General features: G+C 64.5%; 194 protein-coding genes and 2 tRNA genes (2 of these 196 cut by a window edge). 140 read left to right on the top strand and 56 right to left on the bottom strand.

What is annotated here, in order from left to right; genetic code table 11:
* The 5 genes from B6V75_RS05725 to B6V75_RS05705 form a co-directional block, all read left to right on the top strand.
* Positions 1 to 27921, top strand: partial view of a matrixin family metalloprotease gene (locus B6V75_RS05725; protein ID WP_146735106.1) — the 3' portion only. 10305 nt of this gene lie to the left of the window's left edge; only the last 27921 of its 38226 coding nucleotides appear in the window; its start codon lies off the left edge, out of view; the stop codon is at positions 27919 to 27921.
* Between the two features lie 156 nt (positions 27922 to 28077).
* Entirely contained in the window at positions 28078 to 29919 is a 1842-nt protein-coding gene (locus tag B6V75_RS05720) for an HlyD family efflux transporter periplasmic adaptor subunit (RefSeq protein WP_088718986.1), read from the top strand.
* A 1-nt stretch (position 29920) separates the two neighbouring features.
* Positions 29921 to 32071: a biotin/lipoyl-binding protein gene (locus B6V75_RS05715; RefSeq protein ID WP_088718985.1), complete on the top strand. Its 2151-nt coding sequence runs from the start codon at positions 29921 to 29923 to the stop codon at positions 32069 to 32071.
* Positions 32064 to 34058, top strand: coding sequence for a preprotein translocase subunit SecA (locus tag B6V75_RS05710; RefSeq protein WP_088718984.1), 1995 nt, complete (start codon positions 32064 to 32066; stop codon positions 34056 to 34058). The genes B6V75_RS05715 and B6V75_RS05710 overlap by 8 nt, the downstream gene beginning before the upstream one ends.
* Positions 34059 to 34070: 12 nt before the next feature.
* On the top strand, positions 34071 to 34877 hold the full coding sequence (locus B6V75_RS05705) for an efflux RND transporter periplasmic adaptor subunit (protein ID WP_088718983.1): 807 nt from the start codon (positions 34071 to 34073) through the stop codon (positions 34875 to 34877).
* A 54-nt stretch (positions 34878 to 34931) separates the two neighbouring features.
* Here B6V75_RS05705 and B6V75_RS05700 read toward each other — a convergent pair whose 3' ends face one another.
* From B6V75_RS05700 to B6V75_RS05680, 5 genes are all read right to left on the bottom strand, one after another.
* Positions 34932 to 35186: a hypothetical protein gene (locus B6V75_RS05700; RefSeq protein WP_146735105.1), complete on the bottom strand. Its 255-nt coding sequence runs from the start codon at positions 35184 to 35186 to the stop codon at positions 34932 to 34934.
* Positions 35187 to 35474: 288 nt separating this feature from the next.
* Positions 35475 to 36386 (bottom strand): glycosyl hydrolase, encoded by a 912-nt coding sequence (locus B6V75_RS05695; RefSeq protein WP_233243027.1) that lies wholly within the window; start codon positions 36384 to 36386, stop codon positions 35475 to 35477.
* Positions 36387 to 36418: 32 nt separating this feature from the next.
* Positions 36419 to 38233 (bottom strand): glycosyltransferase, encoded by a 1815-nt coding sequence (locus tag B6V75_RS05690; RefSeq protein WP_088718981.1) that lies wholly within the window; start codon positions 38231 to 38233, stop codon positions 36419 to 36421.
* Positions 38230 to 39282, bottom strand: a complete 1053-nt coding sequence (locus tag B6V75_RS05685; RefSeq protein ID WP_088718980.1) for a UDP-glucuronic acid decarboxylase family protein — start codon at positions 39280 to 39282, stop codon at positions 38230 to 38232. The genes B6V75_RS05690 and B6V75_RS05685 overlap by 4 nt, the downstream gene beginning before the upstream one ends.
* 313 nt (positions 39283 to 39595) lie before the next feature.
* Positions 39596 to 40027, bottom strand: a complete 432-nt coding sequence (locus tag B6V75_RS05680) for an autoinducer binding domain-containing protein (RefSeq protein WP_088718979.1) — start codon at positions 40025 to 40027, stop codon at positions 39596 to 39598.
* Between the two features lie 99 nt (positions 40028 to 40126).
* On the opposite strand from B6V75_RS05680, the gene B6V75_RS05675 reads away from it, so the two are divergent.
* Both B6V75_RS05675 and B6V75_RS05670 read left to right on the top strand, forming a co-directional pair.
* Positions 40127 to 40729: a LuxR family transcriptional regulator gene (locus B6V75_RS05675; protein WP_075776038.1), complete on the top strand. Its 603-nt coding sequence runs from the start codon at positions 40127 to 40129 to the stop codon at positions 40727 to 40729.
* A 73-nt stretch (positions 40730 to 40802) separates the two neighbouring features.
* On the top strand, positions 40803 to 41468 hold the full coding sequence (locus B6V75_RS05670) for an acyl-homoserine-lactone synthase (RefSeq protein WP_088718978.1): 666 nt from the start codon (positions 40803 to 40805) through the stop codon (positions 41466 to 41468).
* A gap of 74 nt (positions 41469 to 41542) precedes the next feature.
* Here B6V75_RS05670 and B6V75_RS05665 read toward each other — a convergent pair whose 3' ends face one another.
* From B6V75_RS05665 to B6V75_RS05650, 4 genes are all read right to left on the bottom strand, one after another.
* Entirely contained in the window at positions 41543 to 41974 is a 432-nt protein-coding gene (locus B6V75_RS05665; RefSeq protein WP_075776036.1) for a universal stress protein, read from the bottom strand.
* Entirely contained in the window at positions 41971 to 44586 is a 2616-nt protein-coding gene (locus B6V75_RS05660; protein ID WP_240496908.1) for a TRAP transporter permease, read from the bottom strand. Before B6V75_RS05660 ends, B6V75_RS05665 begins: the two co-directional genes overlap by 4 nt.
* A gap of 109 nt (positions 44587 to 44695) precedes the next feature.
* Positions 44696 to 45670, bottom strand: a complete 975-nt coding sequence (locus tag B6V75_RS05655) for a TAXI family TRAP transporter solute-binding subunit (RefSeq protein WP_075776034.1) — start codon at positions 45668 to 45670, stop codon at positions 44696 to 44698.
* Between the two features lie 57 nt (positions 45671 to 45727).
* On the bottom strand, positions 45728 to 46591 hold the full coding sequence (locus B6V75_RS05650; RefSeq protein ID WP_233243028.1) for a MurR/RpiR family transcriptional regulator: 864 nt from the start codon (positions 46589 to 46591) through the stop codon (positions 45728 to 45730).
* 141 nt (positions 46592 to 46732) lie between these two features.
* On the opposite strand from B6V75_RS05650, the gene B6V75_RS05645 reads away from it, so the two are divergent.
* Positions 46733 to 48055: an aspartate aminotransferase family protein gene (locus B6V75_RS05645; RefSeq protein WP_088718977.1), complete on the top strand. Its 1323-nt coding sequence runs from the start codon at positions 46733 to 46735 to the stop codon at positions 48053 to 48055.
* Positions 48052 to 48804 (top strand): 3-keto-5-aminohexanoate cleavage protein, encoded by a 753-nt coding sequence (locus B6V75_RS05640; protein WP_088718976.1) that lies wholly within the window; start codon positions 48052 to 48054, stop codon positions 48802 to 48804. Before B6V75_RS05645 ends, B6V75_RS05640 begins: the two co-directional genes overlap by 4 nt.
* Here B6V75_RS05640 and B6V75_RS05635 read toward each other — a convergent pair.
* Genes B6V75_RS05635 through B6V75_RS05615 form a run of 5 tightly spaced genes read right to left on the bottom strand, consistent with a single transcriptional unit; the run spans position 48801 to position 53519 of the window.
* Complete coding sequence (locus B6V75_RS05635; RefSeq protein ID WP_088718975.1) at positions 48801 to 50225, bottom strand: dihydrolipoyl dehydrogenase; 1425 nt, start codon at positions 50223 to 50225, stop codon at positions 48801 to 48803. The two genes, B6V75_RS05640 and B6V75_RS05635, sit on opposite strands and share 4 nt — an antisense overlap.
* Positions 50226 to 50259: 34 nt before the next feature.
* The gene (locus B6V75_RS05630; RefSeq protein ID WP_088718974.1) at positions 50260 to 51003 is read right to left on the bottom strand and encodes a glycosyltransferase family 2 protein; all 744 of its coding nucleotides are present in this window, start codon (positions 51001 to 51003) and stop codon (positions 50260 to 50262) included.
* On the bottom strand, positions 51000 to 51575 hold the full coding sequence (locus B6V75_RS05625; RefSeq protein WP_075776029.1) for a VTT domain-containing protein: 576 nt from the start codon (positions 51573 to 51575) through the stop codon (positions 51000 to 51002). Before B6V75_RS05625 ends, B6V75_RS05630 begins: the two co-directional genes overlap by 4 nt.
* Before the next feature lie 4 nt (positions 51576 to 51579).
* A complete protein-coding gene (locus B6V75_RS05620; protein ID WP_088718973.1) occupies positions 51580 to 52719 on the bottom strand; it encodes a ceramide glucosyltransferase in 1140 nt (379 codons plus the stop codon).
* Positions 52716 to 53519 carry a UDP-2,3-diacylglucosamine diphosphatase gene (locus B6V75_RS05615; RefSeq protein WP_077701170.1) on the bottom strand — a complete coding sequence of 268 codons (804 nt, stop codon included), beginning with the start codon at positions 53517 to 53519 and terminating at the stop codon, positions 52716 to 52718. The genes B6V75_RS05620 and B6V75_RS05615 overlap by 4 nt, the downstream gene beginning before the upstream one ends.
* Positions 53520 to 53845: 326 nt before the next feature.
* Between B6V75_RS05615 and uraH the strand changes: the two genes are divergently transcribed.
* A complete protein-coding gene (uraH, locus tag B6V75_RS05610) occupies positions 53846 to 54202 on the top strand; it encodes a hydroxyisourate hydrolase (protein WP_075774354.1) in 357 nt (118 codons plus the stop codon).
* A gap of 122 nt (positions 54203 to 54324) precedes the next feature.
* Positions 54325 to 55623, top strand: a complete 1299-nt coding sequence (locus B6V75_RS05605) for a urate hydroxylase PuuD (protein ID WP_088718972.1) — start codon at positions 54325 to 54327, stop codon at positions 55621 to 55623.
* Positions 55624 to 55665: 42 nt separating this feature from the next.
* Here the strand turns inward: B6V75_RS05605 and B6V75_RS05600 are convergent, their stop codons facing one another.
* A complete protein-coding gene (locus tag B6V75_RS05600; protein WP_168174446.1) occupies positions 55666 to 58272 on the bottom strand; it encodes a methyl-accepting chemotaxis protein in 2607 nt (868 codons plus the stop codon).
* Positions 58273 to 58493: 221 nt separating this feature from the next.
* Between B6V75_RS05600 and B6V75_RS05595 the strand changes: the two genes are divergently transcribed.
* The 6 genes from B6V75_RS05595 (at position 58494) to B6V75_RS05570 (ending at position 63041) form a co-directional block, all read left to right on the top strand.
* The gene (locus tag B6V75_RS05595) at positions 58494 to 59123 is read left to right on the top strand and encodes an ATP-dependent Clp protease proteolytic subunit (protein ID WP_075774357.1); all 630 of its coding nucleotides are present in this window, start codon (positions 58494 to 58496) and stop codon (positions 59121 to 59123) included.
* Between the two features lie 117 nt (positions 59124 to 59240).
* Positions 59241 to 60506, top strand: a complete 1266-nt coding sequence (gene clpX / locus B6V75_RS05590; protein WP_075774358.1) for an ATP-dependent Clp protease ATP-binding subunit ClpX — start codon at positions 59241 to 59243, stop codon at positions 60504 to 60506.
* Between the two features lie 129 nt (positions 60507 to 60635).
* On the top strand, positions 60636 to 61706 hold the full coding sequence (locus tag B6V75_RS05585; RefSeq protein WP_088718970.1) for an acyltransferase: 1071 nt from the start codon (positions 60636 to 60638) through the stop codon (positions 61704 to 61706).
* A 70-nt stretch (positions 61707 to 61776) separates the two neighbouring features.
* Positions 61777 to 62151, top strand: a complete 375-nt coding sequence (locus tag B6V75_RS05580) for an NADH:ubiquinone oxidoreductase subunit NDUFA12 (protein WP_075774360.1) — start codon at positions 61777 to 61779, stop codon at positions 62149 to 62151.
* A gap of 12 nt (positions 62152 to 62163) precedes the next feature.
* On the top strand, positions 62164 to 62634 hold the full coding sequence (mlaD, locus tag B6V75_RS05575; protein WP_075774361.1) for an outer membrane lipid asymmetry maintenance protein MlaD: 471 nt from the start codon (positions 62164 to 62166) through the stop codon (positions 62632 to 62634).
* Positions 62631 to 63041 carry a DUF2155 domain-containing protein gene (locus B6V75_RS05570; protein ID WP_075774362.1) on the top strand — a complete coding sequence of 137 codons (411 nt, stop codon included), beginning with the start codon at positions 62631 to 62633 and terminating at the stop codon, positions 63039 to 63041. Before mlaD ends, B6V75_RS05570 begins: the two co-directional genes overlap by 4 nt.
* Here B6V75_RS05570 and aat read toward each other — a convergent pair.
* Complete coding sequence (aat, locus tag B6V75_RS05565; protein ID WP_088718969.1) at positions 63005 to 63643, bottom strand: leucyl/phenylalanyl-tRNA--protein transferase; 639 nt, start codon at positions 63641 to 63643, stop codon at positions 63005 to 63007. The genes B6V75_RS05570 and aat overlap by 37 nt on opposite strands.
* A 71-nt stretch (positions 63644 to 63714) precedes the next feature.
* Between aat and B6V75_RS05560 the strand changes: the two genes are divergently transcribed.
* The gene (locus B6V75_RS05560; protein WP_075774364.1) at positions 63715 to 64425 is read left to right on the top strand and encodes a class I SAM-dependent methyltransferase; all 711 of its coding nucleotides are present in this window, start codon (positions 63715 to 63717) and stop codon (positions 64423 to 64425) included.
* A 45-nt stretch (positions 64426 to 64470) separates the two neighbouring features.
* On the opposite strand, the gene accC is transcribed toward B6V75_RS05560, so the two are convergent.
* Both accC and accB read right to left on the bottom strand, forming a co-directional pair.
* Positions 64471 to 65814, bottom strand: coding sequence for an acetyl-CoA carboxylase biotin carboxylase subunit (accC, locus tag B6V75_RS05555; protein ID WP_075774365.1), 1344 nt, complete (start codon positions 65812 to 65814; stop codon positions 64471 to 64473).
* Positions 65815 to 65824: 10 nt separating this feature from the next.
* The gene (accB, locus tag B6V75_RS05550) at positions 65825 to 66325 is read right to left on the bottom strand and encodes an acetyl-CoA carboxylase biotin carboxyl carrier protein (protein WP_088719397.1); all 501 of its coding nucleotides are present in this window, start codon (positions 66323 to 66325) and stop codon (positions 65825 to 65827) included.
* A gap of 295 nt (positions 66326 to 66620) precedes the next feature.
* Between accB and B6V75_RS05545 the strand changes: the two genes are divergently transcribed.
* Complete coding sequence (locus tag B6V75_RS05545; protein WP_088718968.1) at positions 66621 to 67964, top strand: NAD(P)-dependent oxidoreductase; 1344 nt, start codon at positions 66621 to 66623, stop codon at positions 67962 to 67964.
* A 3-nt stretch (positions 67965 to 67967) separates the two neighbouring features.
* Entirely contained in the window at positions 67968 to 69269 is a 1302-nt protein-coding gene (gene preA / locus B6V75_RS05540; RefSeq protein ID WP_075774367.1) for an NAD-dependent dihydropyrimidine dehydrogenase subunit PreA, read from the top strand.
* A gap of 10 nt (positions 69270 to 69279) precedes the next feature.
* Here the strand turns inward: preA and B6V75_RS05535 are convergent, their stop codons facing one another.
* Complete coding sequence (locus B6V75_RS05535) at positions 69280 to 69912, bottom strand: hypothetical protein (protein ID WP_088718967.1); 633 nt, start codon at positions 69910 to 69912, stop codon at positions 69280 to 69282.
* A 112-nt stretch (positions 69913 to 70024) separates the two neighbouring features.
* Positions 70025 to 70675 (bottom strand): TetR family transcriptional regulator C-terminal domain-containing protein, encoded by a 651-nt coding sequence (locus B6V75_RS05530; RefSeq protein WP_206185171.1) that lies wholly within the window; start codon positions 70673 to 70675, stop codon positions 70025 to 70027.
* Positions 70676 to 70875: 200 nt separating this feature from the next.
* On the opposite strand from B6V75_RS05530, the gene B6V75_RS05525 reads away from it, so the two are divergent.
* A complete protein-coding gene (locus B6V75_RS05525; RefSeq protein ID WP_088718966.1) occupies positions 70876 to 72201 on the top strand; it encodes an aspartate aminotransferase family protein in 1326 nt (441 codons plus the stop codon).
* Between the two features lie 125 nt (positions 72202 to 72326).
* Here the strand turns inward: B6V75_RS05525 and B6V75_RS05520 are convergent, their stop codons facing one another.
* Positions 72327 to 72908 carry a VOC family protein gene (locus tag B6V75_RS05520; RefSeq protein WP_075774370.1) on the bottom strand — a complete coding sequence of 194 codons (582 nt, stop codon included), beginning with the start codon at positions 72906 to 72908 and terminating at the stop codon, positions 72327 to 72329.
* Between the two features lie 176 nt (positions 72909 to 73084).
* Here B6V75_RS05520 and B6V75_RS05515 point away from each other — a divergent pair, with 176 nt between their 5' ends.
* Positions 73085 to 73948 carry a hypothetical protein gene (locus B6V75_RS05515; RefSeq protein ID WP_088718965.1) on the top strand — a complete coding sequence of 288 codons (864 nt, stop codon included), beginning with the start codon at positions 73085 to 73087 and terminating at the stop codon, positions 73946 to 73948.
* 4 nt (positions 73949 to 73952) lie between these two features.
* Here the strand turns inward: B6V75_RS05515 and B6V75_RS05510 are convergent, their stop codons facing one another.
* On the bottom strand, positions 73953 to 74615 hold the full coding sequence (locus B6V75_RS05510) for a TetR/AcrR family transcriptional regulator (RefSeq protein WP_088718964.1): 663 nt from the start codon (positions 74613 to 74615) through the stop codon (positions 73953 to 73955).
* Between the two features lie 127 nt (positions 74616 to 74742).
* Here B6V75_RS05510 and B6V75_RS05505 point away from each other — a divergent pair, with 127 nt between their 5' ends.
* The 8 genes from B6V75_RS05505 (at position 74743) to B6V75_RS05470 (ending at position 82203) form a co-directional block, all read left to right on the top strand.
* Positions 74743 to 75993, top strand: a complete 1251-nt coding sequence (locus B6V75_RS05505) for a Zn-dependent hydrolase (RefSeq protein ID WP_088718963.1) — start codon at positions 74743 to 74745, stop codon at positions 75991 to 75993.
* A 102-nt stretch (positions 75994 to 76095) separates the two neighbouring features.
* Positions 76096 to 77547, top strand: a complete 1452-nt coding sequence (hydA, locus tag B6V75_RS05500) for a dihydropyrimidinase (RefSeq protein WP_075774374.1) — start codon at positions 76096 to 76098, stop codon at positions 77545 to 77547.
* 6 nt (positions 77548 to 77553) lie between these two features.
* Positions 77554 to 77976, top strand: coding sequence for a VOC family protein (locus B6V75_RS05495; RefSeq protein WP_075774375.1), 423 nt, complete (start codon positions 77554 to 77556; stop codon positions 77974 to 77976).
* On the top strand, positions 77973 to 78761 hold the full coding sequence (locus tag B6V75_RS05490) for an ABC transporter ATP-binding protein (RefSeq protein ID WP_075774376.1): 789 nt from the start codon (positions 77973 to 77975) through the stop codon (positions 78759 to 78761). Before B6V75_RS05495 ends, B6V75_RS05490 begins: the two co-directional genes overlap by 4 nt.
* Before the next feature lie 102 nt (positions 78762 to 78863).
* Positions 78864 to 79727, top strand: a complete 864-nt coding sequence (locus B6V75_RS05485) for an ABC transporter permease (RefSeq protein WP_075774377.1) — start codon at positions 78864 to 78866, stop codon at positions 79725 to 79727.
* Complete coding sequence (locus B6V75_RS05480; RefSeq protein WP_088718962.1) at positions 79724 to 80572, top strand: ABC transporter permease; 849 nt, start codon at positions 79724 to 79726, stop codon at positions 80570 to 80572. The genes B6V75_RS05485 and B6V75_RS05480 overlap by 4 nt, the downstream gene beginning before the upstream one ends.
* A 71-nt stretch (positions 80573 to 80643) precedes the next feature.
* The gene (locus B6V75_RS05475; protein WP_075774379.1) at positions 80644 to 81630 is read left to right on the top strand and encodes an ABC transporter substrate-binding protein; all 987 of its coding nucleotides are present in this window, start codon (positions 80644 to 80646) and stop codon (positions 81628 to 81630) included.
* A gap of 108 nt (positions 81631 to 81738) precedes the next feature.
* Positions 81739 to 82203 (top strand): hypothetical protein, encoded by a 465-nt coding sequence (locus tag B6V75_RS05470; protein ID WP_075774380.1) that lies wholly within the window; start codon positions 81739 to 81741, stop codon positions 82201 to 82203.
* A 44-nt stretch (positions 82204 to 82247) separates the two neighbouring features.
* Here B6V75_RS05470 and B6V75_RS05465 read toward each other — a convergent pair whose 3' ends face one another.
* Entirely contained in the window at positions 82248 to 83411 is a 1164-nt protein-coding gene (locus B6V75_RS05465) for a mechanosensitive ion channel family protein (RefSeq protein ID WP_088718961.1), read from the bottom strand.
* Positions 83412 to 83580: 169 nt separating this feature from the next.
* On the opposite strand from B6V75_RS05465, the gene B6V75_RS18605 reads away from it, so the two are divergent.
* The 6 genes from B6V75_RS18605 (at position 83581) to B6V75_RS05440 (ending at position 90011) form a co-directional block, all read left to right on the top strand.
* Positions 83581 to 83748 (top strand): hypothetical protein, encoded by a 168-nt coding sequence (locus B6V75_RS18605; RefSeq protein ID WP_168174445.1) that lies wholly within the window; start codon positions 83581 to 83583, stop codon positions 83746 to 83748.
* A 75-nt stretch (positions 83749 to 83823) separates the two neighbouring features.
* Entirely contained in the window at positions 83824 to 85182 is a 1359-nt protein-coding gene (locus tag B6V75_RS05460) for a helix-turn-helix transcriptional regulator (protein ID WP_075774382.1), read from the top strand.
* Between the two features lie 51 nt (positions 85183 to 85233).
* A complete protein-coding gene (locus tag B6V75_RS05455; RefSeq protein WP_075774383.1) occupies positions 85234 to 85629 on the top strand; it encodes a response regulator in 396 nt (131 codons plus the stop codon).
* The gene (locus tag B6V75_RS05450) at positions 85629 to 85970 is read left to right on the top strand and encodes a hypothetical protein (RefSeq protein WP_240496907.1); all 342 of its coding nucleotides are present in this window, start codon (positions 85629 to 85631) and stop codon (positions 85968 to 85970) included. Before B6V75_RS05455 ends, B6V75_RS05450 begins: the two co-directional genes overlap by 1 nt.
* A gap of 1 nt (position 85971) precedes the next feature.
* On the top strand, positions 85972 to 88698 hold the full coding sequence (locus B6V75_RS05445) for an ATP-binding protein (protein WP_075774384.1): 2727 nt from the start codon (positions 85972 to 85974) through the stop codon (positions 88696 to 88698).
* Positions 88699 to 88778: 80 nt separating this feature from the next.
* A complete protein-coding gene (locus B6V75_RS05440) occupies positions 88779 to 90011 on the top strand; it encodes a FliM/FliN family flagellar motor switch protein (RefSeq protein ID WP_088718960.1) in 1233 nt (410 codons plus the stop codon).
* A gap of 43 nt (positions 90012 to 90054) precedes the next feature.
* On the opposite strand, the gene B6V75_RS05435 is transcribed toward B6V75_RS05440, so the two are convergent.
* Positions 90055 to 90555, bottom strand: a complete 501-nt coding sequence (locus B6V75_RS05435) for a DUF6691 family protein (RefSeq protein ID WP_240496906.1) — start codon at positions 90553 to 90555, stop codon at positions 90055 to 90057.
* A complete protein-coding gene (locus B6V75_RS05430) occupies positions 90555 to 90980 on the bottom strand; it encodes a YeeE/YedE thiosulfate transporter family protein (RefSeq protein ID WP_075774387.1) in 426 nt (141 codons plus the stop codon). The genes B6V75_RS05435 and B6V75_RS05430 overlap by 1 nt, the downstream gene beginning before the upstream one ends.
* Positions 90981 to 91178: 198 nt before the next feature.
* Between B6V75_RS05430 and B6V75_RS05425 the strand changes: the two genes are divergently transcribed.
* Both B6V75_RS05425 and B6V75_RS05420 read left to right on the top strand, forming a co-directional pair.
* On the top strand, positions 91179 to 91517 hold the full coding sequence (locus tag B6V75_RS05425) for a TraR/DksA family transcriptional regulator (protein ID WP_075774388.1): 339 nt from the start codon (positions 91179 to 91181) through the stop codon (positions 91515 to 91517).
* 155 nt (positions 91518 to 91672) lie between these two features.
* Positions 91673 to 93670, top strand: a complete 1998-nt coding sequence (locus B6V75_RS05420) for an enoyl-CoA hydratase/isomerase family protein (RefSeq protein WP_168174444.1) — start codon at positions 91673 to 91675, stop codon at positions 93668 to 93670.
* Positions 93671 to 93697: 27 nt separating this feature from the next.
* Here B6V75_RS05420 and B6V75_RS05415 read toward each other — a convergent pair whose 3' ends face one another.
* Positions 93698 to 93913, bottom strand: coding sequence for a hypothetical protein (locus B6V75_RS05415; RefSeq protein ID WP_088718958.1), 216 nt, complete (start codon positions 93911 to 93913; stop codon positions 93698 to 93700).
* Positions 93914 to 94117: 204 nt separating this feature from the next.
* Between B6V75_RS05415 and B6V75_RS05410 the strand changes: the two genes are divergently transcribed.
* Positions 94118 to 94369: a DUF2312 domain-containing protein gene (locus tag B6V75_RS05410; protein ID WP_075774391.1), complete on the top strand. Its 252-nt coding sequence runs from the start codon at positions 94118 to 94120 to the stop codon at positions 94367 to 94369.
* Between the two features lie 46 nt (positions 94370 to 94415).
* Here the strand turns inward: B6V75_RS05410 and B6V75_RS05405 are convergent, their stop codons facing one another.
* Positions 94416 to 95291: a hypothetical protein gene (locus B6V75_RS05405; RefSeq protein ID WP_088718957.1), complete on the bottom strand. Its 876-nt coding sequence runs from the start codon at positions 95289 to 95291 to the stop codon at positions 94416 to 94418.
* Positions 95292 to 95568: 277 nt separating this feature from the next.
* Between B6V75_RS05405 and B6V75_RS05400 the strand changes: the two genes are divergently transcribed.
* The 7 genes from B6V75_RS05400 to B6V75_RS05370 all read left to right on the top strand — a co-directional run bounded on the left by B6V75_RS05400 (position 95569) and on the right by B6V75_RS05370 (position 100843).
* Entirely contained in the window at positions 95569 to 97131 is a 1563-nt protein-coding gene (locus tag B6V75_RS05400; protein WP_088719395.1) for an iron ABC transporter permease, read from the top strand.
* A gap of 48 nt (positions 97132 to 97179) precedes the next feature.
* Positions 97180 to 97255: transfer RNA gene (locus tag B6V75_RS05395), tRNA-Thr, on the top strand.
* Positions 97256 to 97291: 36 nt separating this feature from the next.
* Positions 97292 to 97981: a MotA/TolQ/ExbB proton channel family protein gene (locus B6V75_RS05390; protein ID WP_088718956.1), complete on the top strand. Its 690-nt coding sequence runs from the start codon at positions 97292 to 97294 to the stop codon at positions 97979 to 97981.
* 8 nt (positions 97982 to 97989) lie between these two features.
* Positions 97990 to 98373: a biopolymer transporter ExbD gene (locus B6V75_RS05385; protein ID WP_088718955.1), complete on the top strand. Its 384-nt coding sequence runs from the start codon at positions 97990 to 97992 to the stop codon at positions 98371 to 98373.
* A complete protein-coding gene (locus B6V75_RS05380; protein ID WP_075774395.1) occupies positions 98370 to 98783 on the top strand; it encodes a biopolymer transporter ExbD in 414 nt (137 codons plus the stop codon). The genes B6V75_RS05385 and B6V75_RS05380 overlap by 4 nt, the downstream gene beginning before the upstream one ends.
* A complete protein-coding gene (locus tag B6V75_RS05375; protein WP_088718954.1) occupies positions 98780 to 99613 on the top strand; it encodes a TonB family protein in 834 nt (277 codons plus the stop codon). Before B6V75_RS05380 ends, B6V75_RS05375 begins: the two co-directional genes overlap by 4 nt.
* A gap of 57 nt (positions 99614 to 99670) precedes the next feature.
* Positions 99671 to 100843, top strand: coding sequence for a M20 aminoacylase family protein (locus B6V75_RS05370; protein WP_088718953.1), 1173 nt, complete (start codon positions 99671 to 99673; stop codon positions 100841 to 100843).
* Between the two features lie 3 nt (positions 100844 to 100846).
* Here B6V75_RS05370 and B6V75_RS05365 read toward each other — a convergent pair whose 3' ends face one another.
* Together B6V75_RS05365 and moaA are read right to left on the bottom strand one after the other, a co-directional pair.
* Positions 100847 to 101254, bottom strand: coding sequence for a universal stress protein (locus B6V75_RS05365; protein ID WP_075774398.1), 408 nt, complete (start codon positions 101252 to 101254; stop codon positions 100847 to 100849).
* A gap of 151 nt (positions 101255 to 101405) precedes the next feature.
* Positions 101406 to 102413 carry a GTP 3',8-cyclase MoaA gene (gene moaA / locus B6V75_RS05360; protein WP_088718952.1) on the bottom strand — a complete coding sequence of 336 codons (1008 nt, stop codon included), beginning with the start codon at positions 102411 to 102413 and terminating at the stop codon, positions 101406 to 101408.
* A 147-nt stretch (positions 102414 to 102560) separates the two neighbouring features.
* On the opposite strand from moaA, the gene B6V75_RS05355 reads away from it, so the two are divergent.
* The 4 genes from B6V75_RS05355 to B6V75_RS05340 all read left to right on the top strand — a co-directional run bounded on the left by B6V75_RS05355 (position 102561) and on the right by B6V75_RS05340 (position 106820).
* The gene (locus B6V75_RS05355; RefSeq protein ID WP_088718951.1) at positions 102561 to 103052 is read left to right on the top strand and encodes a D-galactarate dehydratase; all 492 of its coding nucleotides are present in this window, start codon (positions 102561 to 102563) and stop codon (positions 103050 to 103052) included.
* 10 nt (positions 103053 to 103062) lie between these two features.
* Entirely contained in the window at positions 103063 to 103509 is a 447-nt protein-coding gene (locus B6V75_RS05350; RefSeq protein ID WP_240496905.1) for an isoprenylcysteine carboxylmethyltransferase family protein, read from the top strand.
* A gap of 287 nt (positions 103510 to 103796) precedes the next feature.
* On the top strand, positions 103797 to 105371 hold the full coding sequence (locus B6V75_RS05345) for a Re/Si-specific NAD(P)(+) transhydrogenase subunit alpha (protein WP_075774401.1): 1575 nt from the start codon (positions 103797 to 103799) through the stop codon (positions 105369 to 105371).
* Between the two features lie 15 nt (positions 105372 to 105386).
* Positions 105387 to 106820, top strand: a complete 1434-nt coding sequence (locus tag B6V75_RS05340; RefSeq protein ID WP_088718950.1) for an NAD(P)(+) transhydrogenase (Re/Si-specific) subunit beta — start codon at positions 105387 to 105389, stop codon at positions 106818 to 106820.
* 249 nt (positions 106821 to 107069) lie between these two features.
* Here the strand turns inward: B6V75_RS05340 and B6V75_RS05335 are convergent, their stop codons facing one another.
* Positions 107070 to 107498 (bottom strand): SufE family protein, encoded by a 429-nt coding sequence (locus tag B6V75_RS05335; RefSeq protein WP_088718949.1) that lies wholly within the window; start codon positions 107496 to 107498, stop codon positions 107070 to 107072.
* 138 nt (positions 107499 to 107636) lie between these two features.
* Between B6V75_RS05335 and B6V75_RS05330 the strand changes: the two genes are divergently transcribed.
* Positions 107637 to 108134, top strand: a complete 498-nt coding sequence (locus B6V75_RS05330) for a hypothetical protein (RefSeq protein WP_088718948.1) — start codon at positions 107637 to 107639, stop codon at positions 108132 to 108134.
* 223 nt (positions 108135 to 108357) lie between these two features.
* Here the strand turns inward: B6V75_RS05330 and rnd are convergent, their stop codons facing one another.
* The 4 genes from rnd to purM form a co-directional block, all read right to left on the bottom strand.
* Positions 108358 to 109521 (bottom strand): ribonuclease D, encoded by a 1164-nt coding sequence (gene rnd / locus B6V75_RS05325; protein ID WP_088718947.1) that lies wholly within the window; start codon positions 109519 to 109521, stop codon positions 108358 to 108360.
* Between the two features lie 121 nt (positions 109522 to 109642).
* Positions 109643 to 110395 (bottom strand): heparan-alpha-glucosaminide N-acetyltransferase, encoded by a 753-nt coding sequence (locus B6V75_RS05320; RefSeq protein WP_088718946.1) that lies wholly within the window; start codon positions 110393 to 110395, stop codon positions 109643 to 109645.
* Positions 110396 to 110486: 91 nt separating this feature from the next.
* Entirely contained in the window at positions 110487 to 111074 is a 588-nt protein-coding gene (gene purN, locus B6V75_RS05315; RefSeq protein WP_088718945.1) for a phosphoribosylglycinamide formyltransferase, read from the bottom strand.
* The gene (gene purM / locus B6V75_RS05310; RefSeq protein ID WP_088718944.1) at positions 111071 to 112117 is read right to left on the bottom strand and encodes a phosphoribosylformylglycinamidine cyclo-ligase; all 1047 of its coding nucleotides are present in this window, start codon (positions 112115 to 112117) and stop codon (positions 111071 to 111073) included. Before purM ends, purN begins: the two co-directional genes overlap by 4 nt.
* Positions 112118 to 112252: 135 nt before the next feature.
* On the opposite strand from purM, the gene B6V75_RS05305 reads away from it, so the two are divergent.
* The 5 genes from B6V75_RS05305 (at position 112253) to B6V75_RS05285 (ending at position 117860) form a co-directional block, all read left to right on the top strand.
* Positions 112253 to 112329: transfer RNA gene (locus B6V75_RS05305), tRNA-Ile, on the top strand.
* 270 nt (positions 112330 to 112599) lie between these two features.
* The gene (locus tag B6V75_RS18910) at positions 112600 to 114915 is read left to right on the top strand and encodes a Hint domain-containing protein (RefSeq protein WP_206198466.1); all 2316 of its coding nucleotides are present in this window, start codon (positions 112600 to 112602) and stop codon (positions 114913 to 114915) included.
* An 80-nt stretch (positions 114916 to 114995) separates the two neighbouring features.
* Entirely contained in the window at positions 114996 to 116540 is a 1545-nt protein-coding gene (betC, locus tag B6V75_RS05295; RefSeq protein ID WP_088718943.1) for a choline-sulfatase, read from the top strand.
* 133 nt (positions 116541 to 116673) lie between these two features.
* Positions 116674 to 117501, top strand: a complete 828-nt coding sequence (locus tag B6V75_RS05290; protein WP_088718942.1) for an aldo/keto reductase — start codon at positions 116674 to 116676, stop codon at positions 117499 to 117501.
* A 113-nt stretch (positions 117502 to 117614) separates the two neighbouring features.
* Entirely contained in the window at positions 117615 to 117860 is a 246-nt protein-coding gene (locus tag B6V75_RS05285; RefSeq protein ID WP_075774412.1) for a hypothetical protein, read from the top strand.
* Positions 117861 to 117896: 36 nt separating this feature from the next.
* Here the strand turns inward: B6V75_RS05285 and B6V75_RS05280 are convergent, their stop codons facing one another.
* Entirely contained in the window at positions 117897 to 119201 is a 1305-nt protein-coding gene (locus tag B6V75_RS05280; RefSeq protein WP_088719392.1) for a DUF3422 domain-containing protein, read from the bottom strand.
* A gap of 309 nt (positions 119202 to 119510) precedes the next feature.
* Here B6V75_RS05280 and B6V75_RS05275 point away from each other — a divergent pair, with 309 nt between their 5' ends.
* From B6V75_RS05275 to B6V75_RS05265, 3 genes are all read left to right on the top strand, one after another.
* Positions 119511 to 121106, top strand: a complete 1596-nt coding sequence (locus tag B6V75_RS05275) for a peptide chain release factor 3 (protein WP_075774413.1) — start codon at positions 119511 to 119513, stop codon at positions 121104 to 121106.
* Positions 121103 to 121573, top strand: a complete 471-nt coding sequence (locus B6V75_RS05270) for a DUF6869 domain-containing protein (RefSeq protein WP_075774414.1) — start codon at positions 121103 to 121105, stop codon at positions 121571 to 121573. The genes B6V75_RS05275 and B6V75_RS05270 overlap by 4 nt, the downstream gene beginning before the upstream one ends.
* 98 nt (positions 121574 to 121671) lie before the next feature.
* Positions 121672 to 122388 (top strand): lipo-like protein, encoded by a 717-nt coding sequence (locus B6V75_RS05265; protein ID WP_088718941.1) that lies wholly within the window; start codon positions 121672 to 121674, stop codon positions 122386 to 122388.
* An 86-nt stretch (positions 122389 to 122474) separates the two neighbouring features.
* Here B6V75_RS05265 and B6V75_RS05260 read toward each other — a convergent pair whose 3' ends face one another.
* The gene (locus tag B6V75_RS05260; protein ID WP_075774416.1) at positions 122475 to 122804 is read right to left on the bottom strand and encodes an iron-sulfur cluster assembly accessory protein; all 330 of its coding nucleotides are present in this window, start codon (positions 122802 to 122804) and stop codon (positions 122475 to 122477) included.
* A gap of 93 nt (positions 122805 to 122897) precedes the next feature.
* On the opposite strand from B6V75_RS05260, the gene B6V75_RS05255 reads away from it, so the two are divergent.
* Positions 122898 to 124109, top strand: a complete 1212-nt coding sequence (locus tag B6V75_RS05255) for a deoxyguanosinetriphosphate triphosphohydrolase (RefSeq protein ID WP_075774417.1) — start codon at positions 122898 to 122900, stop codon at positions 124107 to 124109.
* Between the two features lie 60 nt (positions 124110 to 124169).
* Complete coding sequence (locus B6V75_RS05250) at positions 124170 to 124592, top strand: OsmC family protein (RefSeq protein WP_075774418.1); 423 nt, start codon at positions 124170 to 124172, stop codon at positions 124590 to 124592.
* Positions 124593 to 124661: 69 nt separating this feature from the next.
* Here the strand turns inward: B6V75_RS05250 and B6V75_RS05245 are convergent, their stop codons facing one another.
* Entirely contained in the window at positions 124662 to 125351 is a 690-nt protein-coding gene (locus tag B6V75_RS05245) for a glutathione S-transferase N-terminal domain-containing protein (protein ID WP_088718940.1), read from the bottom strand.
* Positions 125352 to 125385: 34 nt separating this feature from the next.
* Positions 125386 to 126303 carry an alpha/beta fold hydrolase gene (locus tag B6V75_RS05240; protein ID WP_075774420.1) on the bottom strand — a complete coding sequence of 306 codons (918 nt, stop codon included), beginning with the start codon at positions 126301 to 126303 and terminating at the stop codon, positions 125386 to 125388.
* Positions 126304 to 126532: 229 nt separating this feature from the next.
* Between B6V75_RS05240 and metZ the strand changes: the two genes are divergently transcribed.
* From metZ to B6V75_RS05225, 3 genes are all read left to right on the top strand, one after another.
* Positions 126533 to 127708: an O-succinylhomoserine sulfhydrylase gene (metZ, locus tag B6V75_RS05235; RefSeq protein ID WP_088718939.1), complete on the top strand. Its 1176-nt coding sequence runs from the start codon at positions 126533 to 126535 to the stop codon at positions 127706 to 127708.
* A gap of 97 nt (positions 127709 to 127805) precedes the next feature.
* Positions 127806 to 128900 (top strand): GTP cyclohydrolase FolE2, encoded by a 1095-nt coding sequence (folE2, locus tag B6V75_RS05230; protein ID WP_088718938.1) that lies wholly within the window; start codon positions 127806 to 127808, stop codon positions 128898 to 128900.
* Between the two features lie 192 nt (positions 128901 to 129092).
* Complete coding sequence (locus B6V75_RS05225; RefSeq protein ID WP_088718937.1) at positions 129093 to 131543, top strand: UvrD-helicase domain-containing protein; 2451 nt, start codon at positions 129093 to 129095, stop codon at positions 131541 to 131543.
* 94 nt (positions 131544 to 131637) lie between these two features.
* Here the strand turns inward: B6V75_RS05225 and B6V75_RS05220 are convergent, their stop codons facing one another.
* The gene (locus B6V75_RS05220; protein ID WP_088718936.1) at positions 131638 to 132939 is read right to left on the bottom strand and encodes an Nramp family divalent metal transporter; all 1302 of its coding nucleotides are present in this window, start codon (positions 132937 to 132939) and stop codon (positions 131638 to 131640) included.
* Between the two features lie 202 nt (positions 132940 to 133141).
* Between B6V75_RS05220 and mntR the strand changes: the two genes are divergently transcribed.
* A complete protein-coding gene (gene mntR / locus B6V75_RS05215) occupies positions 133142 to 133567 on the top strand; it encodes a manganese-binding transcriptional regulator MntR (protein ID WP_075774425.1) in 426 nt (141 codons plus the stop codon).
* On the opposite strand, the gene rlmJ is transcribed toward mntR, so the two are convergent.
* Together rlmJ and B6V75_RS05205 are read right to left on the bottom strand one after the other, a co-directional pair.
* The gene (gene rlmJ / locus B6V75_RS05210) at positions 133550 to 134332 is read right to left on the bottom strand and encodes a 23S rRNA (adenine(2030)-N(6))-methyltransferase RlmJ (protein WP_088718935.1); all 783 of its coding nucleotides are present in this window, start codon (positions 134330 to 134332) and stop codon (positions 133550 to 133552) included. The two genes, mntR and rlmJ, sit on opposite strands and share 18 nt — an antisense overlap.
* 686 nt (positions 134333 to 135018) lie before the next feature.
* On the bottom strand, positions 135019 to 135222 hold the full coding sequence (locus B6V75_RS05205; RefSeq protein ID WP_088718934.1) for a DUF1127 domain-containing protein: 204 nt from the start codon (positions 135220 to 135222) through the stop codon (positions 135019 to 135021).
* A gap of 341 nt (positions 135223 to 135563) precedes the next feature.
* Between B6V75_RS05205 and B6V75_RS05200 the strand changes: the two genes are divergently transcribed.
* The 24 genes from B6V75_RS05200 (at position 135564) to B6V75_RS05085 (ending at position 161408) form a co-directional block, all read left to right on the top strand.
* Complete coding sequence (locus tag B6V75_RS05200; RefSeq protein ID WP_088718933.1) at positions 135564 to 136652, top strand: Mrp/NBP35 family ATP-binding protein; 1089 nt, start codon at positions 135564 to 135566, stop codon at positions 136650 to 136652.
* Between the two features lie 719 nt (positions 136653 to 137371).
* Positions 137372 to 137857 (top strand): division/cell wall cluster transcriptional repressor MraZ, encoded by a 486-nt coding sequence (gene mraZ, locus B6V75_RS05195; RefSeq protein ID WP_078520010.1) that lies wholly within the window; start codon positions 137372 to 137374, stop codon positions 137855 to 137857.
* 3 nt (positions 137858 to 137860) lie between these two features.
* Complete coding sequence (rsmH, locus tag B6V75_RS05190) at positions 137861 to 138868, top strand: 16S rRNA (cytosine(1402)-N(4))-methyltransferase RsmH (RefSeq protein ID WP_075774429.1); 1008 nt, start codon at positions 137861 to 137863, stop codon at positions 138866 to 138868.
* Entirely contained in the window at positions 138865 to 139242 is a 378-nt protein-coding gene (locus tag B6V75_RS05185) for a cell division protein FtsL (protein WP_075774430.1), read from the top strand. Before rsmH ends, B6V75_RS05185 begins: the two co-directional genes overlap by 4 nt.
* On the top strand, positions 139242 to 141056 hold the full coding sequence (locus B6V75_RS05180) for a penicillin-binding protein 2 (RefSeq protein ID WP_240496904.1): 1815 nt from the start codon (positions 139242 to 139244) through the stop codon (positions 141054 to 141056). The genes B6V75_RS05185 and B6V75_RS05180 overlap by 1 nt, the downstream gene beginning before the upstream one ends.
* Positions 141057 to 141192: 136 nt before the next feature.
* Positions 141193 to 142674: a UDP-N-acetylmuramoyl-L-alanyl-D-glutamate--2,6-diaminopimelate ligase gene (locus B6V75_RS05175; protein ID WP_088718932.1), complete on the top strand. Its 1482-nt coding sequence runs from the start codon at positions 141193 to 141195 to the stop codon at positions 142672 to 142674.
* Positions 142674 to 144122: a UDP-N-acetylmuramoyl-tripeptide--D-alanyl-D-alanine ligase gene (gene murF / locus B6V75_RS05170; protein WP_088718931.1), complete on the top strand. Its 1449-nt coding sequence runs from the start codon at positions 142674 to 142676 to the stop codon at positions 144120 to 144122. The genes B6V75_RS05175 and murF overlap by 1 nt, the downstream gene beginning before the upstream one ends.
* Complete coding sequence (gene mraY / locus B6V75_RS05165; RefSeq protein WP_075774434.1) at positions 144122 to 145204, top strand: phospho-N-acetylmuramoyl-pentapeptide-transferase; 1083 nt, start codon at positions 144122 to 144124, stop codon at positions 145202 to 145204. The genes murF and mraY overlap by 1 nt, the downstream gene beginning before the upstream one ends.
* Positions 145205 to 145384: 180 nt before the next feature.
* The gene (locus B6V75_RS05160; protein ID WP_075774435.1) at positions 145385 to 145975 is read left to right on the top strand and encodes a hypothetical protein; all 591 of its coding nucleotides are present in this window, start codon (positions 145385 to 145387) and stop codon (positions 145973 to 145975) included.
* A gap of 215 nt (positions 145976 to 146190) precedes the next feature.
* Positions 146191 to 147588 (top strand): UDP-N-acetylmuramoyl-L-alanine--D-glutamate ligase, encoded by a 1398-nt coding sequence (gene murD / locus B6V75_RS05155; protein ID WP_088718930.1) that lies wholly within the window; start codon positions 146191 to 146193, stop codon positions 147586 to 147588.
* 430 nt (positions 147589 to 148018) lie between these two features.
* On the top strand, positions 148019 to 148234 hold the full coding sequence (locus B6V75_RS05150) for a Flp family type IVb pilin (protein WP_088718929.1): 216 nt from the start codon (positions 148019 to 148021) through the stop codon (positions 148232 to 148234).
* Between the two features lie 127 nt (positions 148235 to 148361).
* Positions 148362 to 149168 (top strand): Flp pilus assembly protein CpaB, encoded by an 807-nt coding sequence (gene cpaB / locus B6V75_RS05145; protein WP_088718928.1) that lies wholly within the window; start codon positions 148362 to 148364, stop codon positions 149166 to 149168.
* A 12-nt stretch (positions 149169 to 149180) separates the two neighbouring features.
* A complete protein-coding gene (locus B6V75_RS05140) occupies positions 149181 to 150695 on the top strand; it encodes a pilus assembly protein TadG-related protein (protein WP_088718927.1) in 1515 nt (504 codons plus the stop codon).
* A gap of 5 nt (positions 150696 to 150700) precedes the next feature.
* A complete protein-coding gene (locus B6V75_RS05135) occupies positions 150701 to 151210 on the top strand; it encodes a TadE/TadG family type IV pilus assembly protein (protein WP_075774440.1) in 510 nt (169 codons plus the stop codon).
* The gene (locus B6V75_RS05130) at positions 151207 to 151857 is read left to right on the top strand and encodes a TadE/TadG family type IV pilus assembly protein (RefSeq protein WP_088718926.1); all 651 of its coding nucleotides are present in this window, start codon (positions 151207 to 151209) and stop codon (positions 151855 to 151857) included. Before B6V75_RS05135 ends, B6V75_RS05130 begins: the two co-directional genes overlap by 4 nt.
* An 18-nt stretch (positions 151858 to 151875) precedes the next feature.
* A complete protein-coding gene (locus B6V75_RS05125) occupies positions 151876 to 152775 on the top strand; it encodes a hypothetical protein (protein ID WP_141104879.1) in 900 nt (299 codons plus the stop codon).
* Between the two features lie 13 nt (positions 152776 to 152788).
* Positions 152789 to 154219: a CpaF family protein gene (locus tag B6V75_RS05120; RefSeq protein ID WP_088718924.1), complete on the top strand. Its 1431-nt coding sequence runs from the start codon at positions 152789 to 152791 to the stop codon at positions 154217 to 154219.
* Positions 154220 to 154222: 3 nt separating this feature from the next.
* Entirely contained in the window at positions 154223 to 155194 is a 972-nt protein-coding gene (locus tag B6V75_RS05115; protein ID WP_075774444.1) for a type II secretion system F family protein, read from the top strand.
* 16 nt (positions 155195 to 155210) lie between these two features.
* Positions 155211 to 156212 (top strand): type II secretion system F family protein, encoded by a 1002-nt coding sequence (locus B6V75_RS05110; RefSeq protein WP_075774445.1) that lies wholly within the window; start codon positions 155211 to 155213, stop codon positions 156210 to 156212.
* A 378-nt stretch (positions 156213 to 156590) separates the two neighbouring features.
* A complete protein-coding gene (locus B6V75_RS05105; protein ID WP_157771571.1) occupies positions 156591 to 157316 on the top strand; it encodes a helix-turn-helix transcriptional regulator in 726 nt (241 codons plus the stop codon).
* Positions 157313 to 157792, top strand: coding sequence for a prepilin peptidase (locus B6V75_RS05100; RefSeq protein WP_075774447.1), 480 nt, complete (start codon positions 157313 to 157315; stop codon positions 157790 to 157792). The genes B6V75_RS05105 and B6V75_RS05100 overlap by 4 nt, the downstream gene beginning before the upstream one ends.
* Before the next feature lie 20 nt (positions 157793 to 157812).
* A complete protein-coding gene (locus tag B6V75_RS05095; protein WP_088718923.1) occupies positions 157813 to 159117 on the top strand; it encodes an SEL1-like repeat protein in 1305 nt (434 codons plus the stop codon).
* Positions 159118 to 160089 carry a UDP-glucose 4-epimerase GalE gene (gene galE, locus B6V75_RS05090; protein ID WP_088718922.1) on the top strand — a complete coding sequence of 324 codons (972 nt, stop codon included), beginning with the start codon at positions 159118 to 159120 and terminating at the stop codon, positions 160087 to 160089.
* 80 nt (positions 160090 to 160169) lie between these two features.
* Positions 160170 to 161408, top strand: coding sequence for an aminopeptidase (locus tag B6V75_RS05085; RefSeq protein WP_088718921.1), 1239 nt, complete (start codon positions 160170 to 160172; stop codon positions 161406 to 161408).
* Between the two features lie 342 nt (positions 161409 to 161750).
* Here B6V75_RS05085 and B6V75_RS05080 read toward each other — a convergent pair whose 3' ends face one another.
* Both B6V75_RS05080 and B6V75_RS05075 read right to left on the bottom strand, forming a co-directional pair.
* Positions 161751 to 162098: a hypothetical protein gene (locus B6V75_RS05080; RefSeq protein ID WP_075774451.1), complete on the bottom strand. Its 348-nt coding sequence runs from the start codon at positions 162096 to 162098 to the stop codon at positions 161751 to 161753.
* An 11-nt stretch (positions 162099 to 162109) separates the two neighbouring features.
* Entirely contained in the window at positions 162110 to 162346 is a 237-nt protein-coding gene (locus tag B6V75_RS05075; protein ID WP_088718920.1) for a hypothetical protein, read from the bottom strand.
* A gap of 207 nt (positions 162347 to 162553) precedes the next feature.
* On the opposite strand from B6V75_RS05075, the gene B6V75_RS05070 reads away from it, so the two are divergent.
* The 3 genes from B6V75_RS05070 to B6V75_RS05060 all read left to right on the top strand — a co-directional run bounded on the left by B6V75_RS05070 (position 162554) and on the right by B6V75_RS05060 (position 165228).
* Positions 162554 to 163615 (top strand): Hint domain-containing protein, encoded by a 1062-nt coding sequence (locus B6V75_RS05070; protein ID WP_088718919.1) that lies wholly within the window; start codon positions 162554 to 162556, stop codon positions 163613 to 163615.
* A gap of 123 nt (positions 163616 to 163738) precedes the next feature.
* The gene (locus B6V75_RS05065) at positions 163739 to 164512 is read left to right on the top strand and encodes a gamma-glutamyl-gamma-aminobutyrate hydrolase family protein (protein WP_075774454.1); all 774 of its coding nucleotides are present in this window, start codon (positions 163739 to 163741) and stop codon (positions 164510 to 164512) included.
* A 26-nt stretch (positions 164513 to 164538) separates the two neighbouring features.
* Complete coding sequence (locus B6V75_RS05060; protein WP_088718918.1) at positions 164539 to 165228, top strand: D-lyxose/D-mannose family sugar isomerase; 690 nt, start codon at positions 164539 to 164541, stop codon at positions 165226 to 165228.
* Here B6V75_RS05060 and B6V75_RS05055 read toward each other — a convergent pair.
* The 3 genes from B6V75_RS05055 to glmU are packed head-to-tail and all read right to left on the bottom strand — an operon-like array spanning position 165223 to position 169235.
* A complete protein-coding gene (locus tag B6V75_RS05055) occupies positions 165223 to 166074 on the bottom strand; it encodes a DNA alkylation repair protein (protein ID WP_088718917.1) in 852 nt (283 codons plus the stop codon). The two genes, B6V75_RS05060 and B6V75_RS05055, sit on opposite strands and share 6 nt — an antisense overlap.
* Complete coding sequence (glmS, locus tag B6V75_RS05050) at positions 166071 to 167885, bottom strand: glutamine--fructose-6-phosphate transaminase (isomerizing) (RefSeq protein ID WP_088718916.1); 1815 nt, start codon at positions 167883 to 167885, stop codon at positions 166071 to 166073. The genes B6V75_RS05055 and glmS overlap by 4 nt, the downstream gene beginning before the upstream one ends.
* 3 nt (positions 167886 to 167888) lie before the next feature.
* The gene (gene glmU, locus B6V75_RS05045) at positions 167889 to 169235 is read right to left on the bottom strand and encodes a bifunctional UDP-N-acetylglucosamine diphosphorylase/glucosamine-1-phosphate N-acetyltransferase GlmU (protein ID WP_088718915.1); all 1347 of its coding nucleotides are present in this window, start codon (positions 169233 to 169235) and stop codon (positions 167889 to 167891) included.
* Between the two features lie 107 nt (positions 169236 to 169342).
* Here glmU and B6V75_RS05040 point away from each other — a divergent pair, with 107 nt between their 5' ends.
* From B6V75_RS05040 to B6V75_RS05030, 3 genes are read left to right on the top strand one after another with little or no spacing between them, the layout of a single operon-like run.
* Positions 169343 to 170014 carry an HAD-IA family hydrolase gene (locus tag B6V75_RS05040; protein WP_088718914.1) on the top strand — a complete coding sequence of 224 codons (672 nt, stop codon included), beginning with the start codon at positions 169343 to 169345 and terminating at the stop codon, positions 170012 to 170014.
* A gap of 46 nt (positions 170015 to 170060) precedes the next feature.
* Positions 170061 to 171284, top strand: a complete 1224-nt coding sequence (locus tag B6V75_RS05035) for a TCR/Tet family MFS transporter (protein WP_088718913.1) — start codon at positions 170061 to 170063, stop codon at positions 171282 to 171284.
* Positions 171284 to 172462 (top strand): aminotransferase class I/II-fold pyridoxal phosphate-dependent enzyme, encoded by a 1179-nt coding sequence (locus B6V75_RS05030; protein WP_088718912.1) that lies wholly within the window; start codon positions 171284 to 171286, stop codon positions 172460 to 172462. Before B6V75_RS05035 ends, B6V75_RS05030 begins: the two co-directional genes overlap by 1 nt.
* A 19-nt stretch (positions 172463 to 172481) precedes the next feature.
* Here the strand turns inward: B6V75_RS05030 and B6V75_RS05025 are convergent, their stop codons facing one another.
* A complete protein-coding gene (locus tag B6V75_RS05025) occupies positions 172482 to 173405 on the bottom strand; it encodes an ornithine cyclodeaminase (protein ID WP_088718911.1) in 924 nt (307 codons plus the stop codon).
* Between the two features lie 25 nt (positions 173406 to 173430).
* Positions 173431 to 174672: an FAD-dependent oxidoreductase gene (locus B6V75_RS05020; protein ID WP_088718910.1), complete on the bottom strand. Its 1242-nt coding sequence runs from the start codon at positions 174670 to 174672 to the stop codon at positions 173431 to 173433.
* 184 nt (positions 174673 to 174856) lie between these two features.
* Here B6V75_RS05020 and B6V75_RS05015 point away from each other — a divergent pair, with 184 nt between their 5' ends.
* The 31 genes from B6V75_RS05015 to B6V75_RS04865 all read left to right on the top strand — a co-directional run bounded on the left by B6V75_RS05015 (position 174857) and on the right by B6V75_RS04865 (position 204300).
* Entirely contained in the window at positions 174857 to 176017 is a 1161-nt protein-coding gene (locus B6V75_RS05015) for an isovaleryl-CoA dehydrogenase (protein ID WP_088718909.1), read from the top strand.
* Positions 176017 to 176523: a lysozyme inhibitor LprI family protein gene (locus B6V75_RS05010; protein ID WP_088718908.1), complete on the top strand. Its 507-nt coding sequence runs from the start codon at positions 176017 to 176019 to the stop codon at positions 176521 to 176523. The genes B6V75_RS05015 and B6V75_RS05010 overlap by 1 nt, the downstream gene beginning before the upstream one ends.
* A 47-nt stretch (positions 176524 to 176570) precedes the next feature.
* The gene (locus B6V75_RS05005; RefSeq protein WP_158275119.1) at positions 176571 to 177035 is read left to right on the top strand and encodes a lysozyme inhibitor LprI family protein; all 465 of its coding nucleotides are present in this window, start codon (positions 176571 to 176573) and stop codon (positions 177033 to 177035) included.
* Positions 177032 to 178636 (top strand): carboxyl transferase domain-containing protein, encoded by a 1605-nt coding sequence (locus tag B6V75_RS05000; RefSeq protein WP_088718906.1) that lies wholly within the window; start codon positions 177032 to 177034, stop codon positions 178634 to 178636. Before B6V75_RS05005 ends, B6V75_RS05000 begins: the two co-directional genes overlap by 4 nt.
* Positions 178637 to 178766: 130 nt before the next feature.
* A complete protein-coding gene (locus B6V75_RS04995) occupies positions 178767 to 180683 on the top strand; it encodes an acetyl/propionyl/methylcrotonyl-CoA carboxylase subunit alpha (RefSeq protein WP_088718905.1) in 1917 nt (638 codons plus the stop codon).
* Entirely contained in the window at positions 180680 to 181348 is a 669-nt protein-coding gene (locus tag B6V75_RS04990; protein WP_075774468.1) for a glutathione S-transferase family protein, read from the top strand. Before B6V75_RS04995 ends, B6V75_RS04990 begins: the two co-directional genes overlap by 4 nt.
* Positions 181341 to 182204, top strand: a complete 864-nt coding sequence (locus B6V75_RS04985) for a hydroxymethylglutaryl-CoA lyase (RefSeq protein WP_088718904.1) — start codon at positions 181341 to 181343, stop codon at positions 182202 to 182204. Before B6V75_RS04990 ends, B6V75_RS04985 begins: the two co-directional genes overlap by 8 nt.
* Entirely contained in the window at positions 182197 to 182979 is a 783-nt protein-coding gene (locus tag B6V75_RS04980) for a crotonase/enoyl-CoA hydratase family protein (RefSeq protein ID WP_088718903.1), read from the top strand. Before B6V75_RS04985 ends, B6V75_RS04980 begins: the two co-directional genes overlap by 8 nt.
* 297 nt (positions 182980 to 183276) lie before the next feature.
* Positions 183277 to 183642 (top strand): NADH-quinone oxidoreductase subunit A, encoded by a 366-nt coding sequence (locus tag B6V75_RS04975; protein ID WP_075774471.1) that lies wholly within the window; start codon positions 183277 to 183279, stop codon positions 183640 to 183642.
* Positions 183642 to 184166 (top strand): NADH-quinone oxidoreductase subunit B, encoded by a 525-nt coding sequence (locus B6V75_RS04970; RefSeq protein ID WP_075774728.1) that lies wholly within the window; start codon positions 183642 to 183644, stop codon positions 184164 to 184166. The genes B6V75_RS04975 and B6V75_RS04970 overlap by 1 nt, the downstream gene beginning before the upstream one ends.
* A gap of 12 nt (positions 184167 to 184178) precedes the next feature.
* Complete coding sequence (locus B6V75_RS04965; RefSeq protein ID WP_075774472.1) at positions 184179 to 184790, top strand: NADH-quinone oxidoreductase subunit C; 612 nt, start codon at positions 184179 to 184181, stop codon at positions 184788 to 184790.
* The gene (locus B6V75_RS04960) at positions 184787 to 186031 is read left to right on the top strand and encodes an NADH-quinone oxidoreductase subunit D (protein ID WP_075774473.1); all 1245 of its coding nucleotides are present in this window, start codon (positions 184787 to 184789) and stop codon (positions 186029 to 186031) included. Before B6V75_RS04965 ends, B6V75_RS04960 begins: the two co-directional genes overlap by 4 nt.
* On the top strand, positions 186031 to 187266 hold the full coding sequence (locus B6V75_RS04955) for an NADH-quinone oxidoreductase subunit E (RefSeq protein WP_088718902.1): 1236 nt from the start codon (positions 186031 to 186033) through the stop codon (positions 187264 to 187266). The genes B6V75_RS04960 and B6V75_RS04955 overlap by 1 nt, the downstream gene beginning before the upstream one ends.
* Before the next feature lie 50 nt (positions 187267 to 187316).
* On the top strand, positions 187317 to 188228 hold the full coding sequence (locus B6V75_RS04950; protein ID WP_088718901.1) for a hypothetical protein: 912 nt from the start codon (positions 187317 to 187319) through the stop codon (positions 188226 to 188228).
* 10 nt (positions 188229 to 188238) lie between these two features.
* Positions 188239 to 188454, top strand: coding sequence for a DUF5337 family protein (locus tag B6V75_RS04945; RefSeq protein WP_075774476.1), 216 nt, complete (start codon positions 188239 to 188241; stop codon positions 188452 to 188454).
* A gap of 10 nt (positions 188455 to 188464) precedes the next feature.
* On the top strand, positions 188465 to 189760 hold the full coding sequence (nuoF, locus tag B6V75_RS04940) for an NADH-quinone oxidoreductase subunit NuoF (protein ID WP_075774477.1): 1296 nt from the start codon (positions 188465 to 188467) through the stop codon (positions 189758 to 189760).
* Positions 189761 to 189765: 5 nt separating this feature from the next.
* Complete coding sequence (locus B6V75_RS04935; RefSeq protein WP_146194459.1) at positions 189766 to 190143, top strand: hypothetical protein; 378 nt, start codon at positions 189766 to 189768, stop codon at positions 190141 to 190143.
* On the top strand, positions 190134 to 190472 hold the full coding sequence (locus B6V75_RS04930; RefSeq protein WP_088718899.1) for a hypothetical protein: 339 nt from the start codon (positions 190134 to 190136) through the stop codon (positions 190470 to 190472). Before B6V75_RS04935 ends, B6V75_RS04930 begins: the two co-directional genes overlap by 10 nt.
* Before the next feature lie 52 nt (positions 190473 to 190524).
* Positions 190525 to 192558: an NADH-quinone oxidoreductase subunit NuoG gene (gene nuoG, locus B6V75_RS04925; RefSeq protein ID WP_088718898.1), complete on the top strand. Its 2034-nt coding sequence runs from the start codon at positions 190525 to 190527 to the stop codon at positions 192556 to 192558.
* Positions 192559 to 192572: 14 nt separating this feature from the next.
* A complete protein-coding gene (locus B6V75_RS04920) occupies positions 192573 to 192983 on the top strand; it encodes a hypothetical protein (protein ID WP_075774729.1) in 411 nt (136 codons plus the stop codon).
* Between the two features lie 15 nt (positions 192984 to 192998).
* On the top strand, positions 192999 to 194036 hold the full coding sequence (gene nuoH / locus B6V75_RS04915; protein ID WP_075774481.1) for an NADH-quinone oxidoreductase subunit NuoH: 1038 nt from the start codon (positions 192999 to 193001) through the stop codon (positions 194034 to 194036).
* A 3-nt stretch (positions 194037 to 194039) separates the two neighbouring features.
* A complete protein-coding gene (nuoI, locus tag B6V75_RS04910; RefSeq protein WP_075774482.1) occupies positions 194040 to 194531 on the top strand; it encodes an NADH-quinone oxidoreductase subunit NuoI in 492 nt (163 codons plus the stop codon).
* Positions 194528 to 194938 carry a carboxymuconolactone decarboxylase family protein gene (locus tag B6V75_RS04905; RefSeq protein ID WP_075774483.1) on the top strand — a complete coding sequence of 137 codons (411 nt, stop codon included), beginning with the start codon at positions 194528 to 194530 and terminating at the stop codon, positions 194936 to 194938. Before nuoI ends, B6V75_RS04905 begins: the two co-directional genes overlap by 4 nt.
* Positions 194935 to 195543 (top strand): NADH-quinone oxidoreductase subunit J, encoded by a 609-nt coding sequence (locus B6V75_RS04900; RefSeq protein ID WP_075774484.1) that lies wholly within the window; start codon positions 194935 to 194937, stop codon positions 195541 to 195543. The genes B6V75_RS04905 and B6V75_RS04900 overlap by 4 nt, the downstream gene beginning before the upstream one ends.
* 49 nt (positions 195544 to 195592) lie before the next feature.
* A complete protein-coding gene (gene nuoK, locus B6V75_RS04895; protein ID WP_075774485.1) occupies positions 195593 to 195898 on the top strand; it encodes an NADH-quinone oxidoreductase subunit NuoK in 306 nt (101 codons plus the stop codon).
* 6 nt (positions 195899 to 195904) lie between these two features.
* Positions 195905 to 198106: an NADH-quinone oxidoreductase subunit L gene (gene nuoL / locus B6V75_RS04890; protein WP_075774486.1), complete on the top strand. Its 2202-nt coding sequence runs from the start codon at positions 195905 to 195907 to the stop codon at positions 198104 to 198106.
* Positions 198106 to 199644, top strand: a complete 1539-nt coding sequence (locus B6V75_RS04885) for an NADH-quinone oxidoreductase subunit M (RefSeq protein ID WP_075774487.1) — start codon at positions 198106 to 198108, stop codon at positions 199642 to 199644. The genes nuoL and B6V75_RS04885 overlap by 1 nt, the downstream gene beginning before the upstream one ends.
* A gap of 11 nt (positions 199645 to 199655) precedes the next feature.
* Positions 199656 to 201095: an NADH-quinone oxidoreductase subunit NuoN gene (gene nuoN, locus B6V75_RS04880; protein ID WP_075774488.1), complete on the top strand. Its 1440-nt coding sequence runs from the start codon at positions 199656 to 199658 to the stop codon at positions 201093 to 201095.
* Positions 201085 to 201837 carry a biotin--[acetyl-CoA-carboxylase] ligase gene (locus B6V75_RS04875; protein ID WP_075774489.1) on the top strand — a complete coding sequence of 251 codons (753 nt, stop codon included), beginning with the start codon at positions 201085 to 201087 and terminating at the stop codon, positions 201835 to 201837. The genes nuoN and B6V75_RS04875 overlap by 11 nt, the downstream gene beginning before the upstream one ends.
* Before the next feature lie 16 nt (positions 201838 to 201853).
* Entirely contained in the window at positions 201854 to 202630 is a 777-nt protein-coding gene (locus tag B6V75_RS04870; protein ID WP_088718897.1) for a type III pantothenate kinase, read from the top strand.
* 47 nt (positions 202631 to 202677) lie between these two features.
* Positions 202678 to 204300: a ribonuclease J gene (locus B6V75_RS04865; protein WP_077701370.1), complete on the top strand. Its 1623-nt coding sequence runs from the start codon at positions 202678 to 202680 to the stop codon at positions 204298 to 204300.
* Positions 204301 to 204425: 125 nt separating this feature from the next.
* Here B6V75_RS04865 and B6V75_RS04860 read toward each other — a convergent pair whose 3' ends face one another.
* Entirely contained in the window at positions 204426 to 205991 is a 1566-nt protein-coding gene (locus B6V75_RS04860; RefSeq protein ID WP_088718896.1) for a DEAD/DEAH box helicase, read from the bottom strand.
* A 275-nt stretch (positions 205992 to 206266) separates the two neighbouring features.
* Between B6V75_RS04860 and B6V75_RS04855 the strand changes: the two genes are divergently transcribed.
* Positions 206267 to 208147, top strand: coding sequence for a cation:proton antiporter (locus tag B6V75_RS04855; RefSeq protein ID WP_075774493.1), 1881 nt, complete (start codon positions 206267 to 206269; stop codon positions 208145 to 208147).
* Positions 208148 to 208150: 3 nt separating this feature from the next.
* Here B6V75_RS04855 and B6V75_RS04850 read toward each other — a convergent pair whose 3' ends face one another.
* The 3 genes from B6V75_RS04850 to B6V75_RS04840 form a co-directional block, all read right to left on the bottom strand.
* Positions 208151 to 209074: a M23 family metallopeptidase gene (locus B6V75_RS04850; protein WP_088718895.1), complete on the bottom strand. Its 924-nt coding sequence runs from the start codon at positions 209072 to 209074 to the stop codon at positions 208151 to 208153.
* Positions 209075 to 209130: 56 nt separating this feature from the next.
* Positions 209131 to 211449, bottom strand: coding sequence for an ATP-dependent Clp protease ATP-binding subunit ClpA (gene clpA, locus B6V75_RS04845; RefSeq protein WP_088718894.1), 2319 nt, complete (start codon positions 211447 to 211449; stop codon positions 209131 to 209133).
* Between the two features lie 261 nt (positions 211450 to 211710).
* Positions 211711 to 213099 (bottom strand): HPP family protein, encoded by a 1389-nt coding sequence (locus B6V75_RS04840; RefSeq protein WP_088718893.1) that lies wholly within the window; start codon positions 213097 to 213099, stop codon positions 211711 to 211713.
* A 203-nt stretch (positions 213100 to 213302) separates the two neighbouring features.
* Here B6V75_RS04840 and B6V75_RS04835 point away from each other — a divergent pair, with 203 nt between their 5' ends.
* The 3 genes from B6V75_RS04835 to B6V75_RS04825 all read left to right on the top strand — a co-directional run bounded on the left by B6V75_RS04835 (position 213303) and on the right by B6V75_RS04825 (position 217722).
* Positions 213303 to 215096 carry a sulfotransferase gene (locus B6V75_RS04835; protein ID WP_168174443.1) on the top strand — a complete coding sequence of 598 codons (1794 nt, stop codon included), beginning with the start codon at positions 213303 to 213305 and terminating at the stop codon, positions 215094 to 215096.
* A 173-nt stretch (positions 215097 to 215269) separates the two neighbouring features.
* Positions 215270 to 217027, top strand: a complete 1758-nt coding sequence (locus B6V75_RS04830; RefSeq protein WP_088718891.1) for a tetratricopeptide repeat-containing sulfotransferase family protein — start codon at positions 215270 to 215272, stop codon at positions 217025 to 217027.
* A 62-nt stretch (positions 217028 to 217089) separates the two neighbouring features.
* Positions 217090 to 217722 carry a LysE family translocator gene (locus tag B6V75_RS04825; protein ID WP_088718890.1) on the top strand — a complete coding sequence of 211 codons (633 nt, stop codon included), beginning with the start codon at positions 217090 to 217092 and terminating at the stop codon, positions 217720 to 217722.
* Between the two features lie 3 nt (positions 217723 to 217725).
* On the opposite strand, the gene gloB is transcribed toward B6V75_RS04825, so the two are convergent.
* Positions 217726 to 218496, bottom strand: a complete 771-nt coding sequence (gene gloB / locus B6V75_RS04820; RefSeq protein ID WP_075774500.1) for a hydroxyacylglutathione hydrolase — start codon at positions 218494 to 218496, stop codon at positions 217726 to 217728.
* A gap of 62 nt (positions 218497 to 218558) precedes the next feature.
* Between gloB and B6V75_RS04815 the strand changes: the two genes are divergently transcribed.
* The 7 genes from B6V75_RS04815 (at position 218559) to B6V75_RS04785 (ending at position 225018) form a co-directional block, all read left to right on the top strand.
* On the top strand, positions 218559 to 219317 hold the full coding sequence (locus B6V75_RS04815; RefSeq protein WP_075774501.1) for a methyltransferase domain-containing protein: 759 nt from the start codon (positions 218559 to 218561) through the stop codon (positions 219315 to 219317).
* Between the two features lie 402 nt (positions 219318 to 219719).
* Entirely contained in the window at positions 219720 to 220280 is a 561-nt protein-coding gene (locus tag B6V75_RS04810) for a F0F1 ATP synthase subunit delta (RefSeq protein ID WP_075774730.1), read from the top strand.
* Complete coding sequence (atpA, locus tag B6V75_RS04805; protein WP_075774502.1) at positions 220281 to 221810, top strand: F0F1 ATP synthase subunit alpha; 1530 nt, start codon at positions 220281 to 220283, stop codon at positions 221808 to 221810.
* Positions 221811 to 221831: 21 nt separating this feature from the next.
* Positions 221832 to 222710, top strand: a complete 879-nt coding sequence (locus B6V75_RS04800; RefSeq protein ID WP_075774503.1) for a F0F1 ATP synthase subunit gamma — start codon at positions 221832 to 221834, stop codon at positions 222708 to 222710.
* 21 nt (positions 222711 to 222731) lie between these two features.
* Entirely contained in the window at positions 222732 to 224150 is a 1419-nt protein-coding gene (atpD, locus tag B6V75_RS04795) for a F0F1 ATP synthase subunit beta (protein ID WP_075774504.1), read from the top strand.
* Between the two features lie 9 nt (positions 224151 to 224159).
* Positions 224160 to 224561 (top strand): F0F1 ATP synthase subunit epsilon, encoded by a 402-nt coding sequence (locus B6V75_RS04790; protein WP_088718889.1) that lies wholly within the window; start codon positions 224160 to 224162, stop codon positions 224559 to 224561.
* A 106-nt stretch (positions 224562 to 224667) separates the two neighbouring features.
* The gene (locus B6V75_RS04785) at positions 224668 to 225018 is read left to right on the top strand and encodes an H-type lectin domain-containing protein (protein ID WP_088718888.1); all 351 of its coding nucleotides are present in this window, start codon (positions 224668 to 224670) and stop codon (positions 225016 to 225018) included.
* 96 nt (positions 225019 to 225114) lie between these two features.
* Here B6V75_RS04785 and B6V75_RS04780 read toward each other — a convergent pair whose 3' ends face one another.
* Positions 225115 to 226617 carry a CoA-acylating methylmalonate-semialdehyde dehydrogenase gene (locus B6V75_RS04780; protein WP_075774507.1) on the bottom strand — a complete coding sequence of 501 codons (1503 nt, stop codon included), beginning with the start codon at positions 226615 to 226617 and terminating at the stop codon, positions 225115 to 225117.
* Between the two features lie 115 nt (positions 226618 to 226732).
* Between B6V75_RS04780 and B6V75_RS04775 the strand changes: the two genes are divergently transcribed.
* From B6V75_RS04775 to coaD, 3 genes are all read left to right on the top strand, one after another.
* Positions 226733 to 227632 carry a LysR family transcriptional regulator gene (locus tag B6V75_RS04775; RefSeq protein WP_088718887.1) on the top strand — a complete coding sequence of 300 codons (900 nt, stop codon included), beginning with the start codon at positions 226733 to 226735 and terminating at the stop codon, positions 227630 to 227632.
* Positions 227633 to 227721: 89 nt separating this feature from the next.
* Positions 227722 to 228156: a CBS domain-containing protein gene (locus B6V75_RS04770; RefSeq protein WP_075774509.1), complete on the top strand. Its 435-nt coding sequence runs from the start codon at positions 227722 to 227724 to the stop codon at positions 228154 to 228156.
* 90 nt (positions 228157 to 228246) lie between these two features.
* Entirely contained in the window at positions 228247 to 228744 is a 498-nt protein-coding gene (gene coaD, locus B6V75_RS04765; protein WP_075774510.1) for a pantetheine-phosphate adenylyltransferase, read from the top strand.
* On the opposite strand, the gene B6V75_RS04760 is transcribed toward coaD, so the two are convergent.
* Entirely contained in the window at positions 228745 to 229536 is a 792-nt protein-coding gene (locus tag B6V75_RS04760; RefSeq protein ID WP_088718886.1) for a YfdX family protein, read from the bottom strand.
* Between the two features lie 240 nt (positions 229537 to 229776).
* Positions 229777 to 230686: the 3' portion of a type I glyceraldehyde-3-phosphate dehydrogenase gene (gene gap, locus B6V75_RS04755; protein ID WP_088718885.1), read on the bottom strand. 92 nt of this gene lie beyond the right edge of the window; the window shows 910 of its 1002 coding nt (coding positions 93–1002); its start codon lies beyond the right edge, outside the window; it ends in the stop codon at positions 229777 to 229779.

The following is a 230686-nucleotide window of genomic DNA, read 5'->3' as shown; positions in this document are numbered from 1 at the left end:
TACGACCTCAGCTACAAGGGCACTTTCCTCTCGGTCTCGGCTTATGGAGATCCGGTGGGAACGGGGATCGAGCTTCTCGTAAACCTCTCGGGCGATACGCCCACCAGCGCAGACGATGCCGACTTTGCCTTCTCCGGCGATCTGTCCTTCGAAAAGACCACGAGCGCGACGGGCGCGGTCTACTCGAAAATCTCGCTGACCGACATCACCCTGACATTCGGCGATTATGAATTCACCGGCGACGCGCTGCTCTATCTGATGCCGCAGGGCATGGCTGGCAGCTTCTCGGTTACGCTTCCCGATATCGCGTTCGACGACGGCACCAATGCCTATCAGATCGGCAATGGCACGACGGCGACGCTCGAGATCAACACCTCCATTCAGGCGGTCTATGTCGACTTCGGGAACAACAATGTGCTCGACCTGCCGCGCGGCCAGTTCCTGCGGGTCGAAGTCGAGAACGCCGCCTTCTCTGTCGACTTCAACGCGACTGATAACGACAATGACGGCACGATCGACGTGGGCAACGCCCCCGAGATCAGCCTGAGCGGCACGCTGATGTTCTCGCAGCTGACGACCGGGGTTGCTCCGACCCAGACCAAGCGCATGACCATCGCCTTCACCGGGGTCTCGGGCGGCTATACGGACTCGAATGGCGACGGCTTCACCATCCAAGACGCGAAGGGCGTGATCCTGATCTATTCGGGCTCGGCCACCCTGTCGCAGAACGGGGTCGCCGCGCAGATCGAGGCGAGCGCGCAAGGCTCGGCGGCGGGCTTCTCTGCCTCGGCCAGCGCGATCATCCGCATCAACACCACGTCGCGCACCGACATCTACGAAGAGGTCGACGTGGGCGATGCGACCTACATTCTCGACTTCCGGGGTCAGGCCAATGTGAACCAGATCGCGCTGGCCGAGGTGAAGCTGAGCTACGAGCCTTACTTCACCATCGAAGGCAGCCTGAGCGACATACTCCCGGCCGAACTGCCTGCGGGCGCGACCAGCGGCAAGATTGGGCGCAACATCTCGATCTTCCTCGGCGACGCGGGCGATCCGAACGATCCCAATGACGATATCGGCCTGCTAATCTCGAACACCACGATCGCGATCTTCGAATTCGGCACCTCCGCCAACCGCAAATTCGCGGTCTATGCGAAGGGCGAGGTTCAGGCGCTGGGCATTCCGGGACTCAATATCTCGGGCACGGTCGAAGTGTGGCTCAACACCTCGGGCACCGCCTTCTCGACCACCGTGACCGGCTTCCCGCTGCTCGAAGGCGGCACCTCGGCCACTCCGGTCGCGATCACCTTCGTCGCCCCGCAGATGGAGCGCGTGAAGGGCTCGGTCGAGATCAGCTTCGGCGTGGCCGAGACCGGCGATCTGCTGGTGATCAGCTCCAACGACGTTCTGTTCAACAAGACGCCCGATGGCCGGATCTCGGTCGATGCGCCCGAGACCTCGATCACGGTGACGCCGCCGGGCGCCGACAGCTTCGGCATCGAAGGCGCGGCCCAGTTCAGCTTCGGCGGCGCGACCGGCTTCCAACTCACCGATATGCGGGTGACGGGCTACACGCTCTTTGGCGAGACCGTCTCGGTGACGCCGACGACGAACCTGCGCCCGCTGACCGCCGATATTGCCTCGCCGCTCAATGGCCAGATCATCAATCTCGACGGCTTCACCTATATCGACGTCACTTTCTACAACACCAACCGTCTGGACGCGGATGCCTACCCGGCCTATCCGCTGGGCATCGACCCGGACTCGATCACCGATATCGACCCGGAATTCACGATCACCGCACGCTACGGCGACACGACGGCGGCGATCACGGTCGATGGGGCAGGGGTGCTGGTCGAAGGCACGGCGCGCCCGACCTATCGCTACCAGATCACCACGCCTGTGAGCCTGTCCGCGAACACCACCTATGAAGTGCAGTTTCTCGCCAACTCCTGGCGCGATGCCGCCGGGGCCCAGAGCGCCGCCGAATACGAACGCTTCACGGTCCGCAAGACGCCGGTTCAGAATGCGCCCGCGGCGAACCCGGCGACCGATCCGCAGAATCTGACCACGATCACCGCCGCGCCCTCGATCGAGCTGGCCTCGCCCTTCAATGGCGCGGTGATCGACAAGTCGATGCTGAACTCGAAGGGCTATATCGACGTCACCTTTGTGCTGCCCAATGGCGAGATCCTCGATGGAAGCTCGATCAATGGCGACGAGATCCGCTTCGTGCGCACTGGCGGCGCGTCGAACGTCAATCTGCTGACGAACACCAACGGCACCTACACGGTCGAGAAGATCGGCAAGACGACCTATCGCTATTACGTCTTCGCCGAGCCGCCCGCTGCGACCGCCACCGGCACGGGTGTGGTCGGCACGCCGACCTCGACCTCGACCTCGCAGGCGAACCCGGCCTTCAATGTGGGCGATGTGCAGGTCGAGTTCATCACCGGCACCTGGAAATACACCGATCGCGGCGCCAATCTGGACAGCACCTCCGACGATGTCGTCTATTGGTTCGGCGGCGAGAACGGCTCGGTCGCGTCGCCCGCGAAGACCACCGCCTATGTGCAGATCTTCAAGGTGCAGGAACTGCCGGCGGCCGAGGCGGCGACCCCGATCAAGGTCGGTCCGGTTTCGATCCTCGCGCCGAAGGTCGGTCTTGCGAAGCTCGGCTTCAAGGACGGTCTGCTGGTCCTGACGATCTCGGTCGGAGCGGAAAGCGCTTCGCTCGCCTTCGGTGGCACCGCGACCCAGAATGCCGATGGCACCCAGACCAATAGCGGCGGCACCCAGATCACCCTGACCAACCTGCTGGTGAAGTTCGATATCGGCATCGATGTGATGGGCGTGATCTCGGGCGGCGGCGACGATCCGGTCGTCTCGCTCACCGGCAAATGGTCGATCACCGCCGACAAGCTGACGGGCTCGATCCCTGATGTGGTCCTCTTCGAGGCCGACCGCATCAAAGTCGAATACGATCCCTCTTGGACCGCGCCCGAAACTCCGGTCGCGGGCACGCCGGAGGGCGCAGGGCAGGAGATCATCAAGATCGACACGATCAAGGTCACCTTCCCGAAATTCGGCATCGCGGGCCAGATCACGACCTTTGAGGGCGTGCGCGGCCTCACGATCTACGACAACGGCTTCCGCATCGGGCGCGGCGAGATCATCTATTCGGGCACCGGCGCGGGCTCTGGTACCGGCACGGGCGCGGTCCAGCGCACCGATGGTGCTACCGGCAAGATCAAGTTCGGCTCGATCCTCGAATTCGACGACCTGCGCATCGGCGTCACCGACTTCTCGCTGATCTTCGGCCAGGACGTGACTTTCGACGGCACGATCTATGTCGGCTCTGGCGGGGCGACCTTCGCGCCGGGCAAGGCGATCAACGCCAAGGTCACCGACCGCGTCTCGGGCGAGGACGTGAACGACACGCTGGCCCTGAAGGCCGGGCTGACCTTCACCGATGGCGTGGTCGACGGCTTCATCTTCGAGCTCGACACCTTCGAGATCAATATCGGCTCGGTCCTCAAGCTGAAGGGGGTGGGCCTGTCGCTCGACACCGGTGCTGCCGATAACGAGGAGCTGATCAGCTTCGTGTCGATCGGCGCGGAACTGAAGATCGGTTCGCTGAACCTCTCGGGCGAGGCGCGCCAGTTCGCCTTCCTCGGCGACGGCACCTTCGTCACCAAGCAGGGCTTCGGCGTCTTCATCGGCGTCGGCGCTGCCTCGGGGGCGAGTTTCAAGTGGCCAAGCTGGTTGCCGATCAAGATCACCGAGATCGGCGTGCAATGGCCCGACATTCAGGCCGACCCGAGCGATTTCGTCCTGACCTTGTCGGCGTCGATCACCGGGCTGCAAGGCTATGACGGGCTGACCTTCGAGGGCACGGTCGAGGGTATCCGCATCGATGTGGGCCTTCTGCTGGAAGGCAAATTCCCGATAATCGGCATCGACTCGATCGGCGTGAAGATCGGCGGCAACGCGTTCGGCGGCGAAATCGAGGGGGCGCTGATCGGCGGCATCATCCGGATCGGCGAGGGCAATCAGGTGCTCTCCACCTTCGACCTGACGAGCCCGGTGAAAGATCGCATCTTCTTTATCGGGGTCGAGGCGGGCTTCTCGTTCTCGGGCCTGGGCGGCTTCACCATCCGCTTCGCGCTGTCGGAGCTGGGCCCGCTCGGGGTGCTGGTCTCGGGTTCGGTTCCCGGCGGTATCCTGCTCGAGCCGAATTCGGGCCTCGCGATCAACGACTTCACCGGCGGGGTGGACTTCTTCAAGTCGCTGCCCGACATCACCGATCCCGAAGAGCTCAACGGCCCCGATTTTGCGCTGCCGCTGAACGTCTCGGTCGATGACTGGCTGAACTCGGTGCAGCAGCAGGTGGTGAACCAGTATATCGCGATCCAGAACGGCTCGGCGGCCGGCGGCGGGTTTGCTGCGGCCTTCACCTCGCCGATGATCATCACCGGCTCGGCCAAGCTTTATTCGATCTACACCTCGCAGGCGGTGTTCAACGGTCAGGTCACGATCAAGATATCGACCGACGGCAAGATTCTCGTGATCGGCCAACTCAACTTCGCCGCCGACAACCTGTCGCTCTCGGCGCGGCTCTATGCGAACCTGTCGAAGATCGCGTCCGGCGAGGCGACGATCCTTCTGCTTGTGAAGATCCCAGATCAGCTGGATCTGCTGACGATCAAGGGTTCGCTGCAGTTCGGCTTCAAGGACATCCTTGGCGAGGCCACGCAATTCGCCGTGGTCGAAGAGCAGGCCGCGACGCCGACGCAGCGCCTTGACGGGCCGAGCGATGGTGGCGTCACCGGCGTCGGCAACTTCAACGAGCGCGCCTATATCGACATCACCTTCCCGACGGTGAACGGTGCGACGGTGGACGCCGCTTCGGTCTTCGACCTGACGCCGGAATTCGAGATCAAGGGTGGTGACTTCGCTCTCGACAACACGCAGGCGCCTGCGCAGGTCAGTGACGACACGTTCCGCTTCTGGCTGACCGGTTCGGGCAATGTGGACTCGGTAACGTATGAATTCCTGTTCCAGGCCTGGTCCTACACCGAGACCGCGACGAACCAGACGGTCTATGCGCCCGAGGACACCTCGATCCAGAGCGGCGTCCCGGCTGTCGCGGGCCCGTGGGTCGATATCAAATTCATCGCCGAGATCGGCGGCGAGATCTCCGCCGAGACTCTCGCCGCGATCGCGACCAATGCGGTGGCGCCGTTCAAGCTGTTCAATGACAATGGCGACGAGATCGACATCCTTGGCGCCATCGCGATCGGCGGCGGCAAGGTGCGTTACTTCATCGATACTTCCGATCCCGACCTGACGAACAAGCAGCTCGCCGTTGGCGACTACACCGTGCGCTTCACCGCGGACACCTGGGTCAGCCAGACCGGCAAGAACAACACCGCCACGCCCGATGCCGTGTTCTCGGTGGTCGAGCCCGAAGCCTCGCTCAGCGCGCCCTATCAGCTGGACGGCGACGGCTACACGGTCGATGTGAACCTCGCCAATGCCGATCAGCGCATCATCGTGACCTTCGATCCCGCGGGCAGCGGCTCGCTCGATTACGCCTCGATCCTCGATCCCGGAGCCGAGTTCACGCTGACCCGCACCGGTAATGCGGATGGCACGACGGCCAACACCGCGATCGATATCTCCAACGCGCCGGACCCGGTCGCTATGTTCATGAACGCCGACGGCACGGCTAGCCTGAAGAAGCTCGGTCTCGATGCCGAGGGCCGGATCGTCGCGTCCGACAGTGCGGATTATGACCACGCGTTGCCCGGCAATGGCGCCGAACTCTATGCGCTGCTCAAGAAAGAGGGCATCACGCAATTCGCCTATGCCATCACGACAGCGAATTTCGACTTCGCACCGGGCAGCTACACGCTCACCTTTAACGGCGAATGGAAGGATGCGGCGGGCAATGCAGGCGCCACCGGTGACAGCGTCATCACCGTCGAAGGCGCGACCGCGATCATGGTCGATCCGGGCGCGGGCGCCGCGATCGACGTGAACCTGCTCAACGGCCGCAACTATATAGACATCCAGTTCCCGGACGTGCCCGACAGCGATTTCGTCTATGACGCGGCCTCGATCACCGATGGCGGTGCGGAGTTCACGCTGAGCGGCGCGGGCCTCGGCACTGTGCAGATCGACGATGGTGTGGCCCCGGTCCGCGTGGGCGGCACCGACGCGGCCCCGGTCTATCGCTACTGGCTCACCGGCAGCTTCGACAGCAGCAAGACCTATGGCGATCTCACCATCTCCGCGGTCGAACAGGGTTGGTCCTACCGCTATTCCGACAGCGCGAACCCGACGACTGACCCCGAGATCAAGAGCGGTGAGGACGGTCTGGGCGTGGTGGCCAATCTCGAGATCACCGAGGGTTCGGTCGAGATCACCTTCACCAATATCCCGGCGGGCTATGTGCTCGACCCGGCTTCGGTGCTCGACCTCGCCGCCGAGTTCGCCGTGCAGACCGACACGGTAGAGACTTCGCGCCTGAGCGGCGGCACCTTCCGTGTCGAACTGGGCGAGGGGGCGCCGGCGCTGCTGCAAAACGATGCGAATGATCCGACGAAGATCTCCTTCATCTACTCGCTGCAGACCTTCATCGATGAGACCAACTCGGCGCAGCCCGCGTCGCTCACCGGCGATCTCTATCCGCAGACGATCACGCTGACGCTGGATATCACCTCGATCTCCTTCTTTGCGACGACAGCGCAAAGCGCTCCGACTATCGTGGTCAAGAGCGGTTCGACCTATCCTACGGCCGATAGCACCGCCAACCTGCCGGGCGACCGCACCTATTTCGATATCGCACTGAGCGGGGCTTACGGCGAGGACATCACCGATCAACTGGCGATCGGCGACGTCACCGTGACCGGCCTGACAATCGCCGAGCTGATGGATATGGGCGGCACGATCCGCGTCTTCGCAGACGGCTCGCTCGGGATCGGCAGCCATGACGTGACGCTGGCGGCGAACAGCTTTGGCGATGCGGCCAAGAACCGTGTCCAGACGCTGTCCTTCACCGTTTCGGGCCCGCAGGGCGATCTGGTCGATCCGGCGAACGAGGGCAGCACGGGGCTCGGTGACGTCAACGGGCGCGGCTATGTCGACCTGCATTTCGAGCGTCCGGTCGGCGGCGCGCTCGATGTGGGCTCGATCACCGATCTCGCGCCGGAATTCACCTTCGGCGGCAGCGGCTCGATCACCTTCGACGATACACTCGCCCCGGTCTGGCTGAACCCGCAGGCGACCTCGGGCGACTATATCTTCCGCTACTTCACCACCGGCGCGGCTGCGGCGGACACCACGATCTCGCGCATCGCGACGATCGAGGATCAGCCGACCGTTCTGCGCGCCGATGGCACGGCCGACGATGCGACCGGCCCGGTCTCCTTCGATGCCAGCACGCTTTCGGTGGCCTTCATCGACGTGCGCTACACGCCGACCTATGGCGACGAGATCGACTTCGGCACTCTGGGCGACGAGATCAGCTTCTCGGGCGCGGGTGCCAATGGCGTCACCGTTTCCTCGGCGCTGGTCGTGGGCGACGGACTGACCGTGCGCTACTTCCTCTCGGGCAAGTTCACCGCAGGCTCGGTGCAGGTCGACTTCGCCGCAGCGAGCTTCGGTTCGGGCAGCTATGACAATGACGCGAAGACCCAGAGCTTCCGTCTCGTCCAGCTCGGTGCGAGCCTGACCGACCCGGTCCAAGGCGCCTCGGTGGGGCAGGCGCCCTTGAACGAGCGCGGTTTCGTCGACGTCACCTTCGAGCTGCCGAGCTACGCCACCGGCATCGATCTCGAGAGCATCACCGATGCGGGCGCCGAGGTAATCCTGAGCGCGACGGGCTACACGATCGAAGTCGATGACAGCCAGGCGCCGACCTACATGGGCGACGACGCGAACGGCAACCCGATCTTCCGCATCTGGTACCTGGGCGACTTCGCGGGTTCGAACCTCGACGACAACGTCTCGGTCGAGTTCATCTCGGGTAGCTTCGACTGGCTCGGCGCCGATGGCGGCACCATCAAGGCGATCACCGCGACCAACAGCGAAGATCTGGTGGTGACGACCGGCAAGATCGGTCTGGGGGCCAGTGCGCCGACGGCGACCTATGTGGCGCTCTCGCTCGGCACGAGCCAGACGCTGACCGATAGCAGCCTTGCGATCACGGACTTCACGCTGACCGATATCGACGGCAACTCGATCACGATCACGGGGATCCAAGCCCGTGGTCCCCCAGGCGAGTTCGCTGTGACCTTCGACTCCGCCGACGCCGCCGACGGCGCGGTGCTGACCCTGACCTATGCGGCGGGCGCATGGACCTACGGGGCCGCTGCCTCCGAGGCGATCGATCCGACGACGCTCTCGATTAAGCCCACCGACACCGCTTCTTATATCGACATCACCTTCGACACGCTGGGCGATCCGAGCCTCAACGCGCTCTATGCGATTGACGCGGCCACGATCGACGGCGACGAGTTCACCTTCGGCGGGGCAGGCGGGGCCAATCTCGACCTGCTGGATCTCACCCCGACCGACATGGGTGACGGTACCTTCCGCTACTACGTCTCGCGCGAATTCGGCCTCGGCACGGTCACCGTCTCCTTCAACGAGGGCAGCTGGACCGACTTGCAGGGCAACGAAGGCGGCGCAAGCCAGCAGAGCTTCCGCGTCATCGATCAGATGCAGGAAGGCGGCCAGCCCGGCGCCGATGCCGACCCGGCCACCACCCGCGTCTTCTTCATCCGCGTCTCCGGCTCGATCACCCTGAATTCGGCGGGCATCGTCGACGAGCCGCTGATCAAGCTGAGCGCCCAGGCCGAACTGACCTTCGGCGATTACATCAAGGCCGACGGCTCCAAGGTCTTCCGCTTCGCGCTCGAAGCCTCGGGCACGATCGAGGTCTACAAGCTCGGTAATATCGGTTCGGCCGCGGCACGCTTCGTGCTGGAAACGGGCGGCCTGTCGAGCGGTCTGCCGCAGTTCTGGGGCGTGGCCACCATCCAGCCGAACTTCGAAGCGCTCAACGAATACGGCGTCTGGATCAAGGGCAACGCGACCCTGATGATCAACATGTCGGGCGAGGACAAGGTCGAGACCCTGTCGCTCGAAGGCATCCTCGGCGATCAGCTTGAGCGCACCGCTGGCGGTGATGACACGGTGGCCGTGGCGGATCTCGGCGCGCTGCCGAGCCAGGCCAACGAAGGCTTCTACCAGAAGCAGGCGATAAGCACGGAAGTGCGCACGACCTTCGCCCAGTTCGGCGTCACGCTCAGCTCGGAAGCCAAGATCGAACTGGTGCGCGAACTGAACACCCAGTCGCGCTGGCGGATCACCGACGGCGGGTCGATCTACTTCATCGAAAGCCTCGACGGCACCGCGACGCTGCATTCCGAAGACCAGACCTACGAGTTGTCGCGCAACTCGGTCGTCTTCTATATCGGCGGCGCGATCAAGCTGACCGATCAGAACGCGAACGACCCGGATGTCGACACGGGCGTCAACGTCTATGCCGAGCTGACCGGCGCCTTCTACCTGAAGATTTCGCAAGACCGGGTCGAGGTCTTCGTCGCGGCCGGCGCCAATGTCTTCAACGTGATTTCTGGTCAGGCGGTCGGTCTGCTTATCATCGACTTCGGCACCGCCCCGGGCAGCGCCTTCGGTGTCGCGGGCAGCCTGTCGCTCGAGGTGAATGTGGGCGATGTCGACGGCGGCAGCGGCACGGCTGCGGCGAACAATGCCGGCAGCTTCGGCAATATCGCGGCGGATATCTTCCGTTTCGAGGCCGAGGTGATCGTGCTCTTCAACACCACCGGCATCAACCAGGTCTTCGATGTGCCCGACGCGCTCGTGCCGTTCCTGCCCGCAAACGTGCCGACGACCTTCGAGATTTTCGACCGTCCGCCGATCCTGGGCCAGAACGAGCCGGATACGACGAAATCCGCGGGCGCCTATTTCGTGGTCCAGATCAGCGGCTCGGTGACGCTCTTCGATACGGTGACGCTGAACGGCTTCCTGTCGGTGACGGGCACCGGAGACTCCGTGACGATCCAGGGGACGGTCTCCGGCCGGATCGAGAACTTCGGCGCGGTCGAGGGGATGCTCTATCTCGAGGCGAACATCGGCGCGAGCGATCCGGGCGTGGTCGGGCGGGCGCAGCTGTCGCTGGTCGGCGGGCTGGAGCTTCCGGGCGTCAGCCTTGGCGGGTCGCTGTCGATCATGCTCGAATTCAACACCTACGCGACGACGCAGGATCGCTACACGATCGTCACGCAGGGCGAATATGACGCTCTGGTCGCTGCGGGCGATGCGACCGCCAACACGGATGGCACCTTCTATTACGGCACGATTTCGGTCGAGAACGGGCTGTTCCTGAAGGTCACCGGCACGCTGGTCGTCTCGGATGTGATCGAACTGACGGGCGTCTTCACCTTCCGCATCGGCACCGCACCCGATTTCGAACTGGTCGCGACGCTGGATGTGCAGGCGCGGCTCGTGGGCGTGGCCGAGTTCGGTCTGACCGGCGGTCTCGTGATCGCGGATGGCGGGCTGGTGATCTATGCCGAGATCGATCTCAACCTCGACCTCGCGGGCGTCATCACCGTGACTGGCGACGCGATCTTCCAGCTCAACACCTTCTCCAGCGCGCGCACCCTCGAGATCCCGACCATCAATACCAGCGGTCAGGAGAGCACGATCTCGGTCACCGTCGCTTCGGGCTTCAGCCTTGAGATCGTCGGCTCGGTCAACTTCATCAATCTCGCGACCGCATCGGGCCGCGTCTATATCGGCCTGAACGCGAGCGAGTTCCGCGTCGAGTTCGACGTGACCTTCGGTCTTGCGGGCCTCAACGTCTCGGCGGCGGGTGGCGCGGTGCTGTTCTTCAACTCCAGCACTGGCGAGCTCGACGGTCTCGCGTTGCTCCTCGATGTCAGCATCAACGCCAATATCGCGCTGGTGATCGACATCGAAGCCAACGGCAAGCTGATGCTCAACACGGTCGGCCGCGACGTGACGATCTCGGGCCGAGTGCTGCAGGCGAGCAGTTTCGTGCTCGATCTCAGCGGTAAGGTCGAGTTCCTGAAGGTCCTCAAGTTCGACGCGGGCTTCCGGATCGAAGTGGTGCAGAACGACTGGCGCGTGGACTTCTATGCCAGCATGGACTTCTTCGGCCTCGCCACGATGAGCGTGAACGGCTGGTTCAACTCGGATGGCTATTTCGACCTCTCGCTGAGCGGTCGCCTCGTGCTGGGCTCGAACAGCTTCGGCCTGACGGGCAACTTCTCGATCCGGGTCTATTACCTCTTCGACGATGCGGCGGACGTCTACAAGCTCGGTGTGTCGGGCTCGGCCTCGGTTTCGCTACGCGCCTTCAACATCAGCTGGGCCACGGTTTCGATCAGCTTCTCGGCCACCGCGACCGGCACCGGCCGCGTGCCGATCGTGATCTCGGCCAGTGCGAGCGTGAAGGTGCTCTTCGTGAAGGTCTCGGTAAGCATGTCCTTCACCGTGGGCTATGTCGAATTCCCGACCCCGATCTATCTCGCGGGGGATCTGAACGGCGCCACCAATTCGGGCACCTACAAGGATTGGGATGACACCTCCACGATCCTCGTGCTGAACATGGGCGACGCGAATACCAAGCGCGGCATCGGCGAAGCGACGGCGGGTGAGACCTATATCATCGAGGCCGTCACCCCGGTCGTGAACGGCGCGCAGACGATCCGCGTGATCTATTCGGGCCGCGAGCAGGTCTTCGAGCACGTCCATGAAATCCGCGGCTATGGTGGCTCCGGCGACGACCTGCTGGTCGTGCGCGACGGCGTCGCCGTGCCGATCCTCTTCGTGGGCGGCGCGGGTGTCGATACCGTGGCCTACGAGGGCGACGGTCAGGTTACGATCAACTCGGCCTCCGAAGGCGGCACTGCGGGCGATCTGGGCGATCAGATCAGCATCGGCAGCGGCGTCGCGGCTGGCTCGATCATCTACGGCTCGGGCGCGAATGACCGGATCGTCTCGGATGCGCTGGTGCCGATCACGATCTACGCGCTCGGTGGCGATGACGTGGTGCTGCAGAACGGCACGGGCGTCGCCACGATCTACGGTGGCACCGGCGCGGACCGCCTGATCGGTGGCGCGGCAGCGGATGTGATCGATGGCGAGGGCGGCGCGGACGAGATCGATGGTCGCGGCGGCGCGAACACGATCAACGGCGGCACTGGTAATGACCGCATCTTCCGCAATCTCGCCTCCGATGGCATCGAGGTGATCGACGGCGGCGGGGGCACCGATACAATACTGCTCTACGGCACGGCCAACCCCGACACGGTCACGGTCGGCCAGAAGCCCGCCAACTCCGGCATCCTGCAGGCGCTCGACGCTGATGGCAGCGGGTTTGAGGCCGACGGTGTCGAGGGGCTGATCATCCATCTGCTTGGCGGCACGGATACGCTGACGGTCAACCCCCTTGGCCAGACCGATCTGAACACGATGCGCATCGACGACGATCTGGTCGTGGAATCCGCCGATCCCTCGAAGGATGTGGCCGAGATCGACGGTGCGAGCGACGGTGTGGCCGATACGGTGATCTTCAACGGCACCGGTGGCGCCGATACCTTTACGCTGAAGGCGGGTGCGGTGGCCGATCAGGAATTCATCCTCGTCGCCGCCTGGTCGACCGGCACCGTGACCGTCACCTTCGACGACACGATCCGCGCCAAGGGCGACACGCTGCGGATTTCGGCGGGGGGCGGCAATGACAAGATCACCGCGGGCCCGGCCGTGGCTGCGGGCGACCCGGCCAATGCGACGCCGCTGACCAACGACCTGATCGCGCTCACGCTGGAAGGTGAGGGCGGCAACGACCGGATCATCGGCTCGATCTTCAACGACGTGATCGATGGCGGCGCGGGCTCGGACACCGTGACCGGCGGCGAGGGGCTCGACATCTTCCGCGACACCGAAGAGGCAAACGAGACCGACACGCTGATCGAGGTCTTCGCGGGCGAGGATATGGGCCTCTACGAGAACCTGTTCCTGGTGGGCAAGGTCTTCCAGGCTGATGGTTCCACGGCCTATGCGGACGGCACGACCGATGGCGCGATGGTGCCGGGCGACGCCGATCTGTGGAGCACCTCGGGCCTCGGTGCGGGTCAGACCACCGTCGAGCGTCTGAACGGCATCTTCGAGGCGGTCGATCTGACCGGCGGCGACGGCGTCAACAACACCTTCGTCGTCAACGACCTGAGCGGTTCGGTCACTGTGGGCGGTCTGGCCATCGGCGTCAGCGCCTTCAACGGCACGGTCACGCTCGACAACAAGGGGTCGGATGCGAGCGGCGATCTGGAGCATTACATCATCGCGGCCCCGCTCGGTTCGGGCTTCACCGTCCATATTACGGACAGCAGCACCACCGACGCCGACAAGCTGGTCTATCTGGGCTCGCAGGGGGACGACTACGTCGCGCTGTCGGTGGGCCTGATGACCGTGTCGCGCTACACCAACGCGGCGAACAAGGTGCTGGGCGCGGCGGCTGTCAGTATCGATCACAGCAATCTCGACGTGATCGAGGTGGATACCCGCGAGGGGTCCGACGTGATCGCCGTCACCGCGACCGATCTGCCGATCTACATCAACAGCGGCATCGGCGACGACGTGATCAACCTCGGCTCCGCCGCCTCGTCCGAGCCGGGCACGGCCCCGCTGGGCGGCACGCTCTCAGGGATCGCCGCGCTGATCCAGATCGACGCCTATGACACCTTTAGCGGCCCGATCCTCGCCGATCGCGGCAGTGACACGCTCAACATCGACGACAGCGGCAATACCGGCGCGACCACCGGGGTGATCGGGCTGGAAGATCGCACGGCGGTCGAAGGCTTCATCTTCGTGGACGGCTTCACCGCCGCGACCGCGGGCATCCGCTACATCGCGCTCGAAAACGTCAATGTCGATCTGGGCGACGGCGTGAACGACGTCACCCTCAAGTCGACCGGCAAGCGCGACGTGACGACGCTCGAGACCCGCGACGGCGCCGATATCATCAAGGTCTTCGCGATCAATGGCCCGACCACGATCGACACCGGCGCGGGCGACGATGCGGTCACCGTCACCGATGACGATCCCGACACGCCGCTGGCCAATGACGGCACGCTGAACGCGATCCTCTTCGGCTACCTGACGATCGATGCGGGCGCGAATGATCCGGTCACCTACACGGTCGACGGCACCATCGTGAACCATGGCGATACGCTGATCGTGTCCGATGCGGGCGACACGCTACCCGATCAGGGTGGCTATCTGAGCGGCACGGAGATCGTCGGCCTCGGCATGACGCTGGGCGTGGTCTATGCGGGCTTCGAGGAACTGGAGCTGTCGCTCAGCAACGGCAATAACGGCTTCCACGTCTCTGACACCCATGCGGGCATCACCACGCTGAACACCGGCGACGAGACCGCGACCGGAGATGCGACCTCGGATGCGATCACCATCGAGAAGATCTCGGGCCGCACCTTCCTCAACCTCGGCGCGGGTAACGATATGGTGCAGGTCAACTACTACGCCGACGGCACCCAGACCTTCCTAAACGGCATCGACGGGTTCGAGCTAGATATCGACGGTCAGGCGGGCAGCGACCTCTATGACATCGGTCTGGCGAGCGCGGGCAACTCCACGATCCGCATCCGCGACACCGGCACCGCCTTCGACGGCATCGACCGCGCCGAAATCCGCGGCACCGACGGGCGCGACCTGTTCCTGTTCCGCGCAAACCATGACCTCGATGTAGGCGTGGTCGCGGCGCTGCCGATCGCCGAGGATGGCACGATACTCAACACCGTGGTCGAGCGGGTGGAATACAACTCCGCCATCGACGCCGATCTGCGGGTCTTCGGGCGCGCGGGCAATGACCTCTTCGTCTTCGACGACACGCTCGCGGGCGTTCAGGCCTTCGGCGATGCGGGCGACGACACGTTCCAGATCGGCCAGCTCTTCGCCTCCTTCCGCGACGAGCAGAACCCCTATAACGGCCTGAGCGGCATCGACTATTACGAGACCACGCAGGTCACAGTCGGCTTCCTGTCGAACGGCGTCAGCTTCGATACCACGATCCGTGGCGGCGACGGCGAGGACAGCTTCACCGTCTATTCGAACAAGGCCGAGCTGTTCCTCTATGGCGAGGCTGACGACGACACGTTCCAGGTCCGCTCCTTCGTCCGCGTCGACCCGAACGACCCCGCCGCGCCCTTCACCAACATCAATGGCGGGCAGGGCGCCGACTTCATCCAATACGCGGTGAACGCGCCGGTCCGCATCGATGGCGGCGACGGCTTCGACACGATGACCGTGATCGGCACCGAGATGGGCGACGACTACGTCATCACCAAGAATGGCGTCTATGGCGGCGGGCTGTTCATCTCCTACACGGGTATGGAGAAGCTGGTGGTCGATGCGCTGCAGGGCAACGACACCTTCTTCATCGAGAGCACCTCCGAGGGCGTGCTGCTGGAGATCGTGGGTGGTCTGGGCTCGGATAGCGTGAACCTTGGCGGCTCGGATCTCGACGGTGTCACCGAGGGCGGCGCGATCACCGTCGTGTCGAACGGCCTCAACGGCCATAGCGGCCTGATCCAGACCACGGTCGACAGCACCGATCCGCGCTATCAGGCGATCTGGGCGCAGGATCCGGTTTCGCAGATCAAGGACAATGACGCGCCCGATCTGGTCTTCTTCAATGCCGATGGCGAGGCGGGCTCCAGCGTGCTGCGCGTCTTCGAGGCCGCAACCGCCGATCCGACCATGTCGGTCACCCGCTACGCGATCGCATTGTCGCGCGCGCCGGACGAAGACGTCTACATCACGATCTCGCCGACGCTGGGCACCGAGGGCGACGTGGCCGCCGGTGCCGAGGGTGTGCTGGTCAACGGCTCGGCCTCGGGCACGGTGCTGCACTTCACGGCGGCCAACTGGGATACGCCGCAATACGTGACCGTCACCGCGATCAACGATCTGGTGGCCGAGGGTCGCGGCATCGTCCAGCTGCGCCATACCGTGACCGAGGGCGACAGCCGCGCCGACGATACCGGCTTCGACAATCTCGCCGTGCCGAACATGCTGGTCGATGTGATCGACGACGAAGTGGCCGAGCTGCTGATCTTCCCGGTCGACAACTCCTCGGCCATCGATCTCGCGGGCGATACGATCGTGGCCGAGGCCGCTTTGCTTGCCGCAAATGACGGCTTTGCCGTGATGCTGAGCCGCGCGCCGACCGGTACGGTGCAAGTAAACTTCGCCGTCGATGGCAATGTGACCCTGTCCGACAATGTCGTGACTTTCACCGGCTCCGACTGGAACACCGCGAAATTCGTGACGATCGAGGCGGTGAACGACAGCGCCGATGAGGGCGTGCATTACGCGCGCATCCAGCCCTCGATCTTCGAAGATACGCGCGACGCCTTCCTTGGTGCGACCTATGCGGACGTGGCCGGCGGGGTCGCTGCCAATATCAACCGCGACATCAGCCAGCCGCGCAGCGCCGAGGTGCTTTATACCGCTGCCGATCTGACGATCCTGCGCCCGAATACCGCGGTGTCCGAGATCTACACGCTCACGCTGGGCGGGATCGACTACGTGGTCGGCGTCGGAATCGGCGAAGTGGTGGCCGATCTCTCGACCGTCACCGAAGGCACGATCGTGGTCGATGCACGCCTCGATCAGACCGCGACCGCTGTGGATATCGCAGATGCCTTCGCGACGCTGGTGAATGCCGACGCCGAGCAGGCTGCGGCGATGACGGGCACGGGTGCCACGCGCAGCATTTCGGCGGCGGATGGCGTCTCCTTCAAGCTGCTGATCGAAACCAGCGATCCCGCCTCCGGCTACCTCTTCACACCCACCGGCGACATCTATGTCTCGATCTCGGGCGACGCGTTCGAGTTCTCGAGCGATGAGCTGAGCGTCGATGCGGCCAGCAGCAAGCGCGCATACGACATCGTGGCCTTCCGCCTTGGCGCGTCGCTGGTGGACGGTACGCTGGCCGCCGATGGCACGCTGGTCGATGGCGCGACCTGGATCATCAAGCTCGACGGTCTGCAGGTGCAGGCAACCGCCGAATTCGGCGACACCATGAGCGACATCGTCAACAAGCTGGTCGCGCAGTTCGCGGGTGCCGATTACTCGGCCTCGGCGGGCTATCTGCAAGCGACGCTTCTGCCCTCGGTCGAAGGCGCGATCTATAGCCCGACCAGCGGCTCGAAGACCTGGACCATCCTCGTCGACGGGCAGCTCATCAGCTACACCTCGCAATCGGGCGACGAGCTGGGCGGCATCGCGGGCATCTCCGACGAGCTGGCGGCGCTGATCGACGCAGCCAATCTCGGGATCACGGCGGTGGTCGATGCCAATGGCGCGATCACGCTGACCTCGTCCATGGCCTTCTCGCTGCTGCCGCTCGACAGCGAAGATGCCTCGATCGCGATTGCGAGCGATGCCAGCCTCACGCCGCCGAGCTACGATCCGGGCGAGATCTTCATCTTCCGCACCCCGGGCGCGGGGGGCATCGAGGCTTTCTCTATCGAAGTGCTGCGCAAGTCGAGCCCCGACGCGGCGAGCACCACGATCGGCGGCGATTATGTCAGCGTGGACGCGGTTAAGTCGAAGACGCATTGGCAGCTTGCCCGCATCGCCTTCGCGGCGCCGCTGACCCCGATCGTCATCCCCGAGGGCACGAGCCTCGCCTATGAGATCGGGACCAACATCACCAATGCCGAACTCGCGCAGCAATTCACGCCCTACAGCTACGTCGTGGGCCGCAACGGCGACAATCTCGCGCCCGCGCCGCTCGACGTCACCGTGCTCGACGATGACGCGCCGACGGTGGAGATCATCCAGACGGGTGGCTCGACCGATCTGGCAGAACGCGCGCCGGGCGATGTGCAGGTCGTGGACAGCTTCTCGGTCGTGTTGACCGGTGCGCTGAGCGGCAACAACACGGTCCGCGTCGATGTCACCCCGCTGCCGACCCGCACCTACAATTCGCAAGAGGCGTTCAATGCGGATGCGAACTTCGGAGAGAACGAACTTGTGCAGGTTCAGGTCGCAGCCCCGCTCGCCGCGCTGTCGCTGGCAGGGGAGGCGGTCGAAGGTGAGACCTGGCAGGTCACGCTGTTCGACGATGTGGCCCTCCGCGCTGGCGCTCAGACGGTCGGCTACACGGTTCAGGCGGGCGACGATCTGGATGCGGTTGCTGCGGGCCTGATCGCAGCGATCAGCGGTGTGTCCGGCTACAGCGCCATGCTCACCGCCGATGGCGCGATCGAAATCGCGATAGCGAGCGGTCGCTTCTTCGTCGAGGTCGGTATCGCGGGGGACAGCCAGGGCAGCATCGACACCCGCACCGTGCAGGACTTCAACTTCGCCAATGTCCTCGAATTCGAGATGATGGGCGCGCCCGCGGCGGGCGAGGTCTGGACAGTCAACTTCGACGGCCAGACCTTCTCCCATACCGTGAGCGGCGGTCAGTCGCTGTCGAACATCGCTGCCGCACTGGGCGCGCAGATCAACCTCGCGAATGATGCGGCCACCGCGAATGGCGATCCGCGCGCCTATGAGGTGATCGTCGACGGTCGGGTTATCTCGATCCGCGAGCTGGCCGATCCGGAGGCGGATTACGCGGCCTCGGCCTCGGTCAGCGGCCAAAAGGCGGGCGAAATCGCGGCGCGTCAGTTCGTCGAGTTCGATAACACCAACTGGATGACCCCGCAGCAGGTCACCGTGATCGCGATTGACGACACCATCGTGGATGGCGGGGACGCGCAGGTCTTCGGCGCCTTCAACGACCGCGTGAACTCGATCCGCGGCCCGGTCTCGATCATCGGCGGCGAGAGCGATACCGACGTCTCGCTGCGCGTGCCGGTGCTGCTGCCGGGCGAGACGAACATTCCGCTGGCCGATGGCGTGACCGGGACGGTGACCGATGGCGGCACGGTGATCACCATCGATCCCGAAGAGCTGACCCATGTGAACGGCGATTACGGCGAGCGTCCCGGCTTCGATCCGCGCATCAACGACACCGCCACGATCTACGACATCGCGACCATCGATCCCGATGGCACGCTGAGCGGCCGTGTCGATGTCGCGAGCGTCTCGGAAGACATCCTCTCGCTCGTCAACGATGTGGGCATGACGCTCTCGCTGATGGTCGGCACGCAGGATGCGGTCGAAGAGGGCTATGTCTGGTTCTTCGGCACCCCCGATCAAAGCGATCTGTCGCTGATCGACTGGCTGACGGCTTCGGTCGATCTGGCGGGCGACGTGACCGCCTTCGAAACCGTGACCGTGACGCTCGACGGCACCGACTTCAGCTACACGCCGGACACCGAACACGCCTATCGCTCGATCGTGCTGCGCGAACTGGCTGCGCTGATCGACGCTTCGGCCGAATACGAGGCGGTGGCGACCGTGAACCTGCTGGGCGAGACCCGCTTGCATGTGAAGCGCGCGGATGCGGTCGCCTTCGATATCGCGGTCACCACCTATGCGGGCCTGACCTCGACCATCGGCGGCGCGCCGGTGCAGAGCCTCTACAACGACGCGAATATCCACTGGACCACGGCTGCGTTCCACCTGATCCAACCGCCGGTGAGCGGCGCGAGCTGGGCGCTGACGATCAACGGCGCGGCCACGCCGGCTTCGGTCAGTGCCGATGGCAGCTTCGGCTCGGTCACCCAAGGGTTGGCGGCGCGGATTTCCTCGGTCTATGCGCCGGTCGTCTCGGGCAGCCAGATGGTGCTGGAAAGCACGCCGCCCGAAGGGTTCGACACCGATCCGGGCGCGCTCATCACCTATGCGCCTGTCAATCCGAACCTGCGCGTGGACGAGGCCGAGCAGATCGACACGCTCACCGTCTTCAACAACGAGAGCCCGGCCATCGACAGCGGCGTGCTGACCGAGAACCATCTCTCGGGTCTGGGAATGGGCGGCGACACCTATATCGGCGGCGAGCTGATCGCGGGCGGCGTCAGCTATACCGGCCTCGAAGTGGTCGACATCCGTCTGGGTCGCAATGTGGATACCTTCACGGTCGAGAGCACCCATCGCGGCAAGACCATCATCGACAGCGCCGACGGCAATGACGTGATCTACGTGAAGACCACTGCCGGTCACACGATTATCCGCACCGGCAATGGCGACGATCAGGTCTATATCGGCTCCGATCAGGGCGTGGTCGACCAGATCACCGGCCTGCTGATCGTCGACATGGGCGCGGGCGAGAATGACCGTCTGCTCCTCGATGACAGCGCCGACCTGAACGACAACGTCCTCGTGCTGGACGGCGCGCGCGTGGCCGGGCTCGATATGCCCTCGGTGGCCGAGCGTATCCAGATCGAGACCCGCGGCACCGGCGGCAGCTTCACGCTGGCGCTGCCGGATGGCACCCCGGTCACGGTGGCCTTCGATGCGGATGCCGCAGCGATGAAGGCGGCGATCGACACGGTCTTTGCCGATTACGGCACCGATGCCGAGGTGAGCGTCGAGGCGACCGATAGCGGCTATATCTACACCGTCATCTTCGGCGGCCCGACCGGTGGCGTCGATCTGCCCGACCTGATCGTCGATGCGAGCGGCATCACCAGCGATGCGAACACCACCGCCAATATCGAGGTCACCGAAGTCATCAAGGGCACCACCGACCCGGGCCTGAACCAGATGCAGGCGATCACCATCGCGGCCGAGGGCGGCACCTTCACGCTGGCCTTCATCGTGCCGGGTGTGCTGGGCAACATGGATCTGCGGATCTCCGACCCGATCGCCTATGACGCGACGGCCGAAGAGATCGCCGCGATCCTCGAGCCGATCCTGAACCCGAATAACAGCCGTCCGTTCCTGCCCTACACCAAGAACTTCGCGGTCGACCGCTTCGGCGACACGATCTACCTGACCTTCCAAGGCGCGCTGGCCCAGACCACGGTCGAGGCTGTCGATACGCGCGGTCTGACGGGCGACGTGCTGGAGGCGCGCATCGATATCGCCGAGCCGAGCGCGGGCGACACCTTCACCATCGATCTGACCGATCTCGCGACGCCGCTGTTCGACGATGCCTTCCCGGGCGACTTCGCACTGTCCTCCTTCGCCTATACCGCGCTGGCGGGGGATACGGCGGCGGATGTGGCCACGGCGCTGGCAGCCCAGATCATGGATGCGCAGGGTCCGAACATCATCGCCCATGTCGAGGGCACGGTGCTTGTCATCACCTCGCGCTCGGGCGAGCGGATTTCGGTCGTGGTCAATGGCGGCGACCCGGCGCTCGACTATCTGCTCGGCCCGCTGGGGATCCAGACCGATCTGGCCACGCTCGAGACCCGGATGGACGGTGTCGATTACTACGGCGTCGAATATCTCGAGATCGGGATGGGTGCAGGCAATGACGTGATCAACGTGCGCGGCACCACCGCCCATACGACGCTGAACCTCGGTGCAGGCGACGAGCGGATCTATGTCTCCTCCGAGGCGGGCTTCGGGCTCGACACCGACACGACCTTCCTGACCGGGCATCTGCTGAACATCGAAGGCATGCTCAACATCGAAGCGGGCACCGGTCGCCACAAGCTGATGATCTCGGACGAGGCGACGGTGCAGGGCGACGGCACGACCGATCTGCGCGCCGAAATCACCGATGATCGCGATGCCGCGCTGGCCGCCGCCGCCGCATGGGGCGACGATACCGAGCTGTCGAGCGTCAACGAGATCTTCGTCGTCGGTATCGCGCCCGCGCCGATCACCTATGGCGCGGATGCGGCGGGCAACTTCCTGGGTGGCATCACCTACTGGACCGGCTTCGGCGCCGATGCGATCGCCATCGACGGCACCCATGCGCGTGACATTGAAGGCGGCCGCGAGCTGACGGTTCTGAACACCGGTCTGGGCAATGACGATGTGACCGTGGATCTGGAGGCGAGCGAGGACGGGGCCTTCGTGCTCAACACCCAAGGTCCGCATGACGCGAATTATGAGCCCGATTGGGGCTATGCCCGCGACTATCTGGAATTCGCCGATGACGATGTCGTCGATGCAGCACTCAGCACGCTGCCGCTGATCATCTTCGGCGGTCAGGGCGATGACCGCATCACCTCGGGTCTTGCGAATGACATCGTCTTCGGCGATCGCGGTCGGATCGACTATCTCACCGCGGATGGCACGGGCTATGCGCTGAAGCTTGGCTCGGGCGGCCCGGATCACGTCAATGACGGTACCGATGTCGCGCCCTCGCTGATCTACACGATCGACCCGACCATCGGCGGTGCGGACACGATCACCACGCTTGGCGGCGACGATATCGTGCTGGGCGGCGTCAATGGCGACACGATCACCACCGACGGCGCAACCGACAGCGGTACGGATATCGTGATCGGTGACAGCGGGTTTGTCGACTACGTTTCGGCTGACGGCGACCGCACCGATATCGACGAAATCGCCACCACCGCCGAGACCTATGGCGGCTCCGATCGGATCGTGACGGGCCTGGGCGACGATATCGTGCTCGCCGGTGAAGATGGCGAGACGATCATCGACGCGCTGATCGACGGCACCCGCTCGCGCTACCGCGAAACCATCGCCGCGACGATCCTCGTCGAAGGCGAAGAGATTTCGGGCGACTATGTCGACGCGGGGCAGGGCGACAATATCGTGCTGGGCGATAACGGCCGGATCGTGGCCGCCACGGATGACGCGCCGCGCTTCGGCACGCAGCCGATCACGCTGGGCCTGATCGAGACGACCGCGCCCGAGATCGGCGGCGATGACGTGATCCTTGCGGGCATCGGCTATGACATCGTGCTGGGCGGAGCTGGCGGCGACGCGATCAACGTGAAGGTCGGTGAGGTCTATGCCGCGACCGACACCGACGCCACGCTGCATGACGCGGGCAATATCGTGATCGGCGATACCGGCTTCATCGACTGGGTCGGCCTCGATGGAGACGCCTCCGATATCGACGAGATCGCGACCACCGAGGATCGCTATGCCGAAACCGGCGCGATGATCGGCGGCAACGATCTGATCGCTACCGGCGCGGGACGCGACTTCATCATCGGCGGTACGGCGGATGACACGATCTTCGCGGGTGCGGGCAATGATCTGGTCTTCGGCGATCATGGTCGGATCGTGGCGCAGCCGGGCGGCGGCGTGGATGCCGACCTTCTGCCGCTGAACCTGACCGAGCTCACCACGCAGTTCGACTTCTACTCGATCCTGCGGACCGAGAACGACGGCGGCGGGCGCGACATGATCTTCGCCGAGGATGGCGCTGATATCGTGCTGGGCCAGCAGGGCGCTGATGTGATCTATGGCGGCAATGGCGACGACGATCTGATCGGCGGCCATAATCGTCCGGGCGGCGATGACGGCGCGGACCGTATCGACGGCAACGGCGCGGTACTGTTCGAGGATCGCCCGGTGATCAGCGCCTGGTTCGATCTGGATGCGCAGGCGCTCGACCCGAATGCGACCGACAATGACGTGATCCTTGGCGACAATGGCATCGTGATCCGCACCGACGCGGCCGAGAGCCTGCGCTTCCGGATGCTCGCCGATGGCACGCTGACGATCTATGACGCTGCCGATGACGGCACCGGCTCGAATGCGGGCGATGCGGCCCAGACCAACCCGACCGGCGTGGAAGAGCGGCTGATCGCCCTCTTCGATCACACCGACGCGACCGAGACCAACCGGACTGATCTCTACGGCGCGGATTACCTCGCAGGCGGTGCGGATGACGATGTGATCTTCGGCCAGCTCGGCGACGATGCGATCCAGGGCGACGGCTCGGCCACGTTCCGTGGGCTGCTGCCGAATGACACCGCCTATGACGCGACCGACAACGGCTACGCCACGCGCCTTGCCGATGGCACGCTCAGCGTGAACCCGACCCGCAGCATCAATGCCGCACGCGACGGCGACGACTACATCGAGGCCAATGGCGGCAACGACATCGTCTTCGGCGGGCTCGGTCAGGACGACATCATCGGCGGCTCCTCGGATCTCTACATCCATGACGCGCGAGCGACCGGTGAGGGCTTCAGCCTCGATCTGCTGGCGACCGCGAATGTCACCGAGGCCTTCCGTCCCGACGGTGCCGATATGCTCTTCGGCGGTCAGGGCGATCCGGTGACGCTGAGCCGCAACGACTATGGTCAGAGCGGTGCCAACGCCCATGCCCGCGACGCGGATGTGATCCTTGGCGACAACGGCCGCATCCTGCGTCTGGTCGGTGCGAACGGCTTCCTCGGCTTCAACTACGATACGCTCGATCCGGCGCGGGCCTCGGGTATCGCGGTTGGCGGCGCGGATCACGCCGACGCCTGGCTGGTGGTGCGTGCGGTCGAGCTGCTCGACTATCACACCGGCGGCCCGGATGTCTGGGGCGCGGCTGCGCTGGCCGACAATGGCGGCGCGGATGAAATCCACGGCGAGGGCGGCGACGACGCGATCTACGGCATGACCGGCAATGACGTGCTGTATGGCGAAGGTCAGGACGACGATCTGATCGGCGGCTGGGGCCACGACTGGATTTCGGGCGGCACCGGTCAGGACGGCGTGCTGGGCGACGACGGTCGCATCTGGACCTCGCGCAATTCCTCGAGCTACGACGAGCCGCTTTACGCGATCGCAAGTGTCAGCAAGGAGACGATCTCGACCCCGGGTAAAATCCAGCAGGCCGATATCAACGTTCAGGGCGCGCTGAAGAAGACCGTGAACCTCACGCCCTTCTTCCTGACCGCCGATGGCGAAACCGACGATCCGTTGCTCGATCCGGCCTATGCGGACGACATCATCTATGGCGGTCTGGGCGACGACTTCCTGCATGGCGGCGCGGGCGACGATCTGGTCTCGGGCGCTGAGGCGCTGGCTGAGGCCTGGTATCTCGCCTATCCGAACGACGCGCTGGCGCCGGGTGTGGCCGGCGTGCTGGTCCGCTCGGATTACACGGTTCCGTTCTGGTCCGCCGATCCGACGGTCACGCAAGGAAATGCGCTGGGCTACAACGCCTTCTACGCGGGCGAGTTCGCGGCCTATGACGAATACAACCCGCGCGATGTGATCGTGATCGACGCCGCTGGCCATTACGTCTCGCTCTCCGAGGCGGTCGACGGTCTGACCTTCTTCGCGAGCTTCGATCCGGCCGATCCGGGCGCGCCGCAGGTCGGCACGCTCGAACAGGATGGCAGCCCGGTCTATAGCGATGGCAATGACGTGATCTTCGGCGATCTGGGCAATGACTGGCTCGTCGGTGGCACCGGGCGCGACCATGTCTATGGCGGCTGGGGCGACGATCTGATCGATGTCGATGACGACCATACCCGCGACGCGGATGGCTCGGCCCTGGGCGCGAACGACACGCCCGACACGTCGTCGAGCTATGAAGACATCGTCTATGGCGGTGCCGGTCGCGACATCATGATCGGCAACACTGGCGGTGATCGCCTGATCGACTGGGTGGGTGAGTTCAACAGCTACATCGTGCCCTTCGCGCCCTTCGGTGCCTTCACGATCTCCCGTGCGCTGGCACCGCAGATCCAGGAATATCTCTACGATCTCTCGGCCTCCGACGGCGCCGATCCCACCCGCGCGGCCGATACTGGCGATTACAATGCCGACCGCAACGGCGAGCCGTGGGGCGAGCTGGGGCTGGTGATGCAGAAGGACGACGCGTGGCAGGATCAGACCGGCGCGCCGAATGACCCGCAGCCGGGCAACATTCCGGGCGGTCGCCGCGACGTGCTGCGCTCGGCCGATTTCAACGGCAATGGCGGCGGTCAGGACGCGAAGGGTTTCGCAGCCGATAGCGGGATCTGGACAGTTCAGGGCGGCGCCTTTGCGGTGAGCCCGGAAACGCTCGGCGGCGATGCTGTCTCGGTCTTCTATATCGGCGACGCGCTACCCAGCTATTTCGAGATGAAGGCGACCATCGTCGGCGGCAAGCCCACGGCGGGTCTGAAGTCGAACGCCTATCTGATCTTCGATTACCAGTCGCCGACCGACTTCAAATTCGCGGGCGTGAACATCTCGACCGACAAGTTCGAGATGGGTATCCGCACCGCCGATGGTTGGATCGTGCTGGAGCAGACCCCGGTGCAGGCCAAGCCCGACACGCCCTATAACCTGCTCCTTGCGATCAACGGGCTGACCGCGACGCTGGTGATCGACGGGCAGGAGTACTTCACCCATGTCTTCGACGCGCGGGTCGACCAATACGGCGTCACGCACGGGCTGAACTCGGGCTATGTCGGGATCGGCGCGCAGAACTCGGTGACGAAGCTCGACAATATCGCGGTGCAGGTGCTGCCACCGGAATTTACCCTTGATGAGACCGAGGACTTCACTGACGGCATCGCGGATCGCTTCGCCACTGACGCCGCTTGGCAGATCGATGCGGGCGCGCTGAATGCTCAGCCTGCAGGAGCCCCCGCCATCGCGATCGCCGATCTGGTGATCGCGGAGACCTCCGTCACGCGGCTTGCAGCGCAGATCGAGACCAACGGTCGCGCCGGCTTCGTCTTCGACAGCTACACGGACGGGCGCTACAAATACGCCATGATCGACACGGCCAACGACCGCGTCTCGATCGGCTATTACACGCAGCGCGACGGCTTCGTGGAAACTGCGAGCTACGACATCGCCATCGTGGGCGGCCATTCCAACAAGGTCGAGATCACGCTCGCCCGCAGCACCGTCAGCCTCTCGCTCAACGGCCACGAAGTTCTGGGCCACGCCTTCTACGCGCCCGTCGCCGACGGTGCAGTCGGGCTGATGGCCTTCGACGTGGCCAGCTTCGACGATGTGCGCCTTGCCACGAATGACCCGGCCTATTTCACGCCCGACACCGGCTCGCTGATCTACGACTATAATTCCGCAGGTCCGATCGCGATTGCGGATCAGGGCGTCACGACCCAGAGCCTCTATGTCGGCTCGGATGTGGTGATCGCCGATCTCGACGTGACCCTCAGCCTGATCCATGAGCGGCTGAGCGATCTGACCGTCACGCTGATCGCGCCGGATGGCACGCGGATCGAACTGTTCGCGGCGCTTGATGGTACGGCGATCGATACGCGCTTCGACGATGCGGCGGGAGAGAGCATCACCAGTGCCGCCGCGCCTTACGGCGTGACCTATCGCCCGGTGGGTGATCTGGCGGCGCTTGAGGGCAAGATGTCGGGCGGTGTCTGGACGCTGGAAATCGTCGACGGGGCGAAGCGCAAGACCGGCACGCTGGAAAGCTGGTCGCTGACCCTCGAGGCGGCGCAGGCGCTCCATGCAGAAACGGTTGCGACCGCGCCGGAGGGCGCAGTCCTCGATGAAGCCCTTCTGGCCGAGGCCCGGGCGCAGGCGCTGGAAGAGATCGCGCAGGAACTGGGGCTGAGCGCTGAGGATCTCGCCAAGCTCGAAGCGGTGCAGATTTCCATCGCCTCGCTCGACGGCACGCTGCTGGGCTACACGACCGCGGGCGCGATAACGCTCGACGCGGACGGGGCGGGGCATGGCTGGTCGCTCGACGGCAGCGAAGGGCTGAACCTCGTCGATGCGCTCAAGCACGAATTCGGCCATATCCTCGGGCTTGCCGACGATAGCGACGCGGCGGCGTGGATGGACCCGACCCTTGCCACGCAGGAGGCCGCCGCGCCAGCGCCTGCATCGGTGCCCGATAGTTCGACCGATACGGCAAGCGACACGGCGACGACTACCAGCACAGCGCAGGATACCGCGACCAGCGACACCACCTCGGCCCCAAGCGCTGCCCCCGTCACCGATCCCGCGCCAGCAACAACCACGTCCGCGCGGGGTAATTCAGGTAATTCGGGTAAACAATCGCGCGGTGCAAAAGGCTGACGCGGCGCCCAGTGCGTTCAACTGCCACGTTTTTTCTTGCTTGAATCGCGAACTAATCCTTTACTTAACGTAAGGGGCGATTTTGCCGTTCGGTCGGCCCTTGTCAGGGACAGGGACGGACAAAGGGCGCTGGGGAGCACCCTTGAGGGAGCCATTTTGCAGCAACACGCGGGGACAACCTCTGGCGAGGCGACGGGCTCGGTATTTCTGGATTCCGAAACCCTCGGCAGGCTGAAAGCGGGGACCGACCGGTCGCATGTGTCGCAGGCTTGGCTCGACGCTATGGCGCGGCAGGTTACGGGTCTGGAGCAGGGGCTGGTGGTGCTTGCGGGGATCGGGCGGAGCCGCTTTGAGCCTGCCGGGGTCTGGCCCGAGAATGCAAAACCGAAACGCGAATTGATGGCCGCCGTGGACGGCGCGATCCATGCCGAGCGGATGGTGATCGAAACGCTGAGCGAAGGCGGCGCGGCCATCGCGGTGCCGATCCGGATGGAGGGCCATCTGCGCGGCGCAGCGGCAATCCAGATCGGCGCGAACCCGGACGCGCGCACTGACCTGGCAATTGATCAGCTGCAATGGGGCACGGGCTGGCTCGAGGCCTTCTTGCGCCGGAAGCAGGGCGGCTCGGGCGACAGCCTCGCCTCGGTGATCGAACTGCTCGCCACCAGCCTGCATTACGACCGTTTCACCGAAGCCGCGACCGCGGTGGCCTCGGAACTTGCGGGTGTGCTGAATTGCGAACTGGTTGCGATCGGCCTGACGCGCGGGCGTCATGCGCGCGTGCGGGCGCTGTCGAACTCGGCGAGCTTCGGCAAGCGATCCAACCTCGTGCGCGCCATCGAAGCCGCGATGGACGAGGCGATCGATCAGCAGGCGGTGCTGAGCTATCCGCCACCCGAGGACGGGGGCGAACGGGTGCTGCGCGCCCATGCGACACTGTCGGAGATCGAAGGTGGGGCGACGCTCTGCACGGTGCCGCTGACCGAGGACAAGAAGCTGGTCGGCGCTCTGGTGCTGGAACGTCCGGCGGACGAGCCGTTCGGGCGCGACACGATCCAGATGGCGGAATATGCGGGGGTGTTGCTGGGCCCGGTTCTGGCGATCAAGCGCCGCGAGGATCGTTGGCTGCCCGCGAAGACATGGGATGCCAGCGTCAATACGTTCAAGGCGCTGTTCGGCCCCAATCACGCGGCCCTGAAGCTGGCCGCGATTGCGTTGGTCGCTTTGCTGGCTTTCGCGTGGTTCGCCAAGGGCATGTATCGCGTGACCGCCGATGCGACGGTCGAGGGCCGTATCCAGCGCGCGATCTCGGCACCCATCGAAGGCTATCTGGCCGAGGCCGATGCGCGCGCGGGCGATATCGTGAAGGCGGGCGAGGTGATGGCCAAGCTCGACGATCGCGACCTGCGGCTCGAGCGGCTGAAATGGGAAAGCCAGAAATCCAAACAGAGCCGCGAATATTCCCAAGCCATGGCCAAGCGCGAGCGCGCCAAGGCACTGATCCTGCAAAGCCAGATCGAACAGGCGGATGCGCAGATCGAACTGCTCGATCAGGAAATCGGACGGATGGTGATCAAGGCGCCCTTCGACGGGGTCGTGGTCTCGGGTGATCTGACGCAGGCGTTGGGAGCCCCGATCGGGCGCGGCGACGTGCTGTTTCAGGTCGCCCCGCTCAACGACTACCGCGTGATGCTGCGCGTGGACGAGCGCGACGTGAAGGACGTAAAGGCGGGCGAGAGCGGGGCGCTGGTGCTCGCCTCGCTGCCCGACACCCCGATCGAAGTGAAGGTCGACCGGGTCACGCCGATCTCCAATGCCGAAGCCGGGGCGAACAAGTTCCTCGTCGAGGCCTCCGTTACCGACGGGCCCATCAACGCGCTGCGCCCCGGTATGGAAGGGGTCGCAAAGATCGAGGTCGAGGAACACCGCCTGGTCTGGATCTGGACCCGGCGGATCGTTCTCTGGGTGCGCATGACGCTCTGGTCCTGGTGGCCGTGACATGGCCACCTCGCTCTTCTCTCCGTCCTGGTATCGGGTGAAGGATCTCAAACCGCGCCTGCGCAGGCATGTCGCGGTTCATCGGCATGACTATCGCGGGCGCGTCTGGTTCGTGATCCAGGACATCGCGACGGGGCGCTTCCATCGTATCTCGCCAGCCGCGTGGCGGCTGGTCGGGCTGATGAACGGCAAACGCTCGATGGACGAGCTGTGGAACACCACCAACGAGCAGCTTGGCGAGAAGGCCCCCACGCAGGACGAGGCGATCCGGCTGATGGGGCAGTTGCACGCCGCCGATGCGCTGATCTGTGACGTGCCGCCCGACGGGCGCGAGCTGTTCCGCCGCTACCAGCGCCACCAGTCGATGCAGATCAAGCAGAAGATCTGGTCGCCGCTCGCCGTCCGAATCCCGATCTGGGACCCGGACGCGTTTCTCACCCGCACCATGCCCTTCGTGCGCCCCTTCTTTACCCGCACCTTTGCGGTGATCTGGGTGCTGGTGGTGCTCGCGGGTTTCATCTTCGCCGCGATCAATTTCGGCGCGATCACCGACAACATCGCGGACCGGGTGCTGACGCCGAAGAACCTCTTCGTGCTCTGGCTGGTCTATCCGGTGGTGAAGGCGTTTCACGAATTGGGCCACGGATATGCGGTTAAGAAGAACGGCGGCGAGGTCCATGAAATCGGGATCATGCTGCTGGTTCTGGTGCCTGTGCCCTATGTCGACGCCTCCGCCGCCTCGGCACTGCGTGACAAGTATCAACGGATGCTGGTCGGAGGGATCGGGATCATGGTGGAGCTGTTCCTCGCCTCGATCGCGCTCTTCGTCTGGCTTAATGCCGAGACCGGCGCGGCCCATGCGGTCGCCTATAACGTGATGCTGATCGGGGGCGTCTCTACGCTTCTGTTCAACGGCAACCCGCTCTTGCGCTTCGATGGCTATTACGTCTTCGCCGATTGGCTGGAGATCCCCAATCTTGGCCAGCGCGCGAACCGCTACTACGCCTATCTCGCGCAGAAATACCTGTTCGGGATGAAAGAGGCGGAACCCGTCACCTCGCTGCCCGCCGAGAAACGCTGGTTCCTGTTCTACGGGATCGCCGCCTTCATCTATCGCCTCTTCATCATGTTCGCGATCATCACCTATATCGCCGGCCGCTTCTTCTTCATCGGGGTGCTGCTGGCAGCTTGGGCGATCACGACGCAGATCCTTGTGCCCATAGGCAAATCCATGTCCTTTCTGTCTTCCAGTCCGAAACTCCGCTCCAACAGGCCGCGTGCGATCCTCGTGACGAGCGGGCTCATCGCCGCGCTTTTCGTGATCCTTTTCGTGCTGCCAGCACCGTATAGATCCGTGGTGAGCGGGGTGACATGGCCTTCCGAACAGGCGCAGGTGCGTGTCGGAACCAGCGGCTTCGTGACGGAGGTACCGGTCGCGACCTATGACGCGGTCAAGCCGGGCGAGGTGATGATCAAGCTCGACGATCCGCTGCTGCGCGCGCGGCTCGAGGTGCTGGACTCGCAACTTGCGGGGCTGGAGCTGCAGCGTCAGGCGGCGGTGCGCACCGACAGGGTCGAGGCCGAGATGATCGCGGCGGAGATTTCCGCGACCCGCGAAGACCGCAACCGGCTGGCCCAGCAGCTGGACGAATTGTCGATCCGCGCACCGCGCGCAGGTCTGGCCGTGGTGCCCAATGGCGAGGATCTGCAGGGAAGGTTCGCCAAGCGCGGGCAGGTGATCTCCTACGTTCTGACCGAGGAAGACACGGCGGCGTTGCGCGTTGTCGTCGGTCAGGACGATGTCGATCTGGTGCGCAACGCGACGGGCCGCGTCGATGTGATGCCGGTCGAATATGGCGGCCAGAGCTATCCCGCGACCATCGTGCGCGAAGTGCCCGGCGGCATCCGCGACCTGCCGACGCCCGCGCTGGGGCTGCAGGGCGGCGGCACCGTTCCCGTCGATCCGGGCGACACCAAGGGGCTGCGCACGCTGCAACGGGTCTTCGAGTTCGAGCTGGAGATGGCCCCCGACGCCGCGCTGCCGCTGCTGGGTCGGCGCGTCGAGGTGCGTTTCTCTCACGGCAGTTTGCCGATCGGGTTTCAGGCCTATCGCGCGCTGCGCCAGCTGTTCCTGAGGCTCTACGATGTCTGAGATACTCGTCCAGCGCCCCGGCCTGCTGACCGCCTTCTACCCTGAGCGCGAGGATGAACGCCTCGGCACGCTCGACCGGATCATGGCGAGCGCGGTGGGGCGGGTCTCGCAATTCTTCTCGGTCAAATCGGCGGCGGGCGCGGGCTTTTTGCGCCGTGTCGCGAAGGAGGAGAAGACGCTGGCGAAGCTGGAGGCGCATGCCTTCAATGCAGCCCGTGTCGAGGTCGCGCAGAAGCTGCGGGTGAAGGGGTTGCGCGCCGATCTGGTGGCCCGTGCCTTCGCGCTGGTGCGCATCCAGTCCGAACGTTCGCTTCAGATGCGCCCCTTCGACGTGCAGCTTCTGGGCGGACGCGCGATGCTGCGGGGCCGGATCGCCGAGATGGACACCGGCGAGGGCAAGACGCTGACCGCGACGCTGCCCGCCGCGATCATGGCGCTGTCGGGCGTGCCGGTGCATATCGTGACGGTGAACGATTTCCTTGCCGCGCGCGATGCGGAATGGATGGGGCCGCTCTATCGGGCTTTGGGTCTCAGCGTCGGCGTTATCATCGAAGGGCTCAGCCCCGAGGAACGCCAGGCGGCCTATGCCTGCGATATTTGTTACTGCACGAACAAGCAGTTGGCCTTCGATTACCTCAAGGACCGGCTGGTGCTCGAAGGCGAGACCCGCGCGCTGCATATGGCGCTGGAGGGGCTGTCGAAGACCGATCCGAAACGGCAGCGGTTGCTGATGCGCGGGCTATGCTACGCGATCGTGGACGAAGCGGACAGCGTGCTGGTCGACGAGGCGCGCACGCCGCTGATCATCACCCGGGCGGGCGATCATTCGGGGCTGGAGCAGACCTATCAGCGCGCCGTCGAGATCGGGCGCAAACTGACCCGGCCGCGCGATTTCACCGTGCGCGAGAAGGAATGGAAGGTCGAACTGACCGATCTGGGCAAGGCGCGGCTGCGCCAGCTCAGCGCGCATTTCGGGGGCGTCTGGGCGACCGAGATTCACCGTGAGGAACTGGCGCGGCAGGCGCTCTCGGCGCTGCATCTTTATCACCGCGACAAGCATTACATCGTCGATGAGGCGGGCGTTCAGATCGTCGACGAATATACCGGCCGGGTGATGTCCGACCGCTCGTGGGAGCGCGGGCTACACCAGATGATCGAGGTGAAGGAAGGGTGCGAGATCACGGGGCGGCAAGAGACGCTGATCCGCATCTCCTATCAGCGTTTCTTCCGCCGCTATCTGACGCTGGCAGGCATGACGGGCACCGCGGCCGAAGTCTCCGGCGAGCTGCGCGCGGTCTACCGGCTACGCACGAAGCGCATCCCGACGAACCGCCGCTCGCGCCGTAAGAACTTGGGCGAGCGGCACTACGCGACTGCCGATCAGAAATGGCGCGCCGTGCTGGCCGAGGCCAAACGCGTTCACATGACGGGCCGCCCGATCCTGATCGGCACGCAATCCATCGCCGCCTCGGAAGAGATCAGCGCGCTCCTGACAGAAGAGGGGCTGACGCATCGCGTGCTCAACGCCCGCGAGACCGAGCACGAGGCCCATATCATCGCCGAAGCGGGCGGGCATGGGCGGATCACGGTCGCGACCAACATGGCCGGGCGCGGCACCGATATCCGCATCGATCAGCAGATGAGCGCCCTTGGCGGGCTGCATGTCATCGCGACGGGCCGCCATGACGCGCGCCGCATCGATCGTCAGCTTTTCGGGCGCTGCGGACGGCAAGGCGATCCGGGCAGTTTCATCACTTTCGTCTCGCTCGAGGACGATTTGCTGCGGGTCTTCTACGGCACACGGCTCTCCAGCCTGATCCGCACTTTTTCGGGCGGGAAGGGACGTGTGCCGTGGCTGATCGGCGCGCCCGTGACCCGGCTTGCGCAACGTGCGACCGAAGCGCGCCATTCGGGCGTGCGCAAAGCGCTTCTGCGCGCCGACGACAATCTCGAAGACCTGCTCGCCTTCAGCGGCAGGGGCAACTGAAAGGGACCACCCATGCGGCTTACTTCCATCACCCTTCTTTTGGCCCTCGGTCCCGGTGCGGCGCTCGCGCAGGATCAGGAGCGCTTCGATTGCCTGATCGACCCGGGGCAAGTGCTCGAGATCGGCTCGGCGGTGGACGGGGTGATCGATCAGGTTTTCGTCTCGCGCGGGGATACGGTGAAGAAGGGCGACCCGATCGCGAAGCTGGAATCGAAGGCGGAAGAGGCGCAGCTGACCTATGCGAGGGAACGCGCGCAGGATGAGGGGCCGATCGACATCGCGCGCTCCAAGGTGGCGCTGCTGCAAAAGGCCGCCGACCGCGCGACCGAGATGGGCAAGCGTAACGTGATGGCAGATGCGCAGGTGCAGGAGGCGCAGACCAATGCGGAGGTCGCGCAACTGGAGCTGCGCTCGGCCCAGATGGACCAGCATCTGGCGAAGCTCGATCTGCAGCGAGTGGAGGCGCAACTGGCGCGGCGCGAAATCCGCTCGCCGATCGACGGGCTGGTGATCACGCGGATGATGGGGCCGGGCGAATATGTCTATTCGCAAGCGCCGATCGCGCAGCTCGCGCAGATCGACCCGCTGCATGTCGAGGTCTTCCTGCCGACCGCGATGTATGACCGGGTCAAGAAGGGTCAGGTGTTGAAAGTCTATCCCGCAGCGCCCGTGGGCGGCGAATACGACGCAACGGTGAGCGTCGTCGACAAGGTCTTCGATGCGGCCTCGGACACGTTCGGGGTGCGTCTCGCGCTGCCCAATCCCGAGGGAAAACTGCCCGCCGGGATCGATTGCACCGTGGGGTTCCCCGCCGAATGAGCGCGAGGCGGCCCGGTTAGGACAGGGCCGTCATCCCATGCATGTGCGCGGCGCTCAGCGCTGGAAGCAGTTTGCTTTCTTGCCGAAACCCGCGGGCGAGCAAATCCACTTGCCCTTGCCGATGAACCGGGTCTGAACGACGCGCGGGGTCGCTTGCGATTTGCTGGTGCGCCCGGCGAGCCAGTCGAACTTGGCGCTGCCATGCCCGGCCGTGCTCTTGGCGGCGACGCGGATCGGTTTGAGATCCAGCATGCCGGCTTGTTGCGCATGGGCGCTGCTCAGCGGGGCAGCAAAGATCAGGCCGGCCACGACAAGGCGGGCCGCTTTCACGGATAAAAACGTCATCGGAACTGTAATCCTGTCTGCTCGTGTTGCGGTCTGGCCCTTCCCATCTGCGCGGAAGAGGGCCGATTGCGTCCTCATGCAGAAGGATTGGTCGATCCCAGCCTATGGGTCAAGTTGGTAGGTGACGTGGCGGGAAGCAGGCAAGATCATGGCAAATCGCAAAAGTGCCGCGCGGGAGGATTTCCCGCGCGGCATCAAGGTCTTGTCTAGAGGTGGTGTGATAGGCGAAAACTCGCCACTATCCGTGGTGGGTTACGTCAAAACCTGATTTTTGATTCGCCAATCCGGGGCGCCGAACCCTTCCGGCCACGGATAGACCTCGCGCTGGTTGAAGTAGCTGACGCCGACGAGGCTCGGATAATCCGACAATTCCTGACGGACGCGGTCGCGCCACATCGAAACATAGGACTGGTTTCCGACATAGCCGAGCTCGGCCACCGCGACCGGTTTGCCATAGGTCGCCGCCCGAGCGTAGCGGGGCGCGAAGATGTCGTCGAAGGTCTGATCGCGCCCGAACTTGGCCTGATCCCAGGCCTGCAGTCCGAAGACCGTGAGCCCGACGATATCGGCGTAGTCGTCGCCCGGGTAATAGTCGCCCATGTTCTCGTCGCCCAGCGGCGACCACATCAGGTTGATCTTGGGCGCCCGGTCGCGGGCGACGTCGGTCATCCGGCGATAGGCCGCGATGTAGTCGTCGGGGTTCCAGTCCGACCAGATGAACTGGCCGGACTTGTCGTCCATCTCATGGGCGAAGCGCAGGGTGACGGGGCTTTGCAGCGTCGCCAGCACATCGGCCACCGCGATCATGTTGGCGTCGTATTCGCCCCGCTCGATCCCGCGGCGCAGATATTGCGCGGTGTTGCGCTCCGAGCGCGACCATGTCCAGGGCTCCAGTGTCACCAGAAGTGCGCGGTTGCGTTCGAGCGCATAGCTATCGGCATCATTCAGCGACGGAAGGAAAACGTCCTCCCAGGGCAGGAACAGGTGTTCGATCACCACGCCCGACACATCCGCAAAATCACCATCGGGATCATAGACCCCGAACGGCAAGGAGCCGGGCGGCACACTGACATCCGCAGCGAATGCCGGTCGCGCCGATACGGTCAGTCCCAACGCCGCGGCACCGGCCATCACCTCGCGACGGGTCATCAGATCATAAGCCATTTCAGTCTCCTCCTTTTCAGTGCGAAGCCCCGTCACTTCCAGCTCGGTTTGACGTGGAACTTCGCTTGTCCCGGAGCGCCCATGCCGGCCCCCGAGACGATGTATTCGACCTTTGCGAGCTGAACCGATGTCAGCCCGATCATGAGCGCGTAGACGCTTTCGCCGCCGCGGAGCCAAAGGGCTCCGAAACTCAGCGAGACGATGACGCTCAGCGTGCCCATCTGAACCGCCATGTCGCGGGGCCAGCCGCGCCAATCGATCTGAACGCGGCGCGCGCGAGCGCCGAAGATCACGCTCAGCAAGACGAAATAGAACGCGGCGTTGAACATGGAGAGGAGGTAAAACCCGCGCGCCTCGATGACGTTGTCCACCAAAAGAACCGGCAGCAAGGCCCCCAGGGCCAGCCCGCCATAGACGGCGATGATCCGCTCGGGCAGCATCGTCGAGGCCGCTTCGCCCTTCGGTGTGATCCGAAAATCGACGAATTTTCCCGATAGCCTGTCATAGATGGCCATGATGCAGCCCCATAGCACCCAAGGCCATTGCATCATCACGAAGAGCGCTTTCTCCCACGCGATGATCTTGGCATCGCGCGGACGGAAGAACTGATCGCGCCGCAGCATGAAGGCGAAAATCAGCGTCACGATGCCGGTGGGCAGCACATGTCCGACGAAGGCGGGATAGGTAACGTCGGCAAAACGCATGTCGAAGCTGATCGCGATGATCGGGGCGATATACATCGTCGACATCGAAAGCGCGAAGAAGACATACCAGCTCTGGCAGAGTACGAAGAGGAACTTCAGCCGCCACGGCATCTTGCCGACATAGTCCGGCATGTAGCGCAGAAGGAGACTCAACAGCGAGCGCGACCACTGGAATTCCTGGGTGATCAGGTCGGTCACCGTGGCCGGACCGTCGCCGATCGCAATCGCATCGATCGCGTGAACGCCTCGCCAGCCAGCCGCGTTCATCAGGAGCGTCGTCGAGTGATCTTCGGCCAGTTCGGGGCCGAGCCCGCCAGCTTCCTTCAGCGCAGAGGTGCGCACCGCGTAGTGAGAGCCGATGCACATCGGCGCCAGAACCCCGGTATAGCCCGCCTGAAACACGCCGTGGAACGCCGCTTCGAAATAGAGCCTCGTGCGCGCGGCCCAGCTTTCCTTGGCATTGGCGGCACAGATGGAGGGCGCGCTGACATAGCCCACCGCCTCATCGGCGAAGGGGCGCAGCATCTCGCGCAGGTAGCCCGGTTGCGGGACGTGATCCGCGTCGAGCTGGCTCACGATATCATAATCGCGATAGCCCCAGTGGTCGTAGAAATAGGCGAGGTTGCCCTCTTTGCAGCGCGTCCGTCGCGGCCATTCCTTGCGATGGTACGCCTCGATGCCCTGGCGGCTGGACACCTTCACCCCGTGGATCTTGCACCATGCGAGCGTTTCGGGCGAGGGCGCCTCGTCGGCCAGCCACGTGTCATGCGGATAATTCTGTGCGAGCATCGCCTCCAGCGTGCGGCGGACAACCGAGAAGGGCTCAGACGGGGTTTTCGTGGTGATCATCGCGACGCGCCAGCGACCCGGCTCCGGCAGGGGGGAGACCGGTCGTAGCGCCTGCAGGAAGATCACGAAGAAATAGACCTGCATCGCCAGAAGCCAGATCAGCACCCCGGTGAGGATCAGATAAGGCACCGTCGCAAGGATATGCGACGGTGTGAGCCACCAGCTCCAGAAATAAACCGTGGCGAGCATCCACAGCGCGAACAGCACCCGGTAGCGCAGCGCCTGTCTCGGGGAGAGGATCGGTGCCAGATGCCCCGCCGCGATTGCGGCCCGTATGTCGGGGCGCTGGATCATTCCGCGGCCGTCGCGATCGGGGGGGCGGCTTCGGATGCCGCGCCCGTCATTTCGGCCCGGAAATAGGCGATGGTCGGCACTAGGCCGTCGCGCAATGCGATCTCGGGATGCCAGCCCAGGCGGGTCTCGGCGCGGGTGATGTCCGGGCAGCGTTGCGCCGGATCGTCGAGCGGCAGGTCCGAAACCACGAGTGGCGCCCGGCTATCGCACATGTCGCGCACGATATGGGCAAGCTCGGCGACGGTATATTCGCCCGGATTGCCCAGATTTACCGGATCGTGGCCGACCGTCTCGCTTTCCATCAGCGCGACCAGCCCGCTGATCAGATCGTCGACATAGCAAAGCGAGCGAGTCTGCGTGCCGCCGCCATAGAGTTGGAGCGGCGCGCCACGGATCGCCCGCGTGACGAAATTCGAGATCACGCGGCCGTCCTCGGGGTCCATCCGGGGCCCGTAGGTATTGAATATCCGCGCGATGCGGGTGTCGATGCCGCGGCTGGCCTGAAGGTCGTGGAACAGTGTTTCTGCCGCGCGCTTTCCCTCGTCGTAGCAGGCGCGGGGGCCGGTGGTGTTCACGCGTCCGCGATAGTCTTCGTGCTGGGGCGAGATGTCAGGATCGCCATAGACCTCGGAGGTCGAAGCCTGAAGAATGCGCGCGCCCTTCTCCTCGGCCAAGGTCAGAAGGTTCAGCGACCCGGCGATGCAGGTCTGGAACGTGTGCAGCGGATCGAGCTGGTATTTCGGCGGCGAGGCCGCGCAGGCGAGGTTGTAGATCCGGTCGATCTCGCCCTCGATCCGCAGCGGTGCGATGACGTCATGCCTGAAGAAAGTGAAATCGCGATGCCCCGACAGGTGGGCGATATTCTGTCGCCGCCCGGTCTGGAGGTTGTCGATGCAGATAACGTCGTGACCGGCCTCGATCAGCCGGTCGCACAGGTGCGATCCCAGAAACCCGGCCCCTCCGGCAACCAGACAACGCAACTGCCCCCGATGGCGGCGCGGCCGTGCCCAAGAGATATCTTGCGTCTCGAAACGTGGCAGATGCGTCATGTTCCCCCCCCACAGAAGAACGGCAGCGACTGCCCAGTCCGGTTTGATGTCGACTTAATCGCTTTGGGCCGGACCAGGCCCGTCGATCCCGATTACAGATACTTAAGAGGTTAGGGGGCGCCTTTCGCGCCTATCAAGCGAAAGCCAAGCTTTTCGACCGAAATTCGAATGGCCGACAAAAACCAACCTTCGGTTAGATGAAATTTACACGCCGAGGTTGAATTAGGTGCAGCGGCTTCGGCCAGTCGGAATTGCAGAGACCCGTTGATTCGATTTGCACAATCGGCGCGAGGCTGGTGCGAAAGGCCGCGTCTCAGAGGTCAGAGAGGCCCGCCGTAAGATTGTGTAGCTGCCCGGTCATCTCCAACAGCTCCTGCGCCTCGGCCTCAGAGAAAGGCTGGGTAGAGCGGGTGAAGCCCGAGATCGAACGAGAGCCGTTTTCCAGCACCGCGCAGGTCAACCCGTTCCGAAGGCCATGGGCTTTTGCCCCTTCCAAGACCCCTTTGGGGTCATCGAGATCCTCCCAACGCACGATACCCTCGTGTTGCATGCCCCACAGCACGACGGGATCATCCATCATCATGCCCTTCTCGCTATATTCCTCGATCCATGGCTCGGGGTAGGTGCGATACAGGATGTTCGGGCGGGTAAAGCGGATATGCAGGGCAAACGCGAAACCGGTGTCGCAGGTTTGACCGAGTTCCTTGAGAAGGTTATCGATTTCCTTGCGGTTTGCTGTTTCCATCACGGGATTTCGTCTTTAGGTTGTCGGAAGAGGGTCTCAGCGTCCCGCGCGACGGTAGGCTGAGACCGCATCGAGTGCAAGTGAATTGACCATCAGATCATGGAACTGAGGGACTGCGAAACGCGATTGAATCAAATCGCCCCTGCCGGGTTTTATCTCGCGCTAAGGGTTGGCTATTCTTTCCCTGAGGCCGAACTCAACCGTCTGAACAGTGACTGGGTGGACATCTACACTCAGCACGGTCTGGTGGTGCAGGACCCTTCGATGCACTGGGTCTATCACAATGTTGGGTACGTGCGCTGGGCCGATCTGAAAGACGATCCCCGCGACGTCGTCGGGATGGCGCGGCGCATGGGGCTTCTCTATGGCGCGACAATCTCGTTCAACACGCCGCGCGATGTCGGGCGACGCAGCCACGCCGCGCTGTTCCGGTCGGATCGGGACTTCACCGATGCCGAGCTGCAGGAAGCGTTCGAGATGCTCAAGACCTTGCATGTCGATGCCTCGCAACGCTCTCTCACGGCAGCCGAACTCGAGGCGATCCGCTACCGCGCGGATGGGCTCTTGATCAAGCAGATCGCCGCGAAACTCGCGATTTCCGAGAGCGGCGTGAAGGCCCGGCTTTCCTCTGCCAGCCGAAAGCTGGGTGCGCGAAATGCGATCGAGATGCTCGCAATCGCGACGTCGAGGCGACTCATCTAGGCTGGTACAACCTAAAAGGGTGAATTTTTTACAAATTCGTGGTTTCGATGGAGTTATCCAGAAGGAGGCTCCAATGCAAAACTGCACTTTCGAATTCTCGCAACTTCACCGCTTCGGCACCGCGTTTTATGACTTTCTGCGCCTGCGCAAGGAGGTCTTCGTCGACACGCTCGGTTGGGACGTGCCGCATAACGACGAAGTGGAGATGGATCAATATGATACGCCCCTAGCGCATTACTCGCTCGTGCTGAAGGAGGGGCAGGTGGTGGGCGGTGCGCGCGCGATGTCCACCGCGGCGATCTGGGGTGGCAATACCTACATGCTCCGCGACGCGCATCTGGGAAAGTTGCCGCATATTCCGCCGGAAATCCTGCCGACCGAAATTGCCAGCGAGACGGTCTGGGAATGTACGCGGCTGGTGATTTCCGACGCGCTGACCACGCAGGCCGAGCGCGCGACCTGCTTGCGGTTGATCGTCGACGGGCTGGTGGAGCGCGCCAAGGAGCGGGGCGCGGACGAGCTGATCTGTCTCTCCTCTCTCGCGCTGATGCGGGCGCTGCGCCAGCTTGGCTACGATGTGAGCCGGATGGGCCCGACCTATCGCAACGACGAGGACGGGCGGCAATACGCGGCGCTGCGGATGCCCGCGGAATATTCCACGCAGCGGCGTCGCGAGATGGCCGAAGCCTGCGTGCTGGCGGCCCGGTCGGCGCCGCGTCAGTTGCATACCGCTGCCTGAGCCGGTGCGGAACAAGAAAAAGGGCGCGCCCATCGCCTGGGCGCGCCCCTAAATCTTCGCCGTCGGTCGCGCGCTCAGCGCACGACGAAGACGCAGCAATTGGAGTGCCGCACGACCCGAGCGGCGTTCGGCCCGAGCAGATAATCGCTGAGATCGGGGCGATGCGCCCCGAGCACGATCATGTCCGCGCCGTCTTTCTCGGCCAGCGACAGGATCTCGTGATAGGCCGTGCCGACGCCCACGATGTGCCGCACCTTGGCGTTCACCTCGGGGCCCACGACCTCGGCGACGAAGTCATGCAGCAGCTCGCGCGCGTGCTCCTTCGCCTTCGCTGTGTGATCGTCCGAGAAAAAGGCCCCCACAACCGCCGAGCCGTAATCGGGCACCACGGTGATCACGTCGAGCTGTGCGTCTTCCATCTTGGCCAGCCGCGCCGCCCATTCGAGCACTTTGCGCTCGGTCTTGGGGCGGTTCATGTCGATCGCGCAGAGAATGGTATTGGTCATGCCGGTTCTCCTTCAGCAAAGGCCGCGTCATCGTCTTCCCTGCGCCGATATTGCAGGAAAGCGATGAGCGCGAGAAGCGCGAAAGCGGGGATGAACATCAGCTCTTTCGGAAGCTGGTCGTTCGGCACCTTCACGTTGGACAGTGTGACGGGCGTGTCGCCGTAAAAGTCGAAGCCCTGCAGTTTCTGCTGCAACTCCGAGCCGAACATCGGCTCGTCCGCGACCATCTTTCCGTCCGTTTCGGTGAAGCTCAGGCCGAGCTTGTCGAGCCGGTCCTGCCCCGTCGCGCCTTCGGGCACCTTGACCAGTACGGTCAGGTCCTTCGGTTCTTCGGTGGTGTAATCGGGACCCGAGAAGATCAGTCGCAGCTCACGCCCGACCGGTGCCTTGTCGAGGCGCTGCGTGATGTTCGCAGGCGGCACCTCGTTATAGGGCGGCTCGATCATGTTCATGAAATAGCCGGGACGGAACAGGGTGAAGGCGATCAGAAGAAGCGCCACCGTCTCCCAGATCTTCGAACGGGTGACGAACCACCCCATCGTGCCCGCGGTGAAGACGAGGATGCCGATCGTCGCGATGACGAAGACGAAGATCGCCTGGTACCACGTCACGTCGATCAGCAGCAGATCGGTGTTGAAGATGAACACGAAGGGCAGGGCGACCGTGCGCAGCGAATAGAAGAACGCCGTGAAGCCGGTCTTGATCGCGTCGCCTCCCGAGACTGCTGCCGCCGCGAAGGAGGCAAGGCCCACGGGTGGCGTCACGTCCGCCATGATCCCGAAGTAGAACACGAACAGGTGCACCGCAATCAGCGGTACCACGAGGCCCGACTGCGCGCCCAGATGGACGACGACGCCCACCATCAGCGAGCTGACGACAATGTAGTTCGCCGTGGTCGGCAGGCCCATCCCGAGGATCAGCGACAGGATCGCCACGAAGATCAGCATCAGGATCAGGTTGCCACCCGAGAGGAACTCGACGAAATCGGCCATCACCTGACCGATCCCGGTCAGCGAGACGGTGCCTACGATGATCCCGGCGGTGGCGGTGGCCAGGCCGATCCCGATCATGTTGCGCGCGCCGTCGATCATGCCGCCGATCAGGTCGAGAACGCCTTCACGGAAGCGGCTCATCGGGGCGCTCTCGCCGCGGAAGGCGGCCTTGAGCGGTTTCTGGGTGAGCAGGATGAAGAACAGCAGGAACGAGGCCCAGAAGGCCGACAGGCCCGGCGACTTGCGCTCGATCATCAGGAAATAGACCAGAACGACGATCGGGAGCAGGTAGTAGAGGCCCGCCTTGTAGATGTCCTTGATCTCCGGAAGCTTCACGATCTCGGAGTTCGGATCGTCCGGCTCCAGATCGGGCGCTTTCGCGGCGACCCAGACGAGGCCGAGATAGACCACGACGACGAGCAGAGACAGAACCCAGCCTGCGCCTTCGGGTACCATCGAGGTGATGAGGCGCACCGGGAATTGGGTGGCGTAGCACAGGGCCGCGAAGCCCGCGAAGAAGGCGAACATGCCAAAGGCGGTGCGCCAGACCGAGACCACGCAATCGCCGATCGTCGGCATGCGGTTTTTCACGGCCTCCAGATGCACGATGTAGAACAGTGCGATGTAGGAGATGATCGCCGGGATAAAGGCGTGCTTGATGACCTCCAGATAGGAGATGCCGACATATTCGACCATCAGGAAGGCGGCGGCCCCCATCACCGGCGGCATGATCTGGCCGTTGACCGAAGAAGCCACCTCGACCGAGCCGGCTTTCTCTGCCGAGAAGCCTACGCGTTTCATCAGCGGAATGGTGAAGGTGCCGGTGGTGACCACGTTCGCGATCGACGAGCCCGAGATCAGGCCGGTCGCCGCAGAGCCCACGACGGCGGCTTTCGCAGGTCCGCCGCGCAGGTGGCCGAGCGCGCCGAAGGCCATCTGGATGAAGTAGTTGCCCGCGCCCGCTTTCTCGAGCAGCGCGCCGAACAGCACGAAGAGGAAGACGAACTTGGTCGAGACGCCGAGCGCGATCCCGAACACCCCCTCGGAGGTGATCCACATGTGGCTCATCGCCTTGCGCAGGCTCGCACCGGCCCAGCGGATCTGTTCGGGGAAGAACTCCGACGAGCCGAAGAACACATAACACAGGAACACGATCGCCAGCAGCACCATGACCGGGCCGAGCGTGCGATAGGCTGCGATGAAGAGGAAGATGATGCCCAGGACCGAGATATAGGAGTCCTGCATATCGGCGAGTCCGCCATTGTCGACGATCTTCTGGTAGAAGAAATAGCCGTACAGCGCGAGAAGCGCCCCGCCTACCGCGAGGATCCAGTCATACCACGGCACATGGTCCTTGGGTGAGGACTTGAACAGCGGATAGGCCATCGCCGAGAGGAAGATGGCATAGGCCAGATGGATCTGGCGGGCATTGTTGATTAGGTCGCCCGGCAGCACATAGGGCCCGATGGGCGAGGCCAGAAGCACCTGGAAGATCGACCAGCTCAGCGCCATCACGGCGACCATGAGCCCGACCCATCCCTTGGGGCTGCGCGCCCCGCTGTCAGAAGCTTGTACGAGCTCCTGCAATTCTTGTTCATTCAAGGCGCGATTTTCCGCCATCGTTCCCCCTTGCGACCCAACGGGCCGTCCGCCTGTTCCGGCATGATCTTAGTAGCTGAAACTGAAAAGGGCGGGCACGCAAGCGCGCCCGCCCGAATATGCGCAGGGATTACTTAATCCAGCCGCGTTCCTTGTAGTACTTCAGAGCGCCCGGATGGATCGGAGCCGAGAGACCGGCGGTGACCATTTCCTCGGGCTTCAGATGCGCGAAGGCCGGGTGCAGCTTCTTGAACTCGTCGAAGTTGTCGAAGACCGACTTCACCAGCGCATAGACGACATCATCGGGCTCGTCGGCCGAGGTCACGAGGGTCGCACGCACGCCGAAAGTCTTCGTGTCGTCGGGGTTGCCGCGATACATGCCGCCGGGGATCGTCGCGGTGGCGTAGTACGGGTTGTCGGCGACCAGCTTGTCGACCGCGTCGCCCGTGACGTTCACGAGGTTCGCGTCACAGGAGGTGGTCGCTTCCTGGATCGAACCGGAGGGGTGACCCACGGTGTAGACCATCGCGTCGATCTGGTTGTCGCAGAGCGCTTTCGACTGCTCGGCGGCCTTCAGCTCGGTCGCGAGCGCGAAGTCCGAGGTTTTCCAGCCCATCGCATCCATCAGCACTTCCATCGTGCCGCGCTGACCCGAACCGGGGTTGCCGATGTTCACGCGCTTGCCCTTGAGGTCTTGGAAGTTCTTGATGCCGCTATCGGCACGCGCGACGACGGTGAAGGGCTCGGGGTGGATCGAGAACACGGCGCGCAGCTTCTCGAACGGACCCTGATCGGAGAACTTCGAGTCGCCCTTGTAGGCATGGTACTGCCAATCCGACTGGGCGATGCCGAAGTCCAGCTCGCCCGAACGGATGGTGTTGATGTTGTAGACCGAACCGCCGGTGGACTCGACCGAGCAACGAACGCCGGTTTCCTTGTGGCTCTTGTTCATCAGGCGGCAGATCGCGCCGCCGGTCGGGTAGTAGACGCCGGTGACGCCGCCGGTCCCGATGGTGATGAAGGTCTCGTCGGCTGCGTTCGCCGCGGGCGCCATCAGCGCGCCGGCGACGGCCGCGACGGCCCCGAGTTTGAAGAACTGTTTCATGTAGTCACTCCCGTTGATCGTTTTTGGGTGTCGGTTCAGTGGTACGGTCCGCCTCGGTCAGCGTGCATAGACTTCGTCGAGAAGCCTGTTGCGCCGTTCGACCTCGGCGATCCGTTCGGTTGCGCGGGGTCCCGCGCGCTTCGCCACCAGCGCCAGAATTGCTTCGAGCAAGAACAGCGTGGCGACGTAACTCGTGTAGAAATGCGGGCTGTCGGTGGGCACGATGAAGGTCTCATCGGCCGCGTGCAGCGCCGGACAGCTGCGGCTGTCGGTAATCAGCGTGACATGGGCGCCCTGTTCATGGGCATGGATCGCGCTGCGGATGGTGGAGCGCGCGAAGGGCGGCTTGGTGATCACCAGAACCGCGTCGCGCTCGTCGAGTCCGGCGAGCGTCGCGCCCAGCGACGAGCCCGCGCGGGCGCCCAGCTCCCAGTTGTCGCCTAGGAAATTGGCGATATAGGCGGTGTATTCCGCAATCCCCGTCGAACCTAGCGCGCCCAGCAGCACCACCCGGCGGGCGGCGGCGATCTTGTCGGCCACGGCCTCGAGCCGTCCCGGTTCGATCGCGGCGGTCAGGGCCGCGATATTGTCCTGCGTGGCCGCGGCATACCGGTTGAGGAAGCTGTCCTGCGGATCGGCAGCGTCCTTCTGCAGCCGGTCGGCGCGGTCCGCGAAGGGTGAAACACGGCGACCGATCTGGTCGCGCATGGTCTCGCGCAGCTCTTCGAAATTCTCGTATTCGAGCGCATGGGCGAGGCGGGTGAAGGTCGCGGGCGCAAGGTTCGACTCGCTCGCCAGCATACGCAGCGAGCGCGTGGCGATGCTCACCGGGTTGTCCGCGATATAGTCGCCCGCCTCACGCAAACGCGTGGAGAGGCTGCCATATTGCGCAGCCAATCGCTGTTCGAAACTGCCGGACAATGCTCCTCCCCAGGTTCCATCACCAGTTATCGCGTCGCGGTGACCGTTTCATTTGTTTCATATATTGTCAATGCGTAAAACATATGTTTCATGGGGTGGTCAGCGACCCTCACGCAATCTTGTCCCGAAGGAGGGACCGATATGAGCCATGTATTCCCGCGCCACACGAAGTCCACTGCGCCCTTGGCAGTAAAGGGCGACGGTATCTACATCCTCGACTCCGAGGGCAAGCGGTATCTCGATGGCTCGGGCGGTGCGGCCGTGTCCTGTCTCGGTCACTCTGACGCGGACGTGATTGCCGCGATCAAGGATCAGATCGACAATATCGCCTTCGCGCATACCGGTTTCTTCTCCTCCGAACCCGCCGAGCGGCTTGCCGATCGCCTCATCGCTCACGCGCCGGGGAGCTTGGATCGCGTCTACTTCACATCCGGGGGATCGGAGGCGGTGGAAGGCGCGCTCAAGATGGCGCGGCAATATTTCGTCGAGAAGGGCGAGCCGAGCCGGTCGCATTTCATCGCGCGCCGCCAGTCCTATCACGGCAACACGCTGGGCGCGCTGGCCGCTGGCGGCAATGCGTGGCGCCGCGAGAAGTTCAACCCGCTGCTGATCGATGTGAGCCACATCGCGCCCGTGCATGAATACCGCTGGCGCGAGGACGGCGAGACCGCCGAGGAATACGGTCTGCGCGTCGCCAACGAGCTGGAGGCCGAAATTCAGCGTCTCGGTGCGGAGAACGTGATCGGCTTCATCGCCGAGCCGGTCGTGGGCGCCACGATGGGCGCGGTGCCGCCGGTAAAGGGCTATTTCAAGCGTATCCGCGAAATCTGCGATCAATACGGCATCCTGCTGATCCTCGACGAGGTGATGTGCGGGATGGGCCGGACCGGAACGTTGTTCGCCTGCGAGCAGGACGGGATCGCGCCCGATATCGTCACCATCGCGAAGGGGCTCGGCGCGGGCTATCAGCCCATCGGGGCGGCGATCTGCACGTCCGAGATTTATGACGCCTTCGTCAACGGCTCGGGCTTCTTCCAGCACGGACATACCTATATCGGCCACCCGACCGCGACCGCCGCGGGCGATGCCGTGGTCAAGAAGCTGACCGAGGGTGGCATGGTCGCGCGGGCGGCGCAGCAGGGCGAAGTGCTCGACGCGGCTTTGCGCGAGGCGTTCGGCCAGCATCCCCATATTGGCGACATCCGTGGGCGCGGCATGTTCAGCGGGCTGGAAATCGTGGCCGACCGCGCCACGAAAGAGCCGATGGATCCGGCGAAGGCCGTCAACAAGAAGCTCAAGGCTGCGGCTTTCGAGGCGGGGCTCGTCTGCTACCCGATGGGCGGCACGATCGACGGCCAGCGCGGCGACCACATCCTGCTCGCGCCGCCCTTCATTATCACCGAAGACCAGATCGGCGAATTGGTGGACAAGCTCGGCACCGCGATCCGCGAGGTTCTCGGGTGAGCCTGCCGCGTATCATGGTCGCGCCGAACGGGGCGACCAAGACCAAGACCGACCATCCGGCGCTGCCGGTCTCGCTCGACGAAATCACGCAGACTGCGCTCGCCTGCCGCGACGCCGGGGCAGGGGCGCTGCATCTGCACCTGCGCGACGATGCGGGCGGGCACCTGCTCGATAGTGGAGCCTATGCCGAGGCGTTGGCCCATCTGCGTCCGCGCTTGGGCGACATGGCGATCCAGATCACCACCGAGGCCGCGGGGCGCTACGCGCCGGGCCACCAGCGCTACGTCGCTCTGAACTCGGGCGCTCATATGGTCTCTGTCTCGGCGCGCGAGATGCTGCGCGATCATGAATTGCTGGCGATGAAGTTCTACGAGGAGGCGGCAGAGCGCGGGATCGCGATCCAACATATCCTCTATTCCCGCGAGGATGCCGAGGCGCTGGCGCGCGTTCTGCCCGACCGTTTGCTGCGCGATCCGGCACTGCAACTGATCTTCGTAATGGGCCGTTATGTCGCGGGGCAAGTCTCGACGCCTGAGATGCTCGACCCGTTCCTCGACTGGATGCAAGCCGAGGCGATCACCCCCGACTGGGCGATGTGTGCCTTCGGCCGGGGCGAGACCGCCTGCCTGAGAAACGCGCTCGCCAAGGGGGGCAAGGCGCGGGTCGGGTTCGAGAATTCGCTGGTGATGGAAGACGGGACGACCGCGCCCGACAACGCCGCGCGTGTGGCCGAGATCGCAGCTCTTTAGTCGAGCGTCGAATGCCCTTTCTCGGGGCAGTCGGCGAGGTCGGAGCGCTCCTCGTCGGGCAATTGCCGGGCGATCTCACGCAAGGCGCTGCGCAGCCCTTCCTCCATCACCGGATGATAGAAGGGCATCGCCAGCATGTCGTAGGTGCTCATCTCCGACTGGATCGCGAGGCCGAAGAGATGCGCGAAATGCTCGCCCTCGGGCAGCGCCATCTCGCAGCCCAGGAGCTTGCCGCTTCCCGGCTCGGCATAGATGCGGATCAGGCCATGCGCCTCTTCGGCCAGCCGGGCGCGCGATTGCGTCGCGAAATTGGCGTGTCCGATCAAGATGTCCTTCCCCTCCAGATCCGCGAAGCTCTGCCCGACACGCACCGCGTTGGGCGCGCAGAAGGCGATGGCCATCGAGGCCCGGCGGCGATAGCGGCGTGGGCTTTCGGCCAAGGCGTTGCGCCCCGCGATATGCCCCTCGTCCGCGGCTTCGTGCAGGATCGGGCGGATCGCGTTTGCGTCGCCCGCCATGAAGACCGGCAGATCGCCGATCTGCGTGGAAGAGGCGTCGACCTCGGGCATCCCGTGATCGTCGAGCGGCACGCCGAGCGTCTCTAGCCCGAGCCCCGCGATATTGGGGCGGCGTCCCATCGCGGCGAGCACGGCGTCGGCCTCGAATTCTGCGCCGCCTGCGCCTTTCACGATCAAACTGCCCGCATTGCCCTCGGAAATCTCAGCCGGGGCACCCAGATGCAGCGGCAGTTCCGCCGCGATGGCGTCGCGCAGGAGTGCAGTGACTTCCGGGTCGGTCATGCCAGCCACGCTTTCCAACGCATCGAAGCCCGCGACCTCGATACCCATCCGCGCCATCGCCTGTGCGAGTTCCACGCCGATCGCGCCCATGCCGATCATCGCGATCCGCTTGGGCAGGTCGTCGCGGTCGAACAGCGTGTCGGTGGTAAAGATACGATCGCCGAAGGTTTTCCACGGCCCCGGCAGCACTGGCGACGAACCGGTCGCGAGGATGATCGCATCGGCGGTCACTTCCCCGTGTCCCTCGATCTCGATCCGGTTCGGCCCGAGGAGCCTCGCGCGGCCCGAGATCGCCTTTTCGCCGAGTTTCTCGGGCACCGCGCGCGGCGATTTGGTGAAGTCGTCGCGCATCCGTTTCATTCGGGCCATCACGTCGGGCACGCGGATGCGCAGCGTCTCGGCGCCGGAAACCCCGAAGGCCTCGAAATCGTGGCGACGGTGGAAGGCGTTGGCGGCTTCGATCAGCGCCTTGGAAGGCATGCAGCCGCTTTCGGCGCAGGTCGTGCCCCAATGGCCGTCATTGATGATGAGGAAGTCATCTGTCGCATGGCGCACCTCGCGCAAGGCGGACAACCCGGCCGAGCCGGAGCCGATTATGACGACGCGCGCATGTTGTGACATGAAACCTCCGGTGAACTGTCGCGAACCGAACCGCCTAGCGAGCTATACGTTCCAAGCCTTTGCGCGGTAAAGTCTGCACCTGAGCTGGCACCCGCAGGCGGCGCATCGCCACGATCTGCCCCAACGCGCGATGCGGTGCGATGGTGCGGAAGATGTCGCGGATCATCCGCGCGTCGGCGGCGACACCGGCGCGCCAGTTGCCAAGCTTTGCGGATTTCATCGGGCTGTCGACGCCGGGCCACGCGACGACGGCGATCCGGGCGCGCGCGCCGATCCACAGGCGGTTCATGAACACCTCCAGCCCGAAGCGGGGAAGGGCGTTGAGAGCCTCCAGTCGTGTGCCCAGCATCTCGCGCGGGATCACACGCTCGCCCGAGATGTAATCGAGGCCGATCACCCGCCAGATGCGCGGAGCGTTGCGGCGCAGGCTGATCGTGACATCGGCCTCCCCATTCGCCACCGGCGCGATCAGCGCGCCCAGATCGGAATGGGTCAGCCCCAGCAGATCGCTGTCGAGCAGCATCAGGTGAGTGCCCGCGGCTTCTGCGATCCCCGCGGCCACGGCCGCCGTCTTGCCTCCGTTCTGTGTCTGGCGCAGCACCCGCAGATGCGGATGGGCGGCGCGATACCCCTCGGCGATTTCGGCGGTGCCGTCGCTCGAGCCGTCGTCGATCACGATCACCTCGGCGATCTGCGGATGGCCCAGCACGCGCTCCAGCACCGCGCCGATCCGCGGGGCCTCGTTATAGGCGGGCAGAATGCAGCTGATCTTCGTCATGAGTGCGACCTCTTGCGGCGATAGAACCAGATCGTGGCGCCGAGCGCGATCACGACGAGCAGGATCAGCGAGCCCGTCGACAGCCAGCTGTCGATCTTGCCGATATGCGAGCCGAGCCAATAGCCGAGTGCCACGAATGCCAGCGATTTCGGGATCGTGGCGATCAGATTGGTCAGCATGAACACCCAGAAATTCATCCGCGCGACCCCGGCTGCGACCAGCACCGGCGCGCCAGCCGAATGGGTCAGCTTGCCGAAGACCAGCGTCTTGATCCCCTTGCTCTGGAAGTGCCGCGCCGCGCTCACGAGCCGCGCGCGGCTCAGGCCCAGCCTGTCGCGCCATTTCTTGGGCATCCGGTTCAGCCCCCATCGGCCAAGCGAATAGAGCCCCAGATCGCCGACGAGATCGGCAAGGATCACGATGATCGCAACCGACCAGACGGAGAACAGGTTCTGGCTGGCAAGCCACGCCGCGATCACGGTCACGATCGGCCCTTCGAGTACCGCAATCGGCGCGATTACGGCCAAGCCGTGTTTCGCCATCAATGCGGAGATCGTCTCCAAGCCGAACATAAGGTTACTCCGTGACGGGGGTGTCGCGGCGCGCCACGTCCCGATGGGTCATGTCATTGCCGCGCCACGTGAAATCGCGCCCGAACCATGTCATCAGCCAAAGCGCGGGCAGCATCGCGTCGCGGATCGCGAACCCTGCGATGTCGCGCGCGGAGGCGGGCCAGCCCGCGATCCGCGCCAGCAGCACCTCGGCACCGTACCACAGCGCAACCAGAAGCGGCAGCGCGATCCAAGGCATCGCGCCCAAAGCGGCGAGGGCAAGCGCGGCGAGGAAGGGCAGGAAAGGGCCCTGCGCGATCTCTGCGGCGAAGATCACCACGAAGCCGTCGCGACGCACCTTGGACCAGCGCAGCTGGCGGTCCCAGACCGTGCGAGCCGCGCGCCTCCCGATCGGTTGCGCGAAGAGGTGCCGCGTCAGCCGCACCTTCAGCCCCTGCCGGCGCACGAGTTTCGTAGAGGCCACGTCCTCGGCCATGTTGCGCCCGAGCGCCGCGAAGCCGCCGCCTGCCATCAGGATGTCGCGCCGCCAGAACAGCGATTTGCCCTGTGCGAAGCCCAGGCCGATCATGTCGGCCGCCACCTGCCAGCGCGCCTGATTGGTGTTGAGGAACGCTGCCTCGACGGCGCCCCATAGATTGCCTGGACGCTCGGCCACCGGCGGAGCGGAGACCAGCCCCGTGCCGGGCCGCCATTCCGCCACCAACCGTTTCAGATAATCGCGCGGCAAAAGCAGATTGCTATCGGCCATCGCGAGCCACTCAGCGTCGGTCGCGGACAGCCCCTTGTGCAGGTTGTTCAGCTTCGGATTGCCCGACACCGCGTCGAGCCCGGTCAGAAGCCGCGCGCGCACATGCGGGTTCTCTTCGATCAGGCGACGGACCAGCGCGCAGGCCGGGTCGTGCTCGGACGGCGCGCAGAAGATCACCTCGTAATCCGGATAGTCGAGTTCGAAGGACGAGCCCAGCGTCTCCGCGTCGAACGGGTCGACCCCGCAGACCGGGCGCATCAGCGCGATGAAAGGCAGGTCGTCGGGCACCGGCTTCGGTGGTCGGGATTCGCGCCACGCGGTCATCGCGGCGCTGAGAAGATGCGCCGTTAGAGTGATGCCCAGAAGGGCTGCAAGGAAGAGCAGAACGATCGTCATGCACGAACCTTTGCGACGGCGGGGCGGGTGCCGGTCTCGGTGACCGCAGCGGGCTCCGCGCCCCATTGAAGAAGTTGCAATGCGCCTGAACTATCCTCGGCCAAGGCGGTCAGGCTGTCCACCCAGTCGCCGCAATTCGCGTAGGTCATTCCGCCGACCTCGCGCAGCGCGGGCTTGTGCGAGTGGCCGCAGATGATCCCGTCGACCCCGGCCTCGGAAGCCAGCGCGATCAGCCGATGCTCGTAACCCGAGCCACGTGCGATCAGGTGGTTAATCCCCTCGATCGCGAGCTGGATCAACGTGCGCTCCGTCTCGGAAACGTCACGGCGGCGGCGCAACCAGGCATCGATGCCGCGGAACAGCGCGTCCATCCGGCTTCCGAAACGGGTCATCGCGTGCCAGCGCAGGATGCGCGCATCGCATTGATCGCCATGCACGATAAGGTAGCGCTGCCCGTCCGCGCCGACATGGAGTGCCGTCTCGGCCAGCTCAAAGCTGAGGAAGTTCATACCCGGCGAGCGTAGTGCCGCATCGTGATTGCCGGGCAGGTAGACGATACGCGTTCCGGCCTCGGCATGGGCTTCGAGGGTCTCGATGATCTCGGCATGGATATCCCCCCACTGCACGGGGCCACCATGCCAGAGGTCGAGGATATCGCCGACGAGGTAGATCGCGTCGGCCCGGACGCTTTGCAGAAAGTCGAGTATCGGGCCGGGGCTGCACCCGCGCGAGCCAAGGTGAAAATCCGAGAGGAAGAGGCTGCGGTAGTGGTGCTTGTTGTGATGGCGCGATCGGCTCATGTCACATCTCCGGTGGATCTGCGGGGAGAGGCAGGCACCCGGCGCCTGCGCAGAGAAGCGATGCGGAGACAGTCCGGAAAATGGCAGACTGCAATTTATGGGCCATAGGATCCTTCCGCTCTTTGCTGCGCTGCCCATCGCCTTCCGACGTGACATCGATGTGACGGCTACGTGAACCTGTTATGTCACCTAGAGGCAGCTGTGCGGTGATCAACCATAAGGGTGTGAAATACCAAGCAACTTCCGGTGAGCGCACGATATCTTGCGGTTTGTTTCACCCGAAAGCATAGTGGTCGCGGTGACGAGGATTGGCGAAGGAGAACGCGATGGCAGGATATCTGACCACCCATGTGCTCGACACGGCGCGGGGATGCCCGGCGGACGGGCTCAAGATCACGCTCTTCGCTCTCAACGGAGACGATCGTGAGGTGCTGGCCGAGATGGTGACGAATGCCGACGGGCGCACCGACTCGCCGATCCTGCCGGCGGAGCGGTTTCGCACCGGGCAGTTCGAACTGGTCTTCGCTGCGGGGGATTATCTGCGGGCGAGCGGGCAGGGAGCGGAAGAGCCGCTGTTCCTCGACGATATCCCGATCCGCTTCGGGATGAATGATGCCGGGGCGCATTACCACGTGCCGCTGCTGCTCTCGCCCTACGGCTACTCAACCTATCGCGGCAGCTGAGCCCGGGGCGTCCATCTGCTCGTGATTTGAGCATCCGGACAAAAATCAGGCGGTTCCGCCGCGCCATCGCTTGCGCTCGGCCGTGGCTTCGGAAACTCTGGGCGCAAAACGAGGGACGACGGATGGATTACACTTTTTTTCTGGAATGGGTGCAGTTCGCGGTGCGCTGGCTGCACGTGATCACCGCGATTGCGTGGATCGGGTCGTCCTTCTATTTCATCGCGCTCGATCTGGGGCTGGTGCCCGAACCCGGCGCGCCTGAAGGGGTGCATGGGGCGGCGTGGCAGGTCCATGGCGGCGGCTTCTACCACATCCAGAAATATCTCGTGGCCCCGGCGCAGATGCCCGACCGTCTGACCTGGTTCAAATGGGAAAGCTACATGACGTGGCTTTCGGGCTTCGCGATGCTGGTGGTGCTCTACTGGACGCAGGCGCAGTTCTATCTGATTGATCCGCGGGTGATGGAGCTGCCGGTCTGGGGGGCAATTCTGATCTCGATCGGCTCGCTCGCGCTCGGCTGGCTCCTTTACGACCTGATCTGCAAATCGCGCTTCGGCGAAAACAATACCCGGCTCATGCTCGGCCTCTACGTCATTCTCGTCGCGATGGCCTGGGGCTATACGCAGGTCTTCTCGGGTCGCGCGGCGCTGCTGCATCTGGGGGCCTTCACCGCGACGATCATGACCGCAAACGTGTTCCTGATCATCATTCCGAACCAGAAGATCGTAGTGGCCGACCTCGTGGCGGGGCGCACGCCCGATCCGAAATACGGCAAGATCGCCAAGCAGCGTTCGACCCATAACAATTACCTGACGCTGCCGGTCATCTTCCTGATGTTGTCGAACCACTATCCGCTGGCTTTCGCGAGCGCCTATAACTGGCTTATCGCCTCCCTGGTGTTCCTGATGGGGGTGACGATCCGGCACTTCTTCAACACGCACCACGCCCATAAGGGTAAGCCGTGGTGGACCTGGGGCGCCACCGCGGCGTTGTTTATTGCGATCGTATGGCTGTCCTCGATCCCGAAGGCGGATGCCGGGGCGGACACCGAGGACAGCGCCATGTTGACGCCTTTCGAGCAGCGCTTCGCGGCGGCGCCCGGCTTCGACGAAGTGAGCGGTATCGTAATGGGGCGCTGTTCGATGTGTCATGCGAGCGAGCCCGGCTATGAAGGGATTGGCCATGCGCCCAAGAATATCAAGCTCGAGACGCCCCGCGAAATCGCCGCCGCCGCGCGGCAAATCTACGTGCAAGCCGGGCTGACCGACGCGATGCCGCCTGCGAATTTGAGCTATATGGAGCCGCAGGAGCGCGCCGCCATCCGGGCTTGGTTCCGAGCGGGCGAGGCCGGGACGCAAGCGGCAGGTCCAACGGATCGGGCCGAGGCCGGAATCGCGGTTCCCCATCCCGACGCGTCGTGATCGCTGCCGCATATCGGCGGGTTCAGGGATCATAGTGATGAGCTAGAAATCCTCCCAATCGTCATCCGTGGGCGGCGGCGGCAAAGCCAAGGCAGTATTGCCTGACACGCTGATAGGCGAAGCAGCATCGCGCGGGGCCGATTTCGGCGGCGCGGAGGCAATGCGCTCCGATTTCTCGGGCGCACGTCGCGGCGCCACAGCAGGTTTGTCCGCAGAGTCGACACGACTGAGGCTGGCACCCGATGCCTCGCCAAGTTTGAATTGTCCCATCGCCTCGCCGAGTTCCACGGCCTCGCGTTCGAGGACCTGGCTAGCGGCGAGGGCCTCTTCGAACATGGCGGCGTTGTGCTGGGTAACCTGATCGAGCTGCGTGACGGCGGAATTGATTTCCGTCAGGCCCGCGCTTTGCTCCTGCGTAGCATTCGCGCTGTCCGCGACATAGGCGAGAAGATCGGAAACGGAGGACTGGATGCCCCCGAGCGCATCGCCCGCTTGGCCCACCAAGCCGACGCCGCGTTTCACCTGTGCTGAGGAGTTCGCGATCAACTCGGCGATCTCGCGTGCAGCGTCAGAGGAGCGCTGCGCGAGCGCACGCACTTCCGACGCGACGACCGCGAAGCCTCGTCCGGCTTCGCCAGCGCGCGCGGCCTCCACCCCGGCGTTCAGAGCGAGCAGGTTGGTCTGAAAGGCGATCTCGTCGATGACGCTGGTGATCCGGCTGATCTGCTCCGAGCTTTGTTCGATTTCCGACATCGCCTGCACGGCTTCGGAAACGACTTGGCCGCTTTCTTCCGCGCTGCGCCGGGCGGTCTCGACAAGGTCATTCGCGCGGCCGGCGGCCTGGGCGGCCGCCTCGACCGAGGCGGTGATCTCGTTGAGCGCGGCGGCGGTCTCCTCGAGCGTGGCGGCCTGCCGTTCGGTGCGCCGCGCCATGTCATCGGAGTTTGACGAAATTTGCCGCGCCTCAGTGCGGATCGATCCGGCGTTGTCGAGCACCTTTCGCATCGCGTCGCGCAAATCGCTGATCGCGCTGTTGAAGTCGTCACGCAATGTCTTGGAATCGCCTTCGAATTCAGCGGTGATCTCGGCCATGAGATCCCCGGCGGAGAGCCCGGCCAAGGCCGATTTCAGGGTCTCGACAATGTGTTGTTGGGCGGCTTGCATCGCGTCGCGTTCTTTCCGGCGGGCGTCAGCCTCCAAATGCTGCTGGGTGCGGTCGCTCGCGAGCACGGTGAACATGACCATCGTGCCGTCCGAATCGAGGATCGGGTTGACCGAGCCTTCGAGCCAGGCCTGGCGGCCGTCGGCACAGCGCAGCATCAGCATACCCGCGAATGGCTGCGGATCGCGCCGGAGAATTTCGCAGACCGGCGTGCCCTCGAAGGTAATCTGGCCGGCTACGGACATCCCGGCCATATCTTCGCGGGGCGCGCCGTAGACTTCGGCAAACGCGTGATTGAGCGTGTCGATCGTTACATCGGGACGTAGGTCCACGCGCAGGAGGTTGGCGTCGATCGCAGAGATCAGCGAGGCATTGCGCCGTTCTTCCGTGGTGTTGCGCCATTGAGAGACATGGCCGATCTTTTCGCCCGCCTCGTCGGTCACTGGGCTGACGAGACAGAGAAGCGATCCGGCGCGCATTCGGCCTTCGAGGGTGAGGGTGTCGCGTGCCCCGCCGTCGAGCGCTGCGGCCGCGGTCGTCCCCGCTGGCAAAATCTGGTCCGCGCGGGTTCCGACAAGCTTATCGGGGTCGAAACTCGGGTTGTAGGATCGGATTTCTGGCGCGAAGGGGCGCAGCAGATCCGAAGCGGCCTCGTTGGCGAAGGTGATGACGTGATCGTTGCCGGTGAGAATGATCGCGACCGAGGCGCTTTCGAGTGCGGCGCTGTGGACCCGCGCTGCGCGGTTGCGCGATTCGGCGATCGCAAGCTCGGACGCGAAGGTTTGCAGCGCGCGGGCGATCGCGCCGATTTCGTCGTGGCGCTTGGTGGCGGGGATTTCGGCATCGAGCTGCCCCGCGACTACGGAGCGCATCGCCTGCGTCACGCGGGTGAGCGGGCGCGCGATAAGCCAGCGTACGCCGAGCATCGCGCCGCCGAGAATGCCCACAAAAATCAAGGCCGTGAAAGCGAGGTTGCGTATCATGTCCTCGGCAGCGCGCGCGATGGCGGGTGCCGGGCTCCATCGCAGTGCGAGCACGGCGAGCGGGTCGTCTTGCGGGGAAATGCGCAGGGGAATTGCTTCGCTCAGCCCGTCTGCCGATTTCTTCAGGCCCTGCGCCTCAATCGCGTTTTGCGCAAGCGTGACCAAGGCTGGGTCGGCCTCGCCCGCCTTAGCCAGAACGTCGCCGCGCAAGTTGAGCACCAGCGCGGACTGACCGGCGCCGTCGGAGCCCGCGAGCACCGCTTTGACCTCATGAGACGCGTCTGCGATCCGTCCCGTGATCAGCGCATCCGTTACCGAATCACCGAGCATAGGCAGGATCTGGTCGAGCTGCGTCCTCGCGGCCTCGTTGGCGCGGCGATGGTTCGAATTGATCGTGAGCAACGTCATCAGCGCCGCGAACATGATGCCGACGATCGCGATCAGGGCCAGCAATTTGACCATCACGGTGTGCCAGGCGCTTGCACCAGCCTCGGATTTGGACATCTCCGCCTCTTTTTCCACACGGGGGCATTCCCGCAAAATCGCGGACACGCTACGTCCATCCCCTTTCGATGCCCTTAACGCGGACCTGCTGCAGGTCAGCATTTGCGCCGCAAGCGCATTTTCCCCGCAGTCAGTGCCCTTGAAGGTCCCCGATGCGGTCACTAAGACTTCTGTAAAGATCACACGCTATGAAGAGCGTCGAACGACCAGGAAGGGCCGAGATGAAAGATCCCCACGAGTTTTACATGAACACGCTGGTGCCGATGGTGGTCGAGCAGACCTCGCGCGGCGAGCGTGCCTACGACATCTACTCGCGCCTGCTGAAGGAGCGCATCATCTTCCTGTCGGGCCCGGTCCATGACGGCATGTCGACGCTGATCTGCGCGCAGCTTCTGTTCCTCGAGGCCGAGAACCCGAAGAAAGAGATCGCGATGTACATCAACTCGCCGGGCGGCGTGGTGACGAGCGGTCTGTCGATCTACGACACGATGCAATACATCAAACCCAAGGTCTCGACGCTGGTGATCGGGCAGGCGGCCTCGATGGGCTCGCTGCTGCTGACCGCGGGCGAAAAGGGGATGCGCTTCTCGCTGCCCAACAGCCGTGTCATGGTCCACCAGCCCTCGGGCGGCTACCAGGGGCAGGCGACCGACATCATGATCCACGCCCGCGAGACCGAGAAGCTCAAGCGTCGCCTGAACGAAATCTACGTCAAGCATACCGGCAACGACTACGAGACCGTCGAAGCCGCGCTCGAGCGCGACAACTTCATGTCCGCCGAGGCCGCGAAGGAGTGGGGCCTGATCGACGAGATCCTTGAAAGCCGGGTCAGCGACGACGGAGAAAAGTGATCCTCCCGCTTAACTTCGGGACGATTTTGACATTGAGGTGACGGTTGGCCTGTCCTAGTCTTGAAGGGACAGGCCAATTCACGAAGCCCGGGGCGGCCCGGGCAGCAGAGGTAAGAGATGGCGAACTCGAACGGCTCCGACAGCAAGAACACGCTTTATTGCTCGTTCTGCGGCAAAAGCCAGCATGAGGTCCGCAAGCTGATCGCGGGTCCGACCGTGTTCATTTGCGACGAATGCGTCGAGCTGTGCATGGACATCATCCGCGAGGAGACGAAATCGGCCGGGCTGAAATCCACCGAAGGCGTGCCGACCCCGCGCGATATCTGCCAGGTGCTCGACGATTACGTGATCGGCCAGGAACATGCCAAGCGCGTGCTCTCGGTCGCGGTGCACAACCACTACAAGCGTCTCAACCACGGCACGAAGACCGACATCGAACTGGCGAAGTCGAACATCCTGCTGATCGGCCCGACGGGCTGCGGCAAGACACTTCTCGCCCAGACGCTGGCGCGCATCCTTGATGTGCCCTTCACGATGGCCGACGCGACGACCCTGACCGAAGCCGGTTATGTGGGCGAGGATGTCGAGAATATCATACTCAAGCTGCTGCAGGCGTCGGAATACAACGTCGAGCGGGCGCAGCGCGGCATCGTCTATATCGACGAGGTCGACAAGATCACCCGCAAGTCGGACAACCCGTCGATAACGCGCGACGTGTCGGGCGAGGGTGTGCAGCAAGCGTTGCTGAAGATCATGGAGGGCACCGTGGCCTCCGTGCCGCCGCAGGGCGGGCGCAAGCATCCGCAGCAGGAATTCCTGCAGGTCGACACGACGAACATCCTGTTCATCTGCGGCGGCGCCTTCGCGGGTCTCGACCGGATCATCGCGCAGCGGGGCAAGGGCTCGGCGATGGGCTTCGGCGCGGACGTAAAGGATAGCGAAGACCGCAATATCGGTGAGCTGTTCAAGGAGCTCGAGCCCGAGGATCTGCTGAAATTCGGCCTGATCCCGGAATTCGTCGGTCGTCTGCCGGTCATCGCGACGCTGACCGATCTCGACGCCGAGGCGCTGGTGACCATCCTGACCGAGCCGAAAAACGCGCTGGTGAAGCAGTACCAGCGTCTCTTCGAGATCGAGGGTGTGTCGCTGACCTTTACCGACGATGCGCTGACCGCCATCGCCAAGAAGGCAATCGAGCGGAAGACAGGTGCACGCGGCCTGCGGTCGATCATGGAAGACATCCTGCTCGACACGATGTTCGAACTGCCGGGCATGGAAGAGGTCGAAGAGGTCGTGGTCAACGAAGAGGCCGTGACCCAGAGCGACGCAAAACCGCTGCTGATCTATGCCGAAGCCAAGAAGGAAGGCAAATCGGCGAGCTGATCGCGACGTAAGCAACGATTCAACAAGGGGCGAGCTTCGGTTCGCCCCTTTGTTTTGCGACATGATTCTTCTCGTGCGGAAGGGTTTGCGCTAGTCCTTGGCGCATTCCCCTCGCAGAAGGGCAAGGACATGAGGCAGAGCTTTGCGCCGCTCGCAGCGGGGCAGAACAACAATCTCAACCTGATCCGCCTGATCGCAGCGTCCTGCGTGCTCGTGTCGCATGCTTGGCCGATCAGCCTCGGACCGGGAGCGCTGGAACCGCTCGAGGCCGCGACCGGCTTCAGCCTCGGTGCGCTTGCGGTATTCGTGTTCTTCGCGATTTCGGGCTTCCTGATCTCGGCGAGCTTCGAGCGTTCCAGCAGCCCATGGCGCTATGTCCGCGCCCGCGTGGCGCGGATTTACCCCGGGTTGATCGTCTCGATCTCGCTGGTCACCTTCGTCATCGGGCCGATTTTCAGCCGACTGTCCCCGGCCGACTACCTCGCCTCGGTCGAGACATGGCTGGCGTGGCTCGGCAATGTGAGTCTCGTCCGGCTCGATTACAATCTGCCTGGTGTTTTCGAGGGCAATCCCTATCCGACGGTTCAGGGCTCGCTGTGGACGCTGCCGGTCGAGATACGGCTCTACGTGGTCGTCGCACTGCTCGGCGTGCTTGGCTTGATGCGCAAGCCGCTCCTGCTGATGACCGCGGTTCTAGTAGGTCTAGCGGGCCTCAGCCAAGCCCCCGCATTCGATTTTCCCGGAGCCTATGCGCTTCGCTCGCTCTGGTATCCGGGGCTGCCCTTTTTCCTCGGCATGGGGGCCTACCTGATGCGTGCGCGCATCCCGGCCTCGCCGGTGGTAGCCCTTCCCCTCGCGGTTCTGGCGGCTATCAGTATGCACGGCCCTCTGGCGTATCCGTCGATGGCACTCGCTGTCTCCTACGCAACGCTCTGGCTGGCGGGGCTGCCTTCGGGAAGGTTGCGCGAGTTCAATCGGGTGGGCGACTACTCCTACGGTATCTATATCTACGCTTTCCCTGTGCAGGGGATGGTCGTGGCGCTCTTGGGCGAGATGGGCCCGCTTTCCAATATCGCCCTCGCAACGCCGATCACCGTCGCGCTCGCGATGCTGTCGTGGCACTGGGTCGAGCGTCCGGCGATGAAAATCCTTCGCCGCGGGCAGATTCCGCAGGCAAATTCCGCTTCGCAGGCGCCTTGAGCCCGCACGGGTACTGGACCTCGACGCCCCAGCGGATATAACAGGCGGGACGCATTGCGGAGGTTGCCCCATGAAGTTTCTGCTTCGAATTCTCACCTGGTGGAACGGCTCGACCGTCGGCACGCAGCTTTTCACCGCGCGCAAGGGCGTGAAAGTTGGCGAGGACGAGCAAGGCAACATCTATTACCGCACCAAGGACGCCAAGCGCCGCTGGGTGATCTATAACGGCGAGAGCGAAGCGAGCCGTATTCCTCCGGACTGGCATGGCTGGATCCACTTCACCTATGACGAGCCGCCGACCGACAAACCGCTGGCCCATAAGCCATGGGAAAAGCCGCATGAGCAGAACCACACCGGCACCGAAGCGGCCTATGTGCCGCCGGGGTCGATTCGCCTCGCGCACCCGGTCGAGCGCCGCGATTACGAGGCTTGGCAGCCCGAGTAAGGCCACCGCGCTATGAGCGAAAACCGCACCGAGATCATTACCGGCGCGATCGTGCTGGTCGTGGCACTGGGCTTTTTGCTCTGGGCGGGGCGTGGCATGGGAATCGGGGCCGATGGTGGTTCCTATCCGCTGCATGCCTCCTTCCGGTCGATCGGGGGCGTCGTGCCCGGCACCGATGTGCGACTTGCGGGCGTGAAGGTTGGGACGGTGACGGATGTCGCGCTGAACCCCAAGACGTTCTTCGCCGACACCACGATCTCGGTGAAGAAGGGCGTTGCGCTGCCCGAGGATACGGTGATCGCGGTGACGCAAGACGGGCTCTTGGGCGCGAACTATATCGAACTGATCCCCGGCGGAGCGATCGACGATCTCAAGCCGGGTGATGAAATTCTCGACACGCAGAGCGCGGTCTCGATGCTGAACCTGATGCTGAAATTCGCAGGTGGCGGCAGTGGCGACGGCGCAGGGGAGGGGGCGCAATGATCCGCGCTTTGGTTTTGATCGCAGCACTCGTTCCAGGGCTCGCTGTCGCACAGGACTTCACGCAAACGACGCCGGACGACCAGATCCCGCAGGATGAGCCCGCGAAAGGGCTGGCTGACGGTACGGGCGCGATGCTGCGCGGGCTCGACAAGGTGTCGGGCATCGCCTCGGACATCAATCTGAATGTCGGGCAGAGCGTGAAATACGGGTTCATCACGGTAACGCTACGCGAATGCCGCTACCCGGCCGACGATCCGTCCTCCGATGCCTATGCCTATGTGACGGTAACCGAAGAGGACAAGCCACAGCCCGATTTCGCAGGCTGGATGATTGCTTCGAGCCCGGCGCTCTCGGCACTCGATCACCCGCGTTACGACGTCTGGGTCATCCGATGCAAAAGTGACTGAGGCGCGGGGATCGCGCCTGAGGTGAAGTCGCACTCTCGGGGCAGCGCCTGCGCGAGCCGCGCGCGATATTCGTTTCGGGTCACCTCGACCGCGCCCATCGAAGCCAGATGCGGCGTGATGTATTGCGTATCGAGCAAGCTGAACCCCGTCTGACGCAGCCGGTCCACCAGGTAGGCGAGCGCCACTTTCGAGGCATTGGGACGGCGCGAGAACATGCTCTCTCCGAAGAACGCTCCGCCAAGGGTGATCCCGAAGATGCCGCCCGCGAGTCTCCCATCCTGCCAGACCTCCAGGCTATGCGCGAAGCCTGCGGCGTGGAGCTGATCGTAGAGCGCGAAGAGCGGTCCGTTGATCCATGTCTCGTCGCGGTCGGCACAGCCTTCGACCACGCCGCGAAACGCGGCATTTGTCGAAATACTGTAATCCCCGCGCCGGATGACTTTCGCGAGAGAGCGCGAAATGTGGAATTTGTCCAAGGGGACGATCCCGCGCAAGGCTGGGTCGAACCAGTGAAGCTGCGGATTGCCGCGGCTTTCAGCCATCGGGAAGATGCCCTGCGCATATCCGGCGAGAAGTAGTTCCGCGCTCAGTCTGTCCGTCATTGTCTTGCCCGGTTTTCCCGTTACGCCTAGGCTCGCCAACAAGATGAACCAGAGCGGGGCCGAGCGCAAATATGGGTTTCTACGATTTCCTCCCCGAGATCGATCGATATGCCGAGGATCCCGGTACGGTGGAGCGGATGAACCTGCGCCACAAGATGATCATCAAGCCGCTCGAGCAGGAGATCGCGGGCAAGCGTGTGCTCGATCTGGCGGCGCATGATGGTCGCTGGGCCTATGCCTTCGCCGCTGCGGGAGCCTCGGAAGTGGTGGGAATCGAAGGGCGGCAGGAGCTGATCGACCGCTTCGAGCAGTTCCCCCGCGCGCATCTGCGCGAGAAGGTGAAGCTGATCTGCGACGACATCTTCGACGGAATGCAGAAGCTGATCGACGCGGGCGAGCGCTTCGACGTGGTCGGTGTTCTCGGCATTCTCTACCACGTCATGGACCATTTCCGGTTGTTCCAGCTGGTGCGCCAGCTGGGGCCCGAACTGGTAATCGTGGACAGCGAATTCGCACAGCGCCCGGGGCCGATCATTCTGCTGATGCGCGAGCGCACCGATAACGAGCTGAACTCGATCCCGCAGATCGACGGGCAGGAGAAAGCGTTGATCGGAATTCCATCCTTCCCGGCGATGACCGCAATGGCAGATGTGCTCGATTACGACTGCCATTGGCTCGACTGGGAGCAGATCGGACAAGGCCAACGCAGCCATATCGGCGATTACTATCGCCCCAAGGATAAAGAGAAAAAGCGCGGCACCTGCCTGCTGACCCCGAAATGAAAAACGCCCCCGAAACCGGGGGCGTTTTCGTCAATGTCGACCCGCTCAGAGGTTTTTCTCGAGCCATTTCTCGAGCCAGTGGATCGAGTAGTTGCCGCTCTGGATGTCGGGCTCTTGCAGGAGCGCGTTGAACAACGGAACGGTCGTATCCACCCCGTCCACGATCAGCTCGCCAAGCGCGCGATGCAGGCGCTGCAGCGCCTCGTGGCGGTCGCGGCCATGCACGATCAGCTTCGCGATGAGGCTGTCGTAATAGGGCGGGATCGAATAGCCGTCATAAAGCGCGCTATCCATCCGCACGCCAAGGCCGCCCGGCGCGTGGTAATGGGTGATCTTGCCGGGGCAGGGCGCGAAGTTCGGCAGTTTCTCGGCATTGATCCGCACTTCGATCGCGTGACCCCGGATCGAGAGCTTGTCCTGATCGAACTCCATCGGCTCGCCGGCGGCGACCTTGATCTGCTGACGCACAAGATCGACGCCGAAGATCGCCTCGGTCACCGGGTGTTCGACCTGAAGGCGGGTGTTCATCTCGATGAAATAGAACTCGCCATCCTCGTAGAGGAACTCGATCGTGCCCGCACCGGAATAGCCCATCTCACCGATCGCGTTGGCGCAGATGCTGCCGATGCGGGCACGCTCTTCTGGCGTGATCGACGGGCCGGGGGCCTCTTCGAGCACCTTCTGGTGGCGGCGCTGGAGAGAGCAGTCGCGCTCGCCCAGATGGACGCCGCGGCCCTTGCCGTCGCCGAAGACCTGCACTTCGATATGGCGCGGCTTCTGAAGGTATTTCTCGATATAGACTTCGTCATTGCCGAAGGCGGCTTTCGCCTCGGAACGCGCGGTGCGGAACGCGACCTCAAGTTCTTCTTCGGATCTCGCGACCTTCATCCCGCGACCGCCGCCGCCGGCGGTGGCCTTGATGATGACCGGATAGCCCATATCGGCCGCGATCTGCTTCGCGGATTCGGTATCGGGAACACCGCCCGCCGAGCCCGGAACGACCGGAATGCCAAGATTTTTCGCGGTTTCCTTCGCGGTGATCTTGTCGCCCATGATGCGAATATGGGCGGCGGACGGGCCGATGAAGGTAATGCCGTGATCCTCGAGCACCTGCACGAAGGCGGCATTCTCGGACAGGAACCCGTAGCCCGGGTGGATCGCCTGAGCGCCGGTGATTTCGCAGGCCGCGACGATGGCGGGCACCGAAAGGTAGGATTGGCTCGAGGAGTTCGGGCCGATGCAGACCGATTCATCGGCCATGCGCACATGCATCGCGTCCGAATCCGCCGTCGAATGGACCGCGACCGAGGCGATCCCCATCTCGCGGCAGGCACGGATCACGCGCAGCGCGATCTCGCCCCGGTTGGCGATCAGGATCTTGTCGAACATACCGGCCCCCTTATTCGACGATCATCAGGGTCGAGCCATATTCGACCGGCTGACCGTCATCGACGAGGATGCGCTTCACGGTGCCCGACTTCGGGGCGGGGATATGGTTCATGGTTTTCATCGCCTCGACGATCATCAGCGTCTGGCCTTCCTTGACCTGGTCGCCGACCTTCACGAAGGCCGATGCGCCCGGCTCGGGCGAGAGATAGGCGGTGCCTACCATGGGCGAGGCCACGGCGCCGGGGTGATCGGCGGGGTCTTCGACGGGCGCGGATTGCTCTGCGGCCGCGGGTTGGGCAGCCGGGGCAGCAACGGGTGCCGGAGCGGGGGCTGCTGCGGGGGCAGGGGCGGCAGCGTGCACGATATTGGTCTGTTTCGACACCCGCACTTTCAGGCTGTCATCTTGCGCGTAATCGCGGGTCACGGCGATTTCGGTCAGCTCGTTCGCATTGAGCAGTTCGGCAAGGGCCTGAATGAAGGCCACGTCGTTGTCACGGGTATTTTTGGTCATGCGGTCCTCGAAGGGTGCTTTGAAATGGAGCCCATTCTGCGGGGCTCTTTGATGCTGAGGGCGGTTATACGCGAGGTAACGCGCGGTGAAAAGGCGCATCGGCCGTCCGGTTGTCAGGGGGTCGCGATCTCGTGATTGCCCGGTATTTGAGCATGCGTGGGGTAGAAACTGCTCAACAACCGGGCAATCGGACGGGAAATTGGCGGCCCGCCGCGCTGCGGCATATTTTACCACTTGATAAAATTCAATCCTGTGCGAGCGTAGGGAACAAGAAAAACTGACAGGGAGCCCGCAAGTGTCCAATAGCCAGCTCACCGAAGGGATCGCGCCAGCACGGCTCGACCCGGAAAGCTACTGCACCAATTTCGCCGATCACGCGCCGCCACTTGGGGCGCAAGAGGCCCGCATCGCGGCCGATCGCTGCTATTTCTGCTATGATGCGCCATGCATGGAGGCGTGCCCGACCGCGATCGACATCCCTCTGTTCATCCGGCAGATCTCGACCGGAACACCGGAAGCCGCAGCGAAGACGATCTTCGATCAGAACATCATGGGCGGTATGTGCGCCCGCGTCTGCCCGACGGAAAATCTCTGCGAAGGGTCCTGCGTTCGCATGGAGTCGGAGGGCGAGCCGGTCGAGATCGGCGCGCTGCAGCGCTACGCGACCGATACGCTGATGGCCAAGCAAAGCCACCCCTACACTCGCGCCGCGAGCACGGGCAAATCGGTCGCCGTCGTGGGCGCCGGGCCCGCAGGTCTCGCCTGTGCGCACCGTCTCGCGATGAAGGGCCACGAGGTCACCGTCTATGACGCGCGCTCGAAGCCAGGCGGCCTCAATGAATACGGTATCGCGAGCTACAAGACGCCGGGCGGGTTCGCGCAGGCGGAAGTTGACTGGCTGCTGCAGATCGGCGGCATCACCGTGGTCGAAAACTGGCAATTGGGCCGCGCCGGTGACGGCGATCTGGTCGAGCTGCTGGGCGATTTCGACGCTGTTTTCCTCGGGATGGGCCTGTCGGGCGTGAACGCGCTGCGCCTCGATGGCGAAGACAAGGACGGTATCCGCCCCGCGACCGAGTTCATCGCGGAGTTGCGTCAGGCCTCCGATTTGGCCGAACTGCCGATCGGGCGCGATGTGGTCGTGATCGGCGGCGGCATGACGGCGGTCGACGCCGCAGTGCAGTCGAAGCTGCTGGGTGCGCTCAACGTGACCCTCGTCTACCGTCGTTCGCGCGCCGAGATGCCCGCCAGCACGGTCGAGCAGGAGCACGCGCTGACCCATGGCGTGAACATCATCGAGAACGCCGCCCCCATCGCCATCCACGGCAACGGCGCGGTGCGTCAGGTCGAGTTTGCCTATACGAAGAAGGGCCCCGACGGTCTCGAGATGACCGACGCGACCTTCAAACTGCCCGCCGATCAGGTCTTCAAGGCGATCGGTCAGACGCTGGGCGACATGCCTCCGAAGATCGAGGTCGCGGGCGGCAAGATCAAGGTGGACGGCGCAGGCCGCACCTCGGTCGAACGGGTCTGGGCGGGGGGCGATTGCACCCATGCCGGCGAAGACCTGACCGTGACGGCGGTCGCGCAGGGGCGCGATGCAGCTGAAGAAATCCACCAATTCCTGATGGAGGGCTAAGAGATGGCCGATCTGACTTCTGAATTCATCGGTATCAAATCCCCCAATCCGTTCTGGCTCGCTTCCGCGCCGCCGACGGACAAGGAATACAATGTCCGCCGTGCCTTCGAAGCCGGTTGGGGTGGGGTCGTGTGGAAGACGCTGGGCTCGGAAGGTCCGCCAGTCGTCAACGTCAACGGCCCGCGTTATGGCGCGATCTACGGCGCGGATCGCCGTCTGCTCGGTCTCAACAATATCGAGCTGATCACCGACCGTCCGCTGCAGACAAACCTGCGCGAAATCAAGGCGGTGAAGCAGGACTACCCGGACCGCGCGATCATCGTCTCGCTGATGGTGCCCTGCGACGAGGAAAGCTGGAAGGCGATCCTGCCGCTGGTCGAGGAAACCGGCGCCGACGGGATCGAGCTGAACTTCGGTTGCCCGCATGGCATGGCCGAGCGCGGCATGGGGTCGGCTGTCGGTCAGGTCCCCGAATATATCGAGATGGTCACCCGCTGGTGTAAGCAATATTGCAGCCTGCCGGTGATCGTGAAGCTCACGCCGAACATCACCGATATCCGTCGCCCGGCGGAAGCCGCGAAGCGCGGTGGGGCCGATGCGGTCTCGCTGATCAACACGATCAATTCGATCACCTCGGTCGATCTGGACGACTTCGCGCCGGAGCCCACCATTGACGGCAAAGGCACCCATGGCGGCTATTGCGGTCCGGCGGTGAAGCCGATCGCGCTGAACATGGTGGCCGAGATCGCGCGCAATCCCGATACGGCCGGTCTGCCGATCTCGGGCATCGGTGGCGTGACCACCTGGCGCGATGCGGCAGAGTTCATGGCGCTCGGGGCTGGCAACGTGCAGGTCTGCACGGCGGCGATGACCTACGGCTTCAAAGTCGTGCAGGAGATGATTTCCGGCCTGTCGGAATACATGGATCGCAAGGGCTTTACCTCGACCTCCGAATTGGTGGGCCGCGCGGTGCCGAATGTGACCGATTGGCAGTATCTCAATCTCAACTACGTCACCAAGGCAGAGATCAATCAGGAAGATTGCATCAAATGCGGTCGCTGCTATGCCGCCTGCGAGGACACCTCGCACCAGGCGATCGCGGTGTCCGACGACCGTGTCTATTCGGTCAAGGACGAGGAATGCGTGGCCTGCAACCTCTGCGTCGAGGTCTGCCCGGTTGAGTGCATCACGATGCGCAAGATGGACAAGGGTGAGGTGGATCCACGCACTGGCGAGACGGTCGGCGATTATGCTAACTGGACGAGCCATCCCAACAACCCCTCCGCTGCGACCGCAGCCGAATAAGGGCAGGGGCTTAACGGGTCACGTCGAGGTTCGGCGCGACCTGCGGGGGCACCTGAGACCAACCCTCCTGAGGCGCGCTGTTCCGAGTATCGGGCGGCGCGTCTTTTTTCTCTGCCGTCTGTGGCGCAGTCTCCGGATGGATCTCGGCAGCGTGGTAGGTTTCGGCCTCTTTCTTCGCCGTCGATGTGTCGGCGAGCGGGGCGGTGACAATCCGTACCGGCTCAGGCTCAGGACCCTCCGGGGTTGGCATAAGATCCGGTGCCGCCCAGAGTGCTGCCGCCTGCGCTTCGAGCGGCGTGACCTCGAAGGTCGGGATCGGGCCGGTCAAGGCGTCGGGATCGGGACGCGCGCCCCCATCGCTCATGCCAATTGCGCGGGATGATTGGTTCAAATCCTCCGTGCCCCGATCCTGGCCTTCGTCTTTCGACGCATCTGCGCCGCGCGCCGCGCGCGCCTCCAAGGCCCGCACTTGCTTCGCGCGATCCTGCGACGTCTGGGTGTCTACATTCGCGCCGAGGCCGCCGTTGGTATTGGCCGCATCCGCAGGCGCCTCCACCTTGCTGGCAGGCGCTGTTTTCGGGGCCGCGACCGTCAATAGAGGCGACCACCCGATCTGAGGCATCAACCCCGAAATCCGGTCCATTCCGAGCTCCATTTTCTTGCGCCCCCACGCATGCTCAAACTGCGTCGAGGGTGTTACCAGACCGTTAAGATCCGGCGGAAACTTCGGAAATGGTTGCGGAAGGCTTAACCGCTCAGGGCGCCAGAAGCCGCGCGAAGAGCAGGTCTAGGAAGGGGGCGGCCCCTTCCAGCGGCTCCTTGCCCGGGCCGAGGACCGCGCGCACCTGCGTGTCGAAATCCGCGTAATGCTGGGTGAGCGCCCAGATCGAGAAGATCAGGTGGTGCGGATCGACGGGCGCGAGGCGGCCCTCAGCGATCCAGCCTTCGATGATCTGCGCCTTCTCGTCCACCAAGGTCTTGAGGTCGGTGGATAATTCCGCGCCCATACGCGGTGCGCCCTGCAGCACCTCGTTGGCGAACAGTCGACTTTCGCGCGGCATCTCGCGGCTCATCTCGAGCTTGCGACGCATGTAGCGCATTATTTCCTCACGCGGCTCGCCCTCGGCGGAGATCGCGCGCAGCGGCGCGAGCCAGATATCGAGAAGCCCTTCCAGAAGTGCCTCGTGGATCGCCTCCTTGGAGGGAAAGTAATAGAGCACGTTCGGCTTGCTCAGCCCCGCTTCCGCTGCGATCTGGTCGAGCGTCGCACCCCGGAAACCATGCGCGGAGAACACGTCCAGCGCCGCCTCGAGAATCTTGCCGCGATTGACCTTCTGAATCCGGGTCAGCGGGCGCTTGCCGTCGTCGTCGCCGGTGAAGTCGCGCGGTTCGAGGTCGTCTGCCAAGTATTCGTCTCCCAATGCGTCGTTTACGTTAACCGAAGCGTGACTGCAGGATCAATCGCTACAGGCAGGAGAGCGCGCTATAAACGCCAGGTGAAGGCCGCTTGACTGGTTCCCAAGCTGTGCTAGCGTGAGTCTGACCGTTCGGTCAAACTAGACATCCCGGCCGCGTTCCGACCCGGCCTTCCGACCGGAGTTTTCCCATGGCGCTCGACCGCAAGTCCCCCAATGATCTCAACGCTTTCTGGATGCCCTTCACGGCGAACCGCCAGTTCAAGAAGAACCCGCGCATGTTCGTCGGCGCGAAGGATATGCATTACACCACCTCCGACGGGCGCCAGGTGCTCGACGGCACGGCAGGCCTGTGGTGCTGCAACGCGGGCCATTGCCGCCCGAAGATCACCGAGGCGATCCAGAAACAGGCGGCCGAGCTCGATTACGCGCCCGCCTTCCAGATGGGCCACCCGATTGCGTTCGAGCTTGCGAACCGCATCCTCGACATCGCGCCCGACGAGATGGCGCATGTGTTCTATACCAACTCGGGCTCGGAATCGGTCGAGACCGCGCTGAAACTCGCCATCGGCTATCACCGTGCGCGCGGCGACGGGGCTCGCACGCGCCTGATCGGGCGCGAGCGCGGCTATCACGGCGTGAACTTCGGCGGTATCTCGGTGGGCGGCATCGTCACCAACCGCAAGACCTTCGGTCCGCTCGTGCCGGGGGTCGATCACCTGCCGCACACCCATCTGCCCGAGGAGAACCGTTGGTCGAAGGGCTGCCCCGAGCATGGCGCGCATCTGGCCGACGACCTCGAGCGGATCATCGCGCTGCATGGCGCCGAGACCATCGCTGCCGTCATCGTGGAGCCGGTGGCGGGCTCGACCGGCGTGCTGCTGCCGCCGAAGGGCTACCTGCAGAAGCTGCGCGACATCACCAAGAAGCACGGCATCCTGCTGATCTTCGACGAGGTGATCACCGGCTTCGGGCGCACGGGCGCGGCCTTCGCTGCCGAGAAATACGGCGTCGTGCCGGACATGATCACGACCGCAAAGGGCTTGACCAACGGCGTAATCCCGATGGGCGCGGTATTGACGACGGCCGAGGTCCACGACGCCTTCATGAACGGCCCCGAGCATATGATCGAGCTGTTCCATGGCTACACCTATTCGGGCAACCCGATCGCCGCCGCGGCCGGGATTGCGACGATCGAGACGTATCGCGAAGAGGGGCTGTTCGAGCGGGCCGCCGAGCTCGCTCCCTATTGGGAAGATGCGCTTCATTCGCTCAAGGGCGTGCGCAACGTGATCGACATCCGCAACGAGGGCCTGATCGGTGCGGTCGAGCTGGAGCCGATCGCGGGCGAACCCACGAAGCGCGCCTTCTCGGCCTTCCTGAAGGCCTATGAGAAAGGCATCCTGATCCGCACGACCGGCGACATCATCGCGATGAGCCCGCCGCTGATCATCTCGAAAGAGCAGATCGACCAGCTGGTCGGCACGCTCAAAGAGGTGCTCGAAGAGGTTGAGTGATCGGGCTCAAGCCGAGATGACAAGACGGCCGCGCAGGGATTGCGCGGCCGTTTCTCGTTGCGGGTTGATGCGCGGCCCGGGGCTAGTCGCCCCGCGCCATTCTGACGTCCGAGACGGCGCGTCGCTCAGTACGGGTTCTTCGCCCCGCGATCCTCGCTCAGCGATTGCTGCGAGCGCTCGACGATCATCTCGATCGCGTCGGCGAGATGTTCCTCACCGATGGCATTGTCGCCGCGCGCCACCCGGATGCGATGCGCCTCGATCATGACCTCGGCATGGGACGTTCCGCGCGGCGGTTCGAACTTGTAGGTGGCCAGCTCGATCAGGAGTCCCAGCGGATCCTTGAAATAGATCGAATCCATAAAGCCGCGATCCTTCACGCCGGAATGCGCGATCCCGCGCGCATCGAGTCTTGCCACGACCTGCCGATGCGTCGCCATCGAGACATTGAAGGCTAGATGATGCACGCAGCCCGGGTCGGTGGGCGTGCGGTCGTGAACAGGCTTGCGGGTCTCGTTCGTGAAGATCGTGATCAGCCGCCCGTCACCCGGATCGAAATAGAGATGCCCTTCGTCGGCATTGTCGAGATTGGGCTGATCGAAGATGAACGGCATCCCCAGGACACCCTCCCAGAAATCGATGGAGCTCTGCCGATCCGCGCCGGTCAGCGTGATGTGGTGAACCCCCTGAACCTGCATCTTGCGCATGTCGTCCTCTGCCTGAATTGCCTCTCGATCAAGATAACCCGTGCAGCGCTCAGGTCTAGGAACAGGATCTGTGCGGGGCCGCGCGAAACCCCGCCGAGCGTCGCCACGCAGCGCTGCGCGAGCTTGTCGCGGCGCGGGGGTGAGCTATGGTGCGCAGCGATGCCCGGAGACTCGCGATGCTGCGCCTGACCTTTGTTCTCGCCCTGATATGCCCGCTGCCGGCCATGGCCGAACTGGTGCCGTGTGAAACTTCCATTCGCGGCAAGACCTATTCCTACGTTTACGACGCGGACAATGCGGCGCTGAAGGAAAGCCGCTCGCTGCGGGAAAAGCTCTTCGGCGAGAAGGGGGAGGTAACCTGCCCGGCACTGGTCACGCTGCGGGCGCTGACGCCCGAAATGGACGACGAAAGCCGCGCCCCGTTCTGCCTGCAATGGGACAAGGAGGCCGAGACCTATCTGGGCTACGACCGCGGTGAGCGCGACGCCTACGGGCTCTGCCGCAAGCCGTCGAAAAGCATTTGCGAGCGCCTCAAGGGGACTGCAAAGGCCGCCGGCGATCTGCGCGACGAGGCCGAAAGCGCCGTGGGCGACGCGGCGAGCAAGGTTCTGGGCAAAAAAATCGGCGGTATGATCGTGTCGGATCAGGCCGGCAACCTGCAAAAGAAGCTGCGCGATGCGGGCCTCGGCGTGCTGGCCGGAGCCTCGGCGCCCGCTCTTGCGGCCACCGCGGTCGTCGTCGGTGGCGCGATTTACATTTGTTCGGATACCGGCGCGGAGGCGGTGGGACTCGAAGCCGACCCGGTCGAGCCGATCTCGGACGGGAAGGAGCTGCTGGGCTCGAAACTGCCCAAGACGCATCTGCCCGCAGGCGTGGCCGGTGCACCGATGCGCCCGGTCGAGACCGAGACGCTGCCAGCCGCGCCAGACGCAAATGCGCCGGATGCGTCGGAGGGGGCTTCGCAATCGCCCGCACCGGCGAACTCCAACGCGGCACCCGTCGGCGCGCCGGATATCACCGCCGATCCGGCAGCGAACTGAGCGATCAGCTCACGCCGATCCCGCGCAACACGATGCTTTTCACGCAGGTCTTCGCGTCTTCCCACTGAGCGTCGCTCAGCGGGGCGCCGCCGTTCAAGGTCTCGATCTGATGCGAGAAATCGGCATAGTGCTGGGTGGTGGCCCAGAGCATGTAGAGCAGGTGATGGGGATCGACCTTGGCCATTTTGCCTTCCGCGATCCAGCGCTCGATGATAACCGCGCGGCCCTCGGTCCAGTCGCGGAGCGTGGTCTCGAGGTAGTCCTGAATGACCGGCGCGCCATGCATCACCTCCGACGCCCAGACCTTCGAGCCGTTCGGGTGATTGCGCGAAATCTCCATTTTGGCGTCGATATAGGCACCGATCCCCTCGGCGGGGCCGCTTGCCGCGTCGAACACATCCGCCGCTTCCAGCCAGATGTTGAAAATGCGCTCTACGACCCGGCGATAGAGCGACTCCTTCGTCTCGAAATAGTAATGGAGATTGGCTTTCGGCAGCCCCGCCACATCCGCGATCAGTTGCATCGTGGCGCCGCCGAATCCGGCCTCCGCGAAGACCCGCTCGGCAGCTTTCAGGATCGACTCTTCGGTAGCGCGCCGGGCCTCGGCCCGACTGCCGCGGCTCGCTTGCCCATTTTTTGAGCGCTTGCCGCTCTCATCATCTTTCATTCGAACTGCGTCCTGATTTTTGTTGACCGAATGGTCAGACCGTGGCCCACTCAACCTGACCATACGGTCAGAAAAAGATTCGTCGCAAGAGGGGATAACCCCCACGCAGCCGACAGGGAGTAATGAAATGTCAGCACCCGGAGAAAACCTCCGCATCAATCCCGATCGCCTTTGGGACAGTCTCATGGAGATGGCCAAGATCGGTCCCGGCGTCGCCGGGGGCAATAATCGCCAAACCCTTACCGATGCGGATGCCGAAGGCCGCGCACTGTTCCAGAAATGGTGCGAAGAGGCCGGCATGACGATGGGCGTCGACACGATGGGCAACATGTTCGCCACCCGCGCAGGCGAAGACCCCGATGCGCTGCCGGTCTACATGGGCAGCCACCTCGACACGCAGCCCACGGGCGGTAAGTACGACGGCGTCCTCGGTGTGCTCGGCGCGCTGGAGGCGGTGCGCTCGATGAACGATCTGGGCATCAAGACCAAGCATCCGATCGTCGTGACCAACTGGACCAACGAAGAGGGCACGCGCTTCGCCCCGGCGATGCTGGCCTCGGGCGTTTTCGCGGGCGTTCACACGCAGGACTGGGCTTACGATCGCGAGGACGCGGAAGGCAAGAAGTTCGGCGACGAACTGAAACGCATCGGCTGGGTAGGCGACGAAGAGGTCGGTGCGCGCAAGATGCACGCGATGTTCGAACTGCATATCGAGCAGGGCCCGATCCTCGAGGCAGAGGGCAAGGATATCGGCGTCGTCACGCATGGGCAGGGCCTCAGCTGGACCCAAGTGACGATCACCGGCAAGGACGCGCATACCGGCTCCACCCCGATGCCGATGCGCAAGAATGCGGGTCTCGGAATGGCGCGCGTGCTGGAACTGGTCGACGAGATCGCCTGGTCGCACAAGCCCCACGCGGTGGGCGCCGCGGGCCATATCGACATCTACCCGAATTCGCGTAACGTGATACCGGGCAAAGCCGTGTTCACCGTCGATTTCCGCTCGCCCGATCTGAGCGTGATCCAGGATATGGAAAAGCGACTGCGCGAGGGAGCGAAGAAAATCTGCAACGAGATGGGCCTTGAGGTGGAGTTCGAGAAGACCGGCGGGTTCGACCCGGTCACGTTCGATCCGACCTGCGTGAGCGCCGTGCGCAGCGCAGCCGAGCGTCTGGGCTATTCGCATCGCGACATCATTTCGGGCGCGGGCCATGATGCCTGCTGGATCAACGCGGTCGCGCCGACGGCGATGGTGATGTGCCCCTGCGTCGACGGGCTGAGCCATAACGAGGCCGAGGATATCTCCAAGGACTGGGCGAGCGCGGGTGCCGATGTGCTGTTCCACGCAGTGCTGGAAACCGCGGAAATCGTAAGCTGAGACGGGCGGAGCAGGGGGCGCGGCCCCCTGAGGCGCTCGCGCGCCCAGCCCCCGGAATACTTGAAATAATCGAAGGCGGAAGACCTTCGTGGGAGGTAAAACATGACCAAAGTCATCAAGAACGGAACCATCGTCACCGCGGATCTGACCTATAAGGCGGATGTGCTGATCGACAGCGGCAAGATCATCGAGATCGGCCCGAACCTGAAAGGCGACGAAGAGATCGACGCGACCGGCTGCTATGTGATGCCGGGCGGGATCGATCCGCATACCCACCTGGAGATGCCCTTCATGGGCACCTATTCCAGCGACGATTTCGAGAGCGGTACCCGCGCCGCGCTGGCCGGCGGCACCACGATGGTCGTCGATTTCGCGCTGCCCGCACCGGGCGAGGGCTTGCTGGAAGCGCTCAAGCGCTGGGACAACAAATCGACGCGCGCGCATTGCGACTATTCTTTCCACATGGCGATCACCTGGTGGAGCGAGCAGGTCTTCAACGAGATGAAGCAGGTCACTGAGCGCGGCATCAATACCTTCAAGCACTTCATGGCCTATAAGGGCGCGCTGATGGTGAACGATGACGAGCTTTATTCGAGCTTCAAGCGCTGCGCCGAGCTGGGGGCGATCCCGTTGGTTCATGCCGAGAACGGCGACGTCGTGGCCGAACTGTCTGCGAAGCTGCTGGCCGAAGGGAATAACGGCCCCGAGGGACACGCCTATTCGCGCCCGCCGCAGGTCGAGGGCGAGGCCACCAATCGCGCGATCATGATCGCCGATATGGCAGGCGTGCCGCTCTATGTCGTGCACACCTCCTGCGAGGAAAGCCACGAAGCGATCCGCCGCGCCAAGATGCAGGGCAAGCGCGTCTGGGGCGAGCCGCTGATCCAGCACCTCACGCTCGACGAGTCCGAGTATTTCGACAAGGACTGGGATCACGCCGCGCGCCGCGTGATGTCGCCGCCCTTCCGCAACAAGCAGCATCAGGACAGCCTCTGGGCGGGTCTCGCCTCGGGCTCGCTCTCGGTTGTCGCGACCGATCACTGCGCCTTCTCGACCGAGCAGAAGCGCTATGGCGTGGGCGATTTCACCAAGATCCCGAACGGCACCGGCGGTCTGGAAGACCGGATGCCGATGCTCTGGACCTACGGGGTCGAGACCGGCCGGATCACGATGAACGAATTCGTGGCCGTCACCTCGACCAACATCGCGAAGATCCTCAACGTCTATCCCAAGAAGGGCGCAGTTCTCGTCGGCGCGGATGCCGACCTCGTGGTCTGGGATCCGGAGGCGACCAAGACGATCTCGGCCGAGACCCAGCAATCCGCCATCGATTACAACGTGTTCGAAGGCAAGGAGGTCAAGGGTCTGCCGCGCTACACGCTCAGCCGCGGTGTCGTCGCCTGGGCGGATGGCAAGATCCACACGCCCGAGGGCCACGGTGAATTCGTGGCCCGCGATCCGGGCATGCCGGTGACCAAGGCTCTGTCCACCTGGAAAGAGCTCACCGCGCCGCGTCCGGTGGAGCGCAGCGGTATCCCGGCGACCGGGGTATAAGGCGCTATGGCGGCCCCGGTCAGTTCCGGCGTCTTGGAGGCTGCGGTCTATGTCGAGGATCTCGACAAGACCGAAGCCTTCTACGGCGGGCTGCTGGGGCTTGATCGGATAACCCGTCGAGACGGGCGACATGTCTTTTTTCGCTGTGGCGACAGCGTGATCCTGACCTTCATCGCTCAGGCCACGCGTGAGCCACCCGATCCCGAGGCGGCGCTGCCGGTCCCCCCGCATGGTGCGGTCGGACCCGGGCATGTATGCCTCGCGGCGGACGCGGAACAACTCAACGAATGGGAACGACATTTGAGGGACAACAACGTGGAGATTGAGGCCGACTTCTATTGGCCGAACGGGGCGCGATCGATCTATCTGCGCGACCCGGCGGGAAATAGCGTCGAGATCGCGGACAAAACCCTGTGGAGGCGCGGATGACGGACGCACCGGTAATTCAGGCCCGCGGGCTCGACCTGACCTTCCAGACCAATGACGGTCCGGTTCACGCGCTCAAGGATATCGATCTCGATATCGAGAAGGGCGAATTCGTGAGCTTCATCGGCCCCTCGGGCTGCGGCAAGACCACCTTCCTGCGCTGCATCGCGGCGCTGGAAACGCCCACGGGCGGGGCGCTGACCGTGAACGGAATCTCGCCCGAGGAAGCCCGCAAGGCGCGCAGCTACGGCTACGTGTTCCAGGCGGCCGGGCTTTACCCTTGGCGCACGATTGCGGGAAATGTGAAACTTCCGCTGGAAATCATGGGCTATTCCAAGGCGCAGCAGCAAGAGCGCGTTGAAAAAGTGCTCTCTCTGGTGGATCTCGAAGGCTTCGGGAAGAAGTTCCCATGGCAGCTTTCGGGGGGGATGCAGCAGCGCGCCTCGATCGCGCGGGCGCTGGCCTTCGACGCCGAGATCCTGCTGATGGACGAACCTTTCGGCGCGCTGGACGAGATCGTGCGCGACAAGCTCAACGAGGAGCTTCTCAAGCTCTGGTCGGCCACGAACAAGACGATCGGGTTCGTGACCCACTCGATCCCGGAAGCGGTGTATCTCTCGACCAAGATCGTCGTGATGTCGCCCCGTCCGGGTCGCATCCACGAGGTGATCGAGAGCACGCTGCCGAACGGCCCGCGTCCGCTCGATATCCGCGACAGCGAGGAATTCCTGCATATCGCACACCGGGTGCGGGAAGGGCTGCGAGCGGGGCATGCCTATGATGAATGACGCTATGACCCCGACCCCGGAAGGGGGGCTGTCTGCCCCCCTCAGGCTGCGCCATTCACTCCCCGAGGATATTTCGGCCAAGCCGACGGGGAGGGCGGTCTCATGAAAATGGTGGCACCTGTTCTGACGGTTCTGGCCGCGATCCTGCTGCTTTGGTACGCCGCGACCGTCTGGATGAATTCGCAATGGACCTACGACCAGGCCGCACGGGCCGGAGAAGAGGTCACGTTCTCCGAGCTTGTCACCGACACGCTGACCCAGAAACGTCCCGTGCTGCCCGCCCCGCATCAGGTGGCTGTCGGCCTTTGGGAAGGCGTGGCCGGGCAGAAGATTACCTCCAAGCGGAGCCTCGTCTTCCACGGCTGGATCACGCTGTCGGCGACGCTTGCGGGCTTCGCACTCGGCACCGGTCTGGGCATTCTGCTGGCGGTGGGGATCACCCATAGCCGCGCGATGGACCTGAGCGTGATGCCCTGGGCGATCGCGAGCCAGACGATCCCGATCCTCGCCATTGCGCCGATGGTGATCGTGGTGCTGGCGAGCCTCGGGGTCACGGGGCTTCTGCCGAAGGCGATCATCGCGGCATATCTCAGTTTCTTCCCCGTGCTCGTCGGCATGGTGAAGGGACTGCGCGCGCCCGATCACATGCAACTCGACCTGCTGAAGACCTATAATGCGAGCCAAGGCGCAACCTTCTGGAAGCTGCGGTTGCCGTCGTCGATGCCTTACCTCTTCGCCTCGCTGAAAGTGGGCGTGGCGGCGAGCCTCGTCGGCACGATCGTGGCCGAACTGCCGGCGGGCGCGACCCGAGGGCTTGGCGCGCGGCTTCTGTCGGGCAGCTATTACGGGCAGACGGTGCAGATCTGGTCCGCTCTGTTCGCGGCGGCGGCGCTGGCTGCGATCCTCGTGGTGGTGGTCGGCATCATCGAACAGATCACGCTCAAGCGGATGGGGATGGTGCAATGAGCTGGCTTATTTTCGCAATCGTCTTCTGGCTGGCGGCCTGGGCGCTCAACACCTGGCTTGCCCGCCATCATGGCTCGGAGCGTTGGGCGCGTTTCCTGATCCCGGCCTTGTTCGGGATCACCCTCCTGCTTCTGTGGGAAGGTCTGGTTCGAGGTCTGAATATCAGCCCGGTGATCCTGCCCGCGCCGAGCCAGATCGCGGCGAGCCTGATGGCCTCGACTGCGGTGCTGCGCGAGGATTTCGTGCAGACCATCCTGAAAGGCGCGCTGTCGGGCTATGTCATCGGCTGTGGTGCCGCCGTGGTTGTGGCGATCCTGATCGACCGCTCGCCCTTCCTGCAACGCGGGCTTCTGCCGATCGGGAACTTCGTCGCGGCCCTGCCGATCGTCGGGATCGCGCCGATCCTCGTGATGTGGTTCGGCTTCGACTGGCAGTCCAAAGCGGCGGTCGTCGTGGTCATGGTCTTCTTCCCCGTCCTCGTGAACATGGTGGCGGGGCTGGCGGCCACGAATGCGCTACAGCGCGACCTGATGGCGACCTATTCCGCAAGCTATTGGCAGGGGCTTTTCAAGATGCGCCTGCCTGCGGCGATGCCCTTTCTCTTCAACGGGTTGAAGATCGCAACGACACTGGCTTTGATCGGTGCGATCGTTGCCGAATTTTTCGGCAGCCCGACGAAAGGAATGGGGTTTCGCATCTCGACCGCGGTGGGGCAGCTTGATCTGCCGCTCGTGTGGTCGGAAATTACCGTTGCGGCCCTCGCGGGCTCGGGCTTCTATGGGCTTGTCGCCCTGATCGAGAAGCTGGTGACTTTCTGGCACCCGTCGCAACGGGCCCGGACGTAAGGGCAAGGAAGAGCCTGAGAAAAACCCAAAATCCCGGGCGTAAAGATCCGGGGCCAACAGTGGAGTGAAAGATGAAGAAACTGATCGCAGGGGTGGCGGCTAGCCTCACCATGGCGGGGGCCGCCTGGGCCAACGAGGACGTGACGCTGCAGCTCAAATGGGTCACGCAGGCCCAGTTCGCAGGCTACTATGTCGCGCAGGACAAGGGCTTCTACGACGATGCGGGTCTCAACGTGACCATCAAGCCGGGCGGCCCCGATATCGGCCCCGAGCAGGTGATCGCCGGCGGCGGCGCCGATGTCATCGTCGACTGGATGCCGGCGGCGCTGGCCGCGCGCGAGAAGGGGCTGCCGCTGGTGAACATCGCCCAGCCCTTCAAGAAGTCGGGCATGATGCTGACCTGCCTGAAGGAAAGCGGCATCAAGACCCCCGAGGACTTCCCCGGTCATACTTTGGGCGTCTGGTTCTTCGGGAACGAATACCCGTTCCTGAGCTGGATGAACCATCTGGGCATCTCCACAGAGGGTGGCGACGATGGCGTGACCGTTCTCAAGCAGGGCTTCAACGTCGATCCGCTGCTGCAAAAGCAGGCGGCCTGTATCTCGACCATGACCTATAACGAGTATCTGCAGGTGCTCGAAGCCGGGATCCAGCCGGACCAGCTCGTCACCTTCAAATACGAAGACGAGGGCGTGGCGACGCTCGAGGACGGTCTCTACGTGCTCGAAGACAACCTCAAGGACCCGGCCTTCGTCGACAAGATGGCGAAATTCGTGAAGGCTTCGATGGAAGGCTGGAAATACGCCGAGGCGCATCCGGAGGAAGCCGCGCAGATCGTGCTCGACAATGACGAGACCGGTGCGCAGACGATGGAGCACCAGCTGGGCATGATGAAAGAGGTCTCGAAGCTGACCGCAGGCTCGAACGGCACGCTCGATCCCGCGGATTACGATCGCACCGTCGATGTTCTGATGTCGGGCGGCTCGGACCCGGTTATCACCAAGAAGCCGGAAGGCGCCTGGACCCATGACGTGACCGACAAGGCTGGCCTCGAATAAACGCGGCCCTGTTGCTGATGACGAAGCCCTCCGGTGCGCCGGAGGGCTTTTCCATGTTCGCGGTTTCTTAAGGGGAATCGGCTTTGGTGAGCGGCAGGAGGCAGTCGCATGGCCGATCGATCAATCACTGCGCAACGTGCGCGGGCTCGCGCCCGGGCTCGCAAGCGCCAGCAGCGCACGCACCCGGCCCTGACGGCGCTCTACTCGATCTTCGTGATCGGGTTTGCGGGCGCGCTGTTCTACCTCGCATGGAAAAGCCAGTTCGCGGCCCCGCCGAGCTATCTCTTCGATACGCCCACACAGCCGATCGAGGCGGCCTATTGCCTCGCGGTGGTGCGGGGACTCTCGGGCGGGGGAAGCGGTGGCTATGTCGGAGAGGCGCAGGATTTCTGGCTGGAACGGTTGTTGGAATTCAGCGGCGACGTCGCAGGCAATATCGCGAAGGGGGAAGATGCGCTGGGACGTCATCTGGTCGGCAGGCCCGTACCGGATCGCCAATGGCTCGTCGATGCGATGGACAAATGTTCCAACCGCGCGGTGAATTACGGGGCGCATTTCGACGCGTTCGATTAGCGCGGAGATACGTGGTCTCGAAGGAAGGCGCTTGAGAAAACTGTTCAGGGAGAGGGCGCGTCACTTGGTGGCGCGTCAGCCGAGGACGCCTCACCTGCGGGCCCCCCGAGGAATGCAGCTTCGGCCGGGGACAGATCGGCCCGGGTTCGGGGCAGGGCGTGCGGCATCTCGGCCTGAATCCACGCCACCAGCTCCTCGCGGATATGGCAGCGCAGATCGAAGGTGCGCGGACCGTTGCGGGCGGAGGCCAGGATACGCACTTCCATTACCCGCTCGCGGAAATCGGTGACTTGCAGCGCGAAGACCTTGCCGTCCCACAATGGATCGGCGCGGGCTATCTCTTCGGCTTTCGCACGGATGGCGGCAATGTCGGCCGTGTGATCGAGGTAGATCATCACGGTGCCGATCAGTTCTGCGCTTTCGCGGGTCCAGTTCTGGAACGGCTGTTCGATGAAATAGCTCAGCGGCACCACCAGCCGCCGCCAATCCCAGACGCGGATGACGACATAGGTGGACGTGATTTCCTCCACATTGCCCCATTCGCCTTCGACGATCAGCGCGTCGTCGATCCGGATCGGTTGGGTCAGGGCAAGCTGGATGCCAGCGAAGAGGTTCTTCAGTACCGGTTGCAGCGCAAGGCCTACCACAAGGCCTGCCGCGCCACCCGCCGCGAGAAGCGACACGCCATATTGGCGTACGGCGGGGAAAGTCATCAGCGCCGTGGCGACCGCGATGATCACGATCATCACTTTGGCCACGCGCATCAGGATGCGGGTCTGGGTGACGTGCTTGCGCGCCAGCAGGTTGTCTTCCGCGTCGAGCTTGAAGCGCCGCAGATGGATCGTCGTCCAGATGTAGAGTGCGGTATAGGCAATCCATGCCAGACAGAGGATCAGCGCGACCAACAGGATATGCGTGATTGCACTGGTGACCGCAGCGCCGGCCGGGGCGACCCCGTTCGCGAGGCCGAGTGCCACGATCAGCAGTATCAGCCGCATCGGTCGCGCGCCGCGCGCCATCAGCGAGCGCCAGAACAGATCGCGGTCGGCCACCGCGCGATTGAGCGCCGTGAACACCACCCGGAACAGCAGCAGAGCGAGCAGCGCCGCCGCGACATAGGTGATCAACGCCACCGCCCAGTCCGGCAGGAATTTCTGCGCCGTATCGATGGCGCTGGCCAGTTCGGTCTCGATCGTATCGGGCTCCATCCGCGTCTCCGCAATGCCACGCCTTTTTGCTGCGTTGCCGCATTGATGATGGCGCTTCGATCTGCGCTGTCAAATCGGCCTGGACATTGACGCAGATCATCGAGGCCGAAAGGCGGGAATGTAGAATGACATTCGGGAAAACATCCCGTTTCGAGCACTGGAGGAAGCTATGAAACACCGCTTTTCTGCAACCATCGCGCAGCTTGCAGCCCTATTCGCGCTGGTCGCCTTCGCGGGCTGTACGCAGCTTGAGCGCGACATCGGGGAATGCGAGCCGGGCGTCGCGGGGATGTCCGGTATGGCCACGGTCGCCCCGTCGGGCGTGGGAACCTGCTGAGTGGCGTGTAAAACGCTGTAAAATGATTTTCTTCTCCTGCACTTGCCTGTAAAAGCGAGGGCAGGAGTATTGCATATGGCCCGTTCCGCACTCACTGGCACCCGCATTCGCGAGCGGCGCACTTCGCTCGGTTTGAAACAGGCTGACCTCGCGCGGGCCGCCGGAATTTCCGCCGCCTATCTCAACCTGATCGAGCACAACCGCCGCCGCGTCAGCGATGCCTTGATCGAGCGGATCGCGAGCGCGATGGGCATTGATCCGGTCACGCTGGGCGAGGGGGCGGAGGGGGCGCTGTTCGCAGGGTTGCGCGAGGCGGCGGCGTCGGTGGAACTGGCCGAGGCCGGCGAGGCTGGCAGCGCCGCGACTGTCAGCCAGCTTGCGCCCGACCTCGACCGGATCGAGGAATTCGTGGGCCGCTTTCCCGCCTGGGCCGCGCTTCTGGTGAACCGTCAGGCGCGGCTTGCCGAATTGGAGCGCGTCGTCGAGACCTATGCAGAGCGCATGGCCCAGGACCCGTTCCTGCTGACCTCGCTCCACGAGGTGCTCTCGGCTGTGACGTCGCTGCGCTCTACCGCTGCGATCCTTGTCGAGACCGAGGATATCGAGCCGGAATGGCGCGCGCGGTTTCTCAACACGATCCAGGAGGAAAGCCTGCGCCTTTCGGGGACGGCGGAGGCCTTGGTCGGCTATCTCGACGAGATGGAAACTGCCGAGACCGGTCTGTCCTCGCCGCAGGAACAGGTGGAGGCGTGGCTCGAGGCGCGCGGCTGGCATTTCCCGGAACTCGAGGGGGACGGGACCGATCCGGCCGAGCTGATCGCGGGCGCGCCGGAATTGGCCTCCGCGGCGGCTCGGGAATTGGCGCGCAACCATCTGCGGCGGCAGGCGGAGGATGCGCGTGCGCTGCCGCTCGATCCGCTGCTGGCGGCGCTCGCCGAGCTCGGGCCCGATCCGGGGGGCTTGGCCGCGCGCTTCGCGGTGCCGCTCGCGCAGGTGTTGCGGCGGCTCGCGGCGCTGCCGGCGGGCGCGCCGGGCTTGGGGCAGCCGGGGCTCGTGATCTGCGACGGCTCGGGCACGCTGACCTTCCGCCGCGCAGCGCCCGGCTTCCTGTTGCCGCGCTTCGCCGCCGCCTGTCCCCTCTGGCCGCTCTACGAGGCGCTCGCGCGTCCGATGCAGCCGATCCGGGCGCTGGTCGACATGGCCGGGCGGCTGCCGCAACGCTTCCTGACATATGCCGTCTCCGAACCGCGCCCGACCGGCTTCGACGGACCCGTGCTGATGCGCGCGACGATGCTGATCCTGCCCGCGCCGCCGCAGAGTTCCGATGCCCCGGCGCGCCCGATCGGTGCGTCGTGCCGTATTTGCCCGCGTGGCGACTGTCCGGGGCGGCGCGAGCCCTCGATCGTCGCGGATGCATCGGCGGAGCGGGCGTGAGGGTTTGACAGGGCGCGACACGGTGGCGATAGTCGGGTGAGGGGGATGGCTATGGCGCAAAGACAGGTGCTGTTGATCGAGGACGAGCCGCATATCGCGGAAGCGATCCGGTTCATCCTGACGCGTGCCGGCTGGACGGTGTCGGTGCTCGAAGACGGCGCGCGGGCAATGGCGCGCATCACCGGCGATCCGCCAGATGCAATCATCCTCGACCTGATGTTGCCGGGGCGGTCCGGTCTCGAAATCCTTGCCGATATGCGCGCGGATGCCGCGCTGCGTGATCTGCCGGTTCTGATGCTCAGCGCGCGCGGGCAGGGACGCGACCGCGATGCCGCGACCCGCGCCGGGGCGACGGCCTTCCTCGCCAAACCTTTTGCCAATGGCGACGTGCTCGATCAGCTCGAGGCGATCACCGGCGGGGGCGCGGCGCGCCGGGAGCCCGCCTGATGCCGCAGACGGGCCAGCCGCTCTTTCTTGCCCGCCGTTCCTATCGCCGCCGCCGCCTGATGGATGCGGCGCGGCTGTTGCCGCTCGTCGGGCTCGTGCTGATCCTGATCCCGGGCCTGTGGCATCCGGCGCAGACCCCGATGCCCGATACCGGTCGTGGAGGGCTCTACCTGTTCGGGGTCTGGATCGCCCTGATCGTCGCGGCCTTCGCGATCGCCCGCGGGCTTGGCCCGGTGCTCGATGCAGAGGATGTGGCCGAAGGCACGGCCAACGCGGACGACGACCGGATGGACGCCTCCTCCACACGCCGCGCGCCGGACGCGCCGCCGCCGGAGGGCTGAGATGCCCTTCAATAATCTCGTCGCGGTCTGCCTGACCTATGTGATCGTGCTCTTCTCGGTGGCCTTCGTCGCGGAACGCCGTGCAGAGCGCCGCCGTCTGCGATTTCTGCGCTCGCCGGTGATCTACACGCTCTCGCTCTCGATCTACTGTACCGCATGGACGTTCTACGGCGCCGTCGGCTACGCGGCGCGCTCGGGGCTGGAATTCCTGACCATCTACCTCGGCCCGACGCTTGTCTTCGTCGGCTGGTGGTGGGTGTTGCGCAAGCTCGTGCGGATCGGGCGCACCCATCGCGTGACTTCGATCGCGGACCTGATTTCCAGCCGCTACGGGAAATCGAACACGCTGGGCGTCATCGTCACGCTGATGTCGGTCGCCGCCGCCACGCCTTATATCGCGCTGCAGCTGCAATCGGTGACGCTGAGCTTCGGCGTCTTCGCCGCCGGGACGCCCGAGGGCTGGGCATTGCCCGATCAGGGGGCGACGGCGCTGTGGATCGCGGGCGGGCTTGCGATCTTCACAATTCTCTTCGGCACCCGAAACCTCGATGCGAACGAGCGTCACCATGGCGTCGTCACCGCCATCGCGCTGGAGGCGGTGGTGAAGCTGGTCGCGCTGGTCGCGGTGGGCGTTTTCGTCGTCTGGGGCCTGGGCGGCGGGCCGATGGACATGCTCGCCCGGATCGACGCGTCGAAAATCGCGGAGTGGAATCTCAACCCGGGGCGCTTCGCTGGGCTGACCTTCGTCTCCGCCGCCGCGATCCTGACCTTGCCGCGTATGTTTCAGGTGCTGGTCGTCGAGAACGTGGACGAGCGCCACCTCGCCACCGCAAGCTGGGCCTTTCCGGCCTATCTGATGCTGATGAGCCTCTTCGTCGTGCCGATCGCGGTGATGGGGCTGGAGCGTATGCCCGAGGGCGCGAACCCCGATCTGTTCGTCCTCACGCTGCCGCTGTCCGAAGGGCAGGGGAAGCTGGCGCTGCTGGCCTTCTTGGGTGGGTTTTCCTCGGCTACGTCGATGGTGATCGTCGCGGCGATTGCGCTCGCGACAATGGTCTCGAACCATATCGTGACGCCGCTTTGGCTCGCGCTGCGCCGGGAAGGGCCGCGCGCCCAAGGCGATGTGCGCGGGTTGGTTCTAGCGTCGCGCCGGGTCTCGATCATCGCTGTGCTGGCGATGGGCTATGCCTATTACCGGATGTCGGGGGGCTCCGAGGCGCTGGCGGCGATTGGCTTGATCGCATTCGTGGGCGCGGCGCAGGTTCTGCCAGCGTTGATCGGCGGCATCTTCTGGCGCGGCGCGACCCATGTGGGCGCGGCGGCGGGGCTGGTGATCGGCTTCGCGCTCTGGGCCTATACACTGTTCCTGCCGTCGGTGGGCGATGCCGGGCTGATACCGCAGATCGTTCTCGATCACGGCCTCTTCGGGTTCGAATGGCTGCGCCCGCATGCTTTGTTCGGGATCGCGGGGCTCGACCCGCTGCTGCATGCGCTGTTCTGGTCTCTGCTGTTCAACACGCTGGCCTTCCTGATCTTCTCGATGCTGTCCTTCCCCGGCCCGATGGAGCGGCTGCAGGGCGTGGCGTTTGTCAATATCTACGACCAGAGCCCCGCCGCGCGATCCTGGGTGCAAGGCGGTGCCGAGGCCGAGGACCTGCTGTCGATGTCGCAGCGCATTCTGGGCGCCGAGCCTGCGCAACATTTCTTTCAGGCGCAGGCGGCGGGGCAGGGCAAGGCCGGGTTCCTGCCCGACACTACGCCCGATTTCCTCGCCCGTCTGGAGCGGAAGCTGGCAGGCTCGGTCGGTGCCTCGACGGCGCATGCGATGATCGCGCAGCTCACCGGGGGCACCTCCGTGTCGATGCAAGATCTGATCGCGGTGGCGGGCGAGACGGCGGAAGCGAAGGAATACACCGCGCGGCTAGAGGCGAAATCCGAGGAGCTGGCCCGGGTTGCGCGTGCGCTGCGCGAGGCCAATGACAAGCTGCAGGATCTGTCGGTTCAGAAGGACAGCTTCCTCAGCCAGATCAGCCACGAGCTACGCACGCCCATGACCTCGATCCGGGCGTTTTCCGAGATTCTGATGGAGCCCGATCTGCCGGATTCGATGCGCGCGCAATATGCCGAGATCATCCATGAAGAAGCGCGCCGCCTGACGCGTCTGCTGGATGATCTGCTCGACCTGTCCGTGCTGGAAAACCGTCGCGCGCAGCTCAATGTCTCGGTCGCCAATCTGCACGACCTGATCAACCGCGCGGTGCAATCGGCCTCCTCGACGCGGCCCGAACGGACATTTCGCATCGAACGCGATTTCCCGACCGAGCATATGCCGATCTTCACCGATGCCGACCGGTTGGTTCAGGTCATGATCAACCTGATCTCGAACGCGCGGAAATATTGCGATGCCGAGAAGGCGGTGCTGCGGATCGAAGTGAAGCGCCGCGGCAAGCGGGTGCAGATCGATTTCATCGACAACGGCGCGGGGATTCCGAAAAAGAGCCAAAAGCTGATCTTCGAGAAATTCGCCCGCTTGACCGACCAAAGCCGCGCCGGTAGCGCGGGGCTCGGGCTCGCGATTTGCCGCGAGATCATGTCCAATCTGGGCGGCACGATTGACTATGTGCCGGGGCAGGGCGGGGCCGCGTTCCGCATAACCCTTCCACTCCGGCGCAGTGATCTGCGCGCACCCTCCGACGAGGCTTCCGAGAGCGCAACGCTTTCACGCTAAGACGCGATCGCCGTAGCATTTGAAACGGTTTGTAAACCTCGACCTGCCAAAGCTGGGAAAGAGACCCCGAAGGCGGGCGGATGGAGGTCATGGTTCACGAGCGCGAGACATCGGTGCTGCGGCGTAAGACCGAGGCGGCGAAGACGGGTGCGGGCACGGCCCCGATCACGCCTGCCCGTGCGGTGACGCTCGCGCTGTCCAAGGTCGCGCAGAACAGCCTCGATCTACCGTTGCAGGTCACTGCGATCGAAGAGGCGATGCGGTCGCTCGCCGATTTGCCGGAGATGCTCGAAGACCTGTCACTGCTTGCGGTGATCGAAGGGCCGGCGGAGGCGCTCGGCGTCCTCGCCCTTCCGCCCGCCACTTTGGCGACGCTGATCGAGATGCAGACGATGGGGCGGTTCGGCAAGACCATGCCCGCCCCGCGGAAACCCACCCGGATCGATGCTGCGATCGCCGCCGATTTCGTCGATGCGGTGCTGACCGAGATCGAGGAGGCCCTGATCAGCGAGCCGGCTATTTCATGGGCCGGGGGCTTCCGCTTCGCCTCGCATCTCGACGACCCCCGTCCGCTCGGCTTGCTGCTGGAAGATGTCAGCTATCGTGTCTGGACGGCAGAGCTCAGCTTCGGCGCGACGGGCGAACGCAGCGGCGGTTTCCTCTGGGCGGTTCCGCGCGAAGGGCGGGGCGCCGCAATGCGCCGCGTGGCCCCGGCGACGTGGGAGGATGCGAAGGGAACTGCGAGCCCGGAGGCTGCTTTCGTCCCCGACGACCCCGGGCGCGACTGGTCCGCCACGTTCGAACGCTCCATCCTCGCGGCTTCCGCGCAGCTTGAAGCGGTCCTGCACCGTGTGACCTTGCCGCTGTCCGCCGTGCTCACGCTGCGTCAGGGTGCCGAGATTCCGATCCCGCGAGACGCTCTGGAGCGGATCGCGCTCGAGGCGCAGGGGCGGCGCAAGCTCTCGCTCGCGCGGCTTGGGCAAAGCCACGGCATGCGGGCGCTGAGGCTGTGTGACGCGGAAGCCGCGCGGGCTGCTGGCGCGCAAGGGGTGGGGGCGTTCGATGCCGGAGTGTCACCCTATGCGGAGGCGCCGACGCCGGACGATCTGCCCGGCCTGTCCCGCCTCGGCGACCCGCTCGATCCTGCTTACGACGCGGAAGAAGGGGGGCATGCCGTTCACACCCCGGAGCCGCGCGGCTTGGTCGGGCTTGCCCCGGATAAGGATTTCGGCGAGCCGCTCGATCTCGACACGCTCGCGCCATCGCAAGACGAGGAGGAGCTAACACCGCTGAAGTTTCAGTCGGGCCTGTGACCACAGGCGCCCCGAAAGCTGCCGACGGAAGCGCGGTGTAGCCTTACGCGCCACGCGCCGCCGGGGGTGTGGCCGTCTCGTTGGTCCCGTTCTCGCAGGGCGGCACCTCCAGCGTGCTGCGATCCAGCATGCTCAGCCAGACTTTCGCCCGTGGCGCCAGCGCCATGCCGACCCCCATGGCGATCAGGAACAGCCAGCCTTCCCAGCCATTGAAGGAGAGCGAGCCCATCGCGGGGCCGGGGCACAGCCCGGCAAGGCCCCAACCCGCGCCGAACAGGAGCGAGCCGAGCACGAGGTTGCGGTCCACCAGCCGCGGGAACGGCCCCGGCATCGGCGAGCCCAGCATCGAGGTTTCGCGCCGCTTCGCGAAGATCCAGACGAAGGCCATCACGCTCACCGCGCCGCCCATCACGAAGGCCAGCGTCGGGTCCCAGTCGCCGAACACGTCGAGCCAGCCCTGCACCTTTTTCGTGTCGACCATGCCCGCCACGAGGAGACCCGCGCCGAACAATCCGCCCGACAGGAACGCGAAGACGTTGCGCATCAGATCACTCCCAGAAAATGCCGGAAGATCACGAGGACCAGCGCGCCTCCCAGCAGGTAGAAGGCGGTGGCGACGATGCCGCGCAGCGAAAATCGCGAGATCCCGCAGACGCCGTGGCCCGAGGTGCAGCCGTTCGCGATCCGCGTGCCAAGACCCACCATCAGGCCCGCCGCGACGATGACCCAGACCGATGTCGTCATATGGGTGTCGACCGTCTTGTAGAGCGGCACGAGCAGCGGCGGCACCGCGATCAGCCCGCCGAGGAAGGCTACGCGTTCAGACACGGTTTCGCGGCCCGACCCATCGACGAGCCCGCCGACGATGCCGCTCGCGCCCATGATCCGGCCGTTGACCAGCAGAAACAGGCCGGCGCCGGCGCCGATCATAAGGCCCCCGACGAGGCCCCAAATCCAATCTTGATGCATGAGCTCTCCCCGTGCTCCATTTCGGATCGAACGGGCTCTCCGTCCGGAACCCGTCACGGTCCGGATGCTAGCCCTCGCGCCCGCGAGGGCGCAAGCACGTTGATATCTGCATATGTGCGTGAATGCGACCGGTTGATTTGCGTCAAAGCGAAGGAACGCTTGCCCGATTAGCTGGTTGTATCGATCAAGGAGGACAGGATGAAGTCAACTGAAACGCGCAAGAACGAACTCGAAGCCCGGCGGGCCCAACTCTCGGAGCGGATGGCACAGGTCGAATCCGAACTTGAGGGGCACGAGGAAAAAGATTGGGACGACGCCGCGATCGAGCATGAGAGCGACGAGGTTCTCGAAGACCTCGGCCAGTCGGCGCAGTCCGAGATGCGCGCGATCGATGCGGCCCTGGCCCGGATCGAAGCGGGCGAATACGGCTATTGCGTCACCTGCGGCGAGCGTATCGACGAAGCGCGGCTTGATCTGCTGCCTGCGACGCCGTTCTGCCGCGAGCACGCGCCGGGCGCAAAGGCACCCCGCCAGTAACGTGAAGCGCAGTCTTTGGACGGTGCAGGAGGAGCTCGATGCCCCTGCACCTCCCCTGTGGGAATGCGCGTTTTCCCTTTTGTTTTGAACCTGCTTCGCTTTAAACTTCGCGCGGCGGCGCATCGCACGGGATGTCCCGTCACAAGTGGGGGACGATGGCGAAACGGGTTAAATTCCGTACACAGGACGGGCTGGCTTGGCTGACGCTTGCAGCGCTTGACGATCAGGGCGCGCGGGCGGGTATCACCGCCGAGATGCGCCAGGCGATCGGCGGTGTGCTGGACCGGGTCGCGGGCGACAGCAGCCTTCGCGGTCTGGTTTTGCAGGGTGGGGCGTCGGGCTGGCCCTGCGCGCCCGATCCGCTGGAGGATTTCGACGAAATCTCGCCGCGCGCCGGGAAGGGCGACGCGGTGCCGAGCCTGTCGGAGCTGTGCCGTCGGCTCGGAGCGCTCGACCTGCCTGTGCTGGCGCGGCTCTCGGGCCGGATCGCGGGCGGTGCGATGGCGCTGGCGCAGGCCGCCGATCTGCGCATCGCCGATCCCGATACCTGTTTCGCGGCACCGGAATTCGCGCTTGGCGGCTTCGTCGGCGCGGGCGGTCTCGTGCGGCTCGCGCGGCGGATTGGTGGCGCGCGAGCGCTCGCGATCGTGGCTGCCGGAGAAGAGGTAGAGGCTGAGCCCGCCCGGGCGCAGGGCCAATGCGACCTCGTGCTGGGCGCGACCGATCGCAGCCAGATAGCCGCCGCGCTCGATATGCTCATCGCCGAGGGCGTGCCGCGCACCGATACCGCGCTGGACGATCCCGCGGCCTATCTCAACGATCTCGCGCCGCTGCGTGCGCAGCTGGGGAAGGGGCCGCTTGCGCCAGTGGGTGCGCGGCTGTTCGAGGTGGTCGAGGGGGCGCTGTTGCTGCCGCTCGACGAGGCGCTCGATGTCGAGTCGGTGGCGTTGCAGGATTTGCTCGACGCGCCGCTGTCACGGGCCTTGCGTCACGCCGCCCGGGTCACGCGCCGCGCCGCTCATCTGCCCGGGGAAGGGCATCCCACTGCACCGCCGCCGTTGCGGATCGGTCTGTGGGATCAGCCCGCCGGGATGGCGGGGGGCTTGCTCGCCGCCGGGCACGAGGTGGTGTTCGGGGCAACCGATCCCGCCGCGATCGAGACCGCCTTCGCCGATATCGCGCGCAAGCAGGAAATCGCGGTGCAGAGCGGCAGCTTGTCGCCCGATACCCGCGAGGCCGATTGGGCGCGGCTTGGCGCGGCGATGACCCGCGAGGGACTATCTGGGTCGGATGCGATCATCGCGACGGGGACGGGGGCTTTCCCAGCCGCGCCGCTCAGCGCGCGCAATGCCGAGGACCTGCCCGAAGGCGCGGAGGAATTCGGGCTGCGCCGCACCGGCGATCTGTGCGAAATCGTGCCGCCCGACGGCGCGCTGCCTGCCGATCTCTACGCGATGGCAGGGTTGATGCGGCAGGGCGGGATGCAGGTTTTGCGCGGCGGTCCAGGCATAGGCGGCATCGCCGATCATCTGCGCCTGGCCTATATCGCCGCGGCAGAGCGGGCGGTGCTCGCAGGGGCTTCGGTCGCGCAGGTCGATGCCGCGATCCGCGAGGCAGGCGGCGCGCGTCCGCCGCTTGAACTGACCGACCGGCTGGGCATCGACGCCGTGCTAGAGGATTTCGCGCGGCTCCACCGTCCATTCGGTCCGCTGTTGAGTTTGCTCGCGCTCGATGCCGCGGCGAAAGGCGCGGGGCAAAAGGGCTTCTACGATTGGAGCGAGGGCTCGCCACGCCCGGTGCCCGATCAGGCAGAGGCGCTGGCAGCGTTGCGCGACGAGGCGGGGATCGTGCCGCGTCGCCTCTCGAATGCGCGCATCCGCGCGCGGATATTGGCCGAGCTTGCCAATTGTGGCGCGGAGCTGTTGCAGCACGCACAGGCGCATCGGGCCGGCGATATCGACGTCGCGGCGCGCCACGTGCTGGGCTTTGCGCCACAGATGGGCGGGGTGATGTTCGCCGCCGACCGCGCCGGGCTTCTCGCCACGCGCAAGCTGCTGCGCGAACTGGTCGAAGAGGGCGCCCCCGAGCCGGTCACGCTGTGGGATGTGTTGATCCGTAACGGGAAGTGCTTCGCCGATCTCGACGACGCGTGAGGCGAGGCGCCCGTCGGACGGGGCACCTCAGCCGAGGAAGATGCCTAGCACCACCATCATCAGCCCGATCACCGACACGAACAGCGCGCCCATATTGATCGCAATGATCTTTTGCAGCCGTGCGCGCAGTTCCTCGTCGGGCAGGCCCGCGCGTTTGGCGCTCGCCACTTTGACGATGCAATTGAGGATGCCGAACAGCCCGATCACCGAGACGACGGCCCCTGCCCAGATCAGATTTTCCATTGCGGCCTCCGAAAGTTGCGCGCGCCTGCCTAGCCCGTCGCGGGGGGTATGGCAAGAAAAACGCGGGCGCCTGTGTGATCGCGGGAAATCGCACAGGAAAAATCGGCTTGCGGAACCCGCCGATCCGCGCGCGCCGCCTCTTGATGCGCGCAGACGCTCGGGCTAGTCAGAGCGCCGACCCCCGATCGCAAGCAGGAGAGGCCCATGCCCAACGATGCCGCCTACAATGTCGCCGCCGACGAACTGCGCCAGTTCATCGAACAGTTCGAGAGCCTCGAAGCCGAGAAGAAAGACATCGCCGAGCAGCAGAAGGACATCATGTCCGAGGCCAAGGCCCGCGGTTACGACACCAAGGTGCTGAAGAAGATCGTCGCCCTGCGCAAACGCGACAAGGACGACGTGGCGGAGGAAGAAGCGATTCTCGACCTCTACAAATCCGCGCTGGGGATGGGCTGAGCGCCACCGCGCGCCGGGCGATGGTCCGGCGCGACCCGCCCTGTGCTCAGGGCGCGATGAATTCCACGCCGGGCATTCGCGCGATCGCGGCGACGTCGGCGTCGTATTGCGCGGTGATTTCCTCGACTAGTTCATCGGTCCAGCCCGGCAGCGGCGCCTCGATCTCGAGCGCTTCGGGCTTGGCGTATTTGTCGAGAAACGCCGCCACGATCTTGCGCCGATGCAGCACCGATTTCGGCGGGTTCGTGTCGAAATAGCTCCGCAACCGTTCGATGCCCTCTTCGGGCATGATCTGGCGCAGGACCATCATGTCGCCCTTGAGCGCCTGATCCTCCGGCAGCCCGCCGACAGAGCGCAGCACCTCGGGCCAGATCAGCGGCAGGTCCTCGTTGCACCAGATCACGAAGCGCCGGCCGCCCGCGGCCTCCACCATCTGTCGGATGAGCGGCTCCCAGCGCAGATCGCGCGGGTCGTGGCCTTCCATGATCTGCTCGTAGTTGCGCTTGGGTAGCCGCGCGACCAGTTGCGGGATCAGGCTCGCGGGGTTGATCAGCGCGAGGTGGAACTCGGTCTCCGCGTCGGGAAACAGGTTCGCCAGCGGCGCGAGCTTGCTCGGCGCCATCGCGTAGAACCCGCGCTTGGTGATCACCCGCTCGGGGATGCAGAGGAAGAATGCGTGGCTGAACACCAGCCGGTCGAGGACCGGCGCGTCGGTGCTCGCTTCGATGATCGCGTCCTGCACTTCCTGCGGGGCCGGTCCGCCTTTCAAAGAGACCAGCGCATCGCGCAGAACCATTCGGTAGCTGCGGGGCGCGGGCACGGCGATGCGATGAGATTCGAGAAGCCGATCATTGCTCGAAAGCGCGCCAACGATACGATCTTCATCGGTCGAATGCGCTCCGAGATGGAAAACGACTTTCATTCTGCGCGCCTCAATATCGTCTGCCGGGTCAAGCCCTTATTGTTGGCGCTCACTCTAGCCGCTCCGTTCTGGACAGGCAAACCCGTTTCGGGGTAGGAGGTCGGGACAATTCCGACAAAACTGATCGGGAAAGCCCGTGCCAAAATCCGCCCCATCCCTCCCGGCCCGCCCCATCTCTGCATCGCGCGGGCGCTTGCATCCGGCTGGTGGGCTGTGGTCGCTCGGGGCCGTAGTGATTGCGGTGCTGGTGCTTGCGCCGATCCTGGCCGTTGGATGGATGGCGCTCGATCCGCGCGACAATATCTGGCCGCATCTGATCGCGACCGTGCTGCCGCGCTACCTGATCAACACGGCAGTGCTGACGGGCGGCGTGGGGCTTCTGGCATCCGCCATCGGGGCGGGGGCCGCGTGGCTCGTGGTGATGTATCGCTTCCCGGGGCATCGCATATTGCAATGGTTGCTCCTGCTGCCGCTCGCGATCCCGGCCTATGTCGGAGCCTACGCCCTCACCGATTTCCTCGACTATTCCGGCCCGGTGCAGACCGCCATGCGCGGCGCTTTCGGCTGGGCCTCGGCGCGCGATTACTGGTTTCCCGAAATCCGCTCGCGCGAGGCGGCGGTCGTCGTGCTGTCTGCCGCGCTGTACCCCTATATCTATTTGATCACCCGTGCGGCCCTGCGCGAGCAATCCGGCGCCAGCTACGAGGTCGCCCGCGCGCTCGGCACCGGGCCGTGGGGGCTGGTCTGGCGCGTAGGCCTGCCGCTCGCCCGTCCAGCCATCGCCGCAGGGGCCGCGATCGCCATGATGGAGACGGTGGCGGATTTCGGCGTCGTGGATCATTTCGGCGTGCAGACCCTGACCACGGGCATCTTCTCGACATGGCTTTCGGGCGGCAATGCAGGCGGGGCGGCGCAGCTCGCGCTGGTGATCCTCGGGATCGTGCTCGCGCTCCTTATGGTCGAGAAACTCTCGCGCCGTCGTGTCCAGTATTACCAAAGCGCGCGTCAGGCCCGTCCGGTTCAGGCGCAGCGCCTGAAGGGTGCGGCTGGCTGGGTGGCGACGCTAGCCTGCGTGCTCCCGGTGGCTTTGGGCTTCGTGCTGCCGGTCGCAGTGATGGGCGGGCATGCGCTCGCCAATCCCGAGGCGTGGTTCGGCCGGGGGCTCGGGCTCGCGCTATGGCACACGATCCTGACCGGGGGCGCGGCCGCTGCGATCACTGTGACGCTCGCGCTGTTCATGGTCTATGGGGTGCGCCTCTCGGGGCAGTGCCTGCCGCGTGCCGTGCTGCCGCTGACGACACTCGGCTATGCCGCGCCGGGGGCTGTGCTGGCGGTCGGCATCCTGATGCCGCTCGCCGGTCTCGATCATGCGCTGGCCGACACCGTACTGGCGCTGACCGGCTATGATCCGGGCTTGCTGCTGACGGGCTCGGCCTTCGCGATCATCCTCGCCTATGTCGTGCGATTCTTCGCCATCGCCCAAGGCGCGAGCGACGCCGCCTTCGGCCGCGTGCCGCCCTCGTTGCCGATGGCCGCGCGGTCTCTGGGGCGCACGCCAGGGGGCGTTCTGCGTAGCCTCTACCTGCCCCTGATGCGCGGGTCGGTCGGCTCGGCGCTGCTTCTGGTCTTCGTGGATTGCGTGAAGGAGCTGCCCGCGACGCTGCTGCTGCGCCCGTTCAATTTCGAGACGCTGGCCACGCGCACGCAGGAAAAGGCGAGCCTCGAGAATCTGGGCGATGCCTCCCCCGCCGCGCTTCTGGTCTGCGCGGTGGGCCTTGTCGCCGTCGCGATTCTCGCCCGCGCGGATGCGGCGCGCGCAGATCTTGCGCGTTCCCGCTGAGCGGCGTCTTGCACGAATTTCTCAGCCGCGCTATTGCGGGCCGGTCACGCCGGCGTAGCTCAGTTGGTAGAGCGTCTGATTTGTAATCAGGGGGTCGGGGGTTCGAGTCCCTCCGCCGGCACCACCTCACCGCGCCCGCGGGCGCGAATTGGAGGGCGCGATGGACGGCACCGCTCAGATTTCCGGGGGGCTTCCGGGGCGCATGTTCGATGCGCTCGTGCTGGGAGGCCCGGCGATGTGGGCGATTGCGGCTCTGTCCGTGATCTCGCTCGCGGTGATTATCTGGAAAATCTGGGATTTGCTGGCCGCGGGTGCGTGGTCGGGCGGGGCGCATAGCCAGGCGGCGATCGCGGCCTGGGCGGCAGGCGATCCCGACGGGGCCCAGGCGGCTGTGGCCGGACGGCGATCGTTGCGCGCGCAGCTGGTCCGAGCGGCGATGGCGAGCCTGCGCGATCCGCAGCTCGATCGGGCCGGGGCCGAGGCCGAGACGGGCCGCGTCGCGCGCGATCTGCTGGCACGGGCGCGCTCGGGGCTTCGGGCACTGGAACTGGCCGTGGTGATCGGCCCGCTTCTGGGGCTTCTGGGCACGGTCGCGGGCATGATCGCGGCTTTCCGCGCGCTGCAGGAGGCGGGGGTCCAGGCCGATCCGGCGACGCTGGCGGGGGGCATCTGGGAGGCGCTTCTGACGACGGCGGCGGGCATGGCTGTGGCGATCCCGGCGCAGATCGCTCTGTCGGGGTTCGACGCCGTGGTGGACCGCCTGCGCCACGATATGGAGGACGCCGCGACCCGCATTTTCGCCCGCGCGCCCGCCACGCTCTCCGAGCGGCCACGCGCCGCCGCCGAGTGAGGCGCGCGATGTTCGCTTTCGGTCAGCCGCGCCCGCGCCGTCGTCCGGCCCTGACGCCGATGATCGACGTGGTCTTCCTGCTTCTGGTGTTCTTCATGCTCGCCTCGCGTTTCGGGGTGGAGCGCACATTGGACCTGACCTTGGGCGGCGGCACGGCGGGCGCTGAGTGGTCCGGGCCGCCGCGCCTGGTGGATGTGGGCGAAGGCGGCACGGTCAGTCTGAACGGGCAGAGGGTCGCGCTCTCCGAACTGGCAGGCGCGCTGCAGCCGCTGATGGATCAGCCCTCCGATCCGGTCGTGCTGCGTCCGAAAGAAGGCGATCTGAGCGCGCTGACGCAGGTGATCGAGGCGTTGCGCGGCGCGGGGCTCGGCAATCTGGTGCTGGTGCCATGAGGCTCTTCACCGATCCGCCCCGGCGCAGTCTGCCCGAGCCGCTTTTGCCGATGATCAACGTGGTCTTCCTGCTGCTGATCTTCTTTCTGCTGGCGGCGACGCTGGCGCAGCCGACGCCCTTCGAAGTGACCCCGCCCGAGGCTGCGGGTGAGGGAAAGACCGATCCCGGCGCGCTGGTCCTGTTTGCGAACTCCGAAGGCGAGATCGCCTATGGAGAGGCGCGGGGCGATGCGGCGCTGGCCGCGCTGGGGGCGGCAGCGCGGAACGCGCGAGCGGAGTGCGGCGCCTGCGCCGACGGCCTGACCCTGCGTGCGGACGGGCAGCTTCCCGGCGACGCGCTGGCGCGGCTGATGCCACAGCTGGCGGAGCTTGGCTTCACCGATCTCAAACTCGTGGTGCGGGGCAAATGACCGCGCGGAGGCTCGCTTTCGCAGGTGCGCTCGGCGCGGCGCTCGTGGTCCATGCGGGCGTGCTGTTGGTCTGGGAGCCTGCGCCTGCGGGCGGGGCGCAATCGGCGGGCGACGGGGGCGACGCGCTCGTCTCGCTCGCGCCGTCTTCCCCGTCCATGGCCGCGCGCGTAGCGGAGTGGGAGCGCCCGCCAGAGGTCGAAACGGAGGTCGCGGCGACGCAGCCTGAGGCTCCGACTGCGCCCAATGCGCCGAAGGCTCCGACCGAGCCAATCGAACTCGCCCCACAAGTCGCCGCGCCTACGATGACCGCGCCGCCTGCGCCCGATGCGGCGTTGCCCGAACAGGCCGATCCCGCGCCGCTAGACACTCCGCGACCGAAGGCTAAACCGACGCCGCCTGCGCCGAAGCCAGCGCAGCCGAAAGCGCCCGCGAAGCAACAGGCCTCGCAACCCGCCCCGGCACAGCCCAAGCAGCAGGCGAAGGGGCAGGGCGACAGAGGGGCCGCAGGCGACCGCCGCACGGCCCCCGCGGCGACGCTGTCGGCTGGGCAGATCCGCTCGCTGATGGGATCGTGGGGCGGAGACATTCGCGCCCGGATCGAGCGTGCCAAGCAAACGCCCAGCGGGGCAGGTGCGGGTCGCGTTATCGTAGCGCTGAATATAGCGCGCGACGGGCGGCTCATCGGCGCGTCGGTTGCGCAAAGCTCGGGCAATACGACGCTCGACCGGGCGGCGCTCGAGGCGGTGCGGCGCGCGGGCCGCTTCCCCGCAGCGCCGCAAGGCTTGGGCAAACCGAGCTACAGCTTCTCCTTGCCGATGGCCTTCCGCTGAGCGCGGCTTGCACCCGTGCGCGCCGCGAGGCAGGGTAGCGCCAACCAAGGAGCGAGCATGCCGATCAAGAACCGTTTTGCCGAGATGCACGCGGAAGCCACCGCATGGCGGCACGATTTTCACCGCAATCCCGAACTGCTTTACGATCTGCCGCGGACATCGGGCCGCGTGGCCGACCTACTGCGGGAATTTGGCTGCGATGAGGTGGTCGAGGGGATTGGGCGCTCTGGCGTCGTCGGCGTGATCGAAGGGCAGGGCGCGCGCCAGGGCGGGCTGCGCTGCGTTGGGCTGCGCGCCGATATGGATGCGCTGCCGATCCGCGAGAAGACCGGGGCCGAGCATGCCTCAGAGGTCGAGGGCAAGATGCATGCCTGCGGCCATGACGGGCACACGTCGACCCTGCTCGCTGCGGCGAAATACCTCTGCGAGACACGAAATTTCGCGGGGCGTGCGGTGGTGATCTTCCAGCCCGCCGAGGAGGGCGGGGCCGGGGCCAAGGCGATGATCGAGGACGGCCTGATGGAGCGCTTCGGCATCGAGGAGGTCTACGCGCTGCACAACATGCCGGGGATGGAACCGGGCAGTTTCGGCATCCGGCCAGATGCGATGATGGCGGCGGCGGATTTCTTCGACATCGTGGTGACCGGCAAGGGCGGCCATGCGGCGAAACCGCAGGAGGTGATAGATCCGGTGCCGATCTCCGCACATCTGATCCTCGCGTTGCAAAGCATCGTGTCGCGCGCGACCGATCCGCTGGAGGAGATCGTACTTTCGGTCACGACGCTGGAGACCGACTCGAAGGCGCTCAACGTGATCGGCAATTCGGTGAGCCTCGGCGGGACGGTGCGCACGATGAGCGCCGAGACCCGCGATCTGGCCGAGCGTCGCCTGCGCGAGATCGCGCAGGGCGTGGCTGCGACCCATGAGGCGACGGCAGAGGTCGACTACCGGCGCGGCTATCCGGTCACGCGCAACGACCCGGCGGCGGCCGAGGTCGCAGCAAAGGTGGCCGAGGCCGTGGCAGGCGCCTGCGACCGCAATGTCGATCCGATGATGGGGGCGGAGGATTTCGCCTATATGCTCGAGGTGCGCCCCGGGGCCTACGGCTTCATCGGCAACGGCCCCAGCGCGCCCCTTCATCACGCAGAATACGACTTCAACGACGCGATCCTTCCGGCTGGCGCAAGCTGGTTCGTCGGCATGATCGAGGCGCGGCTGCCTGCCGAGTGAGCGTCAGCGCATGACCATAACCGCGCATTTTGCATGGCGCACGACGCGCGAGGCGGTCGAGCCGATCAGGTAGTCGCCAAAGCCCGGACGGTGCGACGCGATCACGATGCAATCCGCCCCGATATGCTCGGCGTAGCTCAGGATTTCATGGCCAGGCTGGCCCTCGACGATCGCCCAGTCACCATTGTCGAACTCCGCTGCGCGCGTGGCGAGGTCGCGTTCCAGCGTCTTGCGCAGTTCCTCGGCATAGCCCTCCGGCATGTAATTGATCGCATAGGCGGGGACGTCTTCCATCACGTGCAGCAGGGTGACGCGCGCCCCGTCGCCAGCCAGCGCTCGCGCGACATTGAGCGCGGCGTCGGGGTTGTGATCTTCGTCGAAGGCGACGGGCACGAGAATGTTGGAATACATTGGTTTGGCTCCCTTTCTTTGTAGGGAGCCTGCCAGAAGGAGTGCCGTCGCGCATTGATTTGAGTCACGCCGGAGTTGGCCCCCGACACCAAATTCCCGTGAGTTGACCGAGACCTGCGCTGCGTGTGCGACGAACGTAGGCCGCTAACTGTCAACCGCCGGTATGGCTCATGTGGCGCGACATCTGGCCCGAGACGGTCTGGCGCGAATAGTCGAAATCATGGCCCTTGGGCTTGCGCGAGATTGCCTCGCGGATCGCCGCTTCCAGCGCCGCGTCGTCTTCGCTTGCCCGCAGGGGCGCGCGCAGATCGGCGTTGTCCTCCTGGCCGAGGCACATGAACAGCTCGCCCGTGCAGGTCACCCGCACACGGTTGCAGTTCTCACAGAAGTTATGCGTCAGCGGCGTGATGAAGCCGATCTTCTGGCCGCTTTCTTCCAGCCGGACGTAGCGCGCAGGCCCGCCGGTCGATTCCGCCAGATCGGTCAGGGTGAAGCGTTCGGCCATCGCCTTGCGCACATCTGACAGCGGCCAGTATTGATCGAGCCGCAGGTCTTCACCCATCTCGCCCATCGGCATCACTTCGATGAAGGTCAGGTCGAAGCCTTCCGCCGCGCACCAGTCGACGAGGGTGAACAGCTCGTCCTCGTTGAAGCCCTTCAGCGCGACGGTGTTGATCTTGACCTTGAGGCCCGCGCGTTTCGCGGCTTCCAGCCCCTTCAGAACCTGTTCGAGCCGCCCCCAGCGGGTGATCTTCGCGAATTTGTCGGCATCCAGCGTGTCGAGCGAGACGTTGATCCGCTTCATCCCCAAAGCCGCGAGATCATCGGCGAATTTCGCAAGCTGCGAGCCATTGGTGGTCAGCGTAAGCTCGCGCAAGTCGCCAGTGTCGAGATGGCGCGCGATCGAGCGGAAGAAGGTCATGATGTCACGCCGTACCAGCGGCTCGCCCCCGGTGATGCGCAGCTTCTTCACGCCGAGGCGGATGAAGGTAGAGCAGAGCCGGTCCAGTTCCTCGAGGGTCAGCAGTTCCTTTTTCGGCAGGAACTGCATGTGTTCGGCCATGCAATAGGTGCAGCGAAAATCGCAGCGATCGGTGACCGAGACCCGCAAATAGTCGATCGGGCGGGCGAAGGGGTCGATGAGGGGCGTGTTTTCCATGCTGCGGAAGGTAAGGCGCGTGACGGGGGGCGGCAAGGGCCGTCGCGCGGATCGAAGCGGATCGGTCGCCGGACAGGCGATTGTGCGAGGGGGTGACACCGGGCGCGGACTGGGCATAGGCTCGGTGAGATTTCAAGGAGATTTCGAATGCGCAAACCCCTCGCTCGCCCGATCCTCGCGCTCGTATTGATGATGCCGATTGCGGGCTGCGCCACGCTGGGGCTCAACGGTCCCAACATAGCCGCCCCGAATTCTGCGACAGCGCGCGGCCCCGCCGCCGCGCCGGATGCGGCCCCGATCCCGAAGCCCAGTGCGAAGACCGCCGATTCCCTCGACACCACCACGGCGGAACAGCGTGCCGAGGCTGCGAAGAAACCCGTGGGCGGCGAAACCAAGCTCGGCACAACCATCGCGAGCCTTGGCGATCCCGCCGATCCGGGCTTCTGGGTAAAGACCGGGCTGGTGAAAAGCGAGACCCCCGGCCGGATCGAGGACCCGAAGACCGGGAAGTCGGCGAAGGTCACGCTGATCCCGTCGGGCAAGGCGGCAGGCTCTGGCTCGGAAGTGTCGCTGCCTGCGCTGCGTCTGCTCGAGGTGCCGCTGACCGATCTGCCCGAACTCACCGTGTACAAGCTCTGAGCTGTTCGCGATGAACCCTCTGCGCGAGATCGATATCCCTCCGCTCTGGCTCGTACTGTTCGCGGCGCTGGTCTGGGCGCTGGGGCAGGTCGTGCCGATGCCTTTTCGATATGACCGCGCGCTCGGGCTGATCGCGATCGCGCTCGGGCTCGCGTTGATGCTGGTCGCGGTGGGTCAGATGCTGCTCCGCCGCACCACCTTCATTCCGCGCCGTGACCCGTCCGAGCTTGTGACCTCCGGCGTCTTCGCGCTGTCGCGCAACCCGATCTATCTGGGTGATGCGCTGGTGCTGGCCGGGCTTGCGCTGATCTGGCACGCGCCTTTGGGGCTTCCGCTGGTGCCAGTTTTCATGTGGTTCATCACACGGCGCTACATTCTTGGCGAAGAAGCAAGGATCGCGGCGCATTTCGGCGAAACCTACACCGCCTATCGTGCCCGGACCCGTCGCTGGCTCTGATCGGGCCGCGGCAAAGTGCTGCGGGCGCAAAAAAATCTGATGTTGCCGCAATCGCGCAGCAGCTGAAAAGGCGCGCCACAACACACTGATCTAAATAAATAAATTACCCCGAATTTCGGTATTCAATGGTATACACGAACCGGTGAGTGGCGCTGTGAGCGATTAAGAAGGTTTTACGAGCCATAGCTGCTTGTGAAACATTATTGCGCGATGCTAAGGAGTACGTCGCAAGATTCCGGGTGCGCAGGCCAGCGGCTAAACGCACCGCTATCCAAGGGGGAGTTAGAGTGAAAATCGGAGCTCCAAAGGAGATTTTCGAGGGCGAGGCGCGGGTCGCCATGACGCCCGACTCGGCTTTGCAGCTGCAAAAGCTGGGCCATGAGTGCTTCATCGAGACCGGAGCAGGCGTCCGTGCCGGCTTCACAGACGAGGCTTACGAGGCCGCGAATGTGACCGTCGTCAAAACCGCCGCCGCGCTGTTCAAGGACGTGGATTTCGTCATCAAGGTTCGGCCGCCGAGCGATACGGAGGTCAAGCGCCTCAAGCCCGGCCAGACCCTGATCTCGTTCTTCTACCCGGCCCAGAACGAAGAGCTTCTGAAAGCCGCCGAGAAGACCGGTGCGAACGTGATCGCGATGGACATGGTCCCGCGGATTTCGCGCGCGCAGAAGATGGATGCGCTGTCCTCCATGGCCAATATCGCAGGCTACCGTGCGGTGCTCGAGGCAGGCAACAATTTCGGCCGCTTCTTCACCGGTCAGGTGACGGCGGCAGGTAAGGTTCCGCCGGCGAAAGTGCTCGTTGTTGGTGCCGGTGTGGCCGGTCTTGCCGCGATCGGGGCTTCGACCTCGCTGGGTGCGATCACCTATGCGTTCGACGTGCGTCCCGAAGTGGCCGAGCAGATCGAGTCGATGGGCGCGGAATTCGTCTATCTCGATTTCGAGGAAAGCCAGACCGACGGCGCGGAGACGGGCGGCTACGCCAAGCCTTCCAGTCCGGAATTCCGCGAAGCGCAGCTCGCGAAATTCCGCGAACTGGCGCCCGATATCGACATCGTCATCACCACCGCGCTGATCCCGGGCCGCGATGCGCCCGTGCTATGGACCAAGGACATGGTCGAGGCGATGAAGCCGGGCTCGGTGATCGTCGACCTCGCCGCCGAGCGTGGCGGCAACTGCGAACTGACCGTGCCGGACCAGAAGATCGTGAGCGACAATGGCGTGACCATCGTCGGCTACACCGATTTCCCGAGCCGCATGGCGACGCAGAGCTCGACGCTCTACGCGACCAATATCCGTCACATGATGACGGATCTGACGCCCGAGAAGGACGGTGTCGTCGTCCATGACATGGAAGACGACGTGATCCGCGGCGCGACCGTGGCCTATCAGGGCGAGATCACCTTCCCGCCGCCGAAACCCAAGGTGGCCGCGATTGCGGCGCAGAAGCCGAAGGAAAAGGCCAAGGAGCTGACGCCGGAGGAAAAGCGCGCCAATGAGGTCGCTGCGTTCAAGAAGCAGACCCGCAATCAGGTGACGCTGCTCGCCGTGGGCGCGATCGTGCTTCTGGGCGTGGGCCTCGTCGCACCGGCCAGCTTCATGCAGCACTTCATCGTCTTCGTGCTCAGCTGTTTCGTGGGCTTCCAGGTGATCTGGAACGTCTCGCACTCGCTGCACACGCCACTGATGGCTGTGACCAACGCGATCTCGTCGATCATCATCCTCGGCGCACTGTTGCAGATCGGTTCGGGCTCGTGGCTCGTGATCGTGCTCGCAGCGCTGTCGGTGTTCATGGCCGGGATCAACATCTTCGGTGGCTTCATGGTCACGCGGCGCATGCTCGCCATGTTCCAGAAGTCGTAAGAGGGGGAGAGCGTAATGGAAAACGGATTCTCGACCGCCGCCTATGTCGTCGCGGCAGTTCTCTTCATCCTCTCGCTGGGCGGCCTTTCGGGGCAGGAAAGCGCGAAACGGGCGGTGTGGTATGGCATCGTCGGCATGGGCCTTGCGGTTCTGGCGACGCTGATCGGCCCCGGCTCGGGTCTGTGGCTTCTCTCGGTCATCCTGATCGCGGCTGGTGGCATCATCGGCTGGTTCGTGGCGAACCGGGTGCAGATGACGGAAATGCCGCAGCTGGTTGCCGCGATGCACTCGCTGGTCGGTCTTGCCGCCGTCTTCGTGGGCTATAACGCCTATATCGAGATGGCGCGCGTCGGCGCGATGGGCGTGGAAGAGCAGCACGCGCTGAAGGGCTTCGCCGCTCTGATCGCGCACAAGTCGCCGGTCGAACTATCGATCCTGCGCGTCGAACTGTTCCTCGGCGTGTTCATCGGGGCCGTGACCTTCACCGGGTCTGTGGTCGCGTTCGGCAAGCTCGCGGGCAAGGTGACCTCGAAGGCCACCAAGCTGCCGGGCGGGCATATCCTCAATGCGACCGCCGCGATCCTCTCGGTGATCCTGCTGATCGCGTTCATCAACGGGGCAGGGGCCTGGGCGCTGATCCTGATGACCCTTCTGGCGTTCTTCATCGGCTACCACCTGATCATGGGCATCGGCGGCGCCGATATGCCGGTCGTGGTGTCGATGCTGAACTCCTATTCGGGCTGGGCCGCGGCGGCGATCGGCTTCTCGCTGGGCAACGATCTTCTGATCGTGGTCGGCGCGCTGGTCGGCTCCTCGGGTGCGATCCTGTCCTACATCATGTGCAAGGCGATGAACCGCTCGTTCATCAGCGTTATCCTCGGCGGCTTCGGCGGCACCTCCGGTCCCGCGATGGAAGTCGAGGGCGAGCAGATCGCGATCGACGCCGACGGCGTGGCCTCCGCTCTGCGCGACGCGGACAGCGTGATCATCGTGCCGGGCTACGGCATGGCGGTGGCGCAGGCTCAGCAGGCGGTGTCGGAACTGACCCGCAAGCTGCGCAGCCAGGGCAAGGAAGTCCGCTTCGCGATCCACCCGGTCGCGGGCCGTCTGCCGGGCCACATGAACGTGCTGCTGGCCGAGGCGAAAGTGCCTTACGACATCGTTCTGGAAATGGACGAGATCAACGAGGACTTCCCCGATACCGACGTGGTGATCGTCATCGGCTCGAACGACATCGTGAACCCCGCCGCACAGGAAGATCCGAACTCGCCGATCGCTGGCATGCCGGTTCTGGAGGTCTGGAGGGCCAAGCAGGTCTTCGTCTCGAAGCGCGGTCAGGGTACCGGTTATTCGGGCATCGAGAACCCGCTGTTCTACAAGGAGAACACCCGGATGTTCTATGGCGACGCCAAGGACTCGGTGAACCAGCTGCTGCCGCTGATCGACTGATCTGCGGGGCAGGGAAATGGGAAACGGTCGGTCGCTGGACCGGCCGTTTTCGTTTGGGGTGACTGGCTCGGGGCGTCCAGCCCCGGGCCGCGCCCGACCCTCCCCCCCCGGGAGGGCGCATTGGCGGTGGCATCGCGGGCATGGAAGTCGTGCGGGCTTGCGAGATAAACCGCCTAGCCACATGCGTTGCAACGCGCCCACCCGAGGCTCGGGCGCGTCCCTCTGTCGCTAAATAGAAAACCGAAGGCCCTACGTCCCCGCGGCCTCACCGGCCAGCTTGCGGATACGCTCCACCATTGCGCGCAACCCGTTCGAGCGCTGCGCCGATAGGTGGTCGTTGAGGCCCAGACGGCCCAGCTCGGCGGGAGCGTCGACCTCCAGCACCTCTTCGGCGGTCAGCCCCGAATAGAGCGCATGCAGGATCGCGATGAGGCCCTGCACGATCATCGCATCGCTCTCGCCCTGAAAGTCGAACACCGCATTCGGGCCGGTCCCCTCGATCCGGGGCAGCAGCCAGACCTGGCTCGCACAGCCCTCCACCTTGGTCGCAGGCACCTTCACCGCATCGTCGAGGGGCGGCAATTCGCGGCCCAGCTCGATCACGTGACGGTAGCGGTCCTCCCAGTCGTCGAGAAATTCGAAGGTCTCGGCAATCTCTTCAAAGGCTTCGCGCGCCATGGTCACTCGCTCCTTGGGACAGGGAATTGTCTCTTGGGTAACGGGTTCGCGCCCGAGGGTCCAGACGCGGCTTTTCAAAAGCGCCGCAATGGGCTACCACGAAATCGGGTCCAGACCCGGGACAGTATCGGAGCCATCATGAACAAAGCCCTGATCGCGGCACTTGCCCTGACGCTCACCACCGCAGGCTGCGGCACCATCCGTGACAGCAAGCTCAACCCGTTCAACTGGTTCGGGCGCGACACGGCCGCGCCGGTGCAGACACTCGCCCCGCGGGGCGGCTACCCCGTGAAGGTCGGCAAGCCGAACCAGCAGCAGGTCGCGCAGGTCTCCTCGCTCTCGGTCGAGAAGATCCCTTCGGGTGCGATCATCACCGCGATGGGGCTGCCGCCGACACAAGGCTACTGGGACACCGATCTGGTTCCGTTGAACAGCGGCGCACCGGATGAGAACGGCACGGTGACCTATGTCTTCATGGTCTCGCCGCCGCCCGCCGACAGCCCCGATGCGCGCCGCGTGATGAACCCGCAATCGCGCGAGGTCTCGGCGGCAGCGTTTCTCAACAATTACAAGCTGCAGGGCGTGCGGAAGATCGTGGTGCAGGGTGTGTCCAACGCGCGGTCCGTGGCACGCTGATCGTCACTTCAGTTGATTTAGATGAGGCTCGGGAGAACCCGGGCCTTTCTCTTGTCGCCTTGTCCGGATCAGCCGCTTCAGCGGCCCGGGCAGCTTGCGACCGCCCCCTTGGACGGGCGCTTTGGTGGTTTCAACGCGCGCATTGAATGCTTCCGAAACTTTCGAAGACTACCAAAGAAGTGGGCGCCCACCCGGCGTTCAGGTGCAGCGCCTCCGGTGCCCCTTAAACGTCGACCAGCTTTACCGCGCCGCTATCGGCGGTCAGGGCCACTTCGCCTTTGGCCAGACGCAGCGCGTCATGCCCGAAGACCTCGGCGCGCCAGCCCTGCAGGGCGGCCACGTCGCGCTTGCCAGCGGCGATGCGGTCGAGATCGGACGAGGTCGCGATCAGCTTCGCGGCGACGCCCGCCTGCTGCGATTTCGCCTTCAGCAGCACCCGCAGAAGATCGCCAAGCGCGGTGTCGACTTGCAGTTGTTGGGTCTGATTGTCGGGGCGGGGCAGCTTCTCGTTGGGCATCTCCAGCCCTTCGCGCACCGCCGTAAGGATGCCCTCGGCGATCTCGCCCTTGCGGGCCTCGCGCAGCAACAACCGCGACTTGCCCAACTCGTCGATCGATGTCGGCTTGGTCGAGGCCAGCTCCAGCAGCGCGTCATCCTTGAAGATACGGCTCCGCGGGATGTTGCGGTTCTGGGCGTAACCTTCACGGAACTGTGCCAGCTCGCGCACGATGGCGAGGAAACGGCCCGAATTGGTCCGCGTCTTCACGCGCTTCCACGCCTCTGCGGGGCGGTTGATATAGGTCTCGGGGTTCAGCAGAACCGCCTCTTCCTCTTCGACCCAGGCATCGCGTCCCGTTTTCTTCAGCTGTTCGTCGAGGAATTCGTAGATCACGCGCAGATGGGTGACATCGGCGATCGCGTATTTCTTCTGTGCCTCGGTCAGCGGACGGCGCGACCAGTCGGTGAAGCGCGAGGATTTGTCGAGCGACTGCTTGGCGATCTTGCGCACCAGCGTCTCGTAACCCACCTGCTCGCCAAAGCCGCAGACCATCGCGGCGATTTGCGTGTCGAACAGCGGATCGGGAAAGACCTGCGCGTCGGTGTAGAAAATCTCCAGATCCTGCCGGGCTGCGTGGAAGACCTTCACGGTCTCCTTGTGGCGGAAAAGATCGTAGAGCGGCTCGAGCGAGAGGTCGTCGGACAGCGGATCGACCAAAACGGCCTCGCCTTCGGTCTCGCCATGATCGGGGAGCGCCATCTGCACGAGGCAAAGCTTGGACCAGTAGGTCCGCTCGCGCAAAAATTCGGTGTCGACGGTGACGTAGGGCTCTTGCTTGGCCTTTTCGCAGAAGGCCGCGAGGGCCTCGGTCGTGGTGATGGTCTGCATATCGCGCTTTCAATTCGGTGCGGGCTCATCCCGCGCAGGTGCAAATTCCCTAGACCTTCATAGGACAAAAGGGAAGGGTCGGGCGCGTCGCGGCCCTGATAGCGTGGCAGAAGCGCAAGTTTCAGTGCTGCAGAAGGAACGCGGCCCAGGTCAGCCCGTAGAGGATGGGCTGGTGGATCAGATAGATCGGCAGGGTGTGGCGCCCCGCGAACAGCGCGACTTTCATCACCCCGCGGGTCTCCTCGGGCCGGTAGCGCGCGGCCCGTTTCCAATAGCCCAGACGGTCGAGCAGTTTCGCAACCCCCATCCCGACAAGGAACGGCCCGATCCACGGGAAGACCGGCTCGAAATCCATCGACGGGCGCCAGTGGGTCGAGAGACCCAGCCACCAGAGCCACGGCTGGTTGAACAACTCGAAGGCGTAGTTCAGATGCACCCAGACCGCGATCACGCCAAGCGCCGCGAGCAGGATCCACGGTAGGAACAGCAGCGCCGCGCCGATGAGCGAGCTGACCGCGATGGAATGAAGGATGCCGTAATAGATGAAATATTCCGGCATCATCACGTAGGTCGCCACGCTCACCAGCGCCGCCGCAACCACCACCTTTCCCAGCCGCCGCCAGAACGGGGCCGCACGGAAACCGTGGCGATGGGCGAGGACGAGGCTGACGCCGGCCATGAAGATGAACGTACTGGCAACGACACGCGCGAAATCGAGAAAGGCCGGATGGAAGACCGTGCCGCGCGGCACGAAGCCGAAATTCTCGAGATCGTATGTCAGGTGGAAGATCGCCATCCCGATCAGTGCTATGGCCCGGATCAGGTCTGGGGCGATCATGCGCCCGCGCGGGGCCGTATCCGGGGTCGATTCCATGTGCTTGTCATGCGCGAAGCGGCGGCTGCTCGCAAGCGGGTGCGGCGCATTTCGGCGTGAGCGTGCTTACCGGGAAACGCTTGGGACGCGTTCAGAGATAGACTGGGGTGCGGTCGCCCTCGGCGAAGCGACGCAGCACGGCCGGGTAGAGGCGATGTTCCTGCACCAGCACGCGGGCCGCGAGGTCGTCGGGGGTGTCGCCTGCCTCGATCGGAACGCGCGCCTGGCCGAGGATCGGCCCCTCGTCGAGCACCGGCGTCACCTCGTGCACCGTACAGCCCGCCACCGCATCGCCTGCCTCGATCGCGCGCTTATGGGTGTGCAGGCCGGGATATTTCGGCAAAAGCGAGGGGTGGATGTTCAGCATCCGACCCTCGAACCGCGCCACGAATTCCGGCGTCAGCACCCGCATGAAGCCCGCAAGGCAAAGCACATCGGGTTTCGCGGCGAGGATCGGCTTCAGCAGCTCGGCCTCGAAACCGGCGCGGTCCTTGCCATAGGGGCGGTGGTCGATGGCGGCGGTCGGCACGCCCATCCGCGCGGCCTTCTCCAGCCCCCCGGCTTTCGCATCGTTCGACGCGACCAGCACCGGGCGGGCAGGGTGGTCCTCTGCCATGCTCTCGACCAGACGGACCATGTTCGAGCCGCCGCCCGAGATCAGGATCGCGACACGGATCACAGCAGTGCGCCCTCGTAGGCGATGCCCTGTTCGGAGGTGACGGTGCCGATGCGGGTGACGGTTTCGCCTTCACTCGCCAGCAGGGTGGCGATCTCGTCGGCCTTGTCAGCTGCGACGACGACGATCATGCCGATGCCGCAATTGAAGGTCTTGAGCAGCTCACGCTCTTCCATCGAAGCGGTTTCGGCCAGCCAGCGGAACACGCCGGGCAGTTCCCAGGCATTGAGGTCGATCGTGGCGCCCATGCCCTCGGGCAGAACGCGGGGCAGGTTCTCGGTCAGACCGCCGCCGGTGATATGGGCGAGCGCATGAACGCCACCTGCGCGCACCGCGGCCAGGCATTGTTTGACGTAGAGGCGGGTTGGCGCCAGCAGTGCCTCGCCAAGCGAGCCCTCACCGAAGGGGCTGGCAGCGTCCCAGCCAAGGCCGGATATCTCGACCACCTTGCGTACGAAGGAATAGCCGTTGGAATGCACGCCGTTCGAGCCGAGGCCCAGAAGCACGTCACCCTCGGCCACGCCTGCGGGCAGGTCCGAGCCGCGTTCCATCGCGCCGACCGCGAAGCCCGCGAGGTCGAAATCGCCCTTGGAATACATGCCCGGCATTTCCGCCGTCTCACCGCCGATCAGCGCGCAACCCGATTGTGCGCAGCCTTCCGCGATGCCTTCGATGATGCGCGCAGCCTGATCGATCTCGAGCTTGCCGGTCGCGAAATAATCCAGGAAGAACAAAGGCTCGGCGCCTTGGCAGACCAGATCGTTGACGCACATCGCCACGAGGTCGATGCCGATCGTGTCGACATTTCCGGTGTCGATCGCGATGCGCAGCTTGGTGCCCACGCCATCGGTCGCGCCGACGAGGATCGGATCGTTGTAGCCCGCCGCCTTCAGGTCGAAGAGCGCCCCGAAGCCGCCCAGACCCGACATCGTGCCCGAGCGCTGCGTGCGCTTGGCCGCGGGTTTGATCCGGTCCACCAACGCATTGCCCGCGTCGATATCGACGCCCGCATCGGCATAGGTCAGGCCCTGTGTTTTCTCGGTCATCGCGGCGCACTCCGGCAAGTAAACTCTTGGCCGAAGCCCTAGCGTAACCGCACGCCCCCCGCAACGTCGAAGGGGCGGGGTGTTCGCGCTTTCTTGACGCCCGCGCGTCGTCTCACTAGAGGAAGATGCAATGGTGGGCCTGTAGCTCAATTGGTTAGAGCAGGGCGCTCATAACGCCTTGGTTGCGGGTTCAAGTCCTGCCGGGCCTACCAGTTTTCTCCCGAAGTTTCCGCGCCTTCACGGCCAGTGGCCGTGACTCTCCCTATACGTGTCGGCCTGCCCGGAAAGCCCTTGTTTCGCCCAATTTGCGCCCCGAGGCGTTCACGAACCCGCGCCAAATGAGGGCCGTGTCAGCGTACCAGTAACTATGAAAATCGAGCAGCCACGTCATAGGCCCCGATAGTTTTTGCACAGTCTTCGAGGGTTGGAGACCGGTCCCGCTTGGGCCCGGTTGACGGAAAACAAGGTAAAGCAGCGGCGACATGGCCACGACGTTCAACTGGATATATCTCGGGCAGGTTGTTGATCAAAATGGGACGCCCTTTGACCTCGATCCCGACGAGTCGAACTGGAAGGTCGAAAACTCGCGTGTCCTTGAAGGGATGACGATTGGGGATTCGACCGATCCTCTTTTCAGCAATATCACCGAAGCGACGCTAATAGATAACGGCGGGGCGTCCGGCGCTCTCGATACCCGAAACGCAACCTCGAACGATACGATCCGCACGGATATCGGTAACGGCGTGTCGAATTTCACCTTCGACAGCCTCGTCATCTACGAAACGACCCTCACCTATACGGACGGCACGACCGCGAGAGTCCAGTCGGTCCTCGTTCAGACCAACTCGGGCCACCTGTTCCTCGCACCCGAGATGTCCAACGATGCGACCACGGCGGCCTACGAGGCCAAGCCGATCCAGTCCATGGCCATAGGGCGCGTGATCAGCGACGACGGCGCGAACCTCGCGCAGGATCGCTACGTCACCGGCTTCGACGACGGCTATGTCGACGGCACCTCTGGGGCGGATCGGATCGACGTGAACTATGTCGAGCCGATCGCGAATGGCTCAGACCGCGTGGACAATAACGATGCGGGCCTCGCGGGCAGCAGCGGCAATGACGACTACATTCGCGCCTATGGCGGCAACGATACCGTGCTGGCCGGCCTCGGCAACGACACGGTCGATGGCGGCACGGGCGACGATTTGATCGACGGCGGGTCGGGCAACGACTCGCTGATCGGGGGCGCCGGCAATGACACGCTCCTCGGCGGTAGCGGAAACGACACGCTCACCGGGAACGACGGCAACGATTCCCTCGATGGCGGCGCGAATAACGACTGGCTCGACGGTGGTATCGGGAACGATACGCTGATTGGCGGGACGGGTAACGACCGACTGATCGGCGGCGCTGGCAGCGACTCGCTCGAGGGCGGAGCGGGGGCCGATACGCTCGAGGGCGGTACCGGGAATGACACGCTGCATGGCGGCGCGGGCGGCGACGTCCTGTCTGGCGGAACCGGCATGGACTATGTCGACTATTCCGACTCCGCGAGCGCTGTGAACATCAACCTCGGCGCCGGGACCGCTACGGGGGGCGATGCGACGGGCGACACGCTCAGCGGCGTCGACGGGATCTACGGCTCGGCGGGAAACGATACGCTGATCGGCTTCGACGGCGCCTCCTCGGACCCGACGGATGGCTACACCAACGTCTTCTATGGCAACGGCGGGGACGACTATATCGACGGCGCGGGCGCGGATGACATCCTCTACGGCGGCACCGGTAACGACACCATGCTGGGCGGGTCGGGCAATGACTCGCTCGATGGCGACGCAGGCAATGACAGCCTCACCGGCGGCACCGGCAATGACACGCTGTCCGGTGGCGACGGGAACGACGTCTTGCAAGGCGGCGTCGGCAGCGACCAACTCCACGGCGGAGCGGGCAACGATACGCTCTCGGGCGGTGGCGGCGACACCCTCGTCGGCGGCGCGGATGCCGACAGGTTCATCGATCTCATTCCCGGCGACACGATCGACGGCTCGGAGACGGGCGATGATTTCGACATCATCGACCTCAGCGACTGGGGTTGGAACAATGTCGCCGTGCATCGCGACGCGACGAACCCGGAGAACGGCACGATCGATTTCTTCGACGGCAATGGCGCGGTCGTCGGCACGGTCAGTTTCTCGAATATCGAAAAGGTCATCCCCTGCTTCACCCCGGGCACGCTGATCGCGACACATAGCGGTCCCCGCCCGGTCGAAAGCCTGCAGGTCGGTGATCGCATCCTGACTCGCGACAGCGGCTTCCAGCCCATCCGCTGGATCGGCATCCGCGCACTCAGCACTGCGGAACTGCTGGCCAAGCCGGAATTCCGCTCCATCAAGATCGCACCGGGCGCGCTGGGCGCGAACCAGCCCGAGCGCGAGATGCGCGTCTCGCCGCAGCACCGCATCCTGCTGACCGGGCCGCGCGCGCAGCTGATCGCAGGCGAGCCGGAGGTGCTGGCCGCGGCGCGCCATCTCGTCGGGCTGCCGGGGATCGAGATCGACGAAGAGGCCGAGGCGGTTACCTATATCCACGTGATGTTCGACAATCACGAGATCGTCTTCTCCGACGGACTCTGGACAGAAAGTTTTCAACCGGGGCAGGCGACGATGCAGGATATGGACCGCGCACAGCGGGACGAACTACTCGCGCTGTTCCCGGAATTGAGCTGTGGAACCGAAAGCTACCTCGCCGCGCGCCCCAGCTTGAAGCGCCACGAAGCCCGGATCATCGCGGCCGCCTGACTTGGCGCGCCCTTGCGTTTGCCCGCTCTGGATCGCTACAGGGTTGTTGACCCGTGGATCAATAAAAGGAGCGCGCCGCAATGTCTGACCTCGAAACCTCCCCCAAGGACGACAGCAGGCCGCGCCCGAACATCCTGATCCTGATGGTCGATCAGCTCAACGGGACGCTATTTCCCGATGGTCCGGCGGAATGGCTGCATACGCCCCACCTGCGCAAGCTGGCGGAACGTTCGGTGCGGTTCGAGAACGCCTATACCGGCTCGCCGCTCTGCGCGCCTGGACGCGCGGCCTTCATGTCGGGCCAGCTTCCCTCGCGCAACGGCGTCTATGACAACGCGGCCGAGTTCCGCTCGGACATTCCCACCTATGCCCACCACCTGCGCCGCGCGGGCTACCAGACCTGCCTCTCGGGCAAGATGCATTTCGTGGGCCCCGATCAGCTGCACGGCTTCGAGGAGCGACTGACCACGGATATCTACCCTGCCGATTTCGGCTGGACGCCGGATTACCGCAAGCCTGGCGAGCGGATCGACTGGTGGTATCACAACATGGGCTCGGTCACCGGGGCAGGGGTGGCCGAGATTTCTAACCAGATGGAATATGACGACAACGTCGCCCATGAGGCGAAGATGAAGCTCTACGATCTGGCGCGGGGTAACGACGCGCGGCCGTGGATGCTGACCGTCAGCTTCACCCATCCGCACGACCCTTACGTCGCGCGGAGGAAATACTGGGACCTCTACGAGGATTGCGCGCATCTCGAACCCGAGGTCGGGACGATCCCCTACGAGGAGCAGGACAACCATTCGAAGCGGATCTTCGACGCGAATGACTGGCGCGAGTTCGACATCACGACCGAGGATATCCGCCGGTCGCGCCGCGCCTATTTCGCGAACCTGTCCTATCTCGACGACAAGATCGGCGAGCTGCTGCAGGTGCTCGAAGACACGCGCCAGGAGGCCACGATCCTCTTCGTCTCCGATCACGGCGATATGCTGGGCGCGCGGGGGCTGTGGTTCAAGATGAGCTTCTACGAGGGCTCGGCCCGCGTGCCGCTGATGATCTCCGCGCCGGGCCTGGAGCCCGGGCTTATCTCCGATCCGGTCTCGACGATCGACGTCACGCCGACGCTCTGCGATCTGGCTGGCATCTCGATGGACGAGATCGCGCCCTGGATCGACGGGCAGACCCTGCTGCCGCAAGCCCGCCGCGAACCCCGGAAAGAGGCGGTGGCGATGGAATACGCGGCCGAAGCGTCCTACGCGCCGCTCGTGAGCCTGCGCAAGGGACGCTACAAGCTGAATCTGTGCAATCTCGATCCCGATCAGCTTTTCGATGTCGAGGCCGATCCGCATGAGTTGACCAACCTCGCGGGCGACCCTGCCCATGCCGAGGCCTATGCCGCGCTGAAAGCCGAGGCGGCTCAGCGCTGGGATCTGGATCGCTTCGACGCAGAGGTCCGGGCAAGTCAGGCCCGCCGCTGGGTCGTCTACGAGGCGCTCAGTCAGGGCGGCCAGTACCCGTGGGACTATCAACCGCTGAAAAAAGCCTCCGAGGCCTATATGCGCAATCACATGAACCTCAACGTTCTGGAAGAAAACAAGCGCTTCCCGCGCGGCGAATAAGGTATCGAGTGACCCCCGGGGCGGCTCGGTCCCGGGGCGCGGCGCTGCACCTCACCGCGCCGTGACAGCCTTTCCGGAACGCGGCGCCGCCCTAACCTGTTGCCCAACCGAATAGGCAATCAGGAGATCGACCATGAGCGTTCCGACCCTTACCCTCAACGACGGCATCAAGATCCCGCAACTTGGCCTCGGCGTCTGGAAGATGGAGGATGCCGAGACACCGCGCATCATCCGTAATGCGCTGGATGCGGGCTATCGCCACATCGACACCGCCGCGGCCTATGGCAACGAGGCGGGCGTGGGCCGTGGTGTCGCGGACAGCGACGTCGCACGAGAAGACATCTTCGTGACCTCAAAGCTCTGGAATGACCGGCAGGGTTATGACGAAACCAAGCGCGCCTTCGACGAGACGTTGGACAAGCTGGGCTTCGACTATCTCGATCTCTACCTGATCCACTGGCCGATGCCCGCCAAGGACAAATATGTCGAGACGTGGCGGGCCATGATCGAGTTGCGCGACGCCGGCCGCATCCGCGCGATCGGCGTGTCGAACTTCCTGCCCGACCATCTCGAGCGGCTGATCGAGGAGACCGGCGAGGCACCCGCGATCAACCAGATCGAGCTGCATCCACGCTTCCAGCAGGCCGACCAGCGCGCGGCGCATGAAAAGCTCGGCATTACCACCGAATGCTGGTCGCCGCTGGGTCAGGGCGAGGCGCTCGCGAACCCGATCCTCACCGAGATCGCCGCCCGCCACGGCGTCTCCGCCGCACAAGTCACCTTGCGTTGGCAGATCCAGCTGGGCCTCGTGACGATCCCCAAATCCGCCAATCACGAGCGGATGCGCGAGAATATCGACGTGTTCGATTTCGAGCTGAGCGAGCATGAGATGGCGCAGATCAAGCAGATCGACACTGCTGCGGGCCGGATCGGGCCGAACCCGGCGACGGCGGACTTCTGAGGGTGACTTAAATGTCACCCTTGCGCTGACCGCGCCGCTCGCGACGGGCCGCGAGAGTTGATCTTCACACGGCACTCACGGTTTAGTGAGTTTGTTTTGTGGAGGAAATCTAAATGCGTAAAGCTTTATTGTTGCTGCCATTTCTTGCCGGATGCGTGCCTGCGACGCCGATCGTGAGCGACTACAACGGGGATAGCGTCACCATCCAGACATCAATGCTTGCCGATCAGGCTGAGGTGAAGGTGAACGCCCAGGCCGAGGCGGACCGTATCTGTGCCAAGAAAGGCAAGAGAGCAGAATACGCCTCGTCGCGCCAAGTCGCGGAATACACCAACGCACACCTGTTTCTCTGTCTCTGAGGCGGTACGACACGAGGGGAGGCATGACGCCTCCCCTCAATGCCCCCCCACACCCTTGCGGATACGCCGGATCATCAGCCAGACCGCGAGGATCACGATCGGCGTCAGCCCTGCCATCATGATCTCTTTCGTCAGTCCGATCTTCTTCGAGAGCGGATAAGCCAGGTAGCCCGCGACCGAGATCGCGTAGTAGCTGATCGCGACCACCGACAGCCCTTCGACCGTGTGCTGCAGGCGCAGCTGCAGGTCCGACCGGCGATCCATGCTTTCCAGCACTTTCTGGTTTTGCGCCGAGCGCTCCACATCGACCCGCGTGCGCAGCAACTCGCCCGCCCGCGCCGCCCGCGTCACCATCTGCTGCAGCCGCGTCTCCGCCGATTTCACCGTGCGCACCGCCGGGTCGTAGCGCCGGGCGATGAACTCGCTGAGTTTCTGGCGCCCCTCGAAGCGGCTTTCGCGCAAGGACTCCACCCGCTCTCGGACGATCGCCTCATAGGCCCCGGTCGCCGAGAACCGGAAGGAATGCGCGACCGCGAGGCTCTCCAGCTCAGCCGAGATTTCCAGCAGGTCGTGCAGCGTTTCTTCTGCGGAGTGCGCGTCGTCGCCCATCCCGTCCACGATTTCGGTCAGCCTCGGGTCGAGCGCATTGAGCCGCTGCGACAGGTCGCGCGCCCGCGCCAATCCGAGCATCGACATCGCCCGGTAGGTCTCCAGCTCGCAGAGCCGCTGCACCGTGCGCCCGATCCGTCCCGGCCCGGTCCCGGGCCGCGCGAAGATAGCGAAGCGCATCTGCCCGTTCGGATCGATCCGGAAATCGCCCGCGACCACCGCAGCCCCGTCGAGCACCCAGGTGCAGACGAGGCTCTCGGTGACGAACCATTGCTCCAGAAGCGGCGCGATGTCGTCGGGATTCTCGGGCAGTTCCTCGATGCGGATCTGCACCGCGGCGATCCGCCCGCCGGGGCCCGCATCGATCCAGCTATCGGGGTAGATCTCGGTCTCCGCCGGGTCGAAGGCGCGCGACGACACGCCTTTGCCGAAAGCGAGATAAGTGGTGAATTCGGTATGGCTCTCCCACTTCACCTCGTGCCGCCCTATCTTGCCGGCGTAATGGGTGATCCCCGCCTGAGGCTGCGCCGCGCCGTTGCGCGTCAGAAGATCGACGAGGTGGTCGTGATCCTTGCTGCGGTCGCGATTGGCGGCGTCGCGCGGCTCCTTGAAGGCGACATAGACCGCGTGGCCCGGGACGCCGAGCTTCGGGTACGGTCGGGCGTGCAATTCGTTCACAAGCGCATAGCGCTGCGGATGGTCGGGCAGATGGGGTTTGGGATCGGCGGTCATCTCATAGGTCTCGCTCACGCGGGTGTGACCTTCTAGCTGCGGCGAAATTTCCCGCCGATCAAGCGTTTGACGGCATGCATCGGAATACCGGGTAAATCTGCCACAGCGCCACGCGAGCCACGAGGGGGAGGGGGCGCTGCCCCCTCTTGGCTGCGCCATTCACCCCCGGGATATTTCCGCCAAGAGGAAGGGCGCGTGGGATTGAACTTCGCCTTGGTCCAAATATCCCGGGGGAGCGCGTCAGCGCGGGGGGCGGAGCCCCCATCGCCGCGATTGCAAGGCGCGCGCGGGCAGGCTAAACGAGCGCGCATGATGAACCGTCCCGCGCTCCCGCCCGAAATCGCCCGTCGCCGCACCTTCGCGATCATCTCGCACCCGGATGCGGGCAAGACCACCTTGACCGAGAAGTTCCTGCTTTTCGGCGGCGCCATCCAGATGGCGGGGCAGGTGCGTGCCAAGGGCGAGGCGCGGCGGACTCGCTCGGACTTCATGAAGCTCGAACAGGATCGCGGGATTTCGGTCTCGGCCTCTGCGATGTCCTTCGAATATCGCGAGTTCCGCTACAACCTCGTCGACACGCCCGGCCACTCGGATTTCTCGGAAGATACTTACCGAACGCTGACGGCGGTGGATGCGGCGATCATGGTGATCGACGGCGCGAAGGGCGTGGAGAGCCAGACACGCAAGCTCTTCGAGGTCTGCCGCCTGCGCGATCTGCCGATCCTGACCTTCTGTAACAAGATGGACCGCGAGAGCCGCGACACGTTCGAGATCATCGACGAGATTCAGGAAAATCTCGCGATCGACGTGGCCCCGGCTTCTTGGCCGATCGGGATGGGCCGCGATTTCCTCGGTTGCTACGACATGCTGCACGACCGGCTGGAACTGATGGATCGCGCCGACCGCAACAAGGTGGCCGAGTCGATTAAGATCAGTGGTTTGGATGATCCCAAGCTGGCCGAACATGTTCCGGCCGATCTGCTTGAGAAACTGAAGGAAGAGGTCGAGATGGCGCGCGAACTGTTGCCCACCTTCGACCGCCAGAGTTTCCTCGAAGGTCACCTGACACCGATCTGGTTCGGCTCGGCGATCAACAGCTTCGGCGTGAAGGAGTTGATGGACGGGATCGGGGAATTCGGACCCGAGCCGGAGGTCTTCAAATCCGCCGAGCGTGACGTGGCGCCCGAGGAGAAGAAGGTCGCGGGTTTCGTCTTCAAGGTGCAGGCGAACATGGACCCCAAGCACCGCGACCGCGTGGCCTTCGTGCGCCTCGTCTCGGGTCATTTCACGCGCGGGCAGAAGCTGCTGCATGTGCGCTCGAAGAAACAGATGGCGGTGTCGAACCCGGTTCTGTTCCTCGCCGCCGACCGCGAACTGGCGGAAGAGGCCTGGGGCGGCGATATCATCGGTATTCCGAACCACGGGCAATTGCGCATCGGCGACGCGCTGACCGAGGGCGAGGCGCTGCGCTTCACCGGCATCCCGAGCTTCGCGCCGGAACTGCTGCAATCCGTGCGTGCGACCGACCCGATGAAGGGCAAGCACCTCGAGAAGGCGTTGATGCAATTCGCCGAAGAGGGCGCGGCCAAGGTGTTCAAGCCCGCGATCGGCTCGGGCTTCATCGTGGGCGTCGTCGGCGCGCTGCAATTCGACGTGCTGGCGAGCCGGATCGAGCTGGAATACGGCATCCCCGTGCGCTTCGAGGCCTCGCAGTTCACCTCCGCTCGCTGGGTGTTGGGCGACAAGGCGGCGGTCGAGAAGCTGGTCAACGCCAACAAGCAGCACATCTCCTATGATCATGACGGCGACGTGGTGTTCCTCACGCGCCTGCAATGGGACATCGACCGGGTCGAGCGCGACTACGAGGGCGTGACGCTCTCGGCGACCAAGGAAATGATGCAATGACAACCCCACTGCCCCCCGAACTCGTCTCGATCCTGTGCAACGAAGCGAGTGCCCCGGAAGACGTGCGCACGGTCGAGGCGCTGGTCGATCTGTGGCTGGCCGACAATGCCGAGGAGCCCGAGGGCGAGGACTTCCCTTGGTCGGTGCTGTGTGTTTTCGAGCTGCGCGAATATCCCGAGGTGCTCTGGACCTTCATCCGCAAGGCGCTGACCGGGGCGACGACGATCTGGCAGGTGGTAATGCTCGCCGCCGGGCCGCTGGAAGATCTGGTCGCGGAGCATGGCGACGAGTTCATCGACCGGATCGAGCGCGAGGCGCGCCATTCCGCGCGGTTCCGCTTTGCGCTGACAGGCGTTTGGCCGCAGCAGGGAGAGGGCAATACCGCGCTCTGGTCGCGTATCGAGAAGGCACGCGCCCCGGCGATGGATACCGGGCTCGACATGGGTGGACCGCTACCGCCGAAATGAGCGCAGGCGCATCGCGCATCAGGTAACGAAAATCACATCTTTGCGCCTGGGCTGTGCATCTGTGCGCGCCACACCTACCTCTGAACAAGGAGGAGATCATGGCGCATGTCTCTCGTCTGCCCGGCAAGGCAATCGCGCGGTTTTTGCAAAAGCAGACCCGCTTCTACCAGCCTTTCGGGGTCATCCCGACCCCTGCCTTGCGCGCGACGCTTCGGCCGGGCGATGTGCTGTTGGTGGAGGGCGACCGGCGGATTTCGGCGGCGATCAAGTATCTTACCCATTCCACTTGGTCCCATGCAGCCTTCTATTCCGGCGGCCCGCCCGGAGGCGAGCTGATCGAGGCGGACCTGGAGGAAGGCGTCAGGATCACCGGGCTTTCGGCCTATGCGCATCTCAACACACGCATCTGTCGGCCCGTCGGGCTTGGCCACGATCAGCTTGAGGTCGTGATTAACTACATGCAAGGCGCGGTCGGGCGGCAGTATGACCTGAGAAACGTGGTCGATCTCGCGCGGTACCTGCTGCCGCGCCCGCCCGTGCCGCATCGGTTCCGGCGGCGGATGCTGGCGCTCGGGTCGGGCGACCCGACGCGGGCGATCTGTTCGACCGTGATCGCCGAGGCGTTTCACGCGGTCCACTACCCGATCCTTCCGGATGTCGTGATGGGCAGCGCCGACAGCCAGGGGGAAATCCTGCATATCCGGCACTCGTCGCTGTTCACGCCGCGCGATTTCGATCTCTCGCCCTATTTCGCCGTGATCAAGCCGACGCTAGAAGGCGGGTTCGATTTTCGCCAATTGCAACTGGCGGAGTGACGCCGGAGGAAGGGCGTCCGGCGGGGATATTTATATCAAGAAGAAGCGAGAATGCGCGTTTCAGATAAGGCGCATCGCCTGCGTCGTTACATCGCGAAGGAGACGCCGCAGCCGCAGGAGCTCGACGCGTTCGGGTTCTCGATCACGAAACGCGCGCCGATCAGTTCTTCGGTGAAGTCGATCGTTGCGTTCTCGAGGAAGGGCAGGGAAACCGGGTCGATCAGCACCTTCTGGCCTGCGCCTTCAAGCACGATGTCGTCGCCCGCAGGCGCCTCTTCGAGCTTGATATCATACTGGAAACCAGAACAGCCGCCGCCCTCGACGGCCACGCGCAGCGCCTGTGGCGCCTCGCGACCTTCATTGATTTCCGCCAGTCGCGCAAAGGCGCGTTCGGTCACTTTCGGAGGGAGTTGCATCGGATTGGCCTTCCTGACCCCTCGGGGCCTGTATTTCCGTCACATCCGAGATATAGGAGGGCCGAAGCGTGCCGACAAGACGAGGTTTTACCAGTGCTCAAGCCCTATGCCTGCCAGCCCGGCGAGAGCCGCGGGCGGCTTCACCCCGAAAGCATGTCCACTTTCCGCTCGCCGTTCCAGCGCGATCGGGACCGGATCATCCATTCTTCGGCCTTCCGACGGCTCAAGCACAAGACGCAGGTTTTCGTCGAACACGAGGGCGATTACTACCGCACGCGCCTGACCCACACCATCGAGGTGGCGCAGGTCGCGCGCACGATTGCAGGGACATTGGGGCTGAACACCGATCTGGCCGAGGCGGTGGCGCTGGCCCATGATCTGGGCCATCCGCCCTTCGGGCATACCGGCGAGGACGCGCTGGCCGAGCTGATGAAGCCCTATGGGGGCTTCGATCACAATGCGCAGGCGCTCCGGATCGTGACCAAGCTGGAGAAGCATTACGCGGGCTTCGATGGGCTGAACCTGACATGGGAGACGCTGGAAGGCATCGCCAAGCACAACGGGCCCGCGATTTCCGACAAGGGCGGTTCGCACAGCTTCCCGAGCCGCGAGGAACTGCCCTATGCGCTGGCCGAGGTCGATGCGGCCTGGGACCTGGAGCTGGAGACCAACGCCAGCGCCGAGGCGCAGGTGGCGGCCGTGGCCGATGACGTGGCTTATAATCACCACGATCTGCACGACGGGCTGCGCGCGGGGCTCTTCGACGAGGACGACCTGTGCGAATTGCCGGTGATCGGGGCCTGTTTCGCCGAGGTCGACAAACTGCATCCCGGTCTCGACCGCACGCGGCGCCAGCACGAGGCGCTGCGCCGGGTCTTCGGCGTGATGGTGGAGGACGTGATCGCGGTGGCCGAGAACCGGTTGACCTCGCTCGGGCCGCAATCGGTCGATGATATCCGGCAGATGGACGGGCCGATCATCCGCTTCTCGAAGCCGCTCTATCAAAGCCTCAAGGTGCTCAAGCAGTTCCTGTTCGAGCGCATGTATCGCGCGCCCTCCGTCGTGGTGGAGCGCAAGCGCGTGACCGAGATGATCAACGCGCTCTTCCCGCTGTTCATGGAACGCCCGGAGCTTTTGCCCGAGGAATGGCAGGAAGAAGTCTCGCGGGCCCGTATCCTCGGCGGCGACTGCACGCGGCCGGAATCGAAGCAGGCTCTCGCGCGGGTCGTGCTCGATTACGTGGCGGGTATGACGGATCGTTTCGCCATCCAGGAATATGATAGGCTGGTCGGGCGCGGGCGCTGAGGCGGAACCACTGGCCCTCCGTCTCGTTGTGCTCGCGAATGCAACGCATAGGAGGGATTCATGATCCGCAAGCACGCATCGGCCCATTGGGAAGGCACCATCAAGGGCGGCAAAGGTACGATTTCGACCGAGAGTGGCGCGCTGAAGGCGCAGCCCTACGGCTTCAATACCCGGTTTGAGGGTGAGCCCGGATCGAACCCGGAAGAGCTGATCGGCGCGGCTCATGCGTCCTGTTTCTCGATGGCGCTGTCGCTTCAGCTCGAAGAGGCGGGCGTCTCGGACGTGGTGATCGACACCAAGGCGGAAATCTCGCTCGACAAGGAAGGCGACGGTTTCGCGGTTAAGAAATCCGCGCTGACCTCGACCGTGAAGGGAACCGGCGACGAGGAGGCGATCCGCAAGGCCGCCGAGGGCGCGAAAGAAGGCTGCCCGATCTCGAAGCTGTTGAATTGCGAGATCACGCTCGACCTGACGATCAACTGATCCGGTCCTGAGCGACCAAAGCAAAAGGGCGCCCGGTGAGGCGCCCTTTTCATGGTTCGGCGGACGTGCTCAGCGCTTGAAGAGGTGCTTCTGCGCGTCATGGCTCGAATTGTCGTTGCGCTTTTCGGCGGCCAGAGCGCGGCCCGCCTTGACGGCGGGGCGCTCGCCTAACTCATCGAGCCAGCGCTTGAGGTTCGGCTTGTCGTCTAGCGTCTGCTCCTGCCCTTCCCAGAGCGAGGCCCAACCCCAGGACGCCATATCCGCGATCGAGTAAAAATCGCCCGCGAGGTAGCGGTTCTCCGCCAGACGACGATCCATCACGCCATAGAGCCGTCCCGTCTCGGCGCGGTAACGGTCCTTGGCATAGGGTAGGTCCTGCGAGGGTTCGAGCTTGGGTGCATATTTCAGGAAGTGGTGCGCCTGACCGGCCATCGGGCCCAGCCCGCCGACCTGCCAAAACAGCCATTCGTCGACCGCGATCCGGTCGCGCTCGGTCTCGCCATAGAATTGGCCGGTCTTGCGGGCGACATATTGCAGGATCGCGCCGCTCTCGAAGATCGAGACGGGTTCGCCATCAGGGCCGTCGCGGTCGATGATCGCGGGCATCCGGTTGTTGGGCGAGATCTTCAGGAACTCTGGCTGGAATTGCTCCCCCTTGCCGATATCGACCAAGTGGGTCTCGTAGGGCAGGCCCATCTCTTCGAGGGCGATGGAAATCTTCCAGCCGTTCGGCGTGGGCCAAAAAAAGAGGTCGATCATGGGGTCTCCGTCGGGTTAGGCGGCAGGGTCCGCTCTACTTTGCCGTGCGCTGGAACGAGGGCAATGCGAAACCCGATGTGCGCGGGCGCGCAAACAGCCGCGACCAGCGGGGATCTTGCGCCTTGGGCAGCGCTTCGGCGAGGAACGGAAGCGGCAGCCGGTCGGGCTGACGCAGCACTTGACGGTAAAGGTCGAACAGCCCCTCGCGCATGTAGCAGGCGAAATGGCAGACGCGTTTTTCGGGGGGGGCGACGGGATAGCCCAGATCGTCGAGCACCTCGATCACCTCGGGCGCGTCGATCTGCAGATCGAGCCAGTTGCGCATGGGCTGCGACAGGCCATTTCCCAAAGACCGCTCGCGCCCGCAGGCTACACCCCACTCGAAGAGGAAGTCGAAAAGGTCGTTGTCGCGGCTCGTGACGTTGAGCACTTCGCAGGTCCGGCCCGCAGGGCTCGCCATCGCTTCCTCGGCGCGATTTTGAAATTCGGCGGCGGCCAGCAGAACCATCCGAGCTACTTGCCCGGCATGGGCGTGGCGGAGCGCCCGCAGGGCGACCCGCGCGCCCATCGAATGGCCGATGATCCCCACGGGACGCCCGGTCGCGGCATTCAGTGCGCCGATCAGGCGGGCAAGGCGCTGGGCGGCGATCTCGGCCATGTCGTAAATCCGGGTCAACCGTCCCGTCGATTGCCAACTGAACGCGATGCCGAGGCCCTCGCCGGGATTGGTCCCGTCGAAGCCAAGCGCACGCGGCCAGCTGATCGCGGTATGCAGATTGAAGGTCGGCTCCATCGCGAAGATGTGCTCGTAGGGATCGCGGCCCTCGACCCCTGCCGCGTAGCCGTAGCCGTGGATCATCACCACGATCGGGGCGCCCTCCGGCAGGGCGCGCGCCTGAGCGAGGACATCGGCGGGCAGCTCGGAGCTGGCATGGACCTTGAGAAGCGGCATTGGGGCCTCGGGGGAGGGGCGCAGGCGCGGGTTGATGTTTTAAATCGAACGCGGTTTTTCGCCCGAAAGTTCCCTTGCCTTCGCGTGAGCGCGCGGAGGCGGGGCATGGAACGCGACGCGCGCCGGGCCTCTTTTGGTGCGAACGGGACATCGCCGCTATGCGTTGACGCTACGCCCCCTGCGCGGTATCGCAGCCCCAAGTCGCGACAGACCGCCGCAGGAGGCACCGATGACCGAGCGCAAGACCCGCACCAAACTCGTCCATGACGGCATTCGCCGCAGCCAGTATGGCGAGATGGCCGAGGCGATGTTTCTGACGCAGGGCTTTGCCTACCCCTCGGCCGAAGCCGCAGAGGCACGGTTCCTCAATGCCTCCGACGACGAGTTCATCTATGCCCGTTACGGCAACCCCACGACGCGGATGTTCGAGGACAGGATGGCGTCGATCGAAGGCACCGAGGACGCCTTCGCCTGCGCCTCCGGCATGGCTGCGATCAACGGCGCGCTGACCTGCCTCGTGAAGGCGGGCGATCACATCGTGGCCGCGCGCCAGATGTTCGGATCCTGCCTGCATGTGCTGAAAGTGCTGCAGGGCTTCGGCGTGGATGTGACGCTGGTCGACGGGACCGATCTCGACGCCTGGCGCGCCGCGATGCGTCCCGAGACGAAGATCTGTTTCTTCGAGAGCGTCTCGAACCCCGGCCTCGAAGTGATGGATGTCGCGGGTATCGTGAAGATCGCTCATGAGGGCGGCGCGACGGTGGTGGTCGACAATGTCTTCGCCTCGCCGATCTTCTCGCGCGCGGTGGAGCTTGGCGCAGATGTGATCGTTTATTCCGCGACCAAGCATATCGATGGCGGCGGGCGCGTACTTGGCGGGGTCGTGCTGGGGTCGAAAGAGTATATCCGTGGCCCGCTGGAAACTTACGTCAAACACACCGGCGGCGCCATGAGCCCGTTCCACGCATGGGTTCTGCTGAGCGGGTTGCAGACGCTCGATCTGCGGGTGCGCGCGCAGGCCGCGAACGCCGCTGCGGTGGCGAGCGCCGTGGCCGGCCATGAGAAACTCGCCCGCACAGTCTATCCCGGTCTGATGGACCATCCACAACATGCATTGGCGATGGAGCAGATGGGCTCGGGCGGAACCATGCTCGCGCTCGACCTGAAGGGCGGCAAGGAGGCGGCGTTCCGCTTCCTCAACGCGCTGCAGATCGTGTCTATCTCGAACAACCTCGGCGACGCGAAATCCATCGCGACCCATCCGGCGACGACGACCCACAAGAATCTGTCTGAAGAGGAGCGGGCGGCGATCGCGATTACCCCCGGTCTGATCCGCGTTTCGATGGGGATCGAGGACGGGGGTGACCTGATCGCCGATATCAAGGAGGCGCTCGACGCCGCCTGATCGGGGTGAACCGATTTCCGCGAACCGGCGTATTGTCTTGGACATCAGCCCCAAAACCCCCATATCTGGCGGGACCGGGCATACCGGAGGACAGGATATGAACGTGCAAGGCAGGATCGAGACCCCCGACGATAACGACGCCCGCGCCGCGCTCGAGGTGCTGCGCGCATGGGCCGCGAAGGCCGATCCGGTCGAGGTGGCGCAGCTTGACCCGGCCATCGCGCGGCTCCTGCCGGACCGCGAGCTCTCGAACTACCCCGATCTGAGCCGCGAATATGACGAGGCTTTCGAAGCCGACGCGGCTTACAAGGCGACGCTGCCCGACCTGCAGAACGGTCCGTCCTCGCTGATCGTGGGTGCCCATACCCGGATCGAACATGTCGGTATCTCGAACTTTCGGCTGCCGGTGCGGTTTCATACCCGCGACAACGGCGATCTGACGCTGGAGGCGTCGGTCACGGGCACGGTGAGCCTCGAGGCGGAGAAGAAGGGCATCAACATGTCCCGCGTGATGCGCAGCTTCTACGCCCATGCGGAGAAGACCTTCTCCTTCGAAGTGATGGAATCCGCGCTCGACGACTACATGGACGATCTCGAAAGCTTCGACGCGCGCCTGATGATGCGCGTCTCCTTCCCGGTAAAGCGGCCGTCGCTGCGTTCGGGGCTGGAGGGCTGGCAGTATTACGACATCGCGCTGGAGCTGATCGAGACGGCTGGTGTGCGCACCAAGGTTATTCACCTCGATTACGTCTATTCCTCCACGTGCCCTTGCTCGCTGGAGCTGTCAGAGCATGCCCGTGCCAGCCGCGGCCAGCTGGCCACGCCGCATTCGCAGCGCTCTGTCGCGCGGATTTCGGCGGTGGTCGAGCCCGGCAACGTTCTCTGGTTCGAGGACATGATCGATCTCGCCCGTGCCGCCGTGCCGACCGAGACGCAGGTGATGGTCAAGCGTGAGGACGAACAAGCTTTCGCCGAATTGAACGCAGCCAACCCGATCTTCGTCGAGGATGCCGTGCGCGCCTTCGCCGAGCGCCTTCTGGCCGAACCGCGCGTCGGTGACTTCCGCATCGTGGCCAGTCATCAGGAAAGCCTGCACAGCCATGACGCCGTGGCCATGCTGACCGAGGGCGAGACCTTCGCATCGGCCAGCGTCGATCCGAAGCTCTTCGCCACACTGATCCATCAGGGCTGAAGACGGGTAGGGACGCTGCCCCAGGGGGCAGGGCGCATCGCTATTGGTGCAGGGGGGGGCTCTGCCCCCGCCCTTCGGGCTCCCGGTGAATATTTTCGCAAGAGCGACGCCGGGCGCAGGGGCGCACGTCAGGCGAACAGATGCTGAACATGCCCCTTTCCCTCAGGGGGCCGAACCGCTAGATTGCCTCCCATGAATTGGGCTGATGACGACGATCCGTATGAAGGGGCTGCGAGCCTGTCGCAACGTGCCATGGCGGGCGCCATGCAAGCGCGCTCGGCGCCGTATCTCGAGAAACTGAACCCCCAACAGCGGCAGGCCGTCGAGACGCTCGACGGGCCGGTGCTGATGCTGGCAGGCGCGGGCACGGGCAAGACCTCGGCGCTGACCGCGCGGATCGCGCATCTGATCCACACCGGCCGGGCACGCCCGAACGAGGTCTTGGCGGTGACCTTCACCAACAAGGCCGCGCGCGAGATGAAAGAGCGTGTGGGGCGCCACCTGGGCGGTGCGATCGAGGGGATGCCGTGGCTCGGCACCTTTCACTCGGTCTGCGTGAAGCTGTTGCGCCGCCATGCCGAGCTGGTGGGGCTCAAGTCGAATTTCACCATTCTTGACACGGACGACCAGATTCGGCTTCTCAAGCAGCTGATCGTCGCCGCGAATATGGACGAGAAACGCTGGCCGGCACGGCAACTGGCGGGGCTGATCGACGGCTGGAAGAACAAGGCGCTGACGCCCGAGAAGGTCTCGGGCCGCGAGACCGCCGCCTTCGACAATCGCGGATCCGAGCTTTACGCCGCCTATCAGGCACGGCTGAAGACGCTCAACGCGGTCGATTTCGGCGATCTGCTGCTGCATATGGTCACGATCTTCCAGACCCAGCCGGACGTATTGGCGCAATATCAACGCTGGTTCCGTTACATCCTCGTCGATGAGTATCAGGACACGAACGTCGCGCAATACCTGTGGCTGCGGCTTCTGGCGCAGGGGCATAAGAACATCTGCTGCGTGGGCGATGACGACCAGTCGATCTATGGCTGGCGCGGCGCCGAGGTCGGCAACATCCTGAAGTTCGAGAAGGATTTCCCGGGCGCGGCGGTGATCCGGCTGGAGCAGAATTACCGCTCTACCGAACATATCCTCTCCGCCGCGTCCGGGCTGATCAAGGCCAATGAGGGCCGTCTGGGCAAGGAGCTCTGGACCGAAGCCGAGGGCGGCGAAAAGGTGCGCCTGATCGGCCATTGGGACGGCGAGGAAGAGGCGCGCTGGATCGGCGAGGAGGTTGAGGCGATTCAGCGCGGCACCCGTGGCAATCCGCCGATCAGTCTGAATTCGCAGGCGATTCTCGTGCGCGCCTCGCATCAGATGCGGGCCTTCGAGGATCGCTTCCTGACCATTGGTTTGCCCTATCGCGTCATCGGCGGCCCGCGCTTCTACGAGCGGCTCGAAATTCGCGACGCGATGGCCTATTTCCGCCTCGTGACCTCGCCCGATGACGATCTGGCTTTCGAGCGGATCATCAACACGCCCAAGCGCGGCCTTGGCGACAAGGCGCAGCAGCGCATTCAGGTGGCTGCGCGCGAGAACGGGCTGAGCCTGCTTGACGGCGCGCGGATGCTGGTGGCCGAGGGTGCGCTTTCGGGCAAGGCGGCCGGGCAGCTGCGGCTCTTCGTCGAGAATGTCGCGCGCTGGCACGAGGAGGTCGTGCAGGCCTCGCCTGCGACCGCCGTGACACGGGCCGAGGATGACGAGCTGCTGATCGAGCCCGCCGAGGATGGTGTGGCGCCCGCAAATGACCTCAGCCATGTGCGTCTGGCCGAACGGATCCTCGAGGAATCCGGCTATGTCGAGATGTGGCAGAACGACAAGACGCCGGAAGCGCCGGGGCGGCTCGAGAACCTCAAGGAACTCGTCAAGGCGTTGGAGCAGTTCGACAATCTGCAGGGCTTCCTCGAACACGTCGCGCTGATCATGGACAATGACAAGGCCGAGACCGAGGAGAAAGTCTCGATCATGACACTGCATGCGGCTAAAGGTCTGGAATTCCCCGTGGTCTTTCTGCCGGGCTGGGAAGACGGACTCTTCCCCTCGCAGCGCTCGATGGACGAGAGCGGATTGAAGGGCCTCGAGGAAGAGCGCCGTCTGGCCTATGTCGGCATCACCCGCGCCGAGGAGCTGTGCACGATTTCCTTCGCTGGAAACCGGCGGGTCTACGGCCAATGGCAAAGCCAGATGCCCTCGCGCTTCATCGACGAACTACCGCCCGCCCATATCGACGTGCTGACCCCTCCGGGTCTCTATGGCGGCGGCATGAACGGGGGCGGCTTTGGTGGCTCCAGCGCGATGGAAGACCGCGTCTCGCGCGCCGATGTCTACAACTCGCCCGGCTGGCGGCGGCTGCAAAATGCGCAATCGCGCGGGGTCAGCCAGCCGCGCGAGGCCCGCCACATGGTGATCGACGCCAAGGGCGAGAGCGATTACGAGATCGGCGACCGGGTCTTCCACAAGAAATTCGGCTATGGCGAGGTAATGGGCTCGGAAGGCGACAAGCTCGTCGTCGAATTCGACAAGGCGGGCGAGAAACGTCTGCTGTCGAGCTTTGTCGTGCCCGCTGCGGATGCCGACGACGTGCCGTTTTAACTCTTCGCCGTGGCTAAAATATCCCCGGCGAACGCCCGAAGCGCAAGCGGAGGGCAGAGAAGAGCGGGGGCAGCGCCCCCTCGCTCCGTCTGGTTTAGCTCACCAGCCCCGGCACAGGCAGCCCGGCCGATTGCCAGAGCAGCACGAAGTTCAGCCCCAGCACCATGAGCGCGCCCAGCACGGCGAGCCAGAGAAGCGGCCCGCGCAGGGCGAACTTGCCCATGAGGTCGCTCCGCCGCGCGAAGATCAGGAGTGCCACCATGGGGACGGGCAGGGCGATCGACAGGACGACCTGGCTCATCACCAGCGCATCGGTCGTGTTCACCCCGAGCCATACTACGATGAAGGCAGGCGCCATCGTGATGACCCGGCGCAGCCAGACCGGGATGCGCCGGCGGATGAAGCCCTGCATGATCATCTGCCCCGCCATCGTACCGACGACCGAAGAGGATACTCCCGAGGCGATCAACGAGGTCAGGAAGGCGGCGGCGGCGAAACCGCCCAAGAGCGGCGTCAGCGTATGATAGGCGCTCTCGATCTCGGCCACTTCGGAATGGCCGCTATGGAAGGCCGAGGCCGCCATGATCACCATTGCCATGTTGACCATCCCCGCAATCGCGAGCGCGATGATCACCTCAAGGTTGGAGAATTTCACTAGCCGTGCCTTCTGCACCGGGTCGGGGGTCAGCGCGCGGTTCTGCGTCAGACCGGAATGCAGGAAGATCGCATGCGGCATAACGGTCGCGCCGATGATGCCCACCGCGATCGTGAGCGCTTTGGCGTCGGGCATCGCGGGTGTGATCAACCCTTGCACGGCCCCGGACCAGTCGACCGGCGCTACGAACATCTCCGCGAGGTAGCACGCCCCGATCAGCGCCACGAGCGCGCCGATCACGATCTCCATCGGGCGGAATCCGCCGCGCTCGAACAGCAAGATCGCATAGGTGACGACGGCGGTGACGCCCATTCCCCAGATCAGCGGCCAGCCGAACAGGAGCGAAAGCCCCAAGGCGCCGCCCAGAAACTCTGCCAGATCGGTGGCCATCGCCGCAATCTCCGAGACGATCCACATCGCGATCGTCACGGGTTTCGAGAAATTCTCGCGCGACAGTTCCGCGAGGTTCTTGCCGGTCACGATGCCGACGCGCGCCGAGATCGCCTGAAACAGCATCGCGATCAGGTTCGCGCCGAGAACGACCCACAAAAGCGCATAGCCGTAGCCCGCGCCCGCTTGGATGTTCGTCGCGTAGTTGCCCGGGTCCATATAGGCGACCGAGGCGATCACCGCCGGCCCGAAGAACAACAGAAACCCGCCGCGCCGGTTGCCCGACAGCACCGCTTCCATGGCCGCGCGGGTGCGGCTGGTCATGTTTTCCTTGCGGATAAGTTCGGTCATGGGGCTCCTCGTGGATACGTCTTCGGCGAAATGTAGCCTTGGCTACAAGATTCGCAAGTGGCTAATTTTCGTTGACAGCTCGACGCGCCTCGCGCGAAGCTTTGCTTGGCATATCGGGCGCGACAGGTTATCCGGTCCGCTCTGGAAATGGCGCCCGACTGGCCCCGACAGGCACTGAGACCGAGACCGTCAAGGCAGGCGAATGACTGACACCGATCCCTCCCAGATCAAGGGGTTCAACCGGGCCCGAGAGCGTGCGGCGCGCGCGCTGCTGGAAGACTATGTCGAGATGATCGCCGATCTGACGGCGGAATTCGGCGAGGCCCGTATCACCGAGATCGCCGCACGACTCGGGGTGGCCCATCCGACCGCGACCAAGGCGGTCGCGCGACTCAAGCGCGAAGGGCTCGCAGTGTCGCGGCCCTATCGCGGGGTGTTTCTGACGGAGACGGGGGAGGCGCTGGCCGCCCAGGTGCGCGAACGCCATCGCACCGTTGTGGCCCTGTTGCGCGCCGTGGGCGTGCCGGAAGAGGTCGCGGAGCTCGATGCCGAAGGGATCGAGCACCATGTCTCGTCCCGTACGCTGGAGGCGTTCGAGGCTTTCCTCGCTTCAAAGGCTGGCAAATAGAGCCGAGAGCCGCTCGGCCTCGCCGACGAGCCCCCAGGGCGGGTTCACGATGAACATGCCAGAGCCGATCATGCCGTGGCCTTCGCGGGCAGGGGGGAAACGTACCTCGTGGCTCAGCGCTTCGGGGAAATCGCGGCGCAGGGTGCGGACCATCGCCTCCTGCGCGCCCGAAGCCAGCATCGGATACCAAAGCGCGATGATGCCGACGTTCCATTTCTTCGCGATATGACCGATCAGCTTTGGCATTGCCGTGTAATCGGCTTTCTCCTCGAAGCTCGGATCGATCAGCATCATCCCGCGGCGCGGGGTGGGGGGCGTCAGCGCCAGCGCCATCTCGCGCCCGTCTGCCTTGTGCAGGACCGCTCCGATGCGTCGTGTTGCGCTTCGCAGGGCGGAAAACTCCTGCGGGTGCAATTCACATAGTTGAATCGTGTCCATCGGGCGCAACAGCGCCTCTGCCACCAATGGCGAGCCCGGATAGGCCTGCGCCCCGTGTTGCGCCCGCACCGCTGCCAGCGCGCGCATGTAGGGATGATCGGGGGCGAACCAGCCCAAGCCTTCCACCCGGGCGATCCCGGCGGCGGCCTCGCCCGTCTTCGCCGCTTCCGCCCCGTCAAGCGCGTAAAGCCCGCGCCCGGCATGGGTTTCGAGGTAGCTCAGCGGCTTGTCCTTGCGCGTGAGGTAATCGAGCGCAGACGCAAGCAGCGCATGCTTGTGCACATCGGCCAGATTTCCGGCGTGATAGGCGTGTTGGTAAGACAGCATCGGTTCGGTCTCCTTGGGCCCTTCCTGCCGGTCAGCGCGCGCGAGGGCAATGCTCTTCTTCTCGGGAGACGTATCCCGGGGGTGCGCGAGGAGTGCGGGGCGGAGCCTCTCCGAAGGTTCATCTGGCAGGGGGACAAAAGAAAACGACGGCGCCCAGGGAGGAGGAGGGGCGCCGCCGTCTCTTTTCTGCCGTCAGGTCTCAGGGAGGAGGAGAGAGACCCTTCGGCACTGTCGACACCGCTTCAGGGAGGAGGAGGAAGCGGCGTCACACCCTCGGGTCCAGGGAGGAGGAGAGGACCCTCGGTATCTGGTTGGCGGCACCCTCAGGGAGGAGGAGGAGGGCGCCGCCGAAACGATTGGCCCAGGGAGGAGGAGAGGGCCTTTCGTATCAAATTGGACCTGCCGGTCCGGATATCAAGTGCTGCACTGCAGCATGCGACAGCCTGTCGCATATTTCCGCCGATGATAGGCGGCGACCTCAGGGAGGAGGAGAGAGGTCGCCGCCTGCTCGGCGCGGATCCCTCAGGGAGGAGGAGGAGAGATCCGGGCAGCTTTGGTCCGGCATCGCGGCGTCTCGCCGCTTGGGGCCGGTATGTCTTGGTGTGGCGGCGCTCTCAGGGAGGAGGAGAGAGAGCGCCGCCCAAGTTCCGAGCCCCAGGGAGGAGGAGAGGGGCTCAGGAAGAGAATTACTTGCCGTATGCGGCCTCATAGGCCACGCGGGTGATCATCGAGCTGTGCAGCCCGAGGTCGTTCAGTTCGCGGCTGCTGAGCGAGCGAAGCTCGTTGAGCGTCTGGCGATACACCTTGCGGCGGGCCAGGGCTTCGAACAGTTTCGATTTCAGTGCGGCGAAGCCGCTGTCGTTCAGTTGGATGTCTTGTGCGAGTGCCATCGTATCAGCCTCATCTATCTACTTGCGAGGGTCGCTGCTGGTTCCAGCTTGTCGACCCATTTCGTTACTTCGTGTTCCGTCGTCGTTGGAGCAAAGATGGCGCTAATGCTGCGGTTGCACAATGCCGGGAAGCCTCAATGCCGCCATGCAGAAAATGCATGAATGATTCTGACCTATTTTCGGGAGAGAGGCGCAAGATATTTGCGCTCCTCTCGCGGAGCATGGGGGATTCCTGACCGTATGGGCAGTTCTCGACTTGAACTGCGCGGCAAAAACGCCACAGTTCCGGCCAAATCACGAGTATGCGGGCGGATAATGGACCCGGGAATGGAGGAATCTGCATGGCTCTGAGCAAGGAAACGGTTCTTGCGACGTTGCAAACGGTGGAAGTGCCGGGCGGCGGGACCGCTGTGAGCCGCGATCTCGTGCGCGCGCTCGCGGTGCAAGACGGCGTGGTGCGCTTCGTGCTCGAAGGCGCGCCGCAACCCGAACTGGAGGCGATGCGCCCCACGCTGGAGGCGGCGATCAAGGCGCTCCCAGAGGTGACGAGCGTGACGGTCGTCGTGCCTTCGGGCCCTCCGCGCGGCCTCGGCGGCACGGCGCAACAGTCGCAACAGCGTGGTCCCGCGATCGGAGGGCATCCCAAGCCCCAGCAGGGGCCGCAAAAGGTGCCGGGTGTGAAGAAGATCATCGCCGTGGGGTCGGGCAAGGGGGGCGTGGGCAAATCTACCGTCGCCTCTAACCTCGCCGTGGCGCTGACGCGCGCGGGCAAGCGGGTTGGGCTGCTGGATGCCGATATCTATGGTCCCTCGCTGCCGCGCATGATGGGGGCGAGCAAGCGGCCGGCCTCGCCGGATGGCCAGACGATCCTGCCGTTGCAGGCGCATGGCGTCACGCTGATGTCGGTCGGCCTCATGCTGAAAGAGAGCGAAGCGGTGATCTGGCGCGGCCCGATGCTGATGGGTGCGATGCAGCAGATGCTGTTCCAGGTGAAATGGGACGAATATGGTCCGCTCGACGTGCTTTTGATCGATCTGCCGCCGGGGACGGGGGATGTGCAGCTCACGCTGTGTCAGAAAACCGAGCTGGACGGGGCGATCATCGTCTCGACCCCGCAGGACGTGGCACTCCTCGATGCGAAGAAGGCGATCGACATGTTCCAGCGGCTGAAGACGCCGATCCATGGGCTGGTCGAGAATATGTCCTCTTACGTCTGTCCGAATTGTGGCCACGAGGCGCATCTCTTTGGTCATGGCGGCGTCGCAGCGGAGGCGAAATCGCTGGGGTTGCCGTTCCTCGGTGCGCTGCCCGTTGACCTGGACGTGCGGCTCGCGGGTGACGCGGGCACCCCGGTCGCCGCGAGCGAGGGGCCGGCAGCCGAAGGCTACGCCACTCTTGCGCGTGGGCTGATCGACCGCGATCTGATCTGATCTGGCGGCGAAGGTTGCTCTGGGAAAGGCGTCCTCAACGGACGCCTTTTTCATGTTCGCGGGAAGGTCATGGGAAATCATGGCACCTTCCATGGAACTTCACGAGGGCGTAGAGAGCGCGTGAGCCGGGATTCGCAGAGATCTTGGTGGAATCACGGCGTATTCACATCGGCTCGCGCAAAATCACGCCGCGGTGAGCGCGGAAAATGGTGCCTCAGGTGGCTCCAATTGCGGCTTAAAAATCACAGGTTCCATCTCGATTGAAATTTTTTGGGATTTCATGGGAAAGCTTGGTCTGCGTTCACAGCTACCAGATATGGTAAATTTTTTCTTCATAATGCCTAGGGATATGCGATAAGGCGCGCAGGGCCTTGGGGCGGGGTGCTGCTGCGGACAAGATCTGCCCAATCTTCGGCAAATTTTTTCTTGCGTGCCATGAATTCCCGTGGCATCCCTAATTCATCGGAAGCGAATGCAAATAGAGGCGCCAAGACCTCACGGCGAAAAGCAGGTTTCATACAGGCCATCGCTTCACGAAAACAAAGAGATCCGGCGCGCGAGCGAGCAGACATCCCATCCCCCCAGGTGGCGCGTGCAGTCGGACATACCCAGTGATGGGAACGAGGGCGGCGGATTGGGCAGTGGCAGCAGCCCAATCCGCCGTTTTCATTCCGGGCCCGGCCCGGCGGGACAGGTGATAGGAGCGCGCTTTGGCGGGCATGTTCATAGGCGAATACACCTTCAAGGTGGACAGTAAGGGTCGCGTGTCGATCCCCGCGCTGTTTCGTCGTGAGCTCGAAGAGGGTGACCCCGAGCGCCCGAACAAAGATCGCCCCCGGATGGTCATCGTCTACGGTGCCGATACTCAGAAAATGCTTCAGATCTACACGCAGGCCGCTTTCGAGGCGCTGGCTGCCGATATCGCGGCGCTGCCGCGCGGCTCGAAGCAGCGCACGATCCTCCAGCGGATGGTTCTGTCCAAATCGCATCCGACCGAAGTCGATCCCGACGGCCGCCTCGTTCTCCCGGCGGCCTTGCGTACGAAGATCGGTCTCGACAAGGAGGCCTATTTCTCCGGCGTAGGCGAGACCTTCGAAATCTGGAACCCCGAGACCTTCGCCGCTGCCGATGAAGCCAATATCGATCAGTGGATCGAAGAGCAGGGCGAAGATTTCGACCCTCTCAGCCTTTTGTCGCAGGGGTGAGCCATGACGGATCGGGACGCCCTGCCAGACGCCCCCCACGTCCCGGTTTTGCTGCGGCCGCTCCTTCGGGCGGTCGCGCCTGTCTCTGGGACCTGGCTTGACGGAACCTTCGGCGCGGGCGGCTATGCGCGCGGTTTGCTTGAGGCGGGTGCCGACAAGGTGATCGGCGTGGATCGCGATCCGGCGGTTTTCGAGATGGCCGAGGCGTGGCGCGGCGAATACGGCGATCGGCTGGAGTTGGTCGAAGGCACGTTCTCCGAACTCGATACCTATTCCGACGAATTGCTCGACGGGGTGGTGCTGGATCTCGGCGTCTCCTCGATGCAACTCGATCAGGCCGATCGTGGCTTTTCCTTCATGCGCGACGGGCCGCTCGACATGCGGATGTCGCAGGAAGGGCCGTCGGCTGCCGATCTGGTCAACGAGACGGATGAGGGCGAACTCGCTGATATCCTTTATCAATATGGCGAGGAGCGCGCCTCGCGCCGGATCGCCAAGGCCATCGTCGAGGCGCGCAAGGTTCAGCCATTCGAGACCACGCAACAGCTCGTCAAGGTGATCGAGCGCTGCCTGCCGCGCCCGAAACCGGGGCAAAGCCATCCCGCAACGCGCAGCTTTCAGGGCCTGCGCATCGCGGTGAACGACGAATTCGGCCAGTTGATCGAGGGGCTCGAGGCCGCGGAACGTGCGCTGAAACCCGGCGGGCTTCTGGCCGTGGTCAGCTTCCACTCGCTCGAAGACCGGGTTGTAAAGCGCTTCTTCGCTGCGCGCTCGTCGACGGGCGGGGGCGGTTCGCGCCACGCGCCGGTTCAGCAAACTCTTGATCCCGCGTTTGAAATTACCGTGAAAGGCGACGGGCCCGACGAAGAGGAACTGGCGGAAAACCCGCGTGCACGCTCGGCTCGGTTGCGGGTGGGGCGGCGCACGGATGCGCCCGCCGGCAAGGCCGATCGCACGCAACTGGGGCTTCCGAAGCTTGTCACCGGGGAAAAGAAGGGGAAACGCCGTTGAGACTGCTTGCCTATCTTGCCGCCTCTGCCTGTGTGCTCGCGCTCGCCTTCTGGGCCTATCACGTCAATTACGACACCCAGGACCGGATCGACGAGCTGCGCGACCTCAATCGGGAAATCGCCTCGCTGAACGAGGGCCTGACCGTGCTCAACGCCGAATGGGCTTATCTCAACCGCCCGCAGCGCCTGCGCGAACTGGTCAATCTCAACTTCACCTCGTTGCATCTTCTGCCGATGACGCCAGAGCAATTCGGAACCGTCGCCCAGATTGCCTACCCGACACCGCAGGCCGATGATACTGGCGCGTCCGGCACCGATCTGGCCGGCCTTTCCGATCCTGTCGAGGTCAAGGCCGATCCTGAGGGAGGGAACTGATGCGCACGCCCCTTCGCCCGCTCGCCCGTATCCTCGATGCCCGCGAAAAAGGTGAGAACCCCGACGCGATCGAACGCGAGAACCGCCGTCTGCGCGGCGAGGCCACCCGTGACAAGGCGCGTCAAAGCGCCGAAGGCCGTCTGCTGGTCATGTCGGTGATCTTCCTCGCGGCCTTCCTGACGGTGGGACTGCGCATGGGCTCTTTCGCCGCCGCGCGCCCCGAAGAGCCGCAGACCGATTCCACGACCGAGCAGATTCACGCCCAACGCGCCGATATCGTCGACCGCAAGGGCAGGGTGCTCGCGACGAACCTGCTGACCCACTCGCTCTACGCGCAGCCGCCGATGATGATCGACCCGCTGGGCACGGTGGACAAGCTGGTGAAGATTTTCCCCGATCTCGACCGCGACCGGCTGAAGAAGGACTTCACCGGCCATCGCAAGTTCGTCTGGATCAAGCGCCGCATCAGCCCGGAGCAGATGCAGGCTGTTCACGATATCGGCGATCCCGGCCTTCTGTTCGGCCCGCGGGAGATGCGGCTTTATCCCAACGGCCATCTCGCCTCGCATATTCTTGGCGGCGCGCGCTACGGCACAGAAGGCGTGAACTCCGCCGAGATTCTCGGCGTGGCAGGGATCGAGAAGGAATATGACAGCTGGCTGCGCGATCCGGCCAATGGCGGGCAGCCGCTCAAGCTCTCGCTCGATCTGACCGTGCAATCGGCGCTAGAGGATGTGCTGTCGGGCGGCATGAAGCTGATGAACGCCAAGGGCGCGACCGCGGTGCTGATGAAGGTCCACACCGGCGAGATCGTCGCGATGGCGAGCCTGCCCGATTTCGACCCGAACGACCGCCCCGCGCCGCTTCTGAAGGGCGACCCCTCCGACAGCCCGCTGTTCAACCGCGCGGTTCAGGGGATGTACGAGCTCGGCTCCACCTTCAAGATTTTCGCGGTGTCGCAGGCGATGCAGGATGGTCTGGTCACGCCCGAGACGATGATCGACACCAAGGGCCCGCTGCGCTGGGGCAAGTTCCGCATCCACGATTTCCACAATTACGGCAAGCAGTTGTCGGTCACGGACGTGATCGTGCACAGCTCGAATATCGGCACCGCGCGGATCGTCCAGAAGATCGGCCCCGAGAAGCAGCGCGAGTTCCTCGGCAAGCTGGGCCTTCTGGAGCCTTCGCCGGTGGAACTGATCGAGGCGCCGACGGGCCGTCCGATCCTGCCGAAGAACTGGTCGGAGCTGTCCGCGATGACAATCGGCTACGGGCACGGTCTCTCCGACAGCCCGCTGCAGCTTGCGACGGCCTATGCGACGATCGCCAATGACGGGCGGCGCGTGCTGCCGACGCTGATCGCCAATGGCGGCCCGCGCAAGCCGCACAAGCAGGAATTCGGCGCCCCGGAAGGCGCGCAGGTCGTGTCCCCGGAGGTCGCCCATAAGGCGCTCGCGATGATGCGCGCCGTTGTGACGCGCGGCACCGCAAGCTACGGCAATGTCGAGGGCTATCAGGTCGCTGGGAAGACTGGCACCGCCGACAAGCCCGATCCGCAGGGCGGCTATTACGACAAGAAGGTGATCTCGACCTTCGCGGGCGTCTTCCCGGTGACCAATCCCGAATATGTGCTGGTTCTGACGCTGGACGAGCCGACGGATACCTCCGGCGACACGCCGCGCCGTACCGCAGGCTGGACCGCCGTACCGGTTGCGGCCGAGACGATCCGCCGTGTCGCGCCGCTTCTGGGTCTGCGCCCCGAACCGACGACACCCGACACGCTCGACGGCATCAGTCTGGTCAAGAAAGACTGACGTTTTCGGGGTCGGAAGGCGGGTGTCACGCCACGTGCATGAACCCGCGCATAGAGATAGGGGGCAGGGCCTGTCGCCTTGACCTCGCAGACGTGTCGCCGGATAAGTGCGGCGAGCTGAATAAAGGACGGATACGATGGCTGCGGGCACCAAAATGCTGAGCGAATTGGGGCTGACGCCGCTGCAGGGCGCAGACTGCGCGATCTCGGGACTGTCGGTCGACAGTCGGCAGGTCAAACCGGGCCATCTTTTTGCGGCGCTGCCGGGCACGCAGATCCACGGGGCCGAGTTCATTCCTTACGCATTGCGCATGGGCGCAGCCGCGGTACTGACCGATCGCGCGGGCGAGCAAACCGCGCGCGAGGCGCTCGCGGGCACCGATACGGCCATTGTCGTCACGCAAGATCCGCGTCAGGCGCTCGCTTTCGCGGCAGCGCTGTGGTTCGAGCGCCAGCCCGAGACGATGATCGCGGTGACCGGCACCAACGGCAAGACTTCGGTCGCGACCTTTACCCGCCAGATCTGGCAGTTGCTGGGATTCGAGGCCGCGAATATCGGCACGACAGGCGTCGAGGGCAGCTATGCCGCACCTTCGCCGCATACGACGCCCGAGCCGATCACCCTGCATCGCTTGCTCTCGGACATGGCTGCCGTCGGCGTGACCCATGCCGCGATGGAGGCCTCGTCGCACGGGCTCGCGCAGCGTCGGTTGGATGGTGTGACGCTCTCGGCGGCCGCTTTCACCAACTTCTCGCAAGATCACCTCGATTACCACGCGAGCTTCGAGGAGTATTTCGCGGCCAAAGCTGGGCTCTTCACCCGGGTCCTGCCCGAAGACGGAGCGGCGGTGATCAATCTCGACGATCCCAAGGGGGAGGAGCTCGCGCGCTATATCACTGCGCGCGGTCAGGAGCTGATCGGGATCGGCCATACCGAACGCTGCGAGATGCAGATTCTCGGGCAGCGGTTCGATGCTACCGGTCAGGATGTGCGCTTCGCCTGGGAAGGCTGGACCCAGATGACTCGCCTGCCGCTGATCGGCGGGTTCCAGGCGATGAATGTGCTTACCGGCGCGGCGCTCGCCATCGCGTGCGGCGCCGACCCCGAGGAGGTCTTCGCGACACTGCCGAAGCTCTCCACCGTGCGCGGGCGGATGCAACTGGCTGCCACCCGCGACAACGGCGCGACGGTCTTCGTCGATTACGCCCACACGCCGGATGCGGTGCAGACCGCGCTGAAGGCGCTGCGCCCGCATGTGATGGGCCGCCTGATCGCCATCGTCGGCGCAGGCGGGGATCGGGACGCGACGAAGCGCCCGCTGATGGGCAAGGCCTCCGCCGAGAATGCCGACATTGTCATCGTGACCGACGACAATCCGCGCTCGGAAGATCCCGCAACGATCCGCGCTGCAGTGCTGGAAGGCGCGCCAAAGGCGCTCGAAGTGGGCGACCGGGCCGAGGCGATCCTGCGCGGCGTCGATCTGCTGCAGCCCGGCGATGCGCTGCTGGTAATGGGCAAGGGCCATGAGAGCGGACAGATCATCGGCTCGGACACCTACCCGTTCGACGACGCCGAGCAGGCCTCGGTCGCTGTTGCCGCGCTGGACGGGAAAATCTGATGGCCGTTCTCTGGACCTCGAGCGACGCGGCTGCCGCCACCGATGGTGAGGCCACGCAGGCTTTCGCCGCAACCGGAATTTCCATCGACACCCGGACCATACATCCGGGCGATCTTTTCGTCGCACTCAAAGATGTGCGAGACGGCCATGACTTCGTGCGACAGGCGCTCGACAAAGGCGCGGCGGCGGCGATGGTCAGTCGCATTCCCGTGGGCTGCTCGAAAGACGACCCGCTGCTGATCGTGGATGACGTCCTCGCGGGCCTAGAAGCATTGGGGCGGGCGGGGCGCGCAAGGGCGCGGGCCCGTGTGCTCGCCGTCACCGGCTCGGTCGGCAAGACGTCGAGCAAAGAGATGCTGCGCGCTGTCCTCTCCGCTCAAGGCAAGGTTCACGCGGCCGAGGCGAGCTTCAACAATCACTGGGGCGTCCCGATCACGCTGGCGCGCCTGCCGCAGGATGCCGATTTCGCCGTGATCGAGATCGGAATGAGCAATCCGGGCGAGATCGCGCCGCTGGCGAAACTGGCGCAGCCCCATGCCGCGATGATAACGACCGTCGCGCCCGCGCATCTCGCGGCCTTCGAGAGTATCGAAGGCATCGCGCATGAGAAGGCGTCGATCTTCCAGGGCCTCGTCGAGGGCGGCACCGCGATCGTGCCGACCGGGCTGGAGACCTCCGACATCCTGCGCGAGGCCGCCCAGCAGGCAGGAACAATGGTCACCTTCGGCCCCGAGCCGGGCTCGGACTACCGTCTTGTCGAGGCCCGCATCTCGGGCGACGCAACCGTCGTTCAGGCAGACCACCATGGCACGTCGATCCTGTTCAAGGTGATGACCCCGGGGCGGCATTTCGCGGCCAACGCGCTCGGCGTGCTGGCCTTGGCCGAAGCCGCGGGTTGCGATCCGACCATTGCCGCGATGGATCTGGGCAACTGGCAGCCCCCCGCCGGGCGCGGTCAGCGCGAGCGGGTCTATATGGATGTGGTGGACGAGGCCGAGAGCTTCGACCTCTTCGACGACGCGTTCAACGCGAACCCCGCCTCGATGGCCGCAGCGCTCGAAGTTCTGGCAGGCGCCAAGCCACGCGACGGTGTTGGGCGCACCGCGAAAGGGCGCCGCATCGCGATCCTTGGCGACATGCTGGAGCTGGGCGAGGACGAAACGGCGCTGCACGCGGCCATCGCCGATCACCCGGCTATGGCGAAGGTCGACCTCGTGCATCTCGCGGGACCGCGCATGGCGGCGCTTCGCGAAGCCCTGCCGCGCACCAAGCGGGGAGAATGGTATGAAACGGCGGACAAGCTGGCAGAGCGTGCCCGCCACCTGATCGACCCCGGCGACGTGGTGCTGGTCAAAGGCTCGAAGGGCTCCAAGGTGAGCCTCGTCGTGAGCGTATTGAGAAAACTCGGCCAGCCCGGAGCGGCCGAGGCCCATAAGGGAAAAGACTAATGTTGTATTGGCTGACCGACTTCTCCGATGGCGGGGGCGTCTTCAACCTGTTCCGCTACATCACCTTCCGTGCGGGGGCGGCGTTCTTCACGGCGCTGCTGGTGGGGTTCATTTTCGGACCCTGGCTGATCGGGATCCTGCGCCGCACTCAGGGCAAGGGGCAGCCGATCCGCGATGACGGGCCCGAGGGACATATCTCGAAGGCCGGGACGCCCACGATGGGCGGTATCCTGATCCTCACCGCGTTGTTGGTGTCGACGCTCCTCTGGGCGCGGCTCGACAACGGATATATCTGGGTCGTGCTGATGGTCACCTACGGCTACGCCGCAATCGGCTTCGCCGACGATTACGCCAAGGTATCCAAGCAGAACACCAAAGGGGTCAGCAGCAAGGCGCGGCTCGCGCTCGGCTTCCTGCTCGCGCTTCTCGCGTCGCTCCTGACCTGGTATCTGCACCCGTCCGATCTGGAAGGGCGGCTGTCGATCCCGTTCTTCAAGGATCTGGTGCTGAACCTAGGCTATTTCTACATCCCCTTCGCGATGATCGTGATCGTGGGCGCGGCCAATGCGGTGAACCTGACCGACGGGCTCGACGGGCTCGCGATCATGCCGGTGATGATCGCCGCGGGTACGCTGGGCGCGATCGCCTATGTCGTGGGCCGCACCGACTTCACCGATTATCTCGGCGTGCAATTCGTGCCCGGCACCGGGGAACTGGTGATCTTCACCGCGGCGCTGATGGGGGGCGGTCTGGGCTTTCTGTGGTACAACGCGCCGCCGGCGGCGGTCTTCATGGGCGACACCGGCAGCCTCGCGCTTGGCGGCGCGATCGGCGCGATCGCGGTCTGCACCCAGCACGAGATCGTCCTCGGCATCGTCGGCGGGCTCTTCGTGGTCGAGGCGCTCTCGGTGATCATCCAGGTCGCCTATTTCAAACGCACCGGCAAACGGGTCTTCCTGATGGCCCCGATCCACCACCATTTCGAAAAGAAGGGTTGGTCGGAGCCGCAGATCGTCATCCGTTTCTGGATCATCTCGCTGATCCTCGCGCTGATCGGTCTGGCGACACTGAAGATCCGCTGACCCGCACATCTTTTTCTCCGATCGCGCCCCGCGCGCGATCTCTTCCGGCGTGCTTTGGTTCCTCGAGGCGCGCCGTGGTTTTTCTCAAAATTATTTGAGCGAACCAGAGCGAAATTCGTTGGTTGTGTCCCCGAACCGCGACGCGAGATGTCGCAAAAGTTTTTTAGCGAGGAGACCCCGATGACCCGCAAGTTCAACATCATCCTTTCGACGACCGCTCTTGCCGCTACGCTCTCGCTCGGCGCCGTTGCCACCCACGCAAATGGCGTGACCCAGGGCAGCAACGCGGAGAACGGCCAGTACGGTCTCGTCGATTACAAGATGCAGGTCGTTCCGAACGATCAGACCTCCACGGGCAACCCGCCCGCCGTGAACGTCACCACGGGCAGCGATGTCAACAACACCGCCGGTGTCGCCGGCAAGAAGGTCGGCGCCGCGACGACCGAACAGACCTCGAACGGTGGTGAATCGATCCCGGCGCAGAACCAGCTGAAAAAGGACGCCGGCATCGTCGGTAACGAGGTTCAGGCAGGTGTGGACGATGCTGTCGTATCCTCGGACGGTGCTGCGGTCGGTACGATCACGAAGGTCATGAACATGGGCAAGACCGACCAGGTCTATGTCCGCACCGATGACACGCTCGACACGGCTGTCTCGATGTTCAAGATCACCGTTCCGGCGTCGGAAGTCGGCTCGGGCAAACTGACCCTCAACGCGAGCCTGTCGGATATCCTGACGGAGCTCGAAAAGCAGCAAGACCAGAAGTCGTAATCTAACGACCGGACCAAGAAGACCCTTTTCGGCGCGCACGGTTCCTCCCCCTCCGTGCGCGCCGTTTTTGCGTGTCTTACCCTCTCCGCGCCGTGTTCCCCCTTTCCCCTTCGTATCGGTTCAAATATCCCGGAGTTGCGGGGGCAGGCCCCTGCGGCGCTGAGCGCGACAGGTCTGAAGGGCGGGGCATTCCCGCGAGGCGACAGGAGACTTCCATGATCCCGGTGCAGGGCTTTGACGGACAGAAGGTGGCGGTGCTCGGGCTCGGGCGTTCGGGTCTGGCGACGGCGGCGGCGCTGCGCGCAGGCGGGGCCGAGCCGATCTGCTGGGATGACAGCCCCGAAGGCCGCGCGCGCGCCGAGGATGCAGGCTATAGCTGCCGCGACCTTACCCGCCACGGCGCTTTCGAGGGTGTCGCGGCGCTGATCGTCTCGCCAGGCATCCCGCATCTCTATCCCAAGCCGAACCAGGTGATCTCTGCGGCGATGGAGGCGGGCGTGCCCGTCGACAACGATATCGGCCTGTTCTTCGCCTCATGGGCCACCGACGATTTCATGCGCTACGATCAGGCACCGCGCACGATCTGCGTCACCGGCTCGAACGGGAAATCCACGACGACGGCGCTCATCCACCACATTCTGGAAGAGGCCGGGCGCCCGACCCAGATGGCGGGCAATATCGGGCGCGGCGTGCTCGATCTGGAACCGGCCGAAAATGGCGAGGTCGTGGTGCTGGAGCTGTCCTCCTATCAGACAGATCTGGCGCGGGCTCTGACGCCCGACATCGCGGTCTTTACCAATCTCTCTCCCGACCACCTCGACCGCCACGCCGGCATGGGCGGCTATTTCGCGGCCAAGCGTCGTCTTTTCGCCGAAGGCGGCCCGGATCGCGCGGTGATCGGCGTAGACGAGCCCGAAGGCATCTATCTTGCCAATCAGATCATGATGGGCCGCAACGATGACCGCCTGATCCGGGTCTCCGCGTCGCGCAAGCTGGGCGACTGGGGCTGGTCGGTCTTCGCCCGCAAGGGGTTCCTCAGCGAATGGCGCAAGGGCAAGCAGGTAGCATCGATCGATCTGCGCGAGGTGACCGGGCTGCCCGGCGCGCATAACCACCAGAACGCCTGCGCCGCCTATGCCGCCGTGCGCGCGCTCGGGATTTCGCCGCGCGTCATCGAAGAGGCGTTTCATTCCTTCGCCGGACTGCCGCATCGCAGCCAGACCGTCGCCGAAAAGGGCGGCGTGCGCTGGGTCAATGACTCCAAGGCGACCAATACCGACAGCGCTGCGAAAGCGTTGCAGGCCTTCCGGAATATCCGCTGGATTGCGGGTGGTCTGGGCAAGGAGGGCGGGGTGGCCTCGCTATCCGAGCATCTCGGTGCGGTGAAGAAAGCTTATTTCATCGGTCACTCGGCGCGCGATTTCGCGCTGGAACTGGCGGTCGAGCATGAGATTTGCGAGACGATGGAAGCCGCCGTCGCCGCCTGCGCCCGCGATGCCGAGGCGGGCGACACGGTCCTGCTGGCGCCCGCCGCGGCGAGCTTCGACCAATATCCGAATTTCGAGAAACGCGGCGATCATTTTGCGCAGCTCGTGGACGCATTGCCCGGCTGAGGCCGACCTTCGCAGAGCGGACCATCCGCCCATCTCGCGACGCCGGGTGTCCCGCTTCGGGGCAGCCGTCGATTTTGGCGCTTCTGTCACCGCATCGGCGCGCGGGCCCTAGCTCTAACGGCGCAGTAGCCTGAACGGCGTCATTCAGTGGCACGCGCCAAACCTCTGCAACAAGACGAGAATCGCGCCCGACCGACGAATCGCGGCTTGGGCGTTGCCGCGCATTCGCGGGCGCCATCGGCGTGTCCGGGGTCCAGATTTCGGCACCGCTGCCAAAAAATACAACTTTGAGTTGTTATATTGCGACGCCGCGCCGATGCCTCCGCGTCGAAACCCTCGCAATCTGAATCTTGGCTGCCCGGCTCAACAGGGGACACGGGGCCAGATTTAAACGCCGGGGTGGGCCGGCATCTCAAAACGGAGAAAGACCATGAAACTGTTCAAACTCGCTTCGCTGCGCCGTCTGAAGAATGACGAAGAGGGCGTCACCGTCGTCGAATACGGCATCGCACTGGCGATCGCTGTGGGGGTTGGTGCCACGATCTATGGCAGCCTCGGAGATTCCGTCTTCAACCAGTTGGCTGGCGCGACCAACATCATGACGCCGGACACTGCGACCGTCCGAACGGTAACGGCTGCTAAGTAAGCGCAACCCAAGCTGCATCTCACGCGTGCCTTTGCTACGGGGAGTTCGCAGAGGCCGCACAGGAATAAACGGGGCAGCTTTGGGGTAGCTGCCCCGCTTACACCGAAAATTCAAAACGGAGAGCGCCATGCGTATCGCATCTTTGCTGACCTTCACCGCAGGACTCGCCGTGGCAGGTGGCTCGGCTTACCTGGCGCGCGATTTCTTCGAGGCGAAATACAAACGCGAAGTCGCCGCCGAGCGCGAAGGGCTCGTCGAGGTGCTCGCCGCCGCACAGAACATTCCCTTCGGTCAGACCATCGAGGCGCAGAAGCTGACCTCGATCTCCTGGCCGAAAGACGCGCTGCCGCCGGGGGTCTTCACGGATTACGCAGCCCTCCTGCCGAAATCGGGCGGAGAGCCGCGCCGGGCCCGCGCCGAGATCGCGCAGGGCGAATTGATCCTCGCCTCCAAGGTCTCGAATTACGGCGAAAAGGTTACAATCGTCCAGACCCTTGGCCCGAACAGCCGCGCCATGGCGATCGAGGTCAACGCCTCGAGTGGGGTGGGTGGTTTCGTGACACCGGGCGACCGCGTCGATGTGATGATGACGCGCGGCAGCAATGAGACGCTCAAGACCGTGACGATCCTTCAGGACGTCCGCGTCATCGGGGTCGATCAGGAAGCCGATGAGAAGGTGAAGACCCCCGGCGTGGCGCGTACAGTCACGGTCGAGGTTTCGCCCGAACAGGGCCAGCGCCTCGCACTCGCGCAGAAGGCGGGCACGCTGAGCCTGACGCTGCGCACGCTGGACGACGCCGAGAGCGATCCGCTGCCCTCGATCGGTCTCGCGGACATTCTCAGCGAGCGCCCGAAGAACAAGCTCGAACCGACGCCGATCCGCACCGTGATCGTCCGGCGCGGCACCGAAGTCACCGAAACCGCGATCAAGTGAGGCTCGGGGGCGATGGGGCGCATCCAGAACAGCATCCGGCGTTTCGCCAGAGAGGAAGACGGGACGATCCTCGTCTTCTTCGGGATGAGCCTCGTTGTGCTGCTGGGGCTCGTCGCGCTGTCCTTCGACCTGGGGCGGCTCGGCAGCACCCGCTCGGAGCTGCAATCCTTCGCGGACTCGGTGGCCTTGGCGGCGGCAGGCGAACTTGACGGCAACAATGACGCGATCACGCGGGCCGATGCCGCGGCCCAACTCATCGTCGACAGCCAGAGCTTCGCGACTGGCTCGCGGGTGCTTGGGGCCGCGAATGACGTGACCCTGACCTATCTCAGCGCGCTCCCGGCAAACGACAATGACGCGACAGACGCGGTCACCACCGATCCGACAAAAGCCGCCTTCGTCCGAGTTGACGTCAACGAACGCGAAGTTCAGGGCGTCTTCGCCGCTGCCTTCACGACGATGGGCGGCTATGACGCTTTCGACGGCTCGGCCTCCGCGCAGGCGGTGGCGGGGCTCGAAATCCTGGCATGCGACGTCACACCATTGATGTTCTGCGTCCCGCCGGGCTTCGACGCGGAGAAAGACATCGGACAGATGATCCTGCTGCGCTCTGGCGGGGGCGGCGATGCAGCCTGGGGGCCCGGTGATTTCGGGTTTCTCGATCCGAAACGCGCCAAGGTCGACGAGGACGGGCCCTGCGCGAATAAATCCGGAGCCCAGCTCGACGCCTGCCTGCTCGGTGCGGTCAGCAAGATCACCCAATGCTTCAACCAGCGCGGCGTCGACCTCGAGCCGGGCCAGAAGGAAGGGCGCAACGCGGCGATCTTCAATGTGCGCTTCGACATATACCAGTCGATTATGAACGGCCTCAGCAAGGATCCCAATTACGCGCCCGCACCCAATGTCATCAAGGGGATCGTCGCCGCCAACCCGAGCGGGAAGGAAAACACCAGCAAGAACGCCTGCATCAAGGAGAACGAGGAGGTCTCGCCCGATACGGTCGGTCTGCCGCGTGACGATTGCTTCATGCCTGGCGCAGCTGAGCCATGCGGGCGCTTCGGCGATGGCGACTGGTCGCAGGGTCGCATCACCTACATGCAGAAGAATTACGGCATCGACATCACGGCAGAGGGTGCGACGGATCCCTTTGCCGACGCTGTGACCCGTTACGATCTCTACCTTGCCGAGATCGCGGCGGCGAATGGCGGCGATATACTGTCGAACCGGGCCGAGACGGGCCTGCCGAGCTGCGCGCCGGCGGCCGCCCCTAACGCCGACCGCCGCGTGCTGATCGTCGCGGGGATCGATTGCAGCGCCGAGACGGGCACCGTGATCAAGGGTGCGGCCTCGAACGTGCCGGTCAAGGAATTCGTCAAGGTCTTCCTGACCGAGCCGGTGGGCGAGGACGGATCGAGCCCGCCGACGATGGATATCTGGGGCGAGGTTATCGGCTCTGCCAGCAATGGCGATCAAGAGGAACTGGGCACGGGCGGCATGGTCCGCGACGTCGTCCAGCTTTACCGGTGAGCGCGATGCGGTGGTTTCGTGCATATCGCCTCCGCAGCCCGCGCCGGATCTGGCGCGATGATGAGGGTGCGCAGCTGGTGGAATTTGCGCTGGTGCTGCCGCTGATGCTGATCCTGTTTGCCGCGATCATAGAGAGCGGGCGGATGTTCCTCGCCTACCAGACGGTGATCGGCGGCGTGCGCGATGCGAGCCGCTACCTCGCCCGCATCACTCCGCGCAGCATCTGCGAAACCGGTGGCAGCGTCGACGGTCAGGCGGCGACGCTCGCGAATATCGTCGGCAACGCGATCACCGGCGGCAGCGTTCTGGGCGGCGGCGTGACAGTCACCAGCGTCGAACCGAGCCTCGACTGCATCGCAGGAAGCTATCGTTTCGGCGATGCGCCAATCGTCGAAGTTGCGGCGAATGTCACGATCACTTTCCCCTTTGCCGGTCTCTTCACCCTCGTGACGCCCTCCACGCTCGGCACCGTGACCACGGTCGTCGCCGACCAGAACCGGGTCTTCGGCTCATGAGCGCGCGTTTCGCATATCGGGCACATGGCTTCCGCCGCTTCCTGCGTGACGAAGAGGGCGCGACCCTTGTCGAGTTCACGCTGGTCTTCGGCCTCTACCTGCTGGTGTTCTTCGGGCTGCTGGATTTCGGTCGTCTGGCCTATCACTACGTGAACATGCAGCGCGGGCTGCAGGTTGCGGCGCGGCTCGCCGCGGTGCGCCCGCCGGCCTGCGCCGGTGTGCCCGAGACAAATACGCGCGGCGTGACGCCGAAGGACCAGGCGGAGCCGCAATTCGGCACCAATTGCAGCGCCGAGAGCTGGGTCTGCTCCGCACCTGCGACGGTAAGCTGCTCGGGCGCGATGACGAATCCGACCGTGGCCGAGATCTGGCCGATCGTGGCCCCGGCGCTGCCCAATGGCTCGAGCGCGGCGAACCTGTCCTTCAGCTATTCCTACGATCCCGAACTCGGGTTCCTCGGCGGGCCCTATGTGCCGATGGTCACGGTCGAATTGCAGAATGTGAACTTCGTATTCGCGACGCCGCTGGGCGCGCTGGTGGGGCTCGTGACGGGCACCGCCGATGAAAATCTTGATGCAGATATCGCCTTCCCGAGCATGAGTACGTCGATGCCGGGCGAGGATCTCGCGCAGGGCGCGGGCAGCTAAAGCAAGGGGAGAGATGAAATGACTCGTAGAACCAATCCGATGGTCCTGGTGCCCGAGCCGAGCGCTCGCGACCTTGCCGCACCCGCCAAGCGCCGGCTGAGCTTTTCTGCCGAGACCGGGCGTATGGCGCAGACGGAGGCGCCCGACGATGAAGGCCAGGTGATCGCGGTTGCGCGCAGCCGTGGTGGCATCGGGGCGACGATGCTGGCGGTGAACCTCGCGCATCAGCTCTCGGCTCAGGGCGCCAAGAAAGGGCAGGCGCCGCGCCGCGTCGGCTTGATTGACCTCGACCTGCAATTCGGCATGGTCGCGGGGTTCCTGGACCTCGAGCCGAGCCCGGCGCTCTACGACATGGCGCGTAGCGGCGCGATGCCCGATGAGACCTTCCTCGACCAGTCGCTGCAATATTCGAAAGACGGGCTGGAAGTGCTCTGCGCTCCTGCCGCCTTCGCGCCGCTCGGCGCGCTCGGGGCCGATCAGGTGACCGAGCTGATCACGCTGATGCAGGCGCGCTGCGATTACGTCATCGTCGATCTGCCGCATGCGCTGATCGACTGGGTCTCGCCGGTGCTGGCGCGCGCCTCCTTGCTGTATCTGGTGACCGATCTCGCGGTGCCGTCGCTGCAGCAGGCACGCCGCCTGATCGACGCCTATCGCGAGGAAAACCTCGCGCTGGAGATCGAGGTGGTCGTGAACCATCAAAGCCGTCCGCTGATGCGCTCACGGCTGCAGCAGGAAGCGGCGAAGGCGCTCGATCGCGACCTCAGCCACTGGCTTCCCGACGACCCGCGCGCCGCACGGGAGGCCGCCGATCGCGGAGTGCCGCTGGCGCGGATCGGACGGCGCTCCGCCTTGTCGAAAGCGATCGCCGGTCTTGCGAAAGGGCGGCTCGCACAGAGCGCGGCCCGGTCGAACTGAGGGGGAACACGAGATGTTTCGCAATTTCACGGATCGCGGGTCCAAACGTACCGAGACCGAAAAGGTGATCCCGCTCGGCAAACCCTTCGCGGGAAGTCCGCCGAAAGAGGCGCGCGAGATGGTCGCGCAAAAGAACCCGCCGAAACCGGCGGCGCCATCGATCGACGAAGAAAGCCAGCGCCGCGCGCTGGAGTTGAAAAGCCGGTTGCACGATGCGCTTCTTGATCGGCTAAACCTGTCGATGCTCGACAAGGTCGTGCCTGAGGAACTCCGCCGCGAAGTGGCCGCACTGGTCAGCGAAGAACTGCGCGACGCGAAAACCCCGCTGCGCGCGGAGGAGTTCAAGACGCTGGTCGACGAGCTTCTCAACGAGGTGCTGGGCCTTGGCCCGCTCGAGCCGTTGCTGGCCGATCCCTCGATCAACGATATTCTCGTCAACGGCTGCAACCGCGTCTTCGTCGAACGTCACGGCGTGCTGGAGCGCACCGCGGTGCGCTTTCGCGACGAGCGTCATCTGCTCCGGATCATCGACAAGATCGTCTCGCGGGTGGGCCGCCGGATCGACGAGAGCAACCCTTGGGTCGATGCGCGGCTCGATGACGGCAGCCGCGTGAACGCGATCATCCGGCCTTGCGCGATCGACGGGCCGAGCCTCTCGATCCGCAAGTTCTCGCGCCAGCCCTATACGCTGGAACGGCTCGTCGAGACCGGGATGATGACCGGGGCGGCGGCGCGGTTCCTGCAGGGGCTGGTCCATGCCCGCAAGAACATCCTGATCTCCGGCGGCACCGGCTCGGGCAAGACGACGCTGCTGAACGCGATCTCTGCCGCCATCGACCCGCGCACGCGGATCGTGACGATCGAGGATGCAGCGGAACTGCAGCTGCAGCAGGAGCACGTCGTGCGGCTGGAAACCCGGGCGCCAAATCCGAACGGGCAGGGCGCGGTGCTCCAGCGCGATCTGGTGAAGAACGCGCTCCGGATGCGGCCCGACCGGATCATCGTGGGCGAGGTGCGCGGCTCGGAAGCCTTCGACATGTTGCAGGCGATGAACACCGGCCATGACGGCTCGATGACCACCGTCCACGCCAATTCCGCCCGTGATGCCCTGGGGCGGATCGAGCAGATGGTGACCATGATCGGCCTCGACATGCCGCTGACCGCGATCCGTTCGCAGATCGCCTCCGGACTCGACATCGTGGTGCAGATTGCGCGCCTCTCCGACGGCCGCCGCCGGGTGCTGTCAATCTCGGAAATCACCGGGCAGGAGGGCAATATCGTGATGATGCAGGACATCTTCACGTTCCGGAAGACCGGCACCACCGCAGATGGCGCGATCGAGGGCGAGTTCACCGCCACCGGCCTGCGCCCGCGCTGCCTCGAAGACCTGATCGCAGCGGGCGTCGCGGTCGATCCGACTGATTTCAAGATGCGGGGGCACTGAGCCATGTGGGAGATAATCGAAAAAGACCTTGCCGCCTATGTCGCCTATAGCGGCATCGCGCTTGGCGTGCTGCTGGCGCTGACCGGGGGGCTGCATCTGCTCAACCGGACGGAGACCAGCGGCGAGGCCAAGAGCCGCCGGATGAAGATGATCGCGAAGGGCCGCGACACCGAGGAGGTGCTTGCGCTGCTCAAGCCCGATCCGCGCAAAGGATGGATCGCGCGGCTCCCCAAGAGCTTCGACCTGCCGCGCCTGCTGCATCGTGCGGGCTTCCGGATCGGGCCGGACAAATTCCTGCTGCTCTGCGCCGCGCTTACGATCGGGAGTTTCGTACTCGCGCTTGCGCCGCTCGGCCCGTTGCGGGCGGCCCCGGCGGCACTGGTCATCGGGCTGGTTCTGCCTTTTCTGGTCCTGCGCTCGCGGGCGACGCAGCGGATGAAGGTGCTGACCGGCCAACTTCCCGACGCGCTCGACATGCTGGCGCGCGGTCTGAAGATCGGCCATCCGCTGAACATGTCGATCGGCGCCGTGGCCGAGGAAATGCCGGACCCGATCGGCACCGAGTTCGGCATCATCTTCGATCAGGTCACCTACGGTGAAGATCTTCCTGACGCGGTGCTGGAATTCGCCGAGAGGGTGGGGCTGGAAGACGCCGATTATCTCGCGGCCAGCATCGGCATCCAGCATGGCACGGGCGGCGATCTCGCCCGCGTCCTCGAAGTGCTGGCGGCGACGACGCGGGGCCGGATCTCGATGCGGCGCAAGATCCGCGCGATCTCGGCGGAGGGGCGCGCCTCGGCGTGGTTCCTGACCGCTCTGCCCTTCATCATGTTCGGCTTCACCTCGCTGATTTCGCCCAATTACTATGGCGAGGTCGCCGATCAGCCGATGTTCCGCACGATGGCGATCATCGTCATCACGCTGATTGTCCTGAATGCCGTGGTGCTGCGCCGCTTGGTGCAGTTCCGGATCTGAGCCGGGGAGAGAGACCATGTTGATGACACGGATCGAGGATTTTGCGCTTCGGATGGGCATCGCGCCCGAAACGCTTCTGGCCGCCGGGATCGGCTTCGGCCTGCTGCTGCTGATCGTCGGGCTTCAGGCCGCCTTCCAGCGCGACCGCGCCGCCGAGCGCATTGCGGCCATTGGCGGGCCGAAAACGGGGGGACGTGCCGAGCATGGCTATCTCAAGGCGCCGGAGGCCCGTCCGGGTCAGATCCTGAAGGCCTTCGTGCCCGCAGATCGCCAGACCCGCTCCAAGCTCGAACGCAAACTCGCGCAGGCCGGGCTGTCCGGGGCGAGCGCCTTGCGCCGCTTCACTCTGATCCGGATCGCGCTGGGGATCGGTCTGCCGGGGATTTTCATGGGGCTCCTGATCGCCGCGCGTAGCCCCGACATCGCGCTGCCGCTGGGGCTGGATGCCCGCCTCGGCAGCCTGAGCGGTATCGCGACCTACCAGATACTCACCGGCCTTGTCGCTAGCGGTTACCTGCTGCCGCTGATGTGGCTCAACGGCCGGATGCGTGAGCGGCGGTTGCGCATCGAGGAAAGCTTTCCGAACGCGCTCGACCTGATGCAAGTCGCCATCGAGAGCGGCATGGGGTTCGATGCGGCGATGACTCGCGTCGGCAACGAACTGGCCGAGACCTCGCCGGAGATCTCCTTCGAGTTCCTCTCGGTGCAGCGACAGGTCCAGGCCGGTCGCGAGCGCGAGGCGGCCCTGCGGGACATGGCCGACCGCACCGGGGTCGAGACCGTGCGCGCTTTCGCCAATGTCGCGAGCCAGTCGCTGCGCTTCGGGGCGTCCATGGCACAGGCCCTGACAACCTATGCCGCCGATCTGCGTGGCATCCGCGAGATGCGCGCGCAGGAAAAGGCCAATCGCCTGCCGGTGCAGATGTCCGGGGTTCTCGCTTCGCTGATGCTGCCGGCGCTGATCCTGATCGCGGTCGGCCCCGTGGTGATTCGATATTTTATGAACTACGCCCAGTAAATCGAATCGTTTCCAAATCGGCGCTTTTCCCAAGGCATTGTTTACGGGCAATTTTTACGGACGAAATTTCGACCTAAATGCCGAAATTGCAACCTTTGGGTGTATCGGTTGCCTGTGGATACATTCCTGGGTTCTGTGGATATAGTCCAAATGGCTAGCTTAGGAATTAAACCATTTAGGAGTTACGCTTAGAGATGGCCCACGCGCTGTCACGCTAAGAAAAGGGGCCACATATAATAGTTTCTGGGGATGGTGGGGACCATGCGAGACTATGGAACAGCCGGGGCACCGCCCGGGCAGGAGCGCGCTATCGAAGCGGGCATGATTGGGGCCGTTGCACAGTGGTGTGAGTGTCTGCACGGGACGAACCCGCTCCGCATGGCATTGAGATATCTGACCGACAGTATCGGGGCCGAGGCCATCATATTGGCGCGCTATCCGCGAGATGCGGGCGCACCGGCGCGGGCGCTGGTTCACGACAGGGCGAGATCGGGTTGCCGGATCCCCTTGGAGCAAAGCTTCGCGGGCGATCTGCTGGGCGATTACCTGGACAAGGCGAAGAAGGGCTCGACCTGGTATCGCTCGATGCAGGACGAGGACGTGCCGCCTGCGGTCGCCTCGGCGCTCGCCCGTCGCAACCTGATCGAGATGGTGGTCATCCCGCTCGAGATCAGCGATCGCTGGGTCGATACGCTGGAGCTGCATTTCACCGAGAAGTTGCGCCAGTATCAGCAGGCTGTGCTGACGACGCTCGGCGATACGCTTAGCCGCACCTGGCACAACCGCGCGCGAGGCATGTTCACCGAGAGCTTGCTGAAATCGGCCGCCAAGCAGGCCGCGCCGCTCATCGGCTCGCCGATCCTGAGCGCGGATAACCCGGCGCGCCTTAGCCGGTCGGAATATCGCGTCTGCCTGCTGCTGCGCCATGGCCAGTCGCCCGATCAGATGCTTGCGGAGCTGGGGATCAAGGAATCCACCCTGCGCACCCATCTAAGCAATCTCTATTCCAAGACCGGCGCGCGCAACCTGGCGGAATTGACCTTCCAGCTTGTCTCCGGACTGCCGTTCGAGCTGGGCGGCGCGAAATCCGGACGGGTGGCATGACTGCGCAACTCCTGCCGCTGGCGGCGCTAGCCCCGGTGTTGATCTGGGTCGCGCTCAGCGATCTGCGCGAGATGCGCATCCCGAACAGGATCGTGCTGATTACGCTGGGCTTCTTTGCGCTCTGCGCGCCGTTCCTGGCTCTGCACGAGCTGAGCCTGCGGCTGGCCGCGGCAGCGATCACTTTCGCGGTTGGCTACGTCTTCTTCGTGCTGCGCGCCTTCGGAGGCGGGGACGTGAAATTCCTCGCGGCCCTGATGCTGTTCGTGCCCTCTGCGGCGATGGGGGAGTTTCTGATCGCCTTTTCCGTCGCGCTTTTCGCAGGCTCGGCGCTGACGATGGGGCTGCAAAGCGCGCCAGTGGCGGCGCGCCTCGGGCCTCGCTTGGGTTGGAAGAGCTGTTACGCACGGGGAAAGCTCCCGATGGGCGTCTCGATCGCGCTTGCCGGTCTGGCTTTGCCTTATCTGGTCGGCGGGTAGGCCCCGCCAAGGGAGGACCTATGTCACGCAAGATTTGGACCGACACGTTGGGGGCTTTCGCCCTCGTGCTCTGCGTCGCAGGTGGCGCGGTGCAGGCAGAGGAGACGCAGCCCGACACGACGGCGCGTGCTCATGATTTGATCTGGGGGACACCGAAGGTTCCCGCCGATCCCGAGACGGGGCTCGCGATGCTGGAACGCGCGGCGTCGGAGGGTAATGCCCAGGCCGCGCGGATGGCCGGAGAGTTGCTCCTCTGGGGTGGTCCGGTCCCTACGGATCGCGCCCGCGCGATGGAGCTCCTGTCGCAAGCCGCGGATGCCGGCGATGCTGGCGCCGCGCGCGTGCTGGGCGAGCAATTGCTGGGCGGCTGGGTGCTGCCGCGCGACACCGACCGTGGCCGGGCCCTTCTCGAGGCGCAGGTGAAATCGGGAAGCCGGGATGCGGCGATCAAGCTGGGCGAAGCCTATCTCTATGGCATCGGCGTGCCCCGTAACCGCGAAAAGGCGCGAGACCTGTTCGAGACTGCGGCGGAGGCGGGCGACGCGACCGGCTTGTGGAAATTTGGCGAGGAGATGATGTGGTCGCAGCGCGATCCGGCCGCGGCTGAGACGATGTTGCAGCGCGCAGGGGCCGCGGGCATCGGCAGCGCTTATGCGACGCTGGCCGAGGGCGCGATGTATGGCTATCTCGGCAGCGGCAAGGTCTCGCGGGCCAAGTTCGACGGCTACGCCAAGGCCGCCCGTGCGGCCGGAAACGAGCGGATCGAAGTGCTCGACGCCACACGCCGCATCTGGGGCATCTCGATGCGCGGTGATGGCAAGATGGCGGTGGCGCAACTGCGTGAGGCCGCCGAAGCAGGCAACCGCACGGCGGCGCGCTATCTCGTCGGTCTCTTGCGCGATGGCAACGCCTACAACGTGCGGCGCGATCCCAAGGGGGCGTCGACGTTCCTAGAAGCGCATGCCGATCTGTTCACGCCGGAAGAGCGGGCGAATTACGAGATGACCATCCGCGCAGCGATGCATCGGCACGACGCAGATTTCGCGCCGCTCGCCGGAGAGATCGCGCCGGCCATGGCCAAGATGTCCGCCGCAGAGGCACGCGACCTTTTCAAGGCCAATCCGAGGCTCGCGGTCTATCTGATCCAGAAACATCTCGCCAAGCAGGGGCTGTACCGTGGCCCGCTCGACGGCTTCGCCGGGCGCGGAACGCTGCGCGCGATGGAGCGCGCCTGCGGCAAGATGCCGGGCGATATGGCCTGCCGTGACGGCGTTCTCGCGCCCGAGATCGTGGGGGCGATGCTGCGCGACGGGTCGGGCGCCTAAGTGACGTCGAAGGTTCTGGTCACCGGGGGCGCGGGCTTCATCGGGTCGCATTGCTGCAAGGCGCTCGCCGAGGCGGGGCACACCCCTGTGGTCTTTGACGATCTGTCGCGCGGCCATGCCGATGCGGTGCGCTGGGGGCCGCTCGTCGAAGGCGATCTGCGCGACCGAAAACTGGTCGAGGCGACGCTCGAGGACCACCGGATCGACGCCGTGATCCATTTCGCGGCGCTGGCCTATGTCGGTGAGAGCGTGGCCGAGCCCACCCGCTATTACGACGTCAATCTGGGCGGGATGACCGCCCTTCTGGGCGCGATGCAGGCGGTGGGGCTCGACAAGATCGTCTTCTCGTCGAGCTGCGCCACCTATGGCACGCCCGAGACGCTGCCGATCTCCGAGGACACGCCGCAGCATCCGATCAACCCCTATGGCCGCAGCAAGCTGATCTGCGAATGGATGCTGGAAGATGCCACCGCCGCGACCGATCTGCGTTTCGCGGCCCTGCGCTACTTCAACGCGAGCGGCGCCGATCCGAGCGGCGAGATCGGCGAGCGCCACGACCCGGAAACCCATCTGATCCCGCTGGTGCTGCGTGCGGCCTCGGGGCAGGGCCCGGCGGTGAAGGTCTTCGGCACGGATTATCCGACGCCCGACGGCACCTGCATCCGCGACTATATCCATGTCGACGATCTGGCCCGCGCGCATCTTCTGGCGCTCGATCACCTGGAGGGCGGCGGAGATAGCTTGAAACTGAACCTAGGGACCGGACGGGGCGCGTCGATCCGCGAGGTGATCGCCTCGGTCGAGCGGGTGACGGGGCGCAAGGTGCCCTTCGAGGACGCGCTGCGCCGCCCCGGCGATCCGGCGGAACTGGTGGCCGATCCGTCGCGGGCGCGCGACGCTCTGGGCTTTACCGCGCGCTACCGTGAACTTGACGAGATCGTGTCCCATGCCGCCCCGTGGTTCGGTCTCTGACCTCGGGTTCGCCCATCGCCGGGGTTGAGCCTGCCGCCCAGCCATCTATCTTGCGGCTCAACGCAATTCAGGAGGCTCTCATGGCAAGCGACGCAATCGATCCGCAACTTCTCGACCGGCTGGCCGAGGTTGCCGTGCAGGTGGGGCTGAACCTGCAAGACGGTCAGGATCTGGTGTTGACCGCGCCCGTCGAGGCGCTGCCGCTGGTGCGCCGGATCGCCGCCGAAGCCTATCGCGCGGGCGCTGGCACGTTCACCCCGATCCTCAGCGATGGCAAGATCACCTTGGCCCGGTTCGAGAACGCCAAGGATGCCAGCTTCGACCGTGCGCCCGACTGGCTCTATCAGGGCATGGCGAAAGCCTACGAAGGCGGCGCGGCCCGCATGGCGATCGTTGGCGAAGACCCAATGCTGCTGTCGGAACAGGACCCGGAAAAAGTCTCGCGCGCGGGCAAGGCCAACTCCATCGCCTACAAGCCGGCGCTGGAGAAAATCTCGAATTTCGAGATCAACTGGTCGATCGTGAGCTACCCGACCGTGGCCTGGGCCAAGCGCGTCTTCCCCGACCTGCCCGAAGAGGAGGCCGTGGGCAAACTGGCCGACGCGATCTTCGCGGCCTCGCGCGCCGACCAGCCCGATCCCGTCGCCGCTTGGGAGGCGCATAACGCCGCCCTGCGCAAGCGCCGCGACTGGCTCAACGAGCAGCGCTTCTCGGCGCTTCATTTCACCGGTGGTGGCACCGATCTGACCGTGGGTCTCGCGGACGATCACGAATGGAGCGGTGGTGCGTCGGAGGCCAATAACGGTGTCGTCTGCAACCCGAACATCCCGACCGAAGAGGTCTTCACCACGCCCCATGCCGAGCGCGTCGACGGGATCGTTCGCGCGACCAAACCGCTGTCGCATCAAGGCAGCCTGATCGAGAATATCGAGATGCGTTTCGAGGGCGGCAAAGTGGTCGAGGCGAAGGCCAGCCGCGGCGAGGCGGTGCTGCAAAAGCTGATCGACACCGACGAGGGCGCGCGCCGTCTGGGCGAGGTCGCGCTGGTGCCGAACGGCTCGCCGATCTCGGCCTCGGGGCTGTTGTTCTTCAACACGCTCTATGACGAGAACGCGGCCTGCCATATCGCGATGGGGCAGTGCTATTCGAAATGTTTCATCAACGGCGGTGAACTGAGCGAGGATGAGGTCGCGGCGAAAGGCGGCAACAGCTCGATGATCCATGTCGACTGGATGATCGGCGGTCCCGAGACCGATATCGACGGCATCAAGCCCGACGGCACCCGCGTCCCGGTCTTCCGCAAGGGCGAATGGGCGTGATCGCCCGCGGAACCTGACAAAGTATAGCGCCCGACACGCCGATTGGTGTGTCGGGCGCTTATTTTTTGTGCGGATGCAGGGAATTTCGCCCCGTTCTGCGCAGTTCGAAACGGCCGGGGTAGCAGGGCACCGCGCTACGCGGGTGCCGCTTGACGAAAACGGAAACTAGGCGAAATCTGAAAGCAAGGGTCGGGCTTGGCTGACCCTCTTGGGCAACCCGCGCATCTTGCGCCGTGTGAAGGGCCGCCCGGCCGACGCGGATTTTCGATCCTCCTCCCCGAAAACGCGTTCAGGCCGGGCGGTGCCCAGCCTGAGCGGAAAGAGCCCGAATTCCCGTATTGCTCACTGACCGGTATCGAGGCTCTTGGTAATGAGCGCCTCGCGGTTCTGCGCGAGCGAGGGATGCAGCAATGCGTTCTCGATCGCCGCGACTTGCGTGAAGCCGATATCTTCGAGCGACTTGCCTTTTGCGAATTTCGCGGCGCGCGTCTGATCGAGCATGCTGAGATGCGGATTGGCGGGCATGAAATAGGCCGGGTCGGGGCCGCTCGAGCTCTGCGGCTTGGGAGCTTGCGGACCGAGGCCGCCGGGCGGTTGCGACGCGGCGCCCGCTTGCGCAATGCCGGTGCCGAGGCCAAGAGCGACTGCCAGGCTGCAACCAAGCGCGGAAGCGGTAAGTCGAATGGTCATAAGCAGGTTCCTCATTTCTTCTCCAGCGCCATGCGGATCAGCGTCTCTTTCGCGGTGCGATCGACATTCTGAACCAGCGCGTCCTTGATCTGCACGATCTGGCGGTCGGTGAGGTTGGACAGGTCGACATTTCCGACCAGAGCGTGAACGCGCTGAATCTCAATCGCATTGAGCGGCTGCTGCTGCGCGGCGGCCAGCGACGGTATCGCGGCGCAGGCGAGGGCTGCGATCAGGGCAATAGCTTTCATCGTGAGTCTCCTCAGGCTGCTCTTCCCGACGGAAGATGCAGTTGCGCGGGCGCGGGGCAAGCTCGGGCGCGCGCAAGTTTCGGTGAATGCGGCTTGCCCCAAGCGTCAAGATGGGGATTCACATCGGAAATTCATCATGATACCGTTACAGTCAATAAGCAGGGGGCAGACATAAGTCCTCGCAAAAATACGGGCAGGATCAGAGCAATGAAGGCGGGCTATCAGGGCACCTTCGTCATTTCATGGGCGCAGACAGAGGTCGACGGCACGCCGGTGCCGCCGCTGGATGTCGTGACCGTTGGCGCGTGCTGGCGCTGGACGGGGCAGGCGATCTGCGTCGACGGGCCAAACGATCGGCTCATCCTGCATAATGCGCGCGGCGAGGCGGAGCGGCGCACGAAAGCCGCCCGCGCGGTGCGCCGCCTTTTGGGCGAGGCGGTGGGAAGTCCCCGCACGCTCGACGAGCCCGACGAGATCGAGACGTCCAATCAAAGCTTTACCGTGACTGATGGCTATCACGCCTATGTCGTCACCCTGATCGAACTGCCCGAAAGCGGCACCCGCATCTTGATGTTCGCAGGTCGGATGCCGCCGGTGGACAGCGATCTGTGGGTGGTTGATCGCGCCCTCGATCTGCGACCGAAAGCGGCGCGGCAGGGACCCGCGGGCGTCATCTGTTTCACGCCCGGCACGCTGATCGAAACCGACCGGGGCCGCCGCCCGGTCGAAGCTTTGCGCGAGGGCGACCGCGTGATGACCCGCGATGACGGGGCGCAGCCGATCTGCTGGATCGGGAAGCGCGACATCTCCGGCGCGCGGCTCCATGCGATGCCGCATCTGCGCCCGGTGCGCATCTCGGCCGGAGCGTTCGGCATCGCGCGGCCCGACCGCGATCTGATCGTGTCGCCGCAGCACCGGATGCTGGTGCGGGGCCGCGCCGCACAGGCGCTGTTCGCCGAGGACGAGGTTCTGGTGCGCGCATGCGATCTGGTGAATGGCCACGAGATCCGCTTCGAGGGCATGGTAAAAGGCCTGAGGTACATCCACCTGATGTTCGAGCGCCATCAGGTGCTGACCGCGAACGGGCTCGAGACGGAGAGTTTCCACCCCGCCTCGACCCGGCTCGAGATGATCGCTCGCGACCAGCGCGCAGGGCTCGAGGCACTGCTGCCCGAGGTCGAGGAAAACCCGCTTAGCTACGGCGCCTTCGCCCGTCGCGCGCTCAAGCCCTCCGAGGCCGCGATCCTGCGCCATGATCTGGCCGCGTGAACGGGCAAATCCGCGCGAGATCGCTGCAAGCTTGGGCTGTGCGTCAGATGCACGGCTTCGTGCGCATTTTGCGCCTTTTCTCCGCCCGAACGCCGCCTTAGCTTCGGGACAAAGGAGAATTCAATGACCAGACCCGTCGTCGGCATCATCGGCAATAGAGGCCTCGTAGGTGACCGCTACCCCGTCCATGAAGGCGGGCAGCTCAACTCGGAAGCGGTGAGCAAGGTCTCCGATTGCATCCCGCTGCTGATCCCCGCCGATCCCGAATATGTGTCCGTTCAGGAGTTGATGGAGGTCTGCGACGGCTTCCTGCTGACCGGCGGGCGGCCGAACGTCCATCCGCATGAATATGGCGAAGAGCCGACGGAAAAGCACGGCACCTTCGACCGCGCCCGCGACGCGATCACCCTGCCGCTGGTGCGGGCCTGCGTTGAAAACGGGCAGCCCTTCCTTGGCATCTGTCGGGGGTTTCAGGAGGTAAACGTCGCGATGGGGGGCACGCTGCACCCCGAGATCCGCGAGCTTCCGGGGCGATTGAACCACCGGATGCCCCCTGAGGGGACGCTCGAGGAAGGGTTCTCGAACCGTCACATGGTCACGCTTACACCCGGCGGCAGGTTTGCGCGTCTCTTCGGCGCGGATGAGGTCGAGACCAACACGCTGCACGGGCAGGGCGTTTGCACCGCTGGTACGCGGATCGTGATCGAGGGGCGCGCCCCCGATGGTACTCCCGAAGCGATCTATGTTAAGGACGCCCCCGGGTTTACCCTATCGGTGCAATGGCATCCCGAATGGCGTGCGGCGGAAGATCCGGTCTCGCGGCCTCTGTTCGAGGCATTCGGCGATGCGGTGCGCGCTTGGGCGCGCGGCGAACGGCCCGCCGCCTGCGTCGCCTGAGCCGCGAAGACAAAACGGAGAGACAGATGAAACGCTCGCGCGTGAACGAAATCATGGCCGCGGCCGAGGATATGATCCAGGAATTCGGCTTCCGCCTGCCGCCCTTCGCGTGGTGGAGCCCGGCCGAGTTCAAGGCGCGCCTGCCGCAGGCACAGCGCATCGTGGAAGCTGCGATGGGCTGGGACATCACCGATTACGGGCAGGGCGATTTCGACAAGCTGGGTCTGTTTCTCTTCACCCTGCGCAACGGCGATCTGCGCGATCTTCAGGCAGGCCACGGTATGGCGTACGCCGAAAAGCTGTTGATCTCGCGCAAGGACCAGATCAGCCCGATGCATACCCATATCATCAAGGCCGAGGACATCATCAACCGCGGCGGTGCGAACCTCGCGATCGAGCTCTACGGCTCTGATGTAGATGGCAAATTTGACGACACTGCGGGCGGGCAGGTGATGTGCGACGGTGTCCCGCGCCGCTACGAGCCCGGCGAAGTTCTGATCCTGCGTCCGGGCGAGAGCGTGACCCTGCGCCCCGGCGACTGGCATGCTTTCTGGGGCGAGGGCGGCGACGTGCTGATCGGCGAGGTCTCGACCGTCAACGACGACAACACCGACAATATCTTCCGCGAAGATATCGGGCGGTTCTCCGAGATCGAGGAAGACGAAGCGCCGCGCCACCTGCTGGTCAGCGACTACGACAAGTTCCTGACTTCATAAGTATTTACTGGCTTCCTTGCGGGCGAAGGGCTTCAGCCTTTCGCCATGCTCGGCCAGCCAGGCCTGTGCCCGCACCGGGTCTTTCTTGCTCAGCTCGCGTAGCCACCATGCGATGGCCTTCTGGATGAACCAATCGCGATCCTCTGCCAGTTGCGCGGCCCAGCCCAGAACTTCGTCGCGCACCGCCTCGTCCTCGGGCCTGGGATTGCGTTGCTTGGTCCAGGGCAGGGTGAAGACGAAGGCCGCGCGCCGCGTCCACATGTGATCCGAGCGCACCCAATCCGCCACTTCGTCAAGCCGCGCGGGCTCGGCCTGAAGCCGTTTCGAGCCCGCCTTGGCCGCGTGATCGGCAATCGCCCAAGCGTCGAATTGCGGCACCCAACTTGCGATCAACTCCCATGCGGCGTCGTCAGGGCGCAGCCGCGCTTGCGTCAGCAGCTTGGCCGCCGCGATCCGCGCCTCGTGAATGTCGCTGTCCCAAAGTCCCCGGGCGAGTTCGACCCGCCCCGGCACGTCGAGCTGGCCACGCCATAGTGCGACCATGTCCTCGATCGCGGGCACGGCCACGCCCAAATAGCGCCGCTCCGCCTTGTGATAGGCGGCCATTTCGGCGGCTTTCTCGGCATCCGCCCAGCTTTCCAGCGCGAAAAGCGCATCTTCCAGCGTGGGCGGCGGGCCGAGCGGCTCGTCGGCGTCTTCTGCCTCAGTGAAGCTCTCATATTCCGCATCTGAGGCCGCGTAGGCCTCGGCCTCGGCGCGCAGCTTTGCGTCCTCCGCCGGGTCGAGCGGAGCGTAATCCGCCGCGCTCGGCCGCGCGACGCGCTTCTTGCCCCTCTTGCGGCTCATTCGACCGTCACCGACTTGGCGAGGTTGCGCGGCTGATCGACGTCGGTGCCCTTCGCGACCGCCGTGTGATAGGCGAGCAGCTGCGCCGGGACCGCGTAAAGGATCGGCGCGAAAGGTTCAGCGATATCAGGAAGTTGCAGCGTACCCCAAGTGCCGTCCTGCGCCGCGCTGATGCCTTTGCTGTCGGAGATCAACAGCACCATCCCGTGGCGCGCCATCACCTCCTGCATGTTCGACACGGTCTTGTCGAAGAGCTTGTCATGTGGCGCCATCACGATCACCGGCACGGTGCGGTCGATCAGCGCGATCGGCCCGTGCTTCAGCTCGCCCGAGGCATAGCCTTCGGCATGGATGTAGCTGATTTCCTTGAGTTTCAGCGCGCCTTCCAGCGCCAGCGGATACATTGCGCCGCGTCCGAGGAAGAGAATGTCCTGCGCCTCGGCAAGTTGCTCGGCCAGATGCGAGATCGGCTCGGAAATCGCCAGCGCCTGATTGAGCAGGCCGGGCAGGGCGCGTAGCGTCTCGGCATGGGCGGCAAGCGTCGCCGCGTCCGTTTCGCCGCGATCGCGACCCGCCTTCAGCGCCATGACTGCGAGAACCAGAAGCTGCGCGGTGAAGGCCTTGGTCGAGGCCACGCCGACCTCGACGCCGGCGAAGATCGGCAACATGATGTCGGCTTCGCGCGCGATGGAAGAAGTGGGGACGTTCACCACGGCCACGGTCTTCGCGACGCGCTCGGAGCAATAGCGCAGCGCGGCCAACGTATCGGCTGTCTCCCCGGACTGGCTGACGAAGATGGCGAGGCTGCGCTTCGACAAGGGCGGTTCGCGGTAGCGGAATTCCGAGGCCACGTCGATTTCGACCGGGATACGGGCGAATTCCTCGAACCAGTATTTCGCCACCGCACAGGCGTAATGCGCCGTGCCGCAGGCGATCAGGACAATCCGGTCGATGTTGGAAAAGTCCAAGTCATCCGGCAGGTTCAGCCCGGATTCGGGCAGATAATGTCGCAAAGCGTCAGCAAGCACGACGGGCTGCTCGGCGATTTCCTTCGCCATGAAATGCTTGTAGCCACCCTTCTCGACCTGCGCCTGGCCTAGGTCGATGCGGCTCTCGTCGCGGTTCGCGCGGCGGCCCTCGGCGTCGAAAATCTCGGCACCCGCGCGGGTGACGAAGGCGTAATCGCCCTCTTCGAGATAGGTGATCCGGTCGGTCATCGGCGCGAGCGCGATCGCGTCCGAGCCCACGAACATCTCGCCGTCGCCATGCCCGATCGCGAGCGGAGAGCCCTTGCGCGCCGCGATCAACAGATCGTCCTCGCCGTCGAACAGCCACAGCAGGGCGAACGCCCCTTCGAGCTTGCCAAGCGTCGCGACTGCCGCCTCGCGCGCGTCCATGCCGCGATCCATAAACATCCGCGTCAGCAGCGCGACGGTTTCGGTATCCGTCTGCGTTTCCGGGGTGATCCCCGCCTCGGCCAGCTCGGCCCGCAACTCGCGGAAATTCTCGATAATGCCGTTATGCACGACCGCGACGGGCCCCGAGCGATGCGGATGCGCATTGCCCTGGGTTGCAGCGCCATGGGTCGCCCAGCGGGTATGGCCGATGCCCGACTTGCCCGGAAGCGGCTCATGCACCAGCAGATCGGACAGGTTCCACAGCTTGCCTACCGCCCGGCGGCGGTCCAGCTTGCCCTCGTTCACCGTCGCGATCCCGGCACTGTCATAGCCGCGATATTCCAACCGCTTGAGGCTCTCAACGAGCCAGGGGGAAACCTCGTGCTTCCCGAGAACGCCAATAATTCCGCACATTTATCAATCTTTCTTCATGCGCCGCGCTTTCTCCGCGCGCAGCTTCGCAAAGAGTTTCGTGGCGAGGCCCGGGCGGTTCACCTGCTCGGAGCGCTCGATCGCGATCGCCTCGGCCGGGACGTCCTTCGAGATTACCGATCCCGAGCCCGTCAGCGCGCCGTCGCCCACCGTCACCGGGGCCACCAACATCGTGTCGGAGCCGATGAAGGCGTTCGCGCCGATAGTCGTGCGATGCTTCATCACCCCGTCGTAATTGCAGGTCACCGTGCCCGCGCCGATATTCGTATGTTCACCGATATCGGCATCGCCCAGATAGGTCAGATGGCCGACTTTCACACCTTCGGCGAGGATCGCGTTCTTCACCTCGACGAAGTTCCCGATGTGCACGTCCTCGGCGAGCTCCGCGCCGGGGCGCAGGCGGGCGAAGGGACCGACGGTGGCGCCACGCGAGATGTGGCAGCCTTCGAGATGGCAGAAGGCCTCGATCACCGCGCCGGATTCGATGGTGACATCGGGGCCGAACACGACATTCGGTCCCAGCACGACATCGCGGCTGATATAGGTGTCGAGCGCGAACCAGACGCTGGCGGGCTCCACCATGGTCACGCCGTTTTCCATCGCCTCGGCGCGCATCCGTTCCTGGAAGAGGGCCTCGGCGCGGGCGAGTTCGGCGCGGGTGTTGATGCCCAGCGTCTCGGCTTCATCACAGGTCACGACCTTGGCCGAGAGACCTTTCTTGCGTGCGGCTTCGACGATGTCGGTGAGGTAGTATTCCCCCGAAGCGTTCTCGTTCGACAGCCCCGCAACGAGCTCGGTCAGAAGCACCGCGTCACAGGCGATAACGCCAGAGTTGCAGAGGGTTATGGCGCGTTCTTCATCCGTGGCATCCTTGAATTCCACGATCCGGTCCAGCGTGTCGCCTTGCGCCACCAAGCGCCCGTAGCGGCCCGGATCGGCGGCCTCGAAGCCCAGCACGGTCACCGCGGCCTCGGACGCCGCGAGCCGCTCCAGCGTCTCGGGGCGGATGAAGGGCGTGTCGCCGTAAAGCACGATTACGCGGCCGTCGAACCCGTCGAGCGCAGGCAGGGCCTGCGCCACCGCATGGCCGGTGCCGAGCTGCTCTTCCTGCAGCACGATCTGTGCCTCGGGATCAATCTTTGCGACGGCTTTCTTCACCTTCTCGGCACCGTGACCTGCGACGACGATCACGGTCTCGGGTTCGAGTGCCCGTCCGGCGGCCAGCGCATGGGCCACAAGCGGCGCGCGGCCCACCTGATGCAGCACCTTCGGCAGGTCGGAGTTCATTCGGGTGCCCTGGCCCGCCGCGAGGGTGATCAATGCAATCGCCATGAGATACCTTTTCTTCTGCTCGGCCCCGTTTTAACCATTGGCTTGCTTGCCGCAAGTGGTGCGTCTTCACGCTTCCTTTCGCGGTGTTACGGAAGGAGCAATGGGCAATGCGCACGGTGGTTTTCGACCTCGACGGGACTTTGGCCGACACCTCCGCCGATCTGATCGCGGCGGCCAACGCCTGCTTCACGGCGCGCGGCCACGCGCCGCTTCTCGATCCCGCGGGCGACGCGCTGATCGCCTTCCACGGTGGCCGCGCGATGCTCAAGGCGGGCTATGGCCGACTGGGCTTGGCGGAGGGCGAGATCGCAGCCTTGGTCGAGGCCGATTATTACCCGCTACTCGCGCATTACGGTGAGAATATCGACCGGCATACGCAGCTTTATCCCGGGGCTGAAGCGGCCGTGAAAACGCTGCGTGATCAGGGTTTTGCCACGGCTGTCTGCACCAACAAGCCCGAAGGTCTCGCACGTGTGCTGCTCGAGCGGCTCGGCGTCACCGGTCTCTTCGATGCGCTGATCGGTGCCGATACGCTGCCGCTGCGCAAACCTTCACCCGACCCATATCTCGCCGCCGTCGAGGGTGCGGGTGGTAAGGTCGAGACCTCTCTGCTGGTGGGCGACACCAATACCGATCGCGAGACCGCTCGTGCCGTCGGTGTGCCCTGCGTTCTGGTGACCTTCGGGCCCGAGGGGCGTGGCATCGAGCGTCTCGCGCCCGAGGCGATGCTCGACCATTTCGACGATCTGCCCGCGCTCGTGGCGCGGATGCTCGAATGAGGGGCGCGGCGGGGCTGTGCCGCCCCGGATGGCCCCTTAAACAGCCATGACCGCAGCGCCCATCGGTCCTTCGCGCTTTCACGCCACCGCCTTCGTTCTGATCGCGGTGTTTCTCGACATGGTGGGGTTCGGCCTGATCATTCCCGTGCTGCCCTCGCTGATCGCGGATGTGGGCCACGTCGATCTGGCGCAGGCGAGCCGGATCGGGGGCTGGATGTTCGCGGCCTTCAGCCTCGCGCAATTCCTGTTCGCGCCGCTGATGGGCAACCTTTCGGATCGCTTCGGGCGGCGTCCGCTCCTCTTGCTTGCGATCGGCGGACTGGGTGTCGATTACCTGTTTCACGCCTTCGCGCCGACGCTGCTCTGGCTCTTCGTGGGCCGGATCGTCGCTGGCATCTGCGGCGCGTCCTACGTCATCGCGAACGCCTATCTCGCCGATATCACCCCGCCGGCCGAGCGTGCCCGCGCCTTCGGACTGATCGGCGCGGCCTTCGGCTTCGGCTTCATCGCGGGGCCCGCGCTTGGCGGATTTCTGGGCGAGCTTGGCCCGCGCATTCCCTTCTTCGTCGCCGCCGCGCTCTCGGGGCTGAACCTGATCTACGGGCTGATCGTGCTGCCTGAAAGTCTGCCGCAGGGCTTGCGCCGTCCGGTGAACTGGCGCGCCTGCAATCCGCTGGGCACGCTGAAAGTCTTCGCGCGGTATCCGGGCGTGCTGCCTATGGGCACTGCCCTTGGCGTCTATCTGTTCGCCTCGGCGGTCTATCCCGCGATCTGGCCCTATTGGGGGATGGCGAAATTCGGCTGGTCCGAGGGAATGGTGGGGCTGACACTCGCAGGCTATGGCGTCGTCGCGGCGATCTTTCAGGGCGGGCTCGCTGGGCCGCTTGCGTCCCGACTGGGCGAGGCGCGGGTGGCGGCGATCGGGCTAATCGTCGGGATCGGCATGACCATTGCGCTGGGGCTGTCGACCTCGCTGGTGATGGTACTGATCGTCCTCTTGATCACCGGAATCGAGGGGCTGGTGCATCCGATGATCGCCTCGCTGATGTCCAACGCGGTGCCCGAGGATGCGCAGGGCGCGCTGCAGGGTGGCATTTCCGCGCTGATGAACCTCGCAATGCTGGCGGGCACCTTGTTCTTCACCCAAGTGTTCGGGATATTCCTCGCCGAGAACGCCCCGATCCGCACGCCGGACATGGCCTTTTTCGTGGCCTCCGTAATCCTGCTGGCGGCGTTGGCGCTGTTCGTGCGTGCAAGAAAGGTCGAGTGATGTCCGAGGTCTTCAACGGCAATTTCACCCAGCAGGAGCCGATCCCGGAGGAGGCGATCGAACGTGCCGTCGAGGTGATGCGCTCGGGACGTCTGCATCGCTACAATACGGTGCCGGGTGAACCGGGCGAGGTGGCGTTGCTGGAGGAGGAATTCGCGGGGCTGACCGGTGCGCCCTATTGCCTTGCGGTGGCCTCGGGCGGCTATGCCTTGGGCTGTGCACTGCGCGCCGTGGGCGTCGGTCCGGGCGATCCGGTGCTGACCAATGCCTTCACGCTTGCGCCCGTGCCCGGCGCCATCGCGGCGGTCGGCGGCAAGCCCGTGCTGGTCGAGGTCACCGACCAGCTGACCATCGATCTTGACGATCTGGCGGCGAAAGCCCCGCAGGCCCGAGTGCTGATGCTTTCCCATATGCGCGGCCATATCTGCGACATGGATGCGCTGATGGAGATCGCGCGCACCCATGATCTGACGGTGATCGAGGATTGCGCCCATACGATGGGGGCGGCTTGGGGCGGTGTCCCCTCGGGGCGGCATGGCGCGATCGGGTGCTATTCGACCCAGACCTACAAGCACATGAATTCGGGCGAGGGCGGTCTGATCGTAACCGACGACGCGGAACTGGCGGCGCGGATGATCCTGCTGTCGGGCAGCTACATGCTCTATGAGCGGCACCGCGCCGCGCCGCGGCCGGAGGTGTTCGAGGGGCTCAAATACGACACGCCCAATGTCTCGGGCCGAATGGACAATCTGCGCGCCGCGATCCTGCGCCCGCAGCTGCCGACGTTGGCGGATCGGGTGGCGCGCTGGAATGCGCTGTACCGAGAAATCGAGGCCGGGATTGACGGGGCAGAGGGTGTGGCGCTGATCGAACGCCCCGAGGCCGAGAGCTATGTCGGCTCGTCCTTCCAGTTCCGCCTGCCGGGGCGCTCCGCCCCCGAGATGCTGGATTTCGTCGCCCGGGCTGCGGCCCGCGGTGTTGAGCTGAAATGGTTCGGCGCGGATGAGCCCGTAGGGTTCACCTCGCGCCATGACAGCTGGCGCTACGCCGAAGCGCAGAACCTGCCGCGCACCGATGCGGTGCTGGCGACGCTGCTTGACCTGCGCCTGCCGCTGACTTTTTCGACGGACGATGCCGCCCAGATCGCGCGCATCCTGCGCGAAGAGGCCGAGGTTTGAAGAGGTGGAGCGCTGACACTCAGCCTGCGCGCGAGATCCAGTCGGCGATCATCAGGTCGAGATGTGCGCCACCGCCGTTCTTGTAGAGCGTGATCTCCTCGGCGCTTTCCCGCCCGCGTGCGCCGTCGATCAGGTCGTAGAGATCGGCCTTCACCGCCTCGGGCGTGATCACCCCTTCGCGGATCGGGATCAGCAGCTCGCCAATATGGCCCAATGTGGTCTCGCGACTGTCGACGAAGAGGCTCGCCGTCGAGATCAGCGCATCGTCGGCCTCGCGCATATCGGCCTTGTAGGCCCCGATCAGATCGACATGGGTGCCGGGTTTTACCCATTCGCCCTTCAGGACCGGCGCGCGCGCCATCGTGGCGCTGCTGACGATATCGGCCTCGGCCACCGCTTCGGCCAGATCGCTCACCGCACGCAGCGTGACGCCCTCGGGGGCAGGCCCAGCCGCCAGCTCCTGCGCCTGCTCGGGGCGGCGCGTCCAGAGCGTGATCTCCGTCAGCCCCGGAAAGCCCGCCGCATAGGCCGCGATCAGCGAGCGCGCGACCCGGCCCCCGCCCACGATCAGCAGTCGGCGGCTGTCCGGGCGGGCCAGAAGTTGCGCGCCCAGAACGGAATCGGCAGCCGTCTTGAACTCGGTCACCAGCGGGCAATCGACGATCGCGGTGGGCTGGCCATGCTCGGGCTCGAACACCACCATCGCGCCTTGCACCGTGGGAAGCCCCGCCTTCGCGTTGCCATCGCACACGGTGAAGGATTTCACCCCGTAACCCAGCCCCGGAATATAGGCCGCGCGGCTGAGCAGCACCGCATCCGAGGGTCCGAGAAACGTATCGCCCAACTCCGCCTTCGGGCGCGTATGGCCCGCGCGCAGTGCAGCTATCGCGCCGGGCCAGTCGAGCTTTTCCGCGATGTCATAGGGGATGATCTTCGGGCTCATGTCGTCTCCTTCATTGTTTCGGGCGTCACAGAGGCGCCAGCCAGCGCGCCGGGGCCGACACCTCGCGCGGGCCGTTGGCGGCACCGGTGATCGCATCGGCCAGAAGCGCGCCGCAGCCCGCCGAAAGCGTCCAGCCCAACTGCCCGTGGCCCGCATTGACCCACAGGTTGTCGTAAGCCTTCACCCGGCCAAGGAAGGGCGGGCCATGCGGGGTCGAGGGCCGCAGCCCGGTCCAGAGAACGGGCGGCGCATCGCTCACCGCATCGCCGAAGCGTGCGGCGACGTAATCGGTCAGCACCTTGGTGCGATCCTCGCGCAGCGTCCGGTCGCGCCCGGCGAATTCGGCGATCGCGGTCACCCGCAACACCCCGCCATAAGACGCCACGGCCAGCATCGCGGCCTCGTCGATATAGGGGTGGCGGGGCAGGCGGCTCTGGTCGCGCACATCCCATGTCCCAGAATACCCCTTAACCGGGTAGATATCCGGCGCAAAGCCCAGAGGCCGGGCCAGATCGGGCGTCTCTACCCCGGTGGCGAGGATCACCTGCGCCGCAGGCAGCGTCTCGTCGGCGAGGTTGACCCCGGTGATCTTGCCATGGGCATGGCTGAACCCGGTCACCGCGCTGTTGTAGCGAAACTGCACACCGTGCTTGGCGGAAAGCGCTTTGGCGGCGGCGCGGGTCACCTCGTGGCAATTGCCCGCGGCATCCATCGGCGAGAGGAACCCGCCCGCAAAACCCGCCCTGGCGAGCGGCGGATCGTTCTCGGCCAGCCAGTCCGGGTCGATCCGCGTCAACCGCCCGTCGTCATGGGCGTCGATCTCATTCGTCGCATTATAAAGATAAAGTCCGCCCTCGAAGCGGATCAGCGCTTCCAGCTCCAACTCCTGCGCCATCTCGGGCAGGGCGGCGCGCGCGGTCTCGGCGAGCTGCATCATTCGCGCGGTATTCCGGGCCTGCGCGGCGCCTGTGCAGTTGAGCAGGAAGCGCGTCCCCCAACGCCAAAGCTCCGGATCGAACGGCGCGGTCAGCTTCACACCGGGATTGCGCCCCGCCATCGCGCGCAGCAGCTGCGGCAAGGCCTCCGGCCCCGCCCATGCGCTCGAATGGCCGATCGAGACGATCCCGGCATTCGCGCGCGAACACAGCTCCGCGGGGCCGGGCAGGCGGTCGACCACCGTCACCGGCAGCCCGCGCCGCGCCAGAGCCCATGCGGTCATCATGCCGACGATGCCCGCTCCGATCACGATATGACGTGGCTGCCCCATCTCCGCTCCCGTGTTTCCATGTCCCAAGCCTCTTTGTGGCGGCAATCGGCGCGCCTTACCAGCCCCTGCGCCGCGGGTTCGTGCCGCTACGTCGTTTGCCCGGGGCCGGGGCCACGGCTCTTGACCCGACTCGGCAATTGGGCATAAATGAACGTGCGTTCAATAAACCGGGGGAGGAGATCCGATGTTCGCAGGTTCGATGGAGTTCGATCTGGGCGAGGATATCGCCGCACTGCGCGATATGGTGCGCCGTTGGGCGTCCGAGCGCGTGGCCCCGATCGCGGCCAAAACCGATCTGGACAATGAGTTTCCGAACGAGCTTTGGACCGAGATGGGCGAGCTTGGCCTCCTCGGGATCACCGTGTCTGAAGAATTCGGCGGGGCCGGGATGGGCTATCTCGCTCATGTCGTGGCCACCGAGGAAATCGCGCGGGCCTCGGCCTCGATCGCGCTCAGCTACGGCGCGCATTCCAATCTCTGCGTGAACCAGATCAAGCTGAACGGTTCGGACGAGCAGAAGAAGAAATATCTGCCCGGACTGATCTCGGGACAGTCGGTCGGCGCGCTCGCGATGTCGGAATCCGGCGCGGGCTCGGACGTGGTGGGCATGAAGCTAAAGGCCGAGAAGCGCAACGGCTATTACGTCCTGAATGGCCATAAATACTGGATCACCAACGGGCCCGATGCCGACACGCTCGTGGTCTATGCCAAGACCGATCCGGAGGCGGGCTCCAAGGGCATCACCGCCTTCATCGTCGAGAAGGATTTCAAGGGCTTCTCCACCTCCAAGCATTTTGACAAGCTCGGCATGCGCGGCTCGAACACGGCACAGCTGTTCTTCGAGGATTGCGAAGTGCCCTTCGAGAATGTGCTGGGCGAAGAGGGGCGTGGGGTGCGCGTTCTGATGTCGGGTCTCGATTACGAGCGCGTGGTGCTTTCCGGCATCGGCACCGGCATCATGATGGCCTGCCTCGACGAGGTCGTGCCCTATTGCAAGGAGCGCGAGCAGTTCGGCCAGCCGATCGGGAATTTCCAGCTAATGCAGGGCAAGATCGCCGATATGTATGTCGCTATGAACACCGCGCGCGCCTATACCTACGAGGTCGCGAAAGCCTGTGATCGCGGCGCCGTGACCCGTCAGGATGCTGCGGCGACCGTGCTTTACGCCTCCGAGCAGGCGATGGTGCAGGCGCATCAGGCGGTGCAAGCGCTTGGCGGCGCCGGGTTCCTCAACGACTCCAACGTCTCGCGCCTGTTCCGGGACGCGAAGTTGATGGAGATCGGCGCGGGCACCTCGGAAATCCGCCGAATGCTCATCGGTCGCGAGATCATGGGAGCCGCGTGATGCGCGCCGGCGCTCTCCTCCTGATCGGGCTTGCGGCGCCTTTGGCGGCGCAGGCCCAAGGGGCAGGGGCGGATTTCGATCCGGCCGCTTTGGAGAGCTGCCTTTCGGGCGCTGACGACCCTGCGTCCTGCATCGGCAAAGCGGCGCAGCAATGCATCGGTGACGCTGCGAGCGTCCAGGACCGCCGCGCCTGCTATGACGCCGAGCGCGCCCTCTGGTCCGATCGGGCGGCGACAGCCCTCGACAGCTTGCGGCGGGCGGCAGCGGCCAGCGACGCGGCAAAGATCGCGGCGGGCAAGTCTCCGTCCGGATTGCAAGGCGCGCAGCTGGGCGAGGCGGAAGCTGCCTGGGCGCGCTACCGCGATGGCGCCTGCGCCTATGGGGCCGCGCTGCAGAGCGAGGGCGCAGAGGCGGAGGAGGCAGGCTGCCTGATGCGCAAGACCGCCGAACATGCGCTCGAATTGCAGAGTTGGGCCGGGCTGCTGGCTGGCGAGGCGCGCCCATGACACGGACACTCCGCCTTCACGGGCGCTCTGAGAAAAGGAAACGCGCGATGAAATTGGCATGGTTGCTGGGCGGCCTGATGCTCGCGTCCCCCGCCTTGGCGCAGGAACCGAGCGTTGACCCGAACGCGGTGCGCGCCTGTTTCGACGGGGCGAAGGACACCCATCCCGCCTGTATCGGCGAGGCGGCTGCAGCCTGTCAGGATGAGCCGGGCGGCGATACGACTCTGGGTATTTCGGCGTGTCTTCAGGGCGAGGCGCAGGTCTGGGACGATATCGCGAAGTCGCAATACAAGGCGGCGCGCGCCCGTCTGCTCGAGCAGGGGGGCACCGACCTCGCCAACATGCTTCTCGATGCGCAAAGCGCGTGGGGGCAGTATCGCGACGCCGATTGCGGGCTGCTCTACGAGATTTGGAAGGACGGCACGATCCGCACGGTCGTGGCGTCGCAATGCTACCTCGAGCGTACGGCGCAACGCGCGCTGGAACTGCGCGATTTGGGGAGGATGGAATGAAACTGGTATCGCAGGCCCTGACCTCGTCGGAGGACTTTCAGGCCAATCGCAAGGCGCATCTCGACGCGCTGTCGCAGATCGAAGAGGCTGCCGCACAGGCGGCGGCAGGCGGTGGTCCCGCCGCGCTGGAGCGGCACCTCTCGCGCGGCAAGATGGCGCCGCGCGAACGGGTGGCGGGGCTCTTGGATCCCGGCTCGCCGTTTCTGGAAATCGGCGCGACGGCGGCGCATGACATGTATGGCAATGCCGCGCCTTGCGCGGGCGTGATCGCCGGAATCGGCCGGGTGCAGGGCCAGGAAGTCATGGTGGTCGCCAACGACGCCACCGTGAAGGGCGGCACCTATTACCCGTTGACGGTGAAGAAGCACCTGCGCGCACAGGAGATCGCCGAGGAAAACCATCTCCCCTGCATCTACCTCGTCGACTCGGGCGGCGCGAACCTGCCCAATCAGGACGAGGTCTTCCCCGATCGCGACCATTTCGGGCGCATCTTCTACAATCAGGCCCGGATGTCGGCGAAGGGCATCGCCCAGATCGCGGTGGTGATGGGGTCCTGCACGGCAGGTGGTGCCTATGTGCCCGCGATGTCTGATGTGACGATCATCGTGAAAGAGCAGGGCACGATCTTCCTCGCCGGGCCGCCTCTGGTGAAAGCGGCGACGGGGGAAGTGGTCACCGCCGAAGACCTCGGCGGCGGCGATGTGCATACGCGGCTCTCGGGCGTGGCCGATTATCTCGCCGAAGACGACGCCCATGCGCTAGCGCTAGCGCGCCGCGCGGTCGGCAATCTCAACTACACGAAACCTTCGACGGTGAATTGGCAATCGCCCGAGGAGCCTGTCTACGATCCCGAGGAAATCCTCGGCGTGGTCCCGGCAGACCTGCGCACCCCCTATGATATCCGCGAAGTCATCGCGCGTCTGGTGGACGGCTCGCGCTTCGACGAGTTCAAGCCGCGCTTCGGCGAGACGATCGTCACCGGCTTCGCCCATGTCAAAGGCTGCCCCGTCGGCATCGTCGCCAATAACGGCGTGCTGTTCTCGGAAGCCGCCCAGAAGGCTGCGCATTTCATCGAACTGTGCTCGCAACGCTCGATCCCGCTGGTCTTCCTGCAAAACATCACCGGCTTCATGGTCGGACGGAAATATGAAAACGAAGGCATCGCGCGTCACGGCGCGAAGATGGTCACCGCCGTCGCCACCACCTCGGTGCCGAAAATCACCATGCTGGTCGGCGGCTCCTTCGGGGCGGGCAATTACGGTATGGCGGGGCGCGCCTATTCCCCGCGCTTCCTCTGGACCTGGCCCAACTCGCGAATCTCCGTGATGGGCGGCGAACAGGCGGCGGGCGTGCTCGCCACCGTCAAACGCGACGGGATCGAGCGCAAGGGTGGCCAGTGGTCGGCCGAAGAAGAGGCCGAGTTCAAGCGCCCCACCATCGAGATGTTCGAGCGCCAGTCGCACCCGCTCTACGCCTCGGCGCGGCTTTGGGACGACGGCATCATCGACCCGCGCAAATCGCGCGACGTGCTGGCGCTCTCGCTCTCCGCCGCGCTGAACGCCCCGATCGAGCCGACCCGCTTCGGCCTGTTCCGGATGTAACTTTCATGCCTCCGGCGGGGATATTTCGGCCAAGGGGAAGTGCAAATCTTCGACTTGGCCGAAATATCCCGGGGGGCTCCGCAGGAGCGGGGGCAGCGCCCCCTCCGACGCTCTCAAAGGGGAGACCGACATGTTTTCCAAGATCCTGATCGCCAATCGCGGGGAGATCGCCTGTCGCGTGATCGAGACTGCACGCAAACTGGGCGTGGCGACCGTAGCCGTCTATTCCGAGGCCGACAGCGAGGCGCGCCATGTGGCGATGGCCGATGAGGCGGTGGCCATTGGCGGCCCCGCGCCCAAAGACAGCTATCTGCGCGGTGATGCGATCATCGAGGCCGCCAAACAGACCGGCGCGCAGGCGATCCATCCGGGCTACGGGTTCCTCTCGGAGAACCCAGATTTCGTCGACGCCGTCGAGGCGGCGGGGCTGGTTTTCATCGGCCCCTCGGCCAAGGCGATCCGCGCGATGGGGCTCAAGGACGCGGCCAAGGCGCTGATGGAAAAGGCGGGCGTGCCTGTCGTGCCGGGCTATCACGGCGACAATCAGGACCCCGAGCATCTTGCGGGCGCGGCTGACACGATCGGCTACCCGGTGCTGATCAAGGCGGTCGCGGGCGGCGGCGGCAAGGGGATGCGGCTGGTCGAGGCGCCGTCCGACTTCGCGGATGCACTGGCTTCCGCGCAGGGAGAGGCGCAGACCGCCTTCGGCAATCCCGCCGTGCTGATCGAGAAATTCATCGGCTCGCCGCGCCATATCGAGGTGCAGGTATTCGGCGATGGTGATAAAGCGGTGCATCTGTTCGAGCGCGACTGCTCGCTCCAGCGCCGCCACCAGAAGGTGATCGAGGAAGCCCCCGCGCCGGGCATGACGCCCGAGATGCGCGAGGCGATGGGGCAGGCGGCGACGCGGGCCGCCGAGGCCATCGGCTACAAGGGTGCGGGCACGGTGGAGTTCATCGTGGACGGCTCGGACGGTCTGCGCCCGGATCGGTTCTGGTTCATGGAGATGAACACTCGTCTGCAGGTCGAGCATCCCGTGACCGAGGCGATCACCGGCGTCGATCTGGTCGAATGGCAATTGCGCGTGGCCTCGGGCGAGCCGCTGCCCTGCGCGCAAGGCGATCTGACGATCACCGGCCATGCGTTCGAGGCGCGTCTTTATGCCGAAGACGTGCCTGCAGGCTTCCTGCCCGCGACGGGGACGCTATCGCATCTGCGTTTCGCCGATGGATGTCGCGCTGATACCGGGGTGCGTACGGGCGACACGATCAGCCCGTGGTACGATCCGATGATCGCGAAGGTCATCACCCACGGGCCGACGCGGGCGACCGCGCTGGGGCAACTCGCGCGAGCGCTGGAAGCGACGGAAGTCGCGGGCACGGTGACGAACCTCGCCTTCCTCGCGCGGCTCGCGCGGCACGAAGGTTTCGCTCGGGGCGAGGTCGATACCGGGCTGATCGGGCGCGAGATCGACGCGCTCGCCGCCCCGACCGAGACGCCGGTTGCCGCGAAGGCGCTGGCCGTGATCGCCGCTGCCGGGCTTTGGGACGGCGAGGCGAGCGGCTTCAGCCTCTGGCAGTCGCCGCGCCGCACCGTGCCTTTCGAGGAAGAGGCCGCGATCCGAGTGCACGGGCCGGGCCAAGTCACGGTCGAGCTGGGTGAGGAGGCCCATGCGTGCAAGCTGGCCGAGGATGGCTGGCGGGTGAACGGCGCGAAGACCGGCGCGCGGATGGCGCAGTCGGATGGCGCGATCACCATCTTCCTGCATGGTGCGCATCGTTTCGACATTCCTGATCCGCTGGCGCGCGGCGCGGATGCCGACGCCTCCGATCTGACGCTGGCGCCGATGCCGGGGCTGGTGAAGGCGGTCTTCGTCTCGGCCGGCGACACCGTGGCGGCGGGCGACCGGCTCGCCATCATGGAAGCGATGAAGATGGAACACACGATGCGCGCAGCCCGCGACGGTGTCGTGGCCGAGGTTCTGGTCGCAGAAGGCGCACAGGTCGAAGCGGGCGCTGCGCTGATCCGGCTTGAGGACGAGGCATGATCCGACTGCATCACATCCCCGGCGCGCGTTCGATGCGGGTGCTCTGGCTGCTGGAAGAGATGGGGCTCGACTACGAGCTTCAAACATGGTCGCTCACGGATGGTTCGCTGCGCAGTCCCGAGTTTCGCGAACTCTCGCCTGCGGGGCGCATCCCGGCGCTGGAGGTCGACGGGCGCTCGATCTTCGAGAGCGGCGCGATCGTCGAATACCTTACCGAGACGCGGCCCGAGGCTGGGCTTGCGCCTGTCACGGGCGAACCCACTCGCGCGGATTTCCTCGAATGGGTGCATTTCGCGGAGACGCAGGGCAACATCCTGCAAAGCCTTAACATTCAACACATCTTCCTGCGCCCGCCCGAGGCGCGCTCGCCCGCGATGATGGCGCTCGAGACGAAGCGGCTTGGCGTCACGATGAAGGCGCTGGAGGCGCATCTGGTCGGGCGCGATTGGATGATCGGGACGTTCTCGGCGGCCGATTGCATGATGGGGTTCAATATCGACGCGATGTTCCGCTTCGTGCCGCGCGAGGGCTTCCCGAACATCTCCGCCTATCGCGACCGGATCGAGGAGCGGCCTGCCTATCAGCGCGCGGTCGAGAAGGGCGGTGCGAGCATGTATGCGCAGGATTTCTACGAGCTGCCCCCGATGGAGCAAACCCATGGCTGAGAGTGTCGAAATCTTCGAGATGGCCCCGCGTGACGGGCTGCAGAACGAAAAGCGCCAGATCGCGCTTTCCGACAAGATCGCGCTGGTCGATTGCCTGAGCCGGGCCGGGTTCCGTCGGATCGAAGTAGGGTCTTTCGTCAGCCCGAAATGGGTGCCGCAAATGGCCGACTCGGCAGAGGTCTTCGCCGGGATCGCGCGCCGACCGGGCGTTTCCTACGCCGCGCTGACGCCGAACATGAAAGGTTATGAGGCAGCGAAAGCGGCCAAGGCCGATGAGGTGGCGATCTTCGCCTCTGCCTCCGAGGGCTTCTCGCGCGCGAACCTCAATTGTTCGATCAGTGAAAGTCTGGAGCGGTTCTTGCCGATCATGGAGGCCGCAAAAGCCGATAATGTGAAAGTCCGTGGCTACATCTCCGTCGTCACCGATTGTCCCTTCGACGGAAAGACGCCGCCGGAGAGTGTCGCCCGCGTCGCAGCGCAGCTGCGCGACATGGGCTGCTACGAGATCAGCCTTGGCGACACGATCGGGCAGGGCACACCCGAGAGCGTGACGGCCATGCTGCGCGCGGTGCTGAACGAAGTTCCGGCGGAAAAGCTCGCCGGGCATTTTCACGACACTTCCGGGCGGGCGCTGGAGAATATCGAAGCCTCGCTGGAGATGGGCTTGCGGGTGTTCGATGCCTGCGTCGGCGGTTTGGGCGGATGCCCCTATGCGCCCGGCGCGGCGGGCAATGTCGCGACGGAGACGGTGCAGGCGCGACTCGGGGCTTTAGGCTACGAGACTGGGCTGGATTCGGCCGTTCTGGCTGAGGCCGCCGCAATGGCGAAGAAAATGAAAGGGCAGGGCGATGTTTGACACGATCAAGACCGAGACCGATACGCGTGGCATCGCGCGGCTCACGCTGGCGCGTTCGGAGAAGCATAACGCGCTCTCCGAGCAGATGATGGAAGAGATCACCGCGGCCATCGGCCAGCTTGGCACCGATGACGCCGTGCGCGTGGTGATCCTCGCCGCTGAAGGCCGCAGCTTTTGCGCGGGCGGGGATCTGAAATGGATGCAGAGCCAGATCGCGGCGGGCGCGAAAGAGCGCGCGGCGGCAGCGCGCAAGCTCGCGGGGATGCTGCAGGCGCTCAACACGTGCCCGAAACCGGTGATCGGCGCGGTACAGGGCAATGCGTTCGGCGGCGGGATCGGCATGATGTCGGTCTGTGACGTGGCCATCGGCGTCGAGGGTGCGAAATTCGGCCTGACCGAGACGCGGTTGGGTCTGACGCCCGCGACGATCTCGCCTTACGTGGTCGCGCGCATGGGCGAGGCGCGGGCGCGCCGCGTTTTCATGTCCGCGCGACTCTTCGAGGCCGCCGAGGCGCGTGATCTAGGGTTGCTGGCCAAGGTTGTCCTGCCCGAGATGCTGGAGCGGGCCGTGATGGCCGAGGCCGAGCCCTATCTCGCCTGCGCACCGGGCGCGGTGGGCGAGGCCAAGGCCTTGGTCCGGTCGCTGGGGCCGCGGATCGACGAGAGCGTGATCGACATGACGATCGAGGCGCTGGTGACTCGCTGGGAATCCGCCGAGTCGGATGAAGGAATCACCGCGTTTTTCGAGAAGCGCGATCCGGCATGGAAAGCTTAAGGTGGCCTTAAGAAGCGCCCCACCACGCGCAAGGCAAATATTCCGAAAATTCAAACTCTGATTAAGTTTGTCAAAAGACTGCGTCGCGACAAAAGCGGCGCAGTCCAACGCGGGCAGGCTCTGAGCGGCTCTGCAAGCTCGCAGATTTCGCATACCTTCGTATGCAAAAAGCACCCGCGGCCCGCATTTGCATGATTTTCCGGCCTGCTCTCGGTTGACCCCAATGGGGCGCAAGGCTATTGCTCGCCTAGCCAGAACCTGCGCGACAAGTCGTCGCGATGTTAGGGAGCCAAGCCCATGCATGACATGCTGCGCGAATATCTTCCCATCCTCATCTTTCTCGCCATGGCGATCGTGTTGGGCCTTGTGCTCATGCTCGCAGCGGCGGTGGTGGCGGTCCGCAATCCCGACCCCGAGAAGGTGTCGGCCTATGAATGCGGTTTCAACGCCTTCGACGATGCCCGGATGAAGTTCGACGTTCGTTTCTACCTCGTTTCCATCCTCTTCATCATCTTCGACCTCGAAGTGGCCTTCCTGTTCCCCTGGGCGGTGGCCTTCGGCCAGATTTCCATGGTCGGTTTCTGGTCAATGATGGTCTTCCTCGCGGTTCTCACCGTAGGATTCGCATATGAGTGGAAGAAAGGGGCGCTGGAATGGGCGTGATGACCTCTGCCAATACCGCAGGTGCGGATCGCGAAGTTGCGACGCAGACGCTGAACAAGGAGCTGCAGGACAAAGGCTTCCTGCTGACCTCAACGGAAGACATCATCAACTGGGCGCGCAACGGCTCGCTGCATTGGATGACCTTCGGCCTTGCCTGCTGCGCCGTCGAAATGATGCAGGTCTCGATGCCGCGCTACGACCTCGAGCGGTTCGGCACCGCGCCGCGCGCCTCGCCGCGCCAGTCCGACCTGATGATCGTCGCCGGCACCCTGACCAACAAGATGGCGCCCGCTCTGCGCAAGGTCTACGACCAGATGCCCGAGCCGCGCTACGTGATCTCGATGGGCTCCTGCGCGAATGGCGGTGGGTATTATCACTACAGCTATTCGGTGGTGCGCGGCTGCGATCGCGTCGTGCCGGTCGATATCTACGTTCCGGGCTGCCCGCCCACGGCGGAGGCGCTGCTTTACGGCATCCTTCAGCTGCAACGCAAAATCCGCCGCACCGGCACGCTGGTGCGCTGAGGAGAGCGAGAGATGGACGATACTGCCCTTCGCGAACTGGCCGGCCATATCGAGCTGAAGCGCCCCGATGACGTGGTCTCGACCGAGATCGCCTTCGACGAGCTGACGGTTACGATCACCACCCAATCGGTTCCCGCCTTCACCGAGTTCCTGCGCGACGATCCGAATTGCCGCTTCACGAACCTCGTGGACATCACGGCTATCGACTGGCCCGAGCGTCCGCAGCGTTTCGATGTCGTCTGGCATTACCTTTCGATGTATCGCAACCAGCGCATCCGTGTGAAAACGGCGATCCGCGAAGAGGACATGGTGCCCTCGATCACCAAGCTGCACCCCTGTGCCGATTGGTTCGAGCGCGAGGTCTTCGACATGTTCGGCATCCTGTTCTCGGGCCACCCGGACCTGCGCCGTCTGCTGACCGATTACGGGTTCCGCGGCCATCCGCTGCGCAAGGATTTCCCGACGACGGGCTATGTCGAAGTTCGTTACGACGAAGTGCTCAAGCGCGTCGTCTATGAGCCGGTGAAACTGACGCAGGAATACCGGCAGTTCGATTTCCTCTCGCCATGGGAAGGGGCCAAATACATCCTTCCCGGTGACGAGAAGGGCGAGGAGGCGAAATGATGGACGGCGATATCCGCAACAATGTCTATGATGACGGCTCGAAGGACACGCTGACCGACGAGCAGCGCATCCGCAACTTCAACATCAACTTCGGTCCCCAACACCCGGCCGCCCACGGTGTGCTGCGCATGGTGCTGGAGCTGGACGGCGAGGTGGTGGAACGCGCCGACCCGCATATCGGCTTGCTGCACCGTGGCACCGAGAAGCTGATGGAAAGCCGCACCTACCTGCAGAACCTGCCTTACTTCAACCGGCTCGACTACGTTGCGCCGATGAACCAGGAACATGCGTGGTGCTTGGCGATCGAGAAGCTGACCGGCGTGGAAGTGCCGCGTCGCGGCTCTTTGATCCGCGTGCTCTATTCCGAAATCGGGCGCATCCTGAACCACCTGCTGAACGTGACGACGCAGGCGATGGATGTCGGCGCGCTGACGCCGCCGCTCTGGGGCTTCGAAGAGCGCGAGAAGCTGATGGTCTTCTACGAGCGGGCATGCGGCGCGCGTCTGCACTCGGCCTATTTCCGGCCCGGTGGCGTGCACCAGGATCTGCCGCCGAAGCTGCTCGACGATATCGAGGAATGGGCGCATCACTTCCCGAAAGTGCTCGACGACATCGAAGGGCTGCTGACCGAGAACCGCATCTTCAAGCAGCGCAACGTCGATATCTGCGTCATCTCCGAGGAAGAAATCCAACAATGGGGCTATTCCGGCGTGATGGTGCGCGGCTCCGGCCTTGCATGGGATCTGCGTCGTGCGCAGCCCTACGAATGCTATGACGAGTTCGACTTCCAGATTCCGATCGGCAAGAACGGCGACTGCTACGACCGCTACCTCTGCCGGATGGCCGAGATGCGCGAGTCGACCAAGATTGTCCTGCAGGCGATCGAGAAACTGCGGATGCCGGAAAATCAGGGCGACGTGCTTGCTCGCGGCAAGGTGACGCCCCCGAAGCGGTCGGAGATGAAGCGTTCGATGGAAGCGCTGATCCACCACTTCAAGCTTTATACCGAAGGTTTCCACGTCCCCGCGGGCGAGGTTTATGCCGCCGTCGAAGCGCCGAAGGGCGAGTTCGGCGTCTATCTGGTGGCCGACGGCACGAACAAGCCGTATCGCGCGAAGATCCGCGCTCCGGGTTACCTGCATCTGCAATCCATGGATCACGTCGCCAAGGGGCACATGCTCGCCGACGTTTCTGCAATCATCGGCACGATGGATATCGTGTTCGGGGAGGTTGACCGCTAATGCTTCGCCGTCTTTACCCGGAACAACCCGATAGTTTCGAGTTCACGCCCGAGAACCTCGCATGGGCCAAGGCCCAGATGACCAAGTTCCCGGTCGGCCGTCAGGCCTCGGCGATCATCCCGCTGCTGTTCCGCGCGCAGGAACAGGAAGGCTGGCTGAGCCGTCCGGCAATCGAATACGTCGCCGAGATGCTCGACATGCCCTATATGCGGGCGCTCGAGGTCGCGACCTTCTACTTCATGTTCCAGCTGGCCCCGGTCGGCTCGGTCGCACACCTGCAGATTTGCGGCACCACGTCGTGCATGATCTGCGGCGCGGAAGACCTGATGAAGGTCTGCAAGGAGAAGATCGCCCCCGAGCCGTTCCAGCTCTCGGAAGACGGCAAGTTCTCGTGGGAAGAGGTCGAATGCCTCGGCGCCTGCGCGAACGCCCCGATGATGCAGGTCGGCAAGGATTACTACGAAGATCTGACCGAGGAGAGCCTCGCGAAGCTGATCGACGAGATGGGCAACGGCACCGTGCCGAAGCCCGGCTCGCAGACGGGTCGCTTCTCGTCGGAGCCCGCGTCGGGTCTGACCGCGCTCACCGAGACCAAGGGGGACAAGGAAGACTACAACTATTCCGTCGCCCGTGCGCTCGCGATCGGCGACACCATCAAGCGCATCGACGGCACCGAGGTGCCGCTGGAAGCGCCGTGGCAAAGCTCCGGCCAGCGCGGTCCGATCGGGACGATGGGGCAGGAGCGTCCGCGCTCCGCTGCGCAACAGGACGAGGCCCGCAAGGCGGCCAAGAAGACCGAGGCCAAGCCTGCCAAGGGCACGCCCGCGGACAAGACCGGCGTGACCGAGGCCGAGGCGCCCGCCACCTCGAAGTCCGTTCCGCGCTCGAAGCGCGAGCCCGTGGGCACCGAAGCCGATGCGAAGGCCGACACCGCCGTGTCCGAGGGTGAACAGCCCAAGCTTCTCGATGCGCCGCGCGACGGCGGGGCAGATGATCTGAAGATGATCAAGGGCGTCGGGCCGAAGCTGGAGACGCTCTTGCATTCGATGGGCATCTATCACTTCGACCAGATCGCGGCCTGGTCCGATGCGGAACTCGCATGGGTCGACGCAAATCTCGAAGGGTTCAAGGGTCGCGCGAGCCGCGACGACTGGAAAGGTCAGGCAGAGAAACTGGCCAGCGGGGCAGAGACCGAATTCTCGTCCCGCGCAAAGAAAGATGGCATTTACGAGTAAGCGCAACAGGGTAGAGACCGCCGTTAGGCGGCGTGAATGGAGAGACGGGAATGGGTGATCAGACACAGGGGTGCCGCGGCAAGGCAGGTATCTGGGCAGGCATTACGGGGATCGTGGTCACCGTTTTCCTGATGGTTGTGGCGCATGAGCCCTTCTTCGTGGCGCTCTTCCTTGGCCTGATGACCTTCCTGCTGTTCGGGGCCTTCCTGATCTGGGCGTTCTGCTCCGAGCATGGGGTTCAAGGCGAGGCGGACGGCACCGGGGCCTCGGACGAGGGCTCCGAGATCCCCGAAAGCCCCGTTGAGAGCTTCAACGCGTCGTCTCCCGAAGGCGTTGCCGCACAGGCGCAGGCGGCGGCGGCGTCTCCGACGCCCGTAGCCGAGCGCGAGGTGGAGCGCGCCGACGCGGTCGCGCCGAAAGACGAGGCGGCCACGCCCGAGGCCGACAGGCCCGAGCCCGGCCCGACAACCAAGCCCGCGACGGACGAAGCCGAGGCGGAAGAGCCGAAAGCTGAGCCTGCAGCGGAAGAGGCTGCGGCAGAGGCCGAAGCTGAGCCGAAAGCGGACGCGCCGGAGCCCGAGAGCGAGGATGCGACCCCGCTCTCCGCGATGTCGGCGCAGGTCGCGGACACGTCCTCTGCCGGTGCCGGGGGCCAACCCGAGGCCGCCGAAGGCGCCGGCAAGAAGCCGCGCGGGCTCAAGCAGCCGCGCAAGGCTGGGGCCGACGATCTAAAGAAGATCGAAGGCGTCGGGCCGAAGCTTGAAGAGACGCTGAACGGCTGGGGCATTTACCATTTCGACCAAATCGCAAAATGGGGCCCCGAAGAGATTGCCTATGCGGACCAGAACGTGCCGCGTTTCAAGGGCCGCTGCACCCGCGACAAGTGGGTCAGCCAGGCGAAAATCATCGTCGAGGAAGGCATGGATGCGTTCCTCGAACGGGCGAAGACGAACGATTACTGAGCGGGGGTGAATGAGCCAGATCGACGAGCACGACAGAGCGTTGGGGCGTAGGGCCGCCCTTATCATCGCCGTCGCCACGATCCTCTGGCTCCTCCTGCAATGGATCGGAAAACAACAGGGCTGGTCGGCGCAGGTCGCGCTGATCGGCGATCTCGCGGCAATAGCCGCCTATATCTACGCGCTGGCACTCGTCTGGCGCATCTGGCGCCGGAAAGCCGGCAAGTGAGGGAAGCGATATGCTGAAGGATCAAGACCGGATCTTCACCAATCTCTACGGGATGCATGACCGCTCTCTGCAGGGCGCGAAGATGCGCGGGCATTGGGACGGCACTGGCGAGATCCTGTCGAAAGGCAAGGATTGGATCATCGAGCAAGTGAAGGCCTCCGGCCTGCGCGGGCGCGGTGGGGCAGGCTTCCCGACAGGTCTCAAGTGGTCCTTCATGCCGAAGGAAAGCGACGGGCGTCCCGCCTTCCTCGCGATCAATGCCGACGAATCCGAGCCCGCGACCTGCAAGGACCGCGAAATCATGCGCCACGATCCGCATACGCTGGTCGAAGGCGCGCTGATCGCCGGTTTCGCGATGGGCGCCGCGGCGGCGTATATCTACATCCGCGGCGAATATGTGCGCGAGAAAGAGGCGCTGCAGCGCGCGATCGACGAAGCCTATGAAGACGGGCTGATCGGCAAGAACGCCTGCGGCTCCGGCTATGATTACGACGTCTACCTGTCGCACGGCGCGGGCGCTTATATCTGCGGCGAGGAAACGGCGCTGCTGGAGTCCCTCGAAGGCAAGAAGGGTATGCCCCGGATGAAGCCGCCTTTCCCGGCAGGCGCGGGCCTCTACGGTTGCCCGACCACGGTGAACAACGTGGAATCCATCGCCGTTGTCCCGACCATCCTGCGTCGCGGCGCGGAGTGGTATGCCTCCTTCGGTCGTCCGAACAACACCGGCGTGAAGCTGTTTGCGATGTCGGGCCACGTCAACACGCCCTGCGTCATCGAAGAGACCATGTCGATCTCGATGAAGGAACTGATCGAGAAGCATGGCGGCGGCGTCCGTGGCGGCTGGAAGAACCTCAAGGCGGTGATCCCGGGCGGCGCATCCTGCCCGATCCTGCCCGCCGAGCAATGCGAAGACGCGATCATGGACTATGACGGCATGCGCGAGCTGAAATCCAGCTTCGGCACCGCCTGCATGATCGTCATGGATCAGAACACCGACGTGATCAAAGCGGTCTGGCGCCTGTCCAAGTTCTTCAAGCACGAGAGCTGCGGCCAGTGTACGCCCTGCCGCGAAGGCACCGGCTGGATGATGCGCGTGATGGATCGCCTCGTGCGCGGCGAAGCCGAGATCGAAGAGATCGACATGCTGTTCGATGTGACGAAACAGGTCGAAGGCCACACGATCTGCGCGCTCGGCGACGCGGCCGCCTGGCCGATCCAGGGCCTGATCCGTCACTTCCGCGAAGAGATCGAAGACCGCATCAAGGCCCGCAAGACGGGCCGCATGGGCGCGATGGCTGCGGAGTGAGTATCGTGAAACGCCTGTCCCTTGCCAGTTTGACCCTTCTTTCGCTCGCCGGCGGTGCCGCCGCCGAGCCGGCGAAGCTGACGGTCGATTTCGGGTTCTTCCCGAAGGGGACGGCGTGCCAGGTGTTCAACACCACCGGCAAGGTCTCGCTGCGGACCGGGCGCGAGATCGAATACACGATCAAGGGCGATACCGGAAACGTGGTGTTCCGCTGCGCCCAGCCGGACGGCCGCTCTTTCGAGGTCGCGACCGGGGCGCTGCTTCCGCCGGGCAATCCCTCGCTCGTTGCGATCCAGATCAATCAGGACGATCACGCGCATATCTTGTGGGATCAGGGCGGATTGCGGCGCAGCACCGTCGCGGAGGTGCTCAGATGGAACTGAACCCTACCACGGCACAGGGCGGCATGATGCGGGCTGTGATCATATCGGGCTGCGCGCTGGCGCTTGGCGGCTGCATGGGCACGACGGGCGGTAACGAGGCCTCCAAAGGTCCGCGCCGTCTGGCGGCGGTTGAAGGTTACACAGCGGCTAATGATGCGAGCGGCGCGCTGGTCGTGATGCGGCAGGCCGCGCCCTTTGCGAACTACGAGGGCGCCGAGGCCAAGCGGGCCGCGAACGCCATCTGCGGCGGGGCTGTGGCCTCGTCGATCAATGACACTTACCGGGATGGCGCTTGGGTCTTCCCGATGGGCTGCGGCAACGCGGCGTGAAATAAACCCGCGCGGGGGCAACCTCGCGCCCGAAGAGACGAGACGGATAGCCATGGCTGACCTGAGAAAGATCATCATCGACGGGAACGAGGTCGAGGTCGATCCGAACCTCACGCTGATCCAGGCGTGCGAGCAGGCGGGGATCGAGATCCCGCGGTTCTGCTACCACGAGCGTCTGTCGATTGCGGGCAACTGCCGGATGTGTCTGGTGGAAGTCGTGGGCGGCCCGCCGAAGCCCGCCGCCTCCTGCGCGATGCAGGTGCGCGACATGCGCCCGGGGCCGGAAGGGGCGCCGCCGGTGATCAAGACAAATTCGCCGATGGTCAAGAAGGCCCGCGAGGGGGTGATGGAGTTCCTGCTCATCAACCACCCGCTCGACTGCCCGATCTGCGATCAGGGCGGCGAATGCGATTTGCAAGACCAGGCAATGGCTTACGGGGTGGACTTCAGCCGTTACCGCGAGCCCAAGCGCGCCGCGACCGAGCTGAACCTCGGCCCGCTGGTCGAGACGCACATGACGCGCTGCATCTCCTGCACCCGCTGCGTGCGCTTCACCACCGAAGTCGCGGGCATCACCCAGATGGGCCAGACCGGCCGGGGCGAGGATGCGGAGATCGCGAACTACCTGAACATGACGCTCGACTCCAACATGCAGGGCAACATCATCGACCTGTGCCCGGTGGGCGCGCTGGTCTCGAAGCCCTACGCCTTCACCGCGCGTCCGTGGGAACTGACCAAGACCGAGACCGTCGACGTGATGGACGCCGTGGGCTCCAACATCCGCGTCGATACCAAGGGACGCGAAGTGATGCGCATCCTGCCGCGCAACAATGACGACGTGAACGAGGAGTGGATCTCCGACAAGACCCGCTTCGTCTGGGACGGCCTGCGCCGCCAGCGTCTCGACCGGCCTTACGTCCGCGTCGACGGCAAGCTGAAGCCCGCAAGCTGGGGCGAGGCGCTGAGCGCCGCCGCCGAAGCGATGAAGGGCAAGAAAGTCGCTGGTCTCGTCGGCGATCTCGTCTCGACCGAGGCAGCCTTCTCTCTCAAGCAGCTGATCGAAGGTCTGGGTGGCAAAGTCGAATGCCGCACCGACGGAGCGCGTCTGCCGATCGGCAACCGCTACGGCTATGTGGGCAACGCGACAATCGCGGATCTCGACAACGCCGAGATGGTGCAGATCATCGGCGCGAACCCGGCCGTGGAAGCACCCGTTCTGAACGCGCGCATCCGCAAGGCCTGGGCCAAGGGCGCGACCGTCGGTCTCGTCGGTGAAGCCTGCGACCTGACCTATGACTATGAGCATGTCGGCACCGACCGCGCCGCGCTGGCCGAGCTGTCCTCCAAGACGATCTCCGACGAGACGAAGGCCAAGAACACCATCGTTATCATCGGGCAGGGCGCTCTGAACGAAGCCGATGGCGAGGCGGTTCTGGCCCTTGCGATGAAGCTGGCCGAGAACTCCAACGCCAAGTTCATGGTGCTGCATACCGCTGCGGCCCGTGTCGGCGCGATGGATGTGGGCGCAGTGACCGAGGGCGGTCTGCTCGCGGCCATCGACGGCGCAGAAGTCATCTACAACATGGGCGCCGACGAGGTGGAGATCACCCCGCGCGCCGAGGGCGGTCCCTTCGTGATCTATCAGGGCAGCCACGGCGACCGCGGAGCCAACCGCGCCGACGTTATCTTGCCGGGCGCGGCCTACACGGAAGAAAACGGCCTCTTCGTGAACACCGAAGGCCGTCCGCAGCTTGCCTTCCGCGCGGCTTTCCCGCCGGGCGAGGCGAAAGAGAACTGGGCGATCCTGCGCGCGCTTTCGGCTGAGCTGGACGCCAAGCAGCCCTGGGACACGCTTGCAGGTCTGCGCCGCGCGATGGTCGAGGCGGTGCCGCATCTGGCGCAGGTCGATCAGGTCGTGGAGAACGAAGTGCAGGCGATCGAGCCGCGCGACATGGGCAAAGCCACCTTCCGCCTGCCGATCCGCGAATTCTACCTGACCAATCCGATTGCACGGGCCTCCGTGGTGATGGGCGAATGCGCCAGCCTCGCGAAAGCGCGGGCCGAAGCGCCGGTGGCCGCCGAGTGAGATTGAGACGGATGATGCAGACCCTGCCCAATATCGCACCGCTCGCTCCCGGCCTTCTGGCCGGGCTGGCGGCGTGCACGCCGACCGGCGGGGCGCAGGGGGATAGCGCGGTCAAGCCGGTCTATCGGGGCACCGAAACGCGGCTCCTCGACAGCGATCTGGTGGAGATCCGCGCGCGTGTCTCGGGCGAGGGCGCCAGCGAGAAAGCGGCGACCGATTATGCCCAATGCGCAGCCGCGCAATACGCGCTGGTGCGTGGCTATGGATTTGCGCGCCATGTGCGCACGAATGTGACTGAAGAGGGTGGCATCTGGCGGGCAGATGCGGTCTACACCATCTCGCCCGCCTTGCCGCAGGGACTCAAGACGATCGACGCGGAAGTGACCGTCGCCGATTGCAAGGATCGCGGCATTCCGACCGTATGAAGAGAGTGGGACATCATGGCTGAATTCTTCACGACACCTTTCGGGATCTTCCTGCTGATCGTGCTGCAGAGCTTGGCGGTTATCGCCTTCGTGATGCTTTCGATGATCTGGCTGGTCTATGGCGACCGCAAGATCTGGGCTGCCGTGCAGATGCGGCGCGGGCCGAACGTCGTCGGGCCGTGGGGCCTGATGCAGACCTTCGCGGATGCGCTGAAATACGTGGTCAAGGAAATCGTCGTGCCGGCGGGCGCCGACAAGTTCGTCTATTTCCTCGCCCCGATCCTGAGCTTCGTGCTGGCGCTGCTGACCTTCACGGTGATCCCGTTTGCCGACGGTTGGGTGCTCGCCGATATCAACGTCGCACTTCTGTTCGTCTTCGCGGCTTCCTCGCTCGAGGTGTATGGCGTGATCATGGGCGGCTGGGCGTCGAACTCGAAATACCCGTTCCTCGGTTCGCTGCGTTCCGCGGCGCAGATGATCTCCTACGAAGTCTCGATCGGCCTGATCATCATCGGCGTCGTGATCTCGACCGGCTCGCTCAACCTGTCGAACATCGTGCGCGCGCAGGATACCGGCTGGGGCCTGCTGGGCTGGTACTGGCTGCCGCACCTGCCGATGGTGGCGCTGTTCTTCATCTCGGCGCTGGCCGAGACAAACCGCCCGCCCTTCGACCTTCCGGAAGCGGAATCCGAACTCGTCGCGGGCTTCATGGTTGAATACAGCTCGACCCCGTATCTGCTGTTCATGGCCGGCGAATATATCGCGATCTGGCTGATGTGCGCGCTGATGTCGATCCTGTTCTTCGGCGGCTGGCTGTCCCCGATCCCGGGGCTGCCCGACGGGGTGCTGTGGATGTTCGCCAAGATGGTGTTCTTCTTCTTCATGTTCGCGATGGTGAAGGCGATCGTGCCGCGCTACCGCTACGACCAGCTTATGCGGATTGGCTGGAAAGTATTCCTGCCGCTGTCGCTGGCCTGGGTGGTGATCATCGCCTTCCTCGCGAAATTCGAAATCTTCGGGCACTTCTGGGCCCGCTGGGCGATGGGGAGCTGATAGATGGCTTTCGACTATAACCGCGCTGCCAAGTATTTCCTGCTGGTGGACTTCATCAAAGGCTTCGGTCTGGGGATGCGCTATTTCTTCGCGCCGAAACCCACGCTGAACTACCCGCACGAGAAGGGCCCGCTTTCGCCGCGCTTCCGCGGCGAGCACGCCCTGCGCCGCTACCCCAACGGGGAAGAGCGCTGCATCGCGTGCAAACTGTGCGAGGCGATCTGCCCGGCGCAGGCGATCACGATCGACGCGGAACCCCGCGCCGACGGTTCGCGCCGCACGACGCGCTATGATATCGACATGACGAAATGCATCTATTGCGGCTTCTGTCAGGAAGCCTGCCCGGTCGATGCGATCGTCGAAGGTCCGAATTTCGAATTCTCGACCGAGACCCGCGAGGAGCTGTTCTACGACAAGCAGAAGCTCCTCGAGAACGGGGCCCGTTGGGAAGCCGAGATCGCACGCAACCTCGAACTGGATGCGCCTTACAGATGACCGACGATTTTTCGAAACTCTTCAGCACGATGATGGAGCAGTCGGCCGAGATGGCCCGGCTGTTCAATCCGGCGCTGGAAAGTTTCAACCCGGCTGCGATGGAGAAGCTCTTCCCCACCATGTCCAAGGACATGATGGAGATGTGGTTCGGCAAGACCTTCAACCGTGAAGGTCTCGACAGCCGGACCCGGCTTCTGGTGACGATTGCGGCGCTCACGGTGCTGGGCGCGCAGGCGGACTCGCAGCTGCGCCTGACGATCCGCCACGCGCTCGAGGCCGGGGCCACGCAACGCGAGATCGCCGAGGTGATCTTTCAGATGAGCATGTTCGGCGGGGTGCCCGCCATGACCCGCGCGCTCGAGATCGCGCAATCGGTCTTCGACGAGAATTCGGGAGAGAACGAATGACGGTGTTTGCTTTCGCCTTCTACCTTTTCGCCATTACGGCGTTGGTCGCGGGCTTCATGGTGGTGATTTCCAAGAACCCGGTCCACTCGGTGCTCTGGCTGATCCTGACCTTCCTGTCGGCGGCGGGGCTTTTCGTGCTTCTGGGCTCGGAATTCGTCGCAATGCTGCTGATCATCGTCTATGTCGGCGCGGTCGCGGTGCTCTTCCTCTTCGTGGTGATGATGCTCGACATCGATTTCGCCGCGCTCAAGGGAGAGTTGGCGCGCTACATGCCGCTGGGTCTTCTGATCGCGGTCATCATGCTGGTGCAGCTGGGCATCGCCTTCGGGGCGTGGCAGACCTCCGGCATGGCGGAAAACCTCCGTGCGGATCCGGTGCCCGAGGGCATGACCAACGCGCAGGCGATCGGTCTGCTCGTCTATGACAAATACCTCTACCTCTTCCAGACGGCGGGCCTGATCCTGCTGGTCGCGATGATCGGGGCGATCCTGCTGACGCTGCGCCATCGCACCAACGTCAAGCGCCAGAACGTGATCGCGCAGATGCATCGCGATCCGTCCAAGACGATGGAAATGGTGGACGTCAAACCGGGGCAGGGGCTGTGAGCGAACAAAAGCAAGCGAAAAACGCGAGTTCGGAAACGAGGGTGAACGCATGATCGGATTGGAACATTACCTTGGCGTGGCTGCCGCGCTGTTCGTGATCGGCATTTTCGGGATCTTCGTGAACCGCAAGAACGTGATCGTCATCATGATGTCGATCGAACTCATGCTGTTGGCGGTGAATATCAACCTGGTGGCCTTCGCGGCCTATCTGGATGACCTCGTCGGACAGATCTTCACTCTCTTCGTGCTGACCGTTGCGGCAGCCGAGGCCGCGATCGGCCTTGCGATCCTCGTGGTCTTCTTCCGCAACCGCGGCTCGATCGAGGTCGAAGACGTCAACGTGATGAAGGGATAAGGGACGATGGAAACGATCATTCTCTTTGCGCCGCTGGTCGGTGCGATCCTTGGTGGCTTCGGCTGGCGGGTGATCGGCGAAAAGGGCGCGATGGTCCTGACCACGGGCCTTCTGTTCCTCGCCGCCGCTCTCAGCTGGATCGTCTTTCTCACGCTGGGCGATCAGACGCAGCACATCCATGTTATGAACTGGATCACCTCGGGCGACCTCGACGTCGCATGGGCGATCCGGATGGACCGGCTGACCGCGATCATGCTGATCGTGGTGACGACGGTCTCCTCGCTCGTGCATCTCTACTCGTGGGGCTACATGGCCCATGACGAGAATTTCGACGAAGGGAAGGGCGAGAATTACAAGGCGCGCTTCTTCGCCTACCTGTCCTTCTTCACCTTCACCATGTTGATGCTGGTGACCTCGGACAACCTGCTGCAGATGTTCTTCGGCTGGGAAGGCGTGGGTCTCGCCTCGTATCTGCTGATCGGCTTCTACTACAAGAAGCCTTCGGCCAATGCGGCGGCGATGAAAGCCTTCATCATGAACCGTATCGGCGATTTCGGCTTCCTGCTCGGGCTGTTCGGTCTGTTCTACATGACCGGTTCGCTGAAGATGGACGACGTCTTCTCTGCGGCCCCGGCCTTGTCCGAAACGAGCCTGGACTTCCTCTGGGGGAACTGGAACGCGGTTGAGCTCTGTGCCTTCCTTCTGTTCATCGGTGCGATGGGCAAATCGGCGCAGCTCTTCCTGCACACATGGTTGCCGGACGCGATGGAAGGCCCGACGCCGGTGTCGGCGCTGATTCACGCCGCGACCATGGTGACCGCGGGTGTGTTCCTCGTCTGCCGGATGTCGCCGGTCTACGAATACGCGCCGCATACGCAGACCTTCATTGTCGTCATCGGTGCCTCGACCGCCTTCTTCGCAGCGACCGTGGGTCTGGTGCAGAACGACATCAAGCGCGTCATCGCCTATTCGACCTGTTCGCAGCTGGGCTACATGTTCGCGGCCGCGGGCGTCGGCGTCTATTCGGTGGCGATGTTTCACCTGCTGACCCACGCCTTCTTCAAGGCGCTGCTGTTCCTTTCGGCAGGCTCGGTGATCACCGCGATGCACCACGAGCAGGACATGCGCAACTACGGTGGCCTTCGCAAAAAGGTGCCGCTGACCTTCTGGGCGATGATCTTCGGCACGCTGGCGATCACCGGTGTCGGCGTTCCCTTCACCCATATCGGTTTCGCAGGCTTCCTGTCGAAAGACGCGATCATTGAGAGCGTCTGGGGCGGCTCGGGTGCTGGCTATGCCTTCTGGCTTCTGGTCATCGCGGCGGCCTTCACGTCCTTCTATTCGTGGCGCCTGATCTTCATGACCTTCTTCGGCAAGCCGCGCGGCGATCATCATGCGCATGATCACGCCAAAGAGAGCCCGTGGGTCATGACGGTGCCGCTGGTCGTACTGTCCTTCGGCGCGATCTTCGCCGGCATGATCTGGTACAACGTCTTCTTCGGCGATCACGCGAAGCTGGTGAAGTTCTTCGGCCTTCCCGCGCATGCCGAGCAGACGGCGGATGCCGGGCACGCGACGAGTGGCGAAGCCGCGCAGTCGGGCGAGGCAAGCCATGCCGCAGGGCAGGGTGAAACGCCGCCGGTGCCGGATCCGAACATGTCCGAACAGCAGGCTGAGGCCGAGCTGATGGACGAGGCCAAGACCTCGCCGAGCGTCGGCGCCTCGACCGCGGTCATCGAGTATCCGGGTGTCGCACCTCAGGGCTCCATCTACATGGGGCAGGAGAACGAGGTGATCGACAAGGCGCACCACGCGCCGGCCTGGGTCAAGGTCTCGCCCTTCGTGGCGATGCTGGCCGGGCTGCTTGTCGCCTGGATGTTCTACATCAAGGATGTGAGCCTGCCGCGGCGGATGGCTGAAGCCCAACCCGGGCTCTACAGCTTCCTGCTTAACAAGTGGTATTTCGACGAGCTGTACGAGCGTGTATTCATGCGCCCGGCGCTCTGGTTCGGCTATCAATTCTGGAAGAAAGGGGACGAGGGCTCGATTGACCGGGTCATCGACGGTATGGCCGTTGGCATCGTCCCGACATTCACGAGGTTCCTTAACAGGATGCAATCGGGCTATCTGTTCCACTACGCCTTCGCCATGGTGATCGGGATCGTCGGTCTCATGCTCTGGGTCGTCCTCAACGGGGGGGCGAACTGATGCAACACCTTCTTTCCATCGTCATCTTCACGCCCGCCGTGGCGGCGCTGATCCTCGCGCTGGTTCTGCGTGGCGGCTCGCCCGAGGCGGACCGCAACGCGAAATGGGTGGCGCTGACCGCGACTTCGGTCACTTTCCTGATCTCGCTGTTCCTGCTGGCCGGGTTCGACCCGTCCAACACCGGCTTCCAGTTCATGGAGAAATACTCCTGGATCATGGGCTTCCAGTACCGCGTGGGTGTCGACGGGCTGTCGATCCTCTTCGTGATGCTGACCACGTTCATGATGCCGCTCGTGATCATCGGCAGCTGGAACGTCACCGACCGCGTGAAGGAATACATGATCGCCTTCCTCGTCCTCGAGACGCTGATGGTGGGCACCTTCGTCACGCTCGATCTGGTGCTGTTCTACCTGTTCTTCGAAGCAGGCCTGATCCCGATGTTCCTGATCATCGGCATCTGGGGGGGCAAGCAGCGCGTCTACGCCGCGTTCAAGTTCTTCCTCTATACCTTCTTCGGCTCGGTCTTCATGCTGGTGTCGATCATCTACATCTACTTCCACACCGGAACGACGGACATGCCGGGGCTACTCGTCTACGAGTTCCCATACACACCGGTGGATGTTCTGGGGATATCGATCCCCGGCGGGGTGCAAACGCTGCTGTGGATCGGCTTCTTCATCTCCTTCGCGATCAAGATGCCGCTCTGGCCGGTGCATACCTGGCTTCCCGCAGCGCACGTTCAGGCCCCGACGGCCGGTTCGGTCGTGCTGGCCGCGATCCTGCTGAAACTGGCTGATTACGGCTTCCTGCGCTTCTCGCTGCCGATGTTCCCGGTGGGCAACATCGTGGTGGGCCCCTGGGCGATGTGGCTCGCGGTGATCGCGATCATCTGGACCTCGCTGGTGGCGCTGGTGCAGACCGATATCAAACGCGTCATCGCGTATAGCTCGGTCGCGCACATGGCCTATGTGCTGCTCGGGATCTTCTCGGGGACGCAGCAGGGCATCGAGGGCGGGATCTTCCTCGTCGTCTCGCACGGCTTCGTCTCGGGCGCGCTGTTCCTTCTGGTCGGCGTCATCTACGAACGAATGCACACCCGCGAGATCGACGCCTATGGCGGCCTCGTCAAGCGGATGCCGGCCTATGCGACGATATTCATGTTCTTCACCATGGCCAATGTGGGGCTGCCGGGTACCGGTAACTTCGTCGGGGAATTCCTGACGCTCGCCGGGACGTTCCAGGTCAACACCTGGGCCGCGATGTTCGCGACCTCCGGCGTGATCCTCTCGGCCGCCTACGCGCTCTGGCTCTATCGCCGGGTCGTCTTCGGCGACCTGATCAAGGAGAGCCTGCGCTCGATCACCGATCTCACCACGCGCGAGAAGTGGATCTTCGCGCCGCTGGTGGCGATGACCCTGATCCTTGGCGTCTACCCCGATCTGGTGACCAACATCATCGGGCCGTCGGTGACGCAACTCGTCCAGAACTATCACGATGCCTTGCCGGACACGTATCTGTCCGACCTGGTCGAACACTGAGGAGCTGAGGGATGACTTCTGCGGATTTCTCGATCGTCCTTCCGGAGTTTTTGCTCGCCGTCTACGCGATGGTGGCCCTGCTCGCGGGTGTGTGGTTCGGCAAGGACAAGCTTGCGCCGACGCTGCTGTGGATCACCTCCGGCGTCATGCTGGTGATCGCGGCCTGGATCGGCCTGGCCGAGGTGGGCTCGCATGAGGCCTTCGGCGGCCTCTTCATCGACGACGCGTTCTCGCGCTTCACCAAGGTGATGATCCTGATCGCGGCCGCGCTGGTGCTCGCGATGGGCACCGATTACATGCAGCGCCGCGGCCTGCTGCGCTTCGAATACCCGATCCTCGCGACGCTGGCCGTCATCGGCATGATGATGATGGTTTCGGCGGGCAACCTCATGTCGCTCTACATGGGGCTTGAGCTGCAATCGCTCGCGCTCTACATCGTGGCCGCGCTGCGACGCGAGAGCGAGAAGAGCTCGGAAGCGGGTCTGAAGTATTTCGTCCTTGGCGCGCTGTCCTCGGGCATCCTGCTCTACGGCGCTTCGCTGACCTACGGCTTCGCGGGCACCACGCAATTCGCGGGCATCATCGGGGTCGTGCAAGCCGGTCACCTGCCGATCGGCCTGCTGTTCGGCATGGTCTTCCTGATCGCCGGTCTCGCCTTCAAGGTCTCGGCAGTGCCGTTCCACATGTGGACGCCCGACGTCTACGAGGGCTCGCCCACGCCGGTCACCGCCTTCTTCGCAACGGCGCCGAAGATCGCCGCGATGGCGCTGATCGCCCGTCTCGTCTTCGACGCCTTCGGCCAGGTGCCGGCGGAGTGGGGCCAGATCCTCGCGCTGCTCGCGGGCCTGTCGATGGTCTGGGGCTCGGTCGCGGCGATCGGTCAGTCGAACATCAAGCGCCTGATGGCCTATTCCTCGATCACCCATATGGGCTACGTGTTGCTGGGCCTCTCGGCGGGCACGGTCGAGGGTGTGCAATCGATGCTGACCTACATGGCGATCTACGTGACGATGAATGTCGGCGTCTTCGCCTTCATGCTTTCGATGGAGCGTGACGGCCAGCCGGTGACTGAACTCAAGGCGCTCAATCAATACGCCCGTCAGGCCCCGGTCAAGGCGCTGGCGATGCTGGTGCTGCTGTTCTCGCTCGCCGGTGTGCCGCCGATGCTGGGCTTCTTCGCCAAGTTTGCGGTGCTCGAAGCGGCGCTGCACGCGGGCTATATCTGGCTCGTGCTGCTGGGCGTGATCGCGTCGGTCGTGGCGGCCTTCTACTACCTGCGGATCGTGTTCTACATGTATTTCGGCAAGGAGACGGATCCGCTCGACAATCGGATGCCCGCGATCCAGTGGGGCCTTCTGGTGGTCTCGGCGCTGGCAATGCTGATCGGCATCTTCAACCTCTTCGGCATCGAGGGCGCGGCCCAGGCTGCGGCGGCGGCTCTTGTCAACTGAGCGCGATGACTGGCCCGAGGGCGTGGCGCGACACGTCCTGCCCTCGGTCGATAGCACCATGGATGAAGCGGCCCGGCTAGCGCCGGGCCTCTCCGGTTCAGCCTGGATCTTCGCGCATGAGCAGACCGCCGCGCGCGGCAGGCGCGGGCGGGCGTGGCGCGCGCCATCCGGCAATTTCTCGGCGACCCTGGTGATGCGGCCCGAAGGCGGGCTGGCTCATGCCGCGCTCTATTCCTTCGTCGCGGCACTCGCGTTGGAGGCCGCGCTCGCGCATGTCGCGGGACCGCATGCGCGGCTGACCATCAAATGGCCCAATGACGTGCTGCTGAACGGCGGCAAAGTCGCGGGCATCCTGCTCGAGAGCCTGCAGGGCGCAGAGACAATCGCGATTGGTATCGGCGTGAACCTCGCAGTGGCCCCCGAGCGGTCCGAGATCGAGCCCGAGGCGATGGCGCCGGTCAGCCTGCTGGGCGAGACCGGGATGCAGATCGCTCCGGTCGACTTCCTGCCGATGCTGGCGCAGGCCTTCGATCATTATGATCGACAGTTCCGCGATTACGGCTTCGACGCGATCCGCAATGCGTGGCTCGCGCGGGCGGCGCGTCTGGGCGAAGAAATCACCGCACGCGTCGGCGGCGAAACCTATCGCGGCACCTTCGAGACGATTGACCAGACCGGCGCGCTGATCCTGACGACGCCCGAGGGCCGCCGTGCCATCTCGGCGGCGGATATCTTTTTCTGAGCGGAAGGGGGGAGCCATGCTTCTCTGCATCGACTGCGGCAACACCAACACCGTCTTCTCGGTCTGGAACGGGACGGATTTCGTCGCCACATGGCGGATGGAGACGAACCACCAGCGCACGGCGGACGAATATTTCCTCTGGCTGTCGGGCATGATGCGCGTGCAGGAGATCGCAGGCGCGATCACCGAGGTCATCATCTCCTCGACCGTGCCGCGGGTGGTCTTCAACCTGCGGGTTCTGTCCAACCGTTACTTCAACTGCCGCCCGTTGGTCGTCGGCAAGCCCGAATGCCGCCTGCCGGTGGAGCCCCGCGTCGATCCGGGCACGACCGTCGGGCCGGATCGCCTCGTGAACACGGTTGCGGGCTATGACCGGCATGGCGGCGATATCGTCGTCGTCGATTTCGGTACTGCGACCACTTTCGACGTGGTCGCCTCCGACGGGGCCTATATCGGCGGGGTGATCGCACCCGGCGTCAACCTGTCGCTCGAGGCGTTGCACGCCTCCGCGGCCGCCCTACCTCATGTCGATGTGACGATGCCCGAGAAGGCGATCGGCACCAACACCGTCGCCTGTATCCAATCGGGCGTTTTCTGGGGCTATATCGGCCTCGTCGAAGGCGTCGTGCGCCAAATCCGGCTCGAGCGGGACCGACCGATGAAGGTCATCGCGACCGGCGGTCTGGCAGAGCTGTTCAGCCAGGGGTTCGACCTGTTTGACAGTGTGGAATACGACCTTACCATGCACGGCCTTCGCCTCCTCAACGACTATAACAAGGACCTTCCCGCGTGAGTGACAGACTGATCTACCTCCCCCTCGGCGGTGCCGGCGAAATCGGCATGAACGCCTATGTCTACGGCTACGGCCCAGAGGGGAAAGAGCGGCTGATCGTTGTCGATCTGGGCGTGACTTTCCCGGATATGGACGGCACGCCCGGCGTCGACCTGATCTTCGCCGATCTCGAATGGCTGGAAGCGAATGCCGACCGCATCGACGCGATCTTCATCACCCACGCGCATGAGGACCACATCGGCGCGCTGCCGCATGTCTGGAACAAGCTGCGCAAGCCGGTCTACGCGCGCGCTTTCACCGGTCGGATCGGCCAGCTGAAGCTGGAAGAGGCGGGCATCCCGCCCGAGACGATCCAGATCGTCGAGCCGCGCCCGAAGGTGATCGAGGCCGGCCCGTTCAAGGTGCAATTCGTGCCGATCTCGCATTCGATCCCCGAAAGCTCCGGCCTCATCATCGACACACCTGCGGGCCGCGTCGTGCATACGGGCGATTTCAAGCTCGACGGCAACCCGATCGTCGGCGAGCCCTTCGACCCCGAAATGTGGCATGCCATTGCCAAGGAAGGCGAAGGCGTGAAGGTTCTGGTGAGCGATTCCACAAACGTCTTCTCCCCGCTGCCGGGCCGCTCGGAGGCCACTTTGGCCGAGCCGATCTCGGAACTCATCCGCGCGCAGACCGGCATGGTCGTCGCGACCACCTTCGCCTCGAACGTGGCGCGCCTGAAGACGCTTGCCGAAGCGGGCAAAGCCGCGGGTCGGTCAGTCTGCCTGCTGGGGCGTGCGATGAAGCGCATGGTCTCGGTCGCCGAGGAAACCGGCGTGCTGAAAGGCATGCCCGGCACGATCTCGGCGGAAGAGGCGACCGACGTGCCGCGCCAGAACCTGATGCTGATCGTGACCGGCTCCCAGGGCGAACGACGCGCTGCCTCGGCCCAGCTGAGCCGCGGCAAGTACCTGGGGCTCGAGATGAAGGAGGGGGACACGTTCCTGTTCTCCTCGAAGACGATCCCGGGCAACGAGCGCGGCGTGATCCGGATCATGAACGCGTTCTCCGAGATGGGAGTCGACGTGGTGGACGATCACGGCGGGCTCTATCACGTCTCGGGCCACGCCAACCGCCCCGATCTCGAAGCGGTACACGAACTGATCGCGCCGAAGATGCTGATCCCGATGCATGGCGAGCATCGCCACCTGCGCGAACATGCGAAGCTGGCCGCGGACAAGGGGATCGCGTCGGAAGTCGCGACGAACGGCACGATGATCGACCTGACCGGCGAGGTGCCGAAAGTCGTCGAATATATCGAAGCGGGCCGCACCTATCTCGACGGTTCGGTGCAGATCGGCGCGATGGACGGCGTGGTGCGCGACCGGATGCGCATGGCGCTGAACGGCTTGTGCCTCGTGACGGTGATCCTCGACGAGCAAGACCAGCCGCTGGGCGAGCCCTGGGTCGAGCTGAACGGCTTGCCGAAACTGGGCCGCTCCGGCGCGCCGCTGGCCGAGACGATCGAGGACGAGATGACCGAATATCTTGAGCGCGCGCCGGTCAAGATCCTGAGCAATGACGACAAGCTGGACGAGGGCCTGCGCCGCATCGCCCGTCAGGTCGCGATGGAAGAGATTGGCAAGAAGCCCGAAGTGATCGTCGTCACGAGCCGTCTGACCGAGTGAGCGCGAGTCCGCGCCGTCAATGGCGCGGATCGCGAAGGGGTAGGGCGTCGCTCCATCCTCAGAGACAAAGAAAAGCCCCACCGGAGGACGCCTCCGGCGGGGATACTTTTACCAATACGAAAGCGTCAGCTGTCCGCGCTGTCCTCGGCGGTCTCTTCGATCGCGCCGGGGCGGAAGGAAACGGTGAGGAAGTCCGGGACGTGGTCGCCCATGCCCACCACTTCGTTCTCACGCTCGCGACGGTTGCGGCCCCCGCGGGAGCGGCGTGCGTTGCCTTCGTCACTACCCTGATCGCGGGGCTGCGATTTCGGCGCGCTCGCGGTCTCCTGGGGCTCGCTGCGAGCCTCTTCGGGTTGAGCCTCGGTCTTGGAAACTTCTTTTTGCTCTTGCGGTGCGGCGATCTGCGGTTGCTGCGTCTCTTCGCTGCGCTCGCGTTTCGAGCCACGCCCGCCGCGATCGCGGCTGCGCCCGCCACGCGAGCGACCGCCCTTGGAGTCCTCGCGCTTGCGCGCGGGCTGCTTCGCACCTTCGGACAGCTCGAACCCTTCCGGCGGCTCGGCGCGCGGGATTTCCTGCTCGACGAGGCTTTCGATCTGGCCGAGGAATTTCTCGTCCGAGGGGACCGCGATCGAGATCGCCGTGCCCTTGCGGCCCGCGCGACCGGTGCGGCCGATCCGGTGGACATAGTCCTCGGCATGCATCGGCAGGTCGTAGTTGAACACGTGGCTCACCGAAGGCACGTCGAGGCCGCGCGCGGCGACGTCAGAGGCGATCAGCAGCTTCAGCTTGCCATCGCGGAAACTCTCGAGCGTGCGGGTGCGCTGGCTCTGGTCGAGATCGCCATGGATCGGGGCCGCGTCGAAGCCGTATTTCTGCAGGCTTTTCGCAACGATATCCACGTCGACCTTGCGGTTGCAGAAGACGATCGCATTGGTGCAGGCCTCGCCCTCGGCCTCGATCACCGCGCGCAGCAATTCGCGTTTGGCTTTCGCGGTCTGGTCGCGGCGCGCCGGTTCGATCTCGATCAGCTTCTGGGTGATATTCGCGCCCGTCGTCGCCTGACGCGCCACTTCGATGCGCACCGGCGCATGCAGGAAGGTGTTGGTGATCCGCTCGATCTCGGGCGCCATCGTGGCCGAGAAGAACAGAGTTTGGCGCGTGAAGGGCGTCAGCTGGAAGATGCGTTCGATATCGGGGATGAACCCCATGTCGAGCATCCGGTCGGCCTCGTCCACGACCATGACCTTCACGTCGGTCAGGATCAGCTTGCCGCGCTCGAAATGGTCGAGCAGGCGGCCCGGCGTCGCGATCAGCACGTCGACGCCCTTGTCGATCAGTTTGTCCTGCTCTCCGAACGATACGCCGCCGATCAGCAGCGCGCGGGTGAGCTTGGTGTTCTTGGCGTAGAGGTCGAAGTTCTCGGCGACCTGCGCTGCCAATTCGCGCGTCGGGCACAGCACGAGCGAGCGCGGCATCCGGGCGCGGGCGCGGCCCCGACGCAGCAGCGTCAGCATCGGCAGGGTGAAGCTGGCGGTCTTGCCGGTCCCGGTCTGCGCGATGCCGAGCACGTCCTTGCCCTCGAGTGCGGGCGGAATGGCGCCAGCCTGAATGGGCGTCGGCTCTTCGTAGCCAGCGTCGACAACGGCGGAAAGGACCTTCGGGTCCAGCTTCAGATCGGTGAATTTCGTCATGGGTATCCTTGGTTTACCTTTAATCGCGTCCTGTCGCGACCCGCATCGGGCGGGGCCGCTATCGGGCGCTTGAGGAACCGGGCGCCCAGGAAGAGCCCCGCCGGATTACGGAGCTTGGCTGCGGCGTACCGGATTGCGACGCAAAGGTCAATCTTTTCAGGGCAGGGCCACTAACCGGCGGGCGGGACGCTCCTATGGCAAGGGGCTCTTGCAAAGGGGCACGGAACCTGACCTTCTGAACGGGGTTTGATCCCGAAGTGTGACGAGGGACAGATATGGCAGTCGCGGAATCGGCGGGTCTCGGCCCGGTATTGGCCTTTGCGCTGGTAGGTGTTTGCGGTGTCGGCGCGCAATGGCTGGCATGGCGGATGCGCCTTCCGGCCATCGTGATCATGCTGGTCGCAGGGCTTATTGCGGGTCCAGCGACCGGGCTTTTGAACCCGAGCCGCGACTTCGGTGAGCTGCTGAGCCCGTTGATCGCGCTCGCGGTGGCGGTGATCCTGTTCGAGGGCGGGTTCTCGCTGGATTTCCACCGTCTGGGCGACGCGAAAACCGGGGTCAGGCGGCTTGTCTTCATCGGCGCGCCGCTTGGCTGGTTTCTCTCGGCACTCGCGCTCGTCTGGGGGGCGGGGCTGAGTTGGGAAAGCGCGGCGGTCTTCGGCGGCATCATGGTCGTTACCGGCCCGACGGTGATCGCGCCGCTTCTGCGCACGGCGAAACTTGCCCGCCGCCCCGCACGGTTGCTGCAATGGGAAGCCATCGTGAACGACCCGATCGGCGCGCTGGCGGCGGTTCTGGCCTTCGAGGTGGTGTTCACGCTGCGCTCCAACCTGCCGATGGGCGAGGCGGTCTGGCATCTCGCGCTCGGGATCGGCTTTGCCGCGGCGATCGGCGGCGCGGTCGGCTGGGGCATCGCGCGCAGCTTCTCGCGCGGATGGGTGCCGGAATTCATGAAAGTCCCGGTGCTGTTCGCGACCCTTTTGGCGACCTTCGCGGTGACCGATTACGTGCTGCATGAAAGCGGGCTGCTCGCAGTGACGGTGATGGGGCTGGTGATCGGAAATGCCGATTTGCCCTCCTACGAGGAACTGCGCCGGTTCAAGGAGCATGCGACGGTGCTTCTGGTCTCGGGCGTGTTCATCCTGCTCGCGGCGAATATCGAGATCGACCAGCTGGCCGCCCTCGACTGGCACGCGCTGTTGTTCGTCGTCCTGGTGGTGCTGGTGGCCCGCCCGATGACGGTGCTGATTTCGCTGATAGGGACGGGCCTGCCGCGCAACGAGCGCCTGCTGATCGCCTTCACCGGCCCGCGCGGGGTGGTGCTCGTGGCGGTTGCGGGCCTTTTCGGTCAGCGTCTGGCCGAGATCGGGGTGGCCGACGGGCTGCGTATCGGGCCGCTGGCCTTCGTACTGGTGCTGGTGACTGTGATCGTGCACGGCTTCACCTTGGCGCCGCTGGCGCGGAAGCTGGGACTGGCCAATGCCGACAAGCCGGGGCTGCTGATCGTGGGCGGCTCGCGCTTCACGTCGGCGCTGGCCGAGACGCTGAACAAGGCCGAGGTGCCTGTGCTTATCACCGATCCGAACCATGCGCACCTGATCAGGCCCCGCGCCAATGGGCTCAAGACTTTCTACGGCGACATTCTGGGCGAGGCGGCGGAGGACAAGGTCGAGCTGATGGCTTATTCGACCCTGCTCGCCGCGACCGACAACGACGCCTATAACACGCTTGTCGCGACCGATCTCGCGCCCGAGCTGGGCCGCGACAAAGTCTGGCAGGTGCCGCGCCAGAAGGACGATCGCGAACGCCACGCGCTGCCGACGCAGCTCGGTGGGCGCCGCTTTGGTGAGGGGCGCACGCTCGAGGGGTGGGAGACACTGCTCGCCGAGGGCTGGCGCTTCCGCGTGACCCGGATCACCGAGGAATACACGCTGGCCCAGTGGCGCGAGAAGCGACCCAAGGCGAAGCCCGTGATGGTCGTGGCGAAGAGCGGTGACCTTCGCTTCGTGATCGACCCGGCCGAAATGAAGGTCGAGCCGGGCGGGCGGATCATCTCGCTGCTGCCGCCCGAGGCCTTCGAGGAAGAGACCGCGCAGAAGGCCAAGGCCGGGGAGAAACCCTCGGGCCAGCCTGGCCCCGCCGCGCGGATCCCTTGAGGTTCATTCGATCCGGGCGGTGGCTGATCGGCGGGCGATCACCGCGCCGTCGCGGCGCAGCGCGATCTGGCCCGCGTAGGGACCTTTGGGCCAGCCGTCAGGCGGGGTCTTTTTGCCGACATAGCGGAAGAACCGGGCCTTGGGTGCGTCGACCTCGCTGGTCGTACTGATGCTGATCCCATCCGGGCCGGTGATCTCGAAACTGATCGTGTCTCCCGCACGCAGGCCGAAGCCGTAGCCCCAGAAGATGAGGGCGGGTCCGGTTTCGCGGGGCGGCGGCAGGGGGTCGCCGGCGAGGATCGCGTTGAAGCGCGGCGGTGCGGCGGTGAACCCGGTCGCGAGCCAGCCGCTTGGTGTGTAGGGGAAAGGATCGGACCAGAGACTCTGCGATGCGGCAGCCGCGCAGGTGTCCTGCATCTCAGGGTCGAAGGGATCAACGACCGTGCCCTCATGGCGCAGCGACAGATGCAGATGCGGGAATTCCGCCTGACCCGATTGGCCGACGAGGCCGAGCGGGGTGCCCGCCTCGACCCGCGCGCCACGTGCAACGGAAATCGAGCCTTCGCGCAGATGGCAATACTGGGTCTGCCAGCCGCGTCCTAGATCGATGACGATCCCGTTGCCGCATTCCTTGCCCGCGACCATTCGTCCGCTGACATAAGCCCCGTCGGGCTCTCCATCGCGGGTGGCGACGACCCGGCCCGGCGCGGCGGCGATCACCTTCACGCCCTCCTGCATCTGCGCTTCGGTCAGGAGCGCGAAATCGGTGCCCTTGTGGCCGTCATAGGTCAGCCCGCCGCAACCCGCATCGCGCGCGCCGGGACCGGGGTCGCGGTCGACGTAATTCTGGATGTAGCAATCCTGGCCAAGGGTGCAGTCGACCGGCATTTGCAGCGTCGGCGCGTCAAATAGAAAAGTCCCGGCCATGCAGGGCACGGCCGGGACGAGAAGGCTTATCACTACCGCGCGGAGCACGGCCTAGATCATTCGGCGGTCAGCAGGCGCGGCTTGGAGCCGGAGATCCGCTTCTTGCCCGGTTCCTCGACCTTGATGACGATCTTGTCGTCCTTGATCGAGACCTTGGCGACACCGCCCTTCGTGAGCTTGCCGAAGAGCAGCTCTTCGGCGAGCGGCTTCTTGATATGCTCCTGAATGACCCGGCCCAGCGGACGCGCGCCCATCTTGTCGTCGTAGCCCTTCTCGGCGAGCCAATTTGCGGCGGCCGGGGTGAGCTCGATATGGACGTTGCGGTCGATGAGCTGCGCTTCGAGTTGCAGCACGAACTTGTCGACCACCTGCAAGATCACCTCGCGCGGCAGCGGCGCGAAGCTGACCACCGCGTCCAGACGGTTGCGGAACTCGGGCGTGAAGGTCCGCTCGATCGCGGCCATATCCTCGCCTTCGCGCCGATCGCGCCCGAAGCCGATTGCGGTCTTCGCCTGTTCGGCGGCGCCCGCATTCGAGGTCATGATCAGGATCACGTTGCGGAAGTCGACGGTCCGGCCGTTATGGTCGGTGAGCTTCCCGTGATCCATCACCTGCAGCAGGATGTTGTAGACATCCGGGTGGGCCTTTTCGATCTCGTCGAGCAGCAGCACGCAATGCGGGTGCTGGTCGACGCTGTCGGTCAGCATGCCCCCCTGATCGAAGCCGACATAGCCCGGAGGCGCACCGATCAGACGCGAGACCGCGTGCTTCTCCATGTATTCCGACATGTCGAAGCGCATCAGTTCCACGCCGAGCGTATCGGCGAGCTGCTTGGCGACCTCGGTCTTGCCGACACCGGTCGGACCCGCGAAGAGGTAGTTGCCGATCGGCTTCTCCGGCTCGCGCAGACCCGCACGGGCCAGCTTGATAGCGGAGGACAGCGTCTCGATCGCCTTGTCTTGGCCGAACACGACGCGCTTAAGGGACTTCTCGAGATCCTTGAGCACCTCGGCATCGTCCTTCGAGACCGATTTCGGCGGAATCCGCGCGATCTTGGCGACGACCGCCTCGATCTCTTTCGGACCGATGGTCTTGCGCCGCTTGCTTTCGGCCACGAGATGTTGGGCCGCGCCCGCCTCGTCGATCACGTCGATCGCCTTGTCGGGCAGCTTGCGGTCATGGACATATCGCGCCGACAGTTCCACCGCCGTCTTGATGGCGTCGTTGGTGTAGCGGATGTCGTGGTGCTTCTCGAAATAGGGCTTCAGACCCATCAGGATCTTGATGGAGTCCGGCACCGAGGGCTCGTTCACGTCGATCTTCTGGAACCGGCGGCTCAGCGCGCGGTCCTTTTCGAAGTGCTGGCGGAACTCCTTGTAGGTGGTAGAGCCCATTGTGCGCAGCTTGCCGCCCTGAAGCGCGGGCTTCAGGAGGTTCGAGGCATCCATGGCACCACCCGAGGTCGCGCCCGCACCGATCACGGTGTGGATCTCATCGATGAAGAGGATCGCGTCGGGATGCTCTTCAAGCTCCTTCACCACGGCCTTCAGGCGCTCTTCGAAGTCACCGCGATAGCGGGTGCCGGCGAGCAGTGCGCCCATATCCAGCGAGTAGATCGTCGAATTGGCGAGAATTTCCGGGGTCTCCCCGCGGGTGATCTTCAGCGCGAGGCCTTCCGCGATCGCGGTCTTGCCCACGCCGGGATCGCCCACCAGAAGCGGGTTGTTCTTGCGGCGGCGGCAGAGGACCTGAATGCAGCGCTCGACCTCATGCTCGCGCCCGATCAGCGGGTCGACATCGCCCTTCTCGGATTTCGCGTTGAGGTTCACGCAGTATTTCTCGAGCGCGGAATCCTTGGCTTCGGCCTGGGTCGCCCCTTCGGCCTTGGCCTCTTCCTCGGCACCCGACACCGGGCGCGTTTCGCCAAACTCCGGATCCTTCGCCACCCCATGCGCGATGAAGTTCACCGCGTCGTAGCGGGTCATGTCCTGCTCTTGCAGGAAGTAGGCGGCGTTGCTTTCGCGCTCGGCGAAGATCGCGACGAGCACATTCGCCCCGGTCACTTCCGAGCGGCCCGAGCTTTGGACATGGATGGCCGCGCGCTGGATCACGCGCTGGAAGGCGGCGGTCGGCACGGCTTCCGAGCCTTCGATTTCGGTCACGAGGGTGGACAGTTCATCATCGATGAACTCCACCAGGGTCTGGCGCAATTCGTCGGTATCGACGGCGCAGGCCTTCATCACCCGCGCGGCGTCCGGCTCGTCGATCAATGCGAGGAGCAGGTGTTCTAGCGTCGCGAGTTCATGCTTTCGGGCATTGGCGAGCGCCAGCGCCCCGTGGATTGCCTGTTCGAGCGTATTGGAAAACGACGGCATTATCTGCTCCTTTCCTCGAAGGGCGGCGCGGGAGGATACCCAGCCTAGTGTTGCCCTATAAGATTAAAGTTCGGTGGAATTCGTCGCGCTTCAAGTCTTTTCATGCCCAAAAACCGATCGGACTCCGATTCGTACGGAAAAAACGATCATTTAGCGGGCGCGACGGTGCAGGGATACCGATGAGGCGCGCAATATCTAGGGGAGTTGCGTTTGACCTCTCCCATATGGGGAGGGTTTTCGCGGGTTCAAGCGCCCTGACGGTTACTTGGGCGACTCGGCGCGGCTTTGCGCGGTGTCGTGCTGCGTGTCCTCGTGGACTGGCGGGCGGCGCGCCGCACTTTGGTGCAGTTCCGCCGCCAGTTCGGCGTCTTCGGGGTCGGTTTTGCCCTTGGATGCGGGCGCCTTGCCGGGGCGCTTGGTGGCTCTGGTTCCCGGGGAAGCATCCTCTCTCTTTTGGGGCGCGTCCTCCTCGTCCTCGTCGCCTTCCTCCTCGAGCTCCGCCTCGGAATGGGCGGCTGGCGAATGTTCCAGCAGCAGCGCGATGATGTCGGTCCGGGTCAGGATGCCGACGAGCCGCCCGCTTTCGGTCACCGGCACGACCCGCGCCTCGCGTCGGGCCAGCCGTTCGAGCAATTGGCCCACCGGCGTGTCGCCCTCGACGGTCTCGATATCGGTATGGAAGATCGCGCGCACCTCGGCTTCGGGCGGGGCGGCGCGGAACCGCAGGGGGCGGCGCAGGATGTCGAACTCCTTGAACAGCTCTTCGAGCGCGTCATGCTGATCGACCACACCCAGATAGTATCCCGAATTGTCGACCACAGGCAGTGTGTGAACGTTGAGCGCGGTCATCTTGCGCACGATCTCGGACAGCGGCGCTTCGGGGCTGACGGTCACCGGGTTCTGCGTCATCAGATCGCGCACATGCGTGTCGGCCAGAAGCGACTCGGCGGCGCGGTGTTCGGCCACCGCCATGAGCCGTGCCAGATCGGCGGGGTCCATGTTGGCCGACTGGTTGAACTCGACCAGCAGGTTCGACAGGTCGCGCTGACTGAGCGAGCGGGCCGGGCCGCGCGCACGTCCGACATGGGCCGGGGAATAGGCGAGAGGGCGCGTCGGGTAGGAAATCCCGAAGAGCCGGTTCCAGACCATTGCGAACCCGATCATCAGCACCGTCATCACCGCGATCGGGAAGATCGCGAAATCGAAGCCGAGACGCCGCCCCGCCTCGTGTTCCAAGATCACGAGCAGCGCGATCCCGGCGGCTGGCGGATGCAGCGCGCGCGCGGCCATCATCGCCGCGATCGACCCGCCCACTGCGAGCCCGTCCGCATAGGGTGGAGGGGTCACCATCAGCACCGCGACCGGCACCACGGCGGAGATCATCATCCCCATCATCGCGGACCACGGCTGCGCCAGCGGCGAGTTCGGCAGAACGAACAGGAGAACCGCCATCGAGGCGAAGCTGGACACGAGATAGATCCCGGCCTGTCGTGAATGGGGCAGGGTGGCCACGATGAAGGTCACGACGAGGATCGCCACTCCAGCGCCCACCGCGCCGCGCAGGATGTCGACCGCGGGCCTACGCCCCATGGAGGGGCCGAAGCGGCGCAGCTGGCGGCGGACATTCTTGGGCAGGCGTGAGATCGGCATCGGTTCGCTGGGGTTGAATTCGCGACAGGTATCGCGCCTGCCACGCGCGGATGCAAGCGCGGGGGCGGCGAGAGGCCGGGCGGTGGGGACGCCATCTCAGAGCTAAACGCTCCCCGAAGCCCGTCTGGCATCTTGCCATCAGGCGCGGCGCGTCTATGGTCGGGCGCGAATTCTCAGGCAGGACGAAAAACGGGGAGAGCGCGATGGCCGGACCGATAGACAAGACGCTGCGCGCGGCGAAGACCCATGCAAAAAGCGGAGCTTTCGCGGAGGCCGAGGCGCTCTATCGCGAGGTTCTCGCGCGATTTCCCGGCAACAAGCGCGCGCAGGCCGGGCTGGCCGAGATCTCGCAATCGCGCGCGAGCCGCCCGGTGAACCCGCCGCGCCCGGTGATCGACCAGCTCTTCGGCCTGAAGAAGGCGGGCCGCGATCGCGAGGCCGCCGAAGTCGCCTCCCGTGTCCTCAAGCAATTCCCGCGCGCCCCTGCCGCGATGGAAGTGCGGGCCGCGGCGCTCTCGACCCTGGGCGATCACGAGGGGGCCGCGGCGCTCTTTCGCGAACTGGTAGGTATGTTTCCCGACGCGCCCGATGCTCACGGCAGCTACGGCAACGAGTTGATGGCGCTGAATCGTGACGACGAAGCCGTGGTCGAATTCGAGCGCGTTCTGGAATTGCGCCCAGGCGACCCGGTTGCGCTCAACAATATCGGTAACGCCAAGCGCCGCGCGGGCGAGCAAAGCGAGGCGCTCGAGATGTATCGCGCCTCCCACGAGGCCGCACCCGATTTCGTCGAGGCACAGCTGAACCTCGCCAACGCGCTCGTCCTGAGCCATAAGGCGCAAGAGGCCGAGCCTCATCTGTTGGAAGTTCTTGCGAAGTTGCCCGACAATTTCCGCGCCTTGACGACGATGGGCGACGTGCGACGTGAACTCGGCGACAAACCGGGTGCGATCGACTATTACAAGCGTGCGCTCGCAATCAATCCAGACCATGTCGAAGCGCTGGCGTCGCTGATTATGGCGACGCGTATTTCCGAAGGCGATCCTCTCGTCGCACGTCTCGAAGGTCTGCTTGAGGCACCGCATCATTCGGAGAGGGAACGGGTCCGATACGAATTCGCCCTGGGCAAAGCCTATGAGGATATCGGCGACACCGACAAATCCTTCGCTTTCTATGCACGCGGCAATGCGCGTCGCAAAGAGCTGCTGGGCTACACGATCGAACAGGACGAGACTCTGTTCGCGCAGATCGAGCAGGCCTTCCCGGCCGTGCCTGCAGCCATTCCCGACGCCGCGCAAGATAGCCCGGAGCCGATCTTCATCGTCGGCCTGCCGCGCTCCGGCACGACGCTGAGCGAACAGATCGTGAGCGCCCATCCGATGGTCGCGCCGGGCGGCGAGTTGATTGAACTCGGCAGCCCATTGTCCCAAATCGACTGGTCGAATCCAGAGGACTTCCGCGCGAAGGCAGAGGAGATCCGCGCCGAATATCGCGAGGTTCTGCGCGCGCACGCCAAAGGCGCGCCTTTCGTGACCGACAAGATGCCGCTCAACTTCCGCTGGGTCGGGGCGATCCGGGCGCTGTTCCCCAAGGCAAAGATCATCCATCTTCAGCGCGATCCGCGCGCGGTGATCTGGTCGATCTATCGGTTGAATTTCGGCTCCGATGGCAACGCCTACGCGCATAGCCTCGATGATCTGGTGGCTTATCGGGCGTTGCATCAGGACCTGATGGCGCATTGGAAATCGCTCTTCGCCGAGACGATTTATGACCTGAACTACGAGCGTCTGGTGGAAAATCCGGAGACCGAAATTCGCGCGCTGCTCGACTATCTCGAATTGCCCTTCGACGAGGCTTGCCTTCGCCCGCAGGACAACAAGCGCATCGCCCGCACCGCATCGCGCGATCAGGTGGTCAAACCGATCTACAAGGGCAGTTCTCAGGCGTGGGAGAAATACGCCCCGTATCTGGAGGCGGCATTCGCGAAGCTCGACTGATGTTCGGTCTTCGGCCTAATTGCGCCCGCTCCTCTGCGGGCGCATTTCGCTGAGCGTTCCGTTCGGACGGTCTTCGTTCCCGTTTGTCGGCGCCCCTCCCGGTGGCGCTGCTGCCGTGCTTGTCATCGCGCGGCGGCTCGCTATGGTCGGGTCGATTTCGCGAAGGAGAGCCGATGGCCGGGTCCGTTGACAAGATGCTGCTCGCCGCACGTGGCCATGCCAAGCGCGGGGAATACCGGCAGGCCGAGGCGCTTTACCGTGACGTGCTCGGCCGTTTTCCGGGCAACAGGCGCGCCAAGGCGGGGCTAGAAGCGCTCGCGCAGGTCAGCAAGGCGATACCGGCCGCGGGGCCGCCGCGCGCGCTGCTGCAGCAGTTGATGGGGTTGATGCAGACGGGGCGCAACCGCGAGCTCGTCCAGCAGACGAAACGGGCGCTGAGAGAGTTTCCGGAGGCCATCCTCTTGCTCGAATTAAAAGCTGCGGGGGAGGGGGCCCTGGGCGATCACGACGCTGCAGCCGAGACCTATCGCCGCCTGATCTCCTTGCGGCCCGATCACGCCGACACCCACGGCAACCTGGGCAATGAACTGATGGAGCTGGGGCGCCATGAAGACGCGATCGCGTCGTTCGACCGCGTATTGGCGCTGCGCCCGGGTGACCCCGTGGCGCTGAACAATCAGGGCAATGCCTTCCTCGCGCTCGGCCGCGAGATCGAGGCGCGCAAACGGTTCGAGGCGGCGCTGGAGGCCGTAGCGGACGATAAGCTCACTGGCGATGCGATGTCTGGGGCCGCACAAGCGCGGTCGCCCGACCCGCGCCATGTCTTCGCGTTGAACAACCTTGGCAACATTCTACTCGCCGAAGGCGACATCGCCGGGGCACGGACGCGGTTCGAGGCGGCGCTCGGGGCCGATCCGAGCTATGCCGAGGCGTGGTGGAATCTCTCTCGCCTGCATGGCTTCGCGCCGGACGATCCACTGCTTTCGCAACTCGAGGCGCAGGTCGCGGCGGAGGCGCATTCCGAGCATGACCTGATGCTGCTCGAATTCGCGCTCGCCAAGGCGATGCACGATGTGGGCGGGACGGAGCGGGCCTTCGCGCTCTGGCAGTCGGCCAATGCGCGGCGCAAGGCTGAACTGGGCTATGACATCGCGCAGGATCGCAAGCTTTTTGCGCAGCTGCGCAAGCGTTTTGCCGCGCCCCATCCGCCAATCCCTGAGACAGAGACCGACAAGGCCGCACCGGTGCCGATCTTCCTGCTGGGCCTTCCGCGCTCGGGCACGACGCTGATCGAGCAGATCGTTACCCAGCACAGTCAGGTCGCGCCCGGAGATGAGATCGCCACGCTCGATCGCGAGATGAGTGCGCTCGACTGGAGCGACCCGGAGGCGCTTAACCGGGAGGCGGGGCGGATACGTTCCGCCTATTACGGGACGCTCACCAGACTGGCCGATGGCAAGCCGTTCGTGACCGACAAGATGCCGCTCAATTTCCGCTGGATCGGAGCGATCCGGGCGCTGTTTCCGCGCGCTTCGATCGTGCATGTCCATCGCGATCCGCGCGCGACCCTCTGGTCGATCTATCGCAACTTCTTTTCCAGCACGGGCAATGGCTACGCACATGATCTGGACGATCTCGTGGCCTATCACGGGCTCTATCGCGATCTGATGGCGCATTGGGCGGTGCAGCCCGGGGCGGTCGTCGATTGCGACTACGAGGCGCTGACGGAAGCCCCCGAGGCGCGCAGCCGCGCGCTGATCGATGCGCTCGGGCTGCGCTGGGAAGACGCCTGCCTGCGCCCGCAGGACAACGCCCGCACGGTCGCGACGACATCGGACACGCAGGTGCGCAAGCCCATCTACAAGGGCAGTTCGCAGGCATGGGAGAAATATGCGCCCTATCTGGAGGCCGCTTTCGCGAAGCTAGACTAAGCGCGGGCTTGTGGCGTGAGGAAGGCTCGCTAAGCTGACCGCACGCAACGGAAAGTTCCGCCATGCCCGAACTCTCACATATGCTCGCTTTCGGTGCCGTGGCGCTTGCGATGGTGCTGAGCCCCGGCCCGAACATGATCTATCTCGTCTCACGCACGATCTGCCAAGGGCGGCGCGGGGGGCTGATCTCGCTGGGCGGGGTGGCATTGGGGTTCGTCGTCTACATGCTCTGTGCCGCCTTCGGGATCACCGCAGTCGTTCTTGCCGTGCCTTATGCCTATGACGCGCTGCGGATTGCCGGGGCGCTCTATCTGTTCTGGCTGGCATGGCAGGCCGTGCGACCGGGCGGGCGCTCTGCCTTCGAGACGCGCGAGTTGCCGGTCGACGGGCCGCGCAAGCTGTTCTTGATGGGGTTCGTCACCAACCTGCTCAATCCCAAGATCGCGGTGATGTATCTGTCGCTGCTGCCGCAATTCATCGACCCCGCAGCCGGATCGGTGCTGGCGCAATCTCTGGCGCTTGGCGCGGTGCAGATCGTGATCTCGGTGAGCGTGAATGTCGCCATCGTGATCGGCGCAGGCGCAATGGCCCGGTTCCTCGCGACGCGCCCGCTCTGGATGCGGGTGCAATGCTGGGCGATGGGGACGGTGCTCGCCGCGTTGGCGCTGAGCGTGTTGCGCGATGCGCGGCGGTGAGGTTCAGAACCGGTCCTTGCGGGCGCGGGCTTCGGTGAAAACCTCGACGGGTGACGCGCTCTCGGGCAGGCCGAGCGCGTCGCGCAGTTGCGGATCGGTGCCGCGCAGGAACGGGTTGGTGGTCTTCTCAAGTGCCAGTTCGACCGGAACGGTGGGCCGGGACTGGGCGCGGGTGGCGCGAACATCTTCCATCCGCGCAAGAAGGTTCGGATTCTCCGGCTCGATCGAGAGCGCAAAGCGACCGTTCGCCTCGGTATATTCGTGCCCCGAACAGACCAGTGTATCGTCGGGCAGTTCGCAGAACCGGCTCAGCGTGTCGAACATCTGTTGCGCCGAGCCTTCGAAGAGCCTTCCGCAGCCCCAGCTCATCAGGCTGTCGCCGGAGAACAGCAGGCCGCCTTCGGGGAAGTAATAGGCGATATGGCCGACCGTGTGGCCGTCGGCGGCAAGAATTTCGACATGCTCCATCCCGATCGCGAGTTTCTCGCCCGGCGAGACCTCCTGATCGAGCTTGGGCAGGCGATGTGCGTCCGCCTTGGCACCGACGATTTTCGCCCCCGTCGCCGCCGACAACGCCTGAACACCGTCGATGTGATCGGCGTGGTGATGTGTCAGCAGGATGAGATTCGCTTTCCAGCCCCGTTCGTTCAGCGCCTTCAGGATCGGAGGCGCTTCTGGAACGTCGATCACGGTGGTTGTGTCCGTCGCCGCCTCATGCACGACATAGGCATAGTTGTCGGAGAGGCAGGGAATGATGAGAAGCTCAACGGCCATGGTGTTTTCTACCGCTTTGATTATCTTGGAACATAGCTAAGCCGAAGGAAGCGAAAGGCGCAATGCATCTCGACGTACTCGACCTGCGGAATTTCTACTACCGGACGCAGCTAGGCCGCGCGGCGCAGCGGGCAATCCGGGACCGGGTTGTTTCGATGTGGCCCGCGACGGGGCCGCAGATGGCGGGGCTCACGGTGGCGGGCTACGGCTTCGCGGTGCCGCTGCTGCGTCCTTACCTGGAGCCCGCGCGCCGGGTGATCGGCTTGATGCCGGCAGAGCAGGGCGTGATGCCGTGGCCAGCGGGCATGCCCAATGTCTCCGTCCTGTGCGACGAGGCGCGCTGGCCGCTGGAGACGGGCCGGGTGGATCGGCTGATCGTGATGCATGGGCTGGAGACCTCGGACAATTCCGAGGCCCTGATGCAGGAATGCTGGCGGGTGCTGGGCCCGGGGGGCAGGGCGATGTTCATCGTTCCGAACCGGGCCGGGCTCTGGGCGCCGCGCGAAGCCACGCCCTTCGGCTTCGGCAAGCCCTACACTCTGGGGCAACTCGACCAGCTCGCGCGCCGTTCCGGCTTCGTGCCCGAACGTCATACCGGTGCGCTCTATATCCCGCCGAGCCATCGCCGCTTCTGGCTGCGCTCGGCTGCTATGTGGGAACGCGTGGGCACCAAGGCCGCCGGCGTGCTGGCCGCCGGGGTGGTGATGCTCGAGGTCTCCAAGCAAGTCCATGCGCGCCGCGATTCAGGTCTGGGCGCGCGCGTGCGCAAGCCGCTTTCGATTCTCGAAGGGGCGGTGAAGCCGGCGACGGACCCGGTTTGAGCCAGAGTTAACGCCTCGCGCGCGGCAGAACGTCGCCGCGCAACACTCAGGTTCGCATACCGCCCCGGGGCGCAACTCTCGGTCGTCCGCCGCAGGTGCGGAATAATTATCCGACAGCCAACGCGCATTGAGGTGAATCACTTCCGCACAGCGATCCGTGACCGAGCGCTCCAAATTCCTGTTAGCGCCCACAAAATCCTCCTCTTCCTGTCACCTTCCCGCGACGAAGGGCATATTGGGGGGCTTCTGCTCACATTCTCGTGCTCAAGACGGTTGCGAGGGGGGGATTGCTCTGCTAGTGACCTCCCCGATAAGCGGCGCGGAGGGCATGTCTCAAGCGCGCCGGGGGAGCGCCCCAAGGCCTGTTCCGGGTCGGGGCAAAAAAGCATCGGAAGGGTGGACGTGTCCGAACCAGCTTCGATTTCCGCAAGCATCGCCGGCCGCTATGCGCTGGCCATTTTTGAACTCTCGCGCGAAGAAAATGCCCTCGCCGCGCTCGAAGCCGATGTCTCCGCGCTGTCGGAGGCGCTGGCGGGCTCTGCCGAGCTGCGTGAGGTGATCGCATCGCCGGTCTACACGCGCGACCAGCAGGCAGCCGCGATTGGCGCTCTGGCGGGGAAAATGGGTCTGTCGGACCCGATGTCTAATGGCCTGCAGCTGATGGGTGCCAAGCGTCGCCTCTTCGTGCTGCCGCAGCTTCTCAAGGCGCTGTCGGACCTGATCGCGGACGAGAAGGGCGAAGTGACCGCCGATGTCACCTCGGCCAACGAGCTCAGCGCCGCGCAGGCCAAGAAACTCGCCGAAGTGCTGAAGAACCAGACGGGCAAGACCGTCAAATTGAACACCGCCGTCGATGAAAGCCTCATCGGTGGCATGATCGTAAAGCTGGGCTCGCGCATGGTCGACACGTCGATCCGTTCGAAGCTCGCTTCTCTCAAGAACGCCATGAAAGAGGTCGGATAAATGGGCATCCAAGCAGCTGAGATTTCTGCGATCCTCAAGGAGCAGATCAAGAATTTCGGGCAGGACGCCCAAGTGGCCGAAGTCGGTCGCGTGCTGTCGGTTGGCGACGGTATCGCGCGCGTCTACGGGCTCGACAACGTCCAGGCCGGCGAGATGGTTGAATTCCCCGGTGGTATCCGCGGGATGGCACTGAACCTCGAAACCGACAACGTCGGCGTCGTGATCTTCGGTTCGGACCAGGACATCAAAGAAGGCGACACCGTCAAGCGCACGAACTCCATCGTGGACGTGCCGGTCGGTGAAGCGCTGCTCGGCCGCGTGGTCGACGGTCTCGGCAACGCGCTCGACGGCAAAGGCGCCATCGAAGCGAAAGAGCGTCGCGTCGCCGACGTGAAAGCCCCGGGCATCATCCCGCGTAAATCGGTTCACGAGCCGATGGCGACCGGCCTCAAGTCGGTTGACGCGATGATCCCGATCGGCCGTGGCCAGCGCGAGCTGATCATCGGCGACCGTCAGACCGGCAAGACCGCAATCGCGCTCGACACCATTCTGAACCAGAAGTCGTACAACGACGCCGATCCGTCCAACAAGCTGCACTGCTTCTACGTCGCGATCGGCCAGAAGCGCTCGACCGTGGCGCAGCTGGTGAAGAAGCTCGAAGAGACCGGTGCGATCGAATACACCACCGTGATCGCCGCGACCGCGTCGGACCCCGCGCCGATGCAGTACCTCGCGCCCTACACCGCGACCGCGATGGCCGAATATTTCCGCGACAACGGCATGCACGCGCTGATCATCTATGATGACCTCTCGAAGCAGGCTGTCGCTTATCGTCAGATGTCGCTGCTGCTGCGTCGCCCGCCGGGCCGCGAAGCTTACCCGGGCGACGTGTTCTACCTGCACTCCCGCCTGCTGGAGCGTTCGGCGAAGCTGAACGAAGACTTCGGCGCCGGTTCGCTGACCGCTCTGCCGGTCATCGAAACCCAGGGCGGCGACGTGTCGGCCTTCATTCCGACCAACGTGATCTCGATCACCGACGGTCAGATCTTCCTCGAGACGGAACTGTTCTACCAAGGTATCCGTCCCGCCGTGAACACCGGTCTGTCGGTGTCGCGCGTCGGCTCGTCGGCTCAGACGAACTCGATGAAGACCGTTGCAGGCCCGGTTAAGCTGGAACTCGCACAGTATCGCGAAATGGCGGCCTTCGCTCAGTTCGGCTCGGATCTCGACGCCGCAACCCAGAAGCTGCTGAACCGTGGTGCGCGCCTGACCGAGCTGATGAAGCAGCCGCAGTATTCGCCGCTCACCAACGCGGAAATCGTTGCGGTCATCTTCGCGGGGACCAACGGCTATCTCGATAACATCCCGGTGTCCGAGGTTGGCAAGTTCGAACAGGGTCTGCTGGATTACCTGCGCAACTCGCGCAAGGACATCCTCGACTGGCTCACGAACGAGGATCCGAAGATCAAGGGTGACGCGGCCGACAAGCTGAAAGCCGCTATCGACGAATTCGCCAAGACCTACGCGTGATTGGCCTGAAAGGACAGGGACATGCCCAGCCTTAAGGACCTCAAAAACCGGATCGGAAGCGTCAAGAACACGCGGAAGATCACCAAGGCGATGCAAATGGTCGCCGCCGCGAAACTCCGCCGCGCCCAAGAGGCGGCGGAGGCTGCGCGCCCCTATGCCGAGCGGATGCATTCCGTGATGGCCGGGCTCGCGGCCTCGGTGCAGGGATCGGACAATGCGCCGCGCCTGCTCTCGGGGACCGGTTCAGACCGGGTGCAGCTTCTGGTGGTCATGACCGCCGAACGCGGCCTGTGCGGTGGCTTCAACGCCAATATTGCGAAGCTCGCGCGCCAGACGGCTGACAAGCTGCTGGCCGAGGGCAAAGAGGTGAAGATCATCACCGTCGGCAAGAAAGGCCGCGATGCGCTGCGCCGTGAATACGGTCAGTACTTCATTGGCCATGTCGATCTGAGCGACGTCAAGCGCCTGAGCTATGACGACGCGCAGAAGATCGCCCGCGACCTGATCGGCCGCTTCGACAAGGGCGAGTTCGACGTTGCGACGATCTTCTTCTCGCTCTTCGAGAGCGTGATCGCGCAACGCCCGACCGCGAAGCAGATCATCCCCGCTTCCTACGAACCGGAAGAGGGCGAAGAAACGCCGAGCGTGAATTACGACTACGAACCCAGCGAGACGCAGATCCTCACCGACCTGCTGCCGCGTGGGGTCGCGACGCAGATCTTCACGGCTCTGCTGGAGAACGGTGCCTCGGAACAAGGTGCGCGGATGTCCGCGATGGACGCTGCGACGCGCAATGCGGGCGAAATGATCGACAAGCTGACGATCGAATACAACCGCACGCGCCAGGCCGCGATCACCAAGGAACTCATCGAAATCATTTCGGGCGCCGAGGCGCTCTGACGGAACCGGAGAAAAACAGACATGGCAAGCAATGGTAAAGTGACCCAGGTCATCGGCGCCGTCGTCGACGTGCAGTTCGACGGCGAGCTGCCTGCGATCCTCAACGCGCTGGAAACCGAGAACAACGGCAAGCGCCTCGTTCTCGAAGTGGCTCAGCACCTCGGCGAAAACTCGGTGCGCACCATCGCGATGGACGCGACCGAAGGTCTCGTGCGCGGCGCCGAAGTGAAGAACACCGGCAAGCCGATCTCGGTGCCGGTCGGCAATGCCACGCTCGGCCGCATCCTGAACGTGATCGGCGAGCCCGTCGACGAGAAGGGCCCCGTGGAAGCGGAAGAAACCCGTGCCATCCACCAGCCCGCGCCGAACTTCGAAGCTCAGGCGACGTCCTCGGAAATTCTCGTGACCGGCATCAAGGTCATCGACCTGCTCGCACCCTACTCCAAGGGCGGTAAGATCGGCCTGTTCGGCGGCGCTGGCGTCGGCAAGACCGTTCTGATCATGGAGCTGATCAACAACATCGCGAAGGTGCACTCGGGTTACTCCGTGTTCGCCGGTGTGGGCGAGCGGACCCGTGAAGGGAACGACCTCTATCACGAGATGATCGAATCCAACGTCATCAAGCCTGACGATCTGTCGAGCTCGCAGGTGGCACTGGTCTACGGCCAGATGAACGAGCCTCCGGGTGCGCGTGCGCGCGTCGCTCTGACCGGTCTGACCCTGGCAGAGCAGTTCCGCGACCAGTCGGGCACCGACGTTCTGTTCTTCGTGGACAACATCTTCCGCTTCACGCAGGCGGGTTCCGAGGTGTCGGCACTTCTGGGCCGCATCCCCTCGGCAGTGGGCTACCAGCCGACGCTGGCCACCGACATGGGCGCGATGCAGGAACGCATCACCTCGACCAAAGCCGGCTCGATCACCTCGATCCAGGCCGTCTACGTTCCGGCTGACGACCTTACCGACCCGGCTCCGGCGACCACCTTCGCCCACCTTGACGCCACGACCGTTCTGTCGCGTGCGATTTCGGAACTCGGCATCTACCCGGCCGTGGACCCGCTGGACTCGTCCTCGCGTATCCTCGATCCGGGCATCGTCGGCGAAGAGCACTACAAGGTCGCGCGTCAGGTGCAGGAGATCCTTCAGCGCTACAAGGCTCTGCAGGACATCATCGCCATCCTCGGCATGGACGAACTGTCCGAAGAGGATAAGCTGACCGTGGCACGTGCCCGTAAGATCCAGCGTTTCCTCTCGCAGCCCTTCGACGTTGCGAAAGTGTTCACCGGTTCGGACGGCGTTCAGGTTCCGCTCGAAGACACCATTGCGTCGTTCAAGGCGGTTGTTGCAGGCGAATACGATCACCTGCCCGAAGCGGCCTTCTACATGGTTGGCGGCATCGAGGACGTGAAAGCGAAAGCCGAGAAACTCGCCGCTGCGGCGTAAGGAGGCATTATGGCCGACACGATGCAATTCGATCTCGTTGCGCCCGAGCGCAAGCTGGCCTCGGAAGAGGCGGCGGTCGAGGTCATGGTGCCCGGCGCGGATGGTGACCTCACGGTCATGCCGGGCCACGCCCCGATGCTGACCACGCTGCGTCCGGGAAAGCTGACCATGGTGACGCGGTCGGCAACCCAGAGCTACGCGGTGACGGGTGGCTTCGCCGAGATCACCCCCGAGGGGATCACGGTTCTGGCCGAACGTTCGCTGCCTGCGGAAGAGTTCACCAAGGAAGTGCACGAGCGCCTCATCGAGGAAGCCCGTCGCGTCCATGACGAGGCGCATCCTTCGGTGGCCGACATGACCGCGAAGCTTCTGGCCGACATGGAGGCCCTCGGCTCGCATATGCTGGGCTGAGAGCTTTCGCGATAAGATTTAGGAAGCCCCGGTTTTTCCGGGGCTTTTTATTGCCTGCAGTTCGGGTAAGCTCTGCCTCAGGTTGAAAGGGAAAGGCCCTCTCGCGATGATCACTATCGAAAGCCACCGTCTGGGAATGCAACGCGGCTCGCTCGTGCTGTTCTCCGATTTTCAGGATGGCGGCGCCATGTGGACGGGCGAGGGCCCGCGCGAGTTGCGCAAGAAGGTCGCCTTTCCCCAGCCGTTCCGCGCGACCCCGATGGTGCAGGTCTCCCTGTCGATGTGGGACGTGGACAGCAAGCACAATTCGCGGATGGATATCTCGAGCGACGGCGTCACGCCCGAGGGCTTCGTGATCGTCTTTCGCACTTGGGGGGACAGCCGCGTGGCACGTGTGCGTGCCGACTGGCTGGCCTTGGGCGGGGTCTCGCATGAGGATGATTGGGATATCGACTGAGCCGCGTCGATAAGGCCGATGAAAAACGCCCCGCCGATCGGCGGGGCGTTTTCCTATGTGTGGGGGAGGGCGGTTCGCAAACCGCCCGTCTCAAGATCAGTCGAGCGCCTTGAAGTTGAGCGCTGCGCCTTCGTCCTTGATGCCCGAGAACCAGCGCGCCGTGACGGTCTTGGTCTTGGTGTAGAAGCGGAAGGCGTCCGGGCCGTACTGGTTGAGGTCGCCGAAAGCCGACTTCTTCCAGCCGCCGAAGGTGTAATAGCTCAGCGGAACCGGGATCGGGAAGTTGATGCCGACCATGCCGACATTGACGTTCGCCGCGAAGTCGCGAGCCACGTCGCCATCGGCGGTGTAGATCGCGGTGCCGTTGCCATAGGGGTTGTCGACCACCAGATCGAGCGCCTCGTCATAGGACTTCGTGCGCACCATCGAAAGGACCGGGCCAAAGATTTCCTCTTTGTAGATGTCCATGTCGGGGGTGACGTTGTCGAAGAGCGACGGGCCGACGAAGAAGCCGTCCTCATAACCCTGCAACGAGAAGTCGCGGCCATCGACCACGAGGTTCGCACCCTGCTCGACACCCGAATTGATGAGCGACTTGATCCGCTCCTGCGCCTGCTTGGTGATGACCGGACCGTAGTCCACGTCGTCGCCGCCGGTATAGGGGCCGACTTTCAGCTTCTCGATCTTCGGCACGAGACGCTCGACCAGCGCATCCGCCGTGCCGTCACCCACCGGAACCGCAACCGAAATCGCCATGCAGCGCTCGCCAGCGGCGCCGTAGCCCGCGCCGATCAGCGCGTCGGCGGCCTTGTCCATGTCCGCATCGGGCATGATGATCATGTGGTTCTTCGCACCGCCGAAGCACTGCGCGCGCTTGCCGTTGGTGGCGGCGCGACCGTAGATGTATTGCGCGATCGGGGTCGAGCCCACGAAGCCAACGCCTTGGATCGTCTCGTGATCGAGGATCGTGTCCACGGCTTCCTTGTCGCCGTTGACGACCTGCAGCACGCCATCGGGAAGACCGGCTTCCTGCGCCAGTTCAGCGAGCATGATCGCGGTGGTCGGCACGCGCTCGGACGGCTTTAGGATCATCGCGTTACCGGCCGACAGCGCCGGCCCCATTTTCCAAAGCGGGATCATGGCGGGGAAGTTGAACGGCGTGATACCGGCCACGACGCCCAGCGGCTGACGCATCGAGTAGAGGTCGATACCGGGGCCTGCGTCGCCCGTGTATTCGCCCTTGAGCATCGCCGGCGCGCCCATGCAGACCTCGATCACTTCGAGGCCACGCTGCACGTCGCCCTTCGCGTCGGGGATGGTCTTGCCGTGCTCTTTCGACAGAGCTTCGGCGAGCTTGTCCATGTCGCGCTCGATCAGCTGACCGAATTTCATCATCACGCGGGCGCGGCGCTGCGGGTTGACCTTCTGCCATTCCAGCTGCGCTTTCGCGGCGTCGGCGATCGCGGCGTCGAGCTCGGCCGGGGTGGCCAGTGCGACCTTGGCGATCTGCTCGCCGGTAGCGGGGTTGAAGACTTCGCCGAAGCGGCCCGAAGTGCCCGCAACGCGCTTGCCGTTGATCCAGTGACCGATTTCTTCCATGAGACGCTCCTCCTACAGATAATCTTGGCTTGAGCGCACTCTAGCCTTGCGAAAATGAGCATAAAAGAGGAAGTAGCTCAAAAGCGTTTTGCGTTTTTGCAAAGAAGGGCGTGGTATGGATTGGGACGATCTGCGGATTTTCCTTGCCGTCGCGCGGGCCGAGAGCCTGTCCGGTGCGGGGCGGCGATTGAAGCTGGACGCGGCCACCGTGGGGCGTCGGATCGCGCGGCTCGAAGAGGGGATGGGCGCGAAGCTTTTCGTGAAGTCGCCGCAGGGCTATGCGCTTTCCGAGTCCGGGGATCGGCTCCTGCCGCATGCCGAAGCGGCGGAGCAGGTCTTTGCGGGCGCGGACGAGGAAATGTCCGGGATCGCGGGCCAGTTGACCGGCCAGCTGAGGATCGGCGCGCCCGATGGCTGCGCGAATTACCTTCTGCCGCAGGTCTGCGCGAAGATCGCCGAAGAAAATCCGGGGCTGGAGATTCAGGTCGTCGCCCTGCCGCGCGTCTTCAACCTCTCGAAGCGTGAGGCGGATATGGCGATCGCGGTGTCGCGCCCGACGGCGGGCCGTCTGACCGTGCAAAAATTGAGCGATTATCATCTCAGCCTCGCCGCCCATCGCGACTATCTCGCGAAAGCGCCGCCAATTACCTGCAAGGAGGATCTCCGTCATCACCGGATGATCGGCTACATCCCCGACATGATCTTCGACAAGGAACTGGACTACTTCGCCGAGACCGAGGCAGAGGTGATGGGGCTCGCCTCGAACTCGGCGGCGGTGCAGACGCGGATGATCGAGGCAGGTGCGGGTGTTGGGATCGTGCATGATTTCGCGCTTCCCTTCGCCCCCGGGGTGCAGCGGGTGCTGGGTGGCGAGATCCGGCTCAACCGCGCCTTTTGGTTGATCCGCCACGCCGACGATCGCCGTTCCGAGCGATTGACGCGCTTCGCGGAGGCGCTGGGGCAGGGGCTTCGCGACGAGGTCGCACGGCTCGAACACGTTGCGGTTGAAATATAACTGTTGGCCCCGTGAACCGCAAAGCCGTTGACAAATCTATGAAAGCAGTGGGACGCTCGAGTCTACACGACCTTTTCAGGGAGACGTCGATGCAGGTGATGCAGATTCTCAAGAACAAGGGCGAGATGGAAATTTTTACCGTCGCCCCGGATATGAAGCTGAGCGAGGTAATCGCCAAGCTTGCCTCGAAACGCATCGGTGCGGTGATCGTCTCGCAGGATGGCGAAACCGTGGACGGGATCGTCTCGGAGCGCGATGTCGTGCGCGAGATCGCCAAGCGCGGTGCGGAGTGTCTGGTGATGACGGCCGCGGATGTCATGACCCGTGACGTCAAGCACTGCGCCCCAATGGACAGCACCGAAGAGGTGATGAGCCTGATGACCGAGGGCCGTTTCCGCCACATGCCGGTGCGCGAAAATGGCAAGATGGTCGGTGTGATCTCGATCGGCGACGTGGTCAAGGCGCGCCTGAACGAGCTTCACATGGAGAAAGAGTCGCTTCAGGGCATGATCATGGGCAACTGATGCCGCATTGCAGCACCTTCCCGCTTGCATTTGATCGCGCAATATAGTTGCGTGCGCTGAGCTTTTTGGCGGGCGACGAGGGAGGATGCCATGCGGATCGGTCTTTACCCCGGAACTTTCGATCCGGTCACGCTGGGTCACCTCGATATTATCGAGCGCGCGATGGCTCTGGTGGATCGGCTCGTGATCGGGGTCGCGATCAACCGTGACAAGGGGCCGCTTTTCCCGCTCGAGGAACGCGTCGCCATGCTCCAGGAAGAATGCGCCAAGATCACCGACCGCCGCGGCGGCGAAATCGTCGTGCATCCTTTCGAAAACCTGCTGATCGATTGCGCCAAGGATGTCGGTGCGTCCGTGATCGTGCGCGGGCTGCGTGCGGTGGCCGATTTCGAATACGAGTTCCAGATGGTCGGAATGAACCGCGCGCTCGATTCCTCGGTCGAGACGGTGTTCCTGATGGCCGATGCGCGGCGGCAGGCGATTGCTTCGAAACTGGTGAAGGAAATTGCGCGGCTCGACGGGGATGTTTCGAAATTCGTTACCCCCGCCGTGCGCGATGCCTTGATCAAGGCTTACGCCAACCGCTGATCAGCCTTTCGAGGCTGACTTGCCGGATTGCTGCGATTTCTGCTGCATCTGGGTGCTGCCGCTCGCATTCGCCGAGGCTTTGGCGGCGTTGCCCGCCTGCTGCGGCAGGTTGTCGAGCCCCCATTGATCGATCACGACGGAATCCTCGACGCCTTTCAGCGCGAGGTTCGCCTCGTAGTAATTGCCCGATTTGATCAGCTTGGACGCATCCTGCAGATGGGTGAGCGAAGACTTCGCGGGCACCAACGCCGCCGAGATCGACACATCGATATCGTTATCCTTCAGCGTCTTGGCCGCCGCCTTCGCATTGCCTTTCGCCATCTGCTGATTGGCCTTGCCGACTGCCTTCTGGTTCTCCGGCGTCACGGTGAAGCTCTCGCCAAGCGCGATGGAGCTGTCGAAGGGCAGGTAGGTCACGCCTTTCGTGCCAGCCTTCGAGGGCACGCCCCATTGGCTCTCGGCTTTCTCGGCGGCCTGCATTTTCGCAGTGGCGTCCTTGGTCATCTTCGTCGCCATGTCGGTATTGCCGTCGAAGATCGCCAGCCGCGCGGCGCGTACTTCGCGCATCGCGGTGTAGGCGTCGTCGACCGTGGTCAGCAACTCCTTGTCGGTAGAACTCGCCGTGGTCTGCGAAACCGCGTCATTACTTTGGCTCTGGCTGCTCTTGATCGCGCTCCCCCCGGAATTGCTGTTGGAATTCGTCGTGGCCGCGGAGGCCATCTCGAAGCCCGCGGGACCCGCGATCAGCGCGGAGGAGAGGGCGAGGGCGAGGAATTTCTTGCTGCGTTCCATGGGATATTCCCTTTCGTGATGGGGTTCAGCTAAGGCGGAGCCGCCGGGCGGCGCGCTCCATGACCCTGAAACGTCCCCGATTTCAAAGGGTTCTATCACCACGCATCAAGGCTCACGGCGCGCCCGAGAGGGGCCGTGCGCCCTCTGTGAGCCGTGTGTGAGAGGTGAACGCGAAAAGGGCGGCCCAACTTGGACCGCCCTTCGTCATCTTCGCCTTGCCGGGGCAGCGCCCCGATCACGTCAGATCAGCTTGCCCATCGCGACGGCGGTATCCGCCATGCGGTTGGAGAAGCCCCATTCGTTGTCGTACCAGCTCAGGATGCGGACCATGCGGCCCTCCATCACCTTCGTCTGGTCCATATGGAAGATCGACGAATGCGAGTCGTGGTTGAAGTCGCTGGAGACGTTGGGCTTCTCGGTATAGCCGAGGATTCCCTTCAGCTGGCCGTCCGCTGCTGCCTTGATCGCGGCATTGATCTCTTCGACACTGGTGTCTTTCGCAGCTTCGAAGACCAGATCGACGACCGAGACATTCGGCGTCGGCACGCGGATCGCGACGCCGTCAAGCTTGCCGTTGAGCTCCGGCAGCACGAGGCCCACGGCCTTGGCCGCGCCGGTCGAGGTCGGGATCATCGACAGTGCCGCGGCGCGGGCGCGGTAGAGATCCTTGTGCATCGTGTCCAGCGTCGGCTGGTCGCCGGTGTAGCTATGGATCGTGGTCATGAAGCCCTTCTCGATCCCGATCGCATCGTTCAGAACCTTGGCGACCGGCGAGAGGCAGTTCGTGGTGCAGGACGCGTTCGAGACCACGAGGTCGTCCGCGGTCAGTGCACCGTCGTTGACACCGAACACGATCGTCTTGTCAGCGCCGCTGGCCGGGGCCGAGACCAGAACCCGCTTCGAGCCGTTCTCGAGGTGGAAGGCTGCCTTTTCGCGCGCGGTGAAGATACCGGTGCATTCCAGCGCGACATCGACATCGCCCCAGGGCAGTTCTTTCGGGTCGCGGATCGCGGTGACCTTGATCTTGCCGCGGCCGGCATCGATCCAGTCTTCGCCGGTCGTGACTTCCTGCGGGAATTTGCCGTGCACGGAGTCGAATTGCAGCAGATGCGCGTTCGTCTCGACCGGGCCGAGATCGTTGATCGCGATC

The organism is Thioclava sp. F1Mire-8 (assembly GCF_002213165.1).
GTDB lineage: Bacteria > Pseudomonadota > Alphaproteobacteria > Rhodobacterales > Rhodobacteraceae > Thioclava > Thioclava nitratireducens.
Note: the sequence above shows the minus strand (reverse complement) of the source record. Positions and strands in the feature narration are given on the sequence as shown.

What these genes read in the sequence shown, in the direction of transcription:
- B6V75_RS05715 (WP_088718985.1), top strand. Translation starts at nt 29,921, where the DNA reads ATGGCCACCTCGCTCTTCTCTCCGTCCTGGTATCGGGTGAAGGATCTC.
- B6V75_RS05710 (WP_088718984.1), top strand. Translation starts at nt 32,064, where the DNA reads ATGTCTGAGATACTCGTCCAGCGCCCCGGCCTGCTGACCGCCTTCTAC.
- B6V75_RS05705 (WP_088718983.1), top strand. Translation starts at nt 34,071, where the DNA reads ATGCGGCTTACTTCCATCACCCTTCTTTTGGCCCTCGGTCCCGGTGCG.
- B6V75_RS05695 (WP_233243027.1), bottom strand. Translation starts at nt 36,386, where the DNA reads ATGGCTTATGATCTGATGACCCGTCGCGAGGTGATGGCCGGTGCCGCG.
- B6V75_RS05690 (WP_088718981.1), bottom strand. Translation starts at nt 38,233, where the DNA reads ATGATCCAGCGCCCCGACATACGGGCCGCAATCGCGGCGGGGCATCTG.
- B6V75_RS05685 (WP_088718980.1), bottom strand. Translation starts at nt 39,282, where the DNA reads ATGACGCATCTGCCACGTTTCGAGACGCAAGATATCTCTTGGGCACGG.
- B6V75_RS05680 (WP_088718979.1), bottom strand. Translation starts at nt 40,027, where the DNA reads ATGGAAACAGCAAACCGCAAGGAAATCGATAACCTTCTCAAGGAACTC.
- B6V75_RS05675 (WP_075776038.1), top strand. Translation starts at nt 40,127, where the DNA reads ATGGAACTGAGGGACTGCGAAACGCGATTGAATCAAATCGCCCCTGCC.
- B6V75_RS05670 (WP_088718978.1), top strand. Translation starts at nt 40,803, where the DNA reads ATGCAAAACTGCACTTTCGAATTCTCGCAACTTCACCGCTTCGGCACC.
- B6V75_RS05665 (WP_075776036.1), bottom strand. Translation starts at nt 41,974, where the DNA reads ATGACCAATACCATTCTCTGCGCGATCGACATGAACCGCCCCAAGACC.
- B6V75_RS05660 (WP_240496908.1), bottom strand. Translation starts at nt 44,586, where the DNA reads ATGGCGGAAAATCGCGCCTTGAATGAACAAGAATTGCAGGAGCTCGTA.
- B6V75_RS05655 (WP_075776034.1), bottom strand. Translation starts at nt 45,670, where the DNA reads ATGAAACAGTTCTTCAAACTCGGGGCCGTCGCGGCCGTCGCCGGCGCG.
- B6V75_RS05645 (WP_088718977.1), top strand. Translation starts at nt 46,733, where the DNA reads ATGAGCCATGTATTCCCGCGCCACACGAAGTCCACTGCGCCCTTGGCA.
- B6V75_RS05635 (WP_088718975.1), bottom strand. Translation starts at nt 50,225, where the DNA reads ATGTCACAACATGCGCGCGTCGTCATAATCGGCTCCGGCTCGGCCGGG.
- B6V75_RS05630 (WP_088718974.1), bottom strand. Translation starts at nt 51,003, where the DNA reads ATGACGAAGATCAGCTGCATTCTGCCCGCCTATAACGAGGCCCCGCGG.
- B6V75_RS05625 (WP_075776029.1), bottom strand. Translation starts at nt 51,575, where the DNA reads ATGTTCGGCTTGGAGACGATCTCCGCATTGATGGCGAAACACGGCTTG.
- B6V75_RS05620 (WP_088718973.1), bottom strand. Translation starts at nt 52,719, where the DNA reads ATGACGATCGTTCTGCTCTTCCTTGCAGCCCTTCTGGGCATCACTCTA.
- B6V75_RS05615 (WP_077701170.1), bottom strand. Translation starts at nt 53,519, where the DNA reads ATGAGCCGATCGCGCCATCACAACAAGCACCACTACCGCAGCCTCTTC.
- uraH (WP_075774354.1), top strand. Translation starts at nt 53,846, where the DNA reads ATGGCAGGATATCTGACCACCCATGTGCTCGACACGGCGCGGGGATGC.
- B6V75_RS05605 (WP_088718972.1), top strand. Translation starts at nt 54,325, where the DNA reads ATGGATTACACTTTTTTTCTGGAATGGGTGCAGTTCGCGGTGCGCTGG.
- B6V75_RS05600 (WP_168174446.1), bottom strand. Translation starts at nt 58,272, where the DNA reads ATGTCCAAATCCGAGGCTGGTGCAAGCGCCTGGCACACCGTGATGGTC.
- B6V75_RS05595 (WP_075774357.1), top strand. Translation starts at nt 58,494, where the DNA reads ATGAAAGATCCCCACGAGTTTTACATGAACACGCTGGTGCCGATGGTG.
- clpX (WP_075774358.1), top strand. Translation starts at nt 59,241, where the DNA reads ATGGCGAACTCGAACGGCTCCGACAGCAAGAACACGCTTTATTGCTCG.
- B6V75_RS05585 (WP_088718970.1), top strand. Translation starts at nt 60,636, where the DNA reads ATGAGGCAGAGCTTTGCGCCGCTCGCAGCGGGGCAGAACAACAATCTC.
- B6V75_RS05580 (WP_075774360.1), top strand. Translation starts at nt 61,777, where the DNA reads ATGAAGTTTCTGCTTCGAATTCTCACCTGGTGGAACGGCTCGACCGTC.
- mlaD (WP_075774361.1), top strand. Translation starts at nt 62,164, where the DNA reads ATGAGCGAAAACCGCACCGAGATCATTACCGGCGCGATCGTGCTGGTC.
- B6V75_RS05570 (WP_075774362.1), top strand. Translation starts at nt 62,631, where the DNA reads ATGATCCGCGCTTTGGTTTTGATCGCAGCACTCGTTCCAGGGCTCGCT.
- aat (WP_088718969.1), bottom strand. Translation starts at nt 63,643, where the DNA reads ATGACGGACAGACTGAGCGCGGAACTACTTCTCGCCGGATATGCGCAG.
- B6V75_RS05560 (WP_075774364.1), top strand. Translation starts at nt 63,715, where the DNA reads ATGGGTTTCTACGATTTCCTCCCCGAGATCGATCGATATGCCGAGGAT.
- accC (WP_075774365.1), bottom strand. Translation starts at nt 65,814, where the DNA reads ATGTTCGACAAGATCCTGATCGCCAACCGGGGCGAGATCGCGCTGCGC.
- accB (WP_088719397.1), bottom strand. Translation starts at nt 66,325, where the DNA reads ATGACCAAAAATACCCGTGACAACGACGTGGCCTTCATTCAGGCCCTT.
- preA (WP_075774367.1), top strand. Translation starts at nt 67,968, where the DNA reads ATGGCCGATCTGACTTCTGAATTCATCGGTATCAAATCCCCCAATCCG.
- B6V75_RS05535 (WP_088718967.1), bottom strand. Translation starts at nt 69,912, where the DNA reads ATGGACCGGATTTCGGGGTTGATGCCTCAGATCGGGTGGTCGCCTCTA.
- B6V75_RS05525 (WP_088718966.1), top strand. Translation starts at nt 70,876, where the DNA reads ATGGCGCTCGACCGCAAGTCCCCCAATGATCTCAACGCTTTCTGGATG.
- B6V75_RS05520 (WP_075774370.1), bottom strand. Translation starts at nt 72,908, where the DNA reads ATGCGCAAGATGCAGGTTCAGGGGGTTCACCACATCACGCTGACCGGC.
- B6V75_RS05515 (WP_088718965.1), top strand. Translation starts at nt 73,085, where the DNA reads ATGCTGCGCCTGACCTTTGTTCTCGCCCTGATATGCCCGCTGCCGGCC.
- B6V75_RS05510 (WP_088718964.1), bottom strand. Translation starts at nt 74,615, where the DNA reads ATGAAAGATGATGAGAGCGGCAAGCGCTCAAAAAATGGGCAAGCGAGC.
- B6V75_RS05505 (WP_088718963.1), top strand. Translation starts at nt 74,743, where the DNA reads ATGTCAGCACCCGGAGAAAACCTCCGCATCAATCCCGATCGCCTTTGG.
- hydA (WP_075774374.1), top strand. Translation starts at nt 76,096, where the DNA reads ATGACCAAAGTCATCAAGAACGGAACCATCGTCACCGCGGATCTGACC.
- B6V75_RS05495 (WP_075774375.1), top strand. Translation starts at nt 77,554, where the DNA reads ATGGCGGCCCCGGTCAGTTCCGGCGTCTTGGAGGCTGCGGTCTATGTC.
- B6V75_RS05490 (WP_075774376.1), top strand. Translation starts at nt 77,973, where the DNA reads ATGACGGACGCACCGGTAATTCAGGCCCGCGGGCTCGACCTGACCTTC.
- B6V75_RS05485 (WP_075774377.1), top strand. Translation starts at nt 78,864, where the DNA reads ATGAAAATGGTGGCACCTGTTCTGACGGTTCTGGCCGCGATCCTGCTG.
- B6V75_RS05480 (WP_088718962.1), top strand. Translation starts at nt 79,724, where the DNA reads ATGAGCTGGCTTATTTTCGCAATCGTCTTCTGGCTGGCGGCCTGGGCG.
- B6V75_RS05475 (WP_075774379.1), top strand. Translation starts at nt 80,644, where the DNA reads ATGAAGAAACTGATCGCAGGGGTGGCGGCTAGCCTCACCATGGCGGGG.
- B6V75_RS05470 (WP_075774380.1), top strand. Translation starts at nt 81,739, where the DNA reads ATGGCCGATCGATCAATCACTGCGCAACGTGCGCGGGCTCGCGCCCGG.
- B6V75_RS05465 (WP_088718961.1), bottom strand. Translation starts at nt 83,411, where the DNA reads ATGGAGCCCGATACGATCGAGACCGAACTGGCCAGCGCCATCGATACG.
- B6V75_RS18605 (WP_168174445.1), top strand. Translation starts at nt 83,581, where the DNA reads ATGAAACACCGCTTTTCTGCAACCATCGCGCAGCTTGCAGCCCTATTC.
- B6V75_RS05460 (WP_075774382.1), top strand. Translation starts at nt 83,824, where the DNA reads ATGGCCCGTTCCGCACTCACTGGCACCCGCATTCGCGAGCGGCGCACT.
- B6V75_RS05455 (WP_075774383.1), top strand. Translation starts at nt 85,234, where the DNA reads ATGGCGCAAAGACAGGTGCTGTTGATCGAGGACGAGCCGCATATCGCG.
- B6V75_RS05450 (WP_240496907.1), top strand. Translation starts at nt 85,629, where the DNA reads ATGCCGCAGACGGGCCAGCCGCTCTTTCTTGCCCGCCGTTCCTATCGC.
- B6V75_RS05445 (WP_075774384.1), top strand. Translation starts at nt 85,972, where the DNA reads ATGCCCTTCAATAATCTCGTCGCGGTCTGCCTGACCTATGTGATCGTG.
- B6V75_RS05440 (WP_088718960.1), top strand. Translation starts at nt 88,779, where the DNA reads ATGGAGGTCATGGTTCACGAGCGCGAGACATCGGTGCTGCGGCGTAAG.
- B6V75_RS05435 (WP_240496906.1), bottom strand. Translation starts at nt 90,555, where the DNA reads ATGCGCAACGTCTTCGCGTTCCTGTCGGGCGGATTGTTCGGCGCGGGT.
- B6V75_RS05430 (WP_075774387.1), bottom strand. Translation starts at nt 90,980, where the DNA reads ATGCATCAAGATTGGATTTGGGGCCTCGTCGGGGGCCTTATGATCGGC.
- B6V75_RS05425 (WP_075774388.1), top strand. Translation starts at nt 91,179, where the DNA reads ATGAAGTCAACTGAAACGCGCAAGAACGAACTCGAAGCCCGGCGGGCC.
- B6V75_RS05420 (WP_168174444.1), top strand. Translation starts at nt 91,673, where the DNA reads ATGGCGAAACGGGTTAAATTCCGTACACAGGACGGGCTGGCTTGGCTG.
- B6V75_RS05415 (WP_088718958.1), bottom strand. Translation starts at nt 93,913, where the DNA reads ATGGAAAATCTGATCTGGGCAGGGGCCGTCGTCTCGGTGATCGGGCTG.
- B6V75_RS05410 (WP_075774391.1), top strand. Translation starts at nt 94,118, where the DNA reads ATGCCCAACGATGCCGCCTACAATGTCGCCGCCGACGAACTGCGCCAG.
- B6V75_RS05405 (WP_088718957.1), bottom strand. Translation starts at nt 95,291, where the DNA reads ATGAAAGTCGTTTTCCATCTCGGAGCGCATTCGACCGATGAAGATCGT.
- B6V75_RS05400 (WP_088719395.1), top strand. Translation starts at nt 95,569, where the DNA reads ATGGCGCTCGATCCGCGCGACAATATCTGGCCGCATCTGATCGCGACC.
- B6V75_RS05390 (WP_088718956.1), top strand. Translation starts at nt 97,292, where the DNA reads ATGGACGGCACCGCTCAGATTTCCGGGGGGCTTCCGGGGCGCATGTTC.
- B6V75_RS05385 (WP_088718955.1), top strand. Translation starts at nt 97,990, where the DNA reads ATGTTCGCTTTCGGTCAGCCGCGCCCGCGCCGTCGTCCGGCCCTGACG.
- B6V75_RS05380 (WP_075774395.1), top strand. Translation starts at nt 98,370, where the DNA reads ATGAGGCTCTTCACCGATCCGCCCCGGCGCAGTCTGCCCGAGCCGCTT.
- B6V75_RS05375 (WP_088718954.1), top strand. Translation starts at nt 98,780, where the DNA reads ATGACCGCGCGGAGGCTCGCTTTCGCAGGTGCGCTCGGCGCGGCGCTC.
- B6V75_RS05370 (WP_088718953.1), top strand. Translation starts at nt 99,671, where the DNA reads ATGCCGATCAAGAACCGTTTTGCCGAGATGCACGCGGAAGCCACCGCA.
- B6V75_RS05365 (WP_075774398.1), bottom strand. Translation starts at nt 101,254, where the DNA reads ATGTATTCCAACATTCTCGTGCCCGTCGCCTTCGACGAAGATCACAAC.
- moaA (WP_088718952.1), bottom strand. Translation starts at nt 102,413, where the DNA reads ATGGAAAACACGCCCCTCATCGACCCCTTCGCCCGCCCGATCGACTAT.
- B6V75_RS05355 (WP_088718951.1), top strand. Translation starts at nt 102,561, where the DNA reads ATGCGCAAACCCCTCGCTCGCCCGATCCTCGCGCTCGTATTGATGATG.
- B6V75_RS05350 (WP_240496905.1), top strand. Translation starts at nt 103,063, where the DNA reads ATGAACCCTCTGCGCGAGATCGATATCCCTCCGCTCTGGCTCGTACTG.
- B6V75_RS05340 (WP_088718950.1), top strand. Translation starts at nt 105,387, where the DNA reads ATGGAAAACGGATTCTCGACCGCCGCCTATGTCGTCGCGGCAGTTCTC.
- B6V75_RS05335 (WP_088718949.1), bottom strand. Translation starts at nt 107,498, where the DNA reads ATGGCGCGCGAAGCCTTTGAAGAGATTGCCGAGACCTTCGAATTTCTC.
- B6V75_RS05330 (WP_088718948.1), top strand. Translation starts at nt 107,637, where the DNA reads ATGAACAAAGCCCTGATCGCGGCACTTGCCCTGACGCTCACCACCGCA.
- rnd (WP_088718947.1), bottom strand. Translation starts at nt 109,521, where the DNA reads ATGCAGACCATCACCACGACCGAGGCCCTCGCGGCCTTCTGCGAAAAG.
- B6V75_RS05320 (WP_088718946.1), bottom strand. Translation starts at nt 110,395, where the DNA reads ATGGAATCGACCCCGGATACGGCCCCGCGCGGGCGCATGATCGCCCCA.
- purM (WP_088718944.1), bottom strand. Translation starts at nt 112,117, where the DNA reads ATGACCGAGAAAACACAGGGCCTGACCTATGCCGATGCGGGCGTCGAT.
- B6V75_RS18910 (WP_206198466.1), top strand. Translation starts at nt 112,600, where the DNA reads ATGGCCACGACGTTCAACTGGATATATCTCGGGCAGGTTGTTGATCAA.
- betC (WP_088718943.1), top strand. Translation starts at nt 114,996, where the DNA reads ATGTCTGACCTCGAAACCTCCCCCAAGGACGACAGCAGGCCGCGCCCG.
- B6V75_RS05290 (WP_088718942.1), top strand. Translation starts at nt 116,674, where the DNA reads ATGAGCGTTCCGACCCTTACCCTCAACGACGGCATCAAGATCCCGCAA.
- B6V75_RS05285 (WP_075774412.1), top strand. Translation starts at nt 117,615, where the DNA reads ATGCGTAAAGCTTTATTGTTGCTGCCATTTCTTGCCGGATGCGTGCCT.
- B6V75_RS05280 (WP_088719392.1), bottom strand. Translation starts at nt 119,201, where the DNA reads ATGACCGCCGATCCCAAACCCCATCTGCCCGACCATCCGCAGCGCTAT.
- B6V75_RS05275 (WP_075774413.1), top strand. Translation starts at nt 119,511, where the DNA reads ATGATGAACCGTCCCGCGCTCCCGCCCGAAATCGCCCGTCGCCGCACC.
- B6V75_RS05270 (WP_075774414.1), top strand. Translation starts at nt 121,103, where the DNA reads ATGACAACCCCACTGCCCCCCGAACTCGTCTCGATCCTGTGCAACGAA.
- B6V75_RS05265 (WP_088718941.1), top strand. Translation starts at nt 121,672, where the DNA reads ATGGCGCATGTCTCTCGTCTGCCCGGCAAGGCAATCGCGCGGTTTTTG.
- B6V75_RS05260 (WP_075774416.1), bottom strand. Translation starts at nt 122,804, where the DNA reads ATGCAACTCCCTCCGAAAGTGACCGAACGCGCCTTTGCGCGACTGGCG.
- B6V75_RS05250 (WP_075774418.1), top strand. Translation starts at nt 124,170, where the DNA reads ATGATCCGCAAGCACGCATCGGCCCATTGGGAAGGCACCATCAAGGGC.
- B6V75_RS05245 (WP_088718940.1), bottom strand. Translation starts at nt 125,351, where the DNA reads ATGATCGACCTCTTTTTTTGGCCCACGCCGAACGGCTGGAAGATTTCC.
- B6V75_RS05240 (WP_075774420.1), bottom strand. Translation starts at nt 126,303, where the DNA reads ATGCCGCTTCTCAAGGTCCATGCCAGCTCCGAGCTGCCCGCCGATGTC.
- metZ (WP_088718939.1), top strand. Translation starts at nt 126,533, where the DNA reads ATGACCGAGCGCAAGACCCGCACCAAACTCGTCCATGACGGCATTCGC.
- folE2 (WP_088718938.1), top strand. Translation starts at nt 127,806, where the DNA reads ATGAACGTGCAAGGCAGGATCGAGACCCCCGACGATAACGACGCCCGC.
- B6V75_RS05225 (WP_088718937.1), top strand. Translation starts at nt 129,093, where the DNA reads ATGAATTGGGCTGATGACGACGATCCGTATGAAGGGGCTGCGAGCCTG.
- B6V75_RS05220 (WP_088718936.1), bottom strand. Translation starts at nt 132,939, where the DNA reads ATGACCGAACTTATCCGCAAGGAAAACATGACCAGCCGCACCCGCGCG.
- mntR (WP_075774425.1), top strand. Translation starts at nt 133,142, where the DNA reads ATGACTGACACCGATCCCTCCCAGATCAAGGGGTTCAACCGGGCCCGA.
- rlmJ (WP_088718935.1), bottom strand. Translation starts at nt 134,332, where the DNA reads ATGCTGTCTTACCAACACGCCTATCACGCCGGAAATCTGGCCGATGTG.
- B6V75_RS05205 (WP_088718934.1), bottom strand. Translation starts at nt 135,222, where the DNA reads ATGGCACTCGCACAAGACATCCAACTGAACGACAGCGGCTTCGCCGCA.
- B6V75_RS05200 (WP_088718933.1), top strand. Translation starts at nt 135,564, where the DNA reads ATGGCTCTGAGCAAGGAAACGGTTCTTGCGACGTTGCAAACGGTGGAA.
- mraZ (WP_078520010.1), top strand. Translation starts at nt 137,372, where the DNA reads ATGTTCATAGGCGAATACACCTTCAAGGTGGACAGTAAGGGTCGCGTG.
- rsmH (WP_075774429.1), top strand. Translation starts at nt 137,861, where the DNA reads ATGACGGATCGGGACGCCCTGCCAGACGCCCCCCACGTCCCGGTTTTG.
- B6V75_RS05180 (WP_240496904.1), top strand. Translation starts at nt 139,242, where the DNA reads ATGCGCACGCCCCTTCGCCCGCTCGCCCGTATCCTCGATGCCCGCGAA.
- B6V75_RS05175 (WP_088718932.1), top strand. Translation starts at nt 141,193, where the DNA reads ATGGCTGCGGGCACCAAAATGCTGAGCGAATTGGGGCTGACGCCGCTG.
- murF (WP_088718931.1), top strand. Translation starts at nt 142,674, where the DNA reads ATGGCCGTTCTCTGGACCTCGAGCGACGCGGCTGCCGCCACCGATGGT.
- mraY (WP_075774434.1), top strand. Translation starts at nt 144,122, where the DNA reads ATGTTGTATTGGCTGACCGACTTCTCCGATGGCGGGGGCGTCTTCAAC.
- B6V75_RS05160 (WP_075774435.1), top strand. Translation starts at nt 145,385, where the DNA reads ATGACCCGCAAGTTCAACATCATCCTTTCGACGACCGCTCTTGCCGCT.
- murD (WP_088718930.1), top strand. Translation starts at nt 146,191, where the DNA reads ATGATCCCGGTGCAGGGCTTTGACGGACAGAAGGTGGCGGTGCTCGGG.
- B6V75_RS05150 (WP_088718929.1), top strand. Translation starts at nt 148,019, where the DNA reads ATGAAACTGTTCAAACTCGCTTCGCTGCGCCGTCTGAAGAATGACGAA.
- cpaB (WP_088718928.1), top strand. Translation starts at nt 148,362, where the DNA reads ATGCGTATCGCATCTTTGCTGACCTTCACCGCAGGACTCGCCGTGGCA.
- B6V75_RS05140 (WP_088718927.1), top strand. Translation starts at nt 149,181, where the DNA reads ATGGGGCGCATCCAGAACAGCATCCGGCGTTTCGCCAGAGAGGAAGAC.
- B6V75_RS05135 (WP_075774440.1), top strand. Translation starts at nt 150,701, where the DNA reads ATGCGGTGGTTTCGTGCATATCGCCTCCGCAGCCCGCGCCGGATCTGG.
- B6V75_RS05130 (WP_088718926.1), top strand. Translation starts at nt 151,207, where the DNA reads ATGAGCGCGCGTTTCGCATATCGGGCACATGGCTTCCGCCGCTTCCTG.
- B6V75_RS05125 (WP_141104879.1), top strand. Translation starts at nt 151,876, where the DNA reads ATGACTCGTAGAACCAATCCGATGGTCCTGGTGCCCGAGCCGAGCGCT.
- B6V75_RS05120 (WP_088718924.1), top strand. Translation starts at nt 152,789, where the DNA reads ATGTTTCGCAATTTCACGGATCGCGGGTCCAAACGTACCGAGACCGAA.
- B6V75_RS05115 (WP_075774444.1), top strand. Translation starts at nt 154,223, where the DNA reads ATGTGGGAGATAATCGAAAAAGACCTTGCCGCCTATGTCGCCTATAGC.
- B6V75_RS05110 (WP_075774445.1), top strand. Translation starts at nt 155,211, where the DNA reads ATGTTGATGACACGGATCGAGGATTTTGCGCTTCGGATGGGCATCGCG.
- B6V75_RS05105 (WP_157771571.1), top strand. Translation starts at nt 156,591, where the DNA reads ATGGCATTGAGATATCTGACCGACAGTATCGGGGCCGAGGCCATCATA.
- B6V75_RS05100 (WP_075774447.1), top strand. Translation starts at nt 157,313, where the DNA reads ATGACTGCGCAACTCCTGCCGCTGGCGGCGCTAGCCCCGGTGTTGATC.
- B6V75_RS05095 (WP_088718923.1), top strand. Translation starts at nt 157,813, where the DNA reads ATGTCACGCAAGATTTGGACCGACACGTTGGGGGCTTTCGCCCTCGTG.
- B6V75_RS05085 (WP_088718921.1), top strand. Translation starts at nt 160,170, where the DNA reads ATGGCAAGCGACGCAATCGATCCGCAACTTCTCGACCGGCTGGCCGAG.
- B6V75_RS05080 (WP_075774451.1), bottom strand. Translation starts at nt 162,098, where the DNA reads ATGACCATTCGACTTACCGCTTCCGCGCTTGGTTGCAGCCTGGCAGTC.
- B6V75_RS05075 (WP_088718920.1), bottom strand. Translation starts at nt 162,346, where the DNA reads ATGAAAGCTATTGCCCTGATCGCAGCCCTCGCCTGCGCCGCGATACCG.
- B6V75_RS05070 (WP_088718919.1), top strand. Translation starts at nt 162,554, where the DNA reads ATGAAGGCGGGCTATCAGGGCACCTTCGTCATTTCATGGGCGCAGACA.
- B6V75_RS05065 (WP_075774454.1), top strand. Translation starts at nt 163,739, where the DNA reads ATGACCAGACCCGTCGTCGGCATCATCGGCAATAGAGGCCTCGTAGGT.
- B6V75_RS05060 (WP_088718918.1), top strand. Translation starts at nt 164,539, where the DNA reads ATGAAACGCTCGCGCGTGAACGAAATCATGGCCGCGGCCGAGGATATG.
- B6V75_RS05055 (WP_088718917.1), bottom strand. Translation starts at nt 166,074, where the DNA reads ATGAGCCGCAAGAGGGGCAAGAAGCGCGTCGCGCGGCCGAGCGCGGCG.
- glmS (WP_088718916.1), bottom strand. Translation starts at nt 167,885, where the DNA reads ATGTGCGGAATTATTGGCGTTCTCGGGAAGCACGAGGTTTCCCCCTGG.
- glmU (WP_088718915.1), bottom strand. Translation starts at nt 169,235, where the DNA reads ATGGCGATTGCATTGATCACCCTCGCGGCGGGCCAGGGCACCCGAATG.
- B6V75_RS05040 (WP_088718914.1), top strand. Translation starts at nt 169,343, where the DNA reads ATGCGCACGGTGGTTTTCGACCTCGACGGGACTTTGGCCGACACCTCC.
- B6V75_RS05035 (WP_088718913.1), top strand. Translation starts at nt 170,061, where the DNA reads ATGACCGCAGCGCCCATCGGTCCTTCGCGCTTTCACGCCACCGCCTTC.
- B6V75_RS05030 (WP_088718912.1), top strand. Translation starts at nt 171,284, where the DNA reads ATGTCCGAGGTCTTCAACGGCAATTTCACCCAGCAGGAGCCGATCCCG.
- B6V75_RS05025 (WP_088718911.1), bottom strand. Translation starts at nt 173,405, where the DNA reads ATGAGCCCGAAGATCATCCCCTATGACATCGCGGAAAAGCTCGACTGG.
- B6V75_RS05020 (WP_088718910.1), bottom strand. Translation starts at nt 174,672, where the DNA reads ATGGGGCAGCCACGTCATATCGTGATCGGAGCGGGCATCGTCGGCATG.
- B6V75_RS05015 (WP_088718909.1), top strand. Translation starts at nt 174,857, where the DNA reads ATGTTCGCAGGTTCGATGGAGTTCGATCTGGGCGAGGATATCGCCGCA.
- B6V75_RS05010 (WP_088718908.1), top strand. Translation starts at nt 176,017, where the DNA reads ATGCGCGCCGGCGCTCTCCTCCTGATCGGGCTTGCGGCGCCTTTGGCG.
- B6V75_RS05005 (WP_158275119.1), top strand. Translation starts at nt 176,571, where the DNA reads ATGAAATTGGCATGGTTGCTGGGCGGCCTGATGCTCGCGTCCCCCGCC.
- B6V75_RS05000 (WP_088718906.1), top strand. Translation starts at nt 177,032, where the DNA reads ATGAAACTGGTATCGCAGGCCCTGACCTCGTCGGAGGACTTTCAGGCC.
- B6V75_RS04995 (WP_088718905.1), top strand. Translation starts at nt 178,767, where the DNA reads ATGTTTTCCAAGATCCTGATCGCCAATCGCGGGGAGATCGCCTGTCGC.
- B6V75_RS04990 (WP_075774468.1), top strand. Translation starts at nt 180,680, where the DNA reads ATGATCCGACTGCATCACATCCCCGGCGCGCGTTCGATGCGGGTGCTC.
- B6V75_RS04985 (WP_088718904.1), top strand. Translation starts at nt 181,341, where the DNA reads ATGGCTGAGAGTGTCGAAATCTTCGAGATGGCCCCGCGTGACGGGCTG.
- B6V75_RS04980 (WP_088718903.1), top strand. Translation starts at nt 182,197, where the DNA reads ATGTTTGACACGATCAAGACCGAGACCGATACGCGTGGCATCGCGCGG.
- B6V75_RS04975 (WP_075774471.1), top strand. Translation starts at nt 183,277, where the DNA reads ATGCATGACATGCTGCGCGAATATCTTCCCATCCTCATCTTTCTCGCC.
- B6V75_RS04970 (WP_075774728.1), top strand. Translation starts at nt 183,642, where the DNA reads ATGACCTCTGCCAATACCGCAGGTGCGGATCGCGAAGTTGCGACGCAG.
- B6V75_RS04965 (WP_075774472.1), top strand. Translation starts at nt 184,179, where the DNA reads ATGGACGATACTGCCCTTCGCGAACTGGCCGGCCATATCGAGCTGAAG.
- B6V75_RS04960 (WP_075774473.1), top strand. Translation starts at nt 184,787, where the DNA reads ATGATGGACGGCGATATCCGCAACAATGTCTATGATGACGGCTCGAAG.
- B6V75_RS04955 (WP_088718902.1), top strand. Translation starts at nt 186,031, where the DNA reads ATGCTTCGCCGTCTTTACCCGGAACAACCCGATAGTTTCGAGTTCACG.
- B6V75_RS04950 (WP_088718901.1), top strand. Translation starts at nt 187,317, where the DNA reads ATGGGTGATCAGACACAGGGGTGCCGCGGCAAGGCAGGTATCTGGGCA.
- B6V75_RS04945 (WP_075774476.1), top strand. Translation starts at nt 188,239, where the DNA reads ATGAGCCAGATCGACGAGCACGACAGAGCGTTGGGGCGTAGGGCCGCC.
- nuoF (WP_075774477.1), top strand. Translation starts at nt 188,465, where the DNA reads ATGCTGAAGGATCAAGACCGGATCTTCACCAATCTCTACGGGATGCAT.
- B6V75_RS04930 (WP_088718899.1), top strand. Translation starts at nt 190,134, where the DNA reads ATGGAACTGAACCCTACCACGGCACAGGGCGGCATGATGCGGGCTGTG.
- nuoG (WP_088718898.1), top strand. Translation starts at nt 190,525, where the DNA reads ATGGCTGACCTGAGAAAGATCATCATCGACGGGAACGAGGTCGAGGTC.
- B6V75_RS04920 (WP_075774729.1), top strand. Translation starts at nt 192,573, where the DNA reads ATGCAGACCCTGCCCAATATCGCACCGCTCGCTCCCGGCCTTCTGGCC.
- nuoH (WP_075774481.1), top strand. Translation starts at nt 192,999, where the DNA reads ATGGCTGAATTCTTCACGACACCTTTCGGGATCTTCCTGCTGATCGTG.
- nuoI (WP_075774482.1), top strand. Translation starts at nt 194,040, where the DNA reads ATGGCTTTCGACTATAACCGCGCTGCCAAGTATTTCCTGCTGGTGGAC.
- B6V75_RS04905 (WP_075774483.1), top strand. Translation starts at nt 194,528, where the DNA reads ATGACCGACGATTTTTCGAAACTCTTCAGCACGATGATGGAGCAGTCG.
- B6V75_RS04900 (WP_075774484.1), top strand. Translation starts at nt 194,935, where the DNA reads ATGACGGTGTTTGCTTTCGCCTTCTACCTTTTCGCCATTACGGCGTTG.
- nuoK (WP_075774485.1), top strand. Translation starts at nt 195,593, where the DNA reads ATGATCGGATTGGAACATTACCTTGGCGTGGCTGCCGCGCTGTTCGTG.
- nuoL (WP_075774486.1), top strand. Translation starts at nt 195,905, where the DNA reads ATGGAAACGATCATTCTCTTTGCGCCGCTGGTCGGTGCGATCCTTGGT.
- B6V75_RS04885 (WP_075774487.1), top strand. Translation starts at nt 198,106, where the DNA reads ATGCAACACCTTCTTTCCATCGTCATCTTCACGCCCGCCGTGGCGGCG.
- nuoN (WP_075774488.1), top strand. Translation starts at nt 199,656, where the DNA reads ATGACTTCTGCGGATTTCTCGATCGTCCTTCCGGAGTTTTTGCTCGCC.
- B6V75_RS04870 (WP_088718897.1), top strand. Translation starts at nt 201,854, where the DNA reads ATGCTTCTCTGCATCGACTGCGGCAACACCAACACCGTCTTCTCGGTC.
- B6V75_RS04865 (WP_077701370.1), top strand. Translation starts at nt 202,678, where the DNA reads ATGAACGCCTATGTCTACGGCTACGGCCCAGAGGGGAAAGAGCGGCTG.
- B6V75_RS04860 (WP_088718896.1), bottom strand. Translation starts at nt 205,991, where the DNA reads ATGACGAAATTCACCGATCTGAAGCTGGACCCGAAGGTCCTTTCCGCC.
- B6V75_RS04855 (WP_075774493.1), top strand. Translation starts at nt 206,267, where the DNA reads ATGGCAGTCGCGGAATCGGCGGGTCTCGGCCCGGTATTGGCCTTTGCG.
- B6V75_RS04850 (WP_088718895.1), bottom strand. Translation starts at nt 209,074, where the DNA reads ATGGCCGGGACTTTTCTATTTGACGCGCCGACGCTGCAAATGCCGGTC.
- clpA (WP_088718894.1), bottom strand. Translation starts at nt 211,449, where the DNA reads ATGCCGTCGTTTTCCAATACGCTCGAACAGGCAATCCACGGGGCGCTG.
- B6V75_RS04840 (WP_088718893.1), bottom strand. Translation starts at nt 213,099, where the DNA reads ATGCCGATCTCACGCCTGCCCAAGAATGTCCGCCGCCAGCTGCGCCGC.
- B6V75_RS04835 (WP_168174443.1), top strand. Translation starts at nt 213,303, where the DNA reads ATGGCCGGACCGATAGACAAGACGCTGCGCGCGGCGAAGACCCATGCA.
- B6V75_RS04830 (WP_088718891.1), top strand. Translation starts at nt 215,270, where the DNA reads ATGGCCGGGTCCGTTGACAAGATGCTGCTCGCCGCACGTGGCCATGCC.
- B6V75_RS04825 (WP_088718890.1), top strand. Translation starts at nt 217,090, where the DNA reads ATGCCCGAACTCTCACATATGCTCGCTTTCGGTGCCGTGGCGCTTGCG.
- gloB (WP_075774500.1), bottom strand. Translation starts at nt 218,496, where the DNA reads ATGGCCGTTGAGCTTCTCATCATTCCCTGCCTCTCCGACAACTATGCC.
- B6V75_RS04815 (WP_075774501.1), top strand. Translation starts at nt 218,559, where the DNA reads ATGCATCTCGACGTACTCGACCTGCGGAATTTCTACTACCGGACGCAG.
- atpA (WP_075774502.1), top strand. Translation starts at nt 220,281, where the DNA reads ATGGGCATCCAAGCAGCTGAGATTTCTGCGATCCTCAAGGAGCAGATC.
- B6V75_RS04800 (WP_075774503.1), top strand. Translation starts at nt 221,832, where the DNA reads ATGCCCAGCCTTAAGGACCTCAAAAACCGGATCGGAAGCGTCAAGAAC.
- atpD (WP_075774504.1), top strand. Translation starts at nt 222,732, where the DNA reads ATGGCAAGCAATGGTAAAGTGACCCAGGTCATCGGCGCCGTCGTCGAC.
- B6V75_RS04790 (WP_088718889.1), top strand. Translation starts at nt 224,160, where the DNA reads ATGGCCGACACGATGCAATTCGATCTCGTTGCGCCCGAGCGCAAGCTG.
- B6V75_RS04785 (WP_088718888.1), top strand. Translation starts at nt 224,668, where the DNA reads ATGATCACTATCGAAAGCCACCGTCTGGGAATGCAACGCGGCTCGCTC.
- B6V75_RS04780 (WP_075774507.1), bottom strand. Translation starts at nt 226,617, where the DNA reads ATGGAAGAAATCGGTCACTGGATCAACGGCAAGCGCGTTGCGGGCACT.
- B6V75_RS04775 (WP_088718887.1), top strand. Translation starts at nt 226,733, where the DNA reads ATGGATTGGGACGATCTGCGGATTTTCCTTGCCGTCGCGCGGGCCGAG.
- B6V75_RS04770 (WP_075774509.1), top strand. Translation starts at nt 227,722, where the DNA reads ATGCAGGTGATGCAGATTCTCAAGAACAAGGGCGAGATGGAAATTTTT.
- coaD (WP_075774510.1), top strand. Translation starts at nt 228,247, where the DNA reads ATGCGGATCGGTCTTTACCCCGGAACTTTCGATCCGGTCACGCTGGGT.
- B6V75_RS04760 (WP_088718886.1), bottom strand. Translation starts at nt 229,536, where the DNA reads ATGGAACGCAGCAAGAAATTCCTCGCCCTCGCCCTCTCCTCCGCGCTG.